The sequence below is a fragment of the Streptomyces sp. WMMC940 genome (assembly GCF_027460265.1).
Classification (GTDB): Bacteria; Actinomycetota; Actinomycetes; order Streptomycetales; family Streptomycetaceae; genus Streptomyces.
In genome coordinates, this window is the sequence record NZ_JAPZBC010000001.1 from 4,037,501 (window position 1) to 4,263,199 (window position 225,699).

210 protein-coding genes, 1 tRNA gene, 2 rRNA genes, 5 pseudogenes and 1 riboswitch (2 of these 219 only partly in view) are annotated in these 225,699 nt (G+C 72.3%); of the genes and pseudogenes, 108 read left to right on the plus strand and 110 right to left on the minus strand.

Translation table 11 applies throughout. From position 1 onward, the window contains the following. From O7595_RS17730 to O7595_RS17740, 3 genes are all read left to right on the plus strand, one after another. A 23S ribosomal RNA gene (locus tag O7595_RS17730) occupies window positions 1–1,024 on the plus strand (it extends 2,099 nt beyond the left edge of the window). Window positions 1,025–1,113: 89 nt separating this feature from the next. Continuing rightward, a 5S ribosomal RNA gene (gene rrf, locus O7595_RS17735) occupies window positions 1,114–1,230 on the plus strand. A gap of 189 nt (window positions 1,231–1,419) precedes the next feature. Beyond that, window positions 1,420–1,971, plus strand: a complete 552-nt coding sequence (locus O7595_RS17740) for a GNAT family N-acetyltransferase (protein WP_269729626.1) — start codon at window positions 1,420–1,422, stop codon at window positions 1,969–1,971. A 106-nt stretch (window positions 1,972–2,077) separates the two neighbouring features. On the opposite strand, the gene O7595_RS17745 is transcribed toward O7595_RS17740, so the two are convergent. The 8 genes and pseudogenes from O7595_RS17745 to O7595_RS17780 all read right to left on the minus strand — a co-directional run bounded on the left by O7595_RS17745 (window position 2,078) and on the right by O7595_RS17780 (window position 10,846). Further along, the gene (locus O7595_RS17745; protein ID WP_269729627.1) at window positions 2,078–3,712 is read right to left on the minus strand and encodes a type VI secretion protein; all 1,635 of its coding nucleotides are present in this window, start codon (window positions 3,710–3,712) and stop codon (window positions 2,078–2,080) included. A 3-nt stretch (window positions 3,713–3,715) separates the two neighbouring features. After that, window positions 3,716–5,122 carry an ATP-binding protein gene (locus O7595_RS17750; protein ID WP_269729628.1) on the minus strand — a complete coding sequence of 469 codons (1,407 nt, stop codon included), beginning with the start codon at window positions 5,120–5,122 and terminating at the stop codon, window positions 3,716–3,718. 43 nt (window positions 5,123–5,165) lie between these two features. Further along, complete coding sequence (locus tag O7595_RS17755) at window positions 5,166–6,719, minus strand: SCO6880 family protein (protein ID WP_269729629.1); 1,554 nt, start codon at window positions 6,717–6,719, stop codon at window positions 5,166–5,168. Then, window positions 6,716–8,086: a hypothetical protein gene (locus O7595_RS17760; protein ID WP_269729630.1), complete on the minus strand. Its 1,371-nt coding sequence runs from the start codon at window positions 8,084–8,086 to the stop codon at window positions 6,716–6,718. The genes O7595_RS17755 and O7595_RS17760 overlap by 4 nt, the downstream gene beginning before the upstream one ends. After that, window positions 8,076–8,906, minus strand: a complete 831-nt coding sequence (locus O7595_RS17765) for a hypothetical protein (protein ID WP_269729631.1) — start codon at window positions 8,904–8,906, stop codon at window positions 8,076–8,078. Before O7595_RS17765 ends, O7595_RS17760 begins: the two co-directional genes overlap by 11 nt. A gap of 168 nt (window positions 8,907–9,074) precedes the next feature. After that, window positions 9,075–9,384, minus strand: a pseudogene (locus O7595_RS17770) (hypothetical protein). A 368-nt stretch (window positions 9,385–9,752) separates the two neighbouring features. After that, the gene (locus O7595_RS17775) at window positions 9,753–9,896 is read right to left on the minus strand and encodes a hypothetical protein (protein ID WP_269729632.1); all 144 of its coding nucleotides are present in this window, start codon (window positions 9,894–9,896) and stop codon (window positions 9,753–9,755) included. 158 nt (window positions 9,897–10,054) lie between these two features. Next, entirely contained in the window at window positions 10,055–10,846 is a 792-nt protein-coding gene (locus O7595_RS17780; RefSeq protein ID WP_269729633.1) for a thioesterase family protein, read from the minus strand. A 228-nt stretch (window positions 10,847–11,074) separates the two neighbouring features. Between O7595_RS17780 and O7595_RS17785 the strand changes: the two genes are divergently transcribed. Beyond that, the gene (locus O7595_RS17785; protein WP_269729634.1) at window positions 11,075–12,085 is read left to right on the plus strand and encodes a C40 family peptidase; all 1,011 of its coding nucleotides are present in this window, start codon (window positions 11,075–11,077) and stop codon (window positions 12,083–12,085) included. A 248-nt stretch (window positions 12,086–12,333) separates the two neighbouring features. Continuing rightward, window positions 12,334–13,047, plus strand: a complete 714-nt coding sequence (locus tag O7595_RS17790; protein WP_269729635.1) for a phosphatase PAP2 family protein — start codon at window positions 12,334–12,336, stop codon at window positions 13,045–13,047. A gap of 315 nt (window positions 13,048–13,362) precedes the next feature. Here O7595_RS17790 and O7595_RS17795 read toward each other — a convergent pair whose 3' ends face one another. Beyond that, a complete protein-coding gene (locus O7595_RS17795) occupies window positions 13,363–13,518 on the minus strand; it encodes a hypothetical protein (protein ID WP_269729636.1) in 156 nt (51 codons plus the stop codon). Window positions 13,519–13,578: 60 nt separating this feature from the next. Between O7595_RS17795 and O7595_RS17800 the strand changes: the two genes are divergently transcribed. Both O7595_RS17800 and O7595_RS17805 read left to right on the plus strand, forming a co-directional pair. Then, window positions 13,579–14,406 (plus strand): hypothetical protein, encoded by an 828-nt coding sequence (locus O7595_RS17800; RefSeq protein ID WP_269729637.1) that lies wholly within the window; start codon window positions 13,579–13,581, stop codon window positions 14,404–14,406. Between the two features lie 99 nt (window positions 14,407–14,505). Then, window positions 14,506–14,673 carry a hypothetical protein gene (locus tag O7595_RS17805; protein WP_269732719.1) on the plus strand — a complete coding sequence of 56 codons (168 nt, stop codon included), beginning with the start codon at window positions 14,506–14,508 and terminating at the stop codon, window positions 14,671–14,673. Window positions 14,674–14,718: 45 nt separating this feature from the next. Here O7595_RS17805 and O7595_RS17810 read toward each other — a convergent pair whose 3' ends face one another. Beyond that, window positions 14,719–15,069 (minus strand): metal-sensitive transcriptional regulator, encoded by a 351-nt coding sequence (locus O7595_RS17810; protein ID WP_269729638.1) that lies wholly within the window; start codon window positions 15,067–15,069, stop codon window positions 14,719–14,721. A gap of 189 nt (window positions 15,070–15,258) precedes the next feature. Between O7595_RS17810 and O7595_RS17815 the strand changes: the two genes are divergently transcribed. Next, a complete protein-coding gene (locus O7595_RS17815) occupies window positions 15,259–15,879 on the plus strand; it encodes a DUF47 domain-containing protein (RefSeq protein WP_027731940.1) in 621 nt (206 codons plus the stop codon). Window positions 15,880–15,885: 6 nt separating this feature from the next. Continuing rightward, entirely contained in the window at window positions 15,886–16,884 is a 999-nt protein-coding gene (locus tag O7595_RS17820) for an inorganic phosphate transporter (RefSeq protein ID WP_269729639.1), read from the plus strand. Window positions 16,885–17,229: 345 nt separating this feature from the next. Here O7595_RS17820 and pstB read toward each other — a convergent pair whose 3' ends face one another. The 9 genes from pstB to mshD all read right to left on the minus strand — a co-directional run bounded on the left by pstB (window position 17,230) and on the right by mshD (window position 27,173). Then, entirely contained in the window at window positions 17,230–18,006 is a 777-nt protein-coding gene (pstB, locus tag O7595_RS17825) for a phosphate ABC transporter ATP-binding protein PstB (RefSeq protein ID WP_269729640.1), read from the minus strand. A 29-nt stretch (window positions 18,007–18,035) separates the two neighbouring features. Beyond that, complete coding sequence (pstA, locus tag O7595_RS17830; RefSeq protein WP_269729641.1) at window positions 18,036–19,106, minus strand: phosphate ABC transporter permease PstA; 1,071 nt, start codon at window positions 19,104–19,106, stop codon at window positions 18,036–18,038. Beyond that, window positions 19,103–20,092: a phosphate ABC transporter permease subunit PstC gene (gene pstC, locus O7595_RS17835; RefSeq protein WP_269729642.1), complete on the minus strand. Its 990-nt coding sequence runs from the start codon at window positions 20,090–20,092 to the stop codon at window positions 19,103–19,105. Before pstC ends, pstA begins: the two co-directional genes overlap by 4 nt. Window positions 20,093–20,191: 99 nt before the next feature. Next, a complete protein-coding gene (pstS, locus tag O7595_RS17840; protein WP_269729643.1) occupies window positions 20,192–21,328 on the minus strand; it encodes a phosphate ABC transporter substrate-binding protein PstS in 1,137 nt (378 codons plus the stop codon). 363 nt (window positions 21,329–21,691) lie between these two features. Then, entirely contained in the window at window positions 21,692–22,120 is a 429-nt protein-coding gene (locus O7595_RS17845; protein WP_269729644.1) for an NUDIX hydrolase, read from the minus strand. Beyond that, window positions 22,117–23,238: a CHAD domain-containing protein gene (locus tag O7595_RS17850; protein WP_269729645.1), complete on the minus strand. Its 1,122-nt coding sequence runs from the start codon at window positions 23,236–23,238 to the stop codon at window positions 22,117–22,119. Before O7595_RS17850 ends, O7595_RS17845 begins: the two co-directional genes overlap by 4 nt. Further along, window positions 23,225–25,447 carry an RNA degradosome polyphosphate kinase gene (locus O7595_RS17855; protein WP_269729646.1) on the minus strand — a complete coding sequence of 741 codons (2,223 nt, stop codon included), beginning with the start codon at window positions 25,445–25,447 and terminating at the stop codon, window positions 23,225–23,227. Before O7595_RS17855 ends, O7595_RS17850 begins: the two co-directional genes overlap by 14 nt. A 243-nt stretch (window positions 25,448–25,690) precedes the next feature. Then, on the minus strand, window positions 25,691–25,867 hold the full coding sequence (locus O7595_RS17860; RefSeq protein ID WP_269729647.1) for a hypothetical protein: 177 nt from the start codon (window positions 25,865–25,867) through the stop codon (window positions 25,691–25,693). Window positions 25,868–26,246: 379 nt separating this feature from the next. Continuing rightward, window positions 26,247–27,173, minus strand: coding sequence for a mycothiol synthase (mshD, locus tag O7595_RS17865; protein ID WP_269729648.1), 927 nt, complete (start codon window positions 27,171–27,173; stop codon window positions 26,247–26,249). A 137-nt stretch (window positions 27,174–27,310) separates the two neighbouring features. Here mshD and O7595_RS17870 point away from each other — a divergent pair, with 137 nt between their 5' ends. After that, window positions 27,311–29,137, plus strand: a complete 1,827-nt coding sequence (locus O7595_RS17870; protein ID WP_269729649.1) for a bifunctional metallophosphatase/5'-nucleotidase — start codon at window positions 27,311–27,313, stop codon at window positions 29,135–29,137. Window positions 29,138–29,308: 171 nt separating this feature from the next. Beyond that, the gene (locus O7595_RS17875; RefSeq protein ID WP_269729650.1) at window positions 29,309–30,184 is read left to right on the plus strand and encodes a phosphatidylinositol-specific phospholipase C; all 876 of its coding nucleotides are present in this window, start codon (window positions 29,309–29,311) and stop codon (window positions 30,182–30,184) included. Here O7595_RS17875 and O7595_RS17880 read toward each other — a convergent pair. The 5 genes from O7595_RS17880 to O7595_RS17900 form a co-directional block, all read right to left on the minus strand. Then, window positions 30,149–31,582, minus strand: coding sequence for a sensor histidine kinase (locus O7595_RS17880; RefSeq protein ID WP_269729651.1), 1,434 nt, complete (start codon window positions 31,580–31,582; stop codon window positions 30,149–30,151). The two genes, O7595_RS17875 and O7595_RS17880, sit on opposite strands and share 36 nt — an antisense overlap. Beyond that, the gene (locus O7595_RS17885; protein ID WP_269729652.1) at window positions 31,579–32,304 is read right to left on the minus strand and encodes a response regulator transcription factor; all 726 of its coding nucleotides are present in this window, start codon (window positions 32,302–32,304) and stop codon (window positions 31,579–31,581) included. The genes O7595_RS17880 and O7595_RS17885 overlap by 4 nt, the downstream gene beginning before the upstream one ends. A 20-nt stretch (window positions 32,305–32,324) precedes the next feature. Continuing rightward, on the minus strand, window positions 32,325–33,371 hold the full coding sequence (locus tag O7595_RS17890) for a S1C family serine protease (protein WP_269729653.1): 1,047 nt from the start codon (window positions 33,369–33,371) through the stop codon (window positions 32,325–32,327). A gap of 224 nt (window positions 33,372–33,595) precedes the next feature. Continuing rightward, a complete protein-coding gene (locus O7595_RS17895; protein ID WP_269729654.1) occupies window positions 33,596–34,621 on the minus strand; it encodes a LacI family DNA-binding transcriptional regulator in 1,026 nt (341 codons plus the stop codon). Between the two features lie 23 nt (window positions 34,622–34,644). Next, window positions 34,645–35,457 (minus strand): winged helix-turn-helix transcriptional regulator, encoded by an 813-nt coding sequence (locus O7595_RS17900; protein WP_269729655.1) that lies wholly within the window; start codon window positions 35,455–35,457, stop codon window positions 34,645–34,647. Window positions 35,458–35,743: 286 nt separating this feature from the next. On the opposite strand from O7595_RS17900, the gene O7595_RS17905 reads away from it, so the two are divergent. The 8 genes from O7595_RS17905 to O7595_RS17935 all read left to right on the plus strand — a co-directional run bounded on the left by O7595_RS17905 (window position 35,744) and on the right by O7595_RS17935 (window position 41,011). Then, on the plus strand, window positions 35,744–36,703 hold the full coding sequence (locus O7595_RS17905) for an alpha/beta hydrolase (protein ID WP_269729656.1): 960 nt from the start codon (window positions 35,744–35,746) through the stop codon (window positions 36,701–36,703). Between the two features lie 42 nt (window positions 36,704–36,745). Then, window positions 36,746–37,000, plus strand: a complete 255-nt coding sequence (locus O7595_RS17910) for a MoaD/ThiS family protein (protein ID WP_269729657.1) — start codon at window positions 36,746–36,748, stop codon at window positions 36,998–37,000. A gap of 10 nt (window positions 37,001–37,010) precedes the next feature. Then, entirely contained in the window at window positions 37,011–38,210 is a 1,200-nt protein-coding gene (locus O7595_RS17915) for a hypothetical protein (RefSeq protein ID WP_269729658.1), read from the plus strand. Window positions 38,211–38,313: 103 nt separating this feature from the next. After that, a complete protein-coding gene (locus O7595_RS17920; RefSeq protein WP_269729659.1) occupies window positions 38,314–39,003 on the plus strand; it encodes an LmeA family phospholipid-binding protein in 690 nt (229 codons plus the stop codon). Window positions 39,004–39,213: 210 nt separating this feature from the next. After that, entirely contained in the window at window positions 39,214–39,294 is an 81-nt protein-coding gene (locus tag O7595_RS33895; RefSeq protein WP_352103060.1) for a putative leader peptide, read from the plus strand. 153 nt (window positions 39,295–39,447) lie between these two features. Further along, complete coding sequence (locus tag O7595_RS17925; protein ID WP_269729660.1) at window positions 39,448–40,293, plus strand: sulfurtransferase; 846 nt, start codon at window positions 39,448–39,450, stop codon at window positions 40,291–40,293. Between the two features lie 42 nt (window positions 40,294–40,335). Then, entirely contained in the window at window positions 40,336–40,623 is a 288-nt protein-coding gene (locus O7595_RS17930; protein WP_017945923.1) for a DUF1416 domain-containing protein, read from the plus strand. A 112-nt stretch (window positions 40,624–40,735) separates the two neighbouring features. Further along, window positions 40,736–41,011, plus strand: coding sequence for a DUF3099 domain-containing protein (locus O7595_RS17935; RefSeq protein ID WP_093661261.1), 276 nt, complete (start codon window positions 40,736–40,738; stop codon window positions 41,009–41,011). Window positions 41,012–41,090: 79 nt separating this feature from the next. On the opposite strand, the gene O7595_RS17940 is transcribed toward O7595_RS17935, so the two are convergent. After that, complete coding sequence (locus O7595_RS17940) at window positions 41,091–41,453, minus strand: DsrE family protein (RefSeq protein ID WP_269729661.1); 363 nt, start codon at window positions 41,451–41,453, stop codon at window positions 41,091–41,093. Window positions 41,454–41,966: 513 nt separating this feature from the next. On the opposite strand from O7595_RS17940, the gene O7595_RS17945 reads away from it, so the two are divergent. From O7595_RS17945 to ygfZ, 3 genes are all read left to right on the plus strand, one after another. Continuing rightward, entirely contained in the window at window positions 41,967–42,539 is a 573-nt protein-coding gene (locus O7595_RS17945; protein WP_269729662.1) for an FABP family protein, read from the plus strand. A 173-nt stretch (window positions 42,540–42,712) separates the two neighbouring features. Next, entirely contained in the window at window positions 42,713–43,150 is a 438-nt protein-coding gene (locus O7595_RS17950; protein WP_269729663.1) for a Fur family transcriptional regulator, read from the plus strand. A gap of 10 nt (window positions 43,151–43,160) precedes the next feature. Further along, window positions 43,161–44,141 (plus strand): CAF17-like 4Fe-4S cluster assembly/insertion protein YgfZ, encoded by a 981-nt coding sequence (gene ygfZ / locus O7595_RS17955; protein ID WP_269729664.1) that lies wholly within the window; start codon window positions 43,161–43,163, stop codon window positions 44,139–44,141. Between the two features lie 59 nt (window positions 44,142–44,200). On the opposite strand, the gene dtd is transcribed toward ygfZ, so the two are convergent. Continuing rightward, window positions 44,201–44,626, minus strand: a complete 426-nt coding sequence (dtd, locus tag O7595_RS17960; RefSeq protein WP_269729665.1) for a D-aminoacyl-tRNA deacylase — start codon at window positions 44,624–44,626, stop codon at window positions 44,201–44,203. Window positions 44,627–44,772: 146 nt separating this feature from the next. Between dtd and O7595_RS17965 the strand changes: the two genes are divergently transcribed. Then, the gene (locus tag O7595_RS17965) at window positions 44,773–45,423 is read left to right on the plus strand and encodes an RsiG family protein (RefSeq protein ID WP_269729666.1); all 651 of its coding nucleotides are present in this window, start codon (window positions 44,773–44,775) and stop codon (window positions 45,421–45,423) included. Window positions 45,424–45,539: 116 nt separating this feature from the next. Further along, the gene (locus O7595_RS17970; protein ID WP_269729667.1) at window positions 45,540–46,790 is read left to right on the plus strand and encodes a GNAT family N-acetyltransferase; all 1,251 of its coding nucleotides are present in this window, start codon (window positions 45,540–45,542) and stop codon (window positions 46,788–46,790) included. A 111-nt stretch (window positions 46,791–46,901) separates the two neighbouring features. Here the strand turns inward: O7595_RS17970 and O7595_RS17975 are convergent, their stop codons facing one another. Next, complete coding sequence (locus O7595_RS17975; protein ID WP_269729668.1) at window positions 46,902–47,069, minus strand: hypothetical protein; 168 nt, start codon at window positions 47,067–47,069, stop codon at window positions 46,902–46,904. Between the two features lie 191 nt (window positions 47,070–47,260). Between O7595_RS17975 and O7595_RS17980 the strand changes: the two genes are divergently transcribed. The 3 genes from O7595_RS17980 to O7595_RS17990 all read left to right on the plus strand — a co-directional run bounded on the left by O7595_RS17980 (window position 47,261) and on the right by O7595_RS17990 (window position 50,208). Beyond that, window positions 47,261–48,148: a winged helix-turn-helix domain-containing protein gene (locus tag O7595_RS17980; protein ID WP_269729669.1), complete on the plus strand. Its 888-nt coding sequence runs from the start codon at window positions 47,261–47,263 to the stop codon at window positions 48,146–48,148. Then, window positions 48,148–48,888 (plus strand): HAD family hydrolase, encoded by a 741-nt coding sequence (locus O7595_RS17985; protein ID WP_269729670.1) that lies wholly within the window; start codon window positions 48,148–48,150, stop codon window positions 48,886–48,888. The genes O7595_RS17980 and O7595_RS17985 overlap by 1 nt, the downstream gene beginning before the upstream one ends. Window positions 48,889–49,083: 195 nt before the next feature. Beyond that, window positions 49,084–50,208: a phosphotransferase gene (locus O7595_RS17990; protein WP_269729671.1), complete on the plus strand. Its 1,125-nt coding sequence runs from the start codon at window positions 49,084–49,086 to the stop codon at window positions 50,206–50,208. A 203-nt stretch (window positions 50,209–50,411) separates the two neighbouring features. Here O7595_RS17990 and O7595_RS17995 read toward each other — a convergent pair whose 3' ends face one another. The 8 genes from O7595_RS17995 to O7595_RS18030 all read right to left on the minus strand — a co-directional run bounded on the left by O7595_RS17995 (window position 50,412) and on the right by O7595_RS18030 (window position 58,124). Next, on the minus strand, window positions 50,412–51,194 hold the full coding sequence (locus O7595_RS17995; protein ID WP_269729672.1) for a nitroreductase/quinone reductase family protein: 783 nt from the start codon (window positions 51,192–51,194) through the stop codon (window positions 50,412–50,414). Between the two features lie 554 nt (window positions 51,195–51,748). Next, on the minus strand, window positions 51,749–52,165 hold the full coding sequence (locus O7595_RS18000; protein WP_269729673.1) for a VOC family protein: 417 nt from the start codon (window positions 52,163–52,165) through the stop codon (window positions 51,749–51,751). Between the two features lie 10 nt (window positions 52,166–52,175). Next, window positions 52,176–52,550 (minus strand): helix-turn-helix transcriptional regulator, encoded by a 375-nt coding sequence (locus O7595_RS18005; RefSeq protein WP_269732527.1) that lies wholly within the window; start codon window positions 52,548–52,550, stop codon window positions 52,176–52,178. A 249-nt stretch (window positions 52,551–52,799) separates the two neighbouring features. Beyond that, complete coding sequence (locus O7595_RS18010) at window positions 52,800–53,267, minus strand: DUF6228 family protein (RefSeq protein ID WP_269729674.1); 468 nt, start codon at window positions 53,265–53,267, stop codon at window positions 52,800–52,802. After that, a complete protein-coding gene (locus tag O7595_RS18015; RefSeq protein WP_269729675.1) occupies window positions 53,254–54,249 on the minus strand; it encodes a hypothetical protein in 996 nt (331 codons plus the stop codon). Before O7595_RS18015 ends, O7595_RS18010 begins: the two co-directional genes overlap by 14 nt. Beyond that, window positions 54,246–55,292, minus strand: coding sequence for an ATP-binding protein (locus tag O7595_RS18020; protein ID WP_269729676.1), 1,047 nt, complete (start codon window positions 55,290–55,292; stop codon window positions 54,246–54,248). Before O7595_RS18020 ends, O7595_RS18015 begins: the two co-directional genes overlap by 4 nt. After that, entirely contained in the window at window positions 55,283–57,379 is a 2,097-nt protein-coding gene (locus O7595_RS18025) for a Mu transposase C-terminal domain-containing protein (RefSeq protein WP_269729677.1), read from the minus strand. The genes O7595_RS18020 and O7595_RS18025 overlap by 10 nt, the downstream gene beginning before the upstream one ends. Further along, window positions 57,345–58,124, minus strand: coding sequence for a TnsA-like heteromeric transposase endonuclease subunit (locus tag O7595_RS18030; RefSeq protein ID WP_269729678.1), 780 nt, complete (start codon window positions 58,122–58,124; stop codon window positions 57,345–57,347). Before O7595_RS18030 ends, O7595_RS18025 begins: the two co-directional genes overlap by 35 nt. A 261-nt stretch (window positions 58,125–58,385) precedes the next feature. Here O7595_RS18030 and O7595_RS18035 point away from each other — a divergent pair, with 261 nt between their 5' ends. The 3 genes from O7595_RS18035 to O7595_RS18045 all read left to right on the plus strand — a co-directional run bounded on the left by O7595_RS18035 (window position 58,386) and on the right by O7595_RS18045 (window position 59,977). After that, on the plus strand, window positions 58,386–58,820 hold the full coding sequence (locus O7595_RS18035; protein ID WP_138054488.1) for a helix-turn-helix domain-containing protein: 435 nt from the start codon (window positions 58,386–58,388) through the stop codon (window positions 58,818–58,820). 34 nt (window positions 58,821–58,854) lie between these two features. Further along, window positions 58,855–59,487: a hypothetical protein gene (locus tag O7595_RS18040; protein ID WP_269729679.1), complete on the plus strand. Its 633-nt coding sequence runs from the start codon at window positions 58,855–58,857 to the stop codon at window positions 59,485–59,487. A gap of 157 nt (window positions 59,488–59,644) precedes the next feature. Continuing rightward, window positions 59,645–59,977, plus strand: coding sequence for a DUF2516 family protein (locus O7595_RS18045; RefSeq protein WP_269729680.1), 333 nt, complete (start codon window positions 59,645–59,647; stop codon window positions 59,975–59,977). A gap of 275 nt (window positions 59,978–60,252) precedes the next feature. Here O7595_RS18045 and O7595_RS18050 read toward each other — a convergent pair whose 3' ends face one another. From O7595_RS18050 to O7595_RS18060, 3 genes are all read right to left on the minus strand, one after another. Beyond that, window positions 60,253–61,551, minus strand: a complete 1,299-nt coding sequence (locus tag O7595_RS18050) for a PP2C family protein-serine/threonine phosphatase (protein ID WP_269729681.1) — start codon at window positions 61,549–61,551, stop codon at window positions 60,253–60,255. 245 nt (window positions 61,552–61,796) lie between these two features. Next, window positions 61,797–62,837: a C40 family peptidase gene (locus tag O7595_RS18055; RefSeq protein WP_269729682.1), complete on the minus strand. Its 1,041-nt coding sequence runs from the start codon at window positions 62,835–62,837 to the stop codon at window positions 61,797–61,799. Window positions 62,838–63,383: 546 nt separating this feature from the next. Next, window positions 63,384–64,211, minus strand: coding sequence for a class I SAM-dependent methyltransferase (locus O7595_RS18060; protein WP_269729683.1), 828 nt, complete (start codon window positions 64,209–64,211; stop codon window positions 63,384–63,386). A 427-nt stretch (window positions 64,212–64,638) separates the two neighbouring features. Between O7595_RS18060 and mshA the strand changes: the two genes are divergently transcribed. Then, window positions 64,639–65,982, plus strand: a complete 1,344-nt coding sequence (gene mshA, locus O7595_RS18065) for a D-inositol-3-phosphate glycosyltransferase (RefSeq protein ID WP_269729684.1) — start codon at window positions 64,639–64,641, stop codon at window positions 65,980–65,982. Then, window positions 65,975–66,466 (plus strand): YbjN domain-containing protein, encoded by a 492-nt coding sequence (locus tag O7595_RS18070; protein ID WP_138054495.1) that lies wholly within the window; start codon window positions 65,975–65,977, stop codon window positions 66,464–66,466. Before mshA ends, O7595_RS18070 begins: the two co-directional genes overlap by 8 nt. A gap of 263 nt (window positions 66,467–66,729) precedes the next feature. On the opposite strand, the gene O7595_RS18075 is transcribed toward O7595_RS18070, so the two are convergent. Then, complete coding sequence (locus tag O7595_RS18075) at window positions 66,730–68,187, minus strand: MDR family MFS transporter (RefSeq protein ID WP_269729685.1); 1,458 nt, start codon at window positions 68,185–68,187, stop codon at window positions 66,730–66,732. A 135-nt stretch (window positions 68,188–68,322) separates the two neighbouring features. Here O7595_RS18075 and O7595_RS18080 point away from each other — a divergent pair, with 135 nt between their 5' ends. The 3 genes from O7595_RS18080 (at window position 68,323) to O7595_RS18090 (ending at window position 69,822) form a co-directional block, all read left to right on the plus strand. After that, the gene (locus O7595_RS18080) at window positions 68,323–69,084 is read left to right on the plus strand and encodes a phosphoglyceromutase (protein WP_269729686.1); all 762 of its coding nucleotides are present in this window, start codon (window positions 68,323–68,325) and stop codon (window positions 69,082–69,084) included. A 342-nt stretch (window positions 69,085–69,426) separates the two neighbouring features. Beyond that, on the plus strand, window positions 69,427–69,621 hold the full coding sequence (locus O7595_RS18085) for a hypothetical protein (RefSeq protein WP_269729687.1): 195 nt from the start codon (window positions 69,427–69,429) through the stop codon (window positions 69,619–69,621). Window positions 69,622–69,681: 60 nt separating this feature from the next. Next, window positions 69,682–69,822: a hypothetical protein gene (locus tag O7595_RS18090; RefSeq protein WP_269729688.1), complete on the plus strand. Its 141-nt coding sequence runs from the start codon at window positions 69,682–69,684 to the stop codon at window positions 69,820–69,822. Between the two features lie 81 nt (window positions 69,823–69,903). On the opposite strand, the gene O7595_RS18095 is transcribed toward O7595_RS18090, so the two are convergent. Beyond that, complete coding sequence (locus tag O7595_RS18095; RefSeq protein WP_269729689.1) at window positions 69,904–70,053, minus strand: hypothetical protein; 150 nt, start codon at window positions 70,051–70,053, stop codon at window positions 69,904–69,906. A gap of 230 nt (window positions 70,054–70,283) precedes the next feature. Continuing rightward, window positions 70,284–70,961 (minus strand): phosphate signaling complex protein PhoU, encoded by a 678-nt coding sequence (gene phoU / locus O7595_RS18100; protein ID WP_269729690.1) that lies wholly within the window; start codon window positions 70,959–70,961, stop codon window positions 70,284–70,286. 197 nt (window positions 70,962–71,158) lie between these two features. Between phoU and O7595_RS18105 the strand changes: the two genes are divergently transcribed. Both O7595_RS18105 and O7595_RS18110 read left to right on the plus strand, forming a co-directional pair. Next, entirely contained in the window at window positions 71,159–72,595 is a 1,437-nt protein-coding gene (locus tag O7595_RS18105; protein WP_269729691.1) for a sensor histidine kinase, read from the plus strand. Further along, window positions 72,592–73,272, plus strand: a complete 681-nt coding sequence (locus O7595_RS18110) for a response regulator transcription factor (RefSeq protein WP_064067557.1) — start codon at window positions 72,592–72,594, stop codon at window positions 73,270–73,272. The genes O7595_RS18105 and O7595_RS18110 overlap by 4 nt, the downstream gene beginning before the upstream one ends. Before the next feature lie 203 nt (window positions 73,273–73,475). On the opposite strand, the gene O7595_RS18115 is transcribed toward O7595_RS18110, so the two are convergent. Next, window positions 73,476–74,177: a DUF461 domain-containing protein gene (locus O7595_RS18115; RefSeq protein WP_269729692.1), complete on the minus strand. Its 702-nt coding sequence runs from the start codon at window positions 74,175–74,177 to the stop codon at window positions 73,476–73,478. 596 nt (window positions 74,178–74,773) lie between these two features. On the opposite strand from O7595_RS18115, the gene O7595_RS18120 reads away from it, so the two are divergent. The 7 genes from O7595_RS18120 to O7595_RS18150 all read left to right on the plus strand — a co-directional run bounded on the left by O7595_RS18120 (window position 74,774) and on the right by O7595_RS18150 (window position 81,934). Continuing rightward, window positions 74,774–75,256, plus strand: a complete 483-nt coding sequence (locus O7595_RS18120) for a CarD family transcriptional regulator (protein ID WP_017945956.1) — start codon at window positions 74,774–74,776, stop codon at window positions 75,254–75,256. Between the two features lie 437 nt (window positions 75,257–75,693). Next, complete coding sequence (ispD, locus tag O7595_RS18125; RefSeq protein WP_269729693.1) at window positions 75,694–76,440, plus strand: 2-C-methyl-D-erythritol 4-phosphate cytidylyltransferase; 747 nt, start codon at window positions 75,694–75,696, stop codon at window positions 76,438–76,440. After that, window positions 76,430–76,951, plus strand: a complete 522-nt coding sequence (ispF, locus tag O7595_RS18130) for a 2-C-methyl-D-erythritol 2,4-cyclodiphosphate synthase (RefSeq protein WP_269729694.1) — start codon at window positions 76,430–76,432, stop codon at window positions 76,949–76,951. Before ispD ends, ispF begins: the two co-directional genes overlap by 11 nt. Before the next feature lie 94 nt (window positions 76,952–77,045). Further along, window positions 77,046–77,453, plus strand: a complete 408-nt coding sequence (locus tag O7595_RS18135; RefSeq protein WP_269729695.1) for a PPOX class F420-dependent oxidoreductase — start codon at window positions 77,046–77,048, stop codon at window positions 77,451–77,453. Between the two features lie 96 nt (window positions 77,454–77,549). Then, window positions 77,550–78,950, plus strand: coding sequence for a cysteine--tRNA ligase (cysS, locus tag O7595_RS18140; protein WP_269729696.1), 1,401 nt, complete (start codon window positions 77,550–77,552; stop codon window positions 78,948–78,950). A gap of 119 nt (window positions 78,951–79,069) precedes the next feature. Further along, the gene (rlmB, locus tag O7595_RS18145) at window positions 79,070–80,020 is read left to right on the plus strand and encodes a 23S rRNA (guanosine(2251)-2'-O)-methyltransferase RlmB (RefSeq protein ID WP_269729697.1); all 951 of its coding nucleotides are present in this window, start codon (window positions 79,070–79,072) and stop codon (window positions 80,018–80,020) included. 228 nt (window positions 80,021–80,248) lie between these two features. Then, on the plus strand, window positions 80,249–81,934 hold the full coding sequence (locus tag O7595_RS18150; protein ID WP_269729698.1) for a DoxX family membrane protein: 1,686 nt from the start codon (window positions 80,249–80,251) through the stop codon (window positions 81,932–81,934). Window positions 81,935–82,350: 416 nt separating this feature from the next. Here the strand turns inward: O7595_RS18150 and O7595_RS18155 are convergent, their stop codons facing one another. From O7595_RS18155 to O7595_RS18165, 3 genes are all read right to left on the minus strand, one after another. Continuing rightward, window positions 82,351–83,067 carry a nucleotidyltransferase family protein gene (locus O7595_RS18155; RefSeq protein WP_269729699.1) on the minus strand — a complete coding sequence of 239 codons (717 nt, stop codon included), beginning with the start codon at window positions 83,065–83,067 and terminating at the stop codon, window positions 82,351–82,353. 76 nt (window positions 83,068–83,143) lie between these two features. Then, window positions 83,144–83,578, minus strand: coding sequence for a hypothetical protein (locus O7595_RS18160; protein WP_269729700.1), 435 nt, complete (start codon window positions 83,576–83,578; stop codon window positions 83,144–83,146). A 192-nt stretch (window positions 83,579–83,770) separates the two neighbouring features. Beyond that, on the minus strand, window positions 83,771–84,907 hold the full coding sequence (locus tag O7595_RS18165) for an ABC transporter ATP-binding protein (protein WP_269729701.1): 1,137 nt from the start codon (window positions 84,905–84,907) through the stop codon (window positions 83,771–83,773). 180 nt (window positions 84,908–85,087) lie between these two features. On the opposite strand from O7595_RS18165, the gene O7595_RS18170 reads away from it, so the two are divergent. Further along, a tRNA-Thr gene (locus O7595_RS18170) sits at window positions 85,088–85,161 on the plus strand. 230 nt (window positions 85,162–85,391) lie between these two features. On the opposite strand, the gene O7595_RS18175 is transcribed toward O7595_RS18170, so the two are convergent. Continuing rightward, entirely contained in the window at window positions 85,392–86,786 is a 1,395-nt protein-coding gene (locus tag O7595_RS18175) for an NAD(P)/FAD-dependent oxidoreductase (protein WP_269729702.1), read from the minus strand. Window positions 86,787–86,886: 100 nt separating this feature from the next. Between O7595_RS18175 and O7595_RS18180 the strand changes: the two genes are divergently transcribed. Continuing rightward, a complete protein-coding gene (locus tag O7595_RS18180) occupies window positions 86,887–87,561 on the plus strand; it encodes a pentapeptide repeat-containing protein (protein WP_269729703.1) in 675 nt (224 codons plus the stop codon). A gap of 76 nt (window positions 87,562–87,637) precedes the next feature. Here O7595_RS18180 and O7595_RS18185 read toward each other — a convergent pair whose 3' ends face one another. Continuing rightward, entirely contained in the window at window positions 87,638–88,138 is a 501-nt protein-coding gene (locus O7595_RS18185) for a hypothetical protein (protein ID WP_269729704.1), read from the minus strand. Between the two features lie 189 nt (window positions 88,139–88,327). Between O7595_RS18185 and O7595_RS18190 the strand changes: the two genes are divergently transcribed. Further along, window positions 88,328–89,719 carry a M1 family metallopeptidase gene (locus O7595_RS18190; protein ID WP_269729705.1) on the plus strand — a complete coding sequence of 464 codons (1,392 nt, stop codon included), beginning with the start codon at window positions 88,328–88,330 and terminating at the stop codon, window positions 89,717–89,719. Between the two features lie 138 nt (window positions 89,720–89,857). On the opposite strand, the gene O7595_RS18195 is transcribed toward O7595_RS18190, so the two are convergent. Then, window positions 89,858–90,433: a TerD family protein gene (locus O7595_RS18195; RefSeq protein WP_269729706.1), complete on the minus strand. Its 576-nt coding sequence runs from the start codon at window positions 90,431–90,433 to the stop codon at window positions 89,858–89,860. 148 nt (window positions 90,434–90,581) lie between these two features. On the opposite strand from O7595_RS18195, the gene arfB reads away from it, so the two are divergent. Further along, window positions 90,582–91,016, plus strand: a complete 435-nt coding sequence (gene arfB, locus O7595_RS18200; protein ID WP_269729707.1) for an alternative ribosome rescue aminoacyl-tRNA hydrolase ArfB — start codon at window positions 90,582–90,584, stop codon at window positions 91,014–91,016. A gap of 202 nt (window positions 91,017–91,218) precedes the next feature. Here arfB and O7595_RS18205 read toward each other — a convergent pair whose 3' ends face one another. After that, on the minus strand, window positions 91,219–91,728 hold the full coding sequence (locus O7595_RS18205) for a flavin reductase family protein (RefSeq protein ID WP_269729708.1): 510 nt from the start codon (window positions 91,726–91,728) through the stop codon (window positions 91,219–91,221). A 408-nt stretch (window positions 91,729–92,136) separates the two neighbouring features. On the opposite strand from O7595_RS18205, the gene cdgB reads away from it, so the two are divergent. Next, window positions 92,137–93,846 carry a diguanylate cyclase CdgB gene (gene cdgB, locus O7595_RS18210; protein ID WP_269729709.1) on the plus strand — a complete coding sequence of 570 codons (1,710 nt, stop codon included), beginning with the start codon at window positions 92,137–92,139 and terminating at the stop codon, window positions 93,844–93,846. 134 nt (window positions 93,847–93,980) lie between these two features. Then, a complete protein-coding gene (locus O7595_RS18215; protein ID WP_269729710.1) occupies window positions 93,981–94,949 on the plus strand; it encodes a carbohydrate-binding protein in 969 nt (322 codons plus the stop codon). A 135-nt stretch (window positions 94,950–95,084) separates the two neighbouring features. On the opposite strand, the gene O7595_RS18220 is transcribed toward O7595_RS18215, so the two are convergent. From O7595_RS18220 to O7595_RS18230, 3 genes are all read right to left on the minus strand, one after another. Continuing rightward, window positions 95,085–96,011, minus strand: a complete 927-nt coding sequence (locus tag O7595_RS18220; protein WP_269732528.1) for a 1-phosphofructokinase family hexose kinase — start codon at window positions 96,009–96,011, stop codon at window positions 95,085–95,087. Between the two features lie 119 nt (window positions 96,012–96,130). Continuing rightward, on the minus strand, window positions 96,131–97,267 hold the full coding sequence (nagA, locus tag O7595_RS18225; RefSeq protein WP_269729711.1) for an N-acetylglucosamine-6-phosphate deacetylase: 1,137 nt from the start codon (window positions 97,265–97,267) through the stop codon (window positions 96,131–96,133). Next, window positions 97,267–98,217 carry an ROK family protein gene (locus O7595_RS18230; protein ID WP_269729712.1) on the minus strand — a complete coding sequence of 317 codons (951 nt, stop codon included), beginning with the start codon at window positions 98,215–98,217 and terminating at the stop codon, window positions 97,267–97,269. Before O7595_RS18230 ends, nagA begins: the two co-directional genes overlap by 1 nt. Before the next feature lie 159 nt (window positions 98,218–98,376). On the opposite strand from O7595_RS18230, the gene O7595_RS18235 reads away from it, so the two are divergent. From O7595_RS18235 to otsB, 3 genes are all read left to right on the plus strand, one after another. Then, window positions 98,377–99,654: an ABC transporter substrate-binding protein gene (locus tag O7595_RS18235; protein ID WP_269729713.1), complete on the plus strand. Its 1,278-nt coding sequence runs from the start codon at window positions 98,377–98,379 to the stop codon at window positions 99,652–99,654. A 316-nt stretch (window positions 99,655–99,970) separates the two neighbouring features. After that, the gene (locus O7595_RS18240; protein ID WP_269729714.1) at window positions 99,971–100,210 is read left to right on the plus strand and encodes a DUF3263 domain-containing protein; all 240 of its coding nucleotides are present in this window, start codon (window positions 99,971–99,973) and stop codon (window positions 100,208–100,210) included. A 61-nt stretch (window positions 100,211–100,271) separates the two neighbouring features. Beyond that, complete coding sequence (gene otsB, locus O7595_RS18245) at window positions 100,272–101,123, plus strand: trehalose-phosphatase (protein WP_269729715.1); 852 nt, start codon at window positions 100,272–100,274, stop codon at window positions 101,121–101,123. 197 nt (window positions 101,124–101,320) lie between these two features. Here the strand turns inward: otsB and O7595_RS18250 are convergent, their stop codons facing one another. From O7595_RS18250 to O7595_RS18260, 3 genes are all read right to left on the minus strand, one after another. Continuing rightward, window positions 101,321–102,826 carry an alpha,alpha-trehalose-phosphate synthase (UDP-forming) gene (locus O7595_RS18250; protein WP_269729716.1) on the minus strand — a complete coding sequence of 502 codons (1,506 nt, stop codon included), beginning with the start codon at window positions 102,824–102,826 and terminating at the stop codon, window positions 101,321–101,323. 407 nt (window positions 102,827–103,233) lie between these two features. Continuing rightward, window positions 103,234–104,016 carry a DUF7927 domain-containing protein gene (locus O7595_RS18255; protein ID WP_269729717.1) on the minus strand — a complete coding sequence of 261 codons (783 nt, stop codon included), beginning with the start codon at window positions 104,014–104,016 and terminating at the stop codon, window positions 103,234–103,236. A 200-nt stretch (window positions 104,017–104,216) separates the two neighbouring features. Continuing rightward, window positions 104,217–105,176, minus strand: coding sequence for a glucosyl-3-phosphoglycerate synthase (locus O7595_RS18260; protein WP_269729718.1), 960 nt, complete (start codon window positions 105,174–105,176; stop codon window positions 104,217–104,219). Between the two features lie 118 nt (window positions 105,177–105,294). Beyond that, window positions 105,295–105,441, plus strand: a riboswitch (SAM riboswitch). Between the two features lie 17 nt (window positions 105,442–105,458). Between O7595_RS18260 and thrC the strand changes: the two genes are divergently transcribed. From thrC to groL, 4 genes are all read left to right on the plus strand, one after another. Further along, window positions 105,459–106,748 (plus strand): threonine synthase, encoded by a 1,290-nt coding sequence (gene thrC, locus O7595_RS18265; RefSeq protein WP_269729719.1) that lies wholly within the window; start codon window positions 105,459–105,461, stop codon window positions 106,746–106,748. Then, window positions 106,745–107,020 carry a MoaD/ThiS family protein gene (locus O7595_RS18270; RefSeq protein ID WP_269729720.1) on the plus strand — a complete coding sequence of 92 codons (276 nt, stop codon included), beginning with the start codon at window positions 106,745–106,747 and terminating at the stop codon, window positions 107,018–107,020. The genes thrC and O7595_RS18270 overlap by 4 nt, the downstream gene beginning before the upstream one ends. A 442-nt stretch (window positions 107,021–107,462) precedes the next feature. Further along, window positions 107,463–107,666 carry a cold-shock protein gene (locus O7595_RS18275; protein WP_003986833.1) on the plus strand — a complete coding sequence of 68 codons (204 nt, stop codon included), beginning with the start codon at window positions 107,463–107,465 and terminating at the stop codon, window positions 107,664–107,666. 467 nt (window positions 107,667–108,133) lie between these two features. Further along, a complete protein-coding gene (gene groL, locus O7595_RS18280; protein ID WP_138054546.1) occupies window positions 108,134–109,756 on the plus strand; it encodes a chaperonin GroEL in 1,623 nt (540 codons plus the stop codon). Window positions 109,757–109,895: 139 nt separating this feature from the next. On the opposite strand, the gene O7595_RS18285 is transcribed toward groL, so the two are convergent. Beyond that, window positions 109,896–111,863 (minus strand): PAS domain S-box protein, encoded by a 1,968-nt coding sequence (locus O7595_RS18285; RefSeq protein WP_269729721.1) that lies wholly within the window; start codon window positions 111,861–111,863, stop codon window positions 109,896–109,898. A gap of 284 nt (window positions 111,864–112,147) precedes the next feature. On the opposite strand from O7595_RS18285, the gene O7595_RS18290 reads away from it, so the two are divergent. After that, entirely contained in the window at window positions 112,148–113,140 is a 993-nt protein-coding gene (locus tag O7595_RS18290) for an amidohydrolase family protein (protein WP_269729722.1), read from the plus strand. Between the two features lie 110 nt (window positions 113,141–113,250). Here the strand turns inward: O7595_RS18290 and O7595_RS18295 are convergent. The 3 genes and pseudogenes from O7595_RS18295 to O7595_RS18305 all read right to left on the minus strand — a co-directional run. Continuing rightward, window positions 113,251–113,904, minus strand: a pseudogene (locus O7595_RS18295) (hypothetical protein); the annotation flags it as partial. A 283-nt stretch (window positions 113,905–114,187) separates the two neighbouring features. After that, window positions 114,188–114,457, minus strand: a complete 270-nt coding sequence (locus O7595_RS18300) for a DUF397 domain-containing protein (RefSeq protein ID WP_269729723.1) — start codon at window positions 114,455–114,457, stop codon at window positions 114,188–114,190. Continuing rightward, window positions 114,438–115,280, minus strand: a complete 843-nt coding sequence (locus O7595_RS18305) for a helix-turn-helix domain-containing protein (RefSeq protein WP_269729724.1) — start codon at window positions 115,278–115,280, stop codon at window positions 114,438–114,440. Before O7595_RS18305 ends, O7595_RS18300 begins: the two co-directional genes overlap by 20 nt. Before the next feature lie 138 nt (window positions 115,281–115,418). Here O7595_RS18305 and O7595_RS18310 point away from each other — a divergent pair, with 138 nt between their 5' ends. The 3 genes from O7595_RS18310 (at window position 115,419) to O7595_RS18320 (ending at window position 116,770) form a co-directional block, all read left to right on the plus strand. After that, complete coding sequence (locus O7595_RS18310) at window positions 115,419–115,613, plus strand: hypothetical protein (protein WP_269729725.1); 195 nt, start codon at window positions 115,419–115,421, stop codon at window positions 115,611–115,613. Beyond that, the gene (locus O7595_RS18315) at window positions 115,610–115,822 is read left to right on the plus strand and encodes a hypothetical protein (protein ID WP_269729726.1); all 213 of its coding nucleotides are present in this window, start codon (window positions 115,610–115,612) and stop codon (window positions 115,820–115,822) included. Before O7595_RS18310 ends, O7595_RS18315 begins: the two co-directional genes overlap by 4 nt. Window positions 115,823–115,969: 147 nt before the next feature. Continuing rightward, the gene (locus O7595_RS18320) at window positions 115,970–116,770 is read left to right on the plus strand and encodes a putative protein N(5)-glutamine methyltransferase (RefSeq protein WP_269729727.1); all 801 of its coding nucleotides are present in this window, start codon (window positions 115,970–115,972) and stop codon (window positions 116,768–116,770) included. 394 nt (window positions 116,771–117,164) lie between these two features. Here O7595_RS18320 and murQ read toward each other — a convergent pair whose 3' ends face one another. Then, entirely contained in the window at window positions 117,165–118,091 is a 927-nt protein-coding gene (gene murQ / locus O7595_RS18325; RefSeq protein ID WP_269729728.1) for an N-acetylmuramic acid 6-phosphate etherase, read from the minus strand. A gap of 23 nt (window positions 118,092–118,114) precedes the next feature. After that, complete coding sequence (locus O7595_RS18330; protein ID WP_269729729.1) at window positions 118,115–119,248, minus strand: MurR/RpiR family transcriptional regulator; 1,134 nt, start codon at window positions 119,246–119,248, stop codon at window positions 118,115–118,117. A 165-nt stretch (window positions 119,249–119,413) separates the two neighbouring features. Here O7595_RS18330 and O7595_RS18335 point away from each other — a divergent pair, with 165 nt between their 5' ends. Both O7595_RS18335 and O7595_RS18340 read left to right on the plus strand, forming a co-directional pair. Further along, window positions 119,414–119,767 (plus strand): hypothetical protein, encoded by a 354-nt coding sequence (locus O7595_RS18335; protein WP_138054553.1) that lies wholly within the window; start codon window positions 119,414–119,416, stop codon window positions 119,765–119,767. Continuing rightward, window positions 119,764–120,033 carry a DUF4031 domain-containing protein gene (locus tag O7595_RS18340; RefSeq protein ID WP_269729730.1) on the plus strand — a complete coding sequence of 90 codons (270 nt, stop codon included), beginning with the start codon at window positions 119,764–119,766 and terminating at the stop codon, window positions 120,031–120,033. Before O7595_RS18335 ends, O7595_RS18340 begins: the two co-directional genes overlap by 4 nt. Window positions 120,034–120,102: 69 nt before the next feature. Here the strand turns inward: O7595_RS18340 and O7595_RS18345 are convergent, their stop codons facing one another. The 3 genes from O7595_RS18345 to O7595_RS18355 form a co-directional block, all read right to left on the minus strand. Next, on the minus strand, window positions 120,103–121,431 hold the full coding sequence (locus O7595_RS18345) for a hypothetical protein (protein WP_269729731.1): 1,329 nt from the start codon (window positions 121,429–121,431) through the stop codon (window positions 120,103–120,105). Window positions 121,432–121,589: 158 nt separating this feature from the next. Continuing rightward, window positions 121,590–122,822, minus strand: coding sequence for a Cmx/CmrA family chloramphenicol efflux MFS transporter (locus O7595_RS18350; protein ID WP_269732529.1), 1,233 nt, complete (start codon window positions 122,820–122,822; stop codon window positions 121,590–121,592). Between the two features lie 62 nt (window positions 122,823–122,884). Then, window positions 122,885–123,583, minus strand: a complete 699-nt coding sequence (locus O7595_RS18355) for an HD domain-containing protein (RefSeq protein WP_269729732.1) — start codon at window positions 123,581–123,583, stop codon at window positions 122,885–122,887. Window positions 123,584–123,840: 257 nt separating this feature from the next. Between O7595_RS18355 and O7595_RS18360 the strand changes: the two genes are divergently transcribed. Together O7595_RS18360 and O7595_RS18365 are read left to right on the plus strand one after the other, a co-directional pair. Continuing rightward, window positions 123,841–124,215 carry a DUF6479 family protein gene (locus O7595_RS18360; RefSeq protein ID WP_269729733.1) on the plus strand — a complete coding sequence of 125 codons (375 nt, stop codon included), beginning with the start codon at window positions 123,841–123,843 and terminating at the stop codon, window positions 124,213–124,215. Between the two features lie 176 nt (window positions 124,216–124,391). Next, entirely contained in the window at window positions 124,392–125,081 is a 690-nt protein-coding gene (locus tag O7595_RS18365) for a copper homeostasis protein CutC (RefSeq protein ID WP_269729735.1), read from the plus strand. A 239-nt stretch (window positions 125,082–125,320) separates the two neighbouring features. On the opposite strand, the gene O7595_RS18370 is transcribed toward O7595_RS18365, so the two are convergent. Continuing rightward, window positions 125,321–127,429 (minus strand): HelD family protein, encoded by a 2,109-nt coding sequence (locus O7595_RS18370; protein WP_443071652.1) that lies wholly within the window; start codon window positions 127,427–127,429, stop codon window positions 125,321–125,323. A 218-nt stretch (window positions 127,430–127,647) separates the two neighbouring features. On the opposite strand from O7595_RS18370, the gene O7595_RS18375 reads away from it, so the two are divergent. Further along, on the plus strand, window positions 127,648–127,836 hold the full coding sequence (locus tag O7595_RS18375) for a hypothetical protein (RefSeq protein WP_269729736.1): 189 nt from the start codon (window positions 127,648–127,650) through the stop codon (window positions 127,834–127,836). 237 nt (window positions 127,837–128,073) lie between these two features. Then, a complete protein-coding gene (locus O7595_RS18380; RefSeq protein ID WP_443071653.1) occupies window positions 128,074–129,291 on the plus strand; it encodes a glycosyltransferase 87 family protein in 1,218 nt (405 codons plus the stop codon). Between the two features lie 76 nt (window positions 129,292–129,367). Here the strand turns inward: O7595_RS18380 and O7595_RS18385 are convergent, their stop codons facing one another. Together O7595_RS18385 and O7595_RS18390 are read right to left on the minus strand one after the other, a co-directional pair. After that, window positions 129,368–129,649, minus strand: coding sequence for a type II toxin-antitoxin system RelE family toxin (locus O7595_RS18385; RefSeq protein ID WP_138054564.1), 282 nt, complete (start codon window positions 129,647–129,649; stop codon window positions 129,368–129,370). Between the two features lie 316 nt (window positions 129,650–129,965). Continuing rightward, a complete protein-coding gene (locus O7595_RS18390; protein ID WP_269729737.1) occupies window positions 129,966–131,606 on the minus strand; it encodes a DNA repair helicase XPB in 1,641 nt (546 codons plus the stop codon). A 108-nt stretch (window positions 131,607–131,714) separates the two neighbouring features. Between O7595_RS18390 and O7595_RS33900 the strand changes: the two are divergent. Further along, a pseudogene (locus tag O7595_RS33900) lies at window positions 131,715–131,897 on the plus strand (recombinase family protein); the annotation flags it as partial. A 389-nt stretch (window positions 131,898–132,286) separates the two neighbouring features. Here the strand turns inward: O7595_RS33900 and O7595_RS18395 are convergent. Beyond that, a complete protein-coding gene (locus O7595_RS18395) occupies window positions 132,287–135,187 on the minus strand; it encodes a helicase-associated domain-containing protein (protein WP_269729738.1) in 2,901 nt (966 codons plus the stop codon). A gap of 77 nt (window positions 135,188–135,264) precedes the next feature. Here O7595_RS18395 and O7595_RS18400 point away from each other — a divergent pair, with 77 nt between their 5' ends. Both O7595_RS18400 and O7595_RS18405 read left to right on the plus strand, forming a co-directional pair. Beyond that, the gene (locus O7595_RS18400) at window positions 135,265–136,275 is read left to right on the plus strand and encodes a hypothetical protein (RefSeq protein ID WP_269729739.1); all 1,011 of its coding nucleotides are present in this window, start codon (window positions 135,265–135,267) and stop codon (window positions 136,273–136,275) included. Between the two features lie 183 nt (window positions 136,276–136,458). Beyond that, a complete protein-coding gene (locus O7595_RS18405) occupies window positions 136,459–137,112 on the plus strand; it encodes an HAD family hydrolase (protein WP_269729740.1) in 654 nt (217 codons plus the stop codon). 109 nt (window positions 137,113–137,221) lie between these two features. Here O7595_RS18405 and O7595_RS18410 read toward each other — a convergent pair whose 3' ends face one another. Continuing rightward, entirely contained in the window at window positions 137,222–137,488 is a 267-nt protein-coding gene (locus O7595_RS18410; protein ID WP_269729741.1) for a hypothetical protein, read from the minus strand. 159 nt (window positions 137,489–137,647) lie between these two features. On the opposite strand from O7595_RS18410, the gene O7595_RS18415 reads away from it, so the two are divergent. Then, window positions 137,648–138,031 (plus strand): cold-shock protein, encoded by a 384-nt coding sequence (locus O7595_RS18415; protein ID WP_017946048.1) that lies wholly within the window; start codon window positions 137,648–137,650, stop codon window positions 138,029–138,031. A 57-nt stretch (window positions 138,032–138,088) separates the two neighbouring features. Here O7595_RS18415 and O7595_RS18420 read toward each other — a convergent pair whose 3' ends face one another. The 4 genes and pseudogenes from O7595_RS18420 to O7595_RS18435 all read right to left on the minus strand — a co-directional run bounded on the left by O7595_RS18420 (window position 138,089) and on the right by O7595_RS18435 (window position 141,722). Continuing rightward, a complete protein-coding gene (locus O7595_RS18420) occupies window positions 138,089–138,946 on the minus strand; it encodes a 1,4-dihydroxy-6-naphthoate synthase (RefSeq protein WP_269729742.1) in 858 nt (285 codons plus the stop codon). Continuing rightward, a complete protein-coding gene (locus tag O7595_RS18425) occupies window positions 138,943–139,665 on the minus strand; it encodes a futalosine hydrolase (protein ID WP_269729743.1) in 723 nt (240 codons plus the stop codon). Before O7595_RS18425 ends, O7595_RS18420 begins: the two co-directional genes overlap by 4 nt. Window positions 139,666–139,688: 23 nt before the next feature. Then, complete coding sequence (locus tag O7595_RS18430) at window positions 139,689–140,168, minus strand: DUF2771 domain-containing protein (RefSeq protein WP_269729744.1); 480 nt, start codon at window positions 140,166–140,168, stop codon at window positions 139,689–139,691. Between the two features lie 185 nt (window positions 140,169–140,353). After that, window positions 140,354–141,722, minus strand: a pseudogene (locus O7595_RS18435) (MFS transporter). Window positions 141,723–142,003: 281 nt separating this feature from the next. On the opposite strand from O7595_RS18435, the gene O7595_RS18440 reads away from it, so the two are divergent. Then, entirely contained in the window at window positions 142,004–142,915 is a 912-nt protein-coding gene (locus tag O7595_RS18440; protein ID WP_269729745.1) for a DUF3027 domain-containing protein, read from the plus strand. 83 nt (window positions 142,916–142,998) lie between these two features. Here O7595_RS18440 and O7595_RS18445 read toward each other — a convergent pair whose 3' ends face one another. The 10 genes from O7595_RS18445 to O7595_RS18490 all read right to left on the minus strand — a co-directional run bounded on the left by O7595_RS18445 (window position 142,999) and on the right by O7595_RS18490 (window position 152,647). Beyond that, entirely contained in the window at window positions 142,999–143,946 is a 948-nt protein-coding gene (locus O7595_RS18445; RefSeq protein WP_269729746.1) for an NADP-dependent oxidoreductase, read from the minus strand. Window positions 143,947–143,978: 32 nt separating this feature from the next. Further along, window positions 143,979–144,575 (minus strand): AAA family ATPase, encoded by a 597-nt coding sequence (locus tag O7595_RS18450; protein ID WP_269729747.1) that lies wholly within the window; start codon window positions 144,573–144,575, stop codon window positions 143,979–143,981. Beyond that, the gene (locus O7595_RS18455; RefSeq protein ID WP_269729748.1) at window positions 144,572–145,375 is read right to left on the minus strand and encodes an HAD family hydrolase; all 804 of its coding nucleotides are present in this window, start codon (window positions 145,373–145,375) and stop codon (window positions 144,572–144,574) included. The genes O7595_RS18450 and O7595_RS18455 overlap by 4 nt, the downstream gene beginning before the upstream one ends. A gap of 172 nt (window positions 145,376–145,547) precedes the next feature. Next, window positions 145,548–145,859, minus strand: coding sequence for an acyl carrier protein (locus O7595_RS18460; RefSeq protein ID WP_269729749.1), 312 nt, complete (start codon window positions 145,857–145,859; stop codon window positions 145,548–145,550). An 84-nt stretch (window positions 145,860–145,943) separates the two neighbouring features. Continuing rightward, entirely contained in the window at window positions 145,944–146,945 is a 1,002-nt protein-coding gene (locus O7595_RS18465; protein ID WP_269729750.1) for a beta-ketoacyl-ACP synthase III, read from the minus strand. A 91-nt stretch (window positions 146,946–147,036) separates the two neighbouring features. Continuing rightward, the gene (locus tag O7595_RS18470; protein ID WP_269729751.1) at window positions 147,037–147,732 is read right to left on the minus strand and encodes an AAA family ATPase; all 696 of its coding nucleotides are present in this window, start codon (window positions 147,730–147,732) and stop codon (window positions 147,037–147,039) included. Between the two features lie 150 nt (window positions 147,733–147,882). Beyond that, complete coding sequence (locus O7595_RS18475; RefSeq protein ID WP_269729752.1) at window positions 147,883–148,980, minus strand: AvrD family protein; 1,098 nt, start codon at window positions 148,978–148,980, stop codon at window positions 147,883–147,885. Between the two features lie 120 nt (window positions 148,981–149,100). Continuing rightward, complete coding sequence (locus tag O7595_RS18480) at window positions 149,101–150,558, minus strand: MFS transporter (RefSeq protein ID WP_269729753.1); 1,458 nt, start codon at window positions 150,556–150,558, stop codon at window positions 149,101–149,103. A gap of 233 nt (window positions 150,559–150,791) precedes the next feature. Continuing rightward, window positions 150,792–151,721, minus strand: a complete 930-nt coding sequence (locus tag O7595_RS18485; RefSeq protein ID WP_269729754.1) for an MBL fold metallo-hydrolase — start codon at window positions 151,719–151,721, stop codon at window positions 150,792–150,794. 77 nt (window positions 151,722–151,798) lie between these two features. Next, window positions 151,799–152,647 (minus strand): helix-turn-helix domain-containing protein, encoded by an 849-nt coding sequence (locus O7595_RS18490; protein WP_269729755.1) that lies wholly within the window; start codon window positions 152,645–152,647, stop codon window positions 151,799–151,801. 427 nt (window positions 152,648–153,074) lie between these two features. On the opposite strand from O7595_RS18490, the gene O7595_RS18495 reads away from it, so the two are divergent. Further along, complete coding sequence (locus O7595_RS18495) at window positions 153,075–156,230, plus strand: sacsin N-terminal ATP-binding-like domain-containing protein (protein ID WP_269729756.1); 3,156 nt, start codon at window positions 153,075–153,077, stop codon at window positions 156,228–156,230. 155 nt (window positions 156,231–156,385) lie between these two features. On the opposite strand, the gene O7595_RS18500 is transcribed toward O7595_RS18495, so the two are convergent. Next, entirely contained in the window at window positions 156,386–158,839 is a 2,454-nt protein-coding gene (locus O7595_RS18500) for an HAD-IC family P-type ATPase (protein ID WP_269729757.1), read from the minus strand. Window positions 158,840–159,247: 408 nt separating this feature from the next. Further along, window positions 159,248–159,511: a DUF2530 domain-containing protein gene (locus O7595_RS18505; RefSeq protein WP_269729758.1), complete on the minus strand. Its 264-nt coding sequence runs from the start codon at window positions 159,509–159,511 to the stop codon at window positions 159,248–159,250. Between the two features lie 214 nt (window positions 159,512–159,725). Here O7595_RS18505 and O7595_RS18510 point away from each other — a divergent pair, with 214 nt between their 5' ends. Next, window positions 159,726–161,192, plus strand: coding sequence for an NCS2 family permease (locus tag O7595_RS18510; RefSeq protein ID WP_269729759.1), 1,467 nt, complete (start codon window positions 159,726–159,728; stop codon window positions 161,190–161,192). Between the two features lie 87 nt (window positions 161,193–161,279). Here the strand turns inward: O7595_RS18510 and O7595_RS18515 are convergent, their stop codons facing one another. Beyond that, window positions 161,280–161,543 carry a hypothetical protein gene (locus O7595_RS18515; protein WP_269729760.1) on the minus strand — a complete coding sequence of 88 codons (264 nt, stop codon included), beginning with the start codon at window positions 161,541–161,543 and terminating at the stop codon, window positions 161,280–161,282. 132 nt (window positions 161,544–161,675) lie between these two features. On the opposite strand from O7595_RS18515, the gene O7595_RS18520 reads away from it, so the two are divergent. From O7595_RS18520 to O7595_RS18535, 4 genes are all read left to right on the plus strand, one after another. Further along, complete coding sequence (locus O7595_RS18520; RefSeq protein WP_269729761.1) at window positions 161,676–162,113, plus strand: MarR family winged helix-turn-helix transcriptional regulator; 438 nt, start codon at window positions 161,676–161,678, stop codon at window positions 162,111–162,113. A gap of 26 nt (window positions 162,114–162,139) precedes the next feature. Beyond that, window positions 162,140–163,507: an MFS transporter gene (locus O7595_RS18525; RefSeq protein WP_269729762.1), complete on the plus strand. Its 1,368-nt coding sequence runs from the start codon at window positions 162,140–162,142 to the stop codon at window positions 163,505–163,507. A 90-nt stretch (window positions 163,508–163,597) separates the two neighbouring features. Further along, the gene (gene thpR / locus O7595_RS18530) at window positions 163,598–164,167 is read left to right on the plus strand and encodes an RNA 2',3'-cyclic phosphodiesterase (RefSeq protein WP_269729763.1); all 570 of its coding nucleotides are present in this window, start codon (window positions 163,598–163,600) and stop codon (window positions 164,165–164,167) included. Window positions 164,168–164,530: 363 nt separating this feature from the next. Beyond that, window positions 164,531–165,520 (plus strand): aldo/keto reductase, encoded by a 990-nt coding sequence (locus O7595_RS18535; RefSeq protein WP_269729764.1) that lies wholly within the window; start codon window positions 164,531–164,533, stop codon window positions 165,518–165,520. A 140-nt stretch (window positions 165,521–165,660) separates the two neighbouring features. Here the strand turns inward: O7595_RS18535 and O7595_RS18540 are convergent, their stop codons facing one another. From O7595_RS18540 to O7595_RS18555, 4 genes are all read right to left on the minus strand, one after another. Then, complete coding sequence (locus tag O7595_RS18540; protein WP_269729765.1) at window positions 165,661–166,122, minus strand: NUDIX hydrolase; 462 nt, start codon at window positions 166,120–166,122, stop codon at window positions 165,661–165,663. A 632-nt stretch (window positions 166,123–166,754) separates the two neighbouring features. Continuing rightward, complete coding sequence (locus O7595_RS18545; protein WP_269729766.1) at window positions 166,755–167,195, minus strand: CBS domain-containing protein; 441 nt, start codon at window positions 167,193–167,195, stop codon at window positions 166,755–166,757. A gap of 41 nt (window positions 167,196–167,236) precedes the next feature. Beyond that, window positions 167,237–167,440, minus strand: coding sequence for an antitoxin (locus tag O7595_RS18550; RefSeq protein WP_269729767.1), 204 nt, complete (start codon window positions 167,438–167,440; stop codon window positions 167,237–167,239). 296 nt (window positions 167,441–167,736) lie between these two features. After that, on the minus strand, window positions 167,737–168,426 hold the full coding sequence (locus tag O7595_RS18555) for a GDSL-type esterase/lipase family protein (protein WP_269729768.1): 690 nt from the start codon (window positions 168,424–168,426) through the stop codon (window positions 167,737–167,739). 70 nt (window positions 168,427–168,496) lie between these two features. On the opposite strand from O7595_RS18555, the gene O7595_RS18560 reads away from it, so the two are divergent. Next, window positions 168,497–169,486 (plus strand): WD40 repeat domain-containing protein, encoded by a 990-nt coding sequence (locus O7595_RS18560; RefSeq protein ID WP_269729769.1) that lies wholly within the window; start codon window positions 168,497–168,499, stop codon window positions 169,484–169,486. A gap of 317 nt (window positions 169,487–169,803) precedes the next feature. On the opposite strand, the gene O7595_RS18565 is transcribed toward O7595_RS18560, so the two are convergent. Together O7595_RS18565 and serC are read right to left on the minus strand one after the other, a co-directional pair. Next, window positions 169,804–170,457, minus strand: coding sequence for a DUF4360 domain-containing protein (locus tag O7595_RS18565; protein ID WP_269729770.1), 654 nt, complete (start codon window positions 170,455–170,457; stop codon window positions 169,804–169,806). Window positions 170,458–170,851: 394 nt separating this feature from the next. Further along, on the minus strand, window positions 170,852–171,970 hold the full coding sequence (serC, locus tag O7595_RS18570; protein ID WP_269729771.1) for a phosphoserine transaminase: 1,119 nt from the start codon (window positions 171,968–171,970) through the stop codon (window positions 170,852–170,854). Between the two features lie 121 nt (window positions 171,971–172,091). Between serC and O7595_RS18575 the strand changes: the two genes are divergently transcribed. Next, complete coding sequence (locus tag O7595_RS18575; RefSeq protein ID WP_269729772.1) at window positions 172,092–175,070, plus strand: FAD-binding and (Fe-S)-binding domain-containing protein; 2,979 nt, start codon at window positions 172,092–172,094, stop codon at window positions 175,068–175,070. Window positions 175,071–175,165: 95 nt separating this feature from the next. Continuing rightward, window positions 175,166–175,759 (plus strand): Uma2 family endonuclease, encoded by a 594-nt coding sequence (locus O7595_RS18580; protein ID WP_269729773.1) that lies wholly within the window; start codon window positions 175,166–175,168, stop codon window positions 175,757–175,759. Between the two features lie 240 nt (window positions 175,760–175,999). Here the strand turns inward: O7595_RS18580 and O7595_RS18585 are convergent, their stop codons facing one another. Further along, window positions 176,000–176,821, minus strand: coding sequence for an HAD family hydrolase (locus tag O7595_RS18585; protein ID WP_269729774.1), 822 nt, complete (start codon window positions 176,819–176,821; stop codon window positions 176,000–176,002). 208 nt (window positions 176,822–177,029) lie between these two features. Then, entirely contained in the window at window positions 177,030–177,887 is an 858-nt protein-coding gene (locus tag O7595_RS18590; RefSeq protein WP_269729775.1) for a LysR family transcriptional regulator, read from the minus strand. Window positions 177,888–178,085: 198 nt separating this feature from the next. Between O7595_RS18590 and O7595_RS18595 the strand changes: the two genes are divergently transcribed. Next, a complete protein-coding gene (locus O7595_RS18595) occupies window positions 178,086–179,018 on the plus strand; it encodes an EamA family transporter (protein WP_443071839.1) in 933 nt (310 codons plus the stop codon). Between the two features lie 42 nt (window positions 179,019–179,060). On the opposite strand, the gene O7595_RS18600 is transcribed toward O7595_RS18595, so the two are convergent. Then, a complete protein-coding gene (locus O7595_RS18600; protein WP_269729776.1) occupies window positions 179,061–179,852 on the minus strand; it encodes a tyrosine-protein phosphatase in 792 nt (263 codons plus the stop codon). 212 nt (window positions 179,853–180,064) lie between these two features. On the opposite strand from O7595_RS18600, the gene O7595_RS18605 reads away from it, so the two are divergent. From O7595_RS18605 to O7595_RS18650, 10 genes and pseudogenes are all read left to right on the plus strand, one after another. Beyond that, window positions 180,065–180,877 carry a TIGR03084 family metal-binding protein gene (locus tag O7595_RS18605; RefSeq protein WP_269729777.1) on the plus strand — a complete coding sequence of 271 codons (813 nt, stop codon included), beginning with the start codon at window positions 180,065–180,067 and terminating at the stop codon, window positions 180,875–180,877. A gap of 3 nt (window positions 180,878–180,880) precedes the next feature. Continuing rightward, entirely contained in the window at window positions 180,881–182,596 is a 1,716-nt protein-coding gene (locus O7595_RS18610; RefSeq protein ID WP_269729778.1) for an acyclic terpene utilization AtuA family protein, read from the plus strand. A 207-nt stretch (window positions 182,597–182,803) separates the two neighbouring features. Continuing rightward, on the plus strand, window positions 182,804–184,342 hold the full coding sequence (locus O7595_RS18615) for an acyl-CoA carboxylase subunit beta (RefSeq protein WP_443071840.1): 1,539 nt from the start codon (window positions 182,804–182,806) through the stop codon (window positions 184,340–184,342). A gap of 7 nt (window positions 184,343–184,349) precedes the next feature. Next, window positions 184,350–186,320: an ATP-binding protein gene (locus O7595_RS18620; protein ID WP_269729780.1), complete on the plus strand. Its 1,971-nt coding sequence runs from the start codon at window positions 184,350–184,352 to the stop codon at window positions 186,318–186,320. Continuing rightward, a complete protein-coding gene (locus O7595_RS18625) occupies window positions 186,317–187,450 on the plus strand; it encodes an acyl-CoA dehydrogenase family protein (RefSeq protein WP_269729781.1) in 1,134 nt (377 codons plus the stop codon). The genes O7595_RS18620 and O7595_RS18625 overlap by 4 nt, the downstream gene beginning before the upstream one ends. 45 nt (window positions 187,451–187,495) lie before the next feature. Beyond that, window positions 187,496–189,103 (plus strand): 4-coumarate--CoA ligase family protein, encoded by a 1,608-nt coding sequence (locus O7595_RS18630; protein ID WP_269729782.1) that lies wholly within the window; start codon window positions 187,496–187,498, stop codon window positions 189,101–189,103. Beyond that, on the plus strand, window positions 189,100–189,849 hold the full coding sequence (locus tag O7595_RS18635; RefSeq protein ID WP_269729783.1) for an enoyl-CoA hydratase family protein: 750 nt from the start codon (window positions 189,100–189,102) through the stop codon (window positions 189,847–189,849). The genes O7595_RS18630 and O7595_RS18635 overlap by 4 nt, the downstream gene beginning before the upstream one ends. Beyond that, window positions 189,837–190,436, plus strand: coding sequence for a TetR/AcrR family transcriptional regulator (locus O7595_RS18640; RefSeq protein WP_269729784.1), 600 nt, complete (start codon window positions 189,837–189,839; stop codon window positions 190,434–190,436). Before O7595_RS18635 ends, O7595_RS18640 begins: the two co-directional genes overlap by 13 nt. A 3-nt stretch (window positions 190,437–190,439) precedes the next feature. After that, window positions 190,440–190,700: pseudogene (locus tag O7595_RS18645) on the plus strand (DNA-binding protein); the annotation flags it as partial. 464 nt (window positions 190,701–191,164) lie between these two features. Beyond that, window positions 191,165–192,211, plus strand: coding sequence for an isopenicillin N synthase family dioxygenase (locus tag O7595_RS18650; protein WP_269729785.1), 1,047 nt, complete (start codon window positions 191,165–191,167; stop codon window positions 192,209–192,211). A 199-nt stretch (window positions 192,212–192,410) separates the two neighbouring features. On the opposite strand, the gene O7595_RS18655 is transcribed toward O7595_RS18650, so the two are convergent. After that, complete coding sequence (locus O7595_RS18655) at window positions 192,411–193,541, minus strand: citrate synthase 2 (RefSeq protein WP_269729786.1); 1,131 nt, start codon at window positions 193,539–193,541, stop codon at window positions 192,411–192,413. A gap of 337 nt (window positions 193,542–193,878) precedes the next feature. Between O7595_RS18655 and pdxH the strand changes: the two genes are divergently transcribed. Next, entirely contained in the window at window positions 193,879–194,538 is a 660-nt protein-coding gene (gene pdxH, locus O7595_RS18660; protein WP_269729787.1) for a pyridoxamine 5'-phosphate oxidase, read from the plus strand. A 414-nt stretch (window positions 194,539–194,952) separates the two neighbouring features. Then, window positions 194,953–196,314 (plus strand): PAS domain-containing protein, encoded by a 1,362-nt coding sequence (locus tag O7595_RS18665; protein ID WP_269729788.1) that lies wholly within the window; start codon window positions 194,953–194,955, stop codon window positions 196,312–196,314. 174 nt (window positions 196,315–196,488) lie between these two features. On the opposite strand, the gene O7595_RS18670 is transcribed toward O7595_RS18665, so the two are convergent. Beyond that, on the minus strand, window positions 196,489–197,244 hold the full coding sequence (locus tag O7595_RS18670; protein ID WP_269729789.1) for an SIS domain-containing protein: 756 nt from the start codon (window positions 197,242–197,244) through the stop codon (window positions 196,489–196,491). Between the two features lie 151 nt (window positions 197,245–197,395). On the opposite strand from O7595_RS18670, the gene O7595_RS18675 reads away from it, so the two are divergent. Continuing rightward, window positions 197,396–198,088: a metal-dependent transcriptional regulator gene (locus O7595_RS18675; RefSeq protein ID WP_138054614.1), complete on the plus strand. Its 693-nt coding sequence runs from the start codon at window positions 197,396–197,398 to the stop codon at window positions 198,086–198,088. Window positions 198,089–198,802: 714 nt separating this feature from the next. After that, on the plus strand, window positions 198,803–199,666 hold the full coding sequence (locus O7595_RS18680; protein ID WP_269729790.1) for an alpha/beta fold hydrolase: 864 nt from the start codon (window positions 198,803–198,805) through the stop codon (window positions 199,664–199,666). A 153-nt stretch (window positions 199,667–199,819) separates the two neighbouring features. Here O7595_RS18680 and O7595_RS18685 read toward each other — a convergent pair whose 3' ends face one another. The 5 genes from O7595_RS18685 to O7595_RS18705 form a co-directional block, all read right to left on the minus strand. Beyond that, entirely contained in the window at window positions 199,820–200,260 is a 441-nt protein-coding gene (locus tag O7595_RS18685) for a subtilase-type protease inhibitor (protein ID WP_269729791.1), read from the minus strand. A 435-nt stretch (window positions 200,261–200,695) separates the two neighbouring features. Next, window positions 200,696–201,604, minus strand: coding sequence for a hypothetical protein (locus O7595_RS18690; protein WP_269729792.1), 909 nt, complete (start codon window positions 201,602–201,604; stop codon window positions 200,696–200,698). 59 nt (window positions 201,605–201,663) lie between these two features. Further along, complete coding sequence (locus O7595_RS18695) at window positions 201,664–203,241, minus strand: transporter (RefSeq protein WP_269732533.1); 1,578 nt, start codon at window positions 203,239–203,241, stop codon at window positions 201,664–201,666. A gap of 32 nt (window positions 203,242–203,273) precedes the next feature. Continuing rightward, window positions 203,274–204,101 carry an ABC transporter ATP-binding protein gene (locus O7595_RS18700; protein ID WP_269729793.1) on the minus strand — a complete coding sequence of 276 codons (828 nt, stop codon included), beginning with the start codon at window positions 204,099–204,101 and terminating at the stop codon, window positions 203,274–203,276. A 39-nt stretch (window positions 204,102–204,140) separates the two neighbouring features. Further along, complete coding sequence (locus tag O7595_RS18705; RefSeq protein ID WP_269729794.1) at window positions 204,141–204,830, minus strand: bifunctional DNA primase/polymerase; 690 nt, start codon at window positions 204,828–204,830, stop codon at window positions 204,141–204,143. Window positions 204,831–205,097: 267 nt separating this feature from the next. On the opposite strand from O7595_RS18705, the gene O7595_RS18710 reads away from it, so the two are divergent. Both O7595_RS18710 and O7595_RS18715 read left to right on the plus strand, forming a co-directional pair. Next, on the plus strand, window positions 205,098–206,480 hold the full coding sequence (locus O7595_RS18710; protein WP_269729795.1) for a transcriptional regulator: 1,383 nt from the start codon (window positions 205,098–205,100) through the stop codon (window positions 206,478–206,480). A gap of 212 nt (window positions 206,481–206,692) precedes the next feature. Continuing rightward, window positions 206,693–208,171, plus strand: coding sequence for a hypothetical protein (locus tag O7595_RS18715; RefSeq protein WP_269729796.1), 1,479 nt, complete (start codon window positions 206,693–206,695; stop codon window positions 208,169–208,171). Between the two features lie 222 nt (window positions 208,172–208,393). Here O7595_RS18715 and purU read toward each other — a convergent pair whose 3' ends face one another. Continuing rightward, window positions 208,394–209,245, minus strand: a complete 852-nt coding sequence (gene purU, locus O7595_RS18720; RefSeq protein WP_269729797.1) for a formyltetrahydrofolate deformylase — start codon at window positions 209,243–209,245, stop codon at window positions 208,394–208,396. Window positions 209,246–209,400: 155 nt separating this feature from the next. Then, window positions 209,401–209,847, minus strand: coding sequence for an SCO4402 family protein (locus O7595_RS18725; protein ID WP_269732534.1), 447 nt, complete (start codon window positions 209,845–209,847; stop codon window positions 209,401–209,403). A 223-nt stretch (window positions 209,848–210,070) separates the two neighbouring features. Between O7595_RS18725 and O7595_RS18730 the strand changes: the two genes are divergently transcribed. Then, on the plus strand, window positions 210,071–211,348 hold the full coding sequence (locus O7595_RS18730; protein ID WP_269729798.1) for an ABC transporter substrate-binding protein: 1,278 nt from the start codon (window positions 210,071–210,073) through the stop codon (window positions 211,346–211,348). A gap of 223 nt (window positions 211,349–211,571) precedes the next feature. On the opposite strand, the gene O7595_RS18735 is transcribed toward O7595_RS18730, so the two are convergent. Then, a complete protein-coding gene (locus O7595_RS18735) occupies window positions 211,572–212,093 on the minus strand; it encodes an EF-hand domain-containing protein (RefSeq protein ID WP_269729799.1) in 522 nt (173 codons plus the stop codon). 39 nt (window positions 212,094–212,132) lie between these two features. Continuing rightward, window positions 212,133–212,504, minus strand: coding sequence for an STAS domain-containing protein (locus tag O7595_RS18740; protein ID WP_269732535.1), 372 nt, complete (start codon window positions 212,502–212,504; stop codon window positions 212,133–212,135). 224 nt (window positions 212,505–212,728) lie between these two features. Here O7595_RS18740 and O7595_RS18745 point away from each other — a divergent pair, with 224 nt between their 5' ends. Together O7595_RS18745 and O7595_RS18750 are read left to right on the plus strand one after the other, a co-directional pair. Then, the gene (locus O7595_RS18745; RefSeq protein ID WP_269729800.1) at window positions 212,729–213,307 is read left to right on the plus strand and encodes a sigma-70 family RNA polymerase sigma factor; all 579 of its coding nucleotides are present in this window, start codon (window positions 212,729–212,731) and stop codon (window positions 213,305–213,307) included. Next, a complete protein-coding gene (locus tag O7595_RS18750) occupies window positions 213,304–214,515 on the plus strand; it encodes a maleylpyruvate isomerase N-terminal domain-containing protein (RefSeq protein ID WP_269729801.1) in 1,212 nt (403 codons plus the stop codon). Before O7595_RS18745 ends, O7595_RS18750 begins: the two co-directional genes overlap by 4 nt. 85 nt (window positions 214,516–214,600) lie before the next feature. Here the strand turns inward: O7595_RS18750 and O7595_RS18755 are convergent, their stop codons facing one another. Beyond that, window positions 214,601–215,023, minus strand: a complete 423-nt coding sequence (locus tag O7595_RS18755; protein WP_269729802.1) for a TOBE domain-containing protein — start codon at window positions 215,021–215,023, stop codon at window positions 214,601–214,603. 28 nt (window positions 215,024–215,051) lie between these two features. After that, complete coding sequence (locus O7595_RS18760) at window positions 215,052–216,572, minus strand: class I adenylate-forming enzyme family protein (RefSeq protein WP_269729803.1); 1,521 nt, start codon at window positions 216,570–216,572, stop codon at window positions 215,052–215,054. Window positions 216,573–216,714: 142 nt separating this feature from the next. Between O7595_RS18760 and O7595_RS18765 the strand changes: the two genes are divergently transcribed. The 4 genes from O7595_RS18765 (at window position 216,715) to O7595_RS18780 (ending at window position 220,830) form a co-directional block, all read left to right on the plus strand. Further along, window positions 216,715–217,911, plus strand: a complete 1,197-nt coding sequence (locus O7595_RS18765; RefSeq protein ID WP_269729804.1) for an amidohydrolase family protein — start codon at window positions 216,715–216,717, stop codon at window positions 217,909–217,911. After that, window positions 217,911–219,044, plus strand: coding sequence for an acyl-CoA dehydrogenase family protein (locus tag O7595_RS18770; protein WP_269729805.1), 1,134 nt, complete (start codon window positions 217,911–217,913; stop codon window positions 219,042–219,044). Before O7595_RS18765 ends, O7595_RS18770 begins: the two co-directional genes overlap by 1 nt. Window positions 219,045–219,050: 6 nt before the next feature. Beyond that, window positions 219,051–219,908 (plus strand): acyl-CoA dehydrogenase family protein, encoded by an 858-nt coding sequence (locus O7595_RS18775; RefSeq protein ID WP_269729806.1) that lies wholly within the window; start codon window positions 219,051–219,053, stop codon window positions 219,906–219,908. Window positions 219,909–220,341: 433 nt separating this feature from the next. After that, the gene (locus tag O7595_RS18780; protein WP_269729807.1) at window positions 220,342–220,830 is read left to right on the plus strand and encodes an ATP-binding protein; all 489 of its coding nucleotides are present in this window, start codon (window positions 220,342–220,344) and stop codon (window positions 220,828–220,830) included. Window positions 220,831–220,862: 32 nt separating this feature from the next. Here the strand turns inward: O7595_RS18780 and O7595_RS18785 are convergent, their stop codons facing one another. Next, complete coding sequence (locus O7595_RS18785; protein WP_269729808.1) at window positions 220,863–221,789, minus strand: cyclase family protein; 927 nt, start codon at window positions 221,787–221,789, stop codon at window positions 220,863–220,865. Between the two features lie 83 nt (window positions 221,790–221,872). On the opposite strand from O7595_RS18785, the gene O7595_RS18790 reads away from it, so the two are divergent. From O7595_RS18790 to O7595_RS18800, 3 genes are read left to right on the plus strand one after another with little or no spacing between them, the layout of a single operon-like run. Beyond that, entirely contained in the window at window positions 221,873–222,784 is a 912-nt protein-coding gene (locus tag O7595_RS18790; protein ID WP_269729809.1) for an SDR family oxidoreductase, read from the plus strand. Between the two features lie 15 nt (window positions 222,785–222,799). Next, on the plus strand, window positions 222,800–223,975 hold the full coding sequence (locus tag O7595_RS18795) for an acyl-CoA dehydrogenase family protein (protein WP_269729810.1): 1,176 nt from the start codon (window positions 222,800–222,802) through the stop codon (window positions 223,973–223,975). Next, complete coding sequence (locus tag O7595_RS18800) at window positions 223,972–225,021, plus strand: Zn-dependent alcohol dehydrogenase (RefSeq protein ID WP_269729811.1); 1,050 nt, start codon at window positions 223,972–223,974, stop codon at window positions 225,019–225,021. Before O7595_RS18795 ends, O7595_RS18800 begins: the two co-directional genes overlap by 4 nt. A 169-nt stretch (window positions 225,022–225,190) precedes the next feature. On the opposite strand, the gene O7595_RS18805 is transcribed toward O7595_RS18800, so the two are convergent. After that, window positions 225,191–225,699, minus strand: partial view of a GlxA family transcriptional regulator gene (locus O7595_RS18805; protein WP_269729812.1) — the 3' portion only. It continues 565 nt past the right edge of the window; only the last 509 of its 1,074 coding nucleotides appear in the window; its start codon lies beyond the right edge, outside the window; it ends in the stop codon at window positions 225,191–225,193.

The following is a 225,699-nucleotide window of genomic DNA, read 5'->3' on the forward strand; positions in this document are numbered from 1 at the left end:
AAGCTGAGAACTTAAGCGCCAGTAAACGGCGGTGGTAACTATAACCATCCTAAGGTAGCGAAATTCCTTGTCGGGTAAGTTCCGACCTGCACGAATGGCGTAACGACTTCTCGACTGTCTCAACCATAGGCCCGGTGAAATTGCACTACGAGTAAAGATGCTCGTTTCGCGCAGCAGGACGGAAAGACCCCGGGACCTTTACTACAGTTTGATATTGGTGTTCGGTTCGGCTTGTGTAGGATAGGTGGGAGACTGTGAAGCTTGGACGCCAGTTCAGGTGGAGTCGTCGTTGAAATACCACTCTGGTCGTGCTGGATGTCTAACCTGGGTCCGTGATCCGGATCAGGGACAGTGTCTGATGGGTAGTTTAACTGGGGCGGTTGCCTCCCAAAGGGTAACGGAGGCGCCCAAAGGTTCCCTCAGCCTGGTTGGCAATCAGGTGTTGAGTGTAAGTGCACAAGGGAGCTTGACTGTGAGACCGACGGGTCGAGCAGGGACGAAAGTCGGGACTAGTGATCCGGCGGTGGCTTGTGGAAGCGCCGTCGCTCAACGGATAAAAGGTACCCCGGGGATAACAGGCTGATCTTCCCCAAGAGTCCATATCGACGGGATGGTTTGGCACCTCGATGTCGGCTCGTCGCATCCTGGGGCTGGAGTCGGTCCCAAGGGTTGGGCTGTTCGCCCATTAAAGCGGTACGCGAGCTGGGTTTAGAACGTCGTGAGACAGTTCGGTCCCTATCCGCTGTGCGCGTAGGAGTCTTGAGAAGGGCTGTCCCTAGTACGAGAGGACCGGGACGGACGAACCTCTGGTGTGCCAGTTGTCCTGCCAAGGGCATGGCTGGTTGGCTACGTTCGGGAGGGATAACCGCTGAAAGCATCTAAGCGGGAAGCCTGCTTCGAGATGAGGACTCCCACCCACTTGATGGGGTAAGGCTCCCAGTAGACGACTGGGTTGATAGGCCGGATATGGAAGCCAGGTGACTGGTGGAGTTGACCGGTACTAATAGGCCGAGGGCTTGTCCTCAGTTGCTCGCGTCCACTGTGTCAGTTCTGAAGTAACGAACATGCCGGGACCATGTGGATGGTCGGTCGGGTTCGACATCTTCATAGAGTTTCGGTGGTCATAGCGTTAGGGAAACGCCCGGTTACATTCCGAACCCGGAAGCTAAGCCTTTCAGCGCCGATGGTACTGCAGGGGGGACCCTGTGGGAGAGTAGGACACCGCCGAACAATTTTTGAAGCCTCAACCCCCGGGTGAAAACCCGGGGGTTGAGGCTTTTTCGCGTTCCGGGGCTGATCCCGCCTCCGCGGTCCTGGATTGCGACTGGCCGAGGCCCCCGAGGCCGGGCGGGCCGGCCGGACCTCCGAGGCATCGAAATCTCCTTGGCGTACCGTCGTCGCCCCCGCGAGGATCGGGGCATGGACCACATCATTCGCGCCGTACGAGTCGGCGAGTGGGAGAAGGCCCGGGAGATCCGGCTGGCCGCCCTCCAGGACCCCGCGGCACCGATCGCCTTCCTGGAAACCTACGAGCACGCCGTGGGCAGGCCCTCGGAGTACTGGCAGGACCGCACCGACACCGCCGCGTCAGGGGTGGGCTTCCGCCAGTTCATCGCGGAGGACTCCGAGGGGCGCTGGGTCGGCACGGTGACCGTGATGGTCGAAAGCCCTGCGGACGAAGTGCGGTTCGGCGAGGCGGCCGAGGTCGACCAGACGCATCTCGTCGGGGTGTTCGTACGGCCGGAGGCTCGGGGAACCGGTGTCACGGAACTGCTGTTCCGGGCTGCAGTCGAGTGGTCGTGGGCGCTGACCGAGCCGTCGGTCCAGCGGGTCCGATTGTATGTGCACGAGAGGAACGGCCGGGCGGCGGCCTTCTACCGGCGGTTCGGGTTCGTGCCGAGCGGCGACTCCGTTCCGGTGCCTTCCGACCCCTCGGCCAGGGAGTTCGAGTACGAACTGCGCCGAACCTGAGGACCGTCCCGCGATCCCGGCGGGCGCGGAAAACGGATTGAGGGACGGCCCTTGGTGCGGTGTCAGCCGACGCCCGCCCGCCCGAATCGGCGCTGGTTCCCGGTGCCTACCCGCGCTGGTGAGCGTTCGGGCTGTGCCCCGCGTCGGGTGCCGTCAGTGGCTGCGGCCAGCGGGCACGGCCCTGTTCGCGGGAACGCAGCAGTGCGAGGGTCGGCATGCCCAGCACCGGGCCCGTGGCCAGCAGCTCCGGCAGGAGCGGTAGCGGGGCGACGGCGGCGACGTCGTCCAGGACGAGAGCGAGTGGTGGGTCGAGCCGACCGTCGGATGACCGTGCGGCCATGCGGCGGCCGTGCTCGACCACGCTTGAGGCGAGTGCGGTGAGGAGCGGCATGGCCCCCGGGCGGGTGCGTGGGTCCTCGATTGATTCACCCACCACATAGAGCGTGCCCCCCTCGACCACGAATGATTCCAAGGTGAGCGAATCTGTTCGGTTCGGGGTGCAGGCTTCGCGGATGTGGACGGAGGAGAGGGCGGACAACGTACGGGCCGTCAGTTCCTGGGCGATCTCCCGGCGTTCACGGTGCGATGTGAGGGCCGACTCCAGCAGGCCGGCGAGGCCGGAGGCGGCCTTCTGGTGCGTGCGGAGGATGCGTACCGGCTCGTGGGCGCCACTGCCCTGGGCCCAGCGGTGAACCTGCTTGAACGGGCGCCCGTCCACGGCGGCGGCGTGCAGCCAGCAGCGCAGGAGCGTTTCGGCGGTGTCCGCGACGGCCTCGTCCAGACGGGAGCGGGGTCTTACGGGAGCGAAGAGGGCCGCCGCCCGGCTGGCCGCCGTTGCCGGGTCCTCACAGCCGGTCGTCGGGGACCAGTGCAGCCGGGCGGGCGTGTCGCAGAGATGGCCCGGATCGTAGACGAGGGCAGGGCCGAGTTTGGCCCTGGCGTCCTTGGTCTCCGACCAGACGGTCGGGTCGGACGTGACGACGAGCGCGGGGCCGGCGGCGTCGCGGATCGCCTGGACGGCGGAGGGGCGCCGGACGGAGGGGCCTCCGTAGAGGACGTACGGGCGCCGGGGATCCGGGACACCCGCTGGTTCCGGTGGGGGCAGGACGGCGGGCACGGAGGGCTCGGGAGGTGCCGTGGCCGCGCCGTGCTCGACCGGCACCGAGGCGTGCGCGGCTTGGGCGGAGGGCGCCCCTTCGCCCCGGAGGGTCGTAGGGGTCGTACCGGCCCCGGCCACCGTCCCTGCGGCTGCGGGGGTGTCCTCGGGGACGGCCGTGGTGGGACGGGAACCCGGCCGGTCCGCGACCGTCGCCGGTACCGCCCCGGCCGGGCCGGCCCTGTCCGTCTCGCCGACCGCCTGGCCGCGCGAGCGGACCGCGCGCCATCGGGCCAGCGTGCCGAGGACGAAGACCGTCAGCACGACGAGCGTCATCAACTGACCGATGAGCAGCCCCCAGAACAGCCCGTAGCCGGAAAGCTGGGCGGGCGGCGTGGCGGGCCAGGCCGCGGCCAGGTCATGGGGTTCGGACACCAGGCCGCGTATGGCGAGCGGGGTGTTCGTGAACGTCACGCCGTCCGGCCAGGAGCCGTGTGCGAACAGGCCCGCGAGGCCCGTCGCCGTCCAGACCAGCAGGGTCAGCCCGATGAGGAAGCCCAGGACGCCCACGAGCAGGCCGTCGGGGATGCCCCGTTCCTCGTGCGGCTGCAGGCGCCCTGCGCCGTGTCGCGGGTCCCGCGCCATCGGTCAGGCCACCGTGGACTCGGAGGAGTCCAGCCGCCGCTGCTGCCGTTCGATGAAGGCCGCGCGCTGCTCCGCCTCCTGTTCCGCGGCGCGGACGTCCTCGGGGAGGGAGGACTCCGTCATCGCCCGGTCCGTGTAGACCAGGGGGCGTTCGGCTTCCGTCACCAGGTGTTTGACGACCTGCACGTTGCCGTTGACGTCCCAGACCGCGATACCGGGGGTGAGGGTGGGGATGATCTCCACCGCCCACCGGGGCAGTCCGAGTACCCTGCCCGTGGCCCGGGCCTCGTCCGCCTTCTGGGCGTAGATCGTGCGGGTCGACGCCATCTTGAGGATGGCGGCGGCCTCCCGGGCCGCGGCGCCGTCGACCACGTCGCTGAGGTGGTGGACGACCGCCACGAAGGACAGGCCGAGGCGCCGGCCGAACTTCAGCAGCCGCTGGAAGAGCTGGGCGACGAAGGGGCTGTTGATGATGTGCCAGGCCTCCTCGACGAGGAAGATGCGCTTCTTCCGGTCGGGGCGGATCCAGGTGTGCTCCAGCCATACGCCGACGATCGCCATGAGGATCGGCATGGCGATGGAGTTGCGGTCGATGTGCGACAGGTCGAAGACGATGAGCGGGGCGTCCAGATCGATGCCGACGGTCGTCGGGCCGTCGAACATGCCGCGCAGGTCACCGTCGACGAGCCGGTCGAGGACCAGGGCCACGTCGAGGCCCCAGGCCCGTACGTCGTCGATGTCGACGTTCATCGCCGCTGCGGACTCGGGCTCCGGGTGGCGGAGTTGCTCGACGATGTCGGTGAGCACCGGTTGCCGGTCGGTGATGGTCTCGTTGACGTACGCGTGCGCCACCTTGAGCGCGAAGCCCGCGCGTTCGTCGAGGCCGTGACCCATGGCGACCTCGATGATGGTGCGCAGCAGCGCGAGCTGTCCGGTGGTGGTGATCGACGGGTCGAGGGGGTTGAGGCGGATACCGTCGTCCAGGGCGGCCATCGGGTCGAGCCGGATGGGAGTTATTCCCAGCTCCTGGGCGATGAGGTTCCATTCGCCGACGCCGTCCTCGCCCTGGGCGTCGAGGACGACGACCTGGCGGTCGCGGAAGCGGAGCTGGCGCAGGACGTACGTCTTCTCCAGCGCAGACTTGCCGTTTCCGGACTCGCCGAGGACCAGCCAGTGGGGGGCGGGGAGCTGCTGTCCGTACAGCTGGAACGGGTCGTAGACGTAGCCCTTGCCGCTGTACACCTCGCGGCCGATGATCACGCCCGAGTCCCCGAGGCCGGGCGCGGCGGTCGGCAGATAGACGGCCTGTGCCTGGCCCGTGGAGGTGCGTACGGGCGAGCGGGTCGTCTCGACCTTCCCGAAGAGGAAGGACGTGAAGGACTCGGTGAGGACGGACAGCGGGTCTCGCATCGGATGAGGGCCCCTATCGGCGCGTGTCGGTGCGTGTCAGCCGCTATCGGCGGATGCCGGTGGCGAACGGCAGCGTGTTCACAAAGGCCCGGTGGTGCTCGCGGTCGCACCACTCCAGCTTCAGGTACGACTTGCCCGCCGAGGCCCTGATCGTGCGCTTGTCCCTGGCCAGGGCCTCGGGCGTACGCGACGACACAGTGATGTACCCGACGAGGTTGACGCCTGCCGCGCCGCTGGCGAGATCTTCACCCCGCTGGTCGAGTCGGCCGTGTGCGGCGATGTCGCGGGGGTCGACGGTGCGGTTCATCTTCGCGGCGCGACTGGCCTCGGCCTCGTCGTTGGTCTTCTCGGTGAGCATGCGCTCGATGGCGACCTCCGTGGGTTCGAGGTCCATGCAGACGGCCACGGTGCGGATCACGTCCGGGGTGTGGACGAGCAGCGGGGCGAGGAAGTTGACGCCGACGGGGGTCATCGGCCACTCCTTCACCCAGGCCGTGGCGTGGCACCAGGGGGCACGGGTGGCGGACTCGCGGGTCTTGGCCTGGAGGTAGGTGGGTTCCACCGCGTCGAGTTCGGCGGGCCAGGCGTTGCGCTTGGTCATGGCCTGGATGTGGTCGATGGGGTGGTCCGGGTCGTACATGGAGTGCACGAGGGAGGCGAGCCGGGCCTGGCCGAGCGGCTGGCGGACGCGGATGTCGGCCTCGGCGAGGCGGGCGCAGATGTCGGTCAGTTCGCGCGCCATGACGACGGCGAGGCCGGCGTCCTTGTCGAGGCGGCCGGCGCCGGTGGCCTGGCGGGCGGCGCGGGCCATGGTGTGGGCCTCGGCGGCCAGCTCGCGGCTGTAGTGCATACAGGCGACCAGGTAGGCGCGGTGCTGCTCGCTGGAGGTGGAGACCATCGACTGGAGCTGGTCGTAGGACTGCTGGAGCCAGACGGGGGAGCCCGCCTCGCCGCGCTGGGCGACGTCTTTGGCGTGGGCGTCGGGGTCGGCGGGCAGGGTGCGGGCGAGCATTTGAAGCCGCGTCACGAAACCGTCGCCGTTGGCGACGTGCTTCAGCAGCGTGCCGAAACGGTCCACCAGGGCTTCCTGGTCCTCGCTGTCGCGCAGTCCGACACCGGGGCCCTCGATCTCGATGGCTGCGGTGACGGTGCGCCGGTCGGCGTGGAGCAGTACGGCGATCTCGTCGGGGCCGAAGGGGGCGGCGAGCCAGTTGATGCGGCCGATGCCGGGCGGGGGGCCGATCTCCACCTCGCGGCCGTCGACGCGGGTGCCGGCCTCCATGGCGCCGGAGCGGTAGACGGTGCCCTGGCGCAGTGTGCGCTTGTAGCTGCGGTTGATCTCGTACCAGCGGTAGAAGGTGCGCTGCTTGTACGGCATGTACACGGCGGCCAGCGCGAGCAGGGGGAAGCCCGTGAGCAGCACGATGCGCAGGGACAGGACGGGCACCAGCAGTCCGCTCATCATGCCGAGGAACGCGCCGGCGATGATCAGGACGATCTCGCCCGTCTCGCGGTTCTTGCCGATGATCGCGTTCGGCCGGGCCCGGCCGATGAGATACGTGCGGCGGGGCGCGATGGCCGGGGACTGCGTCGTCAACGCCCTCCACCTCCTGTGCTTCCTGTGCTCGTGCCGGTGGTGCTGCCGGAGTTCCTGCGGTGGCTGTGCGGGGTGCTGCCCGGGCCTCCGCTACGGGGCGGAGGCGCGGCGGAGGGGACGGATCCGCCGCCCCCGCCCGCGGCACCCGTTCCGGCCCCGCGTGCGCTGTGGGCGGCCACTCCGCCGGCGACCGGGCTCGGGGCGCTGCCGCCTCCCGAGCCGCCCCCGCCCTGCTGGTGGGTGCGGCTGCTGTGGGTCTTGATGCCCTGCGAGACGAGGGCGGCGGGTGAACTGATGACGGCGGCGGCCTTGTTCTCGGCGCCGTTCTGGAGTCGGTTGTTGCGGGACGCGGCGATCTCGTCGCCGAACCCGGGAACGAAACGGTAGATCATCGCAGACGCGAAGATCGCGAGCAGGATGATGGCGAGTCCCGTGACGACGGCGGAGAACGAGTCCGGACCGTCGTCCGCGGACAGTGCCCCGGCGAGGCCGAGGACGATGACGATGACCGGCTTGACCAGGATCACCGCGATCATGATCCCGGCCCAGCGGCGGACGTGGCCCCACATGTTCTTGTCCACGAGCCCCGAGTACACGACGACGCCGAGCAGGGCGCCGACGTACAGCAGGACGGCGCGGAGGAACAGCTCCAGGTAGAGGACGCCGGCGGCGACGATCGTCACCAGTGACACGACGATCAGCATGATCGGCCCGCCGCCGATGTCGTCGCCCTTCTGCAGCGCCTCCTTGAACCCGCCGAAGAACACGTCGGTCTGGCCGCCGGTGCCCTGGGCGATCACGTCGGTGATCGAGTCGGTCGCGGAGACGAGTGTGTAGAGGATCAGCGGGGTGAAGGCGGAGGCGAGGACCGTGAGCCAGAGGAAGCCGATGGCCTCGGAGACGGCGGTGGTGAGAGGGACGCCGCGGATGGCGCGCTTGGCGACCGCCAGCAGCCAGAGGAGGAGGGTGAGGAAGGTGGCGGCGGCGAAGACCACGGCGTACTGGCCGAGGAAGGTGGTGTTGGTGAAGTCCACTTCGGCGGTGGACTTCACGGCCTTGGAGAGGGTGTCCACGACCCAGGCCGCGGCGTCGGCGCACCCGCGGGCGAGGGAGGAGAGGGGGTCGAGGGCGCCGGCGGGGTCGGGGGATACCGAGCTGCCCGGGTCGCCCCCGCGTTCCCCCTCTTCGCAGTAGCGCTTCGCATGACCGCTGAGGTAGCGGCAGGCCTCGACGTCGCCGCTGGGTGAGGGCGTCGGAGTGGGCGCCGCGGCGACCCGTCCTGCGAAGAGGAAGGTGGCGGCCTGCAAGCCTGTGAGCAGCGCCATGGCCGAACCGGCACGGGTAAGGAACCGAGAGCTACCGGGCATACGTGAACCCTCCGAACTCCTGTACGGCCTGGCTGATCTCGTCCGAGGTCGAGGCGGTGACGTCCCCTGGGACTGGGGCCGGACCGTCCTTCTCGGAGTCCTGGACGACCTTCCAGTCGGTGTCGGTCCACTTCAGGTCGAACGTCCAGGTCTTCCATGTCGTGCGCACCGGATCGGTCGAGCCCTCGCCCGACATGCCGATGAGTCCCGTGTACCAGACGGAGACCTTCGCGGCGTCGTCGGAGAATGCCTCGACCTTGGTACCCACCGGGATCGTCCGGGAGACGAACGTGCTTCCCTCGGGGGGGTTCCCTTCCGGGTCCAGTCCGAGCTTCTCGAGGAAATCGGCCGAGTACGCGGAATCCTGAGGTCCCTTGAGCTTCGCCGCGGCTTCGGGCGTGTAGATGCTGTCCACGATCCTGTGGCGACTGGCCCGCTGGAACATGTCGACCGAGCCGAGGGCGACGGCATAGTTCGATGCCGCGCTCTGTGCCCCCTGTTCGTCCCTCGCGTACCCCGCGGGGATGCCGGCGTGCTTGCCCGCTACCGGGCGGATGCCCGTTGCCGCCGTCGGGGCCGTGCCCTTGGCCGTGTCGGTGGTTCTGGGGGAGTCCGTGCCGTCGCCGCGGTTGGCGAAGGCGATGGCGGCGACGAGGAGGACGACCACGCCGACGACCGTGACGAGGGAGCGGGAGTTGCGGGTGGGCCGGCGGGCGCCGCCGTAGACGTCGCTGGTGCCGCCCTCCGGGAGGCGGGTGCGGGTCTGGCCCGTGCCGCCGGCGCCGCCGCCGAAGCCGTCGGTCTCGTCGTCGTAGCTCATGCCGCGTGCGCCCCCTCAGCCGTGTGCCTTGCCGTGCCGTAGTACGACGGTAGCCCTGCTGTTCTCGGTACGGGCGGGGTGTGATGACTCGACATCAGGGGGACGCAACCTCTGCCGGTGGGCGCGACGGACGGGTGGTGTCGGTGACGGGCGATGCGGTACGGAGGGTCAGACGGCCATCCCGTACACGATGGTGAACAGGGTCCCCAGTGACCCGATGATGAAGACGCCTGTCAGGGCCGGCGACGATCAGGCCCTTGCCCTGTTCCGCGCTGAAGGTGTCGCGGAGGGCCGTGGCGCCGATGCGCTGCTTCGCGGCTCCCCAGATCGCGATGCCCAGGCAGAGCAGGATGGCGACGGCCATCACGACCTCGATCATCACGCGGGCCTCGTTCCCGAGGCCGCCGAAAGGCCCCCAGTTCGGGGCGATTCCGCCGATGATGGTGGTGATGTCGCCCTTTTCAGCCGCCAGGTACATATAACTCACCGCCCCTGTTGGGTAGTTGTCCGCCCCTGCCGCACGGCACAGGCCATCGCTCTATCTTCGCTGATGAAACCGTCCGCGTGCGCCGACTTGGCGGCTCTCTTTGCACGATCCGCGCACGGATGCCGGTCCGGCCGCTCTGACCTGCGGTGGCTCATGGGGCCAGGTCGGGCGTGAGGACACGTTTCGTCACTCTGTGTATCACGGAGCGTGACTCCGGGCAATGACTGTCGTTGTGGCACCCAAGGTGTGAATCCGGCGCCGGGGGCGCTCGCCGGTGCGCGACGGGAGTGGCTGGCGGGGGGTCATGAGCGCGGGGCGGCGCCGGAGTGCGACGCCGCCCCGTACCTGTGTGGGGTCGGTCAGCGGTTGGCGACCATGTAGCCGAGCAGCCCGATGGCCACGGCGATGAGTGCGATGACGGTCACGGCGGCGATGGTTCCCCCGGCGTCGCCGTTGCGGCCCGCCGTCTTGACGCCGGTCCCCGTGTTCTGAAGGTTCTGCACGTGTTGCTCCTGGTGCTGGTCGTCCCGACGTCGGTCGAACGGCGGGATGGTCCACAGCCTTCCCGGCTGCGTGACACAGCGTAACCATAGCTGGTCCAGACCACTTTTCCGGGGTCGGTCGGGAGCCGGATCGTGCCGGCCCCTCCCGATGGCCGGCTTCAGCGAGGGGCGACGAAGAGGCTCTGGGCGCTGCGGCCGATCGGGCCCTTCTCGTCGTGCAGCCGGGCGTCCGCCAGGCCGATGCCGGCCGGGTCGACGCTCGTGCGGGCCTCGACGCAGACCCATTCGCCGGCCGGGTGCCGGTGCAGATGGACCGTCAGATCGGCGTTGACGAAGACATGGCGCTCGAAGTCGAGGACGTTGCTGATGCCGTTGCCGGAGTCGGCGGCGACCAGGACGCGGTCCAGGGGGCGGATCTCCTCGCCCGCGACGAGCGGCATCCTCATCCGCATCCAGCAGGTTCCGGGGCCCTGTTCCCGGAAGGTCCCCTCGGTGAACCGGGTCTCCATGGACGTGTGGTAGCCGACGTCCCACGGCACGGCGAAGAAGGGCGTCTCGGCGGTCTCCCCGGGCGACGGCATCTGCGGTCCCTCGGCGACCGCCGGTCCCGGCTCGGCGAGCGTGCGGACGCGCAGGCCGCGGGCGAACATCACCGGCGCCCCGTCCTCGGGCGCCAGCGCCGCCTCGACGAGCTCCACGCCGCGCCCGGCCCGCAGGACGGTCGTGGTGACCTCCAGCGGCCGGATCGGCACGGGGCGGACGATCTCGTACGTCATGCGCGCGAGCCGCATGTCGGTGCGTGCGCCCGGCCGCTCCTCCATGGCGCGGCCGAGCAGCGCGGCCGGCGGGCCGGCGTGCTGCGATCCGGCCTCCCAGGGGCCGCGGGTGTGCTCGGTCGGTGCGAAGCGGTGCTCGGAGATCCGCTCGTAGAACGCCTGGTGTTCCCCCATGACGGGCCGCCTCTCGCAGACATGTGTACGAGCCACACGCTACCTGCGGGTAACCGGCCGGGACAGCCCCCGGCGCACCCTCCGCCCGGCAGCCCGGCCCCGCCCGGCGGCCCTCCGGCCGGCGCTCGCCGACGTGCTTCACCGACCCCCTCGTGCGCCCCCTGAACCGGGTCCTCCCCACCTACACTGACGAGCGGTGGACTGCCGTGCGGCGGAGGGTGATTGACGGTGCGTAAGGCGTGGCTCGTCGCGGGCGGGGCCGTCGGGCTCTGTCTGAGCTTCCTCGCCCTGCTCGTCGTCGGGACCTTCTCCGCTGCCGCCGGGCTCGGGGGCGGCGCGAAGGGGGCCGTGGCGCTGGCCAAGGGAGCCGTGCCGGCCCTGTACCAGCCGCTGGTGCAGAAATGGGGCAATCTCTGCCCGGCCATCAACCCGGCGCTGCTCGCCGCGCAGCTGTACCAGGAGTCCGGCTGGAACCCGCGGGCGCGGAGCCATGCCGCCGCACAGGGCATCGCCCAGTTCATCCCCGGCACCTGGGCGGCGCACGGCGTCGACGGTGACGGTGACGGCGACCGCGACGTATGGGACCCGGCGGACGCCATCCCTTCGGCCGCGTCGTACGACTGCAAGCTCGCGGGGTACGTGAAGAAGGCGCCCGGCGACCCGACGGACAACATGCTCGCCGCGTACAACGCGGGTGCGTACGCCGTGATCAAGTACGGCGGAGTGCCGCCGTACAAGGAGACGCGGAACTACGTGAAGGTCATCCGGACGCTGGAGAAGAGCTTCGCCAGGCCGGTGGGGCGGGTGGAGCCGTCGCGGCAGGCGGCCGGGGCCATCCACTTCGCGCAGCAGAAGCTCGGCACGAAGTACCTCTGGGGCGGGAACGGGACACCGGAGCAGGGCGGCCGGTTCGACTGCTCCGGCCTGACGCAGGCCGCGTACCGCACCGTCGGGATCGAGCTGCCGCGCGTGGCCAACGACCAGTACAACGCGGGGCCGCATCCGTCGAGGGGCGAACTGCTCCCCGGGGACCTGGTGTTCTTCTCCGACGACCTGACCAACTCACGGGCGATCAGGCACGTCGGGCTGTACGTCGGCGGGGGCTATATGATCAATGCTCCGTACACCGGGGCGGTGATCCGGTTCGACAGGATCGACACCCCGGACTACTTCGGTGCGACGCGGGTGACCAAGGACGGTGCCGAGGCGCTGCCGACTCCGCCACGGCCCGCCGTCTGACGGCCGGCTGACGGGATGTCGGCCGTGCCCGTGGCTCCCCGTCGAGCCCCGGCCCGGACGGCGACGGCGCATCACTCTTCGATAACGTCATGGTGATCGTTTCGTGGAAAGAGGAACGTAAGCGCGGAGCGGGTCGTTCCCTGGACCGGAGCAGTACGTACACACCGCACCGACCACGGGGGTCTCGGAATGCGGCGCACACGGGCGTGCGCCGCGGCTGGCGACACACAGGCAAGGGGCCGCAGCAGATGGCTGGACTCGCACTCGACGGCGTGAATCCGGATGTCGGCCTGCTCTACGACATCAACGGACTGGCCCGGTCGGCTCCGCCGTGGTTCGACCGCGTCATGGGATTCGTCGGCGAGTACGCCATCATGCTCGCCCTCGTCCTGGTGGCGCTGTGGTGCTGGTGGAGCGTGCGCCGACGCGGCACGGCCGAGGACTCGGTGGCCGGGGTCGCCGCGCTGGTCTGGGCGCCCCTGGCCGCCGGAGTCGCCCTGCTGGTCAATGTGCCGATCCGCGGTTTCGTGGAACGGCCGAGACCGTTCCTGGACCACCAGGGGCTCGAGGTCCTGGTCGCCGGCAAGACCGACTTCTCCTTCGTCAGCGACCACTCCACGATGGCGATGGCCATCGGCGTCGGGGTGTTCGTCGCGAACCGGCGCTTCGGGTTCGCGGCGATCGGCCTCGCGCTCGCCGAGGGCTTCTGCCGGGTGTACATGGGCGTCCACTACCCGACCGACGTCGTCGGCGGGTTCGCGCTCGGCACGGCCGTGGTGCTGCTCCTCGCCCCGCCGGCGCAGGCCCTGCTCACCCCGCTGGTGTCGGCGGTCTCCCGCTCGGGTGTCGCGGGTCGGCTCGTACGGTCGCGCCGGGCGGTGACGTCGGACGACCAGCAGCACGAGATGCTCGACATCCCGGAGCCCGTCGCCCGGCCCGGGCGCAACGACCTGGCGGCGTAGCCGGCCGGGGCCTCCGGCGCGCTCGCCCGGCCCCGGATACCCCGACTTCCCCGGCCCGCCCGCCGGTTCAGGACCCTCTCCACTCTCCCGGCCCGCCGGCCGCCCCGGCCCCTGTCGTCCTGGTGACCGGTTCGCCGGCCGCCCGGGCCCTGCCCTCGTCGTCCTCTCGCCCCGTGCGCCGGCCCCGCGACTTCCCGGCGTGAGCGACGGTCCCGGCCTCTCCGGACCGGCGGGACCGGCACGTGCGGTCGGGCCCGCGGCCGATCGCCCCCCGGCGTCAGGGCGGTTGGGGGTGCCGGGCGGGCCGAGTGCTGCTCAGGCCCCGGCGGGTGTCGCCGCCTCATGCGCCCTCGCATCGGTGCGGGCGCGTTCCCGGGAGCGCCGGGCGGGTCCCGTCCAGCCGCAGGAGCAGCAGGCCAGCGCGAACGAGCCCCGCTCGACGGTCGTGGTGTGGTGGGCGGACGTGCGCACCCTTCCACGGTACCGGTCGTTATGCGGGGCAGCGGCGAGCGTGTTGGGGGTTGACAGGCGATGGTGGTGCAGCAGCACTGGCTCAGGCGCGGCGCATGTGCCGCTGCCGCCGTGATGGGTGTGACCGGGACCGCGGGCTGTTCGGGCGGCGGGGACGCCGTCGCCGACGCCCGAGCCGGTGCGGATCCCCTCCTCAGTGTCAGGAAGGCCGCCGACGTACTGGTCGAGGCCGGTACGGCGAAGGCCCGTACCGCCATGGAGACGGCCGCCGGCGGGACCCGGGTCACCATCCGCGGCGAGGGTGGGTACGACTTCCGGCGCTCCATGGGCCGGCTGCGCGTGGTCCTCCCCAAGGACCCGGCCGGTTCCAGCGGTCATCGGCCGATCACCGAACTGCTCGCTCCCGGCGCCCTGTACATGAAGGACCGCGGTGCCGGGGTGCCACCGGACAAATGGGTCAGGGTGGACACGACCACGCTGACGGACGGCAACCTCGTCACCGGCGGTGCGACCGACCCGGCCGCCGCGGCCGAGTTGCTGCGCGGAGCGCGGAGCGCGACCGTCGTCGGGCACGAGGACCTGGCGGGGGTGCGGGTCACCCACTACCGCGGCACCGCGGACCTCGCGCACGCCGCGAGGTCCGCGTCCCCGCACGCGCGGGGGGCGCTCGCCGCGGCGGCGAAGGGGTTCGCCCAGGACGCCGTGCCCTTCGACGCCTATCTCGACTCCGAGGGGCGGCTGCGCAAGGTGCGCCACCAGTTCAGCTTCGCGAACCAGGGCAGAACGGTCGCCGTGGCCTCCACGACCCTGCTGTACGAGTTCGGTGCCCCCGTCGTGGTGCGGCTCCCCGACCGGGGCGACATCTACGCCGGCCGCGTCCGGATGTAGGCACCGGGGGGTCGGTAAATGGTCCGGACGTGCCATGCGCGGCGTGTGTCCCGCTCCCTACGCTAGGAAGCCGACACCGGCCGGAAGGGGTGAATGCACGTGGCTCCCGCCAGTACGCCGACAGTGCAGGACCACATCGCCCTCGCCGAGATCGAGTTGTGCGGTGAGTTGATGATCGCGGCCTCGGCGGTGGACGGGGAGCGGCTCAGCCCCGACCGGATCGACGAGGTGTTGAACGTCCATGTGATCGCGGCCGACGGCGAGTGAGGCCGGTCGGCACGACCGCCGGGACCGGCCTCGGGCGGGCGGGGGTCACGTCCGCATCATGCGGGCGATCGCCTTCGTCGCCTCCTCGACCTTCGCGTCGATCTCGTCGCCGCCCTTGAGCGCGGCATCGGCGACGCAGTGGCGCAAGTGCTCCTCCAGCAGCTGCAGCGCGAAGGACTGCAGCGCCTTCGTGGAAGCGGAGACCTGCGTGAGTATGTCGATGCAGTACGTGTCCTCGTCGACCATGCGCTGCAGTCCGCGGATCTGGCCCTCGATCCGGCGCAGCCGCTTGAGGTGCTCGTCCTTCTGTTTGTGGTAGCCGTGGACGCCCTGGTCGTGGCTGGATTCCTCGTGAGCCGTGACCGGAAGTCCGCCGGCCGTGTCCGTGGTCGTCATCGGTCCTCCCGCAGACCTGTCCGGTATACCCCTCGTGGGTATATGGTACCGATCCCTGACGGTTCGGGCAGGGCCCCGTGCTGCTGTCTCTTCTCGATGGGCGACACTGAGGGGACGCCGGTTAGCCGTGGCCGGACGATGCGCCTAGCATCAGCCTGACCGAAGACCCAGTACCCCCGAGGACCCCACGTGCGATTTCGTCTGACCCCCAGGGAGACGAGCTTCTATGACATGTTCGCCGCGTCCGCGGACAACATCGTCACGGGCTCGAAGCTCCTGATGGAACTGCTCGGAGCGGACGGTCCCGCCCGGGCCGAGATCGCGGAACGAATGCGCGCAGCGGAGCACGCCGGGGACGACGCCACCCATGCGATCTTCCATCAGCTGAACTCCTCGTTCATCACGCCCTTCGACCGTGAGGACATCTACTCCCTCGCGTCATCGCTGGACGACATCATGGACTTCATGGAGGAGGCCGTCGATCTGGTCGTCCTCTACAACATCGAGGAGCTGCCGAAGGGTGTCGAGCAGCAGATCGAGGTGCTGGCCCGGGCCGCGGAGCTGACGGCGGAGGCCATGCCGCACCTCCGGACGATGGACAACCTCACCGAGTACTGGATCGAGGTGAACCGTCTGGAGAACCAGGCGGACCAGATCCACCGCAAGCTCCTCGCGCACCTCTTCAACGGCAAGTACGACGCCATCGAGGTCCTCAAGCTCAAGCAGATCGTCGACGTTCTCGAGGAGGCCGCGGACGCGTTCGAGCACGTGGCCAACACGGTGGAGACCATCGCGGTCAAGGAGTCCTGAGCGGACGTGGACACCTTTGCGCTGGTCGTGACCATCGGGGTCGCGCTCTTCTTCACGTACACCAACGGCTTCCACGACTCGGCGAACGCGATCGCCACCTCCGTGTCGACGCGTGCCCTGACCCCGCGTGCCGCCCTGGCGATGGCCGCGGTGATGAACCTCGCGGGCGCGTTCCTCGGCAGCGGCGTCGCCAAGACCGTCAGCGAGGGCCTGATCGAGACGCCCAAGGGCGACCGGGGCATGGGCATCCTGTTCGCGGCGCTGGTCGGCGCGATCATCTGGAACCTGATCACCTGGTACTTCGGTCTGCCCTCCTCGTCGTCGCACGCCCTCTTCGGCGGCATGGTGGGTGCGGCGCTGGCCGGCGGAACCGAGGTCATCTGGGGCGGGGTGCTCGACAAGGTCGTCATCCCGATGTTCGTCTCGCCCGTGGTGGGTCTGGTCTTCGGCTACCTCGTGATGACCGCGATCATGTGGATCTTCCGGCGGGCCAACCCGGCGAAGGCGAAGCGGGGCTTCCGCATAGCCCAGACCGTGTCCGCGGCGGGCATGGCGCTCGGCCATGGCCTCCAGGACGCGCAGAAGACCATGGGCATCGTGGTGATGGCCCTGGTCATCGCCGATGTCGAGGACTACGGCGACCCCATTCCGGTGTGGGTGAAGGTCGCCTGTGCGGTGATGCTGTCGCTCGGTACGTACGCGGGCGGCTGGCGCATCATGCGGACCCTCGGCCGCAAGATCATCGAACTGGACCCGCCGCAGGGGTTCGCGGCGGAGACGACCGGTGCGTCGATCATGTTCGGCTCGGCGTTCCTCTTCCACGCGCCGATCTCCACGACGCATGTGATCACCTCGGCGATCATGGGTGTCGGTGCGACGAAGCGGGTGAACGCGGTGCGGTGGGGCGTCGCGAAGAACATCGTGATGGGGTGGTTCATCACGATGCCGGCCGCGGCGTTGGTCGCCGCGCTGAGCTTCTGGATCGTGAACCTGGCCTTCGGCTAGTGCGGCGTGGGGCCGCGCAGTCCGCGGTGTGACGTCTCGCGTGCGCCGCGTCCCGTTCGGGGGCGCGGCGTTTCGCTGCGCCCGGCCGGTGTGTCCGTCCTCGAACTCCCCCGGGCCTTCGTCCGGTGGGCCCGTCGGGCCGAGGGGCGTGCCGGCCCGCGCCGGGCGTGCGGCGTCCGATGGCGGAGGGGCGGGTCATGGGCGTACGCGTGACGCCCCGGGCACGGGAGGCGGTCCCGCGGACCGCCGGGCGGCAAGACGTCGGCCCCCGCTCGGATGAGAGGGGGCCGACCGTTCGCCCTGCGGTGGCACCGCCATGCAGCACCGCGGGGCAGTACGGGGTGCTCAGCCGAAGCGGCCCGAGATGTAGTCCTCGGTCGCCTGGACGGACGGGTTGGAGAAGATCCGCTCCGTCTCGTCTATCTCGACGAGCTTGCCGGGCTGACCGACCGCCGCGAGGTTGAAGAACGCCGTGCGGTCGGAGACGCGCGCCGCCTGCTGCATGTTGTGCGTCACGATGACGATCGTGAAGCGCTCCTTCAGCTCGCCGATCAGGTCCTCGATCGCCAGGGTGGAGATCGGGTCGAGCGCCGAGCAGGGCTCGTCCATCAGCAGGACGTCCGGCTCGACCGCGATCGCGCGGGCGATGCACAGACGCTGCTGCTGACCGCCGGAGAGGCCCGAGCCGGGCTTGTTGAGGCGGTCCTTGACCTCGTTCCAGAGGTTCGCGCCCCGGAGGGAGCGCTCGACGATGTCGTTGAGCTGGTTCTTCTTGTACGAGCCGTTCAGCCGCAGGCCCGCTGCCACGTTGTCGAAGATCGACATGGTGGGGAACGGGTTGGGGCGCTGGAACACCATGCCGACCGTGCGCCGCACCGCGACGGGGTCGACGTCCTTGCCGTACAGGTTCTCGTCGTCCAGCATCACCTTGCCCTCGACGCGGCCGCCGGGGGTGACCTCGTGCATACGGTTCAGGGTGCGCAGGAACGTGGACTTGCCGCAGCCGGAGGGGCCGATGAAGGCCGTCACCGAGCGGGGCTCCACGGTCATCGAGATGTCCTCGATCGCCTTGTGGGAGCCGTAGAAGGCGGACAGTCCGCTGATGTCGATTCGCTTGGCCATTACTCAGTCACTTCCAAATCGCCGCGCGCTCAGCGGCCGGTCTTCGGGGCCTTCCAGCGGGCGATGCCGCGGGCCACCAGGTTGAGGATCATGACGAAGGCGATCAGCACCAGGGCCGCTGCCCAGGCGCGGGAGATGGAGGCGTCGGTGCCGACGGCGTACTGCTCGTACACGTACAGCGGCAGGGACGCCTGGGCGCCTTCGAAGGGGTTCGGGTTGATCAGCTTCGTACCGAAGACGAGCAGCAGCACGGGAGCCGTCTCACCGGTGATGCGGGCCACCGCGAGCATGACGCCCGTGGTGATGCCGCCGATCGCGGTCGGGAGGACCACCTTGAGGATCGTCCGCCACTTGGGGACGCCCAGCGCGAGCGAGGCCTCGCGCAGCTCGTTCGGGACGAGCTTGAGCATCTCCTCGGTGGAGCGGACGACGACCGGCATCATCAGGATGGCGAGCGCCAGCGCGCCGGCGAATCCGGAGGGCCCGAAGCCCAGCATCAGATTCCAGGTGGCCAGGACGAACAGACCCGCGACGATGGACGGGATGCCCGTCATGACGTCGACGAAGAAGGTGACGGCCTTGGCCAGCTTCCCACCGCCGTACTCGACGAGGTAGACCGCGGTGAACAGGCCGACCGGGGCGGCGATCAGAGTGGCGATGAGGACCTGCTCGATCGTGCCGAGCAGAGCGTGGTACACCCCGCCGCCGGTCTCGGCGTCGAGAACCGCGTTCATGGAGTGGCTGAGGAAGTACGGGTCGAGTACTTCCAGGCCGTTGCTGATCGTGACCCATGACAGGGAGACGAGCGGGACGACGGCGAGGACGAAGGCGACCCAGACGATGCTGGTGGCGACGCGGTCCTTGGCCTGGCGCCTGCCTTCCACCTTCGTGGTGATCAGATAGCTGGCGAGCACGAAGAGCAGCGCAGCCAGCAAGCCCCACTGTGTTCGGCTCTGCCAGCCGGCGGCCATGCCGAGGCCGACGCCCGCGGCAGCGGCGCCGACGGCGATGGCCGGCTGGGCCCAGCGGGGGAGCCGGGCGTGGGAGAGGTGGTTCACGCGCGCGGTCGTGACCGGCCGATCCTGGACGAGGTGGCTCATGCGTTGGCCCCCGAGTACTCCTTGCGACGGGCGATGATCCACCGGGCCGCGCCGTTGACCAGCAGGGTGATGACGAAGAGAACGAGACCGGAGGCGATGAGGGCGTCGCGGCCGAACTCATTGGCCTCGTTGAACTTCGAGGCGATGTTCTGGGCGAAGGTGCCGCCGCCCGGGTCGAGCAGATGGCCGGAGATCAGGAAGCTCGGGGAGAGGACCACGGCGACGGCCATGGTCTCGCCGAGCGCGCGGCCCAGTCCGAGCATGGAGGCGCTGATGATGCCGGAGCGGCCGAAGGGGAGCACCGACATGCGGATGACCTCCCAGCGGGTGGCTCCGAGGGCGAGTGCGGCCTCCTCGTGCATCTTCGGGACCTGGAGGAAGACCTCACGGGTGACATTGGTGATGATCGGCAGGATCATGATCGCCAGCAGGATGCCGACGGTGAACAGGTTGCGCGCGGGGCCGTCACCGGACTTGTCGAAGATGTACGTCCAGCCCATGTACTCGTCGAGCCACTGGTTGAGGCCGTCGAGATAGGGGACGAGGAAGATCGCGCCCCAGAGGCCGTAGATGATGCTCGGCACGGCCGCGAGCAGGTCCACGATGTAGGCGAGCGGTGCTGCGAGCTTGCGCGGCGCGTAGTGCGAGATGAACAGCGCGATGCCGACCGCGACGGGTACGGCGATGGCCATGGCGATGACCGAGGAGACGATCGTGCCGAAGGCCAGGACGGCGATGCCGAAGACCGGCGGGTCACCGGCCGGGTTCCACTCGAAGGTGGTGAGGAAGTTCCCCTGGTCCTTCGAGATGGCGAGGAAGGCACGGTAGCTGAGGAAGCCCGCGATCGCGGCCATGATCAGCAGCAGGGTGATGCCGGAACCACGGGACAGGCCCAGGAAGACACGGTCTCCCGGGCGGGTCCTGGGCTTGGCTGCTGCGGCCGGCCGCGGTGGAGGCGGCGTGTCGGTCTGAGTGGTGGTTGCCATCAATGGTTTCTCCGGTCTGCGGAGCCGTGAGGCTCCCGGCGGCGGTGCACCGGATGCCGGGGCCGGCCCGTCGTGGTGGACGGACCGGCCCCGGTCGGGTCAGGACAGGGTGGGGACGATCTCGCGGACCTTGGCCGCGATCTCGGTCGGCAGCGGCGCGTAGCCGGCGTCCGAGAGGACCTTCTGGCCCTCGTCGCTGACGGTGTAGTTCAGGAACGCCTTCAGCGCGGGCAGGGTCTCCGTCTTGTTGCCCTTGTCGCAGGCGATCTCGTACGTGACCAGGATGATCGGGTAGGCGCCGTCGGCCTGGGTCTTGTAGTCGAGGCTGAGGGCGACGTCGTTTCCGGTGCCCTTGACCTTGGCGGCGGCGATGGCCTTCGAGGCGTTCTCGGTGGTGGCCTCGACCGGGGCGGAGGCGCCGGTGTCGAGCTTGACCGTGCTGATCTTCTGGGCGGTCGCGTAGGACAGTTCGAAGTAGCCGATCGCGCCCTCGGTGCCCTTGACGGAGGAAGCCACACCGGAGGAGCCGCTGGCGGCCTGGCCGCCGGGGGCCTCCCACGACTTCGACTTCGGGTCGTGCTTCCACTCGGCCGGGGCGGCCTCGCTGAGGTACTTGTGCAGGTTCTGGGTGGTGCCGGACTCGTCCGAGCGGTGGAACGCCTGGATCGTGGTGCCGGGGAGGCTGACGCCCGGGTTGAGCTTGGCGATCGCCGGGTCGTTCCACTTCTTGATCTTCGTGTCGAAGATCTTGGCCAGGGTGGGGGCGTCGAGGACGAGGTTGTCCACGCCGCTGAGGTTGTAGCCGATGGCCACGGGGCCGCCCACCATCGGCAGGTTGATGCCCTGGCCCGTCTTGCAGACCTTCTTGGACTCCTCGACCTCCTCCGGCTTCAGCGCGGAGTCGGAGCCGGCGAAGGCCACCTGGCCCTGGGTGAACTTGGTGATGCCACCGCCGGAGCCGATGGCCTGGTAGTTGACCTCGACGCCGGAGCAGGCCGCCTGGAAGTTCTTCACCCAGAGGTCCATGGCGTTCTTCTGTGCGGTCGACCCCGCCGCCAGGAGCTGGCCCTTGGCGTCGTCGCACTTGATGTTCGACGCGGCGGTCGTCTTCTCGCCGGCGCCGCCGGTGCCGCCGGTGTTGTCGTCCGAACCACACGCCGTGAGGACCAGGGCGCCGGACACGGCGAGGGCGCCGAGCGCGGTGGCGCGAAGCCCGTTCTTGCGCTGAAGCTTCACTTTCGGGTGTTCCTTCCAGAAGCCGCCGGGTCGCGGACGGGGCTCGGTCTGCCTCGTCGTTCTACGGCGGCGTGTGTCGGGGTGGGTGGCGCGGCACTCTGCCGGTCACCGGGTAAGCCCGAAATTAGGCAGATCAGGTGAAGCGGCCGACGGGGCGTGGTGAACGGGAGGTGAACCCTGCCGGACAAAGAAGTTCCGCCTTTATCGGGGCGTGACCTTGGGCCTCGGCGGGCAGGGCGTCGCGGGATCCGGCCCGGCGATGTCGCGGGCGGGCTGCGGCCGGGGCGGTACGCGCCCCGCCGCAGTGGTGGTGCCGGTGTGCGGTGGGTTTCGCGGGTTCGGGACGGAACGCGGTTTCCCTGGTCAGCGGGTGCCGATGGCCTTCAGCAGGGCGTCGACGAGGGTCCGGTCGCGCGGTTCGGTGATCCGGCGGCGGGCGGCGTCCGGGGGCAGCCAGGCGATGCGGTCGACCTCGTGGCCGGGGGTGAAGTCACCGGGCGAGGGGGCTTCGGCGGCCCAGTAGCTGACCTGCTTGGGGCGGCCGGCGACGAGGTAGCGGACCGTCGGCAGGACCGGGCCCGGCACCCCCTGGTGTCCGGTCTCCTCACGGACCTCGCGCAGCGCCCCCTCGAGTGCCGGCTCGCCCCGCTTGAGCTTGCCCTTCGGGTGCGACCAGTCGTCGTACCTGGGGCGGTGGACCAGGCAGATCTCGATTCCCCCGGCCGTCTGCGGGGAGCGGCGCCACAGGACGCAGCCGGCCGCGAGGACGGTGCCGTCGGGGGCGGTGCTCATGGCGCGGCCAGCGCGTGCTCGTCCCGGGGCCCGTCCTGTCCGGGGGGCGCTTCCCGCCATGTCCGCTGGAAGGCGAAGCGGGCGGCCTCGACCTCGTGGCGCTGGTCGGCGTGGAGCACGCCGAGGGCGTACGCGGTGGCCGGTGCGATACGGGGCGTGCGGGCGGCGGAGGCGGCGGCCGCGGCCGCCTCGGCGGCGTCGCGGTGCCGGTCGAGGGTGCGGCCCGCTGCGGTGAGCCGCCGACCGGGGCAGGTGCCGTCATCCGCGTACAGCACCTCCTGGGCGTAGCGGTGGAGCCGCAGCAGGTGCCGCACCTGGTGCCACGGGGCGTCCTGCGCCTCGCCCGCGGAGGCGGTGGCGAGGCCGTGGACCAGGGCCTCCGCGTTGTACGGGTGGGCCGCGCGGGTCAGCGGCAGTGCGGTGACCGCGTCGAGCAGCCTGCGCTCGGCGACCTCCGCGTGCGCCGCGAGGGCGGCGCCGGGCGCCCCGGCGGGCGGGGCCAGCGGTACCTCGGAGGCGAGCAGGGCGACGGCGTCCGCGACCGCGTGGAACCGTGAGGAGCCGAGCGCCTGGAGGGCGGCGGAGTGGGCCCGGGTGCGGCCGAGCGTCAGCTGCCGCTCCAGCAGCGCCCCGGCGCGGGCGCCGCCCACGGTGAGGGTGCCGCGGCCGGGCCGTTCGGCGGCGGGCGGCCCCTCGGAGGGAGCTGTCGGAGAGCCGTCCGCGGGTGCCCCGGCCCGGGCGTCGCCGTCCGCGGCCCGGGCCGCCGGCACCGGCTGGGTGCCCGAGAGCCGGGCCAGGGCGTCGAGCAGCCGGGTCAGCCGTGCCGTACAGGCGTGTTCCTCGGCGAGGACCCCGGACAGCCAGGCGAGCTCGGTGCGCAGTTGGTCCGCCCAGGCCTGGTCCAGCAGGGGACGGAAGGTGTGGAGGGTGCCGCGGATGCGGCGTGCGGCCCGCCGCAGGGACCGGACGGCCTCCGCCGCGCCCTGCGTGTCCGCACCGCTCTCGCCGTGCAGTCGCAGACTGCGGAGGAAGCCGCCGGCCTGTTCCTGCAGATATCCGGCCAGGACCTGTTCGGCGCCGGCCCCCCGCGGCGCCAGGGGAAGGTCATGGTTGTGCACGCCGGCGCCTCCGGGCGTCTATGAGCATCTCCTGGATGTGCCGCAGTGGTTGTCCGTCCGCGTCCGTGGCATGACGGCTCCACTCGCCGTCCGGACCGAGGTGCCAGGACGAGGTGGAATCGGACATGCCGGTCTCCAGCAGCCGGGTCAGGGCCGCGCGGTGAGCCGGGTCGGTGACCCGGACGAGTGCCTCGATACGGCGGTCGAGGTTGCGGTGCATCATGTCGGCGCTGCCGATCCACACCTCGGGTTCGCCGCCGTTGCCGAAGGCGAAGATCCGGGAGTGCTCGAGGAAGCGCCCGAGGACGGAACGGACCCGTATGTTCTCGGACAGGCCGGGGACGTCCGGCCGGATCGCGCAGATCCCGCGGACCCAGACGTCCACCGGCACACCGGCCCGGGACGCGCGGTACAGGGCGTCGATGATCGCCTCGTCGACCATCGAGTTGACCTTGATGCGGACGTACGCGGGACGGCCGGCCCGGTGGTGGACGATCTCCTTGTTGACCCGGGCGACGAGTCCGTCGCGCAGCGACTTCGGGGCGACCAGCAGCCGGCGGTACGTCTCGCGGCGCGAGTAGCCGGAGAGCCGGTTGAACAGGTCGGAGAGGTCGGCGCCGACCTGCGGGTCCGCGGTGAGCAGCCCCAGGTCCTCGTACAGCCTGGCGGTCTTGGGGTGGTAGTTGCCGGTGCCGACGTGCGAGTAGCGGCGCAGGACGTCGCCCTCCTGGCGCACCACGAGCGACAGCTTGCAGTGGGTCTTCAGGCCGACGAGGCCGTAGACCACGTGGCAGCCCGCCTCCTCCAGCTTCCGGGCCCACTTGATGTTGGCCTGCTCGTCGAAGCGTGCCTTGATCTCCACGAGGACGAGGACCTGCTTGCCGGACTCGGCGGCGTCGATCAGGGCGTCCACGATCGGGGACTTGCCGGAGGTCCGGTACAGCGTCTGCTTGATCGCGAGGACGTCCGGGTCGGCCGCCGCCTGCTCCAGGAAGGCCTGGACGGAGGTGGAGAAGGAGTCGTACGGGTGGTGCAGGAGTACGTCCCGCTCCCGCAGCGCGGCGAAGATGTCGGGCGCCGACGCCGACTCGACCTCGGCGAGGTCGCGGTGGGTGCCGGCGATGAACTTCGGGTACTTCAGCTCGGGCCGGTCGAGCGACACGATCCCGAACAGGCCCGTCAGGTCCAGCGGGCCGGGCAGCGGGTAGACCTCGGACTCGGAGATCTTCAGCTCCCGGACGAGCAGGTCCAGCACGTACGGGTCGATGGACTCCTCGACCTCCAGCCGGACCGGCGGGCCGAAGCGCCGGCGCAGCAGCTCCTTCTCCAGGGCCTGGAGCAGGTTCTCGGCGTCGTCCTCCTCGACCTCCAGGTCCTCGTTCCTGGTCACCCGGAACATGTGGTGCGCGAGCACCTCCATGCCGGGGAACAGCTCCTCCAGGTGGGCCGCGATGACGTCTTCCAGTGGCACGTACCGCTGGGGCGAGGCCTCCAGGAAGCGGGACAGCAGCGGCGGCACCTTCACCCGGGCGAAGTGGCGGTGGCCGCTGACCGGGTTGCGGACGACCACGGCGAGGTTCAGCGACAGGCCCGAGATGTACGGGAAGGGGTGCGCGGGGTCCACGGCCAGCGGGGTGAGCACCGGGAAGATCTGCTGGCGGAAGAGGGTGAACAGGCGGGCCTGTTCCTTCTCCGTGAGCTCGGGCCAGCGGATGAGGTGGATGCCCTCGTCGGCGAGGGCCGGGGCGACGTCCTGCTGGAAGCAGGCGGCGTGCCGGGCCATGAGCTCGCGGGAGCGGTTCCAGATCAGCTCCAGGACCTCGCGGGGCTGCAGCCCGGAGGCGGAGCGGGTGGCGACGCCGGTCGCGATGCGGCGCTTCAGTCCGGCCACCCGGACCATGAAGAACTCGTCCAGGTTCGAGGCGAAGATCGCCAGGAAGTTCGCCCGTTCGAGGAGGGGTGTGGCGGGGTCCTCGGCGAGTTCCAGGACCCGTTCGTTGAACGCGAGCCAGCTGCGCTCGCGGTCCAGGAAACGGCCCTGGGGCAGCTCCGCGTCCTCCGGTTCGGCCTCATAGGCGTCGAGGTCGGCGTCGATGTCGGGCTCCAGGTCGGAGACCGGGCCGGACACCGTGTGGGGGCGGTGCGCGGCGATGGATCCGACGGACGGCTGGGCGTTCTGGACCGGTACCTCGGCGGGCTGCTGACTCATGGACCCATTGTTCCGCGCAAAGGGGTGACCGGGCGCGCCGGAGCGGGGCCTGGTGGGGTGGGAACGCCCGTTCCGCGGGGCGGGGGGCACAGCGGGCTGCATTCCGTGAGGGTTGCAAGGGTCGCTGAATGGCCGGTAACGAGAACATGTCGTACGGGATACCCGCCGGGCATCTCGTGTCGTGCCACCGCCCGCGCGGTGGTGGTGACCCCCGTCCACCACGCCCGCGCGGGCGGCGAGTTGTCAGCCGTGCCGCCGGCGCAGCACCCGGAAGGCCGCGTACGTCGCCACGGCGGCGAGGGCCAGGACGATGCCGGTCTCGACGAGCTGGATCGGCCAGAAGTGCGAGGGCGGATGGGTCCTGGCGAAGTCGGTGACGCCCGTCCCGCCGCCGTCGCAGGGTCCCGGTAGCCGGGGCACATCACCGAGGAGGTGCGCTCGCCCGCCGGGCCGAGGCTTCCGGCCTCCACCCACCAGGTGTCGCGGGGGTGGGGCAGGGGCCGGCCGGTGAGGGTCTCCGTCGGCCAGAGGGTATGCCGGACGGTGCCGAGGACGAGCATCACCGTCCCGGTCACCGGGCCCGCGACGCCCATCGCCGCGAAGGCGCGGTGGACCAGCAGGCCCAGCACCTGGCGCCGCGCCAGGAGGTCGGGGTCCGCCGTCGGCTCGTCCGGGAGCAGGACCTCGGCTCGCTTGCCGAGGGTCAGGGCGCGCGACGCGGGTGCGCTGTCCGCCGGACAGGGCCCGCACTCGGGTCGCCGGCGTCGGCGACCCGCCGGCCCCGCGCGGTACGGGCCGCTCAGGTCTCCGTGCGGTACATCAGGTCCACCTCGTGCGTGGTGAACCCGAGCCGTTCGTAGACCCGCAGGGCCGCCGGGTTGTCCGCGTCGACGTACAGCATGGCCGTCGGTACGCCCTGTGCCGCGAGATGGCGCAGTCCGACCGCCGTCAGGGCCTTGCCGAGGCCGGTGCCCTGGGCGTCGGGGCGGATACCCAGTACGTACACCTCACCGAGCTGGTCCTCGGCGTGGAGCTTCGTCCAGTGGAAGCCGACGATCTCGCCCCCGCGCTCGGCGAGGAAGAAGCCCTTGGGGTCGAACCAGGCCTCCTCCTTGCGGTCGTCGAGGTCGCGCTGGGTGACCGAGCCCTGCTCGGGGTGGTGGGCGAAGGCGGAGGCGTTGACCGCGAGCCAGGCGGCGTCGTCCTGGCCGGGGACGAAGGTGCGGACCGTCACGCCTTCCGGAAGGATCGGTTCCGCGATGTCGAGCGGGCTCAACGGGCGCCTCAGCTGGCGCAGTTCGCGGAACAGGGTCAGGCCGAGCACCTGGGCGAGATGGCGGGCCGCGGACTTGCCGCCGTGCGCCCACATCCGCAGCCGCTTGCCGGACGCGCCGAGCAGCGCGTTCCCGAGGGCCCGGCCGTGGCCGCGGCCGCGGTGCGCCGGATGGACGACCAGCTCGGCCGCGGGGGCCTCCACCGGGTCGGTTCCCTCCAGTTGGGCGTATCCGCGGAGGTCCCCGGCGACGGTGAGCACGAAGTGCCGTACCCCCTCGCGCCGGCCGTGGCGCAGATACAGCCGGCCCTGTTCGGAGACGGCCTGGACTCCGTCGGCGCGGGCGGCGACGGACAGCAGGCCGAGCACGTCGTCGGCCAGCTCGGGGGTGAGCTCGTCGAGGGTCTTGATCTGCCGGCCGGGCTCGATGGCTGCGGGAGCTGCGTCAGTCATACGACGAGGGTACGGCGCGGCGCCGAACCGGATCGGATACCAGCTCGTAACCCGCTACCCCCTGTCGCGCTACGCGCGTTGACTCTAGGCTGCCCGGCTGAGGACAGTCGTTTCACGCTGAACTGACAAGGGGACAGATGCCAGCGACATCGCACCAGAAGCGTCGCCGCGTACTCGCGGCCGCCGCCGGACTGACCACCGTCGGCGCACTGGTCGCCGCGATGCCCGCCGGGGCTCACGAGCGCGGCAAGGGACACGGCCACGGCCACGGACACGGTTACGGCCGCACCGTCGACGTCCAGCTGCTGTCCTTCAACGACCTGCACGGCAATCTGCAGCCGCCCGCAGGTTCGGCGGGCCGGGTCACCCACACCAACGAGGACGGCACCACCCGCACCATCGACGCGGGCGGCGCCGAGTACCTCGCCACGCATCTGCGCGAGGCGCGCAAGGGCAACAGGTACTCGATCACGGCGGCGGCCGGCGACATGGTCGGCGCTTCGCCGATGCTCTCCGGTCTCTTCCACGACGAGCCGACCATCGAGGCGCTCAACAAGCTGAAGCTCGATGTGACCTCCGTCGGCAACCACGAGTTCGACGAGGGCGCCAAGGAGCTCGCCCGGCTGCAGAACGGCGGCTGCCACCCGGTCGAGGGCTGCTACGAGAAGAAGGCCAACGGCAAGCCGAAGACCTTCCGCGGGGCGGACTTCCCGTACCTCGCGGCCAACGTCACCAACGAGAAGTCCGGCCGCCCGGTCCTGGACCCGTACTTCGTCTGGGAGAAGAACGGGGTGAGGATCGGCTTCATCGGCGTCACCCTCGAGGGCACCCCGGACATCGTCAGCGCCGAGGGCATCAAGGGCCTGAAGTTCGGCGACGAGATCGAGACGATCAACAAGTACACCAAGGTGCTGGAGCGCAAGGGCGTGAAGTCGATCGTCGCGCTGCTGCACGAGGGCGGCGCGCCGGCCTCCGGCTCGTACAACTACGACTGCGACAGCCCCGGCCCGGGCGACGGCATCTCCGGCCCGATCGTCGACATCGCCAAGAAGGTCAGCCCCCAGGTCGACGCCCTGGTCACCGGCCACACCCACCAGGCGTACGCGTGCACGATCCCGGACCCCTCCGGCAAGCCGCGCACGGTCACCTCGGCCGCGTCGTTCGGCAAGCTCTACACCGACACGACGCTCACGTACGACCGCCGCACCCGCGACATCGTGCGCACGTCCGTCGCGTCCGCCAACCACGTCGTCACCCGTGACGTGCCCAAGGCGGCGGACATGACCCGGCTCATCGACCGCTGGAACACGCTGGCGGCCCCGATCGCCAACAGGCCCGTCGGCCACATCTCCGCGGACATCGAGAACCCCGCCGACTCGCCCGAGCGTCCGGCCGGCAACCTGATCGCGGACGCCCAGCTGGAGGGCATGGCCCCGGCCGACAAGGGCGGTGCGCAGCTCGCGCTGATGAACCCGGGCGGCATCCGCGCCGGCCTGGTCCACAAGGCGTCCGGCAGCGAGGGTGACGGCGTCGTGACCTACGGCGAGGCCTTCACCGTGCAGCCGTTCACCAACATGATGACGGCGGTCGACCTTACCGGTGCCCAGCTGATCACCGCGCTCCAGCAGCAGGTCAGCGGCCCCAACCAGGCCGCGCCGAAGATCCTCCAGGTGTCGGAGGGCTTCACCTACACCCTGGACATGACGAAGACCGGTGCCGACCGGATCGTGACGGGCTCGGTGAAGCTGAACGGTGAGCCGATCGACCCGGCGAAGACCTACCGCGTCGCGATGAACGAGTTCCTCGCGGGCGGCGGCGACGGCTTCGCCGTGCTGAAGGAGCACAAGAACAAGCTGGTGGGCGCGTCCGACCTGGACCTGCTCAACGCCTACTTCGCCGCGCACTCCAGCCCGAGTGCCCCGCTGGCGCCGCCGGCCACGGGCCGGATCACGGTCGTCAGGTGACCGGCTGAGCCCTGCGCATGCCGAGGGGCGGCGGACCACCGGTCCGCCGCCCCTCGGCTCTTTCCGCGGTTCCCGCCCGACCCATTCTGTGTCATGGGCATGTCTGCCATCATCCGGGTGCCGACCGCGACCCCCCCCACATCGCGGAGGCCGACGAAGGGGAAGGCGAGCATGTCCTTGACCAGACGTGGTTTCCTCACGGGCGCGGCAGTGGCCTCCGCGTCCGTTCTCATCGGCGTGCCCGGCCCGGCGGCGGCCGCGCCGCGGCGGGCGCTCGGCCCGCAGGACTGGATGTCCGGCTTCGACGACGCGAGGGCGCTGCGGACGCTCACCATCCCCGGCACCCACGACTCCGGCGCCCGCTTCGGCGGCCCCTGGTCGGAGTGCCAGAACACCACCATCGCCCAGCAACTGGACTCGGGGATCCGCTTCCTGGACGTACGCTGCCGGGCCATCGACGGTTCGTTCGCCATCCACCACGGGCCCTCGTACCAGAACATGATGTTCGGCGACGTCCTCGTCGCCTGCCGCGACTTCCTGCGCGCGCACCCCTCGGAGACGGTCCTGATGCGGGTGAAGCAGGAGTACTCGGGCGAGAGCGACGCCACCTTCCGCGCCATCTTCGACGACTACCTCGACGTACGGGGCTGGCGCTCGCTGTTCCACATCGGCAACGCCCTCCCCGCCCTCGGCCGGGCGCGCGGCAGGGTGGTCCTGATCGCCGACAACGGGGGCCTGCCCGGACCGAAGTGGTGGGACGGCGGCGTCTTCGACACCCAGGACGACTGGAACGCCCCGCCGTGGGACAAGTACCCCAAGGTGGAGGCTCATCTGCGCAAGGCCGTCGCGCAGCCCGGCAAGCTGTTCGTCAACTTCGTCAGCACCTCGGCGTATCTCCCGCCGAGGTGGAACTCCGACGATCTCAACCCCCGTGTCCACCGCTTCCTGGACGGCACGGCGAGCGGCTGGAAAGGGCTCGGAATCGTCGTGCTCGACTTTCCCGACACCCGGTCAGGGCTGGTCGACTCGCTCATCCGGCACAACTGACGGCGCCTCCGGCGGCGGGGTGGGCGCCCCCGGCAGACGGATCACCGCCACGGTGCCGCCGCCCTCCGCCGGGCGCAGCTCCACCTCGCCGCCCGCCTGCCGCACTGTCCTGGCCACGATCGACAGACCCAGGCCGGAGCCGGGCAGCGCGCGGGCGGACGGGGAACGCCAGAACCGTTCGAAGACGTAAGGGAGTTCCTCCGGCGGCACCCCGGGTCCGTGGTCGCGCACCGTCAGCACTCCGCGGTCCAGCCCCACCTCGACCACTCCGCGCGGCGGCGAGAACTTCACCGCGTTGTCCAGCACGTTGACGACGGCCCGCTCCAGTGCCGCGGGCTCGGCCCGTACGTACCAGGGCCGCAGCTCGGCCTCGATCCTCAGCTCGGGACCGCGCAGCCGGACGCGCTCCAGCGCGGTCCGGGCGGTGTCGTGCAGGGCGACGACCCGGACCGGGCCGGGCGTCGCGCTGTCCGGCCGGGAGAGCTCCTGCAGATCGCCGATCAGCGAGGCCAGCTCCGACATCTGTGCCTTCACGGAGGCCAGCAGCGCCGCCCGGTCGTCGGGCGGCAGGGCCCGGCCGGTCCGTTCGCTGCGGACCAGCAGGTCGATGTTGGTCCGCAGTGAGGTCAGCGGTGTGCGCAGCTCGTGTCCGGCGTCCGCGATGAGCTGGGCCTGCCGGTCGCGGGAGGAGGCCAGCGCGGCCGTCATCTGGTTGAAGGAGCGCGACAGGCGGGCGATCTCGTCCTCGCCCTCCACCGGGATCCGCACGGTCAGGTCCTCGGTGCGGGCGACGTGCTCGACGGCGTCGGTGAGCCGGTCGACGGGCTTCAGACCGGTGCGGGCGACCCACAGTCCGGCGGCGCCGGCGGCGACGACCCCGGCGCCCGCGAGGAAGGTGAGGAGGAGGGCGAGTCGGTTCAGTGCGGTGTCGATCTCGTGGAGGGGGCGGGCGACCATGACGGTGACCTGTCCCCGGCCGTTCGGCGCGTCGTTGAGGGTGTGCACCCGCACCTCGTCGCCGTCGTCCGTGGTGCTGCCGTGCAGGACGTCCCGCTTGAGGCCCCGCGCGACCGCGATGTCCTTGGGCTGCACCTTCACCGGCTCCGAGTACGGCGTGACACAGCGCGTGCCGTCGGGTCCGATGACCTGGATGTACGCGAACGCCTTGCGCTCGGCGGCCTGGGCGCGGGCCGGGGTCCGGCACGCCGCCAGGGCGGTCGCGATCGAGTCGGGGGGCGCCCCCGTGTTCCGCAGCGAGGTGTCGAGCTCGTCGCGCAGCTGCGCCCGTGCCAGCAGCCAGCAGGCGACGGCGACCGCCGCCACCGCGGCCGCCACGGCCGTCGCCGTCAGCAGCGCGAGCCGCGACCGCAGCGGGAGGGCACGGAACCTGCGGATCACTCCGGGGACCCCTCCCGCAGGGCGTAGCCCACCCCGCGGACGGTGTGGACCAGGCGCGGCTCACCGGCCGCCTCGGTCTTGCGGCGCAGGTACATGACGTAGACGTCCAGCGAGTTGGAGCTCGGCTCGAAGTCGAAGCCCCAGACGGTCTTCAGGATCTGCTCACGGGTCAGCACCTGCCTCGGGTGCGCCAGGAACAGCTCCAGCAGCGTGAACTCGGTACGGGTCAGCTCGACCCGGCGCGGGCCCCGGGTGACCTCGCGGGTGGCCGGGTCCATCCGGAGATCGGCGAACGACAGCACCTCGCCGGCCTGCCCGCCGGTCCCGGCGGGCGCGTACGAGCTGCGTCGCAGCAGTGCCCTGATCCGTGCGAGCAGTTCGTCCAGCTCGAACGGCTTCACCAGGTAGTCGTCGGCCCCGGCGTCGAGGCCCGTGACGCGGTCGCCGACGGTGTCCCGGGCGGTCAGCATCAGGATCGGCAGGGTGGAGCCGGCTGAGCGCAGCCGGCGCGCGGCGGTCAGTCCGTCCATACGGGGCATCTGGATGTCCAGGACGATCAGGTCCGGCCGGTACGAATCCACCTTGGCGAGCGCGTCGGCACCGTCGACCGCGACCTCGGTGGCGTAGCCCTCGAACGCGAGGCTGCGCTGGAGGGCGTCGCGTACCGCCGGCTCGTCGTCGACGACGAGGACGCGTCCGCCGTCATCCGGAGTGGAGTTCATGGCCCCAGCCTCGCACGCGCTCAGGACCCGCCGCCGGAGCGGAGGCTGTCCAGGTCCGCCTTGACGGTGTCGACGGGGATGGCGAACCCGAGCCCCACGCTGCCCGCGGTCGAACCGTTCGCCGAGCTCGGCGCGTACATGGCGGAGTTGATTCCGATGATCTCGCCGTTCATGTCGATCAACGCGCCGCCGGAGTTGCCGGGGTTGAGGGAGGCGTCGGTCTGGATGGCCTTGTAGGTGGTCCTGGAGTCGCCGGTGTCCCCGTTGAACTCCTGGCCGCCGAACTCGAAGGGCCAGTTCTCCCGCGGGTCCTGCCGCCCCTGCCCGCGACCCTCGTCCTTGGCGACGGTCACGTCCCGGTCGAGGGCCGAGACGATGCCGCTGGTCACGGTGCCGGTGAGGCCCTCGGGGGAGCCGATCGCGACGACCTCGTCGCCGACCTTCACTGCGCCGGAGTCGCCGAGGACGGCCGCCTTCAGGCCCTTGGCCCCCCGCAGCTTGACCAGCGCGAGGTCCTTGCCGGGGTCGGTGCCGACGACGTCCGCGGTGTACGCCCTGCCGTCGTCGAGCCGGACCTTGACGGTGTCCGCGCCCGCGATCACATGGTTGTTGGTCACGATCTCGCCGTCCGCGGTGATGATCACTCCAGAGCCGGTGGACTTGCCGGAGCCGGTCGAGGCGTTGATCTCCACGATGCTGGGGGAGACGGCCTGCGCGACACCGGCGACGGTGCCCTTGCTGCTCTGGGACACCGTCGTTCCGACGACGTCGTCGGGCGTGCCGGGCGCGCTGCCCCCCGTGAACCGTTCCACGAGGGTCGCCGCCCCGCCGCCGACGGCCGCGGCCACGATCGCCACGGCCGCCATCAGCGCGACGGGCCGCTTGGCGCGAGCCCGGTGGGCGGGGACGGGCGCCGCCACTCCGAGGGCGTGCGCCGCCCGACCCGCCGGCGGAGCGTGCGGGGGCGGCGGCGGGTACGCCCCGTCGCCGGAGCCCGCGTACGGGTGCGGAGGGTACGCGTGCGTGGGATGGGTGCCGTCGTCGCCGCTGCGGTAGTGGTCCGTCATGGTGACGACTCTCGGGCCACTACGTGAGAGTGCGCTGAGGGCGCCCTGAGAAGCCCGACAGAAGCCTGTATGCCCCATAAGGGAGGGCTGCGAAGTGGGGGAGCCGCGCCCCGGCCGAGGGGCACCGGTGCCGTCGGCCGGGGCACCGCCATGCCCCGGCCGGGACGCACCAGGACCCGCGGTGCCCGGACCACCCGCCCCCGGCAGGTCGCCGGGTCCGCGGATCAGCCGCCGCAGCCGCAGGAACGGCGCACGATCAGGGCCGAGGGGAACTGCTTGACCCGCTCCCGCCGCGATCCGACCACCCGCAGCCCGTCGTCCAGCACCAGGTCGACCGCCGCGCGTGCCATCGCCGGCCGGTCGGAGGCGATCGTCGTCAGCGGGGGATCGGTCAGCGCCGCCTCCTTGACGTCGTCGAAGCCCGCCACCGCCAGCTCACCGGGCACGTCGATCCGCAGCTCACGGGCCGCCCGCAGCACACCGATCGCCTGGTCGTCCGTCGCGCAGAAGATCGCCGACGGCCGGTCGGGTCCGGACAGGAGGTCCAGGGCGACGCGATAGGCGTCGTAGCGGTTGTACGGCGCCGAGAACAGCCGGCCCTCGGTGGACCGCCCGGACTCCAGCATCGCCCGCCGCCAGCCCTCGACGTGGTCGGCAACCGGGTCGCCCACCGCCGGGGTCTCCTCGACCCCGCCCAGGCACGCCACGTAAGCGTGCCCGTGCTCCAGCAGGTGCCGGGTCGCGAGCTGCGCGCCGCCGATGTCGTCCGTGACGACGGCGACGTCGTCGATCGCCTCGGGGCGCTCGTGGAGCAGCACCACCCGGGCGTCCCAGGCCTCGATCTCCGCTGCGGCCCGCTCGCTCGGACCCTGGCTGACCAGGATCAGCCCGGCGACCCGCATGCCGAGGAAGGCCCGCAGATAGTGGACCTCGCGCTCGTCGCGGTAGTCCGAGTTGCCGACCAGGACCATCTTTCCGCGGTCGGCCGCGGCCCGCTCCACCGCGTGCGCCATCTCCGCGAAGAACGGCTGGCGGGCGTCCGGCACGATCATGCCTATGAGGTCGGTGCGCCGCGAGGCCATCGCCTGGGCGACCCGGTCGGGCCGGTAGCCCAGCTCCTTGATCGCGGCGAGTACGCGCTCGCGCGTGGCCGGGGCGACCGGCCGGGGTCCGTTGTTGATGACGTAGCTGACGACAGCGGTCGAAGTACCCGCCAGTCGCGCCACGTCGTCCCGCGTCACCTTGGCCACGCGCGCAGTCTACGCGTGGTGACCTACCTCTGGGCAGGGCGTACGGCGGCCTCGACGTTCGCGGCGTTCCCGGCGTCCTCGGCCACGTCCGCCGCGGGGGCGGCGGACCCGGCGGACGCCTTCTTCGCCTTGGCCGCTGCCGCCTCCTCCGCCGCGCGCTCGGACTTCTCCGGCGTGACGAAGCGGTAGCCCACGTTGCGCACGGTGCCGATCAGGGACTCGTGCTCGGGGCCGAGCTTGGCGCGCAGCCGCCGTACGTGGACGTCGACCGTGCGCGTGCCGCCGAAGTAGTCGTAGCCCCAGACCTCCTGGAGCAGCTGGGCCCGGGTGAAGACCCGGCCGGGGTGCTGGGCCAGGTACTTCAGCAGTTCGAACTCCTTGAAGGTCAGGTCCAGGACCCGGCCCTTCAGCTTCGCGCTGTACGTCGCCTCGTCCACCGACAGGTCACCGTTGCGGATCTCCATGGGGGAGTCGTCGGTGGTGAGCTGCTGGCGACCCATCGCCAGCCGGAGCCGGGCCTCCACCTCGGCGGGGCCGGCCGTGTCCAGCAGCACGTCGTCGATGCCCCAGTCGGCGGTGACGGCCGCCAGACCGCCCTCCGTGACGACGAGCACGAGCGGGCAGCCGGGCCCGGTGGAGCGGAGCAGCTGGCAGAGACTGCGCACCTGGGGGAGGTCGCGCCGGCCGTCGACCAGGATCACGTCGGCGCCCGGGGTGTCGACGAGGGCCGGGCCCTCCGCCGGGGCCACGCGTACGTTGTGCAGCAGCAGGCCGAGGGCGGGAAGCACCTCCGTGGACGGCTGGAGGGCGTTGGTCAGGAGCAGCAGAGAACTCATCGCGCCCCACCTGCCCCGGCCGTCTCCCCGGCCCGGGTCGTCGTTTCTCGGTCGTGCACGGTTCGCTCGCCCATAACGTCGGTTCCTCCTCGTCCCTGCGAGAGGGGGTCCCTCCCACGCCCGAAGACCGCGGGGGAGTGTGCGGCAACTGCTTCTTGCCCGGCCGCGGCGCCCGCGCCCCGGGTTCCGCGATCGTTTCGTTCACCTGTCTGTAACAACGGCCTGGAAACACAAAAGGACCCGGGGGCTGCGTCGCCCGGATCCTCTGCCAAGCAGAATAGCCCACATGACATCCGTGTCGGAGGGCCGATTTCACAGTGTGGATGTTTCCTCGATCACCCCGGGTCCCCTGCGCGCAACGCTGAGGACCGCCGACGGGGTCCTCGTGGAGGCCCTCCACGAGCCCCGCACGGACCGGTCCCACGGGACGTCCGGAAGCGGTCCCACGGCCGTGGACGCCGGCACGGCGATCGTCGTGGCGCACGGCTTCACCGGTTCGGTGGACCGTCCCGCGGTGCGCCGGGCGGCTCGTGTCCTCGCCCGCCGGGCGGCGGTCGTCACCTTCTCCTTCCGCGGGCACGGCCGGTCCGGTGGGCACTCGACCGTCGGCGACCGCGAGGTGCTGGACCTGGCGGCGGCGGTCGCCTGGGCGCGGTCCCTGGGGCACCGGCGCGTCGTCACGGTCGGCTTCTCGATGGGCGGCTCGGTGGTGCTGCGGCACGCGGCTCTGTACGGGGCGGCCTTCGCCGGACAGGCGGGGGAGCGCGCCGCGGCGGACACCGGCGACGGTGTCGACACGCGTGGCGTGCGGGGGCGGTCGTACGGGGACGCCGGTGGGCCGCGGCCGGCGCCCGACCCGTCCGCGGGCCGTACCGACGCCGTCGCGGCCGTGAGCGCGCCGGCCCGCTGGTACTACCGGGGGACGGCCCCGATGCGCCGGCTCCACTGGGTGGTCACCCGGCCGGTCGGCCGGTTCGTCGGGCGCTACGGCCTGCGCACCCGCATCCATCCCGAGGACTGGGACCCGGTGCCGCTCTCCCCGGTGGAGGCCGTGCCGCTGATCGCCCCGACCCCGCTGCTGATCGTCCACGGCGACCGCGACCCGTACTTCCCGCTGGACCACCCCCGGATGCTGGCCGCGGCCGGACCGTCCGAGCTGTGGCTGGAACCGGGCATGGGACACGCGGAGAACGCGGCCGACGAAGCGCTCCTGGGGCGCCTCGCGGACTGGCTCGTCCGCGCATAGCCCATGATGGACAGTCGACGAGCCGGAGAGAGGAGTGCCGTGATGGCAGCGGGGACCATCCGCTACTGGGCCGCGGCCAAGGCCGCCGCCGGGGTGGCCGAGGAGGCGTACGCCGCGGAGAACCTGGCCGAGGCGCTGGAGGCCGCCCGTGAGAGGCACCCGGGCGAGCTCGTGCGCGTACTCCAGCGGTGTTCCTTCCTCGTCGACGGCGCGCCCGTCGGGACCCGCGGGCATGAGACCGTACGGCTGGCCGAGGGCGGCACGGTCGAGGTGCTCCCGCCGTTCGCAGGAGGGTGAACCGCACAGCATGAGCAGCGATCAGCAGCATCCGTACGGCACGCACGACCCCTACGGGCAGAACCCGCCGGACCCCCACGTCACCCAGACGTGGGAGGGGCAGACCTGGGACACCCAGTACCAGCCGGTCGTCGAACCCGGGCAGCACGCCCCGTACCCGCACGCCCCGTACCCGCACGGCGCCCAGCACTCGCAGGCCGCCGCGGAGACCTCGTACCTGCCGCCGGTGGGCGCGGCGCCGGGGGCGTACCCGCTGCCGCCGGAGACGCCGGCCGCTCCCGCCGCCGGCCCGGCTCCGGCCGGCCCCTCCGTGGCCCCCGTCCCGGGCGCGCCCGTGGCCTACGGGCCGCAGGGGGCCTCGTACGGACCGGTCGCCCCATCGCCGACCGCTCCCGTTCCCCCCGGCGGACCCGAGCCCGCCTACGGCACGCCCACCACCCTGGGCAACGCCCGCGTCACCGACGCCCAGCGCGCCCGCGCCGAGGGCCGGTCGCCGATCATCCCGCCCGGGATGCAGCCCGCAGGTCTCACGGCGCTCACCGGCCTGCTGCTCGCGGCGACCGCCGGCATCTCGCCGTACCTGCTGCTGATCCCTCTGATCGCGCTGCAAGGCCTCACCGCGGCCGGCTGGTTCCGGCTGAACGGCATGTGGCCCGCCCGCCAGGGCATCGCGCTCGCCTTCGCCGGCGGTCTCGTCGCCGACGCCGTGCTGCTGGCCGTGGGCCGGGAGCACGCCCCGGCCGCGCTCGTCGGCGCCCTCGGCGTCTGGGTGCTCCTCACGCTCGTGCTGCAGCTGCGCAGCCACGCGGCCCCGGACGAGCGGATGTACGGGCTCATGGCGACGATCGCCTCGGCTGCGCTGACGATCGTGGCGGCCGGGTTCCTCGCCGCCGCCCCGGACGCGGTCGCGGCAGGCGGCGCGGCGGTCGCCGTCGCGGCCCTGGCCCGGGCGCTCCCGCTCCCCGGAGTCGCCTCGGTGGCCGTGGCCCTGCTGGGCGCCGCGGGCGCGGGGATCGCGGCCGGCGCGGTCACCGGGGCGGGTGCGGAGGCCGCGCTCCCGGCCCTCGGCGCGGGGGTCTGCGCGCTCGTCGGCCTGCGGGTGGCGAGCTACGACTACCCGTCCCGCTTCGTGCACATGACGGCCGGTGTCGCGCTGCCGCTCACCGCCGCGGCGCCGATCGTCCACCTGCTGGGCCGTGCCCTCGGCTGAGGCCTGGTCCGGTCCGGACGGGAACCATTAGCGTGCCCCCGGACGTCGATCATTGAGTCCGTCTCCGTCCGGGGCGGCCGCGACAGGGGTGGGAGAACCAGGCGTGCGCGCACTGCGAATACTGCTGATCACCGCGGTGATCCTCGGCGGGCTCTTCGTCGCCGCCGACCGGCTGCTGCTCAACTACGCCGAGTCGGAGGCCGCCGAGAGGGTCAAGGCGCGCCAGGGCCCGTCCGGGACGACGGAGGTGTCGATCGCCGGCTTCCCGTTCCTGACCCAGGTCGCCGGCAAGGAGCTCGAGCGCGTGGACGTCACCGTCCGGGGCATCGAGGCCGGCGCCAACGGGCGCCGGGTCGTCGTCACCGAGATGTCGGCCGCCCTGCACGACGTGCGACTCGGCGCGGACTTCTCCAGCGCGACGGCGACGACCGCGACCGGCACGGCCCGCATTTCGTACGCCGATCTCGCCGCGGCGGCGGACGAGGACGTCACTCTGGCCTACGGCGGGAACGGCAAGGTGAAGGTCACCGGCTCGGTCGGCATCCTCGGCCGCACGATCTCCCGCAGCGTGGTGTCCACCGTCAGCCTCGTCGACGGCGACACGATCCGGGTGCGCGCCGACAGGGTGCCCGGGGAGGGCATACCGAGGCTCGAGGACCTGATCCGGGGGAAGACCGACTTCGACCGTGGGATCAGCGGGCTGCCGCAGGGGATGGAGCTGGAGAAGGTGCAGGCGGAGGAGAACGGCCTCGTCATCACCGTCTCGGGCCGGGACGTTCCGCTGGCCGGCTGAGCCGCCGCGCCGTCGCCCGGGTGCCGATGCTCCGAGTGGCCGGATGCTGAGACGGTCGTGTCCGGTCCGCAGAAGCCGTCCCGACGGCGGACCCCGCCGGTGGCGCCGGGCGCCTCGACGGAGGTCACCCATTCCACCTTTCGGACGATCGTGTCTCAGAATGCGACACGCCGGTGACACGGCCGCCGACTCGTCCCTACGATCGGACCCATGAAGCGACAGGCGGATCTCACGAAGCGGCGGGCAGTCGACCTGTGCCGTGTCGCCGCCATGCTCTGTCGCGCCATCTGAGCGGAAGCGTCGACTTCCGTATTCCCCGGGCCCTCTGACCTGCCACGGATCAGGGCCAACCCTCGTGCCTGACGCCCTTGCGGCGCACCCGCACAACCCCGCGCGACACCCCAGCGCACCACCCGCCGCACACTGCCCCGGAGGAGAAACAGCATGAGCCGCAGCGACGTCCTGGTAGACGCCGACTGGGTCGAGGCCCGCCTGGACGACCCGAAGGTCGTCGTCGTCGAGGTCGACGAGGACACCTCGGCCTACGACAAGAACCACATCAAGAACGCCGTCCGGATCGACTGGCAGAAGGACCTCCAGGACCCGGTCCGCCGTGACTTCGTGGACCAGGCCGGCTTCGAGAAGCTGCTGTCGGAGAAGGGGATCGCGAACGACGACACGGTCGTCCTCTACGGCGGCAACAACAACTGGTTCGCCTCCTACGCGTACTGGTACTTCAAGCTCTACGGCCACCAGGACGTGAAGCTCCTCGACGGCGGACGCAAGAAGTGGGAGCTCGACTCCCGCGACCTCGTCGACGGCTCCGAGGTCCCGCAGCGCCCGGCCACCGAGTACCGGGCCAAGGCCCAGGACACGACCATCCGCGCCTTCCGCGACGACGTCGTCGCCGCCATCGGCAGCCAGAACCTGGTCGACGTCCGTTCGCCCGACGAGTTCAGCGGCAAGCTGCTCGCCCCGGCCCACCTGCCGCAGGAGCAGTCGCAGCGCCCCGGCCACGTGCCGAGCGCCCGCAACATCCCGTGGTCGAAGAACGCCAACGACGACGGCACCTTCAAGTCGGACGACGAGCTCAAGGCCCTCTACGCCGAGGAGCAGGTCGACCTGGCGAAGGACACCATCGCCTACTGCCGCATCGGTGAGCGCTCCGCGCTGACCTGGTTCGTCCTGCACGAGCTGCTCGGTGTGGAGAACGTCAAGAACTACGACGGCTCGTGGACCGAGTACGGCTCCCTCGTCGGCGTGCCGATCGAGCTCGGCGCGAACAAGTAAGCCCCGGACCTCCGGACCCCTCGAGCGTAAGGACAGAAAAGCATGTGTGGAGCGAAGGCCGGCGGCCCCGACGCCTCGACGATCAAGCCCGGTGAGACCACCATCCAGGGTCAGGTGACCCGCGACGGCGAGCCGGTCACCGGCTATGTGCGTCTGCTGGACTCGACCGGCGAGTTCACCGCCGAGGTCCCGACCTCGGCGACCGGACAGTTCCGCTTCTACGCGGCCGAGGGGACGTGGACCGTGCGCGCCCTCGTCCCGGGCGCCACGGCGGACCGTACGGTCGTCGCGCAGACGGGTGGCCTCTCCGAGGTGGCCATCGCCGTCTGACGGCAGTCGACGGAAACCGGCCGAAGGGCCGCACCCCAGGGGGTTGGACGCTTTCCTGGACGTGGGTGCGGCCCTTCGTGCCGTCGTGGGCGGCGGGACCTACGCTGGGGGTATGTACGCGCGGCGCCGTCACGCCTACTTCCTGCTCATGGGCGGATGCCTCGTCCTCTTCGTGTCCGCCTGGGCCTTCGTACGCCTCTGGTCGGTACCGGTCGCCGTCGGCATGTGCGTCGTCGCCATGGTGATCCCTCCGCTCGCCGCGGTGGTGGCGAACCGGCGCGGTCCCGAGGACCGCTGGTGGGACGACCCGTCCGGAGACCCGCAGTCCGACGAGTGGTGGGACGAACTGGACGGGAAGAGGAAGCCGGGCTCGGGCCCGCGCCCGTGACACGCGGCGTCGAGCCCGCCCGACGCCCGCTGCCCGACCCCGTTCGTTCCTGCTGCCCGATCCCGGGGCCCGGCACCCTTCAGTAGACGAGCGCCTGCGTGCCGTCGGCCGTCGCCTCGCTGACGAAGACCTGCGCGCCCGCGATCCGTACGCCTTCGATCACGTCCTTCTCGGTGATCTCGCGGCGCGCCGCGCACTGCGTGCAGAGGGTGATCCGCCCCGCCGCCAGGATCGAGTCGATCAGGTCCGGCAGCGGCGCCGCGTGCGGCAGCTCGAACTCCCCGGCCCGGCCCGGCAGGGCGAACCACGACGACTCCCCCGTCAGCCAGAGCGAGACCTCCACCCCGCTGGCCACGGCGACGGCGGCGACCGTGAAGGCCTGCGAGCAGCGTTCGGGGGCGTCGGCCCCGGCGGTCACCTTGATCACGAGCTTCTTCGCCATACGCCGAACTGTAATCGGCGCGGCCACAACCCATGGCCACGCCCCGTGATCGGGGGCGCGGGCCAGTTGTATGAGCGCGGACGAACGAAATGCGCGCCTGCAGGTCTCGTGGAGGACCCTTCCGGCACTGCGCGGAACACAGTCGGAACCTGCCGCACGGGGACGTCATGGTCGGCAACGACGTCTTCGACAGCGCCGTCGTCGCCGGTGACACGGCCGTGCTGATCGTCCGCTCCCGAAGGCGAGGCCCTTTCCGTACCCTCCCACCAGACCGTCGTCCTGCAGAACCGGCTGCTGGGCCGACCTCGCAGAGAGGGCCGTGTCCCCGCCCACTAAGCTGGGGTGCGGCCCGATCTGCCTTCGCGCTCACCCGAGGAGCACCCGTGATTGTTTTCTTCGAACTTCTGCTGGTCCTGGTGTGTGTCGGCGTGCTCGCCTTCACCGGCCTGGCCGTGAAGAAGCTGTACCAGGGCCAGCGCTAGTCCCGTATCCCACTGACCGACAGAGCCAGCCATGATCGAGATCCCGTCCGACCTCAACCCCGACCTCGTGCCGCTCGCCTTTCTCCTCGGCACCTGGGAAGGCGCGGGTGTGTCCGACTTCCCCGGCTCGGAGAAGTGCAACTTCGGCCAGTCCGTGACCTTCAGCCACGACGGCCGGGACTTCATCGAGTACGTCTCGCACAGCTGGGTGCTGGACTCCGAAGGCAGGAAGGTCCGCCCCCTGGAGAGCGAGTCCGGCTACTGGAGGATCGACAAGGACCGGAAGGTCGAGGTCGTCATGGTCCGCGACCAGGGCGTCGTGGAGATCTGGTACGGCGATCTGGCGGACAAGAAGCCGCAGATCGACCTGGCCACGGACGCCGTCGCGCGCACCGCCGCCTCCCCGCAGTACTCCGGAGGCAAGCGGCTCTACGGCTACGTCAAGGGCGACCTGATGTGGGTCGGCGAGAAGTCCACCCCCGAGGTGCCGTTGCGGCCGTACATGTCGGCGCATCTGAAGAAGGTCGTCACGCCCGAGCAGGTCGAGGCCTGGGCCAAGGACCTCGGTGACCTGCCGGACGACGGCATCGCCTTCTTCAAGTGACGTCCCGGCGGTGACGTCCCGTCCTTCGGCGACTCCCGCGTGCGTCGAGCACCCCTCGTGATCGGCGGCACGGGTAGCCCTCATCGCACGCCCCGCGGCTCCGGCGGAATCCAGGGGCGCGGACGGGTCGCCGTCCCTCCGCGCCCCCGCTCCGGGCTGCCTACACTGGACGCGTGGTGAGCACCGACTGGAAGAGTGATCTGCGGCAGCGCGGTTACCGGCTGACCCCGCAGCGCCAGCTCGTCCTCGAAGCCGTCGACGCGCTGGAGCACGCGACGCCCGACGACATCCTCGTCGAGGTGCGCAAGACGGCCTCCGGGGTGAACATCTCGACGGTCTACCGGACCCTGGAGCTGCTGGAGGAACTGGGCCTGGTCTCGCACGCCCACCTCGGGCACGGCGCCCCCACCTACCATCTGGCCGACCGGCACCACCACCTCCATCTGGTCTGCCGCGACTGCGGGGACGTGATCGAGGCGGACGTCGACGTCGCCGCCGGGTTCACCGCCGATCTCCGCGAGAAGTTCGGCTTCAACACCGACATGAAGCACTTCGCGATCTTCGGCCAGTGCCGGAAGTGCGCGGGGAAGGCCGCCGGCGGGCAGTCGTAGGCTTGGGGCCATGCAGCGACATTCAACGATCAGCCCTCTGCTGTCCCTGCCCGGCGCCGTTCCCGCCGAGGGACGCGACGAAGGTGTCGCGGCCCACTACGGCGATCTGTTCCGTGAGCAGCGTGCCCTCGCCGACGGCACCGGTCTCGTCGACCTCTCGCACCGCGGCGTGATCACCGTCTCCGGGAAGGACCGGCTCGGCTGGCTGCATCTGCTGCTCACCCAGCACGTCAGCGAGCTCCCCGCCGGGGAGGCCACCGAGGCCCTGATTCTCTCGGCGCACGGACACATCGAGCACGCGCTGTACCTCGTGGACGACGGCGAGACGGTGTGGGCGCACGTCGAACCGGGGACGCAGGAGGCGCTCCTCGCGTACCTGGAGTCGATGAGGTTCTTCTACCAGGTGGACGTCGCGGACCGTACGGACGAGTTCGCGCTCGTGCATCTGCCCGCCGGTTCGATCGCGGAAGTCCCGGAGGGCGTGGTCGTACGGGAGACCCCGCAGGGCCGCGACCTGTTCCTGCCGCGTGTCGCGCTGGAGTCTTACGCGGCGGCCAACGGCCCGGCGATCGGCGTCCTGGCGTACGAGGCCCTGCGCGTGGAGGCCCACCGGCCGCGGCTGGGCTTCGAGACCGACCACCGCACCATCCCGCACGAGGTCGGGCTGATCGGGCCCGCCGTGCATCTGCAGAAGGGCTGCTACCGGGGGCAGGAGACCGTGGCGCGCGTCCACAACCTGGGGAAGCCGCCGCGCCGGCTGGTGTTCCTGCACCTCGACGGCAGCGAGGTACATCTGCCGGGGCACGGCACGCCGGTCCGGCTGGCCGCGGACGGCGAGGAGGGCCGCCAGCTCGGCTTCATCACGACCTCGGCCCGCCACCACGAGCTGGGGCCGATCGCCCTCGCCCTGGTGAAGCGGAACGTACCGGTGGACGCGGAGCTGCTGGCCGGGAGCACGGCCGCGGCCCAGGAGGTCGTGGTCGAGCCGTAGGGGCCCACCCGGGCTGCGCGGCTCCCGCGGAGCGCGTCGCCCGGACCGGGGCGTCCGCACTACACCTCCAGCAGCACCGTGAACGGTCCGTCGTTGGTGAGCGAGACCCTCATCCGCGCCCCGAACCGGCCCGTCTCCACCCGTGCGCCCAGCTCCCGCAGCCGCGCCACCACCTCGTCCACGAGCGGCTCGGCGATCTCGCCGGGTGCGGCGGCGTTCCAGGTGGGGCGGCGGCCCTTCCGGGCGTCCCCGTAGAGGGTGAACTGGGAGATCACCAGCAAGGGGGCGTTCACGTCCGAGCAGGACTTCTCGCCTTCGAGGATCCGCACCGACCAGAGCTTCCGGGCGAGTTGCGCCGCCTTCTCGGGCGTGTCCTGGTGGGTCACCCCCACCAGGACGCACAGCCCCTCGCCGACGATCTCTCCCACGGTCTCACCGGCCACCACGACGCTCGCGCCGTCGACCCTCTGCACCACTGCACGCATACAGACCAACCTATCGGGGGCTGAACGGGTGCAGACCGCCTGCAGGGGCACCGTTCGTAATGGCACGATGCACGGAGTCGGTGCATCCCCTCGGCCCTCCGGGCCCGGGGAGACCTCATGCACCGGTCGAGGGGACTGATTCACGCATGAGCACACCTGGCGCCGGGCAGTCGCCCGGTCCCGTACAGATGACCCGCGGTGCCTGCTCGGGGGCCGGCACCGCCCGCCCGCCCGCGCAGCGCACCGGAGAGAGCTGTCCCGACTCCGGCGTGCGCGATCTCGCTGTCCTGCGGCTGCCGGAGCTGCGGGCCCTGCGCAAGGAGTCCCAGCGGGACGAGGCCGATCTGAGCTATGTACGACGGCTGCTGCAGGGCCGGATCGACATCCTGCGCGCGGAGCTGTCCCGGCGTTCGGCGCCGCCGTCGCCGCTGCATCCCGCCGCGGCGTCCGGTCCGGACGGGTCCGGTCCGGACGCCGCGGTGGTCGACCGGCTCTCGCGGATCCTCGCCGACCCGCCGTCGCGGCGCGGCAGTTCGGCCCGACACGTCACCCTGTCCGTGCCGCGCGGCGAGGAGTACCGGCTGCTGGCCGCGGAGATGCTCTCCGAGGTCGAGCTGTCCGACCTGGAGGCGCGCACGGACGACGAACTGCGCGCGGCGATGGGGCGGCTCGCGGACTACGAACAGGAAGTCTCCGGACAGCGGCAGCAGTTGCAGCGCACCGCGGACGACTGCAGCGCGGAGATCGCCCGCAGGTACCGTGAGGGCGAAGCGCAGGTGGACGACCTGCTCACCTGACGCCGGGCCGGCCGGACGGGCCCTGGCCGACCCCGTCCGCCGGGTGGGCCGGGGCTCGCGGAGGGCGCCCGTAATCCCTGCGACGAGCGGGGGCGGGGCGGCATAGCGTGGGTGTCATGAGCCCAGATGTGCGCCCCGTCACCGAGCCCGAGATCGCCGACTGGCTGCGCGCCTGCAGGACCGGTTTCCTGCAGCCCCCGGTGGTGAGCGAGGAACTGGCCGCCGACCGGCTGCCGCACTTCGATCTGCCGCGGGTGCAGGGTGCCTTCGAGGCGGGCCGCTGTGTCGCGACGTACCGTTCCTACACCCAGCAGCTCACGGTCCCGGGCGGCGCCGCCGTGCCGGCGAACGCCATCTCGAACGTCACGGTCTCGCCGACGCACCGTCGGCGCGGCCTGCTCACCAGGATGATCACGGTGGATCTCGCGGCCGCGAAGGAGCGTGGCGAGATCGTGTCGACGCTGATCGCGGCCGAGTTCCCGATCTACGGTCGGTACGGCTTCGGTCCCGCGGCCTGGTTCACGGAGTGGAGCGTCGACGTGGCGCGCACCGGGCTCGACCCGCGCTGGTCGGGCCCCGGGGACGGCGGCCGGATCGATCTGGCCGACGGCGAGGAGGTCCGCAAGTTCGGCCCCGAACTGTACGACCGCTTCCGTCCCGGCCGGGCCGGGGCGACCGACCGCGACGAGCGCTGGTGGCAGGTCAACACGGGCGCGGCCCAGGTGGGGCCGGAGCCCTGGAAGGAGCCGTTCTACGCGGTGTACCGCTCGGCGGCCGGTGAGGTGGAGGGCTTGGTGGTCTACCGGGCCGAGGACTCCGGCTGGTCCGACGCCGGGCAGCCGGACACGGTGCTGGAGGTCGAGAAGCTGATCGCCGTGTCACCCGCCGCCGAGCGGGCCCTGTGGCACTTCGTGTGCTCGGTGGACTGGGTCACCACGGTGAGGACGGGACGACGGGCGCCGGACGATCTGCTTCCGTTGCTGCTGCCCGATCCGCGCGCCGCCCGGACCGTCACCTGCGCGGACTTCCTGTGGGTGCGGGTGCTGGACGTCGCACGGGCGCTGGAGGCGCGTACGTACGACACCCCCGGCACGCTGGTGCTGGACGTGCACGACCCGCTGGGCCTGGCCGGCGGCCGGTTCCGGCTGGAGGTGGCGCCCGGAGGCGCGGCGCGGTGTTCGCCGACCGGGCTGCCGGCCGATCTCTCCATGGACCTGGGGGCGTTGGGGTCGCTGTACCTGGGGGACGAGTCGGTGCTGCGGCTGATGGCGCTGGGTCGGGTGACGGAGGTGCGCGCGGACGTGGCGGCCCTGGCGGACGCGGTGTTCCGGGCACGGCGGCGGGCCTGGTGCCCGGACATGTTCTGAGCACCGGACCGGAGCCGGACGAGCCCGACCGGGCGTGGGCCCGGCGTACGCCGGGGCGGTGCGGCACCGGATCCTGTCGAACCGGACGGGCGGCGGGACCGCCCGCCGGCGTCATACCGAGGCGGAGTGCAGCAGCAGTGCCAGCACGACGCTGCCCACGCCGGTGCACGCGGCGTTCCTGGCGCGCAGACCGAAGCTGAGCAGTCCCAGGCCGATCGCGCCCATGAGGCCGAACCGCCACTGGACGAATTCCTCGAGGGCGAAGGCGATGAGTGGCATGGCAGGTCCCTCCTTGGGGTCGGGGAGGAGCGCAGTCGTCGAAGATCGGCCAACTCGGGGCGGTGCGGGATCACTTCGACCATGTCTTGCGAGTTGGCGCCAACTCAATTGAAGTTGTCCCCACTTGGCAATGTCGACTAACCAGTGTTCGGTAACTCCCCATAACTCCGGAAGAGTTGTAGCGTCGAGTTGTGAACCACGAGAACGACACGGTGAACGGAAGAAAGCCGACACATCACGACATCGCCGATGTGTTGCGCGGCCGGATCGACAGCGGTGCGCTCCGGCCCGGTGATCACATGCCCACGCAGTCCCAGCTCGTCCAGGAGTTCGGCGTGGAGCGCGGCATCGTACGGCAGGCCCTCAGGCTCCTCCAGGAGGACGGTCTCCTCACCCATGTCACCCGGGGCGCCCCGGCGCGGATCGCCGAGCGCCCGGACGACGCGGGCGACGGCGAGGACGTCCGGCCCCAGCCCACGATGGTCGCCCTGGCGCCGCAGCTGGCGAAGGCGTTCTCGGTGCCGGAGGTGCGCATAGACGCCCTGTGCCTCACGGCCGAGACGCTCATGCTGGCCCTGGCGGAACCGCTGCGGCTGATCCACGAGGGGCGGATCCGGCCCGAGTCGGTCGAGGTGCGGCTGCTGCTGCCCGACCGCAACATCCACCTCGCCTTCCCGACGTCCGTCGCCGACACGGACGAGGACGACCTGGTCCACCAGCGCTGGCTCGCGCAGCGCAACGCCCAGGGCATGGTGCTGCGCCACAACCTCCAGGCGCTGCGCGTCTCCCACGGCATCGACGTCACGGTCGCCTTCCGCGCGCTGCCGTTCACCCCGCCGGTGAAGCTCTACGTGCTCAACGGCACCGAGGCCCTCTTCGCGTACTACACCGTGACCAGGCGGGAGGAGGAGATCGAGGCGACCACCGTGGAGATGTTCGACACTCTCGGCACGCAGTCCCTCCTCTTCCCGTTCGACGTCGGGAACGGGCCCCGGGACACCGCTTTCGTGGAACAGTCGAGCAAGTGGTTCGACGCACTCTGGAACACCATCGCCATGAACCTGACACTCTCTTCGTGATGACTGATGCGGCACTCGACGAACAGGCGGCGCACGTGGCGGAGACCATCGAGGATCTGATCAAAGGGGCCGACCACGTCCTCTTCGACTTCGACGGCCCCATCTGCCGCCTCTTCGCCCGACACCCCGCCGCAGGCGTCGCGGAGAGCCTGGTCGGCTGGCTGGACCGGCACGGCGGCGAGGTGCGGCTCACGGACGTGCAGCGGGCCGCCCAGGACCCGCACGACGTACTGCGGGCGGTGGGCCGGCTGCACCCGGGCAGCGACGTGGTCGAGGGGCTGGAGCGGGAGCTCACCCGCCAGGAACTGCTCGCCACCCGGAGCGCCTGGCCGACCGCCTACGCGGACCCCCTGATCCGCACGTGGAGCGCGGTCGCGTCCGGACTGGCCGTCGCCACGAACAACTCGCCCCGGGCGGCCGAGGAGTACCTCACCGTGCGCGGTCTGAGCGAGTGCTTCGCCCCCCACATCCACGGCCGTGCCCCGGACCTCGACCTCCTCAAGCCCGACCCGGACTGTGTGCTGCGAGCGCTGGACTCCCTCGGTGCGACCCCGGCAGGCACCCTGATGATCGGAGACACCCCCTCGGACCTGTTGGCGGCCCGCGCCGCGGGCGTCAGCTTCCTCGGCTACGCCCAGGGCGCCGGCCGTGCGGAACGACTCCGCGCGGCCGGCGCCGCGGTGATCGTGGACTCACTGGAACCGCTGCTCGCGATCGTCCGGCGTCGCCGCGCACCCTAGTGCTGTGACGGGAACGAACCGGCCGCGGCGGCCACCGCGCCCCCGAGCGCCCTCGCGGGGGCGGCTCCCTCACCCGCACGGGGCATTCGAGGGCGCCGTGGTGGGGCGGGGAGGCGCGTGCGTGGGACGGGAGGGTCCATGAGGCGGTAGCGTGCACTCCTCACTTCGGTACCACCGGGCAAGAGGGCTGCGGCCATGGGCGAACCGATGTCCGCCGCACGTCGGCGAGCCATCGCCCTGAGCCGTGACGAAAACCGGGTCGAGGGGCCGATCGAGGGCCATCACCACGAGACGTATGTGATCCCCTTGCCGCCCGAGGTGGCCGGGGCCCTCGGTGTGGACGGCACGGTGCGCTGGAAGTGCCGTGAGCCCAAGCCGGGACTCCTCTGGTTCGACCGCAGGTGCTTCGCGTCCGAGGAGCGGTTGATCGGGGAGCTCCGCGGACGGGTGGGCGGCGTGCCCGAGATCGTCGAGGTCGAGGGCGTGCCGCTGCAGCGATTCGTGGAGGGCGTCACACTCGGCACGCGGTACGGGCGCGAGGGGTGGCTGCCCTGGGAGGTCGTCGGGCAACTCCTCCGGCTGTTCACCGAGTTGGTGGCGATCCGGCCGGTCGACCTGGATCTCGAACGGAACTGCCATCCGGCCGACCGGCCTCGGGACGGAGACACCGCGGGCTTTCTGCGAGGGCTGATCCGGTTCGTCGAAACCCGGGTCTACCAGGACAACGAGTCGGAGTACGGGGACCTGTTCGAGGGCCTGGGCGTCACGGACGGCTCCCTGCGTCGGCTCCGGGACGGCGCCGAAGGGCTGCGTCAGCGCCCCTTCTGCCTCCTGCACGGGGATCTCCACCGGGAGAACCTCGTCCTGGACGCCCATCGGACGCTCTGGACGATCGACTGGGAGCTCGCGATCGCCGGTGATCCCCTCTACGACCTGGCCACCCATCTCCATCTGGCCGGCTACCCGGACCGGCAGGCCGCGGCGGTCGCCCGGGACTGGGCGCGCCGGGTGGAGCGGGTTCGGCCGGGTGCCTCACGGGGGTGGCGGCACGACCTGAAGCTGCTGTTGGCCTTCAAGGAGGCCCAGTCGGTGTTCACGGACATCATCCGATCCGCACTGACCGTGCGCGGCCCGGCCCCCGACACCGGCTCCGGGGCCGAGAGGGCGCGGCTGGAGGAGACGGCAGGGCGCCTGCACCGGGTCATGCTGCGCGGCGCCGGTCCGCTCGGGCTGGGCTCCGTGCCCGAGCCGTGGCAGATCGCCGACGCCTTGCAGGCCTGGTGCAAGCGCCGCTCTCAGCTCCCCTCGTCTTCCCCTTGAGCAGCGCAGACCCGCCCGCGGGTCCCACGGCCGGCAGTCCCCGCGCACCACGCCGGCGCTGTCCACGGCGAGTCGCCACCGGTCGGTCAGTCCTTCCGCGCGAGTTCGAGCCGTGCGCCCGGGGCCGCCGTTTCCCGCCGCGGTCAGCGTGCCGCGGCGTCGAGCGCGGGTATCAACTCCTTCTCCTCGTAGGCGAGATGCGCCTAGAGATCCTCGGTGAGCCGTCCGACTTCGGCCTGAACGAGTGCGGGCTCGGTGTCGTCCGCCGTGACGGCGCGGCGCAGTTCGTCCAGGAGTGCCGCGATCCTCCCGTGCTCCTCGCGCAGCCGGTCCATGACCGGTGCGAGTTCCTCGTGCCGGCCGGCGAGGAAGGGGAAGAGGGCGGTGTCCTCGCCGGTGTGGTGGTTGTGCAGGCCCTGGCAGAGGGTCAGGCAGTTGATCCGGAGCTGAGCGCCGAGCCTGGGACCGGACGTGGCGATCTCGTCCCGGATGAGGGAGAGTTCGCGCCGGAAGGCGTCGTGGACCGCCTTGATGGCCTCGCCCATGGACGTGGTGCCCATGTTCGGCGGGCCGTTCTCGACCGACTCGAGCGCGACCACCGGGATCACGCGCTCGGTCCTGGCCTGGTACTCGGCCCAGCCGGGATCCGCCTCCGCGGCGCGGGCGAAGGCGCGGTCGCGCTCCTCTCCGTCGAGCACCACGGCGTGGGCCTCGTAGGTGAAGACGCCGTCCTCGACGGTGAGCCGGGGGTTCGCGAGGATGTTGTGGTACCAGTCGGGGTGCTTGGGCGAGCCGCCGGCGGAGGCGACGACGAGCACGCGTTCGCCGCCGTCGGCGAGGTAGCCGACGGGAGTGGTGTGCGGTGCGCCGGATCGTGCCCCGGTGGTCGTGAGAAGGAGCAGCCGGGCTCCCTCGAAACAGCCTCCGACGCGGCCGCGGTTGGCGCGGAACTCATCGATGACCTGCTGATTGAAATCGTTCGGCATTCTCTGCTTTCTGCTTGTGGCTTCTTGTGCCTTCCCGGTTTTCGGGCACGGCGAATTCACCCCTGGAACGGCGTTCGGGTCGCTGGGGTGGATGGCGGAGTGACGCGTCACACGCGGATGCCGCGGAGGCGTACGAGCGTCGCGAGGCGTACGGGGATACGGGCGATGCGATACGTCCGGGCACGGTACGTGCGTCATGCGTACGGGCCGCGGGCGTGCAGGTCCGGGGCGGATGCGCATGCGGGTGTGCGGGCCCGGCGGCCGTGCGGGCTTACGCGCGTGTGCGCGAGCGCGCGGCGCAGTTCGGTGTGCGCATCGGTTCCGAGGACGGCGTGGACGTATCGCGTCGCGGAAAGCGGAAAAGGCGGGCCTCTCGCCCGCCCCGGCATCATGCCGAGGCCGGGTGCCCTACTCGTTCGTGGCCCATGGCCGACCCGGCAGTCACGCGCACAGATTAATGCCCAACGGGCCTGTGGGCGATACCGATATCCGTCGGCGGGTGCATCCGGCGCGCACCCGCTGCCCGTCGTCCTGGTCGCCCGCCCCTCGTGTCCCTACTCGGCGCGCGGCTGGTTGAACCGGAGCATGTTCCCGGCCGGGTCGCGGAAGGCGCAGTCGCGGACGCCGTACGGCTGGTCCATGGGCTCCTGGAGCACCTCGCCGCCCGCGGCGCGGATCCGTTCGAACATGGCGTCGACGTCGTCGGTCCGGAAGATGACGCCGCGCAGCATGCCCTTGGCCAGCAGCTCGGCCACCGCCTGGCGGTCGGCGTCCGTGGCGTTCGGGTCCGCGAGCGGCGGCTCGAGGACGAGCTCCACGTCCGGCTGCGAGGGCGAGCCCACGGTCACCCAGCGCATGCCCTCGAACCCGACGTCGTTGCGCACCTCGAGGCCGAGCGCGTCGCGGTAGAAGGCGAGCGCCTTGTCGTGGTCGTCGACGGCGATGAAGCACTGTGAAAGCTTGATGTCCATGCCTGTCACGCTACGGACCGGCGGGGCCGGCCGCTTCTCCGTTCCTGACCGGCCTGGTGTGGATCTTCGCGATGCAGGCCGGGATGGCGGATCCGTGGTCGTGGTCGCGGGCCCGGTACGCACTGGGGCTCTCGCCGACCAGCTCGGTGAACCGCGAGCTGAAGGAGCCCAGCGAGGTGCAGCCGACCTCCATGCAGACCTCCGTCACGGACAGGTCGCCGCGCCGCAGCAGCGCCTTGGCCCGCTCGATCCGGCGGGTCATGAGATAGCTGTAGGGCGTCTCGCCGTAGGCGGCCCGGAAACTGCGCGAGAAGTGCCCCGCCGACATCAGGGCGATGCGTGCGAGCGCCGGTACGTCCAGGGGTTGGGCGTAGTCGCGGTCCATCGCGTCACGGGCCCGGCGCAGCCTGACGAGGTCGGAGAGGGGTACACGGGACACAGTGGACACCGTACAGACCGCCCGGAAGCCGGAAGCCGGAAGCCGGAAGACGTGTGTACGCGTGACCGCGCCCCTTACCGCAGCGGGGCCTCCGACGCGGCCGCGCCGCCTGACCCGTCTCAGTAGAAGTGGGCCATCCTGAGGTTCCGACCTGCGGTGGTTCAGGTTGACTGAGACGGCGAGGGGCGGCTTGTCTCAGTCAACCTGACCATCGATGGCTCCGGCGAGGAAGTGCCGGACATCGGATGCCAGGGAGGCCATCTGCTCTCCGCCCTCCAGCCAGGTGGTCACTGAGGCGCTCCATCCGCCGGCGGCGCTGGGCCACGGGCGCAACGTCCAGGTCAGCCCGACGTGGCCACCCGATCGGAAGACCGCCGAGACCATCAGGTCTTTGTCGTCCGTCCGCCAGCTGCGTTCGCCGTCCCATCCGCGGTAGTCGGCGGCCAGTTCTTCCAGGAACGGGGCGAGGTCGCTGTCCCAGATCCAGGCCACTACCTCGTTGGCGCGGGCAGTCAGGCCTGGAGCCCAGAGTTCGACGGCGTAGTGCACGGAGTCGGTGTCGAAGCTGAACCGGTCACAAAACCTCACACCGACCGATGGGTTCTCCTGGCAGTGGATAGTCAGGCCGGGCTTGTCGTCGATGTCGCTGTCAGCGGAGGTCATGGGGGAACGCTAGGCCAGCATCGCGTTCAACGTCATCGGGATTCTCCCGCCCGGCATCGCTCTCGACCTGGGCTGACAGGGACAGAGCCGTGCCGGTGCGGCCGTCGGCCGGGTGTTCTGCAGCCTCTTGGATGGTGTCTGCGATGACGCGGAGTTGGTGGACGAACCAGGGCTTGGCCGCCGTGCGTAGGGGTCTTTCATTGGGGAGTCGCCGTGTGAACTCGGCATGGAAGGCCCGGAAGTCGTCTTCGCTGCTGGACATGGCCAGGCTGCGCCAGTGCGGGGCGGCGTAGAGGACCATGGTTTTGACGATCTCCGGATAGACCGCGGCATAGCGTTTGGGATCCCAGGGCCGGACGCTGCGCTCAGGGCGAGGCTGGAGCCGGGCGAGGCGGTGCGAGCGTTCGCTGATCCGGTAGCCGTGCCGCAAGAGGGTGTGCCAGAAGCGGGAGCTCTGTTCGTAGCAGGTGTTGAGCACGTGGGGGCCATAGCGGCGAAGGAGCCGGTAGTGGCGCCGCTGGGCGGCGACGATCTCCGGTAGATCGGCGAGGTCGAACTGGTAGGCGGGGGCTTCGACGGCCCGGCCGATCCAGAGGCGGTGGGGGAGGCAGACCTGGTCGTGGTGTTTGGACATCCAGATCATGACGCCTTGGTCCTGGTTGCCCGTCCTGCGGGCGACGCACCGGCGGCAGGCCCACCGGGGAGTCGCTTCGAAGGATCCCTTCGGGACGTTCCATGCCTGTGGCTCCCAGCGAGGGATCGCGTACTCGATCGCGGTGCGGGTTTGTCCGCTGAGGACGCTGAGCTGGCCGATCGGATCCAGACGGGAGGCCAGCCAGTGGGAGGGCCGCTGGATGCGCTGGATGGGCATCGCGTTCGCTGCGGCGAGCCGGGCCAGGAACGAGGCCTCGGTCTCCTGCGGGAAGGGCTTGAGCGGACGTGGCAGCGGGCGGAAGACGACGGGTTCGAAGCGCGCGCTCATCCGGCTGCCCTGCGTGGTTCGGGCGGGGAGTCGGATTGGCTGTTGTGGTCGATCCGGATGCCCCGCAAAGCAGCTTTGGTGATGCGCTCGCCGCCGTCGAGGATGGCGGAGATCGCCGCAGCCCGGATCAGGTGGGAGAGGCTTCCGATCATGCCGCCGGTCCGCTGGTGCAGGTATTTCGCGAGCTGAACCAGGGTTCCGGTCTGATGGTGGTGCAGGCGGAGGGTCTGCTCCAGGGAAGCGACCAGCGCCTGCCACTCGGCGTTGAGAGGGAAGGCGCCGGTGCGGACCAGGATGCAGCGGCCTCCCAGCTGCTTGCCGCGAATCCCGGTGAACAGCCCGCACTTCTCCACGTTGATCCCGGCATAGACGAACGTCGCAGGCAGGTGCTCGGTGAAGTACTTCAGATGATCGGAGAGGTCCTCGCCGGCGGTGGTCGCGTGGTTGAGCAGGTGGATCTCGTCGACCAGCACCAGCTCCGTGCGGGCCTCGATCATCACCTGGCAGACGGCACTGGTGACGTCGATGGTGTTGTGCCGCGGGCTGATCACGGGCAGGCCGAGGAACCGGGCGAACTCCATCGCGAGTTTGCGCGGGGATCCCTTGGGCGGGGCGGTGATGTAGACCACCGGGATGCGGTCACTGCCCGGGTAACGCTGCCGGATGCGGAGCTCATGGGTGCGGCCGAGCTGCTTGAGTGCGGTGGTTTTCCCCGTCGTCCACTCCCCCGAGACGATCATCCCGCGGCGGGCGCCGTGCTCGCGCTGGTTCAGCAGGGTCAGCAGCCGCCCCTGGTGGGCGATCTCCCTGACCGTGGAGGTGTGCACGACCTGGAGCTCGGAGTGGTAGGCGATGCGGGCCTCGTCGTAGGCCTCCCGCAGCTGCGGGGACAAGGCCTGCCGCTGCTGCTCGGGCAGCAGCTCGAAGACGGCCGGATCGGCCTCCACGAAGCGCCGCCAGCCCTCCAGACGGGTGGAGGGATCGGTCCAGTCATCGGGTAGCCCCGTTTCCTCTCCGCCCGGAGCCTCGGCGTTCACCACCACTTCTCGGCCTCCTTGCGCGCGTCGAAGATCTCCAGCGGGACGACGTCGGCAAGCTCGCCAACGTCTTCGTGTGCCGGTTCCGCCTGTGGTTCCGGCTCTGACGCGGGTGCCGGCCGGGGCCAGGCGGGTTCGCTGGTGGCCCGGGTGCGGGCGGCGACCTTGCGGTTGCGTCGCCGGGCTGACCGGCCCGGCGTCTCTGCCCGACGGCCAGGCTCGTGATCGGGCCCGTCCGCGGCCCGGTCCAGCAGTTCCGCGGCAACCTGCGCGACCGCCTCCTCGTTCGGCCTGCGTTGCCCGCGTTCAGCCAGGATCTGGTGGGCCCGATCGAAGACCAGCTCGCCCATCGGGACGGGCGAGGTGCGCAGATGGCGCCAGATCGCGGTGATCCAGCCCGTGCCGTGGTGGTCGCGTACCCAGACACGGGAGATGTCGTAGGGGTCGTAATGGACTTCCCAGAGCTTGCCGCCCGGACCGGCTCCCGAGGACTGGCCCCGGAAAGGGCCGAGCGCCGGAGCGTCGTAAGTGCGGTTGTTGATCCGCACCCCGCTGCGGCCGACGACCCGCCACTCACGGGGCATGAGTTGGATGTACTCCTGCGGGCTGAGCGCAATGGACACGTATCCAGCTGCCGACACCAGCGCGGCGTACTTCTCGTTCGGGCTCAGCGGACGGTCTGGCATCAGCGGATCCCGAAGACCGTCATGCGGCCTGACCTGCCAGACGGCGACAACCCATTCCTGCAAGAGTTCCTGGAGCTCGTGGATGGACCAGGCCGCCTGCGCGGCCGGGTCCTTGCCCCGCATCTCCGCACTGCGGCCGGTGTAGCCGGTCACGTACTGAGCGAACATCGTCGCCACCGACCCCAGCGTCCGCTCGATGTGCGGCTTGTCGGTCGGGGTGTCCGGGTGCGCGGGCTGGAAGGAGATCCCCAGGTGCCGACAGGCATTGCGGAAGTTGTCCGAGATGAACGCCTTGCCGCGGTCACTGACCACCGTCTCCGGGACGATCACAGGCTTCGCGGCGGCCTTGGCCAGCCGCTCGTCCAGCGGCAGCAGCGAGGCATAGGGCAGCACCGACCGCGACATGCGCAACGCGTCCGACCAGCCGGGCCGCATCGGCTCCGGTGTCATCGCCCGGGCCAGCAGCAGCGCGGCGTCCACCGCCTTCGTCGACGGCCGCAGCACCACCGCCGCCAGCGTCCTGGTCGCCAGATCCACCAGCCCGGTCAGCTCGCAGCGGTCCACCGTCCCGTCATCGTGGACGACCATCACGTCCAGCGGAGTCGAGTCGATCTCCATCACCTCACCCGGCCGGGCCGCGGTCAGCAGCCCGAACATCCGCTTCGGCTGCTTGCCCACCGACCTGCGCGTGCGAGCCGACCCCAGCAGGTGCCGCCCCGTGGAAACCGCCTCCAGCAGCCGGTAGAACGTCGCCCTGGACGGCATCGGGACCTCTCCGGTGCCGTGCTCGGCCGCCAGGCGGCGCTCGACCTGGCGCCGCAGCACCTGCGCGGACACCGTGGCCTCGCTGGTCCGGCTGTTCACGACCCGCTCGATCGCGGACACCACCCGCGGATCGGCCCGGCCCGTGCCGGTCGCGGGCTTGAGCAGCCGCCGGTCCACCAGACCCGCCACCCCCTCACGCTCGAAACGGGCGCGCAGCCGCTGGAGGGTGCTCAGGCCTACCTCCTCACCGGCCTCGTGCAGTTCGGCGAGCTTGGTCAGCTCGCGCTGACGCACCGAGTGCACCTCCGGGTCGTACTCGGCCCGCACCGTTGTGCCCGGATCAGCGTCCGGGCGGCCCGTCATCAGCTCGGTCAGATGCCGCTGCCACCACCGGGCCCGCTCCACCACCTCCTCCGGCAGCCCGTCAAGCACCCCCTCCTCGGGCAGCGGCGGGCGAGCCGGGCCGGTGCTGAGCACGGTGAAGCCATCGGAGGCGAGCAGATGTCCCAGCAGCACGACGCTCGCGGCCTGGGCGTCATCGACCAGGCGTACCGATGTGCCGTGCAGGGCGGCGACGATGTGCTCACGCCCGTCGTAACGAACCCGGTCACCCAGCGACAGCAGCTTCGGGCGCGTCGGCATCCCAGCCCACCTCCCCCACGGTCGTGGGCGCCAGCCGCACCCGCGACGCCGCCGACAAACGCCCCGTTCGCATCTCCGCAGTCAGCTCGCGGCGCCAGAGCAGGTGATAGAGCACCGGCAGCACCGCGAGCGGGTCACCGACGGCCCGCGCCCCCGCCAGCAGCCCCAGCGGCTCGCGGAACACCGCCAGCAGAGCGCCGGCCACCGGCTCCCGCCGCACCCTGGGATGCCGGTAACCCGACAACCACCGCAGATTCGCCGCCAGCACCGGATCCAGAACACCGACCCGTTCGTAGTCCCAGCCGACCCGGGCGCACGCCTCAGCCGTGGCCTCGAACTTCGCCGCGTCCTCAGGCTCGATCCGCTCATCCGGGCGCACGTCCACCGCCACGGCCGTGCCGTCCTGGCGACGTACGAAGTAGTCCGGCGTGTGCCGGATCCGACGACCCTGGCCGCCGTACCGCCACGACAACTGGAACGGCTGCGAGGCCACCGCCACCACGTCCGGGTCGGCATCCAGCCGCATCAGGTGCCCGAGTTCCACCCACGACTCGTAGCCCACCAGGTCGGAGCAGGTCGCGGCCCAGTACCAGCCCGAGAAGTTCCGCTGCCCCCGGTACGACGGGAACGCACGCACCTGCCCGGCCGCCTCGAACCGGTCTCGCCACATCACCTCAAGCGGTCCACCGCGCGACTCACCCCGGGCATCGACGTACTCCAGCCAGAAGTCCTCCGCCTCCACCACGCACCCCCACTCGGCGCTGACCAGGTGGAACGACCGTAGGGCCCGGAGGAGGCCCGTACCTCAGATTGATCGAGGCGCAGCGGCAGATGCCCGAGATTGAGCGAGACGCGCGACCGGATGCCTCACGAAGACCGGGACTGCCTCAACTTCGCAGAGACAGGTCACCGCCGTCCGGTTCCCGCTCGGCCGCACGAGTGATGGAGCGCACTTTTGCAAGCACGTGCTTGCAAAAGTTAGCGGCGATGGCGCACCATCGGAACCATGGCATCCCTCAACGTCGGCAGTCTCGGTGACTATCTCCGCGAGCAGCGGCGCAACGCGCAGCTGTCGCTGCGGCAGCTCGCCGACGCCGCCGGGGTGTCCAATCCGTACCTGAGCCAGATCGAGCGCGGGCTGCGCAAGCCGAGCGCCGAGGTGCTGCAGCAGGTCGCCAAGGCGCTGCGGATCTCGGCCGAGACGCTGTACGTCCGGGCCGGGATCCTCGACGAGCGCGAACGGGACGAGCTGGAGACGCGGGCGGTCATCCTGGCCGATCCCTCGATCAACGAGAGGCAGAAGCAGGTGCTGCTGCAGATCTACGAATCGTTCCGCAAGGAGAACGGCTTCGGCGCCGATACGGATAAGGACACCTCTGAGGACGGCCCCCGCACGGCCGCAGGAAGTGGTGCCGACCAACCCTCATCACCCGAAGTCTGAACCGACGAATCTGCGATCCGGGAGGACCACAGTCATGGCCATCACCGATGACCTGCGCAAGACCCTCACCGACCCGACCCCCCTCTACTTCGCGGCCGGCACGGCCGACCTGGCCGTGCAGCAGGCGAAGAAGGTGCCCGCGCTGATCGACCAGCTGCGCGCCGAGGCGCCCGCCCGTATCGACGCCGTACGGGAGACCGACCCGAAGGCCGTACAGGCGAAGGTGGTGGCTCAGGCCCGGGAGGCCCAGGCCACCGTGCAGGCCAAGGTGACCGAGGTGCTCGGGAACCTGGACACCGATCTGAAGAAGCTCGGTGAGAACGCGCAGGACCTAGCGCTGCGCAGTGTGGGCGTGGCCGCGGAGTACGCGGTCCGGGCCCGCGAGACCTACGAGAAGGTCGCCGAGCACGGTGAGCAGGCCGTGAAGTCGTGGCGCGGCGAGGCCGCGGAGGAGATCGCCGAGATCGCCGTCGCCGTCGAGCCCAAGGCGGAGCCGAAGCCCAAGGCCGAGGCGCCGAAGGCCACCAACGGAGCGGCGAAGACCCAGGCCGCCCCGAAGCCGGCGGCCAGGGTCGAGGACAAGAAGCCGGCGCCGCCGGTCGCCAGCAAGCCCGCGCCCCGCAAGCCCGTGGCCAAGAAGTCCACCAGCCCGCAGGCCGGGAAGTAGCGGTACCGCCCCACGCGCTGCCTCGCGGCCGCGGGCGGGGCGCACATCCCACGGGCCGGGCACCTTCGAGGTTCCCGGCCCGTTGTGCGGGTACGTTGGCCTTGTCCTGGCCGTACCGTGGTCGTGACGCGTTTCAATCCACTAGGCGGTGCACAGCATGTTGCTCGAGGGATTCGGCACGATTCTCTGGCTGCTCAATCTGGCCATGCTCATCCTCGCCCTGGTCGCGCTGGGGTTCGCCGCCGTCGCCCGTGAGGACGCGTACCGTGCGGCCGGCAAGCAGTCGAAGATGTTCTGGCTGATCCTGCTCGGTGTCACGGTCGCCGTGAACGTCTTCGTGCCGATGCTGTTCCTGCAGATCGCCGGGCTGATCGCGACGATCGTCTTCATGGTCGACGTTCGCCCCGCGCTCCAGCAGGTGTCCGGCGGCGGTCGGCGCGGCGGCTCCAGCAGCGACGGGCCGTACGGCCCCTACAACGGCGGACGGTAGGGCGGTCGGGGCGCCCGTCCACGGCGGGCGATCCGGCCCTCCTTGCGCGCCGCCTCCATGTCGTCGGCGGTCAGGGCGCGCGCCAGGCCCTCGCCGGATTCCCGCACGCGTGCCGACCCCCCTCACGGGAGGGCTCCGCGCTCGTCCGTGTCCACGGTGGAGATCGGTCCGTGGCGCCCGGCGGGACCACCCACGTCACGCGGGACCCCAGGGCGCCCAGATGCGCTCGGAGCGCCCCTGGGCAAGCGCCCGGAGGCCCGTCCCCCGGGCGGGAATCAGCCGTCTGCCCGGTCGCGGTCCAGCAGCAGCACGGCCACGTCGTCGGTGAGGTCGCCGCCGTTGAGCTCGCGCACCTCCGCCACCGCGGCCTCCAGCAGCGCCTCGCCGCTGAGCCCGGCCGCCAGCTGCCGGTTGATCATGTCGACCATGCCGTCCTGACCCAGCCGGTCGCCGCCCGGTGCGGTCCGGCCCTCGATCAGGCCGTCCGTGTACATCATCAGGCTCCACGCGGCGCCCAGCTCCACCTGCCGGCGCGGCCAGCGGGCGCGCGGCAGCAGACCCAGGGCCGGGCCGCCGTTCTCGTACGGGAGCAGCCGCGCGGGCCGGCCCCTGCGGACGATGAGCGGGGACGGGTGCCCGGCCAGGCACAGCCCCGCACGCCGGCCGTCCGCAGCGATGTCGACCGTGCACAGGGTCGCGAAGATCTCGTCGCTCTCGCGCTCGTGCTCCAGAACCTGCTGGAGCGTGGAGAGCAGCTCGTCGCCGCACATCCCGGCGAACGTCAGCGCCCGCCAGGCGATGCGCAGCTCCACGCCCAGGGCGGCCTCGTCGGGGCCGTGCCCGCAGACGTCGCCGATCATCGCGTGGACCGTGCCGTCCGGGGTGCGGACCGTGTCGTAGAAGTCACCGCCGAGCAGGGCGCGCGAGCGTCCCGGGCGGTAGCGGGCCGCGAACCGCAGATCGCTGCCCTGCAGCAGGGGCGTGGGCAGCAGCCCCCGCTCGAGCCGGGCGTTCTCCTGCGCCCGCAGCCGCGACTCGGCGAGCTTCACCTGGGCGCTGTCGGCGCGCTTGCGCTCGACGGCGTAGCGGATGGCCCGGCTGAGGACCCGTCCGTCCAGCTCGTCACGGTGCAGGAAGTCCTGTGCCCCGACCCGTACGGCCTCGGCGGCGCGCTCGGCGTCGGCGTCCGCGGTCAGCGCCAGCACGGCGTGCTTGGGCGCGATGCGCAGGACGTGCCGCAGCACGGCGAGCTCGTCGCCCTCGGCGCGGTCGCGGGCGGAACCGGGAAGCGCGAGGTCGACGAGGATGCAGTGGACGTCGTCCGTGAGGAGCCGCTCGGCCTCGGTGAGGTTGCGGGCGGTGCGGATGCGTACCCGCGTACCGGCGGCACCGAGCAGTTCGGGGACGGTGAAGGTGCCCGCCGGGTCGTCCTCGATGACGAGGAGCGTGAGGTCGCCCCCGCCCGCGGACTCCGAGACGGGGTCGGCGGTGACGGGACCGGTGACGGGCGTCGCGGCGATGGGGCCTACGGTGACTGGTGAGCCGGTCCGCTGGCGCGGAACGGGTACGGGCATCGGTGTGTTTCCTTCCCTCCCCCCGAGGGCGCGGTGGGTCGACGAACGACGTCCCACCAGACGGGGACCATAGCGGTAGCGGGGGGTTCGGGGGAATGGCGTTCCGGGAAGAGTGGATGGCATATGCCGCGCATCAGGGCGTAGTTGCTCCGCGGCTGATGACGAACGTCACGCGGTGCAGGTGAGCCGGGTCACGCAACTCCCGCGTGACCCGGCTCACTCCGTCCTTTTTGTTGTGGTTCCGCTCACTTGTCCGGGCGGACGACCCCGAGGATCGCCATCGAGCCCGCACCCGCCAGTGTCACGTTCCGCCCGGGACGGGGCGCGTGGACGATCGCGCCGTCGCCCACGTACATCCCCACGTGGCTGGCGTCGGCGTGGTAGATGATCAGGTCGCCCGGCCGCATGTCCTTGATGTCGACGCGCGGCAGCAACCGCCACTGCTCCTGCGAGGTGCGCGGGATACCGCGCCCGGCGGCCGCCCATGCCTGCGAGGTCAGTCCGGAGCAGTCGTAGGAGCCCGGCCCCTCCGCACCCCACACGTACGGCTTGCCGATCTGCTCGGTCGCGAAGGCGACCGCGGCCTTGCCCTGCTCGCTCGCGCGGCCGTTGATCTCCTTGAGGACGCCTGAGCCCAGCCAGGCCGTCTGTGCCCGGTGCGCGGCTTCCTGCTCCAGCTTCTGCAGTCGCGCCAGCTCTTCCTTCCGGAGCCGTGCCTCTATCTGCCGGGCTGCGGCGATCTGCTTGTTGATCTCCTTCTTGTGCTTCTCCTTCTTGACCCGGTTCGCCTCCAGCAGCGCCCACTGGGCGCTGGCCTCCTTGCTGTAGGCCCGCAAGTCGGCCTGGGTGCGGTTGAGTTCGCCGAGGAGGTCCTTCGTCGCCTTGCCGCCCGCCTTGATGCGTCCGGCGGCGTCGAGGAAGAGCTGCGGATCGTCGGTGAGGACCAACTGCGCCTCGGGCGGCAGTCCACCGCCCCGGTACTGGGCGCGGGCCGTGGCGCCGGCCCGGTCCTTGAGGTCGTCGATCCTGGCCTGCCCCTTGGCGATCTCCTGGGCCAGTTTCACGATCTGCGCCGACTGCCGGTCGGCCTGCTCCTCGGCCAGGTTGTACGCGTCCGTGGCCGAAGCGGCCTTGCGGTAGAGCTCGTCGAGCTCCTTGCGCACTTCTTCGAGGTTCTTTCCGGGAGGCTCGGGCGGCTGGGGCGCGGCGAGGGCCTGGCCCGGCGCGGCCAGCAGCGTCACGGCGCTCACCACCGTGATGGCGGCCGCGTAAAGGCGTCGGTTCACAAGTCCCCCTCCGGACAACGCCAGACGACTCTCGTCCCTCTAAATATGATTTACCGTCAGTAACTTACGGCTTTCGACGCGATGGTGCCATGACCCGCGCCAAAGCGACAGGGTCAGACCGCCCCGGTCCTGTCTGTCACCCGTCCGCAGTCCGGGTCGTCACCCTTCACGCACCCCCCTGTTCCTGCGGATGGACCAGCCGTGGATCACTTCCACCCCTCCGACGAACGAACCCCGGGCCGCGTTCCCGATCCGGGCACGGCATTCCCGGGTGCGCCTTCGCGCCCTGCGCGTGCGCCCCCACGCCCTGCCTGTCAGGAACGGCCCCGCGCCCGCCTGGGGCAAACGGCCCCCGCGCCCTGCCTGTCGGGAACGGAGCGCAGCCCGTTGCCCGTGCCCCCTTCATCGCCCGTGCCCCGCTCATGCCCCGTTCCGGCGGTGGGCCGTCCCGGCGGCGGTCCCTTCCGGCGGCGCTCCCTGTGCGGCCGGGCCCCGTTCGTCGTCGGAGCTCCGTTCGCCAGCGCCTCGCACACACGAGGAACCCGTTCAGACGGAACCAGGCGCCAGCGCCGACCACTTGACGGTCACCTCGCCCTGCCGCCACCGTCGACGCCCGTCCGTCCGGACGTCCGTCAGCGGCCAGTCCGCGGCCAGCGAACGCACGGACCTGATCCAGCGCTGCCGCGCACCGAGCGAGGCGTACGGCGCGGCGGCCGCCCACGCCCGGTCGAAGTCCCGCAGGAACGCGTGGACCGACTCGCCCGGCACATTGCGGTGGATCAGTGCCTTGGGAAGCCGTTCGGCGAGGTCGGAAGGCCGTTCCAGCGAGCCGAGGCGGGTGGCGAAGGTGACCGTCCGCGGGCCCTCCGGGTCGAGCGCCACCCACACGTGCCGGCGGCCGATCTCGTCACAGGTCCCCTCGACCAGCAGGCCGCCGGGGGCGAGGCGGGCGCACAGCCGCTGCCACGCCTCGGCGACCTGCTCCTCGTCGTACTGACGGAGCACGTTCGCCGCCCTGATGACCAGCGGGCGGACGGGGCCGGGCAGCGGAACCTCGAAACCTCCGTGCACGAAGCTCAGCCCGTCCCGCCTGTACGGGCGGGCCGCCTCCACCCGGGCGGGCTCGATCTCGACGCCCACCACCCGGGTGCGGGGTTCCGCGGCGCGGAGCCGCTGCAGCAGTTCCACCGCTGTCCAGGGGGCCGCCCCGTAGCCGAGGTCCACAGCGACGGGCGCGACCGCCGAACGGCGCAGTGCCGGGCCGTGCACGGCGGCGATCCAGCGGTCCATGCGGCGCAGCCGGTTCGGATTGGTGGTGCCGCGCGTCACCGCGCCCACGGGGCGGGAGGAGGGCGTGACGGAGCGCGGGGACATGCACACGAGGGTAAACCGGAGGAAAGGCGCCCCGGTGCCGGCGGACGCCGGTGCGGACACCCGTGCCGGTCGCGGTTGGCGCGGACACCATGACCGGGTCGTGTGACGGCCGGGGCCGACCGGTACCGTCGCTCCCTTCCGACGTCCGTGCGGCGTCCCCTCCTGGGTCGGGCGCCGGTGCGGCGGCTCGCCCACCCTTCCGGGCGTCGGCGCGCCCCCACCCCTTCGGGGCCTCGGGGGCGCCGGATTCCCGCACGGCCGTGGCCGTGCGTCCCCCGTCGGCCGTCGTACGTCCTTGGCAACGATTGGGCAAAGCGGGGGGAGGTCAGGAAATGAAAGAGACGGTTCCACTGTTGACCGGCTTTGGAGGGCGTTGGTTGTCCTCTGTTCGCCATGCCCGAGCACCAGAGCCGAGAGGACCGTCCCCGTGAGCCAGTACGTGTCCCGGCTCGCCGGCACCCTGGCGGCGCCGCCCCGGTTGCGGCTGCCCGGCCACCACCGCAGGCCGCGCCGGGTGGCCATGCTCAGCGTGCACACCTCGCCCCTGCACCAGCCGGGCACCGGCGACGCGGGCGGAATGAACGTCTACATCGTGGAGCTGGCCAGGCGGCTCGCGGCCATCGGCGTGGAGGTCGAGATCTTCACCCGCGCCACCACGGGAGGCCTGCCGGGGACCGTCGAGCTTGCGCCGGGCGTGCTGGTCCGGCACGTGGACGCCGGTCCGTACGAGGGTCTGGCGAAGGAGGACCTACCGGCGCAGCTGTGCGCGTTCACGCACGGTGTGATGAGGGCGTGGGCGGGCCACCGGCCGGGCCACTACGACCTCGTCCACTCCCACTACTGGCTGTCCGGCCACGTCGGCTGGCTGGCCGCCGAACGCTGGGGCGTCCCCCTCGTCCACGCCATGCACACCATGGCCAAGGTCAAGAACGCCGCGCTCGCCGACGGCGACACCCCCGAGCCCGCCGCCCGCGTGATCGGCGAGACGCAGATCGTGGACGCCGCAGACCGGCTGATCGCCAACACCGCGGAAGAGGCCGGCGAGCTGGTCCGGCACTACGGCGCCGGGCCCGCGAAGGTCGCCGTCGTCCATCCCGGCGTGAACCTCGACCGCTTCCGGGTCGCCGACGGCCGTTCGGCCGCGCGGGCCCGCCTGGGGCTGCCGCAGGACGCCGTGATCCCGCTGTTCGCCGGTCGCATCCAGCCGCTGAAGGCGCCCGACGTGCTGCTGAGGGCCGTCGCGCTGCTGCTGGCGGAGGACCCCTCGCTGCGGTCCCGCATGGTCGTGCCGATAGTGGGCGGCCCGAGCGGCAGCGGTCTGGCCAAGCCGGAAGGCCTGCAGAAGCTGGCGGCCCGGCTGGGCATCGCCGATGTGGTGCAGTTCCGGCCGCCGGTCGCCCAGGACCGGCTCGCGGACTGGTTCAGGGCGGCGTCGGTCCTGGTCATGCCCTCGCACAGCGAGTCGTTCGGGCTGGTCGCCATAGAGGCGCAGGCGGCCGGCACGCCCGTCGTCGCCGCCGCGGTGGGCGGGCTCCCGGTGGCCGTGCGGGACGACAGGACCGGTTTCCTCGTGGCCGGTCACGACCCCGCGGACTACGCACGCGTGCTGCGCCGCTTCGTCGACGACCCCCGCCTGACGGGACGGATGGGCGCGGCAGCGGCCGCGCACGCCCGCTGCTTCGGCTGGGACTCGGCGGCCTCGGCCACCGCCGAGGTCTACACGGCCGCGATGCACGAGCACCGCCGTCGCGTACGCTCCCACCATGGCTGACGCTCGGCAGATCATCGAGGCGTACCTCAAGGACGCGGAACTTGAGTGGGAGTGCCCGGAGCCCGGCTCCTACGTCGTCACCCTCCCCGGCACGCGCAAGCTCGCCACGACCTGCTCCCTGCGCGTCGGCCGGCACACGCTGTCCGTCAACGCCTTCGTCATCCGCCACCCCGACGAGAACGAGGCCGGCGTCCACCGCTGGCTGCTGGAGCGCAACCTCAAGCTGTTCGGGGTGAGCTACGCCGTCGACCGGCTCGGTGACGTCTACCTCGTCGGCCGGCTTCCGCTGTCGGCGGTCGGCCCCGACGAGCTCGACAGACTGCTCGGGACGGTCCTGGAGGCCGCGGACGGGGCGTTCAACTCCCTGCTGGAGCTCGGGTTCGCCGGAGCCATCCGCAAGGAGTACGCCTGGCGGGTCGCCCGCGGCGAATCCACCCGCAACCTCGAGGCGTTCACGCATCTGACCCAGCGGGCCACGGACTGACCCAGCGGGCCACGGACCGGTCCGGCGGGGCGTGGGCCGGCCACAGAGGCGCGGCCGCCCCGGTGAGCCCCTGCTGCGCCCGCCGGACCGAAGCCGGCCCGGCGCCATGGCCGGCCGACCCGGCGGGCACTGGGGTCCGGAAGCCAGGCCCCTTCCGTTCCGCCCCCGTTCCGCCCTCCTGCCCGCCCCGACCGTTGCGCCTCGGGCCTCCCCGCGCCCTGTGCAATGGGCGCTCGCGATCACCGGCCCGTCCGCTGCGTCCGTCAGGCGCCGGCCTCGCCGACGCCTGACGCGGTCCCGCCGCACGTGCCCGTGCTCGTGTGTCCGCCGGCCCCGGCCCTGGGCTCGGTCCCGGCAGTCCCGGTCCCGTCGTCCGCTCCACCCGAGTGCTGTGCCGGCACGGGCTCCGTCGGCGGTACGAGGGCCGCCGGCGGTGCGCAGTCCGCGGGCGCGGCCGGTGCCGGTGCGGCCGTCCGGACCGGTACCGCGGAGGTCCCCCGCTCCCCGGACGCCCCGGGGCCGTCCGGCAGTCCGCGCATCAGCAGCCAGTAGCCCAGCGCCGCCACGGTGCCGATGACCGCGCACGACGCCCACAGCCAGGCGGCGCCGAAGCGGTCGATGACGTAACCCGCCATCAGTGGGGCGACCAGCGCCGCCGCCGACCAGGAGAGGGTGTGGACACCCTGGTAGCGGCCGCGGCCGTGCACCGGCGACAGTCGCACCACCAGTCCCATCTGCGTGGGGGAGTTGACGATCTCGGCGAGCGTCCACACGACGACCGTCAGCGCGTAGACGCCGAGCGAGCCGGCGAACGCGGTGAGACCGAAGCCGTATCCGGCGAGCAGGGCGGAGACGACGAGCAGGCGCTGGGGGTCGCGGTGCTCGATCAGGCGGGTGACCGGGATCTGGAGTGCGACGATGAGCACGCCGTTGAGGGCGATGACGAAGCCGTAGTCCGAGGGCGACCAGCCGTCCATGCCCATCGCCACCGGCAGGGCGACCGAACTCTGCATGAAGATGAGGGCGAGGAGGAAGGACAGCCCGACGACGCCCATGTAGCGCCCGTCGCGCAGCACGGAGCCGAGGCTGGTCCCGGGCTCCGCCTTCCCGGCCGTGGTGATGTGCTCCGGCCGGGACTCCGGCAGTTTGACGAAGACCACGACCGCGCAGACGAGGGTGAGCGCGGCCTCGCCGAGGAAGCCGGCGAGATAGCTGTACTCGGCGACGAGTCCGGCGCCCGCGGAGGAGATGGCGAACCCGAGGTTGATCGCCCAGTAGTTGAGGGAGAAGGCCCGAACCCGGTCCTCGGGCCGGACGATGTCCGCCATCATCGCCTGCACGGCCGGCCGGGAGGCGTTGCTCGTCATGCCGACGAGACCGGCGACGGCGGCGATCGCCACCGGGTGCTCCATGAAACCGAGCAGGGCCACTGAGGCGGCGGTCGAGGTCTGGGCGATCAGCAGCGTGGGCCGCCGCCCGAGCCGGTCGGCCATGACCCCGGCGCCCAGCGACGAGACGACGCCGCCGAGCCCGTGCAGGGCGGCGACGATTCCGGCGTACGAGGCGGAGTAGCCGCGCTCCAGCGTGAGGTACAGGGCCGTGTAGGTGGCGACGAAGGCGCCGAGCCGGTTGACCAGGGTGCTGGTCCACAGCCACCAGAACGCCCGGGGCAGACCCGAGACGCTCTCCTTCGCGGCCCGTCTGAGCGCGGCTGCGTGCATACGTGCGTCCCCCCGGAGCGATGTAAGTGGCTCTATGGCATTCGGTAACTTACAAGTGGGTCACTCCGGAAGGCCAGTGAATTGACGCCGGACGCCAATCGTCGGCCGTGACGGGCGTCGATTAGGCTCGGCCCCATGGCCGACGCGACGTACAAGCTGATCCTCCTCCGCCACGGCGAGAGCGAGTGGAACGCGAAGAACCTGTTCACCGGCTGGGTGGACGTCAACCTCACCGAGAAGGGCGAGAAGGAGGCTGTCCGCGGCGGCGAGCTGCTCAAGGACGCCGGTCTGCTCCCCGACGTGGTGCACACCTCGCTCCAGAAGCGCGCCATCCGCACCGCCCAGCTCGCGCTGGAGGCCGCGGACCGCCACTGGATCCCGGTGCACCGCTCCTGGCGTCTGAACGAGCGCCACTACGGCGCCCTGCAGGGCAAGGACAAGGCGCAGACCCTCGCGGAGTTCGGCGAGGAGCAGTTCATGCTGTGGCGCCGCTCCTACGACGTCCCGCCGCCGCCGATCGACGACGACAACGAGTTCTCCCAGGCGCACGACGCCCGCTACGCGACGATCCCGCCGGAGCTGCGCCCGCGTACCGAGTGCCTCAAGGACGTCGTCGTCCGCATGCTGCCGTACTGGTACGACGCCATCGTCCCGGACCTGCTGACCGGCCGCACGGTCCTCGTCGCCGCCCACGGCAACAGCCTGCGCGCCCTGGTCAAGCACCTGGACGGCATCTCCGACACCGACATCGCGGGTCTGAACATCCCGACGGGCATCCCGCTGGCCTACGACCTGGACGCCGACTTCAAGCCGGTGAATCCGGGCGGCACCTACCTCGACCCGGAGGCCGCGGCCGCGGCGATCGAGGCGGTCAAGAACCAGGGCAAGAAGAAGTAGGGTTTGTGATCATGCCTCCGCGCCGGCACCCACGGGTGCCGGCGCGGAGGCGTTTTCATGCCGCGGGCCCTTGCTGGGGCGTCGACGGGCTGGGACGCCCCGGCGGGTGCCGCGGTGCCGCGGCACCGGGCCGACTGGCCCGGATGCGGGGGCAGGCGGGGTGGGGGTCGTGGTCCGGCGTGAACTGCGAGGGGCGTTCTCTTTGACAGGTCCTCGTAGAGGGGGGACGCTGGAAAGGCCCTGAAAGTCCGATTAATTCTTCATGGTCGGAGGTGCATGGGAATGCGCCGCAGGATCGTAGCCGCGTTGTCGGCAGGAGTCGCAGGGCTCGCACTCGGTGTGATGCCGGCAACCGGAGCATACGCCGCGAGCCAGGTCACGGCTGATCGTGGATGTTCCGACTGGAGGGGCGGGGGCTGCGGTTACTACGACGACTACCGCGACTACCGGCACCACGATCGGTACTACGACCGGTACTACGACAACTTCGACAGGAACTTCAACGACGTCGTGGTCATCCTCGTCGCCGTGAGGTGAGCACGGGCGACAGCGTGAGCGGAACGACGAACCGCCCCCGGGCGGGGGCGGTTCGATCCGGTGTGCACGCATGACCTTGCCGCCTGGACGAAGATCACGCCGGACGACGTGGAAGCCGCCCTCGGGCTGCGCGTGCGGCCCGAGCAGGAGAAGAACGTCGAGCCGGTCGCGGTCCCGCCCGCCGAGGCGTGCGTCGTGTGATGCCGCGCGGCCGTCCGCCCCCCGGCGGACCGAGGGGCTCCGTCCACGCGCGGACGGAGCCCCTCGGGCGCACTCGGGCGGTCAGCCGCACTGGCACGGCGCGCCCGACTGGCAGCCGCAGCCGCAGCCCGAGCCGCAGCCGCAGGCACCGAGCAACGGGAGCCGGCGCGGCTCCTGGGGCACTTCGACGGACACTTCCTGGCGCGGGTCGGTCATGGGGGAGTCGGCCATGGGATCCTCCTCAAAGGCGCACCTTCGACGCCTCTCCCCATTGCATCCCCACTCGGCACGGCGCATCAACGGCGCACGGAGGCCAAGCCGCCGCGAGCCGTTCGTGCCCCCCGGTCGTAGCGTCGCTCGACAAGACGCCCGGTCCGGTCGACGCACCGCTCGCGCACCGCGGCCCACAGCGGACCGGATGATCTGTCACGTGCTCCCGACCGCGACGCCCCGTCGGCCGGTCACGCGCCGTCGACCCGCGTCTCCGGCTGCAGCTCGTCCGCGTGCTCGCCCGTGACCAGGTACACGACGCGCTTGGCCACGGCCACGGCGTGGTCGGCGTACCGCTCGTAGTAGCGCCCGAGCAGCGTGACGTCGACCGCCGTCTCGATGCCGTGCTTCCAGCGGTCGTCGATCAGGTGCGTGAAGAGGGTGCGGTGCAGCAGGTCCATCTCGTCGTCGTCGTTCTCCAGCTGGAGCGCCAGGTCGACGTCCTTGGTGATGATGACCTCCGCGGCCTTCGCCATCAGGCGCTGCGCGAGCTGCCCCATCTCCAGGATGGTCGCGTGCAGGTCGCGCGGGACCGCCGAGTCCGGGAAGCGGAGCCGGGCGAGCTTGGCCACGTGCTGGGCCAGGTCGCCGGAGCGCTCCAGGTCCGCGCTCATCCGCAGCGAGGTCACCACGATGCGGAGGTCCGTCGCGACCGGCTGCTGGCGGGCGAGCAGGGCTATCGCCCGCGCCTCCAGGTCGTGCTGCAGATCGTCGACCTTCTGGTCCGCGGCGATCACACTCTCCGCGAGCTTGAGATCGGCGTCGAGCATGGCCGTGGTGGCGCGCCCGATCGCCGAGCCGACCAGCCTGGCCATCTCGACGAGGCCCTCGCCGATCGAGTCCAGTTCCTCGTGGTACGCGTCCCGCATGGGGTTCCCTCTCTTGAATGCGTCAGGGGTCCGGGTGGGGCTGAACCCCCACGCTCCCACGTTCCGTCCGCAACGCGTCCGGATCCACCCTCCCAAGTGAACCGCTACCTTCCCCTCGGTGAACTCTGGGCGACGACTGTTCGAGGTGCCACTCGGATGGCTGGGAGAGCCGTGGCGAGCGTGCATAACCTGGATGCATGGACGTGAACGCGGCGGTCGCCGCATTGGCTGCGATCGCCGGGGTGTGCACCGGCGTGATCGCCATGCTGGCGTTCCGCTGGAGCGAGCGCGACCAGGCGAGACCCACCCGCAGCTCCCTGCACACGGACGCCGTTCTGCCGCCCGGCGTCGACACCGTGCTCTCCGTGCTGCGCTCCTCGGCGGTCGTGCTCGACGAGAGCGACTCCGTCGTCAAGGCCAGCTCGGCCGCGTACGCGCTCGGTCTGGTCAGGGGCGGGAAGCTGGCCGTGGAACCCATGCTCCACATGGCCCGCGACACGCGCCGCGACGGTGAGATACGGCAGGTGGAGCTCGACCTGCCGCGACGCGGCACCGGACGCGGTGAGGCGCTGGCCGTCTCCGCCAGGGTCGCGCCGCTGGGCTCCCGGCTGGTGCTGCTCCTCGTGGAGGACCTCACCGAGGCCCGGCGCATAGAAGCCGTACGGCGCGACTTCGTCGCCAATGTGAGCCATGAGCTCAAGACGCCGGTCGGCGCGCTCTCCCTGCTCTCCGAGGCCGTCATGGACGCCTCCGACGACCCGGAGGCGGTCACCCGCTTCGCCGGCCGGATGCAGATCGAGGCGACCCGGCTCACCAACCTCGTGCAGGAGCTCATCGACCTCTCCCGGGTGCAGAACGACGACCCGCTGGACGACGCCGAGCCCGTACGCGTGGACGAACTGGTCGCGGAGGCCATCGACCGGTCCCGCCACACGGCGTCCACCAAGCAGATCACCATGGCCGTCGGGGGCACCGCCCGGGGCGACGGCACCGCCGGCCTGCACGTGTGGGGCAACCGGGGCCAGCTGGCGGCGGCCCTCGGCAATCTCGTCGAGAACGCCGTCAACTACTCCCCGGCCCGCACGCGCGTCGGCATCGCCGCACGTCGTGTCACCGCACCCGGCGGGGACCAGATCGAGATCGCCGTGACCGACCAGGGCATCGGCATCTCCGAGAAGGACCGCGAGCGGATCTTCGAACGCTTCTACCGCGTCGACCCCGCACGCTCCCGCGCGACCGGCGGTACCGGTCTGGGCCTGGCCATCGTCAAGCACGTGGCCGCCTCGCACGGCGGGGAGGTCACGGTGTGGAGCACGGAGGGCCAGGGCTCCACCTTCACCCTGAGGTTGCCGGAGGCCGGCTCCGTCAGGGAACGTACGCACATCCCGGGCGGCGACCACGCCGACGACGGACCGTACGACTCCGATCCGGCCTCCGATCCCGATTCCGCTCCCGACTCCGGTCCCGATCCTGCTCCCGACGCTGGTCCCGATCCCGACGCCGCTTCCGATCACCGGGCAGATCCCGGTGCGGAGCCGGGCCACCGCCGCGATCCGGACCCCGACTCCCCTTCCGGTCCTGATCTTCGGACCACACCACGCGAACCACTGCCTGCCCCGGAGGTCCTTCCGTGACCCGAGTGCTCGTCGTCGAGGACGAGGAATCCTTCAGCGACGCTCTTTCCTACATGCTCCGCAAGGAGGGCTTCGAGGTCGCCGTCGCGACCACCGGGCCCGAGGGGCTCGACGAGTTCGAGCGCAACGGAGCCGACCTCGTCCTGCTCGACCTGATGCTGCCTGGACTGCCCGGCACCGAGGTCTGCCGCCAGCTGCGCGGCCGGTCCAACGTCCCGGTCATCATGGTCACGGCCAAGGACAGCGAGATCGACAAGGTCGTCGGCCTGGAGATAGGGGCCGACGACTACGTGACGAAGCCCTTCTCCTCGCGGGAGCTGGTCGCCCGCATCCGGGCGGTCCTGCGCCGCCGCGGTGAGCCGGAGGAGGTCGCCCCGGCGGCCCTGGAGGCCGGACCGGTGCGCATGGACGTCGACCGCCACGTCGTGACGGTGGCGGGCGGGAAGGTCGACCTCCCGCTGAAGGAGTTCGATCTCCTGGAGATGCTCCTGCGCAACGCGGGCCGGGTGCTGACCCGGATGCAGCTGATCGACCGCGTCTGGGGCGCGGACTACGTGGGCGACACCAAGACCCTCGACGTCCACGTCAAGCGCCTCCGTGCCAAGATCGAGCCCGACCCGGGCGCCCCGCGCTACCTGGTGACGGTGCGCGGTCTCGGCTACAAGTTCGAGCCGTAGACCGGTCCCGACCACGGACCCGGGCCGTGCCGGGTACGCCCGCTCTCGTGCGGGCGGGTGCCCCGGCCCCGCCAGACAGCCGCGAAGGCGGCCCCGCCAGGAAGTCCTGGCGGGGCCGCCTTCGTCTGCTCGGTGCGGCGCCGGGGCACGGAGCGCGGGCCGCGGGCGTCGCGCCCCGCCTCACGCGTCGTGCGCGACGGGTGTCAGTGACCGGCGTCCTGGGACGCGGAGGCGGAGTCCGACGGGGTCGGCTCGCCGTTGTGCTCGCCGCCCTCCGGCTCCCCGCTGTGCTCGCCGCTCCCGCCGTCCTCGGCCTCGTCGCCGTGGGCGCCCTCCGCCGGGGCCGAGCCCGTCGGGCTGGCGGCCGGGGACGAGGCCGGGGGCTGGGGCAGGCTGGACGGCCCGTAGTCGCGGTAGTAGCCGGCGGCCGGGACGACGAAGGCGTCGATCGTGACGTCGCCGGTCTCGCTGAAGCGGAAGACGATCCGCTGGACGTCGCCGAGCCGGCCGGCCTCGGCGCTGTTCTCGATGACGGCGGAGGGGTTGCCCTTGCCGCCCAGGACGACCGAGCCGCCGGGTGCCAACGTGATCGGGCCGGAACCGGTGGCGGCGGACAGCTTCACCGTCGACTTGGTGCCCGGCAGCGTGACGGAGTCGAGCGTCTGCTCCTTGGTGCCGTCGTTGAACAGGGTCGCCGACACGGCGGCCTGGCCCTGGACGCCGGGCTGCGGCTGGGTGATCACCGTCGCGTTCTGGATCTTGATGTCGCCCACCGAGGTCTCGGCGTTGTCCGGCCTGACGCCGAGCGTCTGCGCGTCGTTGCCCGCGGCGCATGCGGAGAGGGAGGCGATCGAGATCAGGAGGGCAGTCGCGGCGAGGGCGCCGCGTCGAAGGCTGCTGCTCACGGCGGCGGCATCTCCTAGGACGTACGGACGGGGTGAAGATCGGTCAGCGGGCTTAGGTTACCGACCCCCCGTCGGCGTCCCGCACCCGACCCGCCCCGACACGTTCGGGGCGCCCCGGCCGCCCTCCCGCGGCCGGATCCGAACGATGCGCCAGGCCGGATTTCATCAGTCGTTCACATAAGCGCCGTTGTCAATTCCTCGGCCGCCGCGCTTTCCGCCGGAAAGCCGCGACGGGTCCGCGATGATCTTCCTGTGGTCTTCCGGCGATCTCCGGATGATCAATTCGGGATTCCCTCCCGGGCGTCCCGCCGGACGGGTGACCGAGCCTCGAACGGAGTAGACGAAGTAGACTGCTGAGAACCCGGCAAATCGGGACTTTCGTCCGCTCTGAAGGGGGTTGTGAGGCGGGTAACGCCCGCGTTTCCGGGCGCCCGCGCAGCCGCTCCCACCTGCGAATACCCCCTTCCGGAAGCTGTCCGCAGCACGTCCGTGTTGCTGTTGTCAAGCCCCGAGATATGCCCTGACCTGCGAAAACGCCATTCAGAAGAAGCCGTTCTCGTGTTACCCTGGATAGCCACGGAAGGGGTACCTGTCACATGACGTTCAAGGTTGGCGACACCGTGGTCTATCCCCATCACGGGGCCGCGCTGATCGAGGCCATCGAAACTCGCCAGATCAAAGGCGTGGACAAGACCTACTTGGTGCTCAAGGTCGCCCAGGGCGACTTGACGGTTCGTGTGCCGGCGGACAATGCGGATCTCGTCGGTGTGCGCGACGTGGTCGGTCAGGACGGGCTGGACCGGGTCTTCGACGTGCTGCGCGCGCCGTACGCCGAGGAGCCGACGAACTGGTCCCGTCGCTACAAGGCAAATCTCGAGAAGCTCGCCTCCGGCGACGTCATCAAGGTCGCCGAAGTGGTGCGCGACCTGTGGCGCCGCGAGCGTGAGCGCGGTCTCTCCGCCGGAGAGAAGCGCATGCTGGCCAAGGCTCGCCAGATCCTGGTGAGCGAGCTGGCTCTCGCGGAGAACACCAACGAGGACAAGGCCGAGGCCCTGCTCGACGAGGTCCTCGCGTCCTGACGCGCGTCCTGCCGTGAAGCAGGGCCTGAGGCCGGCGGTCGGCGCCAGGCGCGCGTCCACGGTGCAGAACTGAATGCCGCGGTGCCCGCTGACCCAGCTGGAAGGTTGTGTCGTCGGGCACTGCGGCATGCTCACCGCGCCCATCGCTGGTCGTTCCGTCCCCGGCTGTGTGTCCCCCGTCCCCTGCCCTCCGGTGTGCCGGGCCGGGCGGACGGCCGGCTCGACCGGTCGTCACGGAAGGGTCCGGTCGAGGGCGTCGCGCCCGGCGCTCCCCGACCCTCGGTCGGGGTACGCCCAGGCCATACCCATATCGGCCGAGTGAACAAACCTGGCCATGTCAATTCCCCCTGGGCATGCCGAAAAAAGGGGGCCGTTCTTATCCGGCTTCCGGCGGCTTCCCGCGACTTCCCGCGACTTTGATCTCCGGAGTGGAACCGATGTCAGAACAGACGCGCACGGGCCGCACCGCCGTGGTGATTCCCGCGGCAGGCCGGGGCGTACGGCTCGGCCCGGGCGCCCCCAAGGCGCTCCGCGCGCTCAACGGCACGCCCATGCTGATCCACGCCGTACGCGCCATGGCGGCCTCGCGCGCCGTCTCGCTCGTCGTCGTGGTCGCCCCCGCGGACGGCGCCCCGGAGGTCAAGAACCTCCTCGACGCGCACGCGCTCCCCGAGCGGACCGACTACCTCGTCGTGCCGGGCGGCGACACCCGCCAGGAGTCCGTACGCCTCGGCCTCGAAGCGCTGCCCGAGACCATCGGCACCGTTCTCGTGCACGACGCGGCCCGCCCGCTCGTCCCCGTCGACACCGTCGACGCCGTGGTCGCGGCCGTACTCGACGGGGCGCCGGCCGTCGTCCCCGCCCTGCCGCTCGCCGACACCGTCAAGGAGGTCGAGCCGCGGGAGAAGGGCGAGCCCGAGCCCGTCGTCGCCACGCCCGAGCGCGCGCGGCTGCGCGCCGTGCAGACGCCGCAGGGCTTCGACCGCGACACGCTCGTCCGCGCCCACGAGACCGTCGCGCTCAGCGGTGAGGGTGCCACCGACGACGCGGGGATGGTCGAGCGCATCGGCGCCCCGGTGGTGGTCGTGCCCGGCCACGAGGAGGCGTTCAAGGTGACCCGTCCGCTCGACCTCGTCCTCGCCGAGGCCGTGCTCGCCCGCAGGAGGGCCAACGATGGCTTCTGACAAGCCGGTGCCGCCCACGGCGCCCACCCCCGCACTGCCGCTCGTCGGCATCGGCACCGATGTCCACGCCTACGAGCAGGGCCGCGAACTGTGGTGCGCGGGGCTCCTCTGGGAGGACTCCGACGGCTGGGGCCTCGCCGGTCACTCCGACGGGGACGTCGCCGCCCACGCCGCCTGCGACGCCCTGTTCTCCGCCGCGGGCGTCGGCGATCTCGGCGCGCACTTCGGGACCGGCCGGCCCGAGTGGTCCGGTGCCTCCGGCGTCACGCTGCTCGCCGAGGCGGCCAGGATCGTCCGCGCGGAGGGCTTCGAGATCGGCAACATCGCGGTGCAGGTGATCGGAGTGCGCCCGAAGATCGGCAAGCGCCGGGACGAGGCGCAGAAGGCACTGAGCGCCGCGGCCGGCGCCCCGGTCGCCGTCTCCGGGACGACGACCGACGGGCTCGGACTGACCGGCAGGGCCGAAGGACTGGCCGCGATCGCCACGGCACTCGTCTTCCGCGCGTCCTGAGCCGTACGGGACCCTCGGTGGGGTAGATGCGGTTGTGACGTCAACGAATTCCTGCGCACGCACCCCAGCGCGCCGAAGTCCAGGAAGGACCCCCGTGACCGCCGCACTCAGCGACAATCTCAAGGACATCCTCGACGGCCCCGTGTTCGTCGACCTCGCCACCATCCAGCCCGACGGCAGCCCTCAGGTCTCCCCCGTGTGGGTCAAGCGTGACGGGAACGACCTGCTGATCTCCACGACCCTCGGCCGGCGCAAGGAGAAGAACCTCCGGCGCGATCCGCGGGCCACCGTGGTCGTCCAGCCCGTCGACGAGCCGTACACCTACGCCGAGGTCCGCGGCACCGTCACCCTCACCGAGGAGGGCGGCCAGGAGTTGATCGACGAACTGGCCGTGAAGTACACCGGCAAGAGGTACGCGGAGTTCAATCCGGAGTCGGGCAAGGACGCGCCCCGCGTGGTCGTCCGGGTCACCCCCCGGAAGGTCGTCGGACCGCTGGCCTGAACCGGCCGCGGGCCGTGGCGCGCCTCCCGGTCACAATCCGGTCCCCGCGTCCCACAGGGGCGCGGGGCACTGTCGGCGGCCCACTACTCTTGAGGCGTGACTATTCGGCTGTACGACACCAGCGCCCGGCAGATCCGCGACTTCGTCCCGCTCACGCCGGGCTGTGTCTCGATCTACCTGTGTGGCGCGACCGTGCAGTCCGCTCCGCACATCGGGCACATCAGGTCCGGACTCAACTTCGACATCATGCGCCGCTGGTTCGAGTACCGCGGCTACGACGTCACGTTCGTCCGCAATGTGACGGACATCGACGACAAGATCATCACCAAGTCCGCCGACCAGGGACGCCCCTGGTGGGCGATCGGGTACGAGAACGAGCGCGCGTTCAGCGCGGGGTACGAGGCCCTCGGCTGCCTGCCGCCGAGCTACGAGCCGCGCGCCACCGGCCACATCACCGAGATGGTCGAGATGATGCGCGGCCTCATCGAGCGCGGCCACGCCTACGAGGCCGACGGCAACGTCTACTTCGACGTGCGGTCGTTCCCCGGCTACCTCGAACTCTCCAACCAGGACATCGACGATCTGCGTCAGCCCACCGGGGAGAACGAGACCGGCAAGCGCGACGCACGCGACTTCGCCATGTGGAAGGCGGAGCGGCCGGGGGAGCCGTCCTGGGAGACCCCGTGGGGACGCGGCCGGCCCGGATGGCACCTGGAGTGCTCGGCCATGGCCCACAAGTACCTCGGCTCCGCCTTCGACATCCACGGCGGCGGGCTCGACCTGGTCTTCCCCCACCATGAGAACGAGATCGCGCAGGCGAAGGCCTTCGGCGACGACTTCGCGTCGTACTGGGTGCACAACGCCTGGGTGACCATGAGCGGCGAGAAGATGTCGAAGTCGCTCGGCAACTCGGTCCTCGTGAGCGAGATGGTGAGGAACTGGCGGCCCGTCGTCCTGCGCTACTACCTGGGCACCCCGCACTACCGCTCGATGATCGAGTACAGCGAGGAGGCCCTGCGCGAGGCCGAGTCGGCGTTCGCGCGGATCGAGGGCTTCATCCAGCGGGTCACCGAGAAGGCGGGGAAGACGGTCGCTCCCGCCGTCGAGGTGCCGCCCGCGTTCGCCGAGGCCATGGACGACGACCTGGGCGTCCCGCAGGCGCTCGCGATCGTGCACACGACCGTGCGCCAGGGCAACTCGGCGCTGGCCGCCGACGACAAGGAGGAGGCCGTCGCCCGGCTCGCCGAGGTGCGCGCCATGCTCGGCGTCCTCGGTCTCGACCCGCTGGACCCGCACTGGGCGGGCGAGGCCGACCGCGGCGAGGACCTGCACGGCGTGGTCGACACCCTCGTCCGGCTCGTCCTCCAGCAGCGGGAGTCCGCGCGGGCCCGCAAGGACTGGGCCACCGCCGACGCGATCCGGGACCAGCTGAACCAGTCCGGGCTGGCCGTCGAGGACGGCCCCGACGGCCCGCGCTGGACACTCGCACCGCGCTGACCGGCGACAATGTGCCGCCCGGGGGGCCGGGCGGCACACTTTCATACGTACGCACACACGCACATGGGACCCGAGCGGCACCGTCCGGGACCCACGAGGATCCAGGGAAACAGGTAGTCATGGCCGGGAACAGCCAGCGCAGGAACCGCCGCACGTCCAACAAGAAGGGCGCGACGGTCGGCAGCGGTGGCAAGCGGCGCCGCTCCCTCGAGGGCAAGGGCCCGACCCCGCCCGCGTCCGCGCGCAAGGGCCATGTGAAGAACCGCATCGCCAACGCCAAGGCCAAGCAGGCCCAGCGGCGTCCCGTCGCCCGCCGCGGTGGCAGGGGCTCGTCCGAGATGGTCGTCGGCCGCAACCCCGTCTTCGAGGCACTGCGCGACGGCGTGCCCGCGACCACCCTGTACGTCCAGCAGTTCATCGACAACGACGAGCGGGTGCGCGAGGCGCTGCAGCTCGCCGGGCAGCGCGGCAACATCCACCTGATGGAGGCGCCGCGCGCCGAGCTGGACCGGATGACGAACGGGCTCAACCACCAGGGCCTCGTCCTGCAGGTCCCGCCGTACGAGTACGCCCACCCCGAGGACCTCGCGGCCGCCGCGTTCGACGACGGCGAGGACCCGCTGATCGTGGCCCTCGACGGGGTCACCGACCCGCGGAACCTGGGCGCGGTCGTCCGTTCCGTCGCGGCGTTCGGAGGACACGGCGTGGTGGTGCCGGAGCGCCGGGCGGCGGGCATGACCGCCGGAGCCTGGAAGACCTCCGCAGGCACCGCGGCCCGTACCCCGGTGGCCCGTGCCACCAATCTGACCCGGGCCCTGGAGGCCTACCAGAAGGCGGGCATCACCGTGGTCGGTCTCTCGGCGGACGGCGAGGTCGAGGTCGGAGAGCTCGAGGCCCTCGACGGGCCAGTCGTCATCGTCGTCGGCAGCGAGGGCAAGGGGCTGTCCCGACTCGTCGGCGAGACCTGCGACTTCCGCGTCCGCATCCCCATGCCGGGCGGGGCGGAGTCCCTCAACGCCGGTGTCGCGGCGGGCGTGGTCCTCTACGAGGCAGCGCGCCGCCGGGGCTGACGGAGGCCGACGGCGCCTCCGGACCCGGGGTCGGCAGCACACCGGCGGGGCCGGTCGGAGCCTTCGGAGCCGGGGCCGCGCCGTTGTCGGCGCACGTCGGGGGTGCATGCCCGGCGCGCGCTCCGCGCCGGGCCGCAGGGGCGGCGCCCGAGCCGGGAACGATCTTGACGGGTCTCGGACATTCCGGGGCCGTCAAGGCAGTGTCCTAAGGACAGGTCACTCGGTTAGATGAGTGTGGACACCAGAACGCCCAGGCCCGGGTTCGACGATCAGCTCCCCCTGAACACCCCCAAGGTGGACTGCGACCCGGCGCAGGTCATCGTGAACCACGCCAGCTTCCGGGTGAAGCTCGGCCCCAGTCAGACCAGGCGCCCCGTCCGGGGCATGGTCGACACCACCAGGATCCCCGCCCTCAGTGGCGCCGGTGCGCGTACCGTGGCCCGGCGCAGGGCACCCGTCGTATGGAGCGGGAAGTCCGCCCCGGGCGACCCCGGGGCCTCGGGGTTGCTGCAGGCCGTGCGCAGTGCGGGATCCGTCACCCATGCCGGGCGCGGGTACGACGGCCGCCCCGCGTTCGACGACACCCGGGCCTTCGACGGCGGGCGCGGCCTCGATCTCGGCGCCGCCACGCAGGTCATGCCCCGGGTCGACGTGGCCTCCGCCCCGGACACCCTGGCCACTCCCCTCATCGGCGCCCAGCGCAGGGAGCCGTTGCTGCCCCCGATGCGGCAGGCGGAGGGCGCGTACGACGCCTACGAGCCGTACGGCGAGGAGGCCGAGGAGGCGACCGACTTCGGTCTCCGCGACGGCCGAGACGCCCACGACGGCCGCCGGACCGCGACCGCCTCGCACGCCGGCGTCCGGCACGCCTACTACCCCGGCCGCCGGATGAACCTCGGCGTCGTCCTGCTCCCGCTCCGCGTCTTCCTCGGCCTCATCTCCGTCTACGCCGGTATGGGCAAGCTCTGCGACCCCGTGTACTTCGACGGCGGCGAGCGCGGCTCCATGATCAAGTGGCTGGCCTCCCTGGAGCCCTGGACCCTCGCGGAGCCCCTGCGCGACTTCGCCCTCGCCCACCCGGTCGGCGCGGGACTCACCGTCGCGTTCCTCCAGGTCGTGGTCGGCGTCCTCACCGTCCTCGGTCTGTGGCAGCGTGTCGCGGCCGTCGTGGGCGCGTCGCTCTCCGCCGCCCTGATCATGACCGTCAGCTGGCGGACCGTCCCGGTGTACGACGCGCCGGACATCATGAACCTCGCCGCCTGGTCGCCGCTGATCATCGCCGGCGCACCCGTCTACTCCGTCGACGGCCGCCTCGCGGGCGAGGCCTGGCGCAAGCTCGGCCCGCGTTCCGAACTGTGGGAGCTGCGGCGCCGCGTGCTGCGGCGCGGCGGCATCGTCGCCGCCGTCGTCGTCGGTCTGACGCTGCTGGTGGGCTCGGTCCTGGGCGGCGCCGTACGCTCCACGGAACTCGTGACCGTCCCCGGCCCGAACGCGGACCCGACCAACCATCTCCCGGGCGCCGCGCTCCCCAGCGAGTCCGGGCGGCGCAGCCCGACCCAGCAGGCCGAGCGGACCGCCCAGCCCGCCAGGAGCGAGTCGAGCAGCCCCGCCGCGGAGCGGGCCGAGCCGTCCGAGACGGCCGGTGAGACCGGCAGCGCCGGCGAGGTGGGCCGGCCCAGCGAGTCCCGGGGCACCGACGGGCAGCAGGCTCCCGTCCAGTCCGAGCCCGTGGACCCGCCGTCCGGCAGCTCGGGCCCGTCCTCGTCCGGAGCCGGCGACTCGGGCGGCACGGACGGCGGTACGGGTGGTTCGGTCGGAGGCTCCGACGGCGGCGGCAACGGCGGTACGGGCGGCGGCAACGGCGGTGGCAGCGGCGGCGGCAACCGGAACCCGATCGGCGGTCTCCTCGGCTGAGGGCCGTCCCGCAATCGCGGGGGACCGGCGCGCGGCGTCCGGTGCGGGGCTTCCCCCGGCGGAGGACCGCCCTCGTACGGGACGCACTCGGGTGATGCGACGCCGCAGGGAGGTGCCGCGCGGGGCGTCCCGAGCCGGTGAACCCATCCGGTCACGGCACTGGGCCGCACACGGTCCAGGGGCGGCGGTCGGAGGGGAAGGGCGGTCATGGAGCGCGAGTGGTGCTCGATGGCCGCCCTTCGCCGATGCCCGGCCCTTCGGGTCGGGCACAGGAACACCCGGCCCCGGCTCGCCCCCCGCCCCCATCCGCGGGGAAAGCGGTGCGGTGCCGAGGAGCGCGCCGTGCAGCGGTGCGTCGAGAGGCGCGTTGCGAAAGGTGTGCCGTGCGGGGGGTGTCGGGGCGAGGCGCGGGTGTCTCAGCGTGGCTGGGAGGTGAGTTCCCTCGCGGCCTCGGTGAGGTCCTTGGCCGTGTCGATCGCCCGCCAGTACGCCCCCTGCGGCAGCGGGAACCCGGCCAGTGAGCGCTCCCGTGCCAGCCGGGGGAACGTGGTCCGCTCGTGGTCGCCTCGGTCGGGCAGCAGATCCGTGAAGGCCGCCGAGAACACGTACACGCCGGCGTTGATCAGATACGGCGACGGCGGCGACTCGATGAAGTCGAGGACGTGGCCGAACTCGTCCGTCTCCACGGCGCCCCACGGAATACGGGGGCGGGCCAGGGCGAGCGTGGCGGTGGCGTCGCGTTCCGCGTGGAAGTCGGCCATCTCAAGCAGCGAGAAGCGGGTCCAGATGTCGCCGTTCGTCGCGTACCAGGGCTCGTCCGGGTGCGGGAGGCTCTTCGCGGCGTGCTTCAGGCCACCACCGCGGCCCAGCGGCTCCGTCTCGACCACGGTCGTGACGCGTAGCGGCAGTACGGCGGAGTCGAGCCACTCCTGCAGCACTTCGGCGAGGTGTCCGCACGAGACCACGACGTCCGTGACGCCCTCGGCGGCGAGCCAGGAAAGCTGATGGCCGATGATCGGGGTCCCGGTTCCGGGGATCTCGACCATCGGCTTGGGGCGGTCGTCGGTGTACGGGCGCAGCCGGGAGCCCTGGCCGCCCGCCAGGACCACGGCCTGGGTCGGATGGGTCTGCATAGGGGCACGATATGCGGTGCCCCTCCCGCGGGTCCTCCGGCCCCGCCCCTTCGGCCGCTCTCGGCCGGGCGGGGCGTCAGCCGCCCCAGTTGCCCTGTGCCTGCTGGGAGACGCCGGTGGCGAAGGAGGTGTCGCAGACGGGGCGGGAGAACGACTGGGCGCGCGTGGGCCCGTAGCGGGCTACGGCGGCACGGCCCAGGTCGCGGGCGATCGTCATGCAGTGCCGAGCCAGTGACGGCCTGCCCTCGACGGCGCGCTGGAGATTGGTGAGCGCGACACCCGGGTCCCTCTGCTGCAGGTCCGTGAGGAGCTTCTCGCGGAGGACCTCGTGCGGGGCGCGGGACGCGGCGCGGACCGAAACGTTCTCCGAGGACGCGGTGAGCATCTGGGACTCGGTGCTGCGGTTGGCCCACGGGACGCTGGTGACCGCCAGGGTTCCGGAGAGCACCAGGACGACGGGCAGGACGAGGGCGAGAGTACGGCCGATACGGCGGGCTGCTGTCTGGGTCACGCAGGCGAGCGTAGCGGCCGGTAGTGACGTGGAGACATTTAGTCACCCCCGCGGGGGATGGTTCGAGGGAATCTTTCGAATCGCAGGTTGACGCCGGTGTGGGAATTGCCCGGTTTGGCGGGGTATTTATCGACACATGGCGGCGGCTCCCTCGCGGAAGGCGAGGGAGCCGCCGCCATGTGCCGTGGTGCGTCAGTCGCTCAGGCGCTCGCCCGTCGACGTCGAGAAGACGTGCGTCTCGCCCGGCCGCGGGACGACGTGCAGCTCCGAGCCCTTCTCGGGAACGGACCGGCCGTTGACCCGGACCACGAGGTCCTTCTTCTCGCCGCCGACCTCGGCGGTGCCGTAGACATAACCGTCCGCGCCGAGCTCCTCGACCACGTTCACGGTGACGGCGAGGCCCGCCGGGGCGTCGTCGGTGTCCTTGGACAACGACCCGGCGGCGGCTCCGTTCAGCTCCACCACGTCGAAGTGCTCGGGGCGCACGCCGACCGTCACGCTGCGGTCGCCGCGGTCCGCGGCCGCCGACAGCGCCTCACGGCTCACGGGGACGACGCTGTTGCCGAACTTCACACCGCCGTCGGTGATCGGCACCTCGACGAGGTTCATGGCCGGGGAGCCGATGAAGCCGGCGACGAACAGGTTCGCCGGGCGGTCGTACATGTTCCGCGGCGAGTCGACCTGCTGCAGCAGGCCGTCCTTCAGCACGGCGACGCGGTCGCCCATCGTCATGGCCTCGACCTGGTCGTGCGTCACGTACACCGTGGTGATCCCGAGGCGGCGCTGGAGGCTCGCGATCTGCGTACGCGTCGAGACGCGGAGCTTGGCGTCGAGGTTCGACAGCGGCTCGTCCATGAGGAAGACCTGCGGCTCGCGCACGATGGCGCGGCCCATCGCCACACGCTGCCGCTGACCGCCGGACAGCGCCTTCGGCTTGCGGTCCAGGTACTCGGTCAGGTCGAGGATCTTCGCGGCCTCCTCGACCTTCTGCCGGATGGTGGCCTTGTTGACGCCGGCGATCTTGAGCGCGAAGCCCATGTTGTCGGCGACGGTCATGTGCGGGTAGAGGGCGTAGTTCTGGAACACCATGGCGATGTCCCGGTCCTTCGGCGGGAGGTGGGTGACGTCGCGGTCACCGATGCGGATCGCTCCGCCGTTGACGTCCTCGAGCCCGGCGAGCATCCGCAGGGAGGTCGACTTGCCGCAGCCGGACGGGCCGACGAGAACGAGGAACTCGCCGTCCTCGATCTCGATTTCGAGCCCGTCGACCGCGGGCTTCGTGGAGCCCGGGTAGATCCGGGTCGCCTTGTCGAACGTGACAGTGGCCATGGTGATGCGTCCCTTCACCGGCAGGAACGTGCCGGACGATCCGAGTAAAGGAAGGATGGGTCTAGTCCACCGAAGTGAACTTCGGGTGACGGTACCCTGCGCCGGCCGTTCTGTCAGTAGTCGACGGCACCGGAATTCCCGGCGGGCACGCGCGCTGGTCCGGTTACACTCGTCCGCAGTGCCTCCTTAGCTCAGCTGGCCAGAGCAACGCACTTGTAATGCGTAGGTCGTCGGTTCGAATCCGACAGGGGGCTCCCGCGATGCCCCGGCTCGGATCGTCTCCGAGCCGGGGCATCTGGCGTTCGGCGGATGCGGCGGCGGCGCTTGGCCCCGCTCCGTGCGGCCGCCGGTGGTGAACCCCGTGTCGGACGGCCCGGCAGGCGCACAACCCTGCCCCCGCCGAGTGGGGCGACGTCAACGACTCCGGCGAGAGGTCCGTCCTCGCCGTTGCCGGCGGTCGTCCACCGTCCGGGCGCCGATGCGGTCAGCCTCGGCCCGAGATCCGGTTCGCCAGGGTGGCGAGGCGTGCCGTCTCCGCCGTGTGGTGGGTGAGTTCACGGAGGTCGGCGCGGCGGTAGGCGGCGTAGAGGGTGTGGACGCCGAGCCAGCGCAGGGGTTCCGGTTCCCACTTGCGGACCTTGTGGTTGACCCAGGGGAGCGCGGTGAGATCGGTGGGGCCGGCCTGGCCGGAGTCCTGCTGGATGAGGTCGCGGAGGGTGCGGGCGGCGAGGTTCGCCGTCGCCACGCCGGAGCCGACGTAGCCGCCCGCCCAGCCGAGGCCGGTTGCGCGGTCCAGGGTGACCGTGGCGCACCAGTCGCGGGGGACGCCGAGGACACCGGACCAGGCGTGGGTGATCTCCGTGCCGGTCAGCTGGGGGAAGAACCGGATGAGCACGGCCCGGAGGGCGTCGACGGTGGCGGCGCGGGTGCTGCCGTCGTTGTCCGTTCGGGAACCGTAGCGGTAGGGGACGCCCCGGCCGCCGAGCGCGATGCGGTCGTCGGCGGTGCGCTGGGCGTACATGTACGCGTGGGCCATGTCGCCGAGGGTCTCGCGGCCGGACCAGCCGATCTGGTTCCAGACCTCCTCGGGGAGCGGCTCTGTGGCGATCATGGAGGAGTTCATGGGCAGCCAGGTCCGGCGCTGGTGAGACAGCGAGGCGGTGAAACCCTCGGTGCAGCGCAGGACGTAGGGGGCGCGGACGGTGCCGTACGGAGTGACCGCGTGCTTGGGCCTGATCTCCGTGACGGGGGTGGACTCGTGGACGGTGACGCCGAGTGACTCGACGGCGCCGGCGAGTCCCTTGAGGAGCCTGACCGGGTGCAGCCGGGCGCCGTGCGGGGTCCAGCTGGAGCCGACGGCTCCGGCGACACGGACGCGGTCGGCGGTCTCGCGGGCGCCGTACAGTTCGCGGTCCTTCTCGCCGAAGGCGATCTCGGTCGCGTGGAAGGCCCTGAGGCGCGCGAGCTGGGCGGGGGTGTAGGCGACTTCGAGTACGCCGCCCTGGTGGATGCCGGCGTCGATGCCCTCCGCCGCGGCGGTGCGGACCACCTCGTCGACGGTGTCGTTCATGGCCTGCTGGAGGCGTACGGCGGCGTCATGGCCGTGGAGACGGGCGTAGCGGTCGCGGCCCGCGATGCCGTTGTAGAGCCAGCCCCCGTTGCGTCCCGAGGCGCCGTAGCCGCAGAACTTGGCCTCGAGCACGGTGATGTTGAGGAAGGGGACGGCCTTCTTGAGGTAGTAGGCCGTCCACAGCCCTGTGTATCCGCCACCGACGATGCACACGTCGGCGGTCGTGTCGCCCGGCAGGGGTTCGCGCGGTGCGGGTATGCCGTCGTCCGCGTACCAGAAGGAGATGCCGCCGTTGATCGTGCTCGTCATGGGGCGTTCGTACACCGGTGGCCGCTGGGCTGTCCAGGCGGGGCGGGCTGTGGGACATCGGCGCCGGGGCGCTGTCAGTGGTGTGCGTCACCATGGGGCCGTGGTGCGGAGGACCGGGAAGACACGGGTGGCGGCGGCACGGCGGCCGGAGGTGCGGCTGCCGTCGCTGCGTCCGTACGAGGGCGGCGGGCTGGAGCCGGACGGCGACTACGACGGGGTGGAGCTGGCCGGCCTGGATCTGTCGGCCGGGGAGGGGGCGGGCGCGCGGTTCCTGGACTGTGCGCTGCGGGACTGTGTGCTGGACGAGACCTCGCTGGTGAACGCGCGGTTCATCGACTCGGTTCTCACGGGCGTGCGCGGAGTCGGGACGGATCTCGCGGGCGCCTCCCTGCGGGACACGGAGGTCGTGGACGCGCGGCTGGGCGGCGCGCAGCTGCACGGCACGGCGCTGGAGCGCGTCGTGGTGCGGGGCGGGAAGATCGACTACCTGAACCTGCGCCACGCCAGGCTGAAGGACGTGGTCTTCGAGGGGTGCGTGCTGTCGGAGCCGGACTTCGGGGCCGCGCGGCTGGAGCGGGTGGAGTTCCGCGACTGCGTGCTGCGCGGGGCCGACTTCGGCGGAGCCCGGATGCGGGACGTCGATCTGCGGCAGGTGACCGAGCTCGATCTCGCCCGGGGCGTGGAGGGTCTGTCGGGAGCGGTGATCAGTACGGCTCAACTTCTTTACCTGGCACCGGCGTTCGCGGCGCAGGCAGGGGTGCGCGTGGAGGACTGAGCGCGGGGTGCGCCGCGGGGCGGGCTTCCGGGGCGGGACGCCTGCGTGGCAGGGGCGCGAGGGGAGGCCGGGTGCCTCAGGGCAGGCGGGGGAAGCGGGCCTGGAGGTCCCAGACGACGGGGTTGCCGGCGAGCCCCTCGTGCATGTCGGTGAGGTCGGCGACGAGGTCGTGCAGGAAGTCACGTGCCTCGCGGCGCAGTTCGCCGTGGTTGAAGGTGAGCGGGGCCTCGTCGCCGGGCATCCAGTCGGCCTCGACGTCCACCCAGCCGAAGCGGCGTTCGAAGAGCATGCGGTCGGTCGACTCGGTGAAGTCGATCTCCGCGTACTGCGGGTGCGCTGCCCGGCTGCCCTTCGGGTCCCGGTCCAGCCGCTCCACGATGTCGCACAGGGCCCATGCGAAGTCGAGCACCGGTACCCATCCCCACGCCGTGGACACCTCACGGTCTGCCGTGGTGTCCGCGAGGTAGACGTCGCCGCAGAAGAGGTCGTGGCGCAGGGCGCGGACGTCCGCGGTCCGGTAGTCGGTCTGCGGAGGGTCCGGGAACCGCCGGGAGAGGGAGTAGCCGATGTCGAGCACGCTCCGATGGTGTCACGGCAACGAGACTCGTTCGCACGTTCGGGTGGCCGCCCTCGCCCGGTGGCCCGCGCGCCGTGCTGCCCGCGCCAGGAGTACCGCCCAGGTGAGGGAAGGGCGCGGTGCGCCGCACGTGCGGCAGAGCACCGCACCGCCTGACGGAGTCGGACATTCCACACATAGGATCGCCATGTGGACCAGCGATGCCTCCTCCGTGCCCTGGCGCCCGTCGCCGCCCTCCTCGTGCTCACGGCTTCCGCCTGCACGGGGAGCGGCGCCGGTGGCAGGCCTGGAGCCGCGGGGCTGGGCGACCCGTATTTCCCCGGCCAGGGCAACGGCGGCTACGACGTACAGCACTACGGCCTCGCCCTGGACTACGACCCGAAGCCGAACCGGCTCGGCGGCACCGCGACCATCACCGCTCGGGCCACCCAGGACCTCAGCGCCTTCAACCTCGACCTGCACGGTCTGACCGTCGACGGCGTGACCGTGGACGGCGCACCCGCCGAAACCGTCCGCTCGGGCGACGAGCTCGGCGTCCGCCCGCGCGAGCCCGTCGCCGAGGGCAGCACCTTCAGGACCGTGGTCCGGTACTCGGGCAGCCCGAAGGCCGTGAAGGACCCGGACGGCTCCGAGGAGGGCTGGCTGAAGACCGAGGACGGGGCCCTCGCGCTCGGCGAGCCGCAGGGCTCGATGGCATGGTTCCCCGGCAACCACCACCCCAGCGACAAGGCCACGTACGACGTCACCGTCACCGTGCCGCAGGGGCTCACCGCCGTATCCAACGGGGAGCTCAGGTCCCGGCGGCCCGTGGCCGGCGGCAGCAGGACCGCGTTCGCGTGGCACTCGCCCGAGCCGATGTCGAGCTATCTCGCGACCGTCGGCGTCGGCGAGTACGACGTGAGGACCTCACGCCCCGCACGGGGCGTGCCCGAGTTCACGGCGGTGGACAGGACCGTCGCCGCGCAGAGCGAGAAGGTGCGCGCCCGTATCCCCGAGGTGCTGCAGTGGGCGCAGGAGAACTTCGGCCCGTACCCCTTCTCCTCCACCGGGGCGATCGTCGAGCGCGCGGACGATGTGAACTACGCGCTGGAGACGCAGACGCGGCCCGTGTATCCGGCCGGCGCGTTCAACGAGGAGTTCCTCGTCCATGAGATGGCCCACCAGTGGTACGGCAACTCGGTCTCGCCGAAGGCGTGGAAGGACGTGTGGCTGAACGAGGCCTTCGCGACGTACGCGGAGTGGCTGTACGACGAGGACTTCAGGCACGTTCCGGCGCGGGAACGCTTCGAGAAGGAGTTCGAGGACGACGGCAACTGGGCCTTCCCGCCCGCCGACCCGCCGACGGACGACCTCCTCGGGGCACCGGTGTACGGGCGCGGGGCGATGGTCCTCCACAAGGTCCGGCAGGCGATCGGCGATGACGCGTTCTTCGCTCTGCTGAAGGACTGGCCGCAGGAGCACCGCCACGGCAACGCCTCCACGGAGGACTTCACCGCCTTCGTGGAGGAGAGGACCGGCGAGGACCTCACGGAGCTGTGGGACGTGTGGCTGTACGGGGACGGCAGGCCCGCGAAGCCGTGAAACCCGCCGTCCGCCGCACCCGCACCCGCCGGCCGCACCCGCAGCCGTCGGCCGTTTCCGGGGCGTGAGGTGCCGAAGGGGCGTGAGGTGCCGGAGGTCCCGGCCGGGACGGCGGACGGGACCTCCGGGGCGCGTGTGTCAGACGTTGACGCCGAAGTCCTGGGCGATGCCGACGAGGCCCGAGGCGTAACCCTGGCCGACCGCGCGGAACTTCCACTCCGCGCCGTTGCGGTACAGCTCGCCGAAGACCATGGCGGTCTCGGTGGCGGCGTCCTCGCTCAGGTCGTAGCGGGCGATCTCCGCGCCACCCGCCTGGTTCACGATGCGGATGTAGGCGTTGCGCACCTGGCCGAAGTTCTGGCCGCGGTTCTCGGCGTCGTAGATGGAGACCGGGAAGACGATCTTGTCCACGTCCGCGGCGAGGCCGGAGAGGTTGACGTTGATCTGCTCGTCGTCGCCGCCGCCCTCGCCGGTGCGGTTGTCGCCGGTGTGGACGATGGACTGGTCCGGCGTGGACTTGTTGTTGAAGAAGACGAAGTGGCCGTCGGAGACGACCCTTCCGCCGTTGTTGACCGCGATCGCGGAGGCGTCGAGGTCGAAGTCGGTGCCGGTGGTGGTGCGGACGTCCCAGCCGAGGCCCACCGTGACGGCGGTCAGGCCCGGTGCCTCCTTGGTGAGCGAGACGTTGCCGCCCTTGGACAGGCTTACAGCCATGGGGAGGTCCCTTTCCTGGTCGAGTGCAGTGCGGTCGGGCTTCGTGCTTCCCGAAGCTACCGTCACCGTCCATAACGCGGACCGTATGCCACCAGGTTCCCCGCGGTCCGTGAAAAGAAAGTGACGCGGGTCGTCCATGGACGCGACCATGGGACGTATGTCCGGGCCATATCCCATCCGCGGCTCGGTCTCCCTGCCGGAGGCCGAGCTCATGTGGCGTTTCTCGCGGTCGTCGGGTCCCGGCGGTCAGCACGTCAACACGAGCGACTCCCAGGTGGAGCTGCGCTTCGACCTCGCGGCGACGGAGGCACTGCCGGACGTGTGGAAGGAGCGGGCGCTGGAGCGCCTCGCGTCCCGGCTGAACGACGGCGTGATCAGCGTCCGGTCGTCGGAACACCGCTCCCAGTGGCGGAACCGGGAGGCGGCTGCGGTCCGTCTGGCGGCGCTCCTCGCGGAGGCCAGTGCTCCGCCGCCGCGACCGCGGCGGCCCACGAGGATTCCCCGCGGCATCAACGAACGCCGCCTGCGGGAGAAGAAGCGCCGGGGGGAGACCAAACGAGGCCGGAGCGCCCGCGACTGGTGACCGGGGCGAGCCCGTCGCCCGGTTCCGCCCCGGACCGTCTTCGGTCCCGGCCCACCGGAGTTCCCGAGCCCCGTCGCCCGCCGCCGTACCGGGCCCGCCTTCCGGTCCCGCGCCCGCGGCAGGGGCCCCGCGCCCTGCCCGGGCGCGACCTGCGGCCCCGGCCGGACGGCCTCCGACCCCTGCCCGCCTGAGCCGCAGCGCGTCAGCCCAGGTGCCGGTAGCGCCCCCGGAAGTAGGTCAGGGGACCGCCGTCCGAGCTGGGCAGGCCCGCCTTCAGGACGCGGCCGATCACGAGGGTGTGGTCGCCGGCCTCGACGCGCTGCTCGGTGCGGCATTCGAGGACCGCCAGCGCCCCGCCGATCAGGGGTGCGCCGCACAACTCCCCGCGGGCGTACGGGATGTCCTCGAAGAGGAGCCGGTCGCTGATGCGTCCCTTCATCGAGAACCGCCCGGCGATGTGCCGCTGGCTCTCGGACAGCACCGACGCGCCCCACGTGGGCTGTTCGGCCAGCAGGTCGTCCATGCGCGAGCCGTTGCGCAGGCTCACGAGGACCAGTGGCGGGTCGAGCGAGACCGACATGAACGCCGTCGCGGTCATACCGACGTCCTCGCCGCGCGGCCCGTCCTCGGTCAAGGGCGGTTCGTGCGCCGTGATCAGCACCACTCCGGCGGCAAGCCGGGACATCGCGGCACGGAACTCGTCGTCGCTCACCCCCTCAGCATGGAGGATGGTCGCGGAACTCGGGGTGGGACTCGTCTGTGGCACGGTCGAACGCTAACCTCGTCCCGCGCTGCGGCACATCGGGCCACAGGACCAGCCGGGTCCTAGGACTCCGGGCCGGGGGCACGCCCGGTCGGCCGGCGGCCGGACCCCCGTCCCGCTCTCCCCGGCGGCTGTCCGGATTTGCGTTCAGGAAGGACGGAAGACCGTAGCGGCGCATGCGATCCCCATCATCATCTGTTGTGACTTGAGTCACAGAGGCCGGTATTTGTTGACCCTGTGTACCGGGTGGACAGCTCGCTGTGATTCAGTGGCGGGGACACTGCACCGAAAGGGTGCACCAGCGAAGTCGATGAGGAACCTGGAGTCAGCTGTTCGAGGTCTCGGGGAGAGCGAGCGATGGAGACCGAGTCGGAGCCGTACGTCCGTCTTGCGACCCTGAGGCAGCTGCATCAGGTCGTGGCGAACCTCAACACGGCCCGCAGCCTGGCGGACACGCTGCAGACCGTCGCCGACGGCATCGTGGCCGGCCTGGGGTACGAGCTGGCATGCGTCAATCTCGTACGCCCTGACGGGGATCTCGTCGTCGCCGCCTTCGCCGGGAACACCGCGGCGGAGGCCCTGATCACCGGGCGCGTCGGCTCCCGGACCTCCTGGGAGCGCCGGCTCGGCATGGGTGAGGCCTGGGGCGAGTTGCGCTTCATACCCCACACCGAGGGCTGGGTGCTGCTGGAGGACGACGTTCCGCAGTGGTACACGGAAGGGCCCGAGCCGCGCTTCGAGGGCGAGTGGCACCCCCAGGACCGGCTCTACGCGCCGATGTACGCCTCGGGCGGCGGACGTGAACTGCTCGGCGTCATCTCGGTCGACAAGCCCCGCAACGGACGCCGTCCGGGCGCATGGGGTCAGGAAGCGCTCCAGATGTACGCGTCACAGTCGGCGATTGCGATAAGCAACGCCCGGCTCCGAGCAAACATGCAACGCGCGTTGGTCCGTCTGGAGCGCGAACAGCAGGCCCTGCGCGCCAGCGAGGAGTCGTTCCGGCAGGCGTTCGAGTACGCGCCGAGCGGCATGGCCATCGCGGAGATGGGCGGCGACCAGCACGGCCGGCTGCTCCGCGCCAACGACGCCCTCTGCCGGCTGCTCGGCCGTCCGGCGTCGGCGATGCGCCGCTACTCCTTCGCCGATCTCGTCCACCCCGAGGACATCGGTACCCTGCTGCGGACCTCCGCCGAGGGAGGCCGCGCCGAACTGCGCCTCGGCCGGCGCGACGGCACGTACGTCTGGGTGTCGCTGCGCAACTCCGTCGTCGCCGACACCGCCGACGGCCCCCGCTTCCTGCTCACGCACGTCGAGGACATCGAGGAGCGCAAGCGGCACGAGCTCCACCTCGCGCACCGGGCCAGCCACGACGCGCTGACCGGCCTGCCCAACAACGCCGAGCTGCGCGCCCGGCTCAGCGCCCGGCTGTGCGAGCGGCCCCAGGGGGTGCGACAGGAGGCCGGCCGGACCCTGGACGTGCCGGACTACCCGTACGGCGACTACGCGGACGGGGGCTACGGCGAGAACGGCTACGCGGGTGGATACGGCGAGGGCGACGCCGACGGCGCCTTCCGCGGCGACGGATTCGACTTCGACGGGCCCGGCATCCCCTACGACCATCATGTGCACGCCGTCGCTCCCGCCGGGGACGGTGAGACCGACGACGGCACGAAGGGCCTCGCCGTGCTCTTCTGCGACCTGGACGGCTTCAAGTCGATCAACGACCGTTTCGGGCACAACACCGGCGACGCCGTCCTGATCGAGGTCGCGCGCAGGCTCACCACCGGTGTGCGGGACGGGGACACCGTCGCCCGGCTCGGAGGTGACGAATTCGTCGTCCTCGCCGACGGCCTCGGCGCCGCCGACGCCGCCGACCTGGCCGTTCGCCTGCGGAACGCGATCATTCCGCCGATCCGGGTGGACGGGAGGGCGGTCCGGGTCGGGGCGAGCTTCGGGATCGGTTGGGCGGTCTGCGGCATGTCCGTCGAGGAGGTGCTGCAGTCCGCCGACCAGCGGATGTACATCGAGAAGCGGTCCCGGGCCAAGGTCCACAGACGCGCCGGATAGGGGTCCCCGCACGCGTCGGACCACAAAAGCGGGGGAACCGGCCGGGCCCCCGGCGCCGTCCTTGGAGTAGCTCAGACGGGGTAGGCTCGGCCGGTCGGCGACGGCTGGCGAGCAAGGATAGGAGTGACCCAGGGATGACGGCCGGGAACAACGGCGCGAGCAAGCCCGAGGACGACGATCCGTTCGGCTACCTGTACGCGGACGGGCAGCAGGCGGGCTCCTCAACTCCCCGCCAGGGCGGCTACGGCTACCCCGGTCCGGCCGCCCAGCCCGGTGTGCCCAGGACGTCGTACAACCAGGTCAGAACGGTCGGCGAGCGCCAGTACGGGCAGCAGCAGGCCGGGCAGCAGTACGGCCAGGTCCCGCACCAGCCGCAGTACGGCCAGCAGCCCAGCCCCCAGTACGCGGCGCCGGAGACCTACCCCGGCGGTGCCCCGACCCGCCAGGTCCCGATGCCCTCGGACGGCGGAGGCGGCCGGAGCCGCGGGCCGAACACCAGGGGCCTGCTCATCGGCGCGGTCGCGGTGGTGGCCGTGGTGGTGATCGGCATCGGCGCCGCCCTGTGGACCAGCGGCGGCGACGAGAAGGACGACCCGCGGGCCAACCCGGGCAACACCGCGCCCGCCGACGAGGTGGGACCGAGCGACGAGCCGTCCAAGGACTCCGAGGAACAGCCGGCCGAGCTGCCGAAACAGGACGCCGCGACGCTCAGGCTCGGCCCGCCCGCGGCGCTCGCCAAGGACATCAAGGGGGCGAAGGGCGCCGACGGTGCCTACGTGATGTTCAACGGTCCGGGCGGTTCGGCCAGCTGGTCGGTGGACATCCCCTCCGACGGCGCGTACACGCTTTTCATCACCTACAGCGTCCCGGGCAAGGATGCGAAGACCTCGCTCACGATCAACGACGGGCAGCCCCGTTCGATCAACATGTCGAACTTCGCGCAGGCCAAGGAGGGCGACTGGGAGAAGGGCTGGACCCGCACCTACGCCTACGTCAACCTCAAGAAGGGTGCGAACACCCTCAAGATCTCCTGCGAGCAGGGCGATCAGTGTGAGGCGCTTCTCGACCAGGTGTCCCTCAAGCAGGGACAGGTCCGGAGCTGACGGCACCGACTCGGGGCTTACGAATGACTGTGACGCCTCCCCAGCCGCCGGTGGTGTTGCACTTCGCGTACGCCGTCGTGAGCTCCGCCTGGGCGGCGGTCGGCGTGCCGACCGTGATCGCCAATGCCGTGCCGGTCACGCCGCCGGGGCGTGCTCCGTCACCGTGATCCGGGGGAGCAGGTCCTCGTAGGAGGCGCGGTCGAAGTCCCCGGCCGTGGGGGCGAGGACGGTGGCCGTGGCGAGCGCCACCGCGCGGGCGAGGCGGTCCGGCCAGGGGAGGGCCTCCACGAGGCCCGAGAGCAGCCCGGCCACGGCCGAGTCGCCGGCGCCGGTGGGGTTGCCGAGGACCTTCCCGGGCGGGGCGGCCTGCCAGATGCCCTCCGGCGTGGCGGCGAGGATGCCGTCGGGGCCCAGGGAGGAGACCACGGTGCGGGCGCCGCGGCGGCGGGCGGCGTGCGTGGCGCGCAGCGGCTCGCGGGAACCGGTGAGCTGGGCCAGCTCGTGGGCGTTGGGCTTGACCAGGTCGGGGCGGGCCGCGATGCCGCGGCGCAGCGGTTCGCCGCTGGTGTCCAGCAGGGCCGGGACCCCGGCCGCACGGGCCCGGCGGACCAGCTCGGCATAGGCTCCGACGTGGATGCCCGGCGGGAGGCTGCCGCACAGCGCGACCGCTTGGGCCTTGCGCAGCAGCGAGTCGTACGTGGTGAGGAGCGCGGCCCACTCCTCGGGCGTGACCGTCGGGCCGGGTTCGTTGAACTGGGTGGTGTCGCCGGTCGAGGCGTCGACCACGGCGAGCGTGCGCCGGGTGTTCCCGGCGACCGGCACAAGCGCGTCGCGCACGGGGAGCCCGGCCAGCCGATCGCGCAGGGTCTCGCCGTTGGGGCCGCCGGCGAAACCGGTGACGACCGCCTCGTGGCCGAGCGCGGCCAGCACCCGGGCGACGTTCAGCCCCTTGCCGCCCGGGCGTTCGTCGACCTCGGAGACCCGGTGGGAGCCGTGCGGCACGAGGGAGGGAACGCGGTACGTCAGATCGAGGGCGGTGTTCAGCGTGACCGTGAGGATCACCGTGACACCCCCTGAGCATGCGTGCGCCTTCGCCGGACGGGTTCTGATCATGCCAAAAACCGGGCGGTTGGCCCAGTCCCCCGTACGCCGACCGCCTCCGACCCGCCGCGCTCCGGCCGTTATGGCTCGACCACCCACGCGCCCTTGCGCATCACGCCCTTGAGCATGAAGTCGGCGTCCAGCACCACGAGATCGGCGTCCTTGCCGGGCTCGATCGACCCCACCCTGTCGTGGACGCCCAGCAGCCGGGCCGGGTTCGCGGAGATCGCCCGGACGACGTCCTCGACGGACAGCCCGTCGACGGTCGCGGCCCGGCGGAACGCGGTGTCGAGGGTGAGGGTGGAGCCTGCGATCGAGCCGCCCTCCACGAGCCGGGCGACGCCCTCCTTGACCTCGACCTCCAGCGGCCCGAGGTGGTAGACGCCGTCGCCGAAGCCCGCCGCGTCCATCGCGTCCGTGATGAAAGCGACCCGCGCGGCGCCCGCCCGGTGGAAGGCCAGCTCCAGGGCCGCCGGGTGCAGATGCGTACCGTCGTTGATCAGCTCGACGGTGACCCGCTCGTCCTCCAGCAGCGCGGCGATCGGCCCGGGTGCCCGGTGGCCGAGGGCGGGCATGGCGTTGAAGAGGTGCGTGGCGACCGTGGCGCCCGCGTCGATCGCCGCGACGGTCTGCTCGTAGGTGGCGTCGGTGTGCCCGATCGCGGCGATCACGCCGTGCTCAGCGAGCAGCCGTACGGACGCGATCCCGCCGGGCAGTTCGGTGGCGAGGGTCACCATCCGCGCGGTGCCGCGGGCGGCGTCGAGCAGCTTGCGCACCTCCGCCGGGTCGGGGTCGCGCAGCAGTTCCCCGCTGTGGGCGCCCTTGCGGCAGGGCGAGATGAACGGGCCCTCGAAGTGGATGCCGGCCAGGTCGCCCTGTTCCACCAGCTCCGAGAGGAACCCGGCGCGGCGGGTCAGGAAGTCCATGTCGCCGGTCACGGTGGAGGCGACCATCGTCGTGGTGCCGTGCTCGTGGTGGGTGCGTACGCCGGTGAGCACGTCCTCGGCCGACCCGGAGGTGAACGAGGCCCCTCCGCCCCCGTGGTTGTGCATGTCCACGAAGCCGGGGACCAGCCAGTGGCCGGACAGGTCGACGCAGGGGGCGTCGGTGGGGGCGTTCCCGGAGATCCGGGTCCCCTCGACGGTCACCCGCCCGTTCTCGACGACCCCGGTGGGCAGCACCACCCGGGCGCCCGTGAGAACCATCCGGTCGGCCATCAGCCGGTTACCTCCGTGGTGAGTGTGTCGGGCGTGTCGAGCTGGTCCCAGGCGAGGAGCGCGGCGCCGAGGCAGCCGGCGGTGTCCCCGAGGGCCGCCGGGACGATCTCGGGCAGCTTCTGGAAGGTGACGCGTGCCTCCACCGCGGTCCGCAGTGGTGTGAACAAGGTTTCTCCCGCCTCCGCCAGCCCGCCACCGACGATCAGCGTCCGGGGGTCCAGCAGCGTGAGGGCGGTGACCAGGCCGTCGGCGAGGGCGTCGACCGCCTGCTGCCACACCTGTGCCGCGGCCCCGTCCCCGGAGGCGACGGCCTGGGCGCAGTCGGCCGCGTCGGCCTCCGGGTCGCCGCTCGCAGCCGCCCACGCGCGGGACACGGCCGAGGCGGAGGCCAGTGTCTCCAGACAACCGCGCCGGCCGCAGCCGCACTCCGGGCCACCGGGCCGGACGACGATGTGGCCGATCTCGCCGGCGCAGCCGTGCGCGCCCTCCTCGATCGCGCCGCCGATGCCGATGGCCCCGGCGATGCCCGTGCCGAGCGGGACGAACAGGAAGCGATCCGTGCCGCGGCCCGCCCCGAGGCGGCCCTCCGCGAGCCCGCCGGTGCGGACGTCGTGGCCGAGGGCGACGGGTACCCCGCCGAGCCGTTCGCGGAGCAGCGCGCGCAGGGGGACGTCGCGCCAGCCGAGGTTGGCCGCGTAGACGGCGACGCCGTTCGGGGTGTCGACGATGCCGGGCACCGCGACACCGGCTGCCACGGCGCTTCGGCCGTACCGCTCCTCGCCGTGGGCGCGCAGCTCCGCGGCGAAGCCGAGGGCGGCCTCGACGACGGCCTCGGGCCCGCGCTCCCTGCCGGTCGCCCGGCGTGCCTCGTACAGCAGCGTGCCGTCCGCCCCGACGAGGGCGGCCTTCATCCCGGTGCCGCCCACATCGAGGGCGATGACGTGTCTCACGCGTACAGTCTCGCGCGTCGGACCAGAAAAGGTCTAGTCCACTACTCGGATTGTTGCGCGTGCATACAAAGCGGTGACCGGTCCCGTTTCGCAATCGTCCGCAGTGTGGTGTAGACCTCTACCTCCAAGGATCAAGCACAACTAGGTGGGGAACACAGCGTGCAGCGGCGCTACATCTCTCTGGTGGCGGCGGGGGTCGCACTCGGTACGACGATCGCCCTGACGGGGTGCGGCAGCACAGGGGGATCGGACGACGTGACCCTCCGGCTGGTCGCCGCCGACTACGGGAACGGCGCGGAGGACTCCTCGCAGAAGTACTGGGACGAACTCGCGGACCGGTTCGAGGCGGGCAACCCCGGCGTCACGGTCGACGTCGAGGTCCACTCCTGGAAGGACGTCGACCGCAAGGTCGCCGAGATGGTGGCAGACGGCGACGCCCCGGACATCGCCCAGATCGGCGCCTACGCCGACTACGCCAACGAGGACAGGCTGTACCGCGTCGACGAACTCGTCACGATCCCGACGCAGGCCGACTTCCTGCCGGAGCTGAGCGAGGCGGGCCAGACCGAGCGGGTGCAGTACGGCCTGCCGTTCGCGGCCAGCACGCGGCTGCTGTTCTTCAACGAGAAGCTGTTCGCCGACGCCGGCGTCGAGGCCCCGGCCGACTGGTCGCAGCTGCGCGCCGCGGCGGAGCGGCTGAAGGCGCGCGGGGTGAAGTACCCTTTCGCCCTGCCGCTGGGCTCCGAGGAGTCGCAGGCCGAGACGATGATCTGGATGCTGAGCGGGGGCGGCGGTTACCGCGACCGCAACGGCGGCACCTACGACATCGACTCCGAGCAGAACGTCGCCACGTTCACCTGGCTGAAGGACAACCTCGTCACCCCCGGGCTCACCGGACCCGTCGCGCCCGGGAAACTGGACCGCGCCCAGGCCTTCGAGGCGTTCACCCGAGGCGAGGTCGGCATGCTCAGCGGCCATCCCACCCTCATGCAGCAGGCCGAGAAGAAGGGCATCCGGGTCGGGATGGTCCCCATGCCCGGCGTGGACGGCAAGGCCCGGGCGTCGATGGGCGTGGCGGACTGGATGATGGCGTTCAAGCAGAACGGCCACCGCAAGGAGATCGGCCGATTCCTCGACTTCGCCTACAGCGACACGAACGTCCTGGAGTTCTCCGGCCGTTACGACATCCTCCCGGTGACGGTGAGCGCGAGCGAGGCCATGGCGGCGGACGGCAGGCACAAGCGCCTGTGGAAGTTCCTCGAGGCGCTCCCGACGTCCGAGCTGTACCCGTCCGGCGAGATGTCCTGGGCGAAGGTCAGCGCGAGTGTGAAGCGGAACATCGGCGACGCCGTCGCACCGCAGGGGGACCCGGCGACGGTGCTGAACCGGATCGCGAACGACGCGGCGAAGGCGGAGAGCGAGGCGGACGCGGAATAGCGCGGGCGGGGCGGTCCGGGCCGCGTCCCGGACCTCGTCCGTGGCCGAGGTCTCGGGGCGGCGGTGCGGTCCGCGGTCGGTCCCCGTGGCTTCCGCTCGGCGAATGCCGGCGAGTGGGGCGAACGCCGGCGACCGGGGCGGGCGGGGGGTCGGGGAGCGGATCGTGTCTCCGGGCGGGGCGGGGTTCCGGGACGGGCGCGTGCGGCGTCGCGCTCCTGCCGGGCGCCGGGTGTGCGCCCGGCGCGGAGAAGTCTGGCCGGAATCACCCGTTCGCCGGGGGCACTGCGCTGTCCGGGGGGACGGTTATGTTGCTGATATGACCGACGACCTCGACGACCTCCCCGGGCGGGACCGCGCCGTGCTGGCCTTCGAGCGGGCGTCGTGGGCCGGGCCCGGCGCCAAGGAGCGGGCGATACGGGAAGAGCTCGGTATCTCCCCCACCCGCTACTACCAGCTCCTCAACGCCCTCCTGGACGACCCGCGAGCCCTCGCTCACGACCCCGTGACGGTGAACCGTCTGCGGCGGGTCCGGGAAGCGCGGCGGGCGCGGCGGTGACGCGCCGTGGAGATCGCCGCGCGCCGTAGCTGAGCGGGGGCCGCGTCGATAGGGTCGGACCATGGGCAGCTATTCCAACGCACTGCCGGAACCGACCACCGCCGCCGGCCGCGAGGGGCTCGCCGCGGTCCTCGAACGGCCCTCGGACAGCGTGGTCGCACTGGATTTCGACGGGACGCTGGCGGAGATCGTCCCGGATCCCGAGCAGGCGAGGGCGCATCCCTCGACGGTGCCCTCGCTGGCGCGACTCGCGCCGCTCGTGAGGTCGGTCGTCGTGGTGACCGGTCGGCCGGCCGGGGTCGCCGTCCGGTACGGCGGGTTCGCCGGCATCGAGGGTCTGGAACACCTCGTCGTCCTGGGGCACTACGGTGCCGAGCGGTGGGACGCCGTCAGCGGCACCGTCCACGCCCAGCCCGAGCACCCGGGCGTCGCCGCGGTACGGGCCGAGCTGCCCGGCCTCCTCGACTCGATGGGGGTGTGGCAGGGCACCTGGATCGAGGAGAAGGGCCGCGCGGTCGCCGTGCACACCCGCCGCGCCGACGACCCGCAGGCCGCGTTCGAGGCGCTGCGCGAGCCGATCGCCGATCTCGCCGCGCGCCACGGACTGATCGTCGAACCCGGCCGCCTCGTCCTCGAAGTGCGCCCGCCGGGCGTCGACAAGGGCATCGCGCTCGCCGAGTACGTCCGCGAGGTGAACGCTTCCGCGGTCGTCTACGCCGGCGACGACCTCGGTGATCTGGCCGCCTTCGCCGCCGTGGAGAAGCTCCGTTCGGACGGAGTGCCCGGACTGCTCCTCTGCAGCGGCGGCGAGGTCCCCGAACTCGCCGAGCGCGCCGACCTCCCGCTGCCCGGTCCCGCCGCCGTCGTCGCGTTCCTCGCCGCCCTGGCGGACCGCATCGACCCCCGAGGTTGAGGATCGACCGGTTGCCGCGTCCGCCCAGTCGGCTCGGGCCGCCGCCCCTGCCCGACGTGGCACCGGTCGCCGCCGGTGCGGGGCGGAGCCCGGCGCGGGCCCGGTCGCGCTCGTACAGCGGGGGGTGGAGCCCGTTACGGGCAGGGGCGGGTGCGCGTACGGGAGCGGCGCGTGCCGCCGGGCCCACCCGCCCCGTGTCAGTCCGCCTCCGTGACGCCCTCGTCCAGCGCCTCCAGCGCGTGCAGCTGGTCCAGGAACCACTGCTGCGGTGGCAGCGCGGTCGCCGCCGCGGCCAGGCGCTTGCTGCGCTCCGCGCGTTCGGTGTCCGGCATGGACAGCGCCCGGTGGAGTGCGTCGGCGGTGCCCGTCACGTCGTACGGGTTCACCACCAGCGCGTCGTCGCCGAGTTCCGCGTACGCGCCCGCCTCGCGCGACAGCACCAGCGCGCAGCCCGCCTCGGAGACGACCGGGATCTCCTTGGCGACGAGGTTCATCCCGTCGCGGATGGGGTTCACGAGGGCGACGTCGGCCATCCGGTACGCCGCCAGCGAGCGGGCGAAGTCGTCCTTGACGTGCAGGAGCACCGGGGTCCAGCCGGGCGTGCCGTACCGGGCGTTGATCTCCTCCGCGACCCGGGAGACCTCGGCCGTGTAGTCGCGGTACACGGCCAGGTCCTGGCGCGAGGGGTAGGCGAAGGCGAGGTGCACGACCCGCTCGCGCCATTCCGGGTGCTCGTCCAGCAGGGTGCGGTACGCGAGCAGTCCGCGCACGATGTTCTTGGACAGCTCGGTCCGGTCCACGCGCACGATCGTCCTCCGGCGGTCCGGTCCGCGCTCGTCGCCGCCGATCTGCTCGCGCAGCGCGGCCATGCGCTCGTCCACGTCCGCCCTGCGCGACCGCTCCCGCAGGAAGTCCGCGTCGGCGCCCAGGCCGTGCACCCCGAGCTCGGTCCGCCGCCGGCGGTGCCCCCGCAGCCGGTACTCGAGGCTGGGCGGCCCGTCCTTCGGCCAGTGCGGGTCCACGTCGTGGTCGGCCAGGACCCGGTGGCAGCAGTCCTGGAAGGCGCCGAGCCACCGCTGGGTCAGGAACCCCAGCCGGTTCGCCCCGAGCATCCCGAGGAGCAACTGCTCGGCGATGTCGTCCGGGAGCATCCGGAAGTACTCCGGCGGGGCCCACGGAGTGTGCGAGAAGTGGCCGATGCGCAGATCGGGCCGCAGGTCCCGGAGCATGCCCGGTACCAGCGCGAGGTGGTAGTCCTGCACCAGTACGGTCGCGTCCGGGCCGGCCGACTCGGCCAGGGCCTGCGCGAAGGCCTGGTTGTACGCCTCGTACGCCACCCACTGGCGCCGGAACCCGGCGTCGAAGACGGGCTCCAGCGGTGTCTGGTAAAGCATGTGGTTGACGAACCACAGGACCGAGTTCGCGATGCCGTTGTACGCGTCGGCATGCACGGCGGCGTCGATGTCCAGCATCCGCACGCCCGGTTCGCCGATCCCGCGCCGCACCGCCTCGCGGTCCCCGTCACCGAGTGCGGAGCACACCCACAGGGCGTCCGCCTCGGGGCCGATGGCCGACAGTCCGGACACCAGTCCGCCGCCGCCGCGCCGCGCGTCGAGCGTGCCGTCCTCCCGGAAGGCGTACGTGACCGGGCCCCGGTTGGAGGCGACGAGAACTCTTGCGGCGTGCTCGTGCTCAGAGACCATGTCGCGAAACCTAGCCCTTCCTGGAACCGCTCAAACGTACGGCGGACTCCGTGGCCGGAGACCGCCGGAGATCGTCGGAGACCTGCCCACGACCGTTGGCCGCGGCCGGTGACCGGCTGCGCGCCGCCCCGGGGGACCACCGGAGACCGGCCCGGGACACGTGCGCCCGGTCCGGGGCCGCCGGTTCGGCCCAGGGCAGGCGGTGTGCCTGGTGGTCCGGTCACTCGCCGGGCCCGGACCTGCCGCCCGGCGGGGACCGTCGGGGGCGGGCCCGGACGGCCGACCGGGCCCGCGTCTCCCGGAGACGGTTTCGGACCGTCACGCGCCGCCGGTCGGCGTGCGGACACCGGTCCGGCCCGGTCGCGTGCCGTCCCCCGACGACGGCCCGACCGGTCGCGCTCACGTGATCAATGGTTCCCCCGGTCGCGCGTCGCCGCGAGCGCGATGGCGCCGGCGGCCGAGAGTGCCAGGGCCACTCCGCCGAGCAGCCAGAGCCGCTCGCCGTCGTGGCCGGCGGCCGCGATCTGGCCGACGGCCCCGCTGCCGTTGCCGTCACCGCTGTCGTGGGCCGGGGCACCGGCGTGCCCGGCGCCCGCCGCACTGCCGGGGCCACCGGGGGCCGGCGGCACGCCCGCCCCACCCTGGGCACCGTCCTCGGCGCCCTCCCCGTGGAGACCGTCCTCATGGCCCTGTTCGAGGCTGTGGTCGTGACTCTCCTCGTCGCCGAGGTCGGTACGGGGAGCCCCGAGCTCCCCGACCTCCTCGGCCACGGGCGCCGCCGTGCACCGGGCGTCCTTGGTGCCGGTGCCGCAGTTGGACCGCGGGGACTGGACCTCCAGGCCGCCGCCGAGCCGGCCGTCGCCGCCGTCGCCACCGTCCTCGCCGCCCACGGTGACCGAGTAGGTGACGGTCGCCGTCCTCCCGGCCGGGATGGCACCCGAGTAGGAGAGCACGGGCTCGGCGTACGCGACCCGGCCGAGGGTGGTCCGGGCGTTGCGGTCGTAGACGGCGTCGTCGAGGGTGCCGCCGAGATCGTCGGTGAAGCGCACGTCGGGGAGGTCCCGCTCGCCGTTGTTCGTCGCCCTGATGGTGAACGTGAGGGTGTCCCCGAGGGCGACCCTCTTCGCCGACGCCGTCTTGGTGATCTCCAGATCGGGGGCCGGCGCCGACAGGGCGGCAGCCGCCGGCACCAAGCCCGTCGTGACGGCGGCGGCACCCGCGGCGACCGCCAGGGCCCCGAGGAACCGGGGCCGATCGCCTCTGCTGCGCCCGCGGCCCCTCGTCGGTTCCTGGCCGGGCACGGCCCGAACAGGACGGAAGACCCGAGCACCCTGTGAACTCGCATTGCCCATAAGTCCGAAATGTAGACAATCATCCCGGCTGGGCCGTGTTACGCCGCGCCCGTGTTGCGTCGCCCCGCCCGTCTCGCGTACTCGGCGATGTCCACCATCGGTGGGCGCTCCTCCGTGTCCACCGCGTGCGTCCGCGGGACGAACCCGGCCTCGCCGCGCTCGAACTGGGTCAGGGCCGGGCGGACCAGGTGCCCTCGGGACAGGCGCAGCTGGGCCGTGCGATAGATCGCCGCCGCCATCCGGCCCAGCGCCTGCCCGTCCTGGTGGCGGTGCAGCCGTACGCCCACGTCCACCTGCGCCAACGCGTCCAGGCCCACCGTGTGCAGCGCGTCGACCAGCAGGCCCAGCTCCACCCCGTAGCCGACCGGGAACGGCAGCCGCTCCAGCAGCGAGCGCCGCGCCGCGTACTCCCCGCCGAGCGGCTGGACGAACCCCGCGAGCTGCGGCCAGTGCAGATTGAGCAGGGGCCGGGCCACCAGCTCGGTCACCCTCCCGCCCTGGCCGGGCGCGTCGCCGAGCGGCCGGTCGTACATCGCCTTGACGAACTGCACCTCGGGGTCGGTCAGCAGCGGTCCGACGGTCCCGGACACGAAGTCCGCCGAGAACTCCTTCAGGTCGGCGTCCACGAAGCAGACGACGTCGCCTCCGGTCGCCAGGAGGGAACGCCACAGCACCTCGCCCTTGCCGGGCGCGGCCGGGATGCGCGGGAGTATCGCGTCCCGGTGCACCACCCGGGCGCCGGCGCGTGCGGCGACCTCGGCGGTGCGGTCCGTCGACCCCGAGTCCACGACGACCAGCTCGTCCACGAGCGGCACCGCGTCGGTCATCAGGTCGCGCCGGATCGCGGCGACGATCTCCCCGACCGTCGCCTCCTCGTTCAGCGCGGGGAGCACCACGCTGACCGTGGTGTCCTGCTTGGCGGACAGCAGCCGGTCCAGTGGACGGTCCGCCACCGACCAGGACCGCCGGGCCAGCCAGCGCTCCACCTCTTCCAGCACGTGATCTCCATCTCGCGGATCGGACGGCCATCTCAAGCGTCCGGGGGTTCGGTTACAGTCTTGAACAACGCGGACCGCAGATGCATGTCGGGGTCGTCGCGCCGAGACAATCGAATACCGCTCATCCAGAGGGGCAGAGGGACACGGCCCGTTGAAGCCCCGGCAACCCTCCAGCCGATCTCGTCGCGCGTCGCGGCCGAGGCTCACGGCTAGGGAAGGTGCCAATTCCGTCTCGCGGTGAAACGCACCGCGGGGAAGATGAGGAGAAAGGGCCTCGCCTCCATGGCTGTGCAGACTGTTGCCACCACCGATTCTGCCGACACCGTCGACCTGGGCCCCGCCTCCGGGCTCTCCTGCCGCGAGTGCGGCGAGCGCTTCGCCCTCGGTCCGATCTTCGCCTGCGAAGCCTGTTTCGGGCCGCTCGAAGTCGCGTACGACCTGCCGAGCGGCGACGTCGAGGAACTGCGCAAGCGGATCGAGAGCGGTCCGGAGAACATCTGGCGCTACGCGCCGCTGCTGCCCGTGCCCGCCGACGTGGCGAGCAAGCCGAACCTGAACCCGGGCTTCACCAAGCTCGTCCAGGCCGACAACCTCGCGCGCGAGCTCGGCGTCACCGGCGGACTCTGGGTCAAGGACGACTCCGGCAACCCGACCCACTCCTTCAAGGACCGGGTCGTCGCCCAGGCGATCGAGGCCGCCCGGGCCTTCGGCTTCACGACCCTCTCCTGCTCCTCCACCGGCAACCTGGCCGGTGCCGTGGGTGCCGCGGCCGCGCGCGCCGGCTTCCGCTCCTGCGTGTTCATCCCGCACGACCTGGAGCAGGGCAAGGTGGTCATGGCCGCCGTCTACGGCGGAGAGCTGATCGGCATCGAGGGCAACTACGACGACGTCAACCGCTTCTGCTCCGAGCTCATCGGCGACCCGGCCGGCGAGGGCTGGGGCTTCGTCAACGTCAACCTCCGCCCGTACTACGCCGAGGGCTCCAAGACGCTGGCGTACGAGATCTGCGAGCAGCTCGGCTGGCGACTGCCGGACCAGATCGTCATCCCGATCGCCTCCGGCTCCCAGCTCACCAAGATCGACAAGGGGCTCCAGGAGCTGATCAAGCTGGGTCTGGTCGAGGACCGGCCCTACAAGATCTTCGGTGCCCAGGCCGAGGGCTGCTCCCCGGTGTCCGTGGCGTTCAAGGCCGGCCACGACGTGGTCAGGCCGCAGAAGCCGGACACCATCGCCAAGTCCCTGGCGATCGGCAACCCGGCGGACGGTCCGTACGTGCTCGACATCTGCCGGCGCACCGGTGGTGCCGTGGAGGACGTCACCGACGAGGAGATCGTGGACGCGATCAAGCTGCTGGCCCGCACCGAGGGCATCTTCACCGAGACCGCGGGCGGCACGACCCTCGGTGTGGCGAAGAAGCTGATCGAGGCCGGGGTGATCGACCCGTCCCTCACCACGGTGGTCGTCAACACGGGTGACGGCCTCAAGACCCTCGACGCGGTGGCCCCGACGACGGGTATGTCCGCAGTCATCCGCCCCAACCTGGACTCCTTCCGAGAGGCTGGCCTCGCATGAGCGTCAACGTCCGCATCCCCACCATCCTCCGCACCTACACGGGCGGCCGGGCCGAGGTCCCGGCCGAGGGTGCCACCCTCGCCGAGGTCATCGCCGACCTGGAGAAGCACCACACGGGCATCGCGGCCCGGGTCCTGGACGACCAGGGCAAGCTGCGCCGTTTCGTGAACGTGTACGTCAACGACGACGACGTGCGCTTCGAGCAGGGCCTGGAGACGGCGACGCCGGACGGTGCCGGGGTGTCGATCATCCCCGCGGTGGCGGGCGGCTGATCGCCACGCAGAGTCAGCAGAAGTGCCCCCTCCGCAAGCTCGGCGGAGGGGGCGTTTCTGCATGGTTGAGCGCGATAGAGTTGGGGAAGCCCCCTCCGCTGCGTGTGCCAGGCGCATATGAGAATGCGGTCGCGCACGACAGGAAACAGCCAAAGTGTTCGAGCGTGATGCGCGGTAAGTGCGCTTTGTCCGGCCCGACTTGCCCGGGAATGCTCGTATTTCTACTAAGTCGTCCTTTCGGTCCTGCCCGGAATTCTCGTCCGATTGACCTGTTGCAGACGGCAGTTGGACAGATACATTCAGCCGCGGTCGACGCGTTCCGGCGCACATCCATGGGTCATCCGTATGCCCCTCCGGGCACCGGGGGACACCGCTGGGTGAGGTCTGACCCGGGTCCGCGAAGTGCGGTCCTGTGCAAGGGCCAGTAATAGGGGAGTTAGGCATGGCTCAGGGCACCGTCAAGTGGTTCAACGCGGAGAAGGGGTATGGCTTCATCGCGGTCGACGGTGGTGCGGATGTTTTCGTCCACTACAGCGCGATCCAGATGGACGGATACCGCACCCTGGAGGAGGGTCAGCGAGTCGAGTTCGAGATCTCGCAGGGCCAGAAGGGGCCGCAGGCGGACATGGTCCGCGTAGCCGGCTGAGCGCCGACTGACTGCAGCAACGTGACGGAGGGTCCGTGCCAGGGGCACGGACCCTCCGCCGTGCCCGGGGGCCGTTTTCGCCGCGGCCGTGCCCGGGGCCGCCTTCGTCGCGGCCTGACTGCTCGCCGCCGTGCGCGGGAGTGGTTCCGGGCCTTGGCCGGTCCGCTCGCCGCCGAGCGCGGGGTCACGACCTGCGAGGTGTGCGGGCCGCGCCTGCGCCGGGTCCGGTCCCGGACCGTGACGCCGTGGCCTGATGGACGCCCGAGTCGCGGTCGCGCCTTGCACTCGCCGGGTCCGAGTGCTAATCATTGGCGTTAGCACTCTACGAGTGAGAGTGACAACGAAGGACCGGGTCGGTGAGGCCCGCAGGCCGGGTGGGGCAAGGAACCACAAGGCGTGCAGGCCGTCCGTCGCGGGCACCAGCGCGGTCCGGAGCAATCCACCCCAGTCCGGGAGGACCACTTCACATGGCCAAGATCATCGCGTTCGACGAGGAGGCACGGCGCGGTCTCGAGCGCGGGATGAACCAGCTCGCCGACGCCGTCAAGGTCACCCTTGGCCCCAAGGGCCGGAACGTCGTCCTCGAGAAGAAGTGGGGCGCCCCCACGATCACCAACGACGGTGTCTCCATCGCCAAGGAGATCGAGCTCGAGGACCCGTACGAGAAGATCGGCGCCGAGCTGGTCAAGGAAGTCGCCAAGAAGACGGACGACGTCGCCGGTGACGGTACGACCACCGCGACCGTCCTCGCCCAGGCGCTGGTCCGCGAGGGCCTGCGCAACGTGGCCGCCGGCGCCAACCCGATGGCCCTGAAGCGCGGTATCGAGAAGGCCGTCGAGGCCGTCTCCGGTGCCCTGCTCGACCAGGCCAAGGAGGTCGAGACCAAGGAGCAGATCGCCTCCACCGCCTCCATCTCCGCCGCCGACACCCAGATCGGCGAGCTCATCGCCGAGGCGATGGACAAGGTCGGCAAGGAAGGCGTCATCACCGTCGAGGAGTCCCAGACCTTCGGTCTGGAGCTGGAGCTCACCGAGGGCATGCGCTTCGACAAGGGCTACATCTCGGCCTACTTCGCGACCGACATGGAGCGCATGGAGGCCGGCCTCGAGGACCCGTACATCCTCATCTACAACGGCAAGGTCTCCTCGGTGAAGGACCTCCTCCCGCTGCTGGAGAAGGTCATGCAGTCGGGCAAGCCGCTGCTGATCATCGCCGAGGACGTCGAGGGCGAGGCCCTGTCGACCCTGGTCGTCAACAAGATCCGCGGCACCTTCAAGTCCGTCGCCGTCAAGGCCCCCGGCTTCGGCGACCGTCGCAAGGCCATGCTCGGCGACATCGCCATCCTCACCGGTGGCACGGTCATCTCCGAGGAGGTCGGCCTCAAGCTCGAGAACGCGGGCCTGGACCTGCTGGGCCGCGCCCGCAAGGTCGTCATCACCAAGGACGAGACCACGATCGTCGACGGTGCCGGCGAGAGCGACCAGGTCCAGGGCCGGGTCAACCAGATCCGCGCCGAGATCGAGAACTCCGACTCGGACTACGACCGCGAGAAGCTGCAGGAGCGCCTCGCGAAGCTGGCCGGCGGCGTGGCCGTCATCAAGGCCGGTGCCGCGACCGAGGTCGAGCTCAAGGAGCGCAAGCACCGCATCGAGGACGCCGTCCGCAACGCGAAGGCGGCCGTCGAGGAGGGCATCGTCGCCGGTGGTGGCGTGGCCCTGCTCCAGGCCTCCCAGGTCTTCGAGAAGCTCGAGCTCGACGGTGACGAGGCCACCGGTGCCGCCGCTGTGAAGCTGGCCCTGGAGGCCCCGCTGAAGCAGATCGCGGTCAACGCCGGCCTCGAGGGCGGCGTCGTGGTGGAGAAGGTGCGCAACCTGACCCCGGGCCACGGCCTGAACGCCGCGACCGGCGAGTACGTCGACCTCATCGCCGAGGGCATCATCGACCCGGCCAAGGTGACGCGTTCCGCGCTGCAGAACGCCGCGTCGATCGCCGCGCTGTTCCTCACCACCGAGGCCGTCATCGCCGACAAGCCGGAGAAGGCCGCCGCGGCTGCTCCGGGCGGCATGCCGGGCGGTGACATGGACTTCTGATCGACCCGAAGGTCGATCGACCGTCCTGAAGCCGAGGGCGGCACCCCTGATCCCGGGGGTGCCGCCCTCGGCCTATGCGACCCGGCGCGGCGCGCCAAGGCCGAGGGCGTACCATCGCGTGCCCGGCAGGGGGCTCCCGTTACAGCGGCGCCAGATGGAGCGTGAACCACGTCGTCTTGCCGTCGTCCGTCGGGCGGACGCCCCAGCTGCCCGCCAGCGTCTCGACGAGGATCAGGCCCCGCCCCGACTCGTCGTCGGCGGCCGCCAGCCGGGGCTGGGGCGGATGGTGGCTGTGGTCGCTCACCTCCACGGTGAGCTCGGTGCTGTTGCGCCGCATCCGCAGGCTCACCGGCCCCGCTCCGTGCTGGATCGCGTTGGTGACCACCTCGGACACCAGCAGCTGTGCGTCGTCGGAGACCTGGGCGCAGCCCCAGTCGACCAGGGACTTGGCCAGGAAGGCCCGGGCCCGCGACACCGACGACGGGGCCGCCGGGAGTTCCGTGGTCGCCGTGGCAAGCGGGGCCGCCGGCAGCTGGGCCAGGAGCAGCGTCACGTCGTCGTGGTGGTGCTCGGTGGCGGGCAGGATCGACGTCAGCACCCGGTCCACCACCGTCTCCAGGTCGTGCGCCGAGGCGAACGCCAGGTCGAGTGCGTGGATGAGCGCGTCGAGCTGTTCCTCGATGTCTCCCGCCGGTGTCTCTATCAGGCCGTCGGTGAAGAGGATCAGGCTCGACCCGGGAGCGACCGCCACCGTCGCCTGCTGGTGCAGATGGTCCCCCACGCCCAGGGGCACACTGACCGGTGCTTCCAGGGGCCGTACGCCTCCGCACGGCTCCGCGACGAGAGCCGGCAGATGCCCGGCCGAGCAGACGGTCACCTCGCCCGCGTCCGGCGCCACGACCAGGTAGCAGCAGGTCACCAGCTGGTCGGGCCCGTCGAGCTCGGCGACGATCGAGTCGAGCGCGTGCATCAACTGCCGCGGCTGCATGCCCGTCTTGGCGAGCGCGTGGGCCGCGGACCGCAGCTGCCCCATGATGGCGGCCGCCTCCAGGCCGCGCCCCATGACGTCACCGATGAGGATGCCGACCCGTCCGGCACCGAGAGGTACGAGGTCGAACCAGTCACCGCCGACGCCCGCCCCCTGGGTGGCGGGCAGATAGCGGCTCGCGGTCTCCAGGCCGCGCACGGCCGGCGGCGTGCCCATCAGACTGCGCTGCAGGGTCAGCGCGACGTGTCGCTGCTGCTCGTACAGGGCCTGGAAGCGTTCCTCGGCGGCTTTTCGTTCGCTGACGTCGCGTACGGCGGCGGAGACGAGGAGTCCGTCGGTGGTTTCGAGGGGGCTGAGGCTGATTTCGACGGGGAACTCGGTGCCGTCCTTGCGGAGGCCGTGGAGTTCGAGTCCGGCGCCCATGGGGCGGACCTGGCGGTTGTGGGTGTAGCCGTTGCGGTGTGCGGCGTGGTGGTGGCGGAAGCGGTCGGGGACGAGGATTTCGACGGGGCGGCCGAGGAGTTCGTCGCGTCGGTAGCCGAAGAGGGCTTCGGTCTGGGCGTTGACGAGGCGGATGGTTCCGCCGTCGTCGACGATGACCATGGCGTCCGGCGCGGCCTCCAGCAGCCCCCGGAAGCGTTCCTCGGCGGCTTTTCGTTCGCTGACGTCGCGTACGGCGGCGGAGACGAGGAGTCCGTCGGTGGTTTCGAGGGGGCTGAGGCTGATTTCGACGGGGAACTCGGTGCCGTCCTTGCGGAGGCCGTGGAGTTCGAGTCCGGCGCCCATGGGGCGGACCTGGCGGTTGTGGGTGTAGCCGTTGCGGTGTGCGGCGTGGTGGTGGCGGAAGCGGTCGGGGACGAGGATTTCGACGGGGCGGCCGAGGAGTTCGTCGCGTCGGTAGCCGAAGAGGGCTTCGGTCTGGGCGTTGACGAGGCGGATGGTTCCGCCGTCGTCGACGATGACCATGGCGTCCGGCGCGGCCTCCAGCAGCCCCCGGAAGCGTTCCTCCCCGGAACCCGCGCGAGCACCCGTGCGCGGGATGGTCCGGCAGTGACAGCTTCCGGCGGCACCGGTGTCTAGATCGGACTCCGATGCGACCGCGGTGGTGATGCCTTCCATACTTGCCTCCCGGACGGATTCTGCCCATAGCCGTGACCGCGGCAGCGGTATCCGGACATCTCACCGCAACGCTTTACGGCATACCCGGAAAGTCCGATTCTGACCGGTGATGGCGATTGCGGAACAGGAAATGGAATCGCACGTTCAGCGGCCCGGCCCGCCCTCCGGGAGGCGCCACAGGGCCGCCGCCGCTCCCGTGTCCCCTTCCCGTACGGGCGGGTGTCCGCCCGGTGCCGGACGCGCGTCCGGTGGCGGCGGGCCAGGGGCGGCGGGAAGCTGAAGGGGTGCGGACGGATGTGCACGCCCACCTGTGGAGCGAGGACTACCTCCGTCTCCTTGAGTCCTACGGCCGGGACGACACCGGTACGCAGAGGGGCCTGGGGGCGGGGGACAGCCCGGCGGAACTCGACGCACGGTTCGCGATGAACGACGCCGCGGGCATCGACCACCAGATCCTCTCGGTCTCCCCGCAGACGCCGTACTTCCCGGACGAGACCGAAGCGGTCACGGCAGCCCGCCTGGCCAACGACCACTACGCGGAGGTCGTACGCGCCCGCCCGGACCGCTTCTCCGCCTTCGCCGCGCTGCCGCTCCCGCACCTGGACGCCTCGCTGGAGGAACTGGCCCGGGCACTGGACCAGTTGGGGATGGCGGGCGCCGGGCTGACGACGTCGGTACTCGGCCGCAGTCTCGGCGACCCCGTCTTCCGGCCGCTCTTCGAGGAGTTGGACCACCGGCACTCGGTGCTGAGCCTGCATCCGGCCGGCCGGGACGCGGGCTCACCGCTCATCGCACGGAACCGGATGCGGTGGATGGTGGGCGCGCCGACGGAGGACACGATCTGCGCGATGCACCTGATCCTCGAAGGCGTCCCGAGTCGCTTCCCGAGGCTGCGGATCGTCCACGCCCACCTCGGCGGGGCCCTGCCGCTGCTGCTGCCGCGCGCCGACGACCACATCCCGTGGGAGGCGCCCGACATCATCGAGCTGCCGACGTCCGCCGCCCGCCGGATGTCCTACGACACCGTCGCCCACGGCCATGCGCCCGCCCTGCGTGCGGCGGCCGACTCGTACGGCCCGGACCGGCTGGTGCTGGGCACGGACTTCCCGTACCAGACCGGGGACAAGCTGCGCCGGGCCGTCACCTTCATCGAGGAGACGCTCGTCTCCGAGGAGGCGGAGCAGGTCCTGGAGGCCGGAGCCGGCCTGCTGCCGGCCGAGAGCCCGGCCCGGCTCGGCGGCGGGGCCGGCCGCCGTGTCAGCCGGCGTAGTCCTTGAACACCAAAGGTGGGAGGGGAGGCCGGGCACGCCCGGTAACACCTACCGCCTGCGTGTGTCGTCCACCGCCCGCGCCGGCCTGGAGGCCGAGTGGGCGCGCTGCCGGCGGCGCGCGCTGGTGCGCCGCACTTGCCGCATTCGAGGACCCGGAGGACAGGAGGCGCCGGGCGCCGCTCGGGAGGGAGTTTCGCCGTCAGGCGCGTCCGGGCGAGCGCGGCGGGGTGATGAACCGGAACGGGGAGACCGGCCGTGAGGGCGTGCCTCAGCTGCGTCTCGTCGGCGCCGCGCGCGAACCACTCCTCCACCAGCGGGGCGAGCTGCGCGCATTCGGCGGCGGACAGCGACGTCGCCGGTGTCTCCCGCCCGAGAGCCGCGAGCAGGATCACCGCCCGGGAACGCGTCGGCCGCCGGGGACCCTCCTCGGGCACGTCGCCGCGTCGGTATGCCGCCCACCATGTGTCGTCCCGCGGCGCACGTGACCACCACGTCCGGGTGATCCATCGGGGGCTCCCGGACTTGGCCAAGTGTTCGCGTCCGCGCCGCAGATGACCCGCGGCCTGGATGCGGTTGAGAGCGGTCCGCAGTGCGCACTGGCCGTACGGAAGCACCTTGGCCAGCGTCTTCACCGAGATGTCGGCCCCGTCCGCGAGCCGGTCGATGTACGCGGCGACGGCGGCCTCGCGCGGCGGAAGGTGCGCGAAGTCCGCTGCGGTGCGGGCCGGTTGGCCCGAAGCGATGCGCTTTCCGTAGCCGGGGCGGGCCATCGGGTGCGGAGCGGCGTGCGCGGGCAGGGGCGGGGCACTAAACTGGCTGTCAGCCATCCGGATCGACCTTACCGATCTTGTTGGTCAAGCCCCCGCTGGTGTTGGCGCACCTGACGGGGGCTGTTCGTTTTCCGGACACGCTAGAGGGTCGTGACCCTCCGTGGCAAATGGATCGCGTACAGTCAACTCGCAGGGAGGGTGGGCGGGTTGGGGCCCTTCACCATTCCTTGTTCAGAGCGCTCGGAGCCCGAGGCTCAAGCCCCGGGCCCCGTCGTGGAGTTGCTCAGCGGTCCGTCTTGACCCCGTCCACGAACGCGGACCAGACGGCGGTCCGGAACGCGAGCTTCGGGCCGTCGGGGTCCTTCGAGTCGCGCACGGGGACGATGCCGGGGTGGTCGTCGGCGACTTCGAGGCAGTCGCCGCCGTCCCCAGCGCTGTAGGTGGACTTGCGCCAGGTGGCCACTTCGAGGCAGTTGCCGCCCTCGCCGCCGCTGTAGCTGGACTTGCGCCAGACGGCGGCACTCAGGTCGTACTCAGGGCTGCTGATCTTCATGGGCGTAATCCTCCGCCACGGATGCGACCAGGGCCAGGGATTCGCGGGGGGACAGGGCGCCGGCCACGACCAAGTCGAAGGTGAGTGCATATCGGGCGATAGTGGATGGGTCGTCCTCCAACTGCCCCATTCTCATCACCTCCAGGTATGCCAGTGGAGGGGCGTCCATGAAGGACATCAGCCTCAGGGCTCCATTCAGGGACGCATGCGCTCCCGCATGGAACGGCATCACCTGCACGATCACCCGGTTCCGTCGCGCCAGTGCCTCGATGTGCCGCAGCGCCTCCGCCATCACCGCCGGGCTTCCGACGCGGCGGCGTAAGACCGCCTCGTCAAGGACCGTCCACAACATCGGTGTTGTTGGATCGTCGAGGAGCCGTGCCCGTTCCAGCCTCGCCTCGACCAGTTCGTCGATGACCGCCTCCGTGGCGGTCGGCTGGTAGGCGCGGAACACCGCCCGTGCGTACGTCTCCGTCTGCAACAGCCCCGGGATCAGGAGCGGCGCGTACTCGCGGATGGTCGTCGCGACCGCTTCCGCCTCGGCCGCTTCCGCGAAGTGGTCCGGGTACCTGGACTTGTTGGCGGCGAGGCAGTTCCGCTCGAAGAAGCCGTTCGTGCCGAGTATCTCGTCGATCCTGCGTGCGACGTCCGGCTGCATCCGCCGTGTCCCCGCCTCCAGTTGGCCGATGAACGACGCGCTGACGAAGAGCGGTTCGCCGAGCTCCCGCTGGCTGAGGCCGGCGTTTTCGCGGGCGTGGCGCAGTTCGGCGCCGAGCAGGGCCCTGGGAGAGGTGGAGGGGTCCAGATCCTTCGGTCCAGGCAAGTTCAACTCCGTGTGACACAAGTCGGGTTGTTGGGCCTTCGGCACTGGTCAGGCTAGTCCTCAATGGCCACGCTGTGTAGGGAACGTACATACCGAGAGTGGAGGTGCCTGGTGGTCCCACCATGTCCGAAGGAGCGGTTGCGTGCGGCCGAGGAGGTCGTGGCACAGCTGCGGGACGAGCTCGACTCGACGGGCGTGACCCTGCCGTCGCTGTGCGTGGACCTTGTGTCGCTCACCAGCGAGTCGGGGGCGTATCCCCTGGTCGACCTGGGGCGCTGCAACCTGGACACCGCGCTGCGGCTCGCCGCGGTGCTCCACGGGGCCCGCGGGTGAACGCGGTCGGGGAGGGAGGGTACGTGATCGACTCGCGGGACGGGCGCATCGGGCGCGTGACGGGGCGCGAGGGGCCGTACGTGCAACTACGGCCGCCGGGAGGCGGGCGGGTGGGGGACTGCCCTCCCGAGGCGCTGCGGCACGTGCCGCCCGCCCTACTGCTGCGGGCACGGGTCAGGGAGCGCAACCGGCAGGGGAGGCTGCCCTGATAGGGCCGCGATAGGGTTGGTGACTCCAGTACCAGGACGCCGGGAGGTGAGACCCATTACCGCTGCCGCAGGACGGGGTGCTCGCCTCCGCGTCGCCGAAGGTGTGTGAGGGAGCCCCGTTTCGGAACTTCCGAGAGGCTCTCCTTGTTGTTCTCCTTCGATCCTTCCCCTTCTGCTTTTCCCGCCGTCGTCGGCAGACTGCGCGCCGCGGGCTGTGTCTTCGCCGAGGACGAGGCGGAGCTGCTGCTCTCCGCCGCTCGTACGCACAGTGAGCTCACCGCCATGGTCGAGCGGCGGGCCTGCGGCCATCCGCTGGAACACGTCCTCGGCTGGGCGGAGTTCTGCGGTCTGCGGATCGCCGTGGAGCCGGGGGTGTTCGTGCCCCGGCGCCGTACCGAGTTCCTCGTCCGCCGGGCGGCGGCCGCCCGGCCTGACGCCGCAGTGGTCGTCGACCTTTGCTGCGGTTCGGGTGCCGTTGGGGCGGCGCTGGCGGCCTCACTGCCCGGTCCCGAGGTGGAGCTCTACGCCTCCGACATCGAGCCGGACGCGGTGCGGTGCGCCCGGCGAAACGTCCCGGAGGGCGTACGGGTGCTTGAGGGCGATCTGTTCGAGCCGCTGCCCGGCGGGCTGCGGGGGCGCGTCGACATCCTGGCCGCGAACGTCCCGTACGTACCGACCGAGGAGGTCGGGCTGCTGCCCGCCGAGGCCCGTGTGCACGAGCCGCTGGTCGCGCTCGACGGCGGCACGGACGGGCTCGACGTGCTGCGGCGCGTGACGGCGGAGGCCGGAGACTGGCTGGCGCCGGGCGGGATCCTGCTGTTCGAGACGAGCGAGCGACAGGCGGCGGACGCGCTGGCGGCGGTCGCGGACAGTGGCCTGGTGCCGCGGGTGGCCACGTGCGACGAGTCGTACGCCACCGTCGTCGTCGGGACGAGACCTGCCGGCTGACGGGACGCCGTCCTGGGGAGGGGGTGGCGCTCGCGGTGACGGATGCGGTGGTCCTCAGTGGACCGATGTGCTCGCGATCACCGACGGGCTCGGCCGCCGACGGCCGCGCCCTCCGCTTCCCGTGCCCGTCTCAGCATGACCTTGACCAGCCCCCACAGCGCCTTCATGGCTTTCGCTCCATCGGGAAGGGCCGGGTGACGATCCGCGAGCAGGCGGTCGGCGCGGCGTGGCGCCCGGCGGGGGGAGGCGAGGGCGCGGCCGCCGGGCTCGCAGGTGTGAGACCGGGCCCCGCGTTCCTCCGGGCACGCGGGCCCGGTCCGTTCCCCGGGCCCTGCGCGGGTGCTGCGCCCGCCCCGTCGCGTGACGGCGGGGTAGGAGGAGCGCCGGCGCCGCGTCAGAGGCGGAGTGCCTCGCGGAGGTGGCCTCCGGCACGCTTGAGGAGGTCCGCGGCCGTGGGGGCGTCCACATCGGCGAGGAGCATCAGGATCGCCGCCTTCACCTCGCCGTCCGCCGCGGTCAGGGCAGTCTCGACGGCGTCGTCCGGAGCGTCGGTCGCCAGCGACACGATCCGGCGGGACCGGGCGCGGAGCTTGTCGTTCGAGGCGCGGACGTCGACCATCAGGTTCCCGTACGTCTTGCCCAGGCGGATCATCGTGATGGTCGAGATCATGTTGAGGACCAGCTTCTGCGCCGTGCCCGCCTTCAACCGGGTCGATCCGGTGAGGAGTTCGGGCCCCACGACCACCTCGATGCCGTGCTCCGCGGCCGCTGCCAGAGCGCTGTCCGCGTTGCAGGAGAGGCCGATGGTGAGGGCGCCTGCCGCACGGGCATGCTCGACGGCGCCGATGGCGTACGGGGTGCGCCCGGAGGCGGAGATGCCGACCACGGTGTCCAGCGCCGTCAGTCCGAGACCGTCCAGGTCGGCGGCGGCCAGCTCCTTGGAGTCCTCCGCGCCCTCGACCGCCTCGACCATCGCCGACGGGCCGCCCGCGATCAGCCCGACGACCTCGTCCGGGCCGGTGTTGAACGTCGGCGGGCACTCGCTCGCGTCCAGGACGCCGAGCCGACCGGCCGTGCCCGCGCCCGCGTAGACCAGCCGGCCCCCGCGGGCCATCCGGTCGGCGGTCGCGTCGATGGCGGCGGCGATGGCCGTCAGCTGTGTGGCGACGGCGTCCGGGACGGTCCGGTCCTCGCCGTTCATGATGCGGGCGATCTCGGCGGTCGGGAGCCGGTCGACGTCGGCGAGCTCGGGGCGGAACGCCTCGGTCGTCAGCATCTCCAACTGTGCGCGCAGTTCGGCCGGTCCGGGGGTGGAGGTCATGGGCGGCGGCTCTCTCGGGTGGTTCAGCGGGCGCGGGGGCTGTGGCGGTGCGCAAGGGCCTCGTACGAGGCGGCGAGGGCCGGCGCGGCCGCGTCGTAGGTGAGCTGCATGACGCCGATGAACAGGCAGTCGACGACGAGGAGCTGGCCCGTTCGCGAGGACATGGCGGCCGGGCGCAGGTCGGTCTCGCGCGCCGTCGAGGTCGTCAGCACGTGGTCGGCGTACTGGGAGACCGGCCCGTCCGGACGTCCGGTGATCGCGACCGTCGTCGCCCCGTGGTCGAAAGCGACGCGGAGCGGTTCGACGATGTCGCCGGTCGAGCCGGAGTGGCTGATCGCCACGGCGGCGTCGCCGGAGCGGAGCTGCACGGCGTTGGTGACGGCGAGATGGGGATCGCTGTGCGCATGGGCGACCAGTCCGATGCGCAGGAGCTTCTGGGCGAGGTCCTGGGCGACCAGGCCGGACGCCCCCACGCCGTAGATGTCGACGCGGCGCGCGGTGGCGAGGGCCGTGACGGCGGCACCCAGCTGGACGGTGTCCAGGCCCGCGGCGGTGTCGGCGAGGGTCTGCTGCTCGTCGTGCGCGAGCTTCGTGACGACGTCGGCTATCGGGTCGTCGACCGCGATGTCCGCGGTGACCGCCGGGGCGCGGCCGGACTGCTGCTGGGCGGCGAGACCGGCGAGCGCCAGACGCAGGTCGCGGTAGCCGGGGTAGCCGAGGATCCGGGCGGTGCGGACGACGGTGGCCTCGCTGGTGCCGGTGAGCTCGGCGAGGCCCGTGACCGTGAGGGCCGCGCAGCCGGCGGGGTCGCCGGCGACGGCTTCGGCGACTCGCTGCATCGAGCGGGTCATGGACGGGGCGAGCGTGCGGACCTTCGCGGCGAGAGCGGCGGGGGCGGGCGGGGCGTCACCCGTGCCGGTGCCGGTGCCGGTGCCGGTGCCGGTGCGGGCGCCGGGGCCGCTCGGCCCGCTGGGGCGGCTGCTGCTCGTGGTGCCGCCGCTCGGGCCGGGGCCGCTCGCACGGGAGCCACCTGCGGCGGACGTGGCCGGCCCCGAGCCGCCGGGGGTGCGGGACGTGCCCGGTCCGCCCGGAGCGGCCGCGCCGGGATGGCTACCGGCTCCCGCGGTACTGAAAGAATCCTTCAGGTCCTTGGTCACACTTGAAAGATATTTTCGCCGACTGTGAACGGTCAACCCCCTTTGTCCTGCGGACGGGCACCCGCGCGGACGGGACTCGGGAGACTCGACGCCCGCGGCCGGTGCGGGCGGATGTGGAGGACGCGGGCGCCGAGGGCTCACACCCGAAAGGGGGACAATGACCGTATGGACGTCAACCCTCTCGAGCAGGCGCTGCACGCCGCCCGCGCCCTCGTCCTCGCGGACCTCACCGCCCGCGACGTGGCGCACGCAGAGGTCGTCTCCCTCGTCGAGGAGGCGGTCAGGGAGCGCCGTTGGTGGGTCGAGCAGTGGCCGGAGGGCGCGGAGTACGTGGCCGGGCTGATCGCCCAGGACGTACAGGACGCCCTGCTGGAACGGTACGGGCGGTGGCCGCTGTGCCCGGTCTGCACCACCGGCGAGCCGCACGCGCTGGACGTGGAGCCCGAGTTGGGCCCCGACCCGCACTGGGTGTGCGGGAAGGCGGGCGTCGTCGTCGCGCCCGTCGGCGGACTGTCGTGACCGTCTACATCGACCCGCCGACCTGGCCGGGGCACGGGATGCTGTGGTCCCACCTGGTCAGCGACGTGTCGTTCGAGGAGCTGCACACCTTCGCCAGGTCGATCGGCTGCCCCACGCGCGCCTTCGAACGGGACCACTACGACGTGCCCGCGCACCGCTACGAGGCCGCCGTGCGCGCCGGCGCCGTCGAGATCGGGTCGAAGGAACTGGTCCGGCGGCTCACGGAGGCGGGACTGCGGCGGCGGAAGCACGGCGGCGGGCGGTAGGACGGCGGGACGGGACGGCGCACCGGCCCTCCCGCGGGTCCGGGAGGGCCGGTGCGCGCGGCGGCACGGTCAGCCGACGCAGCCGGACACGGCGCCTGCGGGGCGGCAGTTGTCCGGGTCGTTGTCCTTCACACGGGTCCGGACGAGCGTGACCTCGGAGCCGGGTGCCTCGAAGACGCCGCCGCCTTCCAGGACGGCCTCGTTCCTGGTGACGGTGGTGTCGGTCAGGACCGTGTTGCCGCTGTTGTTGAACACGCCACCGCCTCGGGAACCCGGGCCGGACGTCCGGTTGCCGATGATGTCGGTCGACTCGGTCGTGGCCTCGTCGTCGTTCCAGAGGCCGCCGCCCTCGGTGACGGCGAGGTTGTCCTTGAGGACGCTCCTGCCGATCCACACCTTGGCGGTGTTGTGGATCCCGCCGCCCCGCTGGGCCGAGTTCGCGTTGACGCTGCTGTGGCCGATGGTGAGAACGCTGGAGTTGAAGATGCCGCCGCCGTCCGTCCCCGCGGTGTTGCCGACGACACTGCCGGAGTCGATGACGGCGGTGCCGTTGGTCACCATGCCACCGCCTTCCTGGCCCGCCGTGTTGCGGTCGACGTGGCTCGAGCGGAGGAACAGGTGGCCCGTGCTCTGGATGCCGCCTGCGTTGCCGACTGCCGCATTCCTGTCGACGCTGCTCTTGGTGAGGGTCAGATAGGCGTCGTCGCTGACGGCGATGCCGCCCCCGTCCTCGCCGGCCGTGTTCCTGTCGACGGTGCTCGAATCGATCGTCAGTGCACCCTCCTCGTTGTTGATCCCACCGCTGTCGCGCCCGGAGACGTTCCTGTCCACCTTGCTGGAACGCACGATGACGCGCCCGCCGTCGCTGCTGACGGCACCGCCGTGCCTGTCGGCCGTGTTGTGGGTGAGTGTGACGGAGCGCAGGAGCAGAGTGCGGCCCTCGTTGACGAAGACCGCGCCGCCGTCACCGTCGGCGCCGTCACCGTCGGCGTGGCCGTTGCGGACGGTCAGGTCGTCGAGTGTGAGAAAGCCGGCCGGGGCCGCGACCTCGAAGATGCGGAACTCCGGCGTACCGGATGCGCTCGAACGTTCGATGCTGGTGCCCTTGCCGCCGCGCAGGGTGATGGGGGTGGTGATGACGGGCAGGCCGTTGGGGCCACCGCTGGGCCCGCTGTTGTTGTCGATGGCGCCGAGCGGATACCGGCAGTCGCGAGCCAGTTCGATCGTGCCGCCGCCCTGCCCGTTGGCGTTGTTGATCGCGTCCGTCAGGGCGGCGGCGTTGCAGGCGATGCGGTTTTTCTCGTGGCCGGGGTTGAGAGAGGCGGCCTGGACCGAGGTCATCGGTACGACGGCCAGGGCCAGGGCGACGGCGCCGCCCGCACTCGCGACGAATCTCATTGGGTGCTCCAGGAGAAGACTGACGGGGCTTTACCTCCCCCTGAGCGACCCTCGCCCCGGCGCCGCGCACCGGCAACCGAGGCGCCCGCCATCCGGCGCAACCCCGCGCGAACCGGAGCGGCCGCGCAGGGAGGGAACCGACGGACCGTCCCCTTGCGTCAGGCCGTGCCGCAGCGCGTCGCGCCGGTGTCGCGGCTCGCCGCGGACGAGACGACCACGCGGCTGTTCCCGGGTGCCGCGTCCGCCCCGCGGCGCTCGAACCGCAGGGCCAGGGCGACGAGCCCGAGGGCGACGGCGGTCATCGCCGCTCCCGCCCACGCCGTGGCGGCGAAGCCGAGGCCGGCGTCGATGACCGTGCCGCCGAGCCAGGGGCCGCTGGTGTTGCCGAGGTTGAACGCGGCGGTGGTGGTCGCGGCGGCCAGCGTGGGGGCCGCGCCCGCGACGTTGAACATCCGGGCGTTCAGGGCGGGGGCGGTGAAGAACGACGCGACGCCGATGAGGAACGACAGGCCCACCGCCGGCACCGGCGACTCGGCGGTCAGGGCGAGCACGGCCAGCAGCACCGTCGAGGCGGTGATGCCGCCGAGCATCACGCCGAAGAGGTGCGCGTCGGCGATGCGACCGCCGATCGTCGTGCCGAGCAGTGCGCCGATCCCGAAGAGCCCGAGGACGGTCGGCACCCAGCCGTCGCCGAGTCCGGCGACATCGGTGAGCAGCGGCGCGAGATACGAGAACACGCAGAAGACCCCGCCCGCGGACAGCGCGGTGACCGCGACGGCGAGCCAGACCTGGCGGTCGCGGTAGATGGTGAGCTCGCGGCCGAGCCGCGGCCTCTCGTCGGGCACGGGGATGGGCGGGATCCTCGTCAGCACGCCGACCAGGGCCACCGCGGACGCCGCGCCCACCGCCCAGAACGCCGAGCGCCAGCCGAGGTGCTCGCCGAGGAACGCCCCGGCCGGTACGCCCAGCACGTTGGCGATCGACAGCCCGCCGATCATCACGGCCATCGCGCGGGCGCGCGCGTCGACGGGCACCATCGCCATCGCCACGGCCGCGCCGACGGCCCAGAACCCGGCACACGCGAGGGCGCTGACCACCCGGGACACGAACAGGACCTCGTACGTGGGAGCCAGTGCGCCGGCGACCTGGCCCAGTCCGAAGACGGTGATCAGAGTGATGAGCGTGGCGCGGCGCGGCAGCCGCAGCGTCGCCACGGCGAGCAGCGGCGCGCCCACGACCATCCCGATGGCGAACGCGGAGATCAGCAGTCCCGCCCGGGGGATCGAGACCCCCATGTCCTCGGCGATGGGCGGCAGCAGCCCGGACAGCATGAATTCGCTGGTGCCGAGCGCGAAGACCGAGAGACCCAGGACGTAGACGGCCAGTGGCATTCGGGGGCGTGAGTCGGCGGTGGCTGCGGGCATGACAGTGCCCAACAGCCGGGTGACGCCTGTCATTCCCGGATTCCGGAACCATCCGCATGGTGGACGAGGCGCCGCAGCTCCGCCGCCGCGTTGCGCCGTGCGGCCTCCTCCCACTCCCGCTGTCCGTACGGGGTGCGGAACAGCCTCGGCAGCCCGAGGAGATGGCGCAGGACGTCGGCCCGGCCCGCGCGGAAGGCGTCGTCCGGGACGAAGCCGTACTCCTCGCGCACGGCGGCGGCGTACCTCTCGTACGCGTCCGGCGGCGAGGCGAGGACGGCCAGGTCGGCGTCGCAGAGCACCTTGCCGTTGGCGTCGTCGTCCTGGGCCGTGTGGGTGCGGGTGAGAAGCACCAGTCGGGACACCTCCTCGACGCCCGCCCGGCCGACACCCAGTTCGGGCAGGGCGCGCTCGGCGAGGCGGGCACTGCGCTCCTCGTTGGTGGAGCGCTCCGGGAGGTACACCGCGTCGTGGAACCAGGCCGCGAGGCGTACGAGGTCGATGTCGTCCGCGTACGCGGCGAGCGTGTCGATGTGTTCCAGGACCGCGACCAGGTGGTCGGTGGTGTGGTAGCGCCGTTGCGGCTCGGCCCAGCGGCCGAGCAGGTCGTCGGCGTACCGGTCAGGGCCGGGCAGGGAGGCGTCGGGTGCGCGGTCGGCGGCCGCGGCCACGGTGGCGGCCCAGCGTCGGCGGAGGTCGGCATGGGCGGGGTGCTGCGGAAGCGCGGGCATGGCCACATTGTCCAGCCGGCCGGTGACCGGCAGGTGCCGGGGCGCTCCTCCCGGGCGGCTGGGCATCGTCCCGGGTCCTGCGGAGTCCTCCCCCGACCTTCTCCGGATCGGTCTCACCTGTTCTCGGTGTCTGCGGCTCCGTCCCGCATCGGTCGGTTCCCGCCGTCCGGGGCCCGGTCGGGGTGCTGGCGGAACGGTCATATCAGGTGATAATGGATAGCGCCTGTGTCTCATCCCTCTGTGCGGAGGCAGACACCATGAACGCAGCGGTCACAGCGCAGAGCGTGCCGAAGACGGAGCTCGCGGCCCAGATCCTGGCCGCGATCGGCCCCCTGACCTTCGGGGTCGTTCTCATCGTCCTGCTGGGCGGCGCCATGTGGTGGGACGGGCGGCGGCGGGCCCGGCTGCGCGTCCCGACTCCCGAGGAGCAGCCGAAGCCGGCCGACCACCGCGAGCACATCGAGGAGGTCAGGGAAGGGGACGACGACGCCTTCCCCGACGACGGCAGTCGGCTCCTGCCCTACAACATGAGGACCCACACGTCGCACACCACCGGCAAGGGGCCCGAGGCCCGGCCGCAGCACGGCAGCCGCAGCGGCGGGGCGTTCGGGAGCGGCAGCCTGGGCGGCTGAGTACCGCATACGCGCGAGTGGCTCGCCGCGGCCCCGGTGGCGGGGGCGCGGTGGCCGAGAAGTGTGTTCGGGGTGGGGTGTGCGCCCGGGTGCCGGTGCGCGGGGCAGGGGCGCGGACTAGGCTGACTCCGTTATTGGACTAGACCTGTATGGCGTCTACTGGCGGAGGATGAGCCATGAGCAACCGAGCACTCCTGGAGGTGATCGCCCTCGACGCGCGGGACGCGGTCGCCGCGCAGGCCGGGGGAGCGCACCGGCTCGAGCTGGTCAGCGACATGGCCGCGGACGGGCTCACCCCGTCCCGGGAGACCTTCGGCCGCATCCGCGCGGCGGTGGACGTCCCGCTGCGGGTGATGCTCCGGCTCGCGGACGGTTTCGGTGCGGGCGACGTCGACGCACTCGTCGGTGCGGCGCGAGGGCTGCGGGCGGAAGGCGCGGAGGAGTTCGTGCTCGGCTTCCTCGACGAGCACGGTGAACCCGACCTCGTCACCGTCGAACGGCTGGTCGCCGAGATCGAGGACTGCCGTTGGACGTTCCACCGCGCGATCGACCGCGCCGCGGACCGCGACGCCCTGCGCAAGCAGCTCGCCGACCTGCCCGGACTCGACACGTATCTCACCGCGGGCAGTGCGGAGGGCGTCGACGCGGGGCTGCCGGTGCTGCTGGCCGAGGCGGCGAGGCGGGATGAGCCCGGTTACCAGCCGCGGATGCTGATCGGCGGAGGTCTCCGCCTCGACCACCTCCCGGCTCTCCGTGCGGCCGGCCTGGACGCGTTCCACATCGGCGGCGCGGCCCGGCCCGCCGGCTGGCAGACGCCGGTGGACGAGGCGGCGGTACGCGAGTGGCGCGAGGCGGTGGACGGCTAGGCCGGCCCGTCCGCCCGGCTCGGGCCGGAAGCCGAGCCACCGCGCGGACCGGGTCGGGTCGTCGCAGCCGCCGAGGGGGCTGCCGGGGCGCGCCGGGCTGGCCGAGAGGCCCGTCGCGCGGCCTCGTACGCGCAGGGTCGGGCCGCCGCCCGGCCCCGGGCCGAGGCGCCGTCCGGGCAGCGCGCACGCACGGAGCCCGCCCCCGTCCCGGTGTCAACCCCCGCGGGCTCCCGCCCGGATCACCCCAGCTGCCACGGCAGGGGCGACGAGTGGAGCACCGTGAGGCCCGAGACAGCACGGGTCAGTGCCACGTACAGCCGGCGCAGGCCCGTGCGCTCGTCGGGCTCGGCCGCGACCACGGCCGCGGGGTCGTCGAGGACCACGTAGTCGTACTCGAGACCCTTCGCGAGGGAAGCCGGCACCAGGGTGAGCCGGACGTCCGGGGTGGTCTGCTCGCCGGGGGCCAGGAAGGGGACACCGGCGTCGGTCAGCGCGTCGGACAGGGCCGGCACCCGGTCGTCGGCGGCGATCAGACCGGTCGAACCCTCGTGCCGCAGTGCCGACAGACACGCGGCGACCACGTCCCCCGCGCCCTCGGACGGGCGGATCTCCAGCGAGCCGGGGGACTCACGGACCGACCGGACCTCCGTCAGCCCGGGCGACATGTGCGGAAGCAGCCGGGACGCGTACGCGATCACTTCGCGCGGCACCCGGAAGCCCGCCGTCAGTTCCTCCACCACCGCGTCGGGCTTGCCCAGATGGGACAGCGCCTCGGACCAACTCGCCGTCGCCCACGGGGTGGTGCCCTGCGCCAGGTCACCGAGGACCGTTGCCGAACCCGTCGTGCATCTGCGCCCCACCGCCCGGTACTGCATCGGCGACAGGTCCTGCGCCTCGTCGAGGACCACATGACCGAGCGACGGCGTGCGCTCGACGAGGTCCTTCGCCTCGTCGATCAGCACCGCGTCCGCCGCGGACCAGCGTGCGGAGCGGACCGAACGCGGCGGCCGGGTCCAGAGGATCGCCTTCTGTTCGTCCGCGCTCAGCACCCCGTCCGCGTGCTCCGCCAGGAAGTCCGGGTCGGAGAGCAGACGCAGCACCAGCTTCGCCGGGTCGACCTGCGGCCAGACGGTCTTCACCGCCGCCTTCACCGCCGCGTTGCGTGCCACCGAGTCCTGCACCCGGTCGTCCGGCGCCTCGCCGGCCTGCTCCATGCGTACGAGCACGGCGTGCGCGATGCGCTGCGGCAGCGCATCGCGGGCAGCGCCGTAGCGGATGTCGCGGTCCAGCAACTCCCGGACGATGTCCTCCAGTTCGTACGCGGGAACCCGCCAGCGGCGTGAGCCGCGGACCACCATCACCGGCTCCGCCGGCATCGTCACATGCGAACGGACCGCGCGCCGCAGCACTTCCGCCATCCGCGCGTCGCCCTTGACCAGTGCCGCCGCGGGCTCGTCCGCTCCGCGCGCCTCGACATGGGCGACGAGGTCCGCGACGGTCGCCTGCTTGACCTCCAACTCGCCGAGAGCGGGCAGGACCTGCTCGATGTAGTGGAGGAAGGAGCGGTTGGGCCCGATGACCAGGGTGCCGGTGCGGGCCAGTCGCTCCCGGTGCGCGTACAGCAGATACGCCACCCGGTGCAGACCGACGGCGGTCTTCCCGGTGCCGGGACCGCCCTGCACGCACACCGTGCCGGAGAGGCCCGACCGGACGATCTCGTCCTGTTCGGGCTGGATCGTGGCCACGATGTCCCGCATCGGGCCCACGCGCGGACGCTCGATCTCGGCCTGGAGGAGCCGACTGGTCCGGTTCGCCTCCGTCGGGTCGGTGAGGTGCTCGTCCTCGTACGCAGTGAGGTCGCCGCCGGTGTAGCCGAAGCGGCGGCGCAGGCGCACGTCCATCGGGTCCCTGCGGGAGGCCCGGTAGAAAGGCTGGGAGACCGGCGCGCGCCAGTCGATCACCATCGGATCCCCGTCGGGGTCGTGCACATGGCGGCGGCCGATGTAGAAGCGCTGCCCCTCCTGCGCGGTGTGCAGGTAGTCCAGCCGCCCGAAGAAGAGCGGGGTGTGGGCGAGATCCGCGAGCGCCCTGATCCGCTCGTTGATCTGCGACTCGAGGACGACGGCGTTCACCCAGTTCGCCGTCACGTCCCGGATGTCCAGGGCCTCCACGTCCGCGCGCATCGCGCGGAGGGCGGCGCGAGAGGCGGTCAGATGGGCCCGTTCACGGCCCAGGGGATCGTGCGCCGGTGCTTCGGGTGCTTCGGGTGCTTCGGGTGCTTCGGGTGCTTCGGGCGCTTCGGGCGCGGGCACGGTGCTGCCTCCGAAGGTACGTTGGAAGTACGACATGACAGCGCACCCGGTTTCCGTCCGGGAGGCGGCACTCCTGCGGGGGAGGCGGGCAAGACGGGCGATTCTACTCAGCCCGCCGAGCCGGGGCGAATGGATTTCGCGGGGCGGGGCCCGTCCCGTAGGGGAGGCCCTCTATCCGAAGTCGTACGCGTCCATGACCGGCGTTCAATCCGCAGGTCGATGTGTCGCGGACGCCGAGAACCGATTCTGGTCCCATGAGTACAGTCACCCTCACCCCAGCGTCCCGGCCCGGTCGCGGAGCCACCGCCACCGGCGCCCCGGCCCACCGCACCCACCGTTTCGGCGACGCGCTGCGCGCGGTCAAGGTCTTCGTCACCACGGCCTTCGGCGTCGCGGTCCTCGGTGAGTACAGCGAGGAGGCCGGCGTCCGCCGCCACCTCTGAGGCGGACCGGGTCCCGTCGGAGCCTCCTGACGGGCCGCCTTCCGTCCGGGCCGCTGTGCCGTGGTCTTCCGCGTCCGGCCGCTGTCCGTGGCCGTGCGTCCGCTCGGCTGCCGTGCCGTGCCGTGCCGTTCCGTCCGGCCGCCCGTGCTCCGGTCCCGTGCCGTCGGGGGACCGCGCCGTACCGGCGGTGCCCTCGGCCGACGGACCGCCGCCCGCTGATCCACTAGGGTCGCGGCCGTGACGCTTCCGTACCGGACCGTGACCGTCCGATCGCTCCAGGCGACCGCCGTTCTCGTCCTCTCGCTCGCCGCGCTGGCCGCGCTCTGCGTCGCTCAGCGCATCCCCATGGCGGACACCCTGGTGTACCGCGCCGAGGGAGCGGCCGTCGCCAACGGCACCGACCTCTACGGCTTCACCGTCACGGACTGGCAGCTGCCCGCCACCTACCCGCCCTTCGCCGCCATCCTGTTCGTGCCGACGACCTGGCTGCCGGTCGCCGCCCTCAAGGTCGTCTTCGCCGCAGGGAACGCGCTGCTCCTCGCCCTGCTCGTCCGGCTCTCCTGCCGCTTCGCCGGGCTGTCCGCGCCCGTGCCCGCGGTGCTGGCCGCCACCGCCCTCGGGCTGTGGCTCGAACCCGTCTTCCAGACCCTCGTCTTCGGCCAGATCAACCTCGCACTCGTGTGTCTGGTGCTGTGGGACCTGTCCCGGCCGGACGACGCGGTGGGCAAGGGCTTCGCCCTGGGAGTCGCGGCGGGCGTGAAACTCACCCCCGCCGTCTTCATCGTCCTGCTGCTGATCACTGGACGCCGCCGCGCGGGGCTCACGGCGCTGGCGTCCCTCGCCGGCACCGTCCTGCTCGGCGCGCTCGTCCTCCCCGAGGCGAGCGCGGACTTCTGGACGCGGCGGATCTTCGAGACCGACCGGGTCGGCGAGGCGTGGATCGTCGACAACCAGTCGCTGCAGGGGGTGTTCGCGCGCGTACTGCACACGGCGGAACCGGCCGCCGTGTGGGCGGCGGCGCTGCCCGTCGCCGTCGCGGCACTGTGGGCCGCCCGCCGGGCGCCGGAGCGCTGGGCCGTGCTGGCCGTCGCGTTCGCCGCGCTGCTCGTCGCGCCGATCAGCTGGTCCCACCACTGGGTGTGGTGCGTCCCGCTGCTGGCGGTCCTGATCGCCGAGGGGCGCAGGGGCACCGCCGCGCTGATGGCAGTGGTCTTCCTGGCGCGCAGCATGTGGCTCGTACCGCATGCGGGCGATCTGGACCTCCGACTGACGTGGTGGCAGCAGCCGTTGGCGTCCCCCTACGCGCCGCTGGGCCTGACGGTCTTGGCGATCGCGGTCCTGCGGGCGCGCGACGGAGGCGACCGCGACGGCGGGCTGCCCGGGCAGCGCGGGACCCCGGGGACGGAAGCGGCGGGCGACGCGGCGGCGGGTGCGGGCACCAGGGCCGCGGGCTGATCCCCCGGTTGTCTCGTGGGACCTGCCCCCGCAGGCAGGGCCGTGCCCGCCGGGTGGTCCCGCGGGCACGGTGGCGTCAGCTCTCCGGGAGCAGGATGTCCGCGTCGTCGAAGATCCGCAGGACGACGAGGAGCAGGCGCCCCCGCGAGATTATGTACTCGGCCACGACCTGCGAAGTCAGCCGGATCTCGCGGTCCTGCTCGCCGGGGCCTATCGGGCGGGAGTGCTCGGTGTACGGGTCGCGGGCGAGGATCTCGACCGCCTTGTCGAACGAGGCCCTGCGCACCGGGTCCAAGCGGTCGCGGTCACGGGCCGCCGACTCCGTGAAGAGCACCTCGTAGCTGTCGTGGTGCGGCATCGAGTCCTCCTCGGGCCGTTCGCGTACCGGCCCCGTGGTGTGTGCCGGTCCGTGGCGCGTACCGGCGTCGTCGCGCGTGCCGGTCCGGTCATCCGCAGCCGTCCCCTGGACGGGGTTCCCGCGTCGGGTGTCCTGTGCCGGGGACCAGGGACCAGGGTAGCGAGCAACGGATCTCCGGGGGCCGGCATCGGCAGCGGCCGTCGGCGTCCCGTCGGTCGTCCGCCGGGAGCGTCTGCCGTCTTCCGGTGTCCCGCCGGTCGTCCGCCGGGAACCGTCTCCCGTCTCCCGTCAGCCGTCAGCCGTCAGCCGTCAGCCGTCAGCCGTCAGCCGACAGGTCGTCCGCGTCCACGATCCGGTACGCGTACCCCTGCTCGGCGAGGAAGCGCTGGCGGTGGGCCGCGAAGTCCTGGTCGATCGTGTCGCGGGCCACCACCGAGTAGAAGTGGGCCTTGTGGCCGTCCGCCTTCGGGCGCAGGACGCGGCCGAGACGCTGGGCCTCCTCCTGGCGGGAGCCGAAGGTGCCCGAGACCTGGATCGCGATCGTCGCCTCCGGCAGGTCGATCGAGAAGTTCGCGACCTTGGACACGACCAGCACCGAGATCTCGCCGTTGCGGAACGCGTCGAAGAGCTTCTCGCGCTGGGAGTTCGGCGTCTCGCCCTTGATGACGGGCGCGTCCAGGTGCTCGCCGAGTTCGTCGAGCTGGTCGATGTACTGGCCGATGACCAGGGTCTGCTGGCCCGCGTGCTTGCGGACGAGGGCTTCCGTGATCTTCCGCTTGGTGTCGGTGGTGGCGCAGAAGCGGTACTTCTCCTCGGTCTCCGCCGTCGCGTAGGCGAGCCGCTCGGAGTCCGTCAGATTGACCCGGACCTCGACGCAGTCGGCGGGCGCGATGTACCCCTGGGCCTCGATCTCCTTCCAGGGAGCGTCGAACCGCTTCGGGCCGATCAGCGAGAAGACGTCCGACTCGCGGCCGTCCTCGCGCACGAGCGTCGCCGTCAGGCCGAGCCGGCGGCGGGCCTGCAGATCCGCGGTGAACTTGAAGACCGGCGCGGGCAGCAGATGGACCTCGTCGTAGACGATCAGGCCCCAGTCGCGGGAGTCGAACAACTCCAGGTGCGGGTAGATGCCCTTCCGCTTCGTCGTCAGCACCTGGTACGTGGCGATGGTGACCGGGCGGATCTCCTTCTTCGCACCGCTGTACTCGCCGATCTCCTCCTCGGTCAGCGAGGTGCGCCTGATCAGCTCGTGCTTCCACTGGCGGGCGGAGACGGTGTTGGTGACGAGGATGAGGGTGGTCGCCTTCGCCTGGGCCATCGCCCCGGCGCCCACGAGCGTCTTGCCCGCGCCGCAGGGGAGCACGACGACGCCCGAGCCGCCGTGCCAGAAGCCCTCGACGGCATGCTTCTGGTACGGGCGCAGGGCCCAGCCGGACTCGTCCAGGTCGATGCGGTGGGCCTCGCCGTCCACATAACCGGCGTGGTCCTCGGCGGGCCAGCCGAGCTTCAGCAGCGTCTGCTTGATCTGACCGCGCTCGGAGGGGTGGACGACGACCGTGTCCGGATCGATCCGTGCGCCGACCAGTGGCTGGACCTTCTTGGAGCGCAGAACCTCCTCCAGCACGGGCCGGTCGGTCGTGGTCAGCACCAGGCCGTGGGTGGGGTGCTTGACGAGCGTGAGGCGGCCGTAGCGCGCCATCGTCTCCGCCACGTCGACGAGCAGGGCGTGCGGGACGGGGTAGCGGGAGAACTCGACGAGCGCGTCCACGACCTGCTCGGCGTCGTGCCCGGCCGCCCGGGCGTTCCAGAGGCCGAGCGGTGTCACGCGGTAGGTGTGGATGTGCTCGGGGGCACGCTCCAGCTCGGCGAAGGGGGCGATGGCGCGGCGGCAGGCGTCGGCCTGGTCGTGGTCGACCTCGAGCAGGAGGGTCTTGTCGCTCTGGACGATCAGGCAGGACACACATACCTCCGCAGATAGGATCGTTGCGTGACAGGCACCACACCTGTCACGTCTCGGGCCGTGCCTCGCGCCCGTCGCCCGAAGGGCGTCTCGGCCGGTGCGCCGGGAATGCGCGCGGCCATCCATGTCCGCCTTTCGCGGGAAACAGAGAACTCTACCTCGCCGGAGCGTCAGCGTGCGGCCTGTGAGGCGCTGTGCACGGCCCGTGGCCGGCAGGCCATGGCCGTGGACGTCGACGTCTCCGGCTGCTCGCGTGGTCCTGACCGTCCTGGGCTTCAGCGGATCCTGGCCCGGCTCGGTGAGCGTGGAGGCCACCAGGAAGGCCGCCATCCGGCTCACCCCACGCTCGACTACGGCGTGGGTCCGCCGCCGGGATCGATGCCGGCCGCCGAGGCCCGTGCGGCCGTCGCGCCCGGGGACGCGGCTGCGGCGACGAGGGTGGTGGTGACACCACGCATGGAACGACCTTCCTTCCGGCTGTCCCGTGGCCCGACGGGCCCGGGTGCGTCAGTGGAACGGCGGGTGACTGCCCGTGGCCCGGAAGCGGCATGCCGAGGTCGTCCCTGGGTGGGGAATCGATCACTTTCGGGCGGGAATCCCCGCCGCTGTACGCATGGTTCGCGGAATCGCCGTGGCGTCCGGGGCGTCCGCCTCGTGCGGGCCGTGGGCGGGACGGGGGCTCAGGCCGGTTCGTCGGCGAGTTCGGCGACGCCGGTGATGCGGTGCAGGGGGTAGGTGCGCACCTCGTCGGCGGTGTGGTCGTACGCGGTGACGAATCCGCCTTCGACGCGGACCGGGGCGATGACCCGTTGGCTCGCGGCCCCGTCGGCGTTGACGTATCCGATCCAGATCGCGGACCCGGTGAGCGCGGCCGCCTGCACGGTCGCGAGGGTCTCGGCCGGGGTGGTGCGGGGCAGTTCGCCCGCACCGGTGTGCGGTGCCGGCTTCCGTACGGCCGTGGCGGCCAGGTCGCCCGCCCGGATCGCCTTCACCGCGGTGGCGAGCAGCGTGTCGTCCGGGGCGGGCGGCCCGTCCGGAACGGGCACCGGCGGGGTGCGGCGCGGGGTGCGGTGGGCGTCCGCGCGGATGATCAGCACATCGCCCTCCGCGGACTCCGCGGCCGGGGCGTACCCCATGGCCCGCAGCCCTTCGAGCAGCGTGGCCGGGTCGGCCTGGGCGGCCAGCACGGTGGGCGCGAGCCGGCGCATCCGCAGACCCCGGGAGCGGCGGTCGGCCGTGATCTCGTCGAGCAGCGCGTCGTCGTCGCAGCGGACGTAGGCGGAGGCGGCGCCGATGCGCAGATGGCCGTGCTTGCGGGCCACGTCGTCGATGAGGTAGCTCAGCGGCTGCGGCACCGGGGTACGGCTGTGCTTGGCGAGGAAGGCGTGCAGGTCCGCCGCGGCCTGCCCGGCGTCCAGGGCCCGCCGTACGGACGCCGGCGTAAACCGGTAGACCGTCGCGCCACCCTTCGATTCCACGTCCGCAAGGACGCCCAGGGCCTCCGCCAGCGGGCGCTCCAGCGGGCCCGGTGCGACGGCGGTGAGGTCCGCCTGGAGGAGTACGTGGTCGAGCGGTTCGGGCAGCAGGGGGGCGATCACCCCGGCGGCGAGAGCGGCCCGCGCGGCGAGAGCGGCGTGGCCGTGCGGGCCGGGCCGCGCGGGGCCGCTCCCGGCCGGCTCCCGCGGGGCGTCCGGCGTGCCCGGGACCGCGCCGGGGCCGGGCTGTCCTCCGGGGTGGTCGGCCGTCGCGGGAATCGGCGTCGCTGGGAGTGCCGTCGGGGGAAGTGTCGGGGTGGGAAGTTCCGTCGCGGCGGTCGCCGGGGTGGCCAGGAGGGTGCGGGCGGCGGTGGAGAGGGCACCGCGGCCGGTCAGTCCCAGGTGTTCCGCCTCGGCCAGGGTCCACATGGCGATGCGGGAGCGCAGATCGGAGGACTCGGGGAGGCCGGGAGTCGGTGCCGGGGTGCGGACCGGTCGCTCCCAGCGGAGCCGGGCGAGGACCGATTCCTGGTCCGGGGCGGCGCCCGAGGGCAGCTCGGCCAGCAGGGCCAGGACGCGGTGACGCACCTCGGGGGCGGCACCGCGGTCCAGGTCCGGGCCGAGCGCCGCGAGCGTTCGGCCCTTGGCGTCCTGGCCGCCGACCAGCCCGGGCGTCCGGGTGGCGGTGAGCCAGGCCGTCGCGAGGGCCGTCCAGCGCGAGGCCGCGGGCAGGTCCAGCCACTCGTCGTACGCGGGCGTCGGCGCGAACCGCTCCTCTCCCGTGGCCGTGCCGGCACGGGATGTACCCTCGCCGCCGTCGGAGGCGAGCAGGCCCGCCGCGTAGGCGAGTTCCAACCAGAACGAGGCGATCTGCTCGGAGACGTCGAGCGCGGCCGCGGTCCGCTTCAGATCGCGGACGCTCAGGCCGCCCGCCCGCAGCACCGCCGGCCCGCCCGTCTGCCAGTTCTTCAGCAGATCCTCGACGGTGGCGAGCGCGGTGTACGCCTGGCCTGCCGCCGTGCTGTCCACAATCTGTGGACGGTGTTCGGCGGCGACCCGGACCTCGGGCGCCACCGGTTCCGGTTCGCGGTGTGCCCGCCCGCCGCGCAGATGGAGCGCCACCTCGCGCGGCAGGACCACCGTCCGCGGCGACGAGGGCAGCAGCAGACCCCGGTCCCGCAGCCATCGCACCGGCGTCGAGTCCGCCGCGCCCGAGGAGTCGCCCGGCGGAGCCACCGTCCCGTACGGCGGGCCCCACACCAGACGGTCCAGTACCGCCAGCGCCTCCGCGGGCGCCGAGTCCAGCAGCGCCGTCATCCGGTCCCGTTCGGTGAACAGCGAGGTCAGCGACGCCACGGCCGACACCGGGTCATGGGTCGTCGGCAGCCCCGCGGCGGCGAGGATCTCCTGCAGCCGGCCCGGCGACATCCCCGAGGTGGCCTCGGCGACCGTCGGGCCGAGACCCGTCGGGGACGGGTGCTGAGGTGACGGCGCGAGCAGTTCGCGTGCGGTCCGCACCAGCCGCAGCCGGTCGTCGTCGCCCCAGACCAGCGCCTGCTCGCGCAGCACGCCGAGCGCGCGCGGGAGCGCCGCCTCGACCGCGGGGTCGCCGTCGTCGCCGCTGAGCAGTGCGAGCAGCGTCCCGTACGACGTGGGCTCCGCGGCCACGGCCAGGGCCTGGGCGGTCTGCTGGGCGAACCGGTCCAGCCGTTCCAGTGCCCTGACGACGGAGGCCCGGGTGCCGGCGCGGGTCGCGAGCTGCGTCAGGTCGTTCGGTACCGGGCTCAGCAGATCCGGGCGGGCGCGCAGCAGCGCGGCCAGCCCCCGGTCGCCGCGGTTCCGCAGGGCCTCGGCGAGGGTACGGGGCGGGGCCGCGGTGCGGTCGGCGGTGCCGGGGAGTGCGTCCGTGCCGCCGTGGGTGCCGGGCACCGAGTGCGCGGCCTCCCCGCCCCGGGTGTCCGCGGGCCTGCGCGCGGCGGCGCCGTCGTGCGGGCGTCCTGCCGCCCCGGTGGTGCCTCCCGCTTCGCGCGCGGGTCGTCCTGCCGGTGTCCCTGCGGACGTTCCTGCGGGCACGTGCGCCTCCCGATCGAGCTCACCGGTCCCCATCCGCCCCACGTTAGCCCCTGCCAAGGCGCTAACGTCAGGACCGGGCGCCGGGACGGGCGCGCTGTGGAGGGGCAACCGTGGGGATCGAGAGCGATCAGCTTGTCTTCGACTACCTGAGCCGGGTCGGCGATCTGGCGCAGCAGCGCCAGCTGCCGTCCGGCACCAGGATGCAGCTCGTGTCGTCGCTGCGTAACGAGATCGACCGGCAGCGCGCCAGGTACGGCACCGACAGCCCGGCGGCCGTCCAGCGCATTCTCGGACGGCTCGGCAGCCCCGACGAGGTGGTGGACGGGGCGAGCCCCGAGCACGGCCGCCGCCCCTCTCCGGACGGGACCGCCGGGACGGAGGCCGCCGCCGGGACGGCTCCCGCGTCCGTGCCCGAGCAGCGGTCGGGGGCGCCGGAGGCCGGAGCCGCGGGAGCGTCCGCCGCCGCGGCGGCCCCCGGAACGGTCCCGGGTGCCCGGGAACCCGAGTGGTGGCGGATCGAACGCGGGCGTTTCGAGGAGGCCGACTTCGGCGCGTTCGTCGGCGGGGTGGAGATCCCGGAGCTGCTGCGGCCACCGCGGAAGGACGAGGAGGACGGCGAGCGTGGCGGTGGCGGGCCGGAGAAGCCGGGCACGGCGCGGCGCCGACGGTTTCCGCGGTGGCGGCGCGCCGGGGCGGTGGGTGCCCCGGGTGCCGATGCCGCCGGTGCTTCCACGGGTGAGCCGCCGGTCGTGCCCGCGCCGTCCCGCGGGGGCGGCCGCCTCGCGCTCGGCAACCCCATGGTGCTGTTCGCCGCGATGCTCCTCGCCGTGGGCGCGGTCCTGGGCTCGCTGGTCGCCCTGGCCGGCGGCTGGCTGCTCGCCTACGCCACCCGCGCCCTCTCCCGCACCGAGGCGAAGTTCGCGGTCCTCGGCATCCCCGGGCTCGTCGCCACCAGCGCGGCGGTCTGGATCTGGGGCCGCGTCGAGGGCCGGTGGGGCGACCCGATCGCCCCGGGCGGCGACGCGATGCGGGAGGCGCTGACGGGGGCGTGGCCGTGGGTCGTGCGCGGCGCGGCGGTGGCGTCGGCCCTCTTCCTCCTCTGGCGCGCCCGCCGCCGCTGACGTCGCGCCTGCCGCCGCTGACGTCGCGCCTGCCGCCGCTGACGTCGCGCCTGCGGTGAGGCCGTGCGTCCGTGCGTCCGTGGTGGGGCGGGTGCGGTGAGGCCGTGCGTCCGTGGTGGGGCGGGTGCGGGATGGGGCGGTGTGGTCACCCGTCACCCCGGGCACTCCAGGGCCCCGGGCACAATGGCACCCATGGCCGCCTCGGAACCGCTGACCCGACCGCTCACCATCGGCTTCGACCTCGACATGACGCTGATCGACTCGCGTCCCGGCATCCGGGCCGCCTACCGGGCGCTCTCCGCGGAGACCGGCGTGTGGATAGACGCCGACCTCGCGGTCACCCGGCTGGGGCCGCCGCTGGAGCAGGAGCTCGCGCACTGGTTCCCGGACGACCGGATCCTGGAGATGGGCGACCGCTACCGCGAGCTCTACCCCGAGTACGCCATATCCCCGACCCCGGCGATGCCCGGCGCCCGGGAGGCCGTCGCCGCGGTCCAGGCGCTCGGCGGGCGCGCGATCGTCGTCACCGCCAAGCACGAGCCGAACGCCAAGACGCATCTCGCCCATCTCGGCATCGAGCCCGACGAAGTCATCGGATGGCTGTGGGCGGAGGCCAAGGGGGAGGCGTTGCGCGAGCACGACGCCCGGGTGTACGTGGGCGACCACGTCGGCGACGTACGGGGCGCGCGCACCGCGGGGGCGCTGTCGGTCGCCGTGCCGACCGGTCCGTGCGACGAGTTGGAGCTGCGCGAGGCGGGCGCGGACGTCGTCCTCCCCGACCTCACCGCGTTCCCCGCCTGGCTCGCCGGGTACGCGGGCTCGGCAGCGACAGCCTGATGAGAGCCGCTGTCCGGTGGAGGACGGCAGCCCTCACGCACCGGCGGGGACCGCTGCTCTCGCACCGGCGGGGACCGCGGCGGGGCTGCCCGGCGTTGAACCGCTGCGCCTACACGGAGGGGGCGGACGGCGCGGACGGGCGCGCCGCACGGCGCTGCGCGGCGATCGACCGGAGCACACCGATGCCCGCGACCAGGAAGCCGACGCCCATCAGCATGCTCACGAGGTACGCGGCCGTCGGAAACGGCTCGGTGCCGAGGAACAGAGGGGCCACGGTGACGAGAGTGGCCACGGCGCCGATGATGAAGACGATCGCGCCGGCACGGACCAGCCCGTCGCCGGGACCGGCCGAATTCGCTTGGGTTTCATGAGTCACCCGACCAGGGTAGTTCCCAGCGCGTAGGAACCACCGGGGACGTCTTGTCAGTGGCCCCCGGACCATTAGCCTTGTGTGGTGGCGGGTCGGGCGGCCCGCTGCAGTGCTATCCAGACCGTTTTTTCGCAATTCCCGACGAGTACGAGGACGAGGACAGACGTGCCTACCGGCAAGGTCAAGTGGTTCAACAGCGAGAAGGGCTTCGGCTTTCTCTCCCGCGACGACGGCGGCGACGTCTTCGTCCACTCGTCGGTGCTTCCTGACGGAGTCGACAGCCTGAAGCCCGGTCAGCGGGTCGAGTTCGGCGTCGTCGCGGGACAGCGCGGTGACCAGGCACTCTCGGTCACGGTTCTCGACCCGACCCCCTCCGTGGCCGCCGCACAGCGCCGCAAGCCGGACGAGCTGGCGTCGATCGTGCAGGACCTGACGACGCTCCTGGAGAACATCACCCCGCAGCTGGAGCGGGGCCGCTACCCGGACAAGGCCCACGGCAAGAAGATCGCGGGCCTGCTGCGCGCGGTCGCCGACCAGCTCGACGTCTGACCGTCGCGGCGCCGCCCCTCCGGAGGGGCGGCGCCGCGGTCGGCCGAGGTCCGCGCGTCAGAGGCGGTGCGGCCGGACGAAGGACAACGCCTCGCGGCCGAGGGGAGGTACGAGCCCCTCGGCCGCGGCACGCGTGAGGAGGCCGCGGACGGCCGCGTAACCCGCCTCGCCGAGGTCGGCGGTGAACTCGTTGACGTAGAGCCCGATGTGCTGGTCGGCGACGGCCGGGTCCATCTCCTGGGCGTGCTCCATCACGTACGGGCGCGACGCCAACGGGTCGTCCCAGGCCATGCGGACGGACGTGCGAGCGGATTCGGCAAGGAGGTCCAGCAGCTCCGGGCCCAGCGAACGCTTGGCGATGATCGCGCCGAGCGGGATCGGCAGTCCGGTCGTGGTCTCCCAGTGCTCTCCCATGTCGGCCAGGCAGTTCAGGCCGTACTCCTGATAGGTGAACCGCGCCTCGTGGATCACGAGTCCGGCGTCCACCTTGCCGTCCCGCACGGCCGGCATGATCTCGTGGAACGGCAGGACGACGACCCGGCCGACCCCCTCCGGCAGCACGTCCGCGGCCCACAGCCGGAACAGCAGGTACGCCGTCGACCTCTCGCTCGGCACGGCTACGGTCGCGTCGCTCAGGTCCGTGCCCGGCTCCCGGGTGAGCACGAGCGGGCCGCAGCCCCGGCCCAGCGCGCCGCCACAGGGCAGCAGCGCGTACTCGTCGAGGACGTACGGCAGCACCGCGTAGGAGACCTTCAGGACGTCGAACTCACCGCGCTCGGCCATGCCGTTGGTGATGTCGATGTCCGCGAACGTCACGTCGAGGCGGGGCGCGCCCGGGACCCGTCCGTGCGCCCATGCGTCGAAGACGAACGTGTCGTTCGGGCAGGGCGAGTAGGCGATCTTGATCTTGCTCATCGGGCCTCCTCCTCGAGGACGGGGCGCAGCAGCCGGAAAGCGTTCCGCAGGGCGTCCAGGGCCTCGCCGATGCGCCAGGCCGCCCGGTCTCGGGGGCCGACGGCGTTGGACACGGCGCGGATCTCGACGACGGGAACGCCGTGCGTCGCGGCGGCCTCGGCCACCCCGAACCCCTCCATCGCCTCGACGGCGGCGCGGGGGTGACGTGCGGTCAGCTCGGCGGCGCGGTCGGCGGTGCCGGTGACGGTCGACACCGTGAGGACGGGCCCGTGTACCGCGCCCAGTGCCTCGGCGATCCGCTCCGACAGCGCGGCGGGCGGGTGCACGGAACGCCCGAAGCCCAGTTCCTCGACCGGCAGGTGCCCGTCGGGTGTCTGCGCGCCCAGGTCGGCGGCGACGATCGCGTCCGCGACCACGAGCGTGACCGGCGGGGCGATGCCCGCGAAACCGCCGCCGATCCCGGCGGACACGACCAGGTCGTACGCGGGAGCGCCGGGCGCGGCCGCCGTCGCGGCCGTCAGTGCCGTGGCCGTCGCCGCGGCCGCCGCTGCGGGACCGACGCCCCCGGCCATGACGTCCACCGTCGTCCCCGCGCCCGCGCAGCGGTGCAGGGTGTGACCGCCCGGGATGCGGTGGGCGGTCACGGGGCCGCCGGGGGCGAGCCCGGCGGCGGCGGAGTCGGCCTCCGCCCGCACCGCGGTGACGACGAGTACGCGCATGGCTGAGCCGTTACGGTCGGCGCTCAGTCCTGGGCGAGCTTGAAGTGCCAGATTCCGGTCAGCTTCTTGCCCGAGGTCTCCACGATGGACACCTGCGCGGAACTGGAGGGCTCACCGGTCGTCGGGCTGGTGAAGAAGGCGCTGGCCGGGATCGTCCGGTACGTCTTGTGGTACGGCTCCTGCTCGGCGCGTTCGCCGCCGATGAAGATCGTCCAGCCGTTCTCGGCGATCTCGGGCTCGACACCGAAGCGGATCTTGTCGTCCGGCGCGACGGTGATGGACTTCTCGGCCTTCTCGTTGAGGCAGTCCTGGATCTGCGACTCCTTGATGGCCCGGCCGTCGTTGTAGCAGGCGGCTTCGGTGTGCACCGAGGTCGTCCCGACCGTCACGGTCGCGAGCGGCGTCGGCTTGTCGCAGGCGGAGAGTACGAGGAGGCCGGCGGACACGGCGCCGAGGGCGGCGGCGGCCCGGCGGCGCTTGCCGGAGAGGAACGCAACGGTCATGGTCCGAAGGCTATCGGGCGCCCGGTGTCCCGCAGCGCGGGGGTGCGGCGTGGCGTCCCCGATGGCTCCGCCCGCCCGCCCGTCCGCAGGTCCGCCCGTCCACCCTGCGCCGTCCGCGACCCCCGGCCGCGGGTCTCGCCGCGCCCCGGTGGGACCCGTGCTCCGGAGCCCACCGTGCGGCCGCCTCACCGTACGCGGGGCGCCACCGTGATCCGCGTCGGCGCCGTCGTGCTGCGTCGGGACGCCACGAGCAGTCCGCGCAGCGCCAGCACCGCGCCCAGTGCCAGGATGCCCGCCGCCATGGACATGCCCACCACGCCGTTCAGGGGCAGCGAGATCCCGATCGCCCCGCCGACCACCCACGACATCTGCAGGAGCGTCTCCGAGCGGGCGAAGGCCGAGGTCCGTACCGACTCCGGGACGTCGCGCTGGATCATCGCGTCCAGGGACAGCTTCGACAGCGCCTGGGAAAGCCCGGCCACCGCGCCCAGCACCGCCACCATCAGCGGACTGAAGAACACCGCCGCGAGCACCGCCGCGGACAGCGCCAGCGTCAGTCCCGTGGCGACGATCACCTCCGGAGGCCGGTTGCGCACCCACGCTCCGATCGCCGTTCCGCAGGCGTTCCCGATCCCCGCGGCGACGCCCACCATCACCAGCGAGGCGGCCGCGCTCTGCCCCGCCAGCGGATGGACGCGCAGCAGGAAGGCCAGGAAGAAGATGAGGAAACCCGACAGCATGCGGTGGGCCACGTTCGCCTGGAGTCCGTGCAGCACGGACGGGCCGACGGTCCGCAGACTCGGCTTCCGCTCGCCGTGCGTCAGGATGTGCGCCTTCCGTTCGCCCTTCGCCGAGTCGACCTTGGGCGGCATGCTCAACGAGAGGAACGTGCCCGCGGCGAAGATCGCGCACGCGCCGTACAGCGGCCAGGCGGGGCCGATCTGCTGGAGGGCCGGCGCCGATCGGCGCGGCGATGCCCGTGGCCAGCAGCCCGGCCAGCGTCACCCGCGAGTTCGCCTTCACCAGGGCGAACCCCGTCGGCAGCAGACGCGGCACGACGGCGCTGCGGATCACCCCGTACGCCTTCGAGCACACCAGTACGCCGAGTGCCGCCGGGTACAGCTCGATGCCGCCCGTCGCGACCGCGCCCGACATGGTCAGTGCCAGCAGCGCGCGGGCCGTCATCGTGCCCGCCATCGCCGCACGGCGGCCGTGCGGAACATGGTCCAGCAGCGGGCCGATCACCGGGGCCAGCAGCGTGAACGGCGCCATGGTGATCGCCAGGTAGAGCGCGACCCGCCCGCGGGCCTCGTCGGTGGGGACGGAGAAGAACACGGTCGACGCCAGTGCGACGGTGATCATGACGTCGCCGGCGCCGTTGACCGCGTGCAGTTCGATCAGCTTGCCCAGTCCGGACTCGCCCGCGCCGTGCGCGTGGGTGGCCCGCCGGATGCCTCTGGCCGTTCGGGTGAACGGCAGGTGCAGGGCGCGGCCGACGGCTCGGCACGCCCTGCTCAGCGGCCCGGGAGCGCCGGACGACCTCGCGGCTGTCACGTCGTCATAGTGCCCTACGCGCAGCCGACCCGAACCGGGATTCGGACGGGCAGGTGGGCGGCGCGCCACAGAGGGGGTAGCGTGCGTAGCGCGCCACCGGCGGTAGTTCCCGGCCGCGCGCCTTTTCGCCATCCCGCAGAATGGGTGACGGTAGGTGTGCCCGAGACAGAGTGCCCGGGTGCGGACGTCGATGCGGCCCTCTGGTCCGCTCCGCCCGCTGCTCGTACATCGCGAATCGGCCAGGCGCACCCGTGAGACGGCGTAGGAGAGAAGCGAGACCTGTGAGTGCTGCGACGACGCGAAGCCGTACCCCCGACCGTCTGTGCGCCGAGGCGGTAGACCTCGCCCGGGCGGCCGCCGACGAGGCCGCCGCGCCCGGGGTGGTGGGTGAGCACGTCTCGCTCGCGTCCGAGGGCGACCGGGTCGTCACCCATTTCTTCGAGTGCCAGGAGGCCGGCTACCGGGGCTGGCGCTGGGCCGTCACGGTGGCCCGCGCGTCCCGCGCGAAGAACGTCACGGTCGACGAGGCCGTGCTCCTGCCGGGTCCGGACGCGCTGCTCGCGCCGGAGTGGGTGCCGTGGAGCGAGCGGCTGCGGCCTGGTGACCTCGGGCCGGGCGATCTGCTGCCCACGGACGCGGAGGACCTGCGGCTCGAGCCCGGCTATTCGGGTGAGGACGCGCCGCCACCGAACGCGGCGGTCTCCGAGGAGATGGCCGACCGCGTCGACGCCGAGGACGCGGAGATCGTGACCCGCGCCCCGTCACGCGGTGCGATCGCCTCCGTGGCCGAGGAACTCGGCATGCGCCGGGCGCGGGTCCTCTCCCGCTACGGCCTGCACGTCGCCGCGGACCGCTGGGAGGACTCCTTCGGCGCGAAGACGCCGATGGCGCAGGCCGCGCCGGCGTCGTGCCAGTCCTGCGGCTTCCTGATGCCGCTGTCGGGGTCGCTCAAGCAGGCGTTCGGGGTGTGCGCGAACGAGTTCTCCCCCGCGGACGGGCGGGTCGTGTCGCTGTCGTACGGGTGCGGCGGGCACTCCGAGGCGGCGGTCATGCCGAAGCCGCCGCGGCCGGCGCCGCCGGTGCTCGACTCGATGCGGTCGGACGACTTCCCGCTCCGTCCGGCACCGGACAGCGGCTCGGTCCCGGACCACGTGGAGGCGACCGCGCAGGACGAGGACCTGGGTCACTCGTAGGTCCCTCGCGGGTTCCTCTCCGGCGAAGTCACCGCCCGGCCCGCGGGTCGGCGCCCCGGGCGGCGGCCCGGGGCGCCGCCCGGTCAGAAGGCCACGATCAGCCGGCCGCGGACCCCGCCCTCCTCCAGCAGGCGGTGTGCCCTCGCGACCTCCGAAGGGGGGAGCACCTCGGCCGTGCGAGGCGTGAGGACACCCCGCTCCGCGAGAGCGGCGAGTTCCTGGAGCGCGGCGGCTCTGCCGGGGTGGTCCACGACGAACGCCTGGTGCACCTGGATGCCCCGCGTGGCGGGTGCGTCGTAGGGACGGCACTTGACGAGTCCACCGCCGTCACGGACGGCGGACAGCGCGGGTTCACCGAGGACGGCGGCGTCGATGAGCCCGTCTGCCCCGTCCGGCACTGCCCTACGGTACGCGGCGACGGTTTCGGCCGGGTTCGCCCCACGGGTCACGACGAGGTCCGCGCCGAGTCGGGTGAGCAGCGCCCGGTCCGCCTCGTACGCGTCGGCCACGACCCGCAGCCCGCGGTGCCTGGCGAGCTGCACGGCGTATCCGCCGAGCGCACCGGCGCCGCCGGTGACGGCGAGTGTCGCGCCGGGGGGCAGGGCGAGGAGTCCGAGGGCCTGGTGTGCGGTGAGGCCGTTCATGGGGAGGCCGGCAGCGTCGACGAGAGGCACGGACTCCGGCACGCGTACGACCTGATCGGCCGGAACGCTGATCGACTCCGCCTGCGCCCCGCCGAGTGCGGTGAAGGGGTTGACGAAGGCCATCACGCGGTCGCCGACCGAGAAGCCCGTGACCCCCGGCCCCGTCTCCTCGAGATGGCCGGAGGCGTCCATCCCCGGGATGAACGGCGGGGTGAACGGTGACATGTATGCGGCGAGTTCACCCGACCGCAGCATGAGGTCGGTGGGGTTCACGGCGGCCGCCGTCACGCGTATGCGCACATGGCCGGGGACGGTGGGGGGCTCGGGGCGTTCGACGACGGCGAGGACGTCGGGAGCGCCGTAGGTGCTGATGCCGATCGCGTGCATGGTGTGGAGCTCTCCGTGGTTCGGGTTCGCGGTCAGTGGTGCTGCGGGAGTGCGAGTGGGATGAGGGCGGCCAGTCGTTCGTCCGGTGTGCCGGTGAGGGTGTGCACGATCGCGCCCGCCCCGTCGAGGGTGTCGAGCAGCAGTCGGTCGGAGAGGGCCCGGAACCTCTCGCTGACGGGTGCGACCGCGTCGTTCAGCGGGAACTCCACCGGCAGATGCACGAAAGCGTCGTATCCGCACATGGCCTGGTGCAGGGCCTCGTGCCCGATGTGGGAGAGGACGTCCTGGTACGGGCCCGACGACGAACCGACCGCCTCGTACGGCACGTGGTCGGCGGGGTGCAGGCCGACGGCGAGGCGCACGGTGGCGTAGACCCACTCGTGGAGGAGGGATCCGTCGGACAGGAAGCCCCGGGGGTGGCGGGCCTCGGCGAGGAGACGCTCCGCGTACCGGCGCACGACGAGCTGCACGAGCTCCGCCTCCGTCGTCTCCTCCAACGACTTGGCGGCGCCCCTGGTGGGGTCGCGCATCGGGCTGCCGTGGGCTGACGGAAGCGCTGTGGCGCGGCCGGCCGCCGTGATGAGAGTGGTCTTGCCCGCGCCGTAGGCGCCGACGACTGCGAGTCTCACGATGCGCGGGGCCTTTCCGGGGCGGGGAGTGCGAGCAGGTCGGCCGACGGGTACGTCGGCGGAGGGGGCAGCGGGGCCGGTTCCGGTGCTCCCGGCAGGAATCGCCATCCCGCCCGGCTGCCGATCTCCCGCAGCTCCGGGTCGCGGCCGACGACCACGGCCTTCCCGGCGGTCGCGAGCAGCGGCGCGTCGGAGACGTGGTCGCCGTAGGCCGTGGAGGCGTCCAGGTCGACGCGGTGCGCGGCGGCGAAGAGGCGCACGGCGTCGGCCTTGGCCCGGCCGATCATGGGCTGGTTGGGCCGGTTCACCAGCCTCCCCGTGTACGTGCGGGACAGCGGGTCGATCTCCGGCTCCGTGCAGAGCACGTGGTGCGCTCCGACGTGGTGCTGCAGAGGCTCCAGCAGGGCGGGGAAGGAGCCGGACACGAGGACGACGAGGTCGCCGCTCGCCCGGTGTGCCCGCAGGCGGCCCAGTACGGGGTCGTTGAAGAGCCCTCCGAGCGCGAGTTCGGCGTCGAACCAGTCGCGGGCGAGCCGGGCGATGTGTTCCGTGCGGGTTCCCGTATAGAGCGCGAAGTAGGCACGGTTGGTCTCCTCGCGCCCGACGCCCGCGGCCGTCATGGCCTTGAGGCGCTGTCTGTCCTGGACGAGGTGGTGCGCCGGACGGGCGTCGGCGGCATACCAGTACGCCAGGAAGCGGAAGAGGCCGGCGGAGGTGGTCAGGGTGTGGTCGACGTCGAAGAACGCGGCGCGGGCGACGGCTCGGGGGCGCCGGCCGGAGCGGATCGGACTGTCGGTCATGCGGCCGTCCTGTGGGTCGGTGCGGACTGGGGCGGATGACGTACGGGCAGGTTGACGCTTCGTGGCGGAGGGGCTGGGGCGCGACCGCACGGCGGTGTCCCGGAAGGCCGGCGGGCGCGCCCGTTTCACGTCAGTACTGCGGAGGGGCCGCGCCGTGGCGGACCGGGTGGTGTCAGACGCGTGCGCCGGCCTCGACGAGCACTCTTGCGGCTCTGGCCGTCGTCCCGGCCTCGTGGAGGACCTCGTCCGAGATCTCGATGCCGAAACGACTGCTCAGATCCACGGCCACCTCCACGAGCACCAGGGAGTCGAAGCCGAGCATGTCGAATTCCGTGTCGGCGGTGGTGGTGTCCGCGGGCGCCTCGTACTTCTCCCTGAGGATTCCGAGGACGACTTCGGCGACGGCCGCGACGGCGGCGGAGTCGGCGGGAGACGCTCCCTTGGCGGTGTTCGGGTCGGCGGAGGTGCTGATGGTCGTGCTCATGTGATGTCGGTCCTTCGCTTTCGCTGTGGTGGGGTGAGGATCGAGAGGTGGTCGGCCGCCGATGGGCGCCCGTGCCCGCCGCGTTCAGACGGGCGAGATGTCCGGCCAGGTCAGCGCGGCGGATCCCCAGGTCAGACCGCCCCCGAAGGCAGTGAGCAGGACCCGGTCGCCGGGCGCGATCTGGCCGGTCGCGTCGGCGAGGGCCAAGGGAATGGACGCGGCCGACGTGTTGCCCACCCGGTCGATGTTGATCACCGCGCGTTGGGAGTCGATGCCGAGCTGTTCGGCGACGGCCCGCAGGATCCGGACGTTGGCCTGGTGGCCGACGAGGTGGTTCACGCTCTCCACGGACCAGCCGATGTGCTCGAGGAGCGCCGCCGAGGAGCCCGCCATGCGGCGGACGGCGCTGGCGAACACCTTCTTGCCCTGCATCGCGAAGTAACGTTCCTCCGCTTCCGGTTCCTGGTGGGTGGACCGCTGCCGCGACCCCCCGCCGGGGATCCAGATGAGGTCCTTGTTGGCTCCGTCGGTCCCGAGGTCGAAACCGGCGAAGGAGCCGAGTTGTCCCGCATCGCCCCTCCGGAGTACGGCTGCTCCGGCCCCGTCGCCGAAGATGACCGAGGTGGTGCGGTCGTGCGGGTTGAGGATCGTGGAGTAGGTTTCCGCGCCGATCACCAGAGCGGTGTCGACCCGGCCGGCTTCGATGGCGTTGGCGGCCACTTCCAGCGCGTAGACGAACCCGGAGCACACTGCCGAGATGTCGTACGCGGCGGCCTGTCCCAGAGCCAGGCGGGCCGCCACGTCCGGGGCGGTGGCCGGGCAGGGGTGGTCGGGCGTGGTGGTGGCCAGGACGACAAGGCCGACATCGGCCCCCAGGCCGAGACCTGCGGACTTCAGTGCGCGGTGACCGGCCTCCGTGGCGAGGTCGCCGGTGGACTGGCCGGTGTCGGCCCAGCGGCGCTGCCGGATGCCGGTCCGGGTGCGGATCCACTCGTCGGATGTGTCGAAACGGTCGGCGAGCTCCTCGTTGGAGACCCGTCGAGGCGGAAGGTAGGTGCCCAGTCCCCCGAGAATTGCCGCGGGCATTCATATCCTCCAGTCGGTGGTGTCGGGCCCGGCGGGCGGGGTCGTTCACACGGCTCCTGAACGCCGTGCCCCGCCCGCCGCACCCGTGGCGTCAGACCGCTATGCGGTCCACTTCATTGGTGGTGTCGATCAGGGCGTACTCGGCCCGGGCCTTCTGGATCGCCTCGTCGATGTTCATCACGGGCTTGATGCCGTAGATGTCGACGATCTTCTGAAGACGCTCGGGGATGGTGCCGCCGACGGTGTGGTACGGGATGCTGAGCTCGTTCAGCGTCTTGAGCATCAGCTCGTCGGCCAGCGAGCGGAACCGCTCGTTCACCGGGCGGTGTCCGTCCGGCACGAGCGGGAACTCGATGGGCAGGTGGACGAAGGAGTCGTAGGCCGCCTTGGCGTGCTGCTTGGCCGGGACGCCCATCTGCTCCAGCACGTTGCCGTAGAACCGGATCTCGTCGGTGAGTTCGACGGAATCCAGCTGTACGGACTCGTTCGGGTTGATGCCGACCAGGACGCGTACCGTGCCGTAGGCCCACTCGTGGAGTGAGGAACCGTCCGAGACGAACCCCTCGGGGAGGTGGGACTCGTTGACGGCCCGCTCCTGGTTGCGGCGCATGATCAGCATGATCAGCTCCGCCGGGGTGCATTCCTCCAGCGTCTTGCCGGGGATGGAGATGGGCAGCAGTTCCCGCATCGTCTTCGCGGACGAGCGGGGCAGGCCCGTGAGATGGGCGACGGCCATGGTCGTCAGCGTCTTGCCGACGGAGTAGGTACCTGCGATGGCGAGCTTCATGAGTGATTCCTCGAGGTGGAGCGTGAGTGGGTGGCCAGGGCGGGCGGCGCCGAGCCCTGGGGTGGTGAGCGCCCGAACAGGCCGGTGCTGGTCACTGGGGTGTGAGGCGACGCGGCCGGGGCGGTCGGGAGGTGACGGCCGTCGGGGCCCTCAGCCGGGGAGCCGGTGTGCCACCGAACAGACCACGCCGACGCCGGAGAGCTCCGCGACGATGTCGGCACGTCGCCAGGTCTCGCCGCTGCGGTTGCGCAGCACCGTGGCGTTGCGCAGCTCGGCCGTGACCGGAAGGGGCCCGCCCTCCGGTGTGGCGAGCGGCCGATGCGGGGTGCTCGCCTCGAACAGCGTGCTGCGCATCCAGAGGGTGTGGGAGTCGGCGCGGTCCACCTGGTCCAGCTCGTACAGCATGATCTGGCCGAGCTGGAGGGCGACGACGAAGGCGTCGATCAGGCCGGCGGACGGTTGGTGACCGCCCTCGGTGCCTTCGCCGGGCCCGGACGCCTCGTCCCAGGCGTCCAGGCGCACCACCGCGGTGGCGGTGTCGCGTCCGGCGCCGACGACGACGTCCTCGATGCTCTGCCGACGCTTCTTGCAGCCGTCGCCGAAGGGCCTGCGCAATGGCTGCCCCGGTGCGGTGCCCGGCTCGGGGCCGCTGTCGGCGCCGGCGGTGCCGGCGCGGGCGCCGCGGTGTACGTCGGGGTGGTCGAGCTCGACCCGTACGGTCAGAGCCCCTACGGTCGCGTCGACGACGGAGACCGTCCGGCCGGGGTCGGGCGAGGCCGTCTCGGCGCCCAGTCGGGCGGAGACGGGGAACCCCGAGAGACCGTCCTCGACCGGGACCGCGCCGGCCTTGATCCGCGCCCGGCGGATCCAGGAGTCCCTCAGTTCCGCTCCGGTGAGCCCGCGGTGATGGCCGAGCAGTTCCTCGGTCAGCCGAACGCCCAGCAGCAGTACGTCGATCGTCGACAGATGGGGCTTCTGGTCGACGGTGCCCTTTCGCGACCAGTCGGCCGGGTAGTCGACGGCCGCCGTGGCCGTCACGACGGGTGCCCCCTCGCCGGTGGCCGGTCCACCGGGGGCGGTGTGCGCCGCGACACCCGTCAGCCGCTGTTGTGCACGCTTGTAGCCCTCGCCGAAGAAGCGGCGCTCCGGGGCCCCGAGGTAGTCCGAGACGTTGCCGAGCCGCAGGATCGGGGGTGCGGTCCGGCCGTCGAGGTCCGGACGGCGTTCTGGGGCGGTGGCCGAGTTCATGATGATCTGCTCCTTGCTCGGTGTACGGCCGGCGGTGACGGGACGGGACGACCGGGGGCGGAAGGGCGGCCCGGGTCGGGGCCGGGGGTCCGGCCCCGACCGGTGTGGTTCAGCGGCGGTTCACCTGGAATCGGCCAGGACCCGGTCAGCCGAACCGGAGTCGCCCGCCTGGCTCTCGCCGGCCCCGGAAGCCGGCTCGGAGCGGCGCAGGAAGAGCGCGACCAGCAGGGCACCGCCGAGGACGATCAGCCCGTCGACGAACATCCCGAAGGTGGTTCCGGTCAGGACTCCGGCCACCGAGGCGACACCATCGGTGAGTTCCCCGTACTGGGAGGCGGCGACAGCGGACATCACGGGGATGCCGAGGGTGAAGCCGATCTGCTGGGTCATGGTGGCCAGGCCGGTGGCGAGGCCCTGCTCGCCGTCGGCGATGCCGGAGGTGGCGGTGACCGTGTAGGCGACGATCGCGAGGACGTGGCCGAATCCGCCGACGAACGTGGTGACGAGAACGGCGACGATGCCGACGGCCTTGTCGTCACCGAGCCAGAAGAGTGCCCCCGTCATGACGGCCTGGATGACCAGGCCCCACACCAGACCGCCCTTGGCTCCGATACGGGCGAGGATCCTGGAGGAGAAGGTGCCGCCGAGGAAGGCGCCCAGGCCGAGGAAGCCGAACATCAAGCCGGTCTGGAAGGGGGTCAGCTCGAGGACCTGCTGCATGTACAGGGTGAGCAGGAAGGAGAGCGCGGACTCCATGGAGAAGGTGATCAGACCACCGAGATTGCCCCACTTGACGGAGTTCGACTTCAGGATCCGCACCGGCGCCAGCGGTGCCGCGGACTTCAGCTCGACGACGTAGAAGCCGACGAGCAGGACGGCGGCGAGCAGCAGGGCCCCCCAGGTCTGCGGCGCGGCCCAGCCGTTGCGCTCGGCGCCGGTGATGCCGAAGACGAAGGCGAGCAGACCTCCGGTCACGGTGATCGCGCCCGGCACGTCCAGCTTGGGACGGGTCTCCGACACCGACTCGCGGATGACCACGAGACCGCCGAAGAAGAGCAGGATGCCGACCGGGACGTTGATGAAGAAGTCCCAACGCCAGGAGAGCAGATCGGTGAGGACGCCACCGAGGATCGCTCCGGAGGCGAAGCCGAGGGAGAGCAGCGCCCCGTTGAGGCCGAGCGCCTTGGTGCGCAGCGGGCCCTCGTCGAAGCTGGTCGTGATGAGCGCCATTCCGGAAGGGGTCACGATGGCCGTGGCAAGGCCCTGGGCGATGCGGGCGGCGAGCATGACCTCCGCGCTGGTCGCGAGGCCGCCTATCAGGGACGAGACGGTGAGCAGCGCCATTCCGAAGAGGAACAGCTTCTTGCGGCCGTAGAGGTCGCCGATGCGGCCGAACAGCAGCATGAAGCCGGCAGCGGTGAGCGCGAAGGCGGTGATGACCCACTGGAGGCTGTCGATGCCGAATCCGAGATCGTCACCGATCTTCGGCAGGGCGACGGTCAGAATCGAGAAGTCGACGGCGAACATGAATTGCGCGCCGAGCAGGACGATGAGGATCGCCTTTTGCTTGCCCGTCATTCGGGGTGAGGTTCGGGGGGACTGGGAATGCGACATGGAAAGATCATCGACCCGGGCGCCGAAGCCAACCAGTGCGCAGTCAACATATTGGCGACGCCAACAGGCTCCTTCGCTGCCGGGGCGCGCCGCGCCTCGAGCAGGCCGCGTCGAGGGCGGGACGAGGAGGGGCCGGGCACCGCGTGAGCGGTACCCGGCCCCTTTCGGTAGAGCGTGCGCCAGGGCGTGACGGGGAGTCAGTGCAGAGGCACCCAGGAATAGCCTGCCCGCTCCTTGCGGACCCGGCCGAAGACGACGTCGGCGAAGTGCCCGGCGTAGCAGAGGGTGTCCGGCGCGGAGGCGTCCTCGAGGAACTCCGCGCGCGTGCGCAGCGCGCTCTCCTGGTCGGAGTCGAAGAACACGCGCCATTCGGGGTGGGCGACTTGGAGCGGGGAGTGCAGTACGTCACCCGCGATGAGGAGCCGCCCGCCGCCTGACGCCGCCCCGGTCGCTCCGTGGCCTCCGCCGCCGCTCCCGTGTTCTGCCCCCGCTCCGGGGTGGGCGAGCACGTAGCGGGCGTGACCGCCGGTGTGACCGGGAGCCTCGCGGAGGGTGACGCCGGGGAAGATCTCGTCCCCGTCCGAGGCCGGCGTGACCCGGCCGTGCAGGGGCGCGGGCAGGACGGAACGCCCGCCGTCCCGCCACTCGGTGTCGCCCAGCACGAAGGAGGCGCGGGCGAAGAACGGGCCCTCGCTGCCGGCGGAGAGCGCCCATCCCACGTGGTCGTCGTGGAGATGGGTGAACGCGACCGTGTCGATCGAGGCCGGGTCCCGGCCCGCTTCCGCCAGGGAGGCGGCCAGGCTTCCGCCTTCCAGGACACCGAGTGCGGGGTGGGTCTGCGAGGCCGTCAGACGCCGTGGTCCGTACCCGGTGTCGATGAGCATGGCCCGGTCCTCGTACTCGACCAGAAGGCCCCCGATACCGGCCACCAGACAACCATCGGGGTCGAGATGGTCCTCGAAGCCGAGGAGCGCGTCCGTGCCGAGGCCGGGAAACCATCCGGACGGACGTAACTGGACCCGTCCGTCGGGTATGTGGGTGAGCCGGTACTCGCCGAGGACGAGCGAGCGCGGCGCGGAGGGACGGGTGAGGCGTTCCGGCGGTACCGGTACGGAAGTGGAGCGCAAGGCTGTGAACTTTCGTCGCGTCGTTGGAATGGGCGTCGGGAAGCGCGCCCGTGGTGCGGGGGACCGGGGAGCGGCCCTCAGGCCACGTGATCGAGCCGGGTCCGGTCCGGGAGGTGGGAGGCCAGCCGCTCGATCGACTGCTGTGCGCCCGTGCCGGGGACCGGGAAGAAGACGGTGAGTCTGAGGCCGAGTCGTACGGTGAAATCGAGCGTGGTGCGCTTCAGGGAGATCTCCCCGGTGTCGGGATGCTCGAAGAGGTCGATGCCGCAGGAATCCTCCTGGACGTCCTGGGCGTTCCAGAGGTCTGAGAATTCCCGGCTCTCGCCGCGCAGGCGGTCGATTTCGGTGGCGAGCAGCGGGTCGCCGGGATAACTGGCCGCGTGGGAACGGAAACGGGCCACCACCGTGGGCGCGTCCTGCTCCCAGGCCGGATATCGGCGACGGGTGTCCTGGTGGGTGAAGAAGTCCCGGATGATGTTTCCCGTGCCGCCGTCCATTCCGAGCACCTCACGGGCGGTCCTGTTGGCGACCGTCACATTCCAGACGCGATCGGCGATGTAGGCCGGATTGGGCAGCCAGTTGTCGACGTACGGCTGCAGGGACTCGGCGTCCGGCAGTGTGGAGGCGGCGGTGTGGTCCGACCCCAGTCCGGCGAGACGCCGGACGTACTGGCGCTGGGTGTCGTCGAGATTGAGGACGCGTGAGATCGCGGAGAGGATCTCCGCGGAGACGTTCTCCGCACGTCCCTGCTCGATCCACGTGTACCAGGACACGCCCACCCCTGCGAGCAGGGCGACCTCCTCCCGGCGCAGTCCCGGGGTCCTTCGGACCCCTGCGACGGGCAGCCCCACCTGGGCCGGAGCGATCTCGGCGCGGCGCACGGTGAGAAACTTCCCGAGCTCCTTCAGCTGGCGCGATGTTGGCATGACGAACGCAACCCCCCCGAGCTAAGTTCAGATCGGATCGATCCTACGTCCCGTGTACTCAGAGGTAACCGATATTACGGAGGGTTGTCTCTTTTCGGCCGGTTGGCTGGATGTGGATGCGATCTCGCCTTCGCCGACGCGCCTCGCCGACGCGCGGGATCGCTCCGGGCCGTCCCGGCGTGGTCGGCGTCAGGGCCACCCCGGCCGCGCAGTGGTGGCATCGCCACCGCGAAACCCTTCCGCCCGCACCACGCCACCCGGGTGTGCGATGCGAGCCCTCAGCGGAGCGATCGCGCGGGGGCGCGCGCGACGCGGTACCTTCGGGCCCCGGGACGGGGCCGCGCCCCGCGCGGCCGCAACGGCCGCAACGGCGGGAACCGCGGGAGCCCGCCGGGCAAGCCGTAACAGTCAGAGAGCGGAGACAGGCGTGAGCGTCAGGACGACCGAGGGGGCCGACCCGTTCGGGACGGCGCGGTTGCGGCGTGGGGTGCTCGACGCCTGGAGTGCGAGCCCCGCGCGTTTCCGCGAGGACGCCAACGCCGAGGAGGACCTCGCTCTCGGCGGCTACCGCGATCGTGTGATCGTCGAGCTGGCCCAGAACGCCGCCGACGCCGCCGCCCGTGCCGGCGTGCCCGGGCGCTTCCGGCTCACCCTCGACCGGGGCACGCTCGTCGCCGCCAACACCGGCGCCCCGCTGGACGCCGCCGGTGTGGAGTCGCTGTCGACGCTGCGGGCGTCGGCCAAGCGTGAGGACGACCGGACCGCCGTGGGCCGTTTCGGCGTCGGCTTCGCCGCCGTACTGGCCGTGAGCGACGAGCCCGCCGTCGTCGGCCGGCACGGCGGCGTCCGCTGGTCGCTGGCCGAGGCCCGGGAACTCGCCGCGCAGGCCGCGCAGGCCGGCCCCGGTCCCGGCCTCGGTGACGAGCTCCGCCGGCGTGACGGCCACGTACCGCTGCTGCGGTTGCCGCTGCCCGCCGAGGGCACCGCACCCGACGGTTACGACACGGTCGTGATCCTGCCGCTGCGCGACGGCACCGCCGAGGACCTGGTCGGCCGGCTGCTCGCCGGGATCGACGACGCGCTGCTGCTCACCCTCCCGGGGCTCACCGAGATCGTGGTGGAGACCCCGGAGGGGGTCAGGACCCTGCGCCGCTCGCAGCACGGCGACCACGTCCACATCGAGGACAGCGCCCGCGGGCTGAACCGCTGGCGGGTCGTCAGCCACCACGGGCCCGTCGAGCCCGCGCTGCTCGCGGACCGGCCGGTGGAGGAGCGGCTGCGCCCGCACTGGACCGTGACCTGGGCGGTTCCCGTGGACTCCGAGGGGATGCCCGAGTACCCGGCGACAGCGCCGGTCGTCCACGCGCCGACCCCGACGGACGAGCCGCTCGGTGTGCCCGCGCTGCTGATCGCCTCGCTGCCGCTGGACACCGCCCGCCGCCATCCCGCCCCGGGCCCGCTCACCGACTTCCTGGTGCGGCGCGCGGCGGACGCGTACGCCGAACTGCTCGGCGACTGGCAGCCGGTCGGGACCGGGCTGATCGACCTCGTGCCCGGGCCGCTGGGAAAGGGCGAGCTGGACGGCTCGCTGCGTGCGGCGATCCTGGAACTGCTGCCGCGCACCGCGTTCCTCGCCCCCGCCGTCCCCTCGGAGGACGTGGTGGCGCTGCGGCCGCTGGAGGCCGAGGTCGTGGAGGGCGCCGGCGCCGAGACCGTACGGGTCCTGGCGGATGTGCTGCCGACGCTGCTGCCCGCCGGTCTGGAGCGCCGGGTGGAGCTGCGGACGCTCGGTGTCGCACGGGTCCCGCTGGCGGAGGCGATCGACCGGCTCGCCGGGATCGAACGCGACCCGTCGTGGTGGTGGCGGCTGTACGACAGCCTCGCCGGTGTGGACCCGGAGCGGCTGTCCGGCCTGCCGGTGCCGCTCGCCGGTACGGGGGCGACCGCCGGCGAGGGGACGTCCGGGGAGGAGGGCGAGGAGCCGCGTCCGCGCCGCGCACCCCGTACCACCATCGGCCCGCGCCAGGTGCTGCTGCCGACCGCCGAGACCCCGGACGGGCTGGCCCGGTTCGGGCTGAAGGTGGCCCATCAGGACGCCGCCCATCCGCTGCTGGAGAAGCTGGGCGCGCTGCCCGCGACACCGCGCGCGGTGCTGACGACCCCGCAGGTGCGGGCCGCCGTCGCCGCGTCGCTGGAGGACGGCGACGGGCTCTGGGACGAGGACGCGCCGGACAGCGAGGAGCTCGCGGAGATCGTCCTCGCCCTCGTCCGGGACGCGGGACTGGAGCCGGGTGACGAGCCGTGGCTGGGTGCGCTGGCGCTGCCCGACGAGGACGGCGAGCTCGCTCCGGCCGGTGAGCTGGTGCTGCCGGGCAGCCCCTTCGCGTCCGTGATGCGCGAGGACGAGCTGGCCCTCGTCGACGCCGAGCTGGCCGAGCGCTGGGGCGAGCAGCCGCTCGCCGCCTGCGGGGTACTGGCGAACTTCGCGCTCGTCCGCGCCACGGACGTCGTGCTGGACCCGGACGAACTGGAGCCCCGCGAGGGCGACTTCGCCGAGCCGGACGACGCGGGGCTGCTGGACGCGGTCGACGTGTGGTGCGAGGACGTCCTGGACCGGCTGCCCGACACCCCCGTTCCGCCGGTCGCGACGGAGATCGCCGCCGTGCGCGACCTGGACCTCGTGGACGACGACCAGTGGCCGCGGGCCCTCGCACTGCTGGCGAGGCCCCCGCTGCGGGACGCGCTGACGCAGACCGTCCGTGTGCTGCTGCCCGACGGCACGACCGAGACGGTCCGGCCGTACACGGCGTGGTGGCTGCGCGGGCATCCGGTGCTGGGCGGCCGTCGCCCGGCGGGTCTGCGGTCCTCGGGCGGCGATCCGCTGCTGGTCGGCCTCTACGACGCGGCCGACGCGACCGGCTTCGAGGACGAGCAGGTGCTGCACGCCCTCGGCGTCCGGACGTCCGTCGCCGCGCTGCTGGACGAACCGGGAGGCGCGGCCGAGCTGCTGGGGCGGCTCGCCGACGCGGACCGCCCCGTCACCGCGTCGCAACTGCACGCCCTGTACACGGCGCTGGCGGATCTGGACCCCGAGCAGGTGACGCTCCCGGACGAACTGCGCGCGGTCGTCGACGGGGAGGTACGGGTGGTGGACGCCTCGGACGCGCTGGTCGCGGACGCTCCCGATCTGCTGCCGCTGACGGCCGGGCGTCCACTGCTGCCGGTCTCGCCGGACCGTGCGGCCGATCTGGCCGAGCTGTTCCAGGTGGGGCGGCTCAGCGAGGCGGTCGAGGCGGAGGTGACGACGGTGGGCGAGGAGCACGAGGTGCCGGAGTCGGTGCACGCGCTACTGGGACCGGCGACGCCCGCGTCGTACGTCGAGCACGAGGAACTCCTCGCCGGCGGTGTCGAACTCGACTGGCGCCGCACCTCCGACGGGGTCATCCACGCCGCCACGCTGGAGGGCGTCGCCGCGGGCCTGGCCTGGGCGGCGGGCCAGTGGCCCCGCCGCTTCGAGGTGGCGGCGCTGCTGGAGGACCCGTCGCGCACGGAGGAACTGGCGCGGGACCGCTGGTTCGACTGAGGACTCCCGACGGCACCTCCGGGCGGGGAACCCGCCGGTCTCCCGGGCGGGGACGCGGCGATCCACCGGGCCGGGTCAGGCGGTTCCCGGCCCGGACGCACCGGTCACGCCCCAGGGGCTCGCAGGGAAGCGGCACCTCGGTTCCCTGCGAGCCCTCAGGCCGGGAAGCGGCGGTCCACCCATCGCCATGCGAACTCCAGCACCACCGCCGCCACCGCGGCGATGGCGACCGCCGCCCACGGCATCGTCGTCCCCACCAGCCGCAGGGCGAAGAAGTCCTGCAGCCAGGGCACCATGAGGACGATCAGGAAGGCCAGCCCCATCGCCGCGACCAGGCACACGCGCCACAAGGTGTAGGGGCGGGCGATGATCGCCAGCACCCACATGGCGACCAGGAACAGCGTCAGCGTCGCCGCGCTGGTCTCGGCGGCCAGGGCGCCGGGCCCGCTGTAGTGGTGTCGGGCGAGGAGGTACGTCGAGAAGGTGGCGCCCGCCGCGACGATCCCGCCCGGGATCGCGTACCGCATGACCCGCCGTACGAAGTGGGGCTTGGCGCGTTCCTTGTTGGGCGCCAGCGCCAGGAAGAACGCCGGGACGCCGATGGTCAGTGTGGACAGCAGGGTCAGATGCCGGGGCAGGAAGGGGTACTCGACCTGCCAGCAGACCACCAGGACCGCCAGCAGCACCGAGTAGACCGTCTTGGTCAGGAACAGCGTGGCGACCCGGGTGATGTTGCCGATGACACGACGGCCCTCGGCGACCACCGACGGCAGCGTGGCGAAGCTGTTGTTGAGGAGGACGATCTGCGCGACGGCCTTCGTCGCCTCGGAACCGGAGCCCATGGAGACGCCGATGTCGGCGTCCTTGAGCGCGAGGACGTCGTTGACGCCGTCGCCCGTCATCGCGACCGTGTGGCCGCGCGACTGGAGCGCGCCGACCATGTCCCGCTTCTGCTGCGGGGTGACCCGCCCGAAGACCGCGTTGGCGGCGAGCTCGTCGGCCATCGCCTCCCGCTCGGCCGGCAGCTTGCGGGCGTCCACGGTGTCCGCCGCGCCCGGCAGCCCGAGCTTGCCGGCCACGGCGCTGACCGACACCGCGTTGTCGCCGGAGATGACCTTCGCCGCGACGTCCTGCTCCTCGAAGTAGCGCAGGGTGTCGGCCGCGTCGGGCCGCAGCCGCTGCTCCAGGACGACCAGCGCGGTGGGCCGGGCGCCCGCGGCGACGTCGAGGTCGTCGAGCTCGCCCGCGGCGCGCGCGAGCAGCAGGACGCGCAGGCCCTGCTCGTTGAGGCCGTCGACCTCGCGCAGAGCGGGCGCGCCGGGCGGCAGCAGTACGTCGGGGGCGCCGAGCAGCCAGGTCGAACTCTGCCCGTCGCCCTCGCTGAACGCGGCTCCGCTGTACTTGCGCGCCGACGAGAACGGCAGGGACTCGGTGCAGCGCCACTCCTCCCGGTCCGGGTAGGCCTCGATGATCGCCTGGAGGGAGGCGTTGGGCCGGGGGTCGGACTCGCCGAGCGCGCCCAGGACGGTGCGCACGTAGTCCTCGTCGCAGCCGTCGAGGGTGCGCAGCTCGGTGACGTCCATGCCGCCCTCGGTGAGGGTGCCGGTCTTGTCCAGGCACACCACGTCGATCCGGGCGAGGCCCTCGATCGCGGGGAGCTCCTGGACGAGGCACTGCTTGCGGCCGAGCCGGATGACTCCGATCGCGAAGGCGACGGAGGTGAGGAGGACGAGGCCCTCGGGGATCATCGGCACGATTCCGCCGACGGTGCGGGCGACCGAGCCCTTGAAGTCGTCGCCCTTGACGACGAGCTGGCTGACGATGAGGCCGAGGGCGGTCGGCACCATCATCCAGGTGACGTACTTGAGGATCGTGGAGATGCCGGAGCGCAGCTCCGAGTGGACGAGGGTGAAGCGGGAGGCCTCCTCGGCCAGCTGGGCGGCGTAGGCTTCGTGGCCGACCTTGGTGGCGGTGAAGGCGCCGCCGCCGGCGACGACGAAGCTGCCGGACATCATCCGGTCCCCGCGCCGCTTCAGGACCGGGTCGGCCTCACCGGTGAGCAGGGACTCGTCGATCTCGAGGCCGTCGGCCTCGGCGACCTCGCCGTCGACGACGACCTTGTCGCCCGGTCCGAGTTCGACGAGGTCGCCGAGCACGATCTCGGAGGTGGACACCTCGCCGGAGACGCCGTCGCGCCGGACGGTCGGTCTCGCCTCGCCGATGACGGCGAGTCCGTCCAGGGTCTTCTTGGCGCGCAGCTCCTGGATGATGCCGATGCCGGTGTTGGCGAGGATGACGAAGCCGAACAGGGTGTCCTGGAACGGCGCCACGAAGAACATGATCACCCAGAGCACGCCGATGATCGCGTTGAAGCGGGTGAGGACGTTGCCCCGGATGATGTCGACGGTGGAGCGACTGCTGCGTACGGGGACGTCGTTGACCTCACCGCGCGCGATGCGTTCGGCGACCTCGTCGGCGCTCAGCCCGCCGGGCCGGTGCCGCACGGGCGGCGGCACCGGATGTACGGGGTCGAGCTCCGCCCCCGCGTCGATGACCGGGCCGCCGTGCGGCTCGGCTCCGTCGCTGCCGATCTCCGACCGCTGAGTCATGCCTCCGACGGTACGGCGACGCGGGCCCCTTCACCCCCTGAGCCCGGGATCCGGCCATGGCCGGATCCCGCCATGGCGGGAACGCGGCTCGGTGGCGCGCCGGACGCGGGCGGCGGGTGATCGGGTCCGTGGTGCCGGCGCGGAAGCACGCCGTGCTCGGGGCCCACTCCGCCGACGGGCGCGGCCGGGTGAGCGGCCCAGGGACGTCCGGGGCCACGATGCCGTGGGCGGCGGTCGCCATCGCCGCGGTGGCGGCGGCGGTGCTGGAGTTCGCATGGCGATGGGTGGACCGCCGCTTCCCGGCCTCGTCGGGCGCGAGTCCGGCCCGGGGCCCTGGTCGCACGAGGGGCGTTCGGCGGGGGCGGGGCGCGCGAGGGAGTCGCGCCTTCGGGGCCGGGGGTCGCCCCGTCAGTCGCTGCCGTGCGGGGCGGCTTCCGCGCGCCTGATGGCCGCGTCGCGCTTGCGCACGTACCAGATGCCGAGGAGGCCCAGCCCGCCGCCGGCCAGGCAGGTCCACACCCACCAGTCCAGCTCGCGCTCGGCGAACCAGCCGTAGAAGGGGACCTGGACGAGGAAGAGGACGAACCAGAGGATCGTGCCGCCGGTGATGGTGGCGACGACCGGCCCCTCCAGGGGCTCGGGCGCCTCGTGCTTGGGGGTCCACTTCGCCATGCGGTCAGTGTAGGCGGCACTCTGGCGGCCCGGACGGCGTGCACCGGGAGGCGGGACGGGACTTCGCCCGGCGGCGTCTACGCGCGGAGATACCGATCTTCGACCTATACATTCATACTGAACCGGTTTGTGTGCGACCGGTTTTCTTCATATGAACCTCCAGGAAAGCCGGCCGTAGTTCAGCCACCCCCGCACCACCTCGACGAGGACTCGTATGCCCCCCACGGCCACCGCTCCCGCGGACGTCCGGCAGCCGCAGCGGCCCGACTCCGGTTCCCGCGCCCCCGGCCGGCTCGACCGCTACTTCAAGATCTCCGAGCGCGGCTCCACGGTCGCCCGCGAGGTCCGCGGCGGATTCGCCACCTTCTTTGCCATGGCGTACATCGTCGTGCTGAACCCGATCATCCTCGGCAGCGCCGAGGACATGTACGGACACCAGCTCGACGGCGGCCAGCTGGTCACCGCGACCGTGCTCACCGCGGCCTTCTCGACCCTCCTCATGGGCGTCATCGGCAACGTCCCGATCGCCCTGGCGGCCGGGCTCGGCGTGAACACGGTCGTCGCCCTCCAGCTCGCCCCGCGCATGAGCTGGCCCGACGCCATGGGCATGGTGGTCCTCGCCGGCTTCGTGGTCATGCTGCTCGTGGCGACGGGCCTGCGCGAACGGGTCATGAACGCGGTGCCGCTCGGCCTGCGCAAGGGCATCGCGATCGGCATCGGCCTGTTCATCATGCTGATCGGGCTGGTCGACTCCGGCTTCGTCTCCCGCATCCCGGACGCCGCCCACACCACCGTGCCGCTCCAGCTCGGACTCACCGGGCACCTCTCCGGCTGGCCGGTCCTGGTCTTCGTCCTCGGCACGCTGCTGACGCTCGCGCTGATCATCCGCAAGGTGCCGGGCGCCATCCTGGTCTCCATCGTCGTGATGACGGTGGTCGCCGTCGTCGTCCAGTTGATCGCCCGGCTCCCCGGCCGGGCGTGGGGCCTGACCGTGCCGGAGTGGCCGGGCAACCCCGTGGCCACGCCGGACTTCGGGCTCGTCGGCCAGGTCAGCCTGTTCGGCGGGTTCGAGAAGGTCGGCCTGCTCACCGGCGCGCTCTTCGTCTTCACCGTGCTGCTGTCCTGCTTCTTCGACGCGATGGGGACCATCCTCGGCGTCGGCGACGAGGCGAAGCTGATGGACGACAAGGGCAACCTCCCGGGCATCAACAAGGTGCTGATCGTCGACGGCGTCGCCGTCGCCGCGGGGGGTGCCACCTCCTCCTCCGCCAACACCTGCTTCGTGGAGTCGACGGCGGGCGTCGGCGAGGGCGCGCGCACCGGCCTCGCCTCGGTCGTCACGGGCGGTCTCTTCGCGGTGGCGCTGTTCCTGACACCGCTGGCGACGATGGTCCCGTCCCAGGCGGCGACGCCCGCGCTGCTCGCGGTCGGTTTCCTGATCCTCGCCGGGTCGGTCAAGGGCATCGACTGGAGCGACTTCACGATCGCGGTGCCGGCGTTCCTGGCGATGGTGATGATGCCGTTCACCTACTCCATCACCAACGGCATCGGCATCGGCTTCATCGCGTTCAGCGTGCTGCGGCCGGCGGTGGGGAGGGGCCGTGAGGTGCCGGTCCCGATGTACGTCGTCTCGGCGGTCTTCGTCTTCTCGTACGCGATGCCGGCGCTGGGCCTGACGTGATCCGCGGTGCCCGCCTCACCCGGCCGTGGTGCCCGCCTCACCCGGCTGCCCGCGCCCGCCGGGCCCCGCAGTCGTCCGCTCCCGGCCTCACGTCGCCCTGCCGGGTCCGGGGCCGGGCCGGCCGGGGTTCTCGCCCGGCACCGGCCGGCCCGGCACGGGACCGTAGAACTTCTCCGTCTCGTCGACGGCGGCCTTGAAGCGCTCGTCGAAGTCGTCGCGAACGAGCGCCCGGACCACGTAGTCCTGGACGCTCATTCCGCGTTGGGCTGCATGCTCCCGTAGCCGGTCGAGCAACTCGCCGTCCAACCGCAGGCTGAGCACTGCCGATGCGCTCGATGCTGTCGTTGCCATGCCGGTCAGCATCGTTGGCCGGAACCGATCGGTGCGTCACTTTCCGAAGCCCTCTCACCCGTTTGGGTGATATGTGGATGCGAGGCGTAACCCGGTAGTCATTAGGATGGGTAATGAGTTATGCTAAGGAACATGCCTGACCTGTCCCACGGCGACGACGTCGCCGCCGTGAACTCACTGCGCTCGGCCGTCATGAGGCTGGGCCGGCGCCTGAAGCACCAGCGCGTCGACGAATCACTGAGCCCCACCGAGATGTCGGTGCTGGGCACCCTCGCCCGCTGCGGCTCTGCCACCCCCGGTGAGCTGGCCCGCAAGGAGCACGTCCAGCCGCCGTCGATGACCCGCATCGTGGCACTGCTGGAGTCCAAGGGGCTGGTCCGGCTGGAGCCGCATCCCGAGGACCGCCGGCAGAAGGTGGTCAGCCAGACCGAGCGGGCCGAGGTCATGCTCGAGGAGTCCCGCCGCAAGCGGAACGCCTGGCTGGCCTCGCTCGCCGAGGGTCTGGACGAGGAGGAGTGGGCCAAGCTGCGCGCGGCCGCCCCCGTACTGGAGAAGCTCGCCCACCTGTAACCACCAGCCCGAGGAGGCGACCCCTTTTGAGTTCGGGACCCGGAGCAGACTCCGCACCCGCACCGAAGCCCCACGACGACAACGACACCCACGGCACGGCCCCGGTGACCGGACCGACGCGCAAGGGGACCTTCTCCTCGCTCGGAGTCCGCAACTACCGGCTGTTCTTCACCGGAGCGATCGTCTCCAACACGGGCACCTGGATGGCCCGCATCACCCAGGACTGGCTCGTCCTGAGCCTCACCGGTTCGTCCGCGGCCGTCGGCATCACCACGGCCCTGCAGTTCCTGCCGATGCTGCTCTTCGGCCTGTACGGCGGAGTCATCGCCGACCGCTGCCCCAAGCGCCGGCTGCTGCTCTTCAGCCAGGGCGCCCTCGGTCTCTGCGGACTGGCGCTCGCCGTTCTCACGCTCTCCGGCGAGGTCCGGGTCTGGCACGTCTACCTCATCGCCTTCCTGCTCGGCATGGTGACGGTCGTCGACAACCCGACCCGCCAGTCCTTCGTCTCCGAGATGGTCGGGCCGGACCAACTGCGCAACGCCGTCAGCCTCAACTCCGCGAACTTCCAGTCCGCGCGGCTGATCGGGCCCGCGGTCGCCGGTGTGCTGATCACCGCCGTGGGCAGTGGCTGGGCCTTCCTGCTCAACGGTCTGTCCTTCCTCGCGCCGATCGCCGGTCTGCTGCTGATGCGCCCGGCCGAGCTGCACCGGGCCGAGCGGGTGCCGCGCGGCAAGGGGCAGTTGAGGGAGGGCCTGAAGTACGTCGCCGGCCGGCCCGAGCTGATCTGGCCGATCGTGCTCGTGGGCTTCGTCGGCACATTCGCCTTCAACTTCCCGATCTGGCTGACGGCCTTCGCCGACAAGGTCTTCCACGCGGGTGCCGGTACGTACGGCCTGTTCAACACGCTGATGGCGGCCGGCTCCCTGGCCGGGGCCCTGCTCTGCGCCCGCCGCGCCTCCTCGCGGCTGCGGATGCTCCTCGGCGCGGCCGCCCTGTTCGGAGTACTGGAGATCGCGGCCGCGTTCTCGCCGTCGTTCTGGCTGTTCGCGGTGCTGCTCGTCCCGATCGGCATGGTCGGTCTGACGGTGAACGTGACGGCGAACTCGTCGGTCCAGATGGCGACGGACCCCGTCATGCGGGGCCGCGTCATGAGCCTCTACATGATGGTCTTCGTCGGCGGTACGCCGCTGGGAGCACCGATCGTCGGCTGGCTCACGGACACCTACGGCGTGCGGGTCGGCATGGCGACGGGCGGTGCGGTCGCGGTCGTCGCGGCGGTCACGATCGGCCTGATCCTGGTCAGGGCCGGCGGCATGCGCCTGGAGGTGGACCTGCGCCGCGGGCACCGGCACGTACGGATGGTGCCGCGCGAGCGGCTGACGGCTGCGGCGTAGGGGCGGTGGCCGCACCGCCGCCCGGTGGTGCGTGCCTCCGCGTACTCGTGTGGGGGGCGTGGGGGAACCCGTGACTGCGAGACTCGGAGCATGAGACTCTTCGCCGCCGTGATGCCGCCCGACGAGGCCCTGCGGGAGCTCGGGCGGGCCGTGGACCGGCTGCACGAGCTGCCCGGGGCGGACGGTCTGCGCTGGACCGGGAGGCCGGGGTGGCACTTCACCCTCGCCTTCATGGGGGAGGTCGACGAGGCGCTGCTCCCCGACCTGGTCGAACGGCTGGGGCGGGCGGCCCGGCGCAGTGAGGAGTTCCCGCTGCGGCTGCACGGCGGTGGGCACTTCGGCCGGCGGACGCTCTGGGTGGGCGCGGCCGGCGGGCTCGACGCGATGCGCGTGCTCGCCGAGCGCACGGAGGCGGCGGCCCGGCGTGCGGGCGTCGCCATGGAGGAGCCCCGCCGCTACCACGCCCATCTGACCCTCGCCCGCACCCGCACCGACACGGACCTCCGCCCGTACGTCGACGCCCTGGGCCCCTTCGAGGGCAGGCCGTGGACCGTGTCCCGGCTGCTGCTGGTCCGCAGCAATCTCCCCGGCGGGGGCCACCCGGGTGAGCGGCCGCGCTATGAGGAGGCCGGCCGGTGGACCCTGGGCGCGGCGGGCTGACGCCGGAGTTCGTACACCGCACGGCCGGCGGCCGGCCCGCTCGAGGGCCCAGCGGACCGGCTCCGCGGACCGGCCCCCAGGAACCGGCGGGTCCGCGCGGGACGCCCCAGGCTCCGGAGGCCCGGACCGGCCCGTTACGCTCAAAGGGTGGACCCGAAGACCCGTAACCGGATCATGGCCGGTGTGCTCGTGCTGATGTTCGCCGTCGTCGCGGTGGCGGCTGCGCTCGGTCGCTGAGCGCCCGAGCGGCGGCGTGGCGCGCAGAGCGGCGCGCGGCGCGAGGAGCGACGAACGCCCCGGGGCGGGGACGCCGTGCCGGTTCACCCTTGCTTCGAGCGGACTCGAAGCAGTTGGCTGAGCCCCATGAAGTACACACAGCTCGGACGCACCGGACTCAAGGTCAGCCGACTCGTCCTCGGCACGATGAACTTCGGGCCCCAGACCACCGAGGCCGACAGCCACACGATCATGGACGCCGCGCTCGGCGCGGGCCTGAACTTCTTCGACACGGCGAATGTGTATGGATGGGGCGAGAACAAGGGCCGCACCGAGGCGATCATCGGTTCGTGGTTCGCGAAGGGCGGCGACCGCCGCGACAAGGTGGTCCTCGCCACCAAGGTGTACGGGAACATGGGCGTGGACGGCGAGGTCTGGCCCAACCACGACAAACTGTCCGCCCTCAACATCCGCCGGGCCGTCGACGCCAGCCTCAAGCGGCTGCGGACGGACTACATCGACCTCTACCAGTTCCACCACATCGACCGGAGCACGCCGGTCGAGGAGATCTGGCAGGCGATCGACGTCCTGATCTCCCAGGGCAAGATCCTCTACGCCGGTTCGTCCAACTTCCCCGGCTGGAAGATCGCCCAGACCAACGAGACCGCCCGGCGGCTCGGCTCCTTCGGCCTGGTCAGCGAGCAGTGCCTGTACAACCTCGCCGAGCGGCGCGCCGAGATGGAGGTCATCCCGGCCGCCCGGGAGTACGGCCTCGGCGTGATCCCCTGGTCGCCGCTGCACGGCGGTCTACTCGGCGGCGTGATCAAGAAGGAGACCGAGGGCGGGCGCCGTTCAGCCGGACGCTCCGCCGACGCGCTTGCCGACACCTCGGTACGGGAAAAGATCCAGGCCTACGAGGACCTGCTGGACAAGCACGGCCTGGCCCCCGGCGAGGTCGCTCTGGCCTGGCTGCTCACCCGCCCGGGCGTCACGGGCCCGATCGTCGGCCCGCGCACCGCGGACCAGCTGGCGTCGGCGCTCCGGGCGCTGGAACTGGAGCTTCCGGACGAGCTGCTGAAGGAACTCGACACGATCTTCCCGGGCCCGGGGCCGTCCCCGGAGGCGTTCGCCTGGTGAACGCCGGGACCTGAGGGCTGCCGTATCGGGGGCCCACCGGGGCCGAGGGGCGCCGGGGGACGGGGGGACGGGGGCGGCGCTCCCGTCCCCCGGCGCGCGGGTCGCCCGGCGGAGCGGCAGGGGCCGCGCGGGCGAAGCGGTCAGGTGCTCTTCCGCAGCGCGGCCAGCAGTCCGGCGAGGTCCGGCGGCCAGACCGCCTCCGTCGCCCGGGCCGGTTGCTCGGGGGTCCACCAGCGCCACGCCAGGATCCTCTCCTCGGCGTGCGCGGCGGCGGCACCGTCCGTGGGCTCGCGGCGCGGGCCGTGGGAGACGTAGACGTGCTCGTGCCGGCGCACGGGAACGCCGGCACGGGTGAAGTCGTGCTCCCAGGTGCACAGCAGCGTGCCCGGCTCCAGGTCGGAGCGGTACGCGGGTGTGGCCTCCCATCCGGTTTCCTCGCGCAACTCGCGCCGGGCGCCCTCGCGCGGGGACTCCCCGGGCTCCAGCCCGCCGCCGGGCATCGCCCAGTGGACGCCGACCTCCTCGTTGTCGTAGCGGAAGAGGAAGACCGCGCCGTCGGGGTCGAGGACGGCAACGCCCGCCGCGCTACGGGGTTTTCGCATCCAGGCACCTTGGCCCGGGGCGGGTCCCGGTCACGGCTCCGCAGGCAACACACCTAGGGGACAGCCCTTGCTCAGGGCTTCACTGCTGCCCGGGCTCTGAGCGGTATTCGTCACTGTGACATGAATCCCTCGTCGGGCTGCTCTACGTACTCATGGACGAGGCGACCCGCTGACCTGACGGGGCAGCACTTCCCGGAGCCGGGACTCGAACGCCACCGCAGCGGGTTCCCGGCGGAAGGGCTTTAGCTGCTCGTAGAACTCCCGGAGATGGCCGGCGACTCGTTGCGAGCTGACGGCCGCCGCTGGGACCAGGGCGTCCTCATCGCCGCCGGCCGCCCCCGCATCCGCCGAGCGCTGGGCCGCCGAGTTCCCCTCCCGGCACACCGCCGCGGCCAACGCCCACGTCTGGTCCGAGATCAGCACCGCCGACCCCGACCCGCGGACCCTGCCCGTGCGGCCGCGCCCGGGACGGCCGCACGCCGTGGACGCCTGCCGGCGTTCACGGCGTGCACGGCGCCACGCGCCGCGGGGGTCGTGGTCGACCGCTGCGGGCGGTGCGGCCTGTCGGGGTGGGGTGTCAGGGGAGCGGGCGGTCGCCGGGGACGGCCGGACCGTGGGGAACCGGCCCCTTCCTAGGCGTTCGCGTACACCTTGGAGACGAACTCCGCGATCTGGTCGTCCGAGAGGTTCTTGGCGAGATCGGCTTCCGTGATCATGCCGACGAGCTGGTGTCCGTGCTCGACGTCGATCACCGGCAGCCGCTTGATCTGGTTCTCCTCCATCAGGTGCAGCGCCTCCTCGGCGGGGGCGCTCGCTTTGATCCAGCGCAGGTCACCGGAGAGGGAACCGGCCTGGACCGTCGCCGGGTCTATGCCTTCCGCACAGCACCGGACGACGATGTCGCGGTCGGTGACGAGGCCCGTGAGCCTGTTGTTGTCGCCGCATATGGGAAGGGCGCCGACGTTCAGGTCGCGCATCATGCGCGCCGCTTCCCGCAGTGACTGGTGCGCACCGATGCACTGCACCCCGCCGCTCATGATGTCGCGGGCGGTGAGCTTGGCGTTCCCGGTCATGATTGCCTTCCGTTCCGCAGGAGGGCGTCCGTCGGGCCCCGTCAGGGCTGCGGCGGCTTGTCCTGCCCCTGGCCGGGCTGGTCGCCGCCGAACTGCTCCCTGAGCCTGTCCTGGCCGGCGTCGACCTGGCCGCTGTACTTGCCCTGGGTCCTTTCGTCGATCATGTCCCCGCCTTTGTCGACGCCCTTCGAGGCCTGGTGCTCGTGGCCCTTCAGCATCTGCTTGAGCTTGTCCATCATGGACATGGGCGGTCCTCCTTGCCGTGTGCCCCCGCCTCTCCAGCGTCTCCTCCTCCTGCACGGTTCGCATCTGGGCGGGCGGTCGTCCCGAGGACCGGAACGCGTGCGGGCGGAACCGTGCGGAATCACCCCGTCGCGGCGTGGCACGAGGCACCGTGCTCCCGTGAGGCACCGTACTTCTCGGACGCCGTGCGGGCCGCCCCCTCGCCGGCCGAGGCGGCGACGCGCCTCGTCGACCTCCGCGAGACCGGCATCGGACAAACCCGCCGGCCACGGACCTGAAGCGGTCACCCGTGAAGGGGCTAGTCCGCCGCCCGCTGGTACGGTCCGCCCAGTCCCCATGCCTGGTGCATCGCACCGGCGAAGGCCGCGGCCAGCTTGTGCTCGCCGGAGGGGCCCGGGTGGGTGCCGTCGTAGGTGTCGGTGTGGATGTCGTACGCGTCCGGCATCGAGGCCAGCAGCAGCGGCGACGCGGGCGTGTCCAGATCCGCGACCGTCTTGGCGAGGAGTTCGTTGAAGCGGTCGCACTCGGCGGCGAAAGGGGTGTCCGCCAGGGCGCGGACGTTGGGGATGACCGGCAGCAGCACGGCCCGGACGTGCGGGTTGGCCTCGCGGGCCGCGGCGATGAACTGCCGGGTGTTCGCGGCGGTCTGAGTGCTGTTCGTGTAGAAGCCGAGGTCTATCAGCCCCAGCGACACGAGGAGCACGTCGGCCTTCGCCGCGGCCACCGCGCCGCCGATGAGGGGCGCCATGTGCAGCCAGCCCTCGCCCCAGCCCGCCAGGTGGCGGCGGGCCTTCGCCGGGAAGTCAGGGCGGGCGTAGTCGGCGGACACGGGCGCCTCGGCGGCGGTGTCGTACAGCTCCGTGCGCGGCCCGACGATCGCGTACGGGCCGCCGAAGGAGCGGTTCAGGTGCTGCCACATCCGGTAGCGCCACGTGTAGTCGCCGGCGCGTCCGATGGTCATGGAGTCACCGACGAACATGAAACGCATGGGGGTAATCATGGCCGACCCCCGCCGGGCGTGGCCCCGGCCGGTGACGTGACGATGGACACTTGGGGGCATGCGTTCGTTGCGTACGACTATGGCGGCTGCGGTCGCCGCCGCCGTGGCGGTCCTGGGGGCCGCCGTGCCCTCCGTGGCCGACGACTCCGGCGGTTTCATCATCAAGGACCCGCGGATCACGGAGTCGAGCGGGCTCGCGGCCAGCCGTGCCCACCCCGGTGTGTACTGGACGCACAACGACCAGGACGAGCCCCGGGTCTTCGCGGTCGACTCCCGGACGGGCGAGACCGTGGCGACCGTCACCCTCGAGGGCGTCGGCAGGCCGCGCGACATGGAGGCGATCTCGGTCGGCCCCGACGGCGACGTCTACGTCGGGGACATCGGTGACAACGCGAACGGCAGCTGGGACCACGTCTGGATCTACCGCTTCCCCGAGCCGCGGACGCTGCGGGACGTGACCGTCCACGCCACCCAGTACACGGTCCGGTACGCGGACGGCCCGCGGAACGCCGAGGCGATGATGGTGCACCCGAAGACCGGCCGCGTCTACATCGCCAGCAAGAACGAGGACGGCGGCGGGCTCTACGAGGGACCGTCCCGGCTGGTGACCGGTGGGACGAACGTCTTCCGGCGGATCGGCGAGGTGCCCTGGGTGACGGACGGCGCGTTCTCGCCCGACGGCCGGGAACTGGTGCTGCGTTCGTACTTCAGCGCCCGCGGCTACGCCTGGCGCGACGGACGGCTGGGCGCCGACCGCCATGTCAGCGCGCCGCTGCAGGGCCAGGCCGAGTCGGTGACCTTCACCCCGGACGGCAAGCAGCTGATGTTCGGGACGGAGGGCGAGCGGAGCGAGGTCCTGCCCCGGGACGCGGGTCGCGACGACGGCAAGGGCTCGGACGCGGCTTCGCCCTCCCGCTCCGGAGGCGCGGACTCGTCCGCGCGGGGCGCGGGCGGTGACGAGGGCAAGGGGCTCGCCGTGCCGGCGGGCGCGGTCGTGGCCGCGGTGCTGGCGTTCCTCGTGCTCAGGTCCCGGCGGCGGCGCGGCTGAGCGGCTTCTCCCCGTCGGGGCCCGGTGGTTCCCCGACGAGTGCGTCAGAGCCCTGGAGTACGGACGCGGCCAGGACGGGCCGGGCGGGCCGGACAGGACGGGACAGGGCCGGGCACGCGCCGGCGGGGCACCTCGCCTCCGGGAGAGGCTCGTGCCGGCATCGCGAGCGCGGCGCGGCGTGCCCCGGTGGGTGGGCCCGCGAGGGGGGCGGGCCCACCCGGTCGGCGTGGCGCCGTTCCACTGGGCCGGACGGCGCCACGCCGGTCGCAAGTCGCCGGGCGACCGGCGTGGCGGTCCGCCGGCGCAGGGCGCTCCCGTTACGCCGGGCACTCCTTCCAGGCGAGCCGGTAGATGGTGTTGATCTCGCCGTCGGTGGAGTCCATCGTCATGAAGCTGGTCTTCGACGGGCTGGACGTCCCCGCCTTCACCCGGAGTTCGGTGTTGATGTTGAAGTTCCGCTTCACTCCGCAGGGGGCCCAGACCAGCTGTCCCCACTCGGTCTCGTCGGTGGCCTGCCAGTTGTCGTCGTACGGCCCGCTGTACGGGTGGCTCCTCGCGGCCGTGTCGGGCGAGCCCTGGAAGTAGTAGGACGCCTGCTGGACGGCCGTCGCGCCGCGCTGCAGGCTGGCGTAACCGCGGTAGTCCGCACTGGCGACGGCGTAGGTGAAGCCGTGCGGGACGTGCACGATCAGGTTGAGCTGACAGTTCTTGCGGAAGTCGACGGGCGAGGCGCCCCCGCCGACCTGGGCGAGGTAGTCGCTGTAGGTGACGGTGAAGGCGGTGTTGTCCGGGGAGACCGCCACCGCCGCGGTCCCGGGCTTGCAGCCCGAGCCGTTCACCGTGGCGATCTCGATGACGATCTTGTCGGGTGGCGCGACGATGGACGCGTTCGCGCTGCCGGCGTTGCCGGCGACGAGCGTGGAGGCGATGACCGCGGTGAGGGCGGCGCTGGTGCGTAAGGCGCGGGGCATGATGCGTACTCCTGTGGTCGGAGGAGAGTCGGTCGGTGGCCGTGCGGGACGTGAACCGTGGGGGGTCCAGCCGATCCCGTGTCCCGCCCTCGACAGCCCTGGACTGTTGAGGCGTGAACATGTCAAACGCATCGGATCGCTTGGATCGTATGGACCAACGCGCCCTCCGAATAGGGCGGTTATCAGCCGTACCTCCACGACTGCTGCACACCGTTCTCACAACTTCGGCACCAGCGTGTGCATACGACGGGGTGACGGCGTCCGTCCGCGCACGGCGAAGGGCCCGGCGGACGCCATCGCCGCCGAGCCCTCCCGAGCCTCTCTCCCCGTGGTGCGGCGCGCCGCACCACCGCCGTGACGCGACCGGCCGGAGCCGGCGCTCACGACGCCCGGTTCACAGCTTCTCGATCACATGGTCCACACAGGCCGTCAGCGCCTGCACGTCAGCCGGGTCGATCGCCGGGAACATCGCGATCCGCAGCTGGTTGCGGCCCAGCTTGCGGTACGGCTCGGTGTCCACGATCCCGTTGGCCCGCAGCACCTTCGCCACCGCCGCGGCGTCGATGTCGTCCGAGAAGTCGATCGTGCCGATGACCTGCGAGCGCTGCGCAGGGTCCGCGACGAACGGCGTGGCGTATTTCGACTCCTCGGCCCAGCCGTACAGGTTGCGCGCGGACGTCGCGGTCCGCCGGACCGCCCAGTCCAGCCCGCCCTGGCCGTTGAACCACTTCAGCTGCTCGTCCAGCAGGAAGAGCGTCGCCAGCGCCGGGGTGTTGTACGTCTGGTTCTTCAGCGAGTTGTCGATCGCCGTCGGCAGGCTGAAGAACTCCGGCACGTGCCGGCCCGAGCCGTGGACACGGGCGGCGCGCTCCAGCGCTGCGGGCGAGAACACCCCGATCCACAGCCCGCCGTCCGACCCGAACGACTTCTGCGGCGCGAAGTAGTAGACGTCGGTCTCGGTGATGTCGACCGGCAGGCCGCCGGCGCCCGACGTGGCGTCCACGAGGACGAGCGCGCCCTCGTCCGCGCCCTCGACGCGCTTGATCGGGGCGGCCACGCCGGTGGAGGTCTCGTTGTGGGTGAAGGCGTACACGTCGACGCCCGCCTCCGCCCGCGGCTCCGGATGTGTGCCGGGGTCGGAGGAGACCACGGTCGGCTCGGCCAGCCACGGTGCCAGCTTCGCCGCCTTGGCGAACTTCGACGAGAACTCGCCGAAGGACAGGTGCTGGGACTTGTTCTCGATGAGCCCGTGGGTCGCGACGTCCCAGAACGCGGTGGAGCCGCCGTTGCCGAGGATCACCTCGTAGCCCTCGGGCAGGGAGAACAGCTCGCGGATGCCCTCGCGCACCGAGCCGACCAGGTTCTTGACCGGGGCCTGGCGGTGGGAGGTGCCGAGCAGGGACGTACCGGTGGCGGCCAGGGCGTCAAGCGCCTCCGTACGCACCTTGGAGGGTCCGGCGCCGAAACGACCGTCGCCGGGCTTGATGTCAGCGGGAATCTGGATATCGGCCACGAGCCGGAGCCTAGTCGGTTCCGCCAGGTCACCGGGCTCGATGTCCGGCGAATGAGACAAGCGATCACTGGTCGGGACGGGTATGGGCATCACCCGATCGAGCGTGGGGCACGCTGGGTCCATGGCTGATCGCACGGCGGCTGATCGCAGGGAACTGGAACGGGCGCTGCGGAAGGAGCTCCGCGGCGAGGTGGACTTCTCGCCCGGGGCGCGGGCGCTGACGACGATGGACGCGTCCAACTACCGCCGGGTGCCGGAGGGCGTGGTCGCGCCGTTCGACGCCGCGGACGTCGCGGCGGCTCTCGCCGTCTGCCGCGGCCACGGCGTCCCGGTGGTGCCCCGGGGAGCGGGGACGTCGATCGCTGGGCAGGCGACGGGAACCGGTGTCGTGCTGAACTTCACCCGGCACATGCGCTCCGTGGTCTCCGTCGACCCCGCCGCCCGCACGGCGGTGGTCCAGCCCGGCGCGGTGCTGGACCGGTTGCGGGACGAGGCGGGCCGGCACGGGCTGACCTTCGGGCCCGATCCTTCCACGCACAGCCGCTGCACGCTCGGCGGGATGATCGGCAACAACTCGTGCGGCTCGCACTCGGTGGCGTGGGGGACGACCGCGGACAACGTCCGTCAGTTGTCCGTCGTGACGTACGGGGGCGAGGAGCTGAGGCTGGGCAAGGGCTGGGGGCCGCCCGGTGCCGACTCCGCGGCCGCTCCCGTCGGAACACCCGGCTCCCGCGTCGCGGACGGCCTGCGCGAACTGGTCGCGGGCCGTCTGGCGCTGCTGCGCACCGGTTTCCCTGCCGGGCTGCCGCGCCGGATCTCCGGATACGCGCTGGACGCCCTGCTGCCCGAGAACGGCACCGATCTCGCCCGCGCCTTCTGCGGCAGCGAGGGCACTCTCGCGGTGCTGACGGAGGCGACCGTACGGCTGGTGGAGTCGCCGCCCGCCCGGGCGCTCGCCCTGCTCGGGTACCCGGACGAGAGCGCCGCCGCGGAGGCGGCCGCCGGACTGCTGCCCCACCGGCCGCTCACGGTGGAGGGGATGGCGGACGATCTCGTACCCGACGCCGTGGGCAAGGGGCTGCCGAGGGGCGGCGCGTGGCTGTTCGTCGAGACGGGCGGGGCGACGGCCGCCGAGGCACGGGCCCGCGCGGAGGAGATCGTGCGCCGCGCGGACGCCCTCGACGGGACCGTCGTCACCGACCCCGCGGGGCAGCGCGCGCTGTGGCGGGTCCGGGAGGACGCCTCCGGAACCGCGACCCGGATTCCCGACGGTGGGGTCCCTGGCTACGCCGGGGGCGCCTCCTCCCGGGCCGAAGGCTCCGGGGGAGAGGCCTGGCCCGGCTGGGAGGACTGCGCGGTGCCCCCGGCCCGGCTGGGCGCGTATCTGCGGGACTTCCGGGCGCTGCTCGCCGAGCACGGGCTGCGCGGGACGCCGTACGGCCACTTCGGCGACGGCTGCATCCACGTCCGTATCGACTTCGACCTGCTGAGCGCGAAGGGGGTGCGGCGCTTCCGGGCGTTCTCCGAGGACGTGGCCGGACTGGTCGTGGCGCACGGCGGTTCGCTCTCGGGCGAGCACGGCGACGGACAGGCGCGCGCGGAGCTTCTGCCGCGGATGTACGGGGACGAACTGGTGGCGCTGTTCGGCCGGTTCAAGGACGTGTGGGACCCGGCGGGCGGGCTGAACCCGGGCATGCTGGCCCGGCCCGCGCGGCTGGACGAGAACCTGCGCTTCGCGGTCCTGCCGAAGGAGCCGGTGGACGTGGCCTTCGGGTACCCGCACGACGGCGGGGACTTCACGGCCGCGGTGCGGCGGTGCGTAGGAGTGGCCAAGTGCCGGGTGGACGGGCCCTCCACGGGCCCGGGGGTGATGTGCCCGTCGTACCGTGCGACCGGCGAGGAGCGGCACTCCACGCGCGGCCGCGCCCGGCTGCTCCACGAGATGCTCGCGGGCGAGGTGGTCACCGGCGGCTGGCGCTCGCGGGAGGTGCGCGAGGCGCTCGACCTCTGCCTGTCCTGCAAGGGCTGCCGCAGCGACTGCCCGGTGGGCGTCGACATGGCCACCTACAAGGCGGAGTTCCTGCACCACCACTACGCGGGGCGGCTGCGGCCCGCGGCGCACTACACGATGGGGTGGCTGCCGCGCTGGCTGCGGGCGGCCGCGCCGCTCGCCGGGCCGCTGAACGCGGCCTCGCGGGTACGGCCCCTCGCGTCGCTCGCGAAACGCCTCGGCGGCATCGCCCCGGAACGGGAGATCCCGCGGCTGGCGACCCGGACCTTCACCTCCTGGTGGCGGCGCGACGGAACCCCCGGCTCACCGCTCGTGCTGTGGCCCGACACCTTCACCGAACACCTCTCGCCGTCGGTCGGCCGGGCGGCCGTCCGGGTGCTGGAGTCGGCGGGCCTGGGCGTCTCCCTTCCTCCGGGCCGGGTCTGCTGCGGACTCACGTACGTCTCCACCGGCCAACCGGACCGCGCCCGCGCCGTCATGCGCCGCACCCTGGACGTGATGGAGCCCGTACTGGACCGGGGCTCACCGGTGGTGGTCCTCGAACCGAGCTGCGCGGCGACCCTGCGCACGGACCTCCCGGAACTCCTGGCCGACGATCCGCGGGCACACCGGCTGGCGGACTCCGTACGCACCTTCGCCGCCGCCCTGGAGGAGCACGCCCCCGACTGGCGCCCGCCCCGTCTGGACCGCCCGGTCGACGGTCAGACCCACTGCCACCAGCACGCGGTCCTCGGCGACACGGCCGAGCGCCGGCTGCGCGAACGAGCCGGTCTCACCGGCGAGCTGAGCGGCGGCTGCTGCGGGCTCGCGGGCAACTTCGGCTTCGAGCGCGGCCACTACGAGGTGTCGGTGGCCTGCGCGGAGGACCGGCTGCTGCCCTCGGTGCGCGCCGCGACCGCCGACACGGTCCTCCTCGCCGACGGCTACTCCTGCCGCACCCAACTGGAACAGCTGGCGGGCCGGCGGGGACGGCATCTGGCGGAAGTGCTGGCGGAGGCGCTGGCGGAGGGGCCGGCGGGGAAGTGTGTGGAGGGGCCCGTGGGGGAGGGGAACGCTGGTGGCGCCCGGAAGCCGGTCGACGGCAGGTGAAGAGGCCGAGCGGGGGCCGGGCGTGTCCCGACCGCCGTACGTATCGTTGTTCTGCGCGGCTGCCCGCCACCACGCGGCGGCCGGGGAGGAGCGCCATGGTGACCGTCGTGGAGACCGACAGGATCGAGATGGCTGAGAGCGACAACGAGCGCACCCTGGACGAGATGTTCGAGGCGCTCGAGCGGATGCCCGTCCCCGAGGGGTACAAGGTCGAGATCGTCGAGGGGACCGTCTTCACGTCGCCACAGCGGGACACGCACTGGGACATCATCGCGGACATCCACGACCAGTTGCGGGGGCGGTGCCCCAGGAAAAGGATCAAGTCGGACGTTCGCATCGACTACCCCGGCCACCTCAACGGATTCGCCACTGACCTGACCCTCCTCACCGGGAACGCCGAGAAGAACGCGAAAGGGCTGTGGCGCCATGAGGACGTGGTCCTCGTCGTCGAAGTCGTCTCCAGGAGCACCGGCGCCGACGACCACGGCCCGAAGAAGGCCGCCTACGCGAACGCCGGGGTGCCGGTCTACCTGATCGCCGATCCGTATGTCGGCCGTTGCCACGTGTACACCCAGCCCAAGGGCGGCGAGTATCTCGTCGAGACGACCGTCGCCTTCGGCGCGGACGTCGACCTCACCGGCACGGCCGTCGGTCTCACCCTCGGGACGGGGGAGTTCCCCCGCGAATGAGGCGGAGACGGCGGAGGGGACGGCCGAAGTGCACGGTTCCAGGCAGCCGTTCATCACTCGTCCCCCTGTCGAGCCGGTGATCTCCGACTGCGACGGCGTGGGCGCGGACCCGCCCTGTGCGCGGTCGGCCGGGCGCGGAGTGGAAGGCCGGGCCGTGGTGGCCGGCGCCGACTCGACGGCGCCGGCCGGGAGTCGAACGCGACGGTGACCCGCACCGCGCGCCGGGCTCGTTCGCCGGGCTCAGTCCCCGTCGAAGAGACGCTCCAGGACCCGGGCCACGCCGTCCTCCTCGTTGGACGTGGTCCGCCGGGGAACGGCGGCGAGCACGACCGGGTGCGCGTTGCCCATCGCGTAACCGCCGCCCGCCCAGCGGAGGATCGCCAGATCGTTGGGCATGTCGCCGAACGCCACCACCTCCTCCGCGGCGATGCCCCGTTCCGCGCAGAGAGCGGACAGCGTCGCGGCCTTGGTGACGCCCTGTGCGCTGATCTCCAGCAGGCCGCGCCCGCCCGAGTGGGTGAACTGCGCCTCCCCGCCCGCCGCTTCCTCCGCCAGCGCCACGAGCGCGTCCGCGTCCAAGCGGTTCGAGTGGGCGAGCAGTTTGACGATGGGGACGTCCAGCAGCCAGAGGTCGCCCAGGGACGCCACGGGCGACTCCGCGCCGAGTCCGCCGCCGAAACGCAGCAGGTACGCCGGCTCGTACAGCACCCTCAGGCCGGTCTCCACGGCGAACCCCAGTCCCGGCGCCGCTTCGGCCAGGGCCGTCGCCACCTTGCGGGCGGTGGCCGGCACGAGCGCCAGCGAGCGGACGACCGTACGCGCACGCACGTCGTACACCTGCGCGCCGTTGCTGCACACCGCCGTGCCGACGAGCCCCGTCGCCGCGGCCAGCGCGTCCACGTAGCGCGGCGGCCGGGCGGTGACGAAGACGAGTTCCGCGCCGCCCTCGACAGCCACGCGCAGGGCGCGCAGCGTGCGCTCCGACACGGTGCCGTCGCGGCGCAGGAGGGTGCCGTCCAGGTCGGTCGCGATCAGCCGGGGGCGGGAGCGAGGGTGCCGCATCGGCCCATGCTAGGGCCGCATCGGGCCCGTGCCCGGGGCCGGTTCTCCGTTCGCCCGTCTCCGGCGGGTCCCGGGGTGGCGCACGGACCGCCCGGTATTCGCTCGCGCGTCCGCACCGTGTGGGCCGACGTCGCGTGACCCGCGGGGGCCGGATCCGTCGGCCGGCGACAGGGCGAACGCCGTCGGCGGTGCGGCGCGTCCCGTCGCCTCAGCTCTCCTCGCCGAGTTCGCGCGCCAGTGCCACCAAAGCCCCGAGCGCCGGGTGCGGTGCGGCGGCGCGCCAGGCGAGGACGACCGGGACCGGAGGGGCGTCGGTGAGGGGGCGGTAGGTGACTCCCGGGTGGGGGTGCATGTCCGCCGTCGACGCCGCGGAGGCGCCCGCGCCGCGGCCGGCGGCGATCGCGGTCAGCCAGTCGTCGGTGTTGCCGACGGTCAGCGTCGTCGCCGGCCGGGTCCCGGCCGGCCAGAGGTCGAGCGTCGTCAGGCCCGAGACGGTGTTGAGGACGACGGGGACGGAGGCGAGATCGGCGAGCGTGAGTGACGCACGACGGGCGAGCGGCCCGTCGGAGGTGACCGCGGCGACCCGGGGTTCGGTGAACAGCAGCGCCGTCACCAGGCCGGACGTGTCGACGGGGCCGCGCAGCACGGCGGCGTCCACCTCGCCGCGTGCCAGTCCCGCCGTGCGGTCGTCGATGCGGAGGAGCTCCAGCGGGGTCTCCGGGTGCTCCCGCTGCCAGCGCCGCAGCAGAGGGGTGGTGAACGAGCCGAAGGCGGACCAGGCGTGCCCGAGGCGCAGGGGCCGGCGGTGCAGCCGTGCGGGGTCGAGCGCCTCGTCGAACGCGGCCACCGCCGCGGCGGCCTTCTCACGGAAGGCCCGGCCCTCGGCGGTGAGGTCCACATGATGCGTGGAGCGGTCGACGAGCCGCACGCCGAGTCGGCGTTCCAGCGCGGCGAGCGTGCGCGAGACGGCCGGCTGGGTGAGGTGCAGTGCGGTGGCGGCCCTGGTCAGGCTCCGTTCCTCCGCGATGGCGAGGAAACAGCGGAGATGACGCAGCTCGATGCTCATGCGTGCGAAGCATAACCGCAGCCCAGTCGGCATTTCACGGGGGGCGAGGGCTTCCGTAGCGTGAAGGGGATACGAAGTGGACCGGACCACTTCAGTGCAGTATTTTGAACTGCAGGTTCAGTCGGATGGACGAAGGTGGAAACGGTGGGCAGGCTCCGTGGCGCAGGCGCGACCGCAAGCACCGATGGCCGCGAGGGTGTGAGTGCGGAGCGGGCGGCAGCCGCCGCGGTCGCCCTGCCCGAGGCCGCCGGTGAACTGGGCCGCGCCGCGCGGCGCGGCCGCGGCTCGCTCGGGCCGGTCGCCCTCGTCGTCGCGGGCGGGCTCTCCGTGCAGTTCGGTGCCGCCGTCGCCGTGCTGCTGATGCCCCGCGCGGGAGCGCTCGGCGTCGTCACGCTCCGGCTCGTCCTCGCCGCCGTCGTGCTCCTGCTGGTCTGCCGCCCCCGGCTCCGCGGCCACTCCCGCACCGACTGGGGCACGGTGGTGGCCTTCGGCGCGGCCATGGCGGGGATGAACATGCTCTTCTACCAGGCCGCCGACCGCATACCGCTCGGCGCGGCCGTGACCCTGGAGGTCCTCGGCCCGTTGGCGCTCTCCGTGATCGTCTCGCGGCGGCTGATCAACCTCCTCTGGGCGGGCCTCGCCCTCGGCGGCGTCGTCCTCCTCGGCGGCGGCGGCTTCGACCGGCTCGATCCGGTCGGCGCGGCGTTCGCCCTCGGGGCGGGTGCGATGTGGGCGGCGTACATCGTCTTCAGCGCCCGCACCGGACGCCGGTTCCCGCAGGCCGACGGGCTCGCCCTCGCGATGGCGGTCGGCGCCGTCCTCAGTCTGCCGTTCGGCATCGCGGAGGCGGGCGGCAGGCTGCTCGTCCCGTCCACGATCGGGCTGGGCCTCCTGGTCGCGCTGATGTCGTCCGTGCTGCCCTACACGCTGGAACTCCTCGCTCTGCGACGGCTGCCCGCCCCCACCTTCGCCGTACTGATGAGCCTGGAGCCGGCGATCGCCGCGACCGCCGGGTTCCTCGTGCTGCACCAGGCCCTGTCCGCGGCCGACGCCCTGGCGATCGCGCTGGTCGTCGCGGCGAGTATGGGCGCGGTGCGCACCCAGGTGGGGGCGGGCGGACGCACGGCGTGAGGCCGCCCGCGGGCCGGGTGCACCGGCGCCCGTCCGCGGGCACTACGTCGCAGCCCCGGCCCCACTCCCGGACGCGGACGCCGGCATCCCCGCCACCGGCGGCGTGAGCAGCCTCTCCCGCAGCGACTCGATCAGGGCCTCGTCCACGCCCAGCGCGTTCTCCGCATAGCCCCGTATCGACCCGTGCCGGCGGGCCAGTGCCGCCAGGAACAGCCTCATGACCTCCGCCGGCGCGCGTCCGTAGCCGGGCCACCTCGGCTCCCTGTCCCCGTGTGCCGCCCGCCAGTCCGCCAGCAGGCGCCCGGTGGCCAGCTCAGTCAGGGCGAAGTCCTCGACGGCGTCCGCCTCGGAGACGCCCACCAGGACCAGCACGAGAGCGGCCAGCAGACCCGTGCGGTCCTTGCCGGACGCGCAGTGGAACACCACGGGGCGGTCCGCCGCCGCGATCACCTCCAGGGTCTCGCGCAGCTCGGCGACCCCGTCGTCGGCCACCTCCAGGTATCGCTCGGCGAGGTACGGCCCGACCTCGATCTCGGGGCCGAGTGAGGGCTGGTCGTACGGCCGGTGCTCGATGCTGAGGTTGTGGTAGGTGAACGACGCGTCGTCCGGGACGCGTCCGCGGGCCTCGATCTCCCACGGGTGTCGCAGATCGACGATCGTGCCGATGCCCAGGCCGAGGAAGCGTTCCCAGTCCTCCCCGGCGAGCTTGGCCAGCGAGTCGGAGCGGTACAGCCGCCCCCACCGCACGGAGCGTCCGCCCCCCGCGGCGTAGCCGCCCAAGTCCCGGAAGTTGCACAGCCGTTCGAACGGTATGTGTCTGCCTTGTCTGGTCACGGGGTGGCACGGTACCGGCTCCCGCCGTCCGCCCCGTGCCACCGGTGGGCCGAGGGGGACGCCGGTGGGCCGAGGCCCGCCGGCCGGCCGGGAAGCCGCCGACGGATCCGGAGCCTTCGGTCGGTCCAGAAAGTAAAGCAAGCATGCTTGATTGTTTCTTCGGGCGCTGTCATGCTCCGGGGCACCACGCCGTGTCCCGGAGGGAGCGCCCCGTGTCCGACCCCGCGGCCGTCATCGACGACCTGCGCGCAGAGAGCGACGAACTCGACCGGCTCGTGGCCGGTTTGAGCGACGAGGAATGGGAGACGTCCACCCCCGCGACCGGCTGGACCGTCGCCCACCAGATCGCCCACCTCGCCTGGACCGACGAGGTCGCCCTGCTCGCCGCCACCAGCCCCGGTGCCTTCGCCCAGGAGGTCGAGAAGGCGCTCGCCGAGCCCGGCACCTTCGTCGACCGGGCCGCGGAGGCCGGGGTCCGTCGGCCGCCCGCAGAACTGCTCGCCCACTGGCGCACCGGCCGCGACCGGCTCCGGCAGGCCCTGTGCGACGCGCCCCCGGGCGCCCGGTTCCCGTGGTACGGACCGCCGATGAGCGCCAGGTCGATGGCCACCGCCCGGCTGATGGAGACCTGGGCGCACGGCCAGGACGTCGCCGACGCCCTCGGCGTCGTGCGGCAGCCGACCGCCCGGCTTCGGCACGTCGCGCACATCGGGGTGCGGGCCCGCGACTACGCCTTCCTCGTGCGAGGGCTCGAGGCACCGAAGGAGCAGTTCCGGGTCGAGCTGACCGGGCCGGGCGGGGAACTGTGGACGTGGGGGCCCGAGGAGGCCGCCGGGGTCCACGATGCCGAGGGCCGGGAGAGGGTCACCGGCCCCGCGCTGGACTTCTGCCTGCTGGTGACCCAGCGCGCGCACCGCGACGACCTCGCCGTCCGGGCGGAGGGCGCCGACGCCGACCGCTGGCTGGACATCGCCCAGGCGTTCGCCGGCCCGGCGGGCACCGGCCGCACCCCCAAGGGAGCCTGACCGGTGCCGCCCACGGAGCCCGCCCCGCTGCGGATCGGGAACGCGTCCGGCTTCTACGGCGACCGCTTCGACGCCGTGCGCGAGATGCTCACCGGCGGTGAACTGGACGTCCTCACCGGGGACTACCTGGCCGAACTGACCATGCTCATCCTCGGCAGGGACCGGATGAAGGACCCCCGCCTCGGGTACGCCCGGACCTTCCTGCGCCAGTTGGAGGAGGGCCTCGGGCTGGCGCACGAGCGCGGCGTGCGGATCGTCGCCAACGCGGGCGGGCTCAACCCGTCCGGTCTCGCCGACGCCGTGCGCGAGCTCGCCGCCCGGGTCGGCGTCCCCGTGCGCGTCGCCCATGTCGAGGGCGACGACCTCACCGAGCGCTTCCCCGGCGCGCTGGCCGCCAACGCCTATCTCGGCGGGGGCGGGATCGCCGCCTGTCTGGCGGAGGGAGCGGACGTCGTCGTCACCGGCCGGGTCACCGACGCCGCGCTCGTCACCGGGCCCGCGCAGTGGCACTTCGGCTGGGGGCCCGAGGACCGCGACGCCCTCGCCGGCGCCGTCGTCGCCGGCCACGTCCTGGAGTGCGGCACGCAGGCGACGGGCGGCAACTATGCCTTCTTCGCCGACGGACGGTACGCCGGCCGGGACCTGCGCCGCCCCGGGTTCCCCCTCGCCGAACTGCACGCCGACGGCAGCAGCGTCATCACCAAGCACCCCGGCACCGGCGGTTTCGTGGACACCGGGACGGTCACCGCCCAGCTGCTGTACGAGACGGGCGGGGCGCGCTACGCGGGCCCCGACGTCACGGCGCGCCTGGACTCCGTACGGCTCACCCAGGAGGGCCCGGACCGGGTCCGGGTCTCGGGCGTGCGCGGCGAGGCGCCGCCGCCGGACCTGAAGACCGGACTCAACCGCCTCGGCGGCTGGCGCAACGAGGTGGTGTTCGTCCTGACCGGGCTCGACATCGACGCCAAGGCGCGGCTGGTGCGCGAGCAGATCGAGGACGCCTTCGGCCGCGCCGGGTCCCGCCCGACGGAGGTCCGCTGGGAACTGGCCCGCACCGACCGGCCGGACGCCGCCACCGAGGAGACCGCGAGCGCGCTGCTGCGGCTGGTCGTGCGCGACCGCGACGCGGAGGCCGTCGGCCGGGTCGTCAGCGGAGCGGCCGTCGAGACGGCCCTCGGCGGCTACCCGGGCTTCCATGTGACCGCCCCGCCCGGGAAGGGCGCGCCCTACGGGGTGTTCGAGGCGGCGTACGTGGACGCCGGGTCGGTCGCGCACACCGCCGTGCTCGACGACGGGCGGCGGCTGCCGGTCCCGGCGGCCCCGCACTCCCGCGTCCTGGAGCCCGTTCCGGACCCGCCGCTGCCCGAGCCGCCGCCGGCCGGCGCGAGGACCCGCCGCGCCCCCCTCGGCCTGGTCGCGGGTGCCCGGAGCGGCGACAAGGGCGGCGACGCGAACATCGGGGTGTGGGTCCGTGACGACGACGCGTGGCGCTGGCTGGCGCACGAGCTGACCGTGGAGCGGCTGCGCGAGCTCCTGCCGGAGACCGCGGAGCTGCCCGTCGTACGCCATGTCCTGCCGAACCTGCGGGCGCTGAACTTCACCGTCGAGGGCCTGCTGGGCGAGGGCGTCGCCGCCCGGGCCCGCTTCGATCCGCAGGCGAAGGGCCTGGGGGAGTGGCTGCGGTCCCGGCACGTGGACGTCCCGGAAAGCCTGCTGTGACCCGTGCCCCCTCTCGCGCCGCCCGGCGCGCCCCCGCCCCCTCGGCCCCGAGCGGGCCGGCCACCGCCGCGTCGTGCCGGGCCACCGGACCGTTCCCACCGGGCGCCGCCCGGCGCGCCCCGTCCGCGTACCGCAGCCCGCACCGGAGGTGACCCCGTGACCGTCCTCGCCAGCGCGTCCCCCGACCACACCGCCCAACGGGAGGCCATGCTCGCCCGACTCGACGCGCTCGGGGCCGAGCACGCCAAGGCCCTTGCCGGTGGCGGTGAGAAGTACACCGCACGGCACCGCAAGCGGGGCAAACTCCTGGCCCGGGAACGGATCGAGCTGCTCCTCGACGCCGACACCCCGTTCCTGGAACTGTCGCCGCTCGCCGCCTGGGGCAGCGACTACCCCGTCGGAGCGTCCGTCGTCACCGGCATCGGCACGGTCGAGGGCGTCGAGTGCCTGATCACCGCCAACGACCCGACCGTGCGCGGCGGCGCCAGCAACCCCTGGACGCTGAAGAAGATCCTCCGTGCGAACGAGATCGCGTCGGCCAACCGGCTGCCGTTGATCAGCCTCGTCGAGTCCGGTGGGGCGGACCTCCCGTCCCAGAAGGAGATCTTCATCCCGGGCGGGGCGCTCTTCCGCGACCTCACCCGGCTGTCCGCCGCCGGTATCCCCACGATCGCGGTGGTCTTCGGCAACTCCACCGCCGGTGGGGCGTACGTCCCCGGCATGTCCGACCACACCGTCATGATCAAGGAGCGGTCGAAGGTCTTCCTCGGCGGGCCGCCGCTGGTGAAGATGGCCACGGGTGAGGAGAGCGACGACGAGTCCCTCGGTGGCGCCGAGATGCACGCCCGGACGTCCGGACTCGCCGACCACTACGCCGTGGACGAGTACGACGCCGTCCGCCACGCCCGCCGGATCGTCGCACGCCTCAACCACCGCAAGGCGCACCCCGCTCCGGCGGCCCCGGCTGCACCGCCCGCGTACGACGAGGAGGAGCTCCTCGGCATCGTCCCCGAGGACCTGAAGACCCCGTTCGACCCGCGCGAGGTCATCGCCCGGATCGTCGACGGCTCCGACTTCGACGAGTTCAAGCCGCTGTACGGCCCGAGCCTGGTCACCGGCTGGGCTCGGCTCCACGGCCACCCCGTCGGCATCCTCGCCAACGCGCAGGGCGTGCTGTTCAGCGCCGAGTCGCAGAAGGCCGCCCAGTTCATCCAGCTGGCCAACCAGCGCGACATCCCGCTGGTCTTCCTGCACAACACCACCGGCTACATGGTCGGCAAGGAGTACGAGCAGGGCGGCATCATCAAGCACGGCGCCATGATGATCAACGCGGTCTCCAACTCGAAGGTCCCGCATCTGTCGGTGCTGATGGGCGCGTCGTACGGCGCCGGCCACTACGGGATGTGCGGCCGGGCGTACGACCCGCGCTTCCTCTTCGCCTGGCCCAGTGCCAAGTCCGCCGTGATGGGACCGCAGCAGCTCGCCGGCGTCCTCTCGATCGTCGCCCGCGCCTCGGCCGTCGCGAAGGGGCAGCCGTACGACGAGGAGGCCGATGCGGGGCTGCGCGCGATGGTCGAGCAGCAGATCGAGACGGAGTCGCTGCCGATGTTCCTCTCCGGGCGGCTCTACGACGACGGCGTCATCGACCCGCGCGACACCCGCACGGTGCTCGGCATGTGCCTGTCCGCCATCCACACGGCCCCGGTCGAAGGCGCGCGCGGCGGCTTCGGCGTCTTCAGGATGTGAGGCCCCGATGATCGAAACCCTGCTCGTCGCCAACCGCGGTGAGATCGCCTGCCGGGTGTTCCGCACCTGCCGGGAGCTCGGAATCGCGACGGTCGCCGTCTACGCCGACCCCGACGAGGGCGCGATGCACACCCGGGAGGCCGACGCGGCGGTACGGCTGCCGGGCGCCGCGCCCGCCGACACGTATCTGCGCGGCGACCTGATCGTGAAGGCGGCGCTCGCGGCCGGTGCGGACGCCGTCCACCCCGGCTACGGATTCCTTTCGGAGAACGCCGACTTCGCCCGGGAGGTCATCGGCGCGGGACTGACGTGGATCGGGCCGCCCCCGGAGGCCGTCGAGGCGATGGCGTCCAAGACCCGCGCCAAGGAGCTGATGGGGATCGCCCCGCTCGCGGCGGACGCGGTCACCGAGGACGATCTGCCCGTGCTGGTCAAGGCGGCGGCCGGCGGCGGCGGTCGCGGTATGCGTGTCGTCCGCGAACTGTCCGCGCTCCGCGACGAGTTGGCCGCCGCCCGGGCCGAGGCGCTGAGCGCCTTCGGGGACGGCGAGGTCTTCGTGGAGCCGTACGTCGAGGGCGGCCGTCACGTCGAGGTGCAGATCCTCGCCGACGCCCACGGCACGGTGTGGGCGCTGGGCACCCGGGACTGCTCGCTGCAGCGCCGCCACCAGAAGGTCGTCGAGGAGGCGCCCGCGCCGGGGCTGGGTCCCGAACTGACCTCCCGGCTGGAGGAGATGGCCGTCCGGGCGGCGCGGGCGACGGACTACCGGGGCGCCGGCACGGTCGAGTTCCTCGTGGTGGGCGACCGGGCGCACTTCCTCGAGATGAACACCCGGCTCCAGGTGGAACACCCGGTCACCGAGGCGGTGTTCGGGGTCGACCTGGTGGCCCTGCAGATCGCGGTCGCCGAGGGCGGCGCCCTGCCGCCCGCCCCGCCCGCCCCGCGCGGCCACGCCGTCGAGGCCCGGCTGTACGCCGAGGACCCGTCCCGCTCCTGGGCCCCGCAGACGGGTCGGCTCCACACCCTGTCCTTCCCGGCCCGCCGGTCGGTGGCCGGTGGGGACGGCACCGGGGAGCCGCGGCCGTGGACGCGGATCGACGCGGGGTACGGCGACGGCGACCGGATCGGGGTGCACTACGACGCGATGATCGCCAAGGTCGTCGTCTGGGCGCCCACCCGGCGGGAGGCCGTGCGCCGGCTCGCGGGCGATCTGGCGAGGGGCACGATCCACGGCCCTGTGACGAACCGGCGGCTGCTCGTGCGCTCCCTGCGGCACCCCGATTTCGTCGCCGCCCGGATGGACACCGGCTTCTACGACCGGCATCTGCCCGCGCTGACCGCGGCGGAGGACGGCGAGGAACTCGCCGCGCTCGCCGCGGCCCTGGCGGACGCCGCCGCCCGGCGGGCCGCCGGCGGCGCGGCCGGCACGACCGCACGCCTCGGCGGCTGGCGCAACCTCCCCTCGCAGCCCCAGGTGAAGCGCTACCGGGGCCGTGACACCGAGCACGAGATCCGCTACCGCGTCACCCGCCGGGGCACGCAGGCCGAGGGCTTCCCCGGAGTACGGGTCCGGCACGCCGCCCCGGACACCGTGCGGCTCGAGGTCGACGGTGTGGAACGCGAGTTCCGGGTCGCCGTCCACGAGGGCGACCGGATCCACGTCGACACCGCGACCTCGGCCCACACGCTCACCCGGCTGTCCCGCTTCCCCGACCCCACCGCCCAGCGCGAGCCCGGTTCCCTGCTCGCCCCCATGCCCGGCACGGTCGTCCGGGTCGCCGAGGGACTCGCCCCCGGCGCCGCGGTCACCGCCGGCCAGCCGCTCGTCTGGCTGGAGGCGATGAAGATGGAGCACCGCGTCACCGCTCCCGCCTCCGGCACCCTCACCGCGCTCCACGCCGCCCCCGGCCGCCAGGTCGAGGTCGGTGCCCTTCTCGCCGTCGTACAAGCCGCAGCACAGGAGGAGCACGCATCATGAGCACGATCATCGAAAGCGAAGAGCGCACGGCGCTGCGCGCCGCGGTCTCGGCCCTCGGGAAGCGGCACGGCCGCGACCACGACCGCGAGGCGCTATGGGCCGAGGCCGCCAAGCTCGGCTATCTCGGGGTCAACCTCCCGGAGGAGTACGGCGGCGGGGGCGGCGGCATGGCCGAGTTGTCCATCGTGCTCGAGGAGCTCGGCGCCGCCGGCTGCCCCCTGCTGATGATGGTGGTCTCGCCCGCCATCTGCGGCACCGTCATCGCCCGGTTCGGCACCGAGGAGCAGCGCCGCGCGTGGCTCCCGGGCCTCGCCGACGGCACCCGCACGATGGCGTTCGGCATCACCGAGCCGGACGCGGGTTCCAACTCGCACCGGATCACCACGACCGCGCGGCGCACGGAGGGCGGCTGGGTCCTGTCCGGCCGCAAGGTGTTCGTCTCCGGAGTCGACATCGCCGACGCGACGCTGATCGTGGGCCGCACCGAGGACGCACGGACGGGGAAGCTGAAGCCGTGCCTGTTCGTCGTCCCGCGGGACGCGCCCGGCTTCGGCCGCTCGCGGATCGACATGGAACTGCACGCGCAGGAGAAGCAGTTCGAGCTGGTCCTCGACGACGTGGAACTGCCGGAGGACGCGCTGGTCGGCGAGGAGGACGCCGGACTGCTCCAGCTGTTCGCCGGGCTCAACCCGGAGCGCATCATGACGGCCGCGTTCGCGATCGGCATGGGGCGCTACGCGCTGGCCCGCGCCGTGGAGTACGCGAAGGAGCGGCAGGTCTGGAAGGCGCCCATCGGTGCCCACCAGGCCATCGCACACCCCCTCGCCCAGGCGCACATCGAGCTGGAACTCGCCCGGCTGATGATGCAGAAGGCCGCGGCGCTGTACGACGCGGGCGACGACGCGGGCGCCGGCGAGGCCGCCAACATGGCCAAGTACGCGGCGGGAGAAGCCTGTGTGAGGGCCGTCGACCAGTCCGTCCACACCCTCGGCGGCAACGGGCTCACCCGCGAGTACGGTCTCGCGTCCCTGGTCACCGCCGCCCGGGTCGCCCGGATCGCCCCGGTGAGCCGCGAAATGGTGCTGAACTTCGTGTCCCACCAGTCCCTGGGTCTCCCCAAGTCGTACTGACAGGGGCGATTCTGGCGACCACGACACGACCGTGAAGGGGCTGCCATGGTGATGCACAGCGAGTACGCGGACGTCCCGTCCCTCTCCGTCCCGATCCACGAAGCCGTCCTGGGCCGGGCCGCCGGGTACGGTGACACCGTCGCCCTGATCGACGGGACCGGCGGCACGACGCTCACGTACGCCCAGCTCGACGCGTACCACCGCAGGCTCGCGGCGGCGTTCGCCGACGCGGGCGTCCGCAAGGGCGACGTGCTCGCCCTGCACAGCCCCAACACGATCGCCTACCCGACGGTCTTCTACGCCGCCACGCGCGCCGGGGCGTCCGTCACCACCGTCCATCCGCTCTCCACGGCGGAGGAGTTCGCCAAGCAGTTGCGCGACTCCTCCGCCCGCTGGATCGTCACCGTCTCCCCGCTGCTCGAAGCGGCGCGGCGCGCGGCGGAACTGGTCGGCGGGATCGAGGAGATCTTCGTCTGCGACCAGGCCGACGGCCACCGCTCGATCCTCTCCATGCTCGGCTCCACCGCCCCCGAACCCGATGTCGCCATCGACCCGGCGGAGGACGTCGCGGTCCTGCCGTACTCCTCCGGCACCACCGGCGTGCCCAAGGGCGTCATGCTCACCCACCGGTCCATCGCCACCAATCTGGCGCAGCTGGAACCGGTCATCCCCATGAAGCCCGGCGACCGCGTCCTCGCCGTGCTGCCGTTCTTCCACATCTACGGCCTCACCGCGCTGATGAACGCCCCGCTGCGCAACGGCGCGACCGTCGTCGTCCTGCCGCGGTTCGACCTCGACCGGTTCCTCGCCGCGATCGAGGAGCACCGGATCAACGCCCTGTACGTCGCCCCGCCGATCGTGCTGGCCCTGGCCAAGCACCCGGCGGTCGCCCGCTACGACCTGTCGTCGCTGGAGTACGTCGTCAGCGCCGCCGCCCCGCTCGACGCCGGGCTCGCCCGCGCCTGCTCGGAGCGGCTCGGTCTGCCGCCGGTGCTCCAGGCGTACGGCATGACGGAGCTGTCGCCCGGCACCCACGTCGTGCCGCTCGACGCCGAGAACCCGCCGCCCGGCGCCGTGGGCAAGCTGCTGCCCGGCACCGAGATGCGGATCCTGGCGCTCGACGACCCCGGCCGGGACGCCGCACCCGGGGAGGAGGGCGAGATCGCCATCCGCGGACCGCAGGTGATGAAGGGCTATCTGAACCGCCCCGACGCCACCGCCGCCATGATCGACGGCGACGGCTGGGTCCACACCGGCGACATCGGCCGGGTGGACGAGGACGGCTGGCTGTTCGTCGTCGACCGGGTCAAGGAACTCATCAAGTACAAGGGCTTCCAGGTCGCCCCGGCGGAGCTGGAGGCCCTGCTGCTCACCCACGAGGGGATCGCGGACGCCGCCGTGATCGGCGTGTACGACGACGACGGGAACGAGATACCCAAGGCGTACGTCGTGCGGCAGGCCGCCGCGCCCGATCTGACCGCCGAGGCCGTCCTCGCCCATGTCGCCGAGCGGGTGGCCCCGTACAAGAAGATCCGGCGCGTCGAGTTCATCGAGGGGGTGCCCCGGGCCGCCTCGGGGAAGATCCTCCGCCGCGAGCTGCGCGATCGGGAGACCCGGGAGTCCCGGGAGGAATCGGAGAAGGAGACCACGTGACATCCACCGGCACGGAGACCGTCAAGGCGGCGACAGCACACGGCATCACGACCCTGACGCTGGACTCGCCGGCGAACCGCAACGCCCTCTCGGCGCGGCTCGTCGGCGAGCTGGCCGACGCCGTGGCCGAGTGCGGGAAGGACCCCGCCGTACGGGCCGTCGTCCTGACCCACACCGGCGGCACCTTCAGCGCCGGCGCCGATCTGAAGGAGCCCCCGAACCCGTACACGTTCGTCGCGCTGCTCCGGCGGATCGTCGAACTGCCCAAGCCGGTGGTGGCCCGGGTGGACGGCCATGTACGGGCCGGAGGGCTCGGCCTCGTCGGCGCCTGCGACGTCGCCGCCGCGTCCGCCGCGTCCGACTTCGCTTTCACCGAGGTGCGGATCGGGGTGGCCCCCGCCGTGATCTCCCTGCCGCTGCTGCCGCGCCTGGAGCCCCGGGCGGCGGCCCGCTACTACCTCAGCGGGGAGCGCTTCGGCGCCGTGGAGGCGGCCCGCATGGGCCTGCTGACGGCCGTCGCCGAGGATGTCGACGAGGGCCTGGCTCCGGTCCTCGACGGCTTCCGCAAGGCTTCGCCGCAGGCCCTGGACGCGACGAAACAGCTGCTCACGGCTAGGGTGCGGGAGACCTTCGACCGCGACGCCGAGGACCTCGTCCAACGCTCGGCGTCGATCTTCGCCTCCGCGGAGGCGCGCGAGGGGATGACGGCCTTCCTCGAACGACGGGACCCCGCATGGGTGTTGTGACCTCCCCCGCCGGCTCCGCCAAGGAGCCCAAGCAGGACCGCAGCCGGGTCACCCGGCAGCGGCTGCTGGAGGCCGCGGTGGCCTGCCTCGCCGAACGCGGCTGGGCGGGCTCCACCGTCTCGGTGGTCGCCGAGCGGGCCGGGGTCTCGCGGGGCGCGGCACAGCACCACTTCCCGACGCGGGAGGACCTGTTCACGGCGGCCGTGGAGTACGTGGCCGAGGAGCGGTCCTCGGCCCTGCGGTCCCTTCCGGGGCAGAGCCGGGCGGCCGTCGTGGCCGCCCTGGTCGACCTCTACACCGGTCCGCTCTTCCGCGCCGCCCTCCATCTGTGGGTCGCGGCCTCCAACGAGGAGCAGCTGCGCGGCCGCGTCACCGAACTGGAGGCGCGGGTCGGTCGCGAGACCCACCGGATCGCGGTGGAGCTGCTCGGCGCGGACGAGACGGTGCCGGGCGTGCGCGAGACCGTCCAGGGCCTGCTCGACATGGCCCGCGGCCTGGGGCTCGCGAACCTGCTGACCGACGACGCGGTGCGGCGGAAGCGGGTCGTGGGGCAGTGGACGCGGTTGCTGGAGGAGACCCTGGAGTGAAACGTCGAGGCCACCCACGCCGGAACCAGCATTCCCCGGCTGAACTGGCTCCTCTCCCGCGTCAAGGTGGAGCCTGTCACCGAGGAGTCCGCGAAGGCCGCCGCACGGCTGCTCAAGGACACCGGACTGCACGGCCACAAGTACGCCGTCGACGCGACCGTAGCCGAGACGGCGCTGCGCCAGCCGGGCCCTGTCGTGATGATGACGTCCGACCTCGACGACATGGCCAGGCTCTGCGGCGACCGGATCCGGCTCCTGAGCGTCCGACCCGGCGTCGAGCGGTCTCCGGGCCCGCCGCCGGGCGCGGTGAGGATCCGCGGTCGGCCGGACGGGCGCGGCCCTCGGGCCCGTCCGAGGGCCGGAACCCCCGGCACGGGGGCCGCCCTCCGCGGTCGGCACGGTCGGGCGGGTGGGTCCCGCGATCCGGGGCCGGCCCGGGATACGGGGACCTTCCCCGGTCGCGCACCCACCGTTCGGCCCTGTGACCCGGGTCACGGCCGCTCGCCGGGCCCGCGTCGTACCCTTTTCCCATGCTTCCGCTCGTTCGCCGTCGCCACGTGGACTTCCTCCGCGTCACGAGCATGGGCTGTCGGGCTCACCTCCGCCCCACGCCCTGACTCCACCCCACCCGGCCCACCGGCCCCGCCCCACCCCGGCGGACGTCGGCGGCACACGCACCCGGTCATCACCGGGACCGGCGGCCGGGACACAGAACAGCGGACGCACCCATGTCTTCCTCGCAGCACCTCCCGCGGCACGCCTCGCGCGACCTCTCGCAGCTCCCGGTCATCGACCTCTCCGCGGCCGACCGCGGCCCCGCGGCCCGCGCCGACCTGCACGCCCGGCTCCACGGCGCCGCCCACGACGTCGGCTTCTTCCAGCTGGTCGGCCACGGCGTCACCGAGGCCGAGACCGACGCCCTGATGAGCGCCATGCGGGCGTTCTTCGCCCTGCCCGAGGCCGAGCGGCACGCCATAGACAACGTCAACTCGCCCCACTTCCGCGGCTACACGCGCATCGGCGACGAGCGCACCGGCGGCAGCCGCGACTGGCGCGACCAGCTCGACATCGGCGCCGAGCGGCCCGCGCACGTACCGGCGCCGGGCGAACCCGCCTACTGGTGGCTGGAGGGCCCCAACCAGTGGCCGGCCGCACTGCCCGAGCTGCGCACCGCCGCGCTCGGCTGGATCGAGCGGCTCAGCGCGGTCGCGCACCGGCTGCTCCACGAGCTCCTCGCGGCCATCGGCGCCCCGCCGGACTTCTACGACGACGTCTTCGGCGACCGGGCCCATCTGCACCTGAAGCTGGTCCGCTACCCCGGCAGCGCCGGCGACGGCGCCGACCAGGGCGTCGGCGCCCACAAGGACTACGGCTTCCTCACCCTGCTCCACCAGGACCGGATCGGCGGTCTCCAGGTGCAGCGGGAGGACGGCCTCTTCCACGACGTGCCGCCGCTGCCCGGCGCGTTCGTCGTCAACCTCGGCGAGCTCCTCGAGGTCGCCACCAACGGCTACCTCGTCGCCACCAACCACCGGGTGGTCAGCCCGCCCGGTGCCACCGAGCGCTTCTCCGTGCCGTTCTTCTTCAACCCGCGGCTCGACGCCCGGGTCGCCCCGCTGCCCTTCCCGCACGCGGCGGACGCGCCCGGCGTCACCACCGACCCGGCCAACCCGCTGTTCGCCGAGTACGGGCGCAACGAGCTCAAGGGCAAGCTGCGGGCGCATCCGCTGGTCGCCGCCCGCCACCACGCGGATCTCGTGGAACGGGCGGCCTGACCGCCGGCCCTTCGCGGGGCCCGGGCCGTCACCTGCCCGGCGCGCGCGTGGCGGCCCACCCCGCCGGCCCAGCTTCGCCAGGACCGGCCCGTCCGGACCGTCGCAGGCCCGGCCCCACCCGATCCCGACCGCTGCGACCCGGCCCCACCCGATCCCGACCGTCGCAGGCACCGGGCAGGGACCGTCCGACGGTCGTGCGCTACCGCGCGGCGATGTCTGCGGTGTCGGCGATGCCTGCGATATCCGCGTAACCCTCGATCGAGCGCGGGTCGCGCGGCCCCGGGCCGACGTAGCGGGCGGACGGCCGCACCAGACGGCCGGTGCGCTTCTGCTCCAGGATGTGCGCCGACCAGCCCGCCGTACGGGCGCAGCTGAACATCGACGTGAACATGTGCGCAGGGACCTCGGCGAAGTCCAGCATGATCGCCGCCCAGAACTCCACGTTCGTCGCCAGGACCCGGTCCGGGCGACGGTTGTGCAACTCCTCCAGCGCGGCCTTCTCCAGCGCCTCCGCGATCTCGTAGCGGGGCGCGCCCAACTCCTTCGCCGTCCTGCGCAGGACGCGGGCGCGCGGGTCCTCGGCCCGGTACACCCGGTGGCCGAAGCCCATCAGGCGCTCGCCCTTGTCCAGGGCCTTCCTGACGTACGCGGCCGCGTCCCCGGTGCGCTCGATCTCCTCGATCATGCCGAGCACCCGGGACGGGGCGCCGCCGTGCAGCGGACCCGACATGGCGCCGACGGCGCCGGACAGCGCGGCAGCCACATCGGCACCCGTCGAGGCGATGACCCGGGCGGTGAAGGTGGAGGCGTTCATTCCGTGCTCCGCGGCCGACGTCCAGTAGGCGTCGACGGCCTTCACGTGCTTGGGGTCCGGCTCGCCCCGCCAGCGGATCATGAACCGTTCGACGACCGACTCGGCCTTGTCGATCTCCCGCTGCGGCACCATCGGCAGACCCTGGCCGCGGGCACTCTGTGCCACGTACGAGAGCGCCATCACGGCGGCCCGGGCGAGGTCGTCGCGAGCCTGCGCCTCGTCGATGTCGAGGAGCGGCTTCAGGCCCCAGACGGGGGCGAGCATCGCGAGCGCCGACTGGACGTCGACGCGGATGTCACCGGAGTGGACCGGGATCGGGAACGGCTCGGCGGGCGGCAGACCGGGGTTGAACGCCCCGTCCACCAGCAGCCCCCACACGTTCCCGAAGGAGACGTGGCCGACGAGGTCCTCGATGTCGACACCGCGGTAGCGGAGCGCGCCGCCCTCCTTGTCGGGTTCGGCGATCTCCGTCTCGAACGCGACGACTCCCTCGAGTCCGGGTACGAAATCGGACATCAGGCGGCTCCTCAGGATGTGTGCGAGACAAGCTTCGGCCCGGGTGGGTCACCACCACGGTGATGCCCCGCGCGGCGCGTGGTCACCCGCTCCGCGTGGTAGGGAGGCCACAGCGGCCCAGCGCACGATTTTGGCCGGTTCCTCCGATGCGGGGAAGCGTGACATCCGGCACACTGCACCGATCCGGTCCGGGAGGATTGGCGGCACTCCGTGCCGGGAAGACTCGTCCGCGCTCCGAACGGGTGACGAAGGGCACCGCGGCACCCCGCCCCGGCCGCCGCGGCGCGGGCCCCGGAGGGCGGGGGACCACCTGTGGCGCGTGCGGCAGGATGACTCCGTGACCGACGCCCTCGACCCCGCCGCCATGCGCGAGCACTACCGCTCGACGCCGCTCGACGAGGCGGACCTGCCCGCCGATCCGATGGAGCAGTTCGTCCACTGGTTCAAGGACGCCGCGGCAGGCCGGCTCCACGAGCCGAACGCCATGGTCGTCTCCACGGCCACCCCCGACGGCCGGCCGTCCGCCCGGACCGTGCTGTTGAAGCACTTCGACGACCGCGGCTTCGTCTTCTACACGAACTACGCCTCGCGCAAGGGCCGCGAACTCGAGGCCAATCCGCACGTCTCGCTGCTGTTCCCCTGGCACCCACTGACCCGGCAGGTCATCGTCACCGGAACCGCGGCCCGGGTGGGCCGCGACGAGACGGCCGCGTACTTCCGCACCCGGCCCCACGGCTCCCAGCTCGGCGCCTGGGCCAGCCCCCAGTCCTCGGTGCTCACGTCCCGCGGGGAGCTGCTGCGGCGGTACGAGGAACTCGCCGACCGGTACCCGGCGGGTGAGCAGGTGCCGGTGCCGCCGGAGTGGGGCGGCTACCGGGTGACACCGGGGACCGTCGAGTTCTGGCAGGGCCACGAGAACCGGCTCCACGACCGCCTCCGCTACGTCCGTACCCCGGAGGGGCCCGTCGGCTGGCGGGTGGAGCGGCTGGCTCCGTGAACCGCGGGCGCGCCTGGCGGAGTGAGGTGCGCCCCGAGGCAGGGACCGGGAACGCAGAAACCCGCGGGCTCGGTTCCCTCCGAGGAGGAAGCCGGCCGGACGTACCGGCGAGCCCGCGGGTCGGTGACTGCTTGGATTTCGGCAGTGGCCCTGCCGAGGTGCACGAAGGTGCGACGACGGGCCGCTAGCCCGCAGCCACCTCTCGCGTCCGGAATGCCATCATGTTCCGAATCACCTCCCTTCTCGAGGCGTCCCACACTAGAAACCTCGCGAGGGCGACTCAACCCCTTTTTGCCCGGGCGACGATTTCCGGGAAATTGCTGTGTCCTGAGTCACGTTCCAGTTGAATGATCGGGGGTGCCGCTTTGCGGAGGGCGGCACGGACCGAGGACACGTCCTGCAGGGGGTGCCGGGATGAGTGCTTCCAAGAGCGAGGCCACCAGCGCGCTGGGACCGGACGAGCCGGAGCGGGACGGCCCCGGTTCCGATCTCCTCGCGGCGCTGCTGGACGGGATGGACGCCGCGCTGTGCGCGTTCGACGCGGACGGTGTGATCACCCACTGGAACCGGGAGGCCGAGCGGATCCTCGGCTGGTCGGCGGAGGAGGCCGTGGGACGGCGCGGTTTCGCCGGATGGGCCGTGCGGACCGCGGACGCGGACGACGTGCAGGGCCGGCTGATGGCCGCGATGACCGCACCGGGCCGCCAGGTCCACGAGTTCGCGCTGCTGCGCAAGGACGGCGGGCGGGTGCTCGTACGCACGCAGTCCGCCGGGGTGCGCGGTGCGGACGGCGGGCCTGCCGGGGTGTACTGCGCGTTCAGCGAGGTGCACGCCCAGATCGATCTGGAGCGGTCGATCGCCTTGAGCGAGGCGCTGTTCGAGGACGCGTCGTGGGGCGTCGTGCTGGTGGACGTGGACCTGCGGCCCGCCGTCGTGAACCGGCAGGCGGCCCGGATGCTGGGCTCCGCCGGGCGTACGACGGCGCTCGGGCGCCCGCTCGGGGAACTGGTCGTGCAGGGCGTCGAGGAGCTGGAGGGCGCACTGCACCACGTCCTCGCCGACGGTGCGCCCGGCGCGCTCGTCGAGCTGTGGCTGACGGTGCGCACCGACGAGGGCGAGCAGCGCAGGTGCTGGCGCAGCGGATTCCTCCGGCTGGCGTCGCCGCTCGCCGAGGAACCGGTGCCACTGGGCGTCGGCTGGCTGTTCCAGGACGTCACCCAGGCCAAGCTCGCGGAGCAGGAGGCGGACCGGCTGCGGTTCCGGTTCAGCCAGCTGCACCGGGCCGCCCGGGCGGCGGCCGAGTGCGAGGACCCTTTGGAGGCGGCGACGACGCGGCTCGACTTCGCCCTCGCCGGATTCGCCGACCACGCCCTCGTCGACGTGCTGTCGGAGGACGGCGAACGGCTGGTGCGGGCCGCGGCGACGCCGTCGGGGGCCCCGGGGCCGGTCGCGAGGGTGGCGGGCGCGGGCATCCCCCTCCGGTATCCGCAGGGCCACCCCGCACTCCAGGCGATGGACCGCGTCGGCTCCGTCCGTACCAGCACGGGGGGAGGACCGGACCGCACCGAGAGCTGGGCCGCGGAGCGCCAGTGGCCGCGAGACGCGGTGCACGCCCTGTCCACGGTGCTCCGCAGCCGCGGCCGCACGCTCGGTGTCGTCACCTTCCTGCGGTCCGCCAACCGCCCCCGCTTCGAACGCCCCGACGCGGAGTACGCGGAGAGCGTCGCGACGCACGTGGCGGCCGCACTGGACCTGGCCCGGGCGCGCGGCGGATAGTCCGCCACCGTCAGGACCGTCCGTTCGACCGGGACCGTCCGTTCGACCGGGGCGCGTGTTGGCCACCGACGCACGACCGGGGGCCTGTGTCCGTTCGAGCGGGGCGTGCCCTGCGCGACGGGGCGCGGCCCGTTCCGGGGTCCGCCGGGTGGCCGGTACCGGGACTGATCCGGCTCAGCGGCGGTAGAAGATCCGGTCCGCGTACTCGGCCATGACCCGGCCGTTCCACTCGTGTCCGCCGTCCACGTTCCCCGACCGCAGCAGGGGCGGCTCGATGCCGCGCTCTGCCAGTTCGCCGGCCGCGGCGGCGAGGGTCGCCTGCATCAGGGCGCTGGTGACGACCGTGGAGGCGGGCGCGAACGGGGCCGCGACGCCCTGCGCGGTCAGTTCGGCGTCACCGACCGCGATCTTGGAGTCGAGGACGATGTCGCAGTGGTCCTTGAGGAACGTGCCCGAGGCGTGCCGGGACTTCGTCTCCGCGGCGTACGCCACGGACGTCACCCCGATCACCTTCAGCCCGAGCGCCCGCGCGTTCAGGGCCATCTCGACGGGCAGGGCGTTGCGGCCGGAGAGGGAGACGACGACCAGCACGTCGCCGGCGCGGGCGGGGCTGGAGTCGAGTACGGCACCGGCGAGGCCGTCGACGCGCTCCAGCGCGGAGCCGAGGGTCGCGGGCATCACGTCGACACCGACGGCGCCGGGGACGGCGAGCAGGTTCATCAGTGCCAGGCCGCCCGCCCGGTAGACGACGTCCTGTGCGGCGAGCGAGGAGTGGCCCGCGCCGAAGGCGAACAGCCTCCCGCCCGAGGCGACGGTGTCCGCGATGGCCGCACCGGCCGCGGCGATGTGCGCCGCCTCCTCGTCGCGCACGCGTTCCAGCAGCCCGATCGCGGCGTCGAAGAACCGACCCGCCAGCTCGTTCTCGCCCATCGCGGTCGCTCCTTCTCGTCGTGTCGCGGATCACGTTGCGGTCTGGACCATTGCTCTGTCAATACGGGTTCCAGGCAGGCGTGGCCCGGTTGTCGGCCCCATGCGTCAGAATTGAGGCAGGGCCACCGCACGACTTCTTCGAGGGGCACGTATGTCCGGACTGATCGACACGACGGAGATGTATCTCCGCACCATCCTCGAGCTGGAAGAGGAAGGCGTGGTCCCGATGCGCGCACGCATCGCGGAACGGCTTGACCAGAGCGGGCCGACGGTCAGCCAGACCGTCGCGCGGATGGAGCGCGACGGGCTCGTGACGGTCGCGGGCGACCGTCACCTGGAGCTGACCGAGGAGGGCCGCCGGCTCGCCACCCGCGTGATGCGCAAGCACCGGCTCGCCGAGTGCCTCCTGGTCGATGTGATCGGCCTGGAGTGGGAGCAGGTCCACGCCGAGGCGTGCCGCTGGGAGCACGTGATGAGCGAGGCCGTGGAGCGGCGCGTGCTCGAGCTCCTGCGGCACCCGACCGAGTCGCCGTACGGCAACCCGATCCCGGGCCTGGAGGAGCTGGGCGAGAAGTCGGAGGCCGAGGCGTTCCTGGACGACGGCATGGTCAGCCTGGCCGACCTCGACGCCGGCACGGAGGCGAAGACGGTGGTGGTCCGGCGGATCGGGGAGCCGATCCAGACGGACGCCCAGCTGATGTACACGCTCCGCCGCGCCGGTGTGCAGCCCGGCTCGGTGGTGAGCGTGACCGAGTCGGCGGGCGGGGTGCTGGTGGGCAGCGGCGGTGAGGCCGCGGAGCTGAAGGCGGACGTCGCCTCGCACGTCTTCGTGGCGAAGCGCTGAGCCTCCGCTCCGCGCGCCCCCGTCGGTCGTCCGCCGGGGGCCACTGAGCACCGGCCCGCCGGTCCATCGGGCCTCGGGTCGTCCCGACGGGCCCCGGGCCCCACCGGTCGGCCGTCCGGCCCATCGGGCCCCCGCTGGTGGCGTTGCCGTCCCCAGTGCCCCGCGGGCCACGGGGACCTCGTCCGGCGCGTCCGTACCGTGCGTCCGCGGTACGGGCGCGCTTCGTCGTCCGGTGTGCGACCCGTGGCCGCCGCGCGACTCCTCCGCCCGCCGTGAGACCTCCTCCAGAACGCGCTTTCCGGCCGGAACGGCAGCGCCAGGGCGGTTTGCGTGCCACTCTGTGGCTGAGGCACATGACCGGGTCGGGCCGGGTCGGGCCGGGGGGTCGGCCCAGTCGCGGGGAGGGAGCGGATCATGTGGCTGTCGAACGCGGAGGGCCCCGGCGCCCTGCGGCACCGGGGCCTGTCCTCCCCTTCGCTGACCCGGAGCCCCGAGCTCCCAGGGTCAATCCCCTCGGACCGTTTTCCCCGAGCGGCCCGCCTCCCGCTGAAGATCTCCCCTCGGCGGCGCCCGTCAATCCTTGGGGGTGGTCACTCGAACGAGGGGTGTTGCTCGCCGGAAGCCGGTTTTCGAATGGAAGTTCGATAGCCTGGCCGAGCTCGATCGCTTCGGAGAGCCCGGAGATCCACGGGGCCAGAAGGGGGTGCCAGGACCATGGTGCGGCGCATCGACGTGACCGGTACGGCCGGTGTTCGGCTCGCGGCCTGGGAGTTCGCCGACCCGCCCAAGGGGCGCGGCGAGACGGACCGCGTCCCGGGCGTCTTACTCCTCCACGGGCTGATGGGCCGGGCCTCGCACTGGGCCCGCACCGCCCGCTGGCTGTCCGAGCGGCACCGTGCGGTCGCCCTCGACCAGCGCGGGCACGGCCGCAGCGAGCGGCCCGCCGACGGAGCGTTCACCCGCGAGGCGTACGTGGCGGACGCGGCGGCCGCGGTGGAGCGACTGGGCCTGGCGCCGGCGATCCTCGTCGGCCACTCCATGGGTGCCCTGACCGCCTGGCAGCTCGCCGCCGAGCGTCCCGACCTCGTGCGGGCCCTGGTCATCTGCGACATGCGCGCCTCCGCGCTCGGGGCGGCCTCCCAGCGGGAGTGGGAGGACTGGTTCCGCTCGTGGCCCGTGCCCTTCGCGACACTGGCGGACGTGCGCAAGTGGTTCGGCGAGGACGACCCCTGGTTGGAGCGTCCGAGCCCGTCTCGGGGCGAGTTCTTCGTCGAGGTGATGGCCGAACGGGCGGACGGCTGGCGGCCCGTCTTCTCCCGCCGCCAGATGCTGCGGTCCCGGGCGACCTGGGTGCACGACGCGCACTGGGACTCGCTCGCCCAGGTCACGTGCCCGACGCTCGTGGTCCGCGGGCTCGACGGTGAACTGGGTCGTGCGGAGGCCCAGGAGATGGTCCGGGTCCTGTCTCGCGGGCAGTACGCGGAGGTGGCGGATGCCGGCCATCTCGTCCACTACGACCAGCCGGAGGCCTGGCGCGCGGTCGTCGAGCCCTTCCTCGACGGCGTCCTGACGGCGTGAGGGTCTGACGGGCGGTGCACATCGGCCCCGCCCGGGACCGGGTGGCCGGGGAGGAGGCCATCCACTCCATGGGGGTGCCGGCGTGTCGCGCCGGCGGTGCGACGGACCGGGACCGCCGTCGTATCGCCCCGGTCCGCCGCGTCTGAGGGGGCCTCAGAAGGCGAATACGGCAGATCCGTTCATGCTCTCCCGCATCTCGCACGCGTTGCCGTACGTGGCCGACCAGTCGACGCGCTTGCCCTCCCAGACCCCGGTGGCGGTGATCGTGACCGGGTCCCACTGCCGGGTGCAGGGGCGCTCTGACGTGCCGGTCAGCAGGGCGAACTCGCCGTCCACCGCGTTCAGTTCACCGCAGGCCGCGCGGGCGGACGGGTGGGTGCCGCCCGGCGCCGGGGCGCAGTTCAGCGTGACCGCGCGCTCGACGGTCGCCGTCGCGGCGGCTTCGCCCCTGCCGACCGCCAGCACCAGGGCGGACGGCGCGTAGAGCCCCGTGTGACCGGCGGCATCGGCGTGCGCGGTGCCCGCGGCCAGACCGCTGAGCACGAGCGCCGCGGCGGAGGCCGTCGCGCCGAGTGTGTGGACGATGTAACGCATGAGTGAACCCCTTTGACGGTGTGTGCGGTTGCGGTCGGGAGTCTTGCTGATGCGTACAGTGATCGCACATCCATCACCTGTTTCCGGCCGCATACGTTCAAGGTGTGCCGACCGAATGGCCGTTCGGGCAGCTCGGGAGGGGTGTGCGAGGTGGGTGATCCGTTGTCCGGTATATGGACAGCTGAGGGTGGTCCAACGCGGAACAAAAGCCTGGCCTGCGGTGATACAAAAATGGTTTCGTCTTTGAATACCGCCGCATCGTGCGCTTCGGCCGGAATCCTGCGCCTGTCGTGGGGTCACGTCCCGGGTGCTCGCCGTGTTCCGCCGTACGCCTTCGTATACGGCGAAGGGCCGGCGCCGGAGTGATGCGAACTCCGTTGCCGGCCCGTCGTCGTGAGGCCATGCGTTCTGCACGCGACCTCCACAAGCGGAGGATCAGCCGATGGGTTTCCTGACCTCCTCGCGCACCTTCAGCGTGTTCGCGGCCGCCGTCCGGAGGTCCAGCGACTCGGGGCTCGTCGTCGCGGCCTCGGGGGTCACCTCGGCGACGGAGCCGTTGGTGTTCCCGTCCGCCCAGGCGCACATGGGGAAGGAGCTCTTCCCGCCGGTGGACGCGGCGGTCAGGACCTGGCAGGTGACGGTGACGTCGGAGCCGGGCACCTCGATGTCCTTCGGCGGCACGGCGATCGTCGCGCCCTCCGACTGGGCGGCGCCCTTCAGCATGCTCTCCCGGGCGTCGTCCGGGTCCTTGATCTGTCCGTAGAGGGCCGAGAGGACCAGAACCCCGGCCTTCTTCGCGTCGGTGGACGCGTACTGGCCCACGACGCCCTTCGGGTCACGGATGTTGGCCTCGCTCGCGCCTGCCAGCGCGGAGTCGCCCTGCTCGGAGAGGTCCTGGGCCAGCGTGTACTCGCCGCCCAGCAGCGTCTTGGGGAGGGTCACCTTGTGCGTGGCCTCCGGGAAGGAGGCGGAGCCGCCGCCCCGGTTTCCCGCCCACGCGAGCACCGCGACGGCCACGGCGACCGACACCCCGATGATCGCGGCCTTCGGACCGGACCAGAACTTCTTCGGCGGCGCGGGCGGGGGAGCCCAGCCGCCCTGCTGCGGGAAGGGCGGCGGCGGGCCGTACGGGCCTCCCTGGGGCGGGCCGTACGGACCTCCCTGCTGTGGCGGAGGACCGTAGGGGCCCGGCTGTCCCGGACCGTGGGGACCCGGCTGTCCGGAGCCGTACGGCCCCGGATGCGGGGGGCCGTAAGGGCCCGGCTGCGGCTGCGCCGCGCCCTGGGCCGGTGACGGATACCCCGGGTACTGCGGTTGTCCCTGGGGCGGAGGAGGCATGGACATGATCCGTACCGTACGTCATGGCCCACGGCGCCCGGCGTGCGGTACGGATCAGACCGCGGTCATCCCTTGCTGACGGCCGTCAGGATCTCCGGCAGCCGTGCGGCCGTCTGAGGGGCCGCCACCCGCAGCCCGCCCCAGGCCACCGCCGCGCCGTACACGGCACCCAGCGGCAGCAGAATCCATATCGCCGACTCGGCGTTCGCGGCGTTCAGCCAGATCGTCAGCGCGATCAACGGGGAGCACAGCAGCGCCGAGGCGATCATCCCGCCGAAGATGGAGATCCACGCGAGCCCGCCCTGCCCCGGCGCCACGTTCTTGTAGGCGCTGTCCTGCGGGATCGAGTACGGGAAACGCGCCGAGGCCACCGCGCCGGTCGCCATCATCGCGCCGAGCAGCCCCAGCGCGATCCCCAGCGCCTCCGGCAGCGCGCGCCAGTCGCCCAGCACGGCGGCCGTGGCGACCGTCACCAGCATCGTGTACGGCAGGGTGATCAGCAGCAACGCCAGTGCACGGGCACGCAGTTCGAGGTAGGCGTCGTGGGGTGAGGCGATCGTCTGCGCGACCATCCAGAACGCCGACGTGTCCTGGCCGAACTGGTTGTACATCTGGATGCCGAGCATCCCCGACGCGAAGCACGCGAAGTAGATCGAGCCGGTCCCCTGGAGGGCGTTGAACAGCGGCACGATCAGCCCGATCACCAGCGCCGTCACCCACGCGGTCTTCGTCTTCGGGTCACGCCAGACGTAGCGGAGGCTGCGCTGCATGACCGTGCCCGTGCGCCCGCCCGGCAGCAGCCGGTGCAGGCCCGTGGACGTGTGCCGCCCGGTCGGCTCCGAGGCCGCCGCGAGGGTCGAGCCGTCCGGGGCGGTCATCAGACGCGTCAGACTGCGCTGCCATCCGTACAGCAGGGCGGCCAGGGCGGCGCCGGACAGCGCGAGTTGCGTCGCCGCCGACCCGTAAGCCCCGGCGCTCGCGGAGTCGACGGCGCCGAGCGCCGACGCGGGCGGGATCCAGCGGACCACGGCCGCCGCCGGGTCCAGCGCGGTGAGCCCACCGGCCTGGCCGAGGCGCTGCACACCGAAGTTCACGAACTGGATCCCGACCGCGATCACCAGACCGCTCAGCACGGCCAGGTCGCGGCCCTTGCGGCTGGTCAGCAGGCGGATGTTGGCGGCGGCGACCGCCCGCGCCAGCGCCACGCACACCAGCACCGCCAGCGGCACGGCGACCACCGCGGCCACCACCCCGGCTGCCCCGTGCGCCAGGGCCAGCGCGGCGCCGACCACCAGGCAGAGCGTGAACAGCGGCCCGATGCCCACCAGCGACGCCACCAGCAGCGCCGACACCATCGGGCCCGGCCGCAGCGGCAGCATCACCAGCCGGGTCGGGTCCAGCGTCTCGTCACCGCTCGGGAAGAACAGCGGGAGGAACGCCCAGCCCAGCGCCAGCACCGCCACCAGCAGCACCACCAGGGAGGCCGCGTGCGCGGTGCCGCGCAGCAGGACGAAGCCGATGAACTGGCCTGCGGCGACCAGCAGCGCCAGTACGGCCGAGGTGACGAACGCGGCCGTGCGGCCGGACGACTGCCGCAGCCCGTTGGCCAGCAGCGACATTTTGAGCCGTACGAACACCGACATGAGCGAGGGCGCCGGGCCGGGCGTCGTGGCCGTCACCGGGCACCGCCGCCGAGCCAGTCCAGCGCGTCGCCGGTGTCCCGCCCGTTGGCACCGACCAACTCCAGGAAGGCGTCCTGCAGGGACCGCGCCGAACCGCGGACCTCCGCGAGAGGGCCGTGCGCCCTGATCCGGCCGGCGGCCATCACCGCGACCCAGTCGCACAGCGATTCCACCAGCTCCATGACGTGGCTGGAGAAGACGACGGTCGCCCCGGACGCGGTGTACCGCTCCAGAACCCCGCGGATGGTCTGTGCGGACACCGGGTCGACGCCCTCGAACGGCTCGTCCAGGAAGAGCACCTGCGGGTTGTGCAGCAGTGCCGCCGCCAGGCCGATCTTCTTGCGCATACCGGTCGAGTAGTCGACGACCAGCTTGTGCCGGGCGCCCGCGAGATCCAGCACGTCCAGCAGCTGGGCGGCCCGCTTGTCCACCTCCTCGCCGGGGAGTCCCCGCAACCGGCCGGTGTAGGAGAGGAGTTCACCGCCCGACAGCCGCTCGAACAACCGCAGGCCCTCGGGCAGGACACCGATCCGGGACTTGACCTCGGCCGGATCCCTCCAGACGTCGTGGCCGGCGACCTCGATGCGTCCCTGGTCGGGGCGGAGGAGCCCGGTGACCATCGACAGCGTCGTGGTCTTGCCGGCGCCGTTGGGTCCGACCAGGCCGATGAACTTTCCCGCGGGCAGCGTGAGATCCACGCCGGCGACCGCGATCTGTTCGCCGAACCGCTTCCAGAGACCCTCCACCCGGACGGCGGGAGGTGCCTCCCCGGGCGCGCCGCCCGCCGTGTCCACCGTCCGGTCCGATGCCTGGTCGGGCATGTTGCCGCCTTCCGTTGTCCCCGTAGTACGGGAACAACCCTACGATCGGCGGTCCCGCCCGTCGGCGGCCTCCCGCCCGCATGCGTAGGCCAGCGGGCTGATCAGCTCCTCGGCGTCCGGCAGCCAGCGGTTCGCGGGCGTCGGCTTGCGCACCCACTGCACGGCTCCCTGGCCGCCGACGCGCGTCGGCGGCGCCGCGACGTACTGCCCGTCGCCGCGCGCCACCAGGTCGAGCGAGCCGGGCATCCAGCCGAGCCTGCGCACCAGCTCCGGGAGCTTCACGGCCGCGCCCGGCAGGACGAGGAACAGCACGCGCCGGTTCGGGCCGCAGACCACCGGCCCGAGGGTCATGTCCATCCGCTCCATCCGGGCCAGGGCGAGGAAGCCGGCCGACTCCGGGACCTCCAGGGCGTCGAACGTCCTCCCCGTGGGCATCAGGATCGACGCCCTCGGCTGCCTGCCCCACAGCCGGCGCGCGGCGACGGCGCTGCCGGTCGCCTGGCCCGACCAGTCCGGCCGGGCGGCGTGCGCCCCCGGCGCATCGCACACGGGTGCGCCGCACGAGCACCGTTCGGCGCCCTCGACGGCCTCCAGCCAGGTGCCGGGGAACACGTCCCAGTGGCGCTCCTCCACGTAACGGACCGCGCTGTCCAGCAGTTGCGTGCCGCGCTGTACGGGGATCTGGGCCGCCTCGGTGAGGCCGATCGACCCGTCGATGGTGTCTTCCACGATAAACACAACTCCCCCCACCAGGCCGGGTTACGGGCGCGCGGCGCCGGACGGTGGTGCACCGAACCCGCATGTGGGGCGCACGGGTGCACGGACGGGGGCGCGCATGCGGGCCGGACCCGGCCGGCGGGTAGCCAGTTGCGGGTGAGCGGCATTCACCCGTAATCGTCCGAGCTCATTGGCATTCTCCGGATAACGCCGGGAAGTGATCGATGGCAGATCACCACGGAGATCACGACCGGCGCGGTCCGGCACAGGGGGTTAGTGATGGCAGCGAGGCCACTCGTCGCCCGTCAGCCGAACGAACGGCTGCAGGCGCTGATCCAGGAAGCCGGATGCTCCAACGCCGGTCTGGCCCGCAGGGTCAACATGGTCGGGGCGGAACGCGGCCTCGATCTGCGCTACGACAAGACGTCGGTGGCGCGCTGGCTGCGTGGGCAGCAGCCGCGCGGGCGGGCGCCCGGCATCATCGCGGAGGCACTGGGCCGCAAGCTGGGCCGCACGGTCACGATCGACGAGATCGGAATGGCCAACGGCAAGAACCTGGCGTCCGGCGTGGGGCTGCAGTTCGCCCCCACCGTGGTCGGGGCGATCGAGCAGGTCTGCGAGCTGTGGCGCAGCGACGTGGGCCGGCGCGACTTCCTGACCGGTTCGACGGTGGCCGCCTCGGCGCTCGTCGAGCCCAGTCGGGACTGGCTGATCACCGGAGCCGACACCCAGGTGGCCCGGCAGGCCGGGGCGCGGGTGGGGCTGCCGGACGTCGAGGCCGTGCGGGCGATGACGAAGGCGCTCACCGGTCTCGACCACCGGTTCGGCGCCGGGCACGTCCGGCCGGTCGTCGTCCACTACCTCAACAGCGTGGTGTCCGGGCTGCTCTCCGGCTCGTACCGGGAGCCGGTGGGGCGGCAGCTCTTCGCCGCGGTGGCGCGGCTCACGGAGCTCGCGGGCTACATGGCCGTCGACACGGGCCAGCCGGGCCTCGCCCAGCGCTACTACATCCAGGCCCTGCGGCTGGCCCAGGCCGCGGGCGACCGCGCCTACGGCGGCTACGTCCTGGCCGCGTCGATGAGCCACCTCGCCGCGGAGCTCGGGAACCCGAGGGAGATCGCCCAGCTCGCGCGGGCCGCGCAGGAGGGCGCCCGGGGCCAGGTCACACCGCGCGCGGAGGCGATGTTCCACGCGGCGGAGGCCCGGGGGCACGCGCTGCTCGGGGACGCGCGTACCTGCCAGGAGGCGGCCGGCAGGGCCATCGCCGCACTGGACCGGGCGAACACCGAATCGGGGGACGATCCCGACTGGATCGCCCACTTCGACCACGCGTACCTCGCCGACGAGCTGGCCCACTGCCACCGCGACCTCGGCCAGGCCGACCAGGCGGTCCGCCGGGCCACCGAGTCCCTGGACGGGCATCCCGAGTCGCGCGCGCGGCGCCGGGGGATCGGGCTGGTCCTGCTGGCCACGGCCCGGCTCCAGCAGCGTGAGGTCGAGGAGGCCTGCAGCACGGGCACACGGGCGATGGAGCTCCTCGGCACCCTTCGTTCCAGCCGTGGCACGGAGTACCTGGAGGACCTGCACCAGCGGCTGGAGCCGTACGCGGCGGAGCCGTCCGTACGCGAGTTCGGCGCGAGGCTGCAGCTGCAGGCGGCGTGAGCGGGCCCGGGCGGTCCCGCGTCCGGCGGGGCCGCCGGGGCGTGAGCGGGCGGTTCCGGGTCGGGCGGATCCCCGTCCAGGTCAAGGATCTTGAGGCCATAACAGCGTCCCCGCGGGCGTTCTTGTTACGGGTACCACACGCGTGTGCGGACGCCCCGAGTCACCCGGTAGCGTGAGCCGACGATTCCGTAGGTTGACACGTAGGAGTCCCGGTGACGCACAGCGGACAGGGTGACGAGTCGCGGCATCCCGCCTCGCGGCCCGCGCACGAGGGCGTCGTGCTGCCCGCGGACGGCAGCGAGCCCTTCATCCCCGGAGCCGGCGGGCCGCAGGTCGCCCCGTCCGGTGGCGCCCCGTGGGGTGCGCCCTGGGGTCCCGGGCAGGACGCGCAGCCGCTGCCGCAGGAGGAGCCGCCGGGCCCGCCGTACGCGCAGCCCGCGCACGCCGGGGCGCTGCCGCCGCAGATGCCTCAGCAGACGCAGACGCCGTACGGATACGGGCAGCAGGGCGCGCAGGCGCCCGCGCCCGACGCCGACGCGACGCAGTACATCGCTCCCGTCCCGGCGGGGGCCGGTGACGCGACGCAGTACATCCCGCCCGTCCCGCAGGGATCCGCGGGAGACGCCACCCAGTACATCGCTCCGGTCCCGCCGGGGCCCGGGGCCCTGCCGCCGGAGAACCCGGCGGAGTCGACGCGGTTCCTCGGGGCACGGCCGGCGGGCAGCGCCCCGGCCGCCCCGGCCGCCCCGGCCGCTCCGGCCGGGGAGGCGGAGGCCACGCAGTACCTGCCGCCCGTGGCGCACCAGGACGCCCCCGCGCCGCCGCCCGGCGCCCCGTACGGCATCCGCCCCGGAACGCCGGGGGACCGGCAGCCGCCGGCGGAGTTCGACAACCTGTTCCGCAGCGAGGCCGGCGGGGCCGGAGCCGCGGAGCAGACGCAGTACCTGCCGCCCGTGCAGGAGCCGGCGCACGGCGCCCAGCCCCCGTACGCCTCCCCGGGCGGCCGAGCGGCCCGCCGCGCCCCCGAGCCCGTTCCCTCCCGGGGGAGCACCTCGCGGAACTCCTCGCGGCTGCCGCTGATCGCCGCGGTCGTGGTCGGCTGTGCCGTGCTCGGGCTCGGCACGAGCGCGCTGATGTTCGGTGGCGGTGACGACGAACCGGACCCGGGCGCCGACACGAGTGTCGCCGCGGCGACTTCGCCGGCGGCCGACCCGTCCGGGGAGGCGGTGGAGGACCCGGCGAAGACGCAGGCCGTGGAACTCGACAAGCTCCTCGCGGACAGCAACGACAGCCGGGCCGCGGTGATCCGCTCCGTCGAGTCGATCAAGACCTGCCAGAACCTGGACCAGGCGGCCTCGGACCTGCGTGGCGCGGCGGAGCAGCGCCGCGGGCTGGTGACCCGTCTGCAGGGCGTCTCCGTGGACCGGCTCCCGGACAACCAGGCGCTCACCGCGTCCCTGAAGAAGGCGTGGGAGGCGTCGGCCTCGGCGGACGACCACTACGCCGCGTGGGCGGGCCAGGTCAAGGGCAAGAAGGGCTGCAAGGGCGGCAAGGCACGCAACACGGGCCAGACCGCCCAGGGCAACGTCCAGAGCGGTGTGGCGACGAAGGCGAAGCGCGAGGCGGCGACTCTCTGGAACCGGATCGCGACGAAGTACGACCTGACGGAGCGCCGCGCGGAACAGCTCTGAGCCGCGGCGGCCGTCAGGCGGGGTCGGCCCGTCGCGACGGGCCGACCCCGCCCGGAACCGGGCCGAGGACCGTCCCGCGATCCCGGCGGGGACACGGCGGCCACGGTGCCCCGCCGGGTTGTCGAATCGCCCGAACGCATCCGGTACGAGGACGACTCTCCGCCTTGCGGCGCACCGCATCCGACGCCGGGCGCCGGTCCCCCGAGGACTGCCGGACAGCCCTCAGGCGAACACCACCGTGCGGTGGCCGTTCAGGAGGATCCGGTGTTCCGCGTGCCACTTCACCGCGCGGGCAAGGGCCTGGCACTCCACGTCGCGGCCGACCGCGACCAGTTGTTCCGGCGTCACCTCGTGGCCGACGCGCTCCACCTCCTGCTCGATGATCGGGCCCTCGTCCAGGTCGGCCGTCACATAGTGCGCCGTCGCGCCGATCAGCTTCACACCGCGGGCGTGCGCCTGGTGGTACGGCTTCGCGCCCTTGAAGCTCGGCAGGAAGGAGTGGTGGATGTTGATGATCCGGCCGCTCAGCTGCTTGCAGAGGTCGTCGGAGAGGACCTGCATGTAGCGCGCGAGCACGACCAGTTCGACGTTCTCCTCGCGCACCAGCTCCAGCAGTTCCGCCTCGGCCTGCGGCTTGGTGTCCTTGGTGACCGGGATGTGCCGGAACGGAATGCCGTAGGAGGCGGCGAGTTCCGCGAAGTCGGTGTGGTTGGAGACCACGGCGGCGATGTCGACCGGCAGGGCACCGATCCTCGACCGGAACAGCAGGTCGTTCAGGCAGTGGCCGAACCTGCTGACCAGCAGCACGATCCGCATGCGCTCGTCGGCGCGGTGGATCTGCCAGTCCATGGAGAACGAGTCGCCCACCGCGGCGAAGCCGGCGCGCAGCTTTTCCACGGTCACCGGGTCCTCGGCCGAGAAGTGCACCCGCATGAAGAACAGGCCGGTGTCCCGGTCTCCGAACTGCCGGCTGTCCTCGATGTTGCAGCCGGTGATGAAGAGGTAGCTGGACACGGCGTGCACGATGCCCTGTTTGTCCGGGCAGGAGAGCGTGAGGACGTACTGGTCGGTCATCCTCGTAGGGTGTCACACCCACGGATCGGCGACGGAAGGGCGTCCGTCAGGCGGACCGCGGTGATCGTGATCCCGGCGTCCGTCGGGCGGACCGCGGTGGTCCCCGCGATGAACCCCGGCGTCCGTCGCCCGGAAGCCGCGCCGTTCCACGACCGTCAGGCCGAACGCGTCATGATCCGCAGCACTTCCAGGGTGCGCGGCGGGGCGTCCGGGTCCTCCCCGTCGTTCGTCGCCAGCAGTACGTGGGCCTCCCGCGCGGCCCGGACGGCCTCCGGCCAGGCGTGGTGCTCCAGGTACGCCGAGACCGGCGCGTCCGCGCCGACCTGGTGCATGATCCGCAGCACCCGCAGCACGGCCACGTCGACGAGCGCGGCCTCACCGGAGTCCCGGAAGATCGTCCCCACGTACTTCTCGGCGGACCAGTTGTCCAGCCAGGTGTCCTCGACCAGCCGGTAGACGGCGTCGGTGACGTCGCCGTACCCCTCATGGCCCGCCAGCCAGGTCTCCTGGTGGAAGGCGGGGTCGGAGAACATGTGCAGCGCCGAGCGCACATGGGCACGCCAGCGCCACCAGGGCATGTCGTTGAGCGGCATGTCGCCCATGGTGGAGGAGCGACGGCCGCGGCGGGAAGAGTTCATTGACGTTCACCTCGTGAGCTCGGTCCTTGCGAGCTCCGCGACACGGTCAGCACCGAAGCTAGCGCGGCCTCGATCGTACGTTCTCCGTCATCCGGCGATCCCGTCCCCCTGCAATTCACCTCTCCGTCACCCTGCGTTGAACCGTCACCACTCCGGTGTTACCCATGGGGCGGAATTGTGCAGGGACATGACCGGTAGGCGACGCTCCTCCTTCTCCCACCCCCTCAGGACCGCGACGGCCCTCGCCGCGTGCACGGCGGCCGTCGGCGCGTCACTCGCCGGGTGCGGGGTGCTCCCCGGCGGATCGGCGGGAGCCAGGGAGCCGATCACCGTGATGACCTTCGCCCCCGAGGAGACCCGGGCCACGAACATGCCCGGAATGCCCGCCATGGCCCAGGCGTACGCCAAGTACGTCAACGAGAAGGGCGGCATCGACGGTCACGAGCTGCGGGTGCTGACCTGCAACGAGCACAACACGACGGCGGGTGCGGCGGCCTGTGCCCGGCGCGCGGCGGCCGAGGGCGCGGTCGCCGTGGTCGGCTCGTACAGCCAGAACGGCCGGGCCTTCATGGCGCCGCTGGAAGCCGCGGGCATTCCGTACATCGGCGGCTACGGGGTGTCCGAGGAGGAGTTCACCAGCTACCTCTCCTACCCGGTGAACGGAGGCCAGCCGGCGCTCCTCGCCGGCAACGGCCGGCAGTTGGCGGACAGCTGCCGCCAGGTGTCGCTGGTGCGGCCCGACACGATCGCCGGCGACAACCTGCCGGTGCTGCTGAACACCGGGCTGTCCGAGGGCGACGGGCGGCCGTCCATCGACGTCAAGGCCGCGGAGGACGCCACCGAGTACCTGGCGGAGGCCGCGCGGGCCCGGGACGAGGCCGGCGGCCGGAGCGGCTGCGTCACGGCCGTCCTCGGCGAGCGCACCGCGAACTTCTTCGACTCCTTCCGCCGGCTGCCGGAGGACGACAGGGGTGTGCGGATCTCCTCCGTCCTCAGTTCCGTCGACCAGCCGCTGATCGACCGTACGGGCGGGGCCGGCGGGCCGTTCGAGGGCGCGTACATGACCGGCTGGTACCCCGACGCGGGGGACGCCCGCTGGGGCGTGATGCGGCAGGTGATCAAGGACCACGCGTTCGGCGACGACCGGATCGACCCGGCCGACGCGGGGGTCCAGACCACCTGGATCGCGTACACCGTGCTGAAGAAGGTGATCGAGGCGCTCGATCGCGACAGCGTCACCCCGAGTGCTTTGTCCCACGCCCTCGACACCGGTGTCAGCGTCGACACCGGCGGTCTCACGCCCGCGCTGCGCTGGCGCTTCGAGGACATGCTGGGCGTGCCGGGCTTCCCCCGGATCGTGAACCCGAACGTGACCTTCCAGGTCGTCCGGGACGGCCGTCTGGTCGCCCAGCGGCCGGGCTTCGTCAACGTGGCCCGGACGATGTCGCAGGTGCCCTTGGTCTGACCGGCCTGTTCCGGCGGCCCCGGCGACGACCGGTCCGGGCGGGGCGGGGGCCTCGGGGCGCCCGGGACCGGACGGTGCCCGGGGCTTCGGCGAGGACGGACCGGGCGGTGGCCCGCGTCGGGCAGGCACCTGGCGGGCATGACGGGGCCCCGGTCCCGCGGGGGTGCGGGGCGCCTTCCGCGGTCTCCGGGGCCCGTGCGGCCGGACGTGCGAGGCCGGAGGTTCAGGGGGTGTCGGGCTCCGAGGTCACGTAGTAGGCGGCGAACGCCTCGAGGATCTGCTCCTCGCTGATCCGGTCGTCCCCGTCGGAGTCCAGCGCGGCGGCCACCGCCGTGCAGCGGTCGGGCTCGACGCCGAGGGCGCGGAGCACCCGCTCGGCGCCGCCCCGGGTGACCCCGGAACCGTCCTCGTCGGCGATGGCGACGACGGCGTGCAGGAAGGGCCGGGCGATCTCCGCGAAGCGGCGGGGGTTGTCACGCAGGCGCTTCACGGCGCCCGTGACGAACTCCTGACGGGAGACCCGCTGGTCGCCGTCGACGTCGGCGATGCCCGCCATGCCCTGCCAGAACGCCTCCGCGCCCGAGTACAGGGCCTGCCCCTTGTCGGAGCGTGCGGTCGTGCCGAACTCGGAGAGGAGCACCGCGGCCGCCTTGCTGAAGTCCGCGCGATCGATGTAGCCGTTGCCGTCCTGGTCGAACTCGGCGAACCGGTGGGCGATCTTGCGCTCGTATTCTGCGCTGTCCATGCGGGGAGCGTACGACGTCAGAGCGGTCCGTGCGTCCCGTTACGCGGACAGGGGCCGCGTCTCGCCGTCGGTGGCGGCGTCCACGTCCTCGTACACCTCGAACAGCCGGCGCACCCCCAGGGCGGCGAGCACCCGGTTCACATGCGAGCCCTCGACGGCTCCGCGGGCGGGCAGGATCAGCCTCAGCCGCCCGCGGCAGGAGCGCAGCAGCCGGCGCGAGGCGATCAGCACGCCCACACCGCTGGAGTCGCAGAACAGCACTCCGGAGAGGTCCAGCACGACATCGCGGCGCCCCACGGCCACGGCGTCGTGCACATGGCGCCGGACCTCGGGGGAACTGACCAGATCCAGTTCGCCCTGAATGTGCAGTATCGTCCAGGGGGTCTGCTCGGTTCGCTCCACCCTGAGCATCTCGCGCGGCTCTCTCGTCACACCGGTCCCCATCCGGACGTAGTCGTTCCCTTCCGGCGCTGCTGCCCCGCCCCACCGTGGCGAAACCCTCTACCACGCGCAGTCTTCGCCGGGGCGGACTTGCCATAAAGGGGCGTGCGTTTCAGCCGCGTCGCATTACATTCGAGTGGACGACAGGACGAGCAGAAGGCGACGAGGACGGGCAGAGGCTTGGGGGCCGCCGGATGGGCAAGGACGCACCACCTCGCTGGGACCGCAGGATGCAGCAGCGGCTGGCGCGGGGCGAGGCCGCCGCGCTCGGCGAGTTGTACGACCGTTTCGCCGCGCTCGTCCACAGCCAGGCCCATCGCGTGCTCGACGACGACGCGGCCGCCGACCAGGTGACCCGCGAGGTGTTCGGCTACGTGTGGGAGAACCCGGACGCCTACGACCCCCGGCAGGGCTCGATGCGCTTCTGGGTGGCGCGTCTCACACACGACCAGGCCGTCCACCGGCTGCGGGAGCAGGAGCGCACGGCGGCCGCCGAGTGCGGTGGCGGCACGGAGGACCTGGAGCAGAAGGTGCGCCGCGCCTCCGTCGCCGCCCGCGCGGACTACATCGTGACGTCGATGCCCGCGCCGCTGCGGGCCGCACTGGAGCTGGCGTACTTCCAGCGCAGGGACTACCGGCAGACCGCCGCCGACCTCGGGGTCACCGAGGACGAGGCGCGCCGCCGGCTGCGGCTCGGGCTGCAACTGCTGGCGACGGCCAACACCCGCGCGCTGGACGGCTCGTCGCCTCCCGGACCGGGAAGCCGCCGGTGAACGGCCGCGGCCCCGACGACGTGCCGGGCGCGCCCCCGCGCATACCCGGACCGCGTGCGGCGGGGGACGACCTCTCGCCGCCGGACGTGCTGCCCCCGCCGCCGCCGGAGCCCCCGGCCCACGGCGTGCTCAAGTCGCTGCTCGGCGCCTGGGCGCTGGCGGCCTGCTCGGCCGAGGAGACCGCGGCGGTGGAGGAGCACCTCACCGGCTGCGCGCCCTGCGCCGAGGAGGCGCTGCGGCTGCGGGACGCCGTGGGGCTGCTGCACACCGACCGCGACCTCGACCTGGATCCGCTGCTGCGCTCCCGGGTCCTGGAGAACTGCCTGGGCAGGCGGCCCGCCCGGACCCCGGTGCCCGCGTGGGCCGGTGCGTACGACGCGGAGACCGCCCGGCTCGACGCGCTGCTGCGGGACATCGGCGACTCGGAGTGGCACGCCCCGGTGCGGCTGAAGTGGTTCGACGGCGAGGCCAAGGTGAGCCGCAGGACGACGGTCGCCGGAGTGATGGGCCATCTGATGTCCGTGGACGGGCTGGTGGCTTCGGCCCTGGGGCTGGGAGACCCGGCCGGCCCCGACGCGCCGGCCTCCCCGGCCGAGCGGACCGAGCGGCTGTGGAGCTCGGGCGAACGTCCGGCGACGCGTTCGGTGCGCGTCCCGTGGCGCGAGCAGAGCCATGCGCTGGTGCGGACGGTGTCGTTCGCCGGGCTCGGGGTGGAGCAGTTGTCGGTCTCCTACGGGGACTTCGCGCTGCCGCTGCAGGACGCGATGCTGGACCGGGCCTTCGAGTGCTGGGTGCACGCGGACGACATCGCGGTCGCGGTGGACTATCCGTACGAGCCCCCGACCGGCGCGCATCTGCACCGAATGATCGATCTGGCGGTCCGGCTGCTGCCCGGGGCGCTGGCCGCCCGGCGGCGGGCCGGGCTCGCGGCGCCGGCCCGCCGTCTGGTGACGGCCGGTTCGCCCGGACGCTCGCTGCACCTGGAGGTGGAGGGAGCAGGAGGCGGCCACTGGTACATCGCGCTGGACTCTCCCGCGGCGGTGGGCGACCCGGACCACACGGTCGCCCAGATCGCCCTCGACGGCGTGGAGTTCTGCCAGCTCGTGGCGGGCCATGTGCCGCCGGCCGACGCCGCGGCCGGTCAGGACGGGGACCGCGAGGCCGTGCGGGACGTCCTGTTCGCGGCGGCCTCGCTGTCCCGGCTCTGACGGGCGGCGCGCGCCCGTCGGCGAGCGGCGTCCGGTGCAGGGGGTCTCCCCCGGGTGGCGCGGTGCGTTCGGTCCGCAGTGGCGCTCAGGCGGTGGAGAGCGAGATCTCCGTCGACTTGACCAGGGCGACCGCGGTGCCGCCCGCCGTGAACCCGAGCTCGTCCAGCGCGTCCTTGGTGATCACCGCGGTCAGGTCCTGGCCGCCGTCCAGCCTCAGCCGGACGGTGGCCATCGCCGCGCCGGGGCTCACCGATGTGACCGTGCCGGGCAGCTGGTTGCGGATGCTGAGGCCCTCCACGCGCGCCGTCGCGAGGGCCACCTCGCTGGCCTTCATCAGGGCGCTGACCGCTCCGCCGGGGAAGATGCCCAGCTCCGAGACGGCGTCGGCGGTCACGGCCGAGGTGATCTCCTCACCGCTGTCGAGGCGGATCCTCACCGTCGCCATGGCGGGGCCGCCGGTGACCGCGATCACGGTGCCGGGCAGCTGGTTGCGGATGCTCAGGCTCATGTCGTGCCGTTCGTGTCGGGGGTGTCGTTCACGCCCTGGATGTCGTGTCCGCCCCAGTGAACCGCTCGCGCAGCTTGTACTTGAGCACCTTGCGCAGTGTGTCGTTGCGGGGCAGCGCGTCCACGAGTTCCAGCTGTTCCGGGAGCTTGTGCACGGCGAGGCCCGCGCCGCGCAGGTACTCCGTGACCTCTTCAAGACTCAGCGGTCCCGCCCCCTCGGGCTGTTGGACCACGGCGCAGACCCGCTCGCCGCGCTCCGGGTCGGGCAGTCCGATCACCGCCGCCTCGGCGACGGCGGGGTGCTCGTGGAGCAGGTCCTCGATCTCCTTGGCGGAGATGTTCTCGCCCTTGCGGATGATGACGTCCTTGAGTCTTCCGGTCAGGACGAGACGGCCGGACTCGGTGAGATGCCCCAGGTCGCCGGTGATCAGGAAGCCGTCGGCGTCGAACGCGGCGGCGGTCTGCTCCGGGTCCAGATACCCCCTGCAGACGGCCTCGCCGCGCAGCCGCACCTCGCCGTCGACGATGCGTATCTCCATGCCTTCGGGCGGCCGTCCCTCGGTGGTCGCGAGGTCCTCCGGCCGGTCGTCCGGAGAACCCATCGTGATCATGGGGACCTCGGTCATGCCGTAGCCGTGGGCGAGCTGCACGCCCATCTCCCGTACGACGGCGTGGTACAGCTCGGGCGGTTTGGGGGCGCCCCCGCCGGCGAGCAGCCGGAGCGTGGGGACGACCGGCTCGCCCGGTTGCCTGCGTTGTTCCGCGAGAAACATCGAGTAGAAGGCCGTGGACCCGCCGGCGGTGGTCACCCCGTGCCTGCGGTAGGTGTCCAGCGCCTCCGGAAGGGCGAACTTCTCGAAGAGCACGGCGGGGAAACCGCGGAGCAGCAGCATCACCAGGTAGTCCGCGCTGCCGATGTGGGCGAACGGGAAGGCGATGGAGCCGACGTCGTCGGACGTCAGCCGCAGCGCATGGGCGAGGCAGGAGCCGCCCGCGATCAGCGAACGGTCGGTGTGCAGGACGCCCTTGGGGTCGGAAGTGGTCCCGGAGGTCCAGTAGATCCAGCGCACCTCGGTGCCGTCGGCGGGCGGCGGGGGCAGGGCGGAGGGGTCGCCGTCGGGGAGCTCCTCGTACGCCTCGAAGATCCTCCGGGCACCGATCCGCCGGGCCATCGCCGTGTGGTCGAAGCCGCGCCAGACGCCCGGCACCGCGAAGAACTCCGCCGCGCAGGCGTCCAGGGCGAAGCCGACCTCGCGGTCCCGGTAGAAGGGGATCACCGGGGACTGCACGGCGCCGATCCTCGCCAGCGCCCCGGTCAGCACGACGGACTCGATCCGGGTGGGAAGCTGCCAGGCCACGACCGTGCCGGGCCGGACGCCGCGCGCGTACAGCCCGGCGGCGACCCGTTCGCAGCGTTCGCGCAGTTCGCCGAAGGTGAGGCGGCGGTCGTCCTGGAGCAGGACGGTGCGGCCGGGGGTGAGCCGGGCGCGGCGGTCGATCAGCTCCCAGAGCGTGCGGGAGGCGCCCAGGGAGTGTGCGGTGTCGGTCACGGCGGTCCCCTCCTTGCCGACAATTCTGACGGTACGTCAGGTCACGCCGGAAGCGTAGGGCCCGTCGCCTTGTCGGTCCAGGGGTGCGGGGCTAGCCTGCTGTCTGACGATCCGTCAGAAAAATGGGGAACGGAGGGGCCCGATGGAACGGGAACTGCCTCGGATCATCAGCGTCGACGACCATGTGATCGAGCCCGCGCATCTCTTCGAGACCTGGCTGCCGGCGAAGTACCGGGACCGCGGACCCCAGCCGCTCACCGCCGGCATCGGCGAGCTCGCGTACGTCGGCGGGAAGTACCGGATCACGATGGACCCGGACGGACCGCCCACGGACTGGTGGATCTACGAGGACCTGGAGTTCCCGTACAAGCGCAACATCGCCGCCGTCGGCTTCGACCGCGACGACATGACGCTGGAGGGCATCACCCGGGCCGAGATGCGTCGCGGCTGCTGGGACCCCAAGGCCCGGCTGGAGGACATGGACCTCAACCACGTCGAGGCGTCCCTGTGCTTCCCCACCTTCCCCCGCTTCTGCGGCCAGACCTTCGCCGAGGCCAAGGACAAGGAGGTCGCGCTCGCCTGCGTCCGCGCGTACAACGACTGGATGGTGGAGGAGTGGTGCGGCGACAGCGGCGGCCGGCTCATCCCCCTCTGCCTCGTCCCGCTGTGGGACATCGACCTCGCGGTGGCCGAGATCCGGCGCAACGCGGCACGTGGCGTACGGGCGGTGACCTTCTCCGAGATCCCCACCTGTCTGGGACTGCCGTCGATCCACTCCGGCCACTGGGACCCGTTCTTCGCGGTCTGCCAGGAGACCGGGACGGTCGTCAACATGCACATCGGCTCGTCCTCGCAGATGCCCGCGGCCTCGCCCGACGCGCCCCCCGCCGTCCAGGCGTCGCTGTCCTTCAACAACGCCATGGCGTCGATGACGGACTTCCTCTTCAGCGGGGTGCTGGTGAGGTTCCCGGCGCTCAAGCTCGCCTACAGCGAGGGACAGATGGGCTGGATCCCGTACGCGCTGGAACGGGCGGACGACGTGTGGCGGGAGCACCGGGCCTGGGGCGGGGTGCGCGACCTGATCCCCGAACCGCCGTCCACGTACTACTACCGGCAGATCTTCTGCTGCTTCTTCCGCGACAAGCACGGCGTCGCCTCGCTGGACGTGGTGGGCCGCGACAACGCCACCTTCGAGACGGACTACCCGCACGTGGACTCGACCTTCCCGCACACCAGGGAGGTGGCCCTGGACCATGTGAGGGACCTCGACGACGAGACCGTCCACAAGCTGATGCGCGGCAACGCGATCCGGATGCTCGGCCTGGACCTGGACACGTAGTGGACCTCGCCTGCACCGAGGAGGAGGAGGCATTCCGGGCCGGACTGCGGGACTGGCTCGCGGTCGCCCTCCCGGGGCTCCCGCCGCCGCCCCCGCCCGACGACTGGCCGGCCCGGCGCGCCCACGACACCGCCTGGCAGCGGGCGCTGTACGACGCCGGATACGCGGACGTCCACTGGGACGCGTCCCCGACCCGCCGGCTGATCTTCCTGGAGGAGACCGAGCAGGCCGGGGCCCCGTACGTCGGTGCGAACTTCGTCGGACTGCTGCACGCCGGCCCGACCATCGCCGCCGAGGGCACCCGCGAACAGCGCGAGCGCTGGCTGCCGCACATCCTGCGCGGCGACGAGATCTGGTGCCAGGGCTTCAGCGAGCCCGACGCCGGGTCCGACCTCGCATCCCTGCGGACCAGGGCCGTCCGCGACGGTGACTCCTACGTGGTGACCGGCACCAAGATCTGGACCTCGCACGCCGAGGTCGCCGACTGGTGCGAACTGCTCGTGCGCACCGACCCGCAGGCGCCCCGCCACCGAGGCATCAGCTGGCTGGCGATGCCGATGGACGCGCCCGGCGTCACCGTCCGGCCGCTGCGCACCCTCGCCGGGTCGACGGAGTTCGCCGAGGTCCACCTCGACGAGGTGCGGGTGCCGGTGGCGAACCGGGTGGGGGAGGAGAACGACGGCTGGCGCGTCACGATGGTGACCCTGTCCTTCGAGCGCGGCACCGCCTTCGTCGGCGAGGTCGTCGCCTGCCGCCGCACGCTCGCCGCGCTGGCCCGCACCGCACGGGAGAACGGCCGCTGGGACGACGCCGTACTGCGCCGCCGGCTCGGCAGGCTCAACGCGGAGTTCGGCGCGCTGTGGCGGCTCACCCAGTGGAACGTCAGCGAGGCCGAGGCGACGGGCGGCGTCCCCGGAACCGGAGGCTCCGTGTTCAAGCTGCGCTACTCCCACGCCCGCCAGGAGCTGTACGACACGGCCGCCGAGGTGCTCGGCCCGGACGCGCTGGACCTGTCCCGCGAGTGGACCCTCGGCAGGCTGGCGTCGCTGTCGTACACCATCGCCGCCGGCACCTCGCAGATCCAGCGGAACATCGTCGCCGAGCGGATCCTCGGCCTGCCGAAGGAGCGGTGAGGAGCCGTGCACTTCCAACCGACCGAGGACCAGCGGGCGTTGCGCAAGGGGGTCCGGGAGCTGCTGGAGGCCCGCTGCGGCCGGGACGTCCTCCGCGCGGCGGGGGCACGGATCGACCGGTCCCTGTGGCAGGAGCTCGGCCGGGCCGGGTTCTTCGCGCTGCGGCTACCCGAGACGGAGGGCGGTGTCGGGCTCGGACTCCCGGACGCGGCGCTGGTCTTCGAGGAGGCAGGGCGGGTGCTGCTGCCGGGACCGCTGGTGGCAACGCACCTCGCCGCGGGCACCGTCCCCGGCGCCGCCGACGGGACCGCCGTCGTCACCCGGGCCGACGGGGGACTCGTCCCCTGGCTGGAGGAGGCCGACGTGGTGCTCGGGGACGCCTCGGAGGCCGTGCCCGTACGGTCCGTCGATCCGCTGACACCGCTGCACCGGCTGCCGTCCGCACCCCTCGTCGAGCCTGATCCGGCGGCCGTGCTGCTGACGGCCGCCGAACAGCTGGGCTCCGCCGGGCGCACCACCGACATGGCCGTGCGGTACGCCGGGGAACGCGAGCAGTTCGGCCGGCCCATCGGCGCCTTCCAGGCGGTCAAGCACCTCTGCGCCCGGATGCTGGTGCGCACCGAACTGGCCCGCGCCGCCGTGTACGCGGCTGCCGTCACCGCCGACCCCGTGGAGATCGCCGGTGCCAAGCTCCTCGCCGACGAGGCCGCGGTCCGGGGTGCGCGGGACTGCCTCCAGGTGCACGGCGGCATGGGCTTCACCTGGGAGGCCGAGGTGCATCTGCACCTCAAACGGGCCTGGGTGCGCGCCGAGCTGGGACAGACGGCCGCGCAGGCGGAGGAGGCGCTGGCGGCCGCCCTCTGAGCGGCCGGCCGGGAATCGACGGGGAGGACACCGGGTGGGCCGGAGGCGAACCGGGCGGCGGGCGGGCGAAAGTCACCCTGCGTCGATATCGGGTTGTGTCCTTGGCACGGGCCGTCACGGCCCGGAGTCGGGCCTGCCCTCGGGTACGCTCCGTGGGGTGCGAGACGCGTACTGCCCGAGGGCAGTGACCCCGACGCCCCGGCCGGATCCAGACAGGGCCGGCGGGGAAGAACGCGCCGCTCGCACAGGGTGTTCGACTATTCGCAAGGTGCGCCGCACAGTATGCACCACGGGTACTCCTTCGCGCTGGAATATGCCCGAAGCGCTTGTTGCGGTGACTGTACGTCAACCATGCTGTCTCGCAGGGAAATCACATTCCGTGATGGCTGTGAGGCGCGAGGCGATGTGTCCGCCGGTTCGGATGGTGTGAGCGGTGCAGGTGCTTCAGGTTCAGTTGGAGGTCGGGCCGGATCCCGCGGAGGTGGGACGGGCCAGAAGATGGGCCCGCTCCCGGCTCGCCGGGTCGGGCATAGGGGACGACGAGCCGCTGGCCGAGACGCTGGTGCTGCTCATCTCCGAACTGGTCACCAACGCGGTGGTCCACACGGGTTGTCCGGCCGTGCTGAGGATGCTGTTCGGTCTCGGGGCGGCGGAGGCGGGCACGGTGCGGGTCGAGGTGGCGGACACCTGCGCGCGGCCGCCGCAGCCGCGTCGTGCGGCCGGTGACGACACGGGCGGGCGCGGACTGGAGCTCGTCGACGGGCTGGCCGACCGTTGGGGCTGGAAACGCGAGGGTGCGGGCAAGAGCATCTGGTGCGAGGTGGACCGCTGTGTGGTGCGCGGCGCCGCCGTGCCGTCCCCCGCGCTTCCCGTCGTCCAGGTCCTCCCCTCGGGGCTGACGCCGGGCGCGTACACGGCCTGAGGATCCCGGCCCGCGCCGGTGGGGTGCCGGGTTCAGAGCACCGCCACCGGCGCGACCGGTGTCCCGGTGCCGCCGACGAACGGCTCGGGGGTGGCCGACAGCAGGAAGGCGTACCGCCGTTCCTCCGCGCAGGCCGCCGAGAGTTCCTCCAGGTTCCAGTTCTGGCCCTGCAGCATGCCCATCTCCACCAGGTCCAGCGCGTGCACGGGCAGCCAGAGGTTCTCGATCTCCGGCGGGAAGATCTCGAAGGTGAGGGTGTCGTTCGCGACGGCGGCGGTGTCGCGGGCGTGGAACCACTCGGGTGCACGGACCGAGAGGCCGGGCGAGGGGTGGGCGTACGCGTGCCTGTCCCCACCGAGGTACGCCTGGATCTGACCGGTCCTGACGAGCACGACGTCGCCCGCCCGTACCCTTACGCCCCCGAACTCCTCCGCCTCCGCCAGGTCTTCCGGTGTGACGGCCCGGTCGCCGGCGAGCCGGTCCACGCCCTTGGCGCGCGCCACGTCGAGCAGCACCCCGCGCGAGACGAGGGTGCGGACGGTGTCGATGCCGCTGTAGCGGGCTCCCTCGTGGGCGGTGATGCTGTCCGCGGGGCGGCCGTTCCAGATCCTGCCCGAGTGCGAGACGTGTGTGAGCGCGTCCCAGTGGGTGGCCGCCTGCAGCCCCATCGTCACGGCGTCGTCGCTGGTCGCGACCGTACCGGGCCCGAACAGCTCCTGGTTGATCTGCACCATGGTGTGCAGGGGGTTGACCCGGCCCGGGATCATTCCGGTCTGGACGCCGTCCTGCCGGAGCGGCAGGGCCAGCGGTACGCGCCGGCCGGCACGCACCGTGCCGGCCGCCTCCCGCACCACCTCGTCGGTGATCAGGTTCAGCGTCCCGATCTCGTCGTCGGCGCCCCAGCGCCCCCAGTTGTTCACACGCTCGGCGATCTCGTGGAACTCCTTCGGCAGTGACATCGGCGCCTCCCTGGGGCTTGTGCTCATGCGTCCGGCGGACCATAGAATCTAACGGTCCGTCAGAAAACGGGAAGGGGTCGGACGTGGGGAACTTCTTGGCAGGCAGGACCGTCGCCGTGACCGGCGCCGGACGCGGCATCGGCCGCGCCGTGGCCCTCGCGTGCGCCGCCGAGGGGGCGAAGGTCGTCGTCAACGACCACGGCGTCTCCGTCGACGGCGCAGAACCGGCCTCGGAGGTCGCCGAGGCGGTGGTCAAGGAGATCGAGGTCGCGGGCGGGGAGGCGGTCGCCGTCGCCGACGACATCTCGACGATGGAGGGCGGCCAGCGGGTCGTCGACACCGCGCTCGCCCGCTTCGGACGGCTCGACGGAGCCGTGTGCGTCGCCGGCATCCTGCGCGAGCGCATGCTCTTCAACATGACCGAGGACGAGTGGGACCCGGTCGTCGCCACCCACCTCAAGGGCACCTTCACCGTCTTCCGCGCGGCCTCCGCGGTCATGCGCGAACAGGGCGGGGGCACCCTGATCGGCTTCACCAGCGGCAACCACCAGGGCTCCGTCGCCCAGGCCAACTACTCGGCGGCCAAGGGCGGCGTCATCTCGCTGGTGCGCAGCGCGGCGCTCGGCCTGCACAAGTACGGCGTGACGGCCAACGCGGTCGCACCCGTCGCCCGGACCCGCATGTCGGCAGGCGTCCCCATGGAGCTCAAGGAGATCGGGGAGCCGGAGGACGTGGCGGCGCTCGTCGTCTACCTGCTGTCCGAGCGTGCGCGCACGGAGAACATCACCGGCCAGGTCTACACGATCGCCGGCCCCAAGATCGCGGTCTGGGCCCAGCCCCGCGAACTGCGGGCCGCCTACGCCGACGGCGCGTGGACCCCGGAGCGGATCGCGGACTTCCTCCCCGGGACCGTCGGCACCGACCCGATGCCGATGCTCGCCCACCTCGGGGCGATGGCGAAGGCGGCCGCCTCGGGCGACCGCCCGAACCGCTGACGCGGGGCCGCGACCATGGACTTCGCCTTCGACCCCGAAGACACCGCCTTCCGGCACGAGGCGCGCACCTGGTTGGAGGACCACGTCCCCGGCGCGTTCGCCGACCCCGCAGGGCACGGCGGACCCGGCAGCGAGCACGAGTGCGCCCGCACCCGGCTCGCCTGGGAGCGCGAACTCGGCGCCGGCGGCTGGATCGGGCTCGGCTGGGACGCCGACCACGGCAACCGCCGCGCCACCCTCACCCAGCAGGTCGTCTGGGCCGAGGAGTACGCGCGCGCCCGCGCCCCCGCCCGGCTCGGCCACATCGGCGAGAACCTGCTCGCCCCGACCCTGATCGCCCACGGCGACACGGACCAGCAGGCCCGCTACCTGCCGGGCATCGCCCACGGCGAGGAGTTCTGGTGCCAGGGCTACAGCGAGCCCGGCGCGGGCTCCGACCTGGCGTCGCTACGGACCACGGCCGTCGCCGACGGCGGCCGCTACCGGGTCACTGGCCAGAAGGTCTGGACCTCGCTCGCCCGCGAGGCGCACTGGTGCTTCCTCCTGGCCCGCACCGAACCCGGCACCACCCGCCACCGCGGACTGTCGTTCCTGCTCGTGCCGATGGACCAGCCGGGCCGCGTCGACGTACGGCCCATCCGGCAGATGTCCGGCACCAGCGAGTTCAACGAGGTCTTCCTCGACGGCGCCGAGGCCGTCGAGACGGTCGGCGGCGAGGGGAACGGCTGGCAGGTCGCGATGGGCCTGCTCGCCCTCGAACGCGGGGTCTCGACGCTCGCCCAGCAGATCGGCTTCGAGGAGGAGCTGGGCCGGGTCCTCCGCACCGCCGCCGGGGGCGTCCTCGACCACGACCCCGTGCTCCGGGACCGCCTGGTCCGTCAGTGGGCCGAACTGCGCACCATGCGCTGGAACGCGCTGCGCACCCTCGGCCGCACCGGCGACCCGGGTGCGCCGAGCGTCGCGAAACTGCTGTGGGGCGGCTGGCACCGGCGGCTCGGCGAACTGGCCGTGCAGGTACGGGGGGCATCCGCCGCCGCCGGCCCGGGCGCCTGGTCGCCCTCGTACGAAGTGGACGCGCTGCAACGGCTGTTCCTCTTCACCCGCGCCGACACGATCTACGGCGGCTCGGACGAGATCCAGCGGAACATCATCGCCGAGCGGGTGCTCGGCCTACCCAGGGAGCCGCGGTGAGAGGTGTCGTGTTCGACGGCGAGCGGGTCGAGGTCGCCGGCGACCTCGAGATACGCGCCCCCGGCCCTGACGAGGTGCTCGTCCGCGTCGTGGCCGCGGGACTCTGCCACAGCGATCTGTCGGTGATCGACGGAACGATCCCCTTTCCCGTGCCCGTCGTGCTGGGGCACGAGGGCGCGGGCGTCGTCGAGGGCGTCGGCGCGGACGTCACCCACGTCGCGCCCGGCGACCACGTGTCGCTGTCGACGCTCGCCAACTGCGGGACGTGCGCGGAGTGCGACCGGGGGCGGCCGACGATGTGCCGCGCCTCGATCGGCAGGCCCGGGCGGCCGTTCACCCGGGCCGGGAGGCCGCTGCACCAGTTCGCCGCCAACTCGGCCTTCGCGGAACGCACCCTGGTGAAGGCCGTCCAGGCGGTGCGGATCCCCGACGACATCCCGCTCACCTCGGCCGCGCTCATCGGCTGCGGGGTGCTGACCGGCGTGGGGGCCGTGCTCAACCGGGCCAGGGTGGCCCTCGGCGACACGGTCGTGGTCATCGGCGCGGGCGGCATCGGGCTGAACGTGCTCCAGGGGGCCCGTCTCGCGGGCGCGGTGACGATCGTCGCCGTGGACACCAACCCGGCGAAGGAGGAGACCGCCCGCCTCTTCGGCGCGACGCACTTCCTCACCTCCGTGGACGCGGTACGGGACGTGCTGCCGCACGGCGCGCAGCACGTCTTCGAGTGCGTCGGGCACACGGGACTGGTGCGTCGGGCGATCGACCTCCTGGACCGCCACGGCCAGGCGGTGCTGCTCGGCATGCCGGCCCCGACGGCGCAGGCGACGTTCCTGCCCGCGGCGATGTTCCTGGACAAGGCCGTGCTCGGCTGCCGCTACGGCTCCTCGCGCCCGCAGCACGACATCGCCCTGTACGCGCGGCTGTACCGGGAGGGACGGCTGCTGCTGGACGAACTGGTCACGGAGACGTACCCGGTGGAGGACTTCGCCAAGGCGGCCGAGGACGCGGAGCACGGGCGGGTGGCGCGGGGAGTGCTGACGTTCTGAGCGCGGGCGGTCGGGGCTGGTGCCGGGCTGTGACCATGCCGGCTCGGCTCCTCGCGGGTCGGGTCGTGAGCAGGGTGGTTCCCGTGGGTTCGGCCGTGGGCGGCGGCCGGGGAGGGCCCAGTGGACCCCTCCTCCGTGAGCGGGGCCCCCGCGAAGGGACCGGGCGGCGTCAGGGCGACACGGCCGTCGCGCGGAACGTCCGCCGGTAGACCGTCGGTGCCACGCCCAGCGCCGCCGTCACGTGCTGGCGCATCGACTGCGCCGTACCGAACCCCGAGTCGCGGGCCACCCGGTCCATGGACAGCTCCGTGCACTCCAGCAGCTGCCGGGCCCGCTCCACACGCTGCCGGGCCAGCCACTGCCCGGGGCTCACGCCGACCTCCTCGCGGAAGCGGCGGGTGAACGTGCGTACGGACATGGACTCCTGGCCGGCCAGGTCGCGCAGCTGGATCGGCTCGTGGAGGTGCGTCAGCGCCCACGCCCGGGCCGCCGAGGTCGTCGCGGTCTGCGGTTCGGGCACGGGACGGTGGATGTACTGGGCCTGGCCGCCGTCCCGGTGCGGCGGGACGACCGTGCGCCGGGCGACGTCGTTCGCGACGGCCGTGCCGTGGTCGCGGCGCACGATGTGCAGGCAGAGGTCGATGCCGGCGGCCACCCCCGCGGAGGTGAGCACGTCCC

Excerpts from the sequence above, each read along its gene's own strand:
- O7595_RS18075 (WP_269729685.1), bottom strand. The coding sequence starts at position 68,187 with ATGCACGCAGCCGCGCTCAGACGGGCCGCGAAGGAGAGCGTCTCGGGT.
- O7595_RS18395 (WP_269729738.1), bottom strand. The coding sequence starts at position 135,187 with ATGGGGACCGGTGAGCTCGATCGGGAGGCGCACGTGCCCGCAGGAACG.
- mshD (WP_269729648.1), bottom strand. The coding sequence starts at position 27,173 with ATGACTGACGCAGCTCCCGCAGCCATCGAGCCCGGCCGGCAGATCAAG.
- O7595_RS18515 (WP_269729760.1), bottom strand. The coding sequence starts at position 161,543 with ATGGCAACGACAGCATCGAGCGCATCGGCAGTGCTCAGCCTGCGGTTG.
- O7595_RS18700 (WP_269729793.1), bottom strand. The coding sequence starts at position 204,101 with ATGCCCGACCAGGCATCGGACCGGACGGTGGACACGGCGGGCGGCGCG.
- O7595_RS18740 (WP_269732535.1), bottom strand. The coding sequence starts at position 212,504 with ATGCTCAGGGTGGAGCGAACCGAGCAGACCCCCTGGACGATACTGCAC.
- O7595_RS18215 (WP_269729710.1), top strand. The coding sequence starts at position 93,981 with ATGACGGCCGGGAACAACGGCGCGAGCAAGCCCGAGGACGACGATCCG.
- O7595_RS17965 (WP_269729666.1), top strand. The coding sequence starts at position 44,773 with ATGAGCACACCTGGCGCCGGGCAGTCGCCCGGTCCCGTACAGATGACC.
- O7595_RS18250 (WP_269729716.1), bottom strand. The coding sequence starts at position 102,826 with ATGGTCTCTGAGCACGAGCACGCCGCAAGAGTTCTCGTCGCCTCCAAC.
- O7595_RS18165 (WP_269729701.1), bottom strand. The coding sequence starts at position 84,907 with ATGGCCACTGTCACGTTCGACAAGGCGACCCGGATCTACCCGGGCTCC.
- O7595_RS17930 (WP_017945923.1), top strand. The coding sequence starts at position 40,336 with ATGTGTGGAGCGAAGGCCGGCGGCCCCGACGCCTCGACGATCAAGCCC.
- thpR (WP_269729763.1), top strand. The coding sequence starts at position 163,598 with ATGAGACTCTTCGCCGCCGTGATGCCGCCCGACGAGGCCCTGCGGGAG.
- thrC (WP_269729719.1), top strand. The coding sequence starts at position 105,459 with ATGGCTGTGCAGACTGTTGCCACCACCGATTCTGCCGACACCGTCGAC.
- O7595_RS18785 (WP_269729808.1), bottom strand. The coding sequence starts at position 221,789 with ATGTCACTGCCGAAGGAGTTCCACGAGATCGCCGAGCGTGTGAACAAC.
- cdgB (WP_269729709.1), top strand. The coding sequence starts at position 92,137 with ATGGAGACCGAGTCGGAGCCGTACGTCCGTCTTGCGACCCTGAGGCAG.
- O7595_RS18085 (WP_269729687.1), top strand. The coding sequence starts at position 69,427 with ATGCCGGCAACCGGAGCATACGCCGCGAGCCAGGTCACGGCTGATCGT.
- O7595_RS18465 (WP_269729750.1), bottom strand. The coding sequence starts at position 146,945 with ATGCCCGCGGCAATTCTCGGGGGACTGGGCACCTACCTTCCGCCTCGA.
- O7595_RS18335 (WP_138054553.1), top strand. The coding sequence starts at position 119,414 with ATGGACGTCAACCCTCTCGAGCAGGCGCTGCACGCCGCCCGCGCCCTC.
- O7595_RS18735 (WP_269729799.1), bottom strand. The coding sequence starts at position 212,093 with ATGGACAGCGCAGAATACGAGCGCAAGATCGCCCACCGGTTCGCCGAG.
- O7595_RS18375 (WP_269729736.1), top strand. The coding sequence starts at position 127,648 with ATGAGTACAGTCACCCTCACCCCAGCGTCCCGGCCCGGTCGCGGAGCC.
- O7595_RS18300 (WP_269729723.1), bottom strand. The coding sequence starts at position 114,457 with ATGAAGATCAGCAGCCCTGAGTACGACCTGAGTGCCGCCGTCTGGCGC.
- pstA (WP_269729641.1), bottom strand. The coding sequence starts at position 19,106 with ATGAGCCACCTCGTCCAGGATCGGCCGGTCACGACCGCGCGCGTGAAC.
- O7595_RS18475 (WP_269729752.1), bottom strand. The coding sequence starts at position 148,980 with ATGAACTCGGCCACCGCCCCAGAACGCCGTCCGGACCTCGACGGCCGG.
- O7595_RS18730 (WP_269729798.1), top strand. The coding sequence starts at position 210,071 with ATGACCGGTAGGCGACGCTCCTCCTTCTCCCACCCCCTCAGGACCGCG.
- O7595_RS18685 (WP_269729791.1), bottom strand. The coding sequence starts at position 200,260 with ATGCGTTACATCGTCCACACACTCGGCGCGACGGCCTCCGCCGCGGCG.
- O7595_RS18045 (WP_269729680.1), top strand. The coding sequence starts at position 59,645 with ATGTTGCTCGAGGGATTCGGCACGATTCTCTGGCTGCTCAATCTGGCC.
- O7595_RS18755 (WP_269729802.1), bottom strand. The coding sequence starts at position 215,023 with ATGAGCCTGAGCATCCGCAACCAGCTGCCCGGCACCGTGATCGCGGTC.
- O7595_RS18370 (WP_443071652.1), bottom strand. The coding sequence starts at position 127,429 with ATGTCGTACTTCCAACGTACCTTCGGAGGCAGCACCGTGCCCGCGCCC.
- O7595_RS18405 (WP_269729740.1), top strand. The coding sequence starts at position 136,459 with ATGGCACCCATGGCCGCCTCGGAACCGCTGACCCGACCGCTCACCATC.
- O7595_RS17990 (WP_269729671.1), top strand. The coding sequence starts at position 49,084 with ATGGGCGAACCGATGTCCGCCGCACGTCGGCGAGCCATCGCCCTGAGC.
- O7595_RS18010 (WP_269729674.1), bottom strand. The coding sequence starts at position 53,267 with ATGACCTCCGCTGACAGCGACATCGACGACAAGCCCGGCCTGACTATC.
- O7595_RS17810 (WP_269729638.1), bottom strand. The coding sequence starts at position 15,069 with ATGACGACCACGGACACGGCCGGCGGACTTCCGGTCACGGCTCACGAG.
- O7595_RS17995 (WP_269729672.1), bottom strand. The coding sequence starts at position 51,194 with ATGCCGAACGATTTCAATCAGCAGGTCATCGATGAGTTCCGCGCCAAC.
- O7595_RS18670 (WP_269729789.1), bottom strand. The coding sequence starts at position 197,244 with ATGGGCGAGAACGAGCTGGCGGGTCGGTTCTTCGACGCCGCGATCGGG.
- O7595_RS18580 (WP_269729773.1), top strand. The coding sequence starts at position 175,166 with ATGGTGACCGTCGTGGAGACCGACAGGATCGAGATGGCTGAGAGCGAC.
- O7595_RS18745 (WP_269729800.1), top strand. The coding sequence starts at position 212,729 with ATGGGCAAGGACGCACCACCTCGCTGGGACCGCAGGATGCAGCAGCGG.
- O7595_RS18350 (WP_269732529.1), bottom strand. The coding sequence starts at position 122,822 with ATGCCACTGGCCGTCTACGTCCTGGGTCTCTCGGTCTTCGCGCTCGGC.
- O7595_RS17900 (WP_269729655.1), bottom strand. The coding sequence starts at position 35,457 with ATGAGTTCTCTGCTGCTCCTGACCAACGCCCTCCAGCCGTCCACGGAG.
- O7595_RS17750 (WP_269729628.1), bottom strand. The coding sequence starts at position 5,122 with ATGCGAGACCCGCTGTCCGTCCTCACCGAGTCCTTCACGTCCTTCCTC.
- O7595_RS17790 (WP_269729635.1), top strand. The coding sequence starts at position 12,334 with ATGGCTGGACTCGCACTCGACGGCGTGAATCCGGATGTCGGCCTGCTC.
- O7595_RS18040 (WP_269729679.1), top strand. The coding sequence starts at position 58,855 with ATGGCCATCACCGATGACCTGCGCAAGACCCTCACCGACCCGACCCCC.
- O7595_RS18195 (WP_269729706.1), bottom strand. The coding sequence starts at position 90,433 with ATGGCTGTAAGCCTGTCCAAGGGCGGCAACGTCTCGCTCACCAAGGAG.
- O7595_RS17875 (WP_269729650.1), top strand. The coding sequence starts at position 29,309 with ATGTCCTTGACCAGACGTGGTTTCCTCACGGGCGCGGCAGTGGCCTCC.
- O7595_RS18425 (WP_269729743.1), bottom strand. The coding sequence starts at position 139,665 with ATGCGCGTACTCGTCGTCACCGCGGTGCGGGCGGAGGCCGACTCCGCC.
- O7595_RS18175 (WP_269729702.1), bottom strand. The coding sequence starts at position 86,786 with ATGACGAGCACGATCAACGGCGGCATCTCCTTCTGGTACGCGGACGAC.
- O7595_RS18505 (WP_269729758.1), bottom strand. The coding sequence starts at position 159,511 with ATGGCGAAGTGGACCCCCAAGCACGAGGCGCCCGAGCCCCTGGAGGGG.
- O7595_RS18555 (WP_269729768.1), bottom strand. The coding sequence starts at position 168,426 with ATGCGTTTCATGTTCGTCGGTGACTCCATGACCATCGGACGCGCCGGC.
- O7595_RS17905 (WP_269729656.1), top strand. The coding sequence starts at position 35,744 with ATGACATCCGTGTCGGAGGGCCGATTTCACAGTGTGGATGTTTCCTCG.
- O7595_RS17740 (WP_269729626.1), top strand. The coding sequence starts at position 1,420 with ATGGACCACATCATTCGCGCCGTACGAGTCGGCGAGTGGGAGAAGGCC.
- O7595_RS17855 (WP_269729646.1), bottom strand. The coding sequence starts at position 25,447 with ATGAGTCAGCAGCCCGCCGAGGTACCGGTCCAGAACGCCCAGCCGTCC.
- O7595_RS18345 (WP_269729731.1), bottom strand. The coding sequence starts at position 121,431 with ATGAGATTCGTCGCGAGTGCGGGCGGCGCCGTCGCCCTGGCCCTGGCC.
- O7595_RS18000 (WP_269729673.1), bottom strand. The coding sequence starts at position 52,165 with ATGGACATCAAGCTTTCACAGTGCTTCATCGCCGTCGACGACCACGAC.
- O7595_RS18540 (WP_269729765.1), bottom strand. The coding sequence starts at position 166,122 with ATGCGAAAACCCCGTAGCGCGGCGGGCGTTGCCGTCCTCGACCCCGAC.
- O7595_RS17945 (WP_269729662.1), top strand. The coding sequence starts at position 41,967 with ATGATCGAGATCCCGTCCGACCTCAACCCCGACCTCGTGCCGCTCGCC.
- O7595_RS18155 (WP_269729699.1), bottom strand. The coding sequence starts at position 83,067 with ATGCAGACCCATCCGACCCAGGCCGTGGTCCTGGCGGGCGGCCAGGGC.
- O7595_RS18795 (WP_269729810.1), top strand. The coding sequence starts at position 222,800 with ATGGACTTCGCCTTCGACCCCGAAGACACCGCCTTCCGGCACGAGGCG.
- O7595_RS18460 (WP_269729749.1), bottom strand. The coding sequence starts at position 145,859 with ATGAGCACGACCATCAGCACCTCCGCCGACCCGAACACCGCCAAGGGA.
- O7595_RS17800 (WP_269729637.1), top strand. The coding sequence starts at position 13,579 with ATGGTGGTGCAGCAGCACTGGCTCAGGCGCGGCGCATGTGCCGCTGCC.
- O7595_RS17890 (WP_269729653.1), bottom strand. The coding sequence starts at position 33,371 with ATGACGGACCACTACCGCAGCGGCGACGACGGCACCCATCCCACGCAC.
- pstB (WP_269729640.1), bottom strand. The coding sequence starts at position 18,006 with ATGGCCAAGCGAATCGACATCAGCGGACTGTCCGCCTTCTACGGCTCC.
- O7595_RS17985 (WP_269729670.1), top strand. The coding sequence starts at position 48,148 with ATGACTGATGCGGCACTCGACGAACAGGCGGCGCACGTGGCGGAGACC.
- O7595_RS18120 (WP_017945956.1), top strand. The coding sequence starts at position 74,774 with ATGACGTTCAAGGTTGGCGACACCGTGGTCTATCCCCATCACGGGGCC.
- O7595_RS17745 (WP_269729627.1), bottom strand. The coding sequence starts at position 3,712 with ATGGCGCGGGACCCGCGACACGGCGCAGGGCGCCTGCAGCCGCACGAG.
- O7595_RS18665 (WP_269729788.1), top strand. The coding sequence starts at position 194,953 with ATGAGTGCTTCCAAGAGCGAGGCCACCAGCGCGCTGGGACCGGACGAG.
- pstC (WP_269729642.1), bottom strand. The coding sequence starts at position 20,092 with ATGGCAACCACCACTCAGACCGACACGCCGCCTCCACCGCGGCCGGCC.
- O7595_RS17975 (WP_269729668.1), bottom strand. The coding sequence starts at position 47,069 with ATGCCACTCATCGCCTTCGCCCTCGAGGAATTCGTCCAGTGGCGGTTC.
- O7595_RS18035 (WP_138054488.1), top strand. The coding sequence starts at position 58,386 with ATGGCATCCCTCAACGTCGGCAGTCTCGGTGACTATCTCCGCGAGCAG.
- otsB (WP_269729715.1), top strand. The coding sequence starts at position 100,272 with ATGGGCAGCTATTCCAACGCACTGCCGGAACCGACCACCGCCGCCGGC.
- phoU (WP_269729690.1), bottom strand. The coding sequence starts at position 70,961 with ATGCGGGACGCGTACCACGAGGAACTGGACTCGATCGGCGAGGGCCTC.
- O7595_RS17885 (WP_269729652.1), bottom strand. The coding sequence starts at position 32,304 with ATGAACTCCACTCCGGATGACGGCGGACGCGTCCTCGTCGTCGACGAC.
- O7595_RS18680 (WP_269729790.1), top strand. The coding sequence starts at position 198,803 with ATGGTGCGGCGCATCGACGTGACCGGTACGGCCGGTGTTCGGCTCGCG.
- ygfZ (WP_269729664.1), top strand. The coding sequence starts at position 43,161 with ATGCAGCGACATTCAACGATCAGCCCTCTGCTGTCCCTGCCCGGCGCC.
- O7595_RS18725 (WP_269732534.1), bottom strand. The coding sequence starts at position 209,847 with ATGGGCGACATGCCGCTCAACGACATGCCCTGGTGGCGCTGGCGTGCC.
- O7595_RS18355 (WP_269729732.1), bottom strand. The coding sequence starts at position 123,583 with ATGCCCGCGCTTCCGCAGCACCCCGCCCATGCCGACCTCCGCCGACGC.
- O7595_RS18240 (WP_269729714.1), top strand. The coding sequence starts at position 99,971 with ATGACCGACGACCTCGACGACCTCCCCGGGCGGGACCGCGCCGTGCTG.
- O7595_RS18385 (WP_138054564.1), bottom strand. The coding sequence starts at position 129,649 with ATGCCGCACCACGACAGCTACGAGGTGCTCTTCACGGAGTCGGCGGCC.
- O7595_RS18565 (WP_269729770.1), bottom strand. The coding sequence starts at position 170,457 with ATGCCCCGCGCCTTACGCACCAGCGCCGCCCTCACCGCGGTCATCGCC.
- O7595_RS18550 (WP_269729767.1), bottom strand. The coding sequence starts at position 167,440 with ATGTCCATGATGGACAAGCTCAAGCAGATGCTGAAGGGCCACGAGCAC.
- O7595_RS17870 (WP_269729649.1), top strand. The coding sequence starts at position 27,311 with ATGCCAGCGACATCGCACCAGAAGCGTCGCCGCGTACTCGCGGCCGCC.
- O7595_RS17935 (WP_093661261.1), top strand. The coding sequence starts at position 40,736 with ATGTACGCGCGGCGCCGTCACGCCTACTTCCTGCTCATGGGCGGATGC.
- O7595_RS17910 (WP_269729657.1), top strand. The coding sequence starts at position 36,746 with ATGGCAGCGGGGACCATCCGCTACTGGGCCGCGGCCAAGGCCGCCGCC.
- arfB (WP_269729707.1), top strand. The coding sequence starts at position 90,582 with ATGGGACGTATGTCCGGGCCATATCCCATCCGCGGCTCGGTCTCCCTG.
- O7595_RS18690 (WP_269729792.1), bottom strand. The coding sequence starts at position 201,604 with ATGTCCATGCCTCCTCCGCCCCAGGGACAACCGCAGTACCCGGGGTAT.
- O7595_RS18575 (WP_269729772.1), top strand. The coding sequence starts at position 172,092 with ATGGCTGATCGCACGGCGGCTGATCGCAGGGAACTGGAACGGGCGCTG.
- O7595_RS18695 (WP_269732533.1), bottom strand. The coding sequence starts at position 203,241 with ATGTCGGTGTTCGTACGGCTCAAAATGTCGCTGCTGGCCAACGGGCTG.
- O7595_RS18480 (WP_269729753.1), bottom strand. The coding sequence starts at position 150,558 with ATGACGGGCAAGCAAAAGGCGATCCTCATCGTCCTGCTCGGCGCGCAA.
- O7595_RS18420 (WP_269729742.1), bottom strand. The coding sequence starts at position 138,946 with ATGAGCAAGATCAAGATCGCCTACTCGCCCTGCCCGAACGACACGTTC.
- O7595_RS18585 (WP_269729774.1), bottom strand. The coding sequence starts at position 176,821 with ATGCGGCACCCTCGCTCCCGCCCCCGGCTGATCGCGACCGACCTGGAC.
- O7595_RS17925 (WP_269729660.1), top strand. The coding sequence starts at position 39,448 with ATGAGCCGCAGCGACGTCCTGGTAGACGCCGACTGGGTCGAGGCCCGC.
- O7595_RS18365 (WP_269729735.1), top strand. The coding sequence starts at position 124,392 with ATGAGCAACCGAGCACTCCTGGAGGTGATCGCCCTCGACGCGCGGGAC.
- O7595_RS18005 (WP_269732527.1), bottom strand. The coding sequence starts at position 52,550 with ATGGACCGCGACTACGCCCAACCCCTGGACGTACCGGCGCTCGCACGC.
- O7595_RS18510 (WP_269729759.1), top strand. The coding sequence starts at position 159,726 with ATGCCCCCCACGGCCACCGCTCCCGCGGACGTCCGGCAGCCGCAGCGG.
- O7595_RS18560 (WP_269729769.1), top strand. The coding sequence starts at position 168,497 with ATGCGTTCGTTGCGTACGACTATGGCGGCTGCGGTCGCCGCCGCCGTG.
- O7595_RS18545 (WP_269729766.1), bottom strand. The coding sequence starts at position 167,195 with ATGACCGGGAACGCCAAGCTCACCGCCCGCGACATCATGAGCGGCGGG.
- nagA (WP_269729711.1), bottom strand. The coding sequence starts at position 97,267 with ATGGCCGACCGGATGGTTCTCACGGGCGCCCGGGTGGTGCTGCCCACC.
- O7595_RS18640 (WP_269729784.1), top strand. The coding sequence starts at position 189,837 with ATGGGTGTTGTGACCTCCCCCGCCGGCTCCGCCAAGGAGCCCAAGCAG.
- O7595_RS17970 (WP_269729667.1), top strand. The coding sequence starts at position 45,540 with ATGAGCCCAGATGTGCGCCCCGTCACCGAGCCCGAGATCGCCGACTGG.
- O7595_RS18050 (WP_269729681.1), bottom strand. The coding sequence starts at position 61,551 with ATGCCCGTACCCGTTCCGCGCCAGCGGACCGGCTCACCAGTCACCGTA.
- O7595_RS18445 (WP_269729746.1), bottom strand. The coding sequence starts at position 143,946 with ATGCACGCGATCGGCATCAGCACCTACGGCGCTCCCGACGTCCTCGCC.
- O7595_RS18655 (WP_269729786.1), bottom strand. The coding sequence starts at position 193,541 with ATGTCCGATTTCGTACCCGGACTCGAGGGAGTCGTCGCGTTCGAGACG.
- groL (WP_138054546.1), top strand. The coding sequence starts at position 108,134 with ATGGCCAAGATCATCGCGTTCGACGAGGAGGCACGGCGCGGTCTCGAG.
- O7595_RS18070 (WP_138054495.1), top strand. The coding sequence starts at position 65,975 with ATGGCTGACGCTCGGCAGATCATCGAGGCGTACCTCAAGGACGCGGAA.
- O7595_RS18590 (WP_269729775.1), bottom strand. The coding sequence starts at position 177,887 with ATGAGCATCGAGCTGCGTCATCTCCGCTGTTTCCTCGCCATCGCGGAG.
- O7595_RS18060 (WP_269729683.1), bottom strand. The coding sequence starts at position 64,211 with ATGTCCCCGCGCTCCGTCACGCCCTCCTCCCGCCCCGTGGGCGCGGTG.
- O7595_RS18095 (WP_269729689.1), bottom strand. The coding sequence starts at position 70,053 with ATGGCCGACTCCCCCATGACCGACCCGCGCCAGGAAGTGTCCGTCGAA.
- O7595_RS18500 (WP_269729757.1), bottom strand. The coding sequence starts at position 158,839 with ATGACTCAGCGGTCGGAGATCGGCAGCGACGGAGCCGAGCCGCACGGC.
- ispD (WP_269729693.1), top strand. The coding sequence starts at position 75,694 with ATGTCAGAACAGACGCGCACGGGCCGCACCGCCGTGGTGATTCCCGCG.
- O7595_RS18675 (WP_138054614.1), top strand. The coding sequence starts at position 197,396 with ATGTCCGGACTGATCGACACGACGGAGATGTATCTCCGCACCATCCTC.
- O7595_RS18625 (WP_269729781.1), top strand. The coding sequence starts at position 186,317 with ATGAGCACGATCATCGAAAGCGAAGAGCGCACGGCGCTGCGCGCCGCG.
- O7595_RS18080 (WP_269729686.1), top strand. The coding sequence starts at position 68,323 with ATGGCCGACGCGACGTACAAGCTGATCCTCCTCCGCCACGGCGAGAGC.
- O7595_RS17780 (WP_269729633.1), bottom strand. The coding sequence starts at position 10,846 with ATGGGGGAACACCAGGCGTTCTACGAGCGGATCTCCGAGCACCGCTTC.
- O7595_RS17760 (WP_269729630.1), bottom strand. The coding sequence starts at position 8,086 with ATGCCCGGTAGCTCTCGGTTCCTTACCCGTGCCGGTTCGGCCATGGCG.
- O7595_RS17845 (WP_269729644.1), bottom strand. The coding sequence starts at position 22,120 with ATGAGCACCGCCCCCGACGGCACCGTCCTCGCGGCCGGCTGCGTCCTG.
- O7595_RS18150 (WP_269729698.1), top strand. The coding sequence starts at position 80,249 with ATGAGTGTGGACACCAGAACGCCCAGGCCCGGGTTCGACGATCAGCTC.
- O7595_RS18620 (WP_269729780.1), top strand. The coding sequence starts at position 184,350 with ATGATCGAAACCCTGCTCGTCGCCAACCGCGGTGAGATCGCCTGCCGG.
- O7595_RS17940 (WP_269729661.1), bottom strand. The coding sequence starts at position 41,453 with ATGGCGAAGAAGCTCGTGATCAAGGTGACCGCCGGGGCCGACGCCCCC.
- O7595_RS18270 (WP_269729720.1), top strand. The coding sequence starts at position 106,745 with ATGAGCGTCAACGTCCGCATCCCCACCATCCTCCGCACCTACACGGGC.
- O7595_RS18430 (WP_269729744.1), bottom strand. The coding sequence starts at position 140,168 with ATGACCGTTGCGTTCCTCTCCGGCAAGCGCCGCCGGGCCGCCGCCGCC.
- O7595_RS18490 (WP_269729755.1), bottom strand. The coding sequence starts at position 152,647 with ATGCCAACATCGCGCCAGCTGAAGGAGCTCGGGAAGTTTCTCACCGTG.
- dtd (WP_269729665.1), bottom strand. The coding sequence starts at position 44,626 with ATGCGTGCAGTGGTGCAGAGGGTCGACGGCGCGAGCGTCGTGGTGGCC.
- O7595_RS33895 (WP_352103060.1), top strand. The coding sequence starts at position 39,214 with ATGAAGCGACAGGCGGATCTCACGAAGCGGCGGGCAGTCGACCTGTGC.
- O7595_RS18285 (WP_269729721.1), bottom strand. The coding sequence starts at position 111,863 with ATGGAAGGCATCACCACCGCGGTCGCATCGGAGTCCGATCTAGACACC.
- O7595_RS18105 (WP_269729691.1), top strand. The coding sequence starts at position 71,159 with ATGGACGTGAACGCGGCGGTCGCCGCATTGGCTGCGATCGCCGGGGTG.
- O7595_RS18710 (WP_269729795.1), top strand. The coding sequence starts at position 205,098 with ATGGCAGCGAGGCCACTCGTCGCCCGTCAGCCGAACGAACGGCTGCAG.
- O7595_RS18630 (WP_269729782.1), top strand. The coding sequence starts at position 187,496 with ATGGTGATGCACAGCGAGTACGCGGACGTCCCGTCCCTCTCCGTCCCG.
- O7595_RS18360 (WP_269729733.1), top strand. The coding sequence starts at position 123,841 with ATGAACGCAGCGGTCACAGCGCAGAGCGTGCCGAAGACGGAGCTCGCG.
- O7595_RS18765 (WP_269729804.1), top strand. The coding sequence starts at position 216,715 with ATGGAACGGGAACTGCCTCGGATCATCAGCGTCGACGACCATGTGATC.
- murQ (WP_269729728.1), bottom strand. The coding sequence starts at position 118,091 with ATGACCTCCACCCCCGGACCGGCCGAACTGCGCGCACAGTTGGAGATG.
- O7595_RS18650 (WP_269729785.1), top strand. The coding sequence starts at position 191,165 with ATGTCTTCCTCGCAGCACCTCCCGCGGCACGCCTCGCGCGACCTCTCG.
- ispF (WP_269729694.1), top strand. The coding sequence starts at position 76,430 with ATGGCTTCTGACAAGCCGGTGCCGCCCACGGCGCCCACCCCCGCACTG.
- O7595_RS18015 (WP_269729675.1), bottom strand. The coding sequence starts at position 54,249 with ATGAGCGCGCGCTTCGAACCCGTCGTCTTCCGCCCGCTGCCACGTCCG.
- O7595_RS18535 (WP_269729764.1), top strand. The coding sequence starts at position 164,531 with ATGAAGTACACACAGCTCGGACGCACCGGACTCAAGGTCAGCCGACTC.
- O7595_RS18520 (WP_269729761.1), top strand. The coding sequence starts at position 161,676 with ATGCCTGACCTGTCCCACGGCGACGACGTCGCCGCCGTGAACTCACTG.
- O7595_RS18275 (WP_003986833.1), top strand. The coding sequence starts at position 107,463 with ATGGCTCAGGGCACCGTCAAGTGGTTCAACGCGGAGAAGGGGTATGGC.
- O7595_RS18470 (WP_269729751.1), bottom strand. The coding sequence starts at position 147,732 with ATGAAGCTCGCCATCGCAGGTACCTACTCCGTCGGCAAGACGCTGACG.
- O7595_RS18455 (WP_269729748.1), bottom strand. The coding sequence starts at position 145,375 with ATGACCGACAGTCCGATCCGCTCCGGCCGGCGCCCCCGAGCCGTCGCC.
- O7595_RS17915 (WP_269729658.1), top strand. The coding sequence starts at position 37,011 with ATGAGCAGCGATCAGCAGCATCCGTACGGCACGCACGACCCCTACGGG.
- O7595_RS18615 (WP_443071840.1), top strand. The coding sequence starts at position 182,804 with ATGCTCGCCCGACTCGACGCGCTCGGGGCCGAGCACGCCAAGGCCCTT.
- O7595_RS17765 (WP_269729631.1), bottom strand. The coding sequence starts at position 8,906 with ATGAGCTACGACGACGAGACCGACGGCTTCGGCGGCGGCGCCGGCGGC.
- purU (WP_269729797.1), bottom strand. The coding sequence starts at position 209,245 with ATGACCGACCAGTACGTCCTCACGCTCTCCTGCCCGGACAAACAGGGC.
- rlmB (WP_269729697.1), top strand. The coding sequence starts at position 79,070 with ATGGCCGGGAACAGCCAGCGCAGGAACCGCCGCACGTCCAACAAGAAG.
- O7595_RS18025 (WP_269729677.1), bottom strand. The coding sequence starts at position 57,379 with ATGCCGACGCGCCCGAAGCTGCTGTCGCTGGGTGACCGGGTTCGTTAC.